General features: G+C 36.2%; 210 protein-coding genes, 1 pseudogene and 1 riboswitch (2 of these 212 cut by a window edge). Of the genes and pseudogenes, 157 read left to right on the top strand and 54 right to left on the bottom strand.

The window, feature by feature from the left end; translation table 11 throughout:
- On the top strand, window positions 1-320 hold the 3' portion of the coding sequence (locus ACF3N8_RS09470) for a hypothetical protein (protein WP_238101791.1). The gene continues 205 nt to the left of window position 1, outside the view; the window shows 320 of its 525 coding nt (coding positions 206-525); the start codon falls outside the window, past its left edge; the stop codon is at window positions 318-320.
- 88 nt (window positions 321-408) lie between these two features.
- On the opposite strand, the gene ACF3N8_RS09465 is transcribed toward ACF3N8_RS09470, so the two are convergent.
- Window positions 409-738, bottom strand: a complete 330-nt coding sequence (locus ACF3N8_RS09465; RefSeq protein WP_009381712.1) for a nucleoside triphosphate pyrophosphohydrolase family protein — start codon at window positions 736-738, stop codon at window positions 409-411.
- Window positions 739-1,025: 287 nt separating this feature from the next.
- On the opposite strand from ACF3N8_RS09465, the gene sucC reads away from it, so the two are divergent.
- From sucC to ACF3N8_RS09250, 43 genes are all read left to right on the top strand, one after another.
- Window positions 1,026-2,192 (top strand): ADP-forming succinate--CoA ligase subunit beta, encoded by a 1,167-nt coding sequence (gene sucC, locus ACF3N8_RS09460; protein ID WP_009381716.1) that lies wholly within the window; start codon window positions 1,026-1,028, stop codon window positions 2,190-2,192.
- Window positions 2,193-2,213: 21 nt separating this feature from the next.
- A complete protein-coding gene (gene sucD / locus ACF3N8_RS09455) occupies window positions 2,214-3,122 on the top strand; it encodes a succinate--CoA ligase subunit alpha (RefSeq protein ID WP_392449853.1) in 909 nt (302 codons plus the stop codon).
- Between the two features lie 192 nt (window positions 3,123-3,314).
- The gene (gene dprA, locus ACF3N8_RS09450) at window positions 3,315-4,193 is read left to right on the top strand and encodes a DNA-processing protein DprA (RefSeq protein ID WP_009381718.1); all 879 of its coding nucleotides are present in this window, start codon (window positions 3,315-3,317) and stop codon (window positions 4,191-4,193) included.
- A 78-nt stretch (window positions 4,194-4,271) separates the two neighbouring features.
- The gene (gene topA / locus ACF3N8_RS09445; protein WP_238100744.1) at window positions 4,272-6,359 is read left to right on the top strand and encodes a type I DNA topoisomerase; all 2,088 of its coding nucleotides are present in this window, start codon (window positions 4,272-4,274) and stop codon (window positions 6,357-6,359) included.
- A gap of 105 nt (window positions 6,360-6,464) precedes the next feature.
- Window positions 6,465-7,772, top strand: a complete 1,308-nt coding sequence (gene trmFO / locus ACF3N8_RS09440) for an FADH(2)-oxidizing methylenetetrahydrofolate--tRNA-(uracil(54)-C(5))-methyltransferase TrmFO (RefSeq protein ID WP_017176563.1) — start codon at window positions 6,465-6,467, stop codon at window positions 7,770-7,772.
- Window positions 7,773-7,902: 130 nt separating this feature from the next.
- Window positions 7,903-8,796, top strand: coding sequence for a tyrosine recombinase XerC (gene xerC, locus ACF3N8_RS09435; RefSeq protein WP_238101794.1), 894 nt, complete (start codon window positions 7,903-7,905; stop codon window positions 8,794-8,796).
- Window positions 8,796-9,338: an ATP-dependent protease subunit HslV gene (gene hslV, locus ACF3N8_RS09430; RefSeq protein WP_009381722.1), complete on the top strand. Its 543-nt coding sequence runs from the start codon at window positions 8,796-8,798 to the stop codon at window positions 9,336-9,338. Before xerC ends, hslV begins: the two co-directional genes overlap by 1 nt.
- Window positions 9,339-9,353: 15 nt before the next feature.
- Window positions 9,354-10,757, top strand: coding sequence for an ATP-dependent protease ATPase subunit HslU (gene hslU / locus ACF3N8_RS09425; protein ID WP_238100716.1), 1,404 nt, complete (start codon window positions 9,354-9,356; stop codon window positions 10,755-10,757).
- A 24-nt stretch (window positions 10,758-10,781) separates the two neighbouring features.
- Window positions 10,782-11,555, top strand: a complete 774-nt coding sequence (gene codY / locus ACF3N8_RS09420; RefSeq protein ID WP_238100715.1) for a GTP-sensing pleiotropic transcriptional regulator CodY — start codon at window positions 10,782-10,784, stop codon at window positions 11,553-11,555.
- A 161-nt stretch (window positions 11,556-11,716) separates the two neighbouring features.
- Window positions 11,717-12,502 (top strand): 30S ribosomal protein S2, encoded by a 786-nt coding sequence (gene rpsB, locus ACF3N8_RS09415; RefSeq protein WP_009381728.1) that lies wholly within the window; start codon window positions 11,717-11,719, stop codon window positions 12,500-12,502.
- An 85-nt stretch (window positions 12,503-12,587) separates the two neighbouring features.
- Window positions 12,588-13,469, top strand: a complete 882-nt coding sequence (gene tsf / locus ACF3N8_RS09410; RefSeq protein ID WP_009381729.1) for a translation elongation factor Ts — start codon at window positions 12,588-12,590, stop codon at window positions 13,467-13,469.
- A 160-nt stretch (window positions 13,470-13,629) separates the two neighbouring features.
- Window positions 13,630-14,352: a UMP kinase gene (pyrH, locus tag ACF3N8_RS09405; protein ID WP_009381731.1), complete on the top strand. Its 723-nt coding sequence runs from the start codon at window positions 13,630-13,632 to the stop codon at window positions 14,350-14,352.
- A gap of 15 nt (window positions 14,353-14,367) precedes the next feature.
- Complete coding sequence (gene frr, locus ACF3N8_RS09400) at window positions 14,368-14,922, top strand: ribosome recycling factor (protein WP_009381732.1); 555 nt, start codon at window positions 14,368-14,370, stop codon at window positions 14,920-14,922.
- A 153-nt stretch (window positions 14,923-15,075) separates the two neighbouring features.
- Window positions 15,076-15,834, top strand: coding sequence for an isoprenyl transferase (locus ACF3N8_RS09395; protein ID WP_009381734.1), 759 nt, complete (start codon window positions 15,076-15,078; stop codon window positions 15,832-15,834).
- 15 nt (window positions 15,835-15,849) lie between these two features.
- Entirely contained in the window at window positions 15,850-16,632 is a 783-nt protein-coding gene (locus ACF3N8_RS09390; protein ID WP_009381736.1) for a phosphatidate cytidylyltransferase, read from the top strand.
- Window positions 16,633-16,646: 14 nt separating this feature from the next.
- On the top strand, window positions 16,647-17,777 hold the full coding sequence (locus ACF3N8_RS09385; RefSeq protein ID WP_009381738.1) for a 1-deoxy-D-xylulose-5-phosphate reductoisomerase: 1,131 nt from the start codon (window positions 16,647-16,649) through the stop codon (window positions 17,775-17,777).
- 28 nt (window positions 17,778-17,805) lie between these two features.
- Complete coding sequence (gene rseP / locus ACF3N8_RS09380) at window positions 17,806-19,062, top strand: RIP metalloprotease RseP (RefSeq protein ID WP_238100743.1); 1,257 nt, start codon at window positions 17,806-17,808, stop codon at window positions 19,060-19,062.
- An 18-nt stretch (window positions 19,063-19,080) separates the two neighbouring features.
- Window positions 19,081-20,784 (top strand): proline--tRNA ligase, encoded by a 1,704-nt coding sequence (locus ACF3N8_RS09375; protein WP_392449852.1) that lies wholly within the window; start codon window positions 19,081-19,083, stop codon window positions 20,782-20,784.
- Window positions 20,785-21,454: 670 nt separating this feature from the next.
- Window positions 21,455-25,771, top strand: coding sequence for a PolC-type DNA polymerase III (locus ACF3N8_RS09370; RefSeq protein WP_392449851.1), 4,317 nt, complete (start codon window positions 21,455-21,457; stop codon window positions 25,769-25,771).
- A 146-nt stretch (window positions 25,772-25,917) separates the two neighbouring features.
- Window positions 25,918-26,385 (top strand): ribosome maturation factor RimP, encoded by a 468-nt coding sequence (gene rimP, locus ACF3N8_RS09365; protein ID WP_009381744.1) that lies wholly within the window; start codon window positions 25,918-25,920, stop codon window positions 26,383-26,385.
- A gap of 21 nt (window positions 26,386-26,406) precedes the next feature.
- Window positions 26,407-27,678, top strand: coding sequence for a transcription termination factor NusA (nusA, locus tag ACF3N8_RS09360; RefSeq protein WP_009381745.1), 1,272 nt, complete (start codon window positions 26,407-26,409; stop codon window positions 27,676-27,678).
- A gap of 16 nt (window positions 27,679-27,694) precedes the next feature.
- Window positions 27,695-27,979: an RNase P modulator RnpM gene (gene rnpM / locus ACF3N8_RS09355; RefSeq protein ID WP_009381746.1), complete on the top strand. Its 285-nt coding sequence runs from the start codon at window positions 27,695-27,697 to the stop codon at window positions 27,977-27,979.
- Complete coding sequence (locus ACF3N8_RS09350; protein ID WP_009381749.1) at window positions 27,976-28,293, top strand: ribosomal L7Ae/L30e/S12e/Gadd45 family protein; 318 nt, start codon at window positions 27,976-27,978, stop codon at window positions 28,291-28,293. Before rnpM ends, ACF3N8_RS09350 begins: the two co-directional genes overlap by 4 nt.
- Before the next feature lie 4 nt (window positions 28,294-28,297).
- Window positions 28,298-30,409, top strand: a complete 2,112-nt coding sequence (infB, locus tag ACF3N8_RS09345; protein ID WP_238093564.1) for a translation initiation factor IF-2 — start codon at window positions 28,298-28,300, stop codon at window positions 30,407-30,409.
- Between the two features lie 314 nt (window positions 30,410-30,723).
- On the top strand, window positions 30,724-31,038 hold the full coding sequence (locus ACF3N8_RS09340) for a hypothetical protein (protein ID WP_009381752.1): 315 nt from the start codon (window positions 30,724-30,726) through the stop codon (window positions 31,036-31,038).
- A 63-nt stretch (window positions 31,039-31,101) separates the two neighbouring features.
- Window positions 31,102-31,449, top strand: coding sequence for a 30S ribosome-binding factor RbfA (rbfA, locus tag ACF3N8_RS09335; RefSeq protein ID WP_009381754.1), 348 nt, complete (start codon window positions 31,102-31,104; stop codon window positions 31,447-31,449).
- A 77-nt stretch (window positions 31,450-31,526) separates the two neighbouring features.
- Complete coding sequence (gene truB / locus ACF3N8_RS09330) at window positions 31,527-32,444, top strand: tRNA pseudouridine(55) synthase TruB (protein WP_238100710.1); 918 nt, start codon at window positions 31,527-31,529, stop codon at window positions 32,442-32,444.
- Window positions 32,445-32,456: 12 nt separating this feature from the next.
- Window positions 32,457-33,431: a bifunctional riboflavin kinase/FAD synthetase gene (locus tag ACF3N8_RS09325; protein WP_238093562.1), complete on the top strand. Its 975-nt coding sequence runs from the start codon at window positions 32,457-32,459 to the stop codon at window positions 33,429-33,431.
- 109 nt (window positions 33,432-33,540) lie between these two features.
- Window positions 33,541-33,810, top strand: coding sequence for a 30S ribosomal protein S15 (gene rpsO / locus ACF3N8_RS09320; RefSeq protein ID WP_009381760.1), 270 nt, complete (start codon window positions 33,541-33,543; stop codon window positions 33,808-33,810).
- A gap of 165 nt (window positions 33,811-33,975) precedes the next feature.
- The gene (gene pnp / locus ACF3N8_RS09315; protein ID WP_238100709.1) at window positions 33,976-36,072 is read left to right on the top strand and encodes a polyribonucleotide nucleotidyltransferase; all 2,097 of its coding nucleotides are present in this window, start codon (window positions 33,976-33,978) and stop codon (window positions 36,070-36,072) included.
- Window positions 36,073-36,376: 304 nt separating this feature from the next.
- Complete coding sequence (rnjB, locus tag ACF3N8_RS09310; RefSeq protein ID WP_238100708.1) at window positions 36,377-38,050, top strand: ribonuclease J2; 1,674 nt, start codon at window positions 36,377-36,379, stop codon at window positions 38,048-38,050.
- Between the two features lie 161 nt (window positions 38,051-38,211).
- Entirely contained in the window at window positions 38,212-40,578 is a 2,367-nt protein-coding gene (locus ACF3N8_RS09305) for a DNA translocase FtsK (protein WP_238100707.1), read from the top strand.
- 2 nt (window positions 40,579-40,580) lie between these two features.
- Entirely contained in the window at window positions 40,581-41,297 is a 717-nt protein-coding gene (locus ACF3N8_RS09300; RefSeq protein WP_009381766.1) for a GntR family transcriptional regulator, read from the top strand.
- A gap of 48 nt (window positions 41,298-41,345) precedes the next feature.
- Window positions 41,346-42,608 carry an EF-P 5-aminopentanol modification-associated protein YfmF gene (yfmF, locus tag ACF3N8_RS09295; RefSeq protein WP_037556751.1) on the top strand — a complete coding sequence of 421 codons (1,263 nt, stop codon included), beginning with the start codon at window positions 41,346-41,348 and terminating at the stop codon, window positions 42,606-42,608.
- A complete protein-coding gene (yfmH, locus tag ACF3N8_RS09290; RefSeq protein WP_238101796.1) occupies window positions 42,601-43,890 on the top strand; it encodes an EF-P 5-aminopentanol modification-associated protein YfmH in 1,290 nt (429 codons plus the stop codon). The genes yfmF and yfmH overlap by 8 nt, the downstream gene beginning before the upstream one ends.
- Window positions 43,887-44,591 (top strand): elongation factor P 5-aminopentanone reductase, encoded by a 705-nt coding sequence (gene ymfI / locus ACF3N8_RS09285; protein WP_009381769.1) that lies wholly within the window; start codon window positions 43,887-43,889, stop codon window positions 44,589-44,591. The genes yfmH and ymfI overlap by 4 nt, the downstream gene beginning before the upstream one ends.
- Window positions 44,592-44,695: 104 nt before the next feature.
- The gene (locus ACF3N8_RS09280) at window positions 44,696-45,535 is read left to right on the top strand and encodes a DUF3388 domain-containing protein (protein ID WP_009381771.1); all 840 of its coding nucleotides are present in this window, start codon (window positions 44,696-44,698) and stop codon (window positions 45,533-45,535) included.
- Between the two features lie 12 nt (window positions 45,536-45,547).
- Entirely contained in the window at window positions 45,548-45,943 is a 396-nt protein-coding gene (locus ACF3N8_RS09275) for a helix-turn-helix domain-containing protein (protein ID WP_238101797.1), read from the top strand.
- Window positions 45,944-45,994: 51 nt separating this feature from the next.
- Window positions 45,995-46,570 carry a CDP-diacylglycerol--glycerol-3-phosphate 3-phosphatidyltransferase gene (gene pgsA / locus ACF3N8_RS09270; protein ID WP_009381774.1) on the top strand — a complete coding sequence of 192 codons (576 nt, stop codon included), beginning with the start codon at window positions 45,995-45,997 and terminating at the stop codon, window positions 46,568-46,570.
- A 135-nt stretch (window positions 46,571-46,705) separates the two neighbouring features.
- Window positions 46,706-47,857, top strand: a complete 1,152-nt coding sequence (locus tag ACF3N8_RS09265; RefSeq protein WP_009381779.1) for a CinA family nicotinamide mononucleotide deamidase-related protein — start codon at window positions 46,706-46,708, stop codon at window positions 47,855-47,857.
- Window positions 47,858-48,015: 158 nt separating this feature from the next.
- Complete coding sequence (gene recA, locus ACF3N8_RS09260; protein WP_009381780.1) at window positions 48,016-49,059, top strand: recombinase RecA; 1,044 nt, start codon at window positions 48,016-48,018, stop codon at window positions 49,057-49,059.
- Between the two features lie 299 nt (window positions 49,060-49,358).
- Window positions 49,359-50,918: a ribonuclease Y gene (rny, locus tag ACF3N8_RS09255; RefSeq protein ID WP_392449850.1), complete on the top strand. Its 1,560-nt coding sequence runs from the start codon at window positions 49,359-49,361 to the stop codon at window positions 50,916-50,918.
- A 131-nt stretch (window positions 50,919-51,049) separates the two neighbouring features.
- The gene (locus tag ACF3N8_RS09250) at window positions 51,050-51,886 is read left to right on the top strand and encodes a hypothetical protein (RefSeq protein WP_238093555.1); all 837 of its coding nucleotides are present in this window, start codon (window positions 51,050-51,052) and stop codon (window positions 51,884-51,886) included.
- A gap of 140 nt (window positions 51,887-52,026) precedes the next feature.
- Here the strand turns inward: ACF3N8_RS09250 and ACF3N8_RS09245 are convergent, their stop codons facing one another.
- A complete protein-coding gene (locus ACF3N8_RS09245) occupies window positions 52,027-52,242 on the bottom strand; it encodes a hypothetical protein (RefSeq protein ID WP_009381783.1) in 216 nt (71 codons plus the stop codon).
- Between the two features lie 243 nt (window positions 52,243-52,485).
- Between ACF3N8_RS09245 and ACF3N8_RS09240 the strand changes: the two genes are divergently transcribed.
- From ACF3N8_RS09240 to hfq, 29 genes are all read left to right on the top strand, one after another.
- A complete protein-coding gene (locus ACF3N8_RS09240; protein ID WP_009381784.1) occupies window positions 52,486-53,277 on the top strand; it encodes a TIGR00282 family metallophosphoesterase in 792 nt (263 codons plus the stop codon).
- A gap of 109 nt (window positions 53,278-53,386) precedes the next feature.
- Window positions 53,387-55,147, top strand: coding sequence for a 2-oxoacid:acceptor oxidoreductase subunit alpha (locus ACF3N8_RS09235; protein ID WP_238093554.1), 1,761 nt, complete (start codon window positions 53,387-53,389; stop codon window positions 55,145-55,147).
- Window positions 55,148-56,014, top strand: a complete 867-nt coding sequence (locus tag ACF3N8_RS09230; protein ID WP_238093553.1) for a 2-oxoacid:ferredoxin oxidoreductase subunit beta — start codon at window positions 55,148-55,150, stop codon at window positions 56,012-56,014. It begins immediately after the preceding gene.
- A 136-nt stretch (window positions 56,015-56,150) separates the two neighbouring features.
- Entirely contained in the window at window positions 56,151-56,444 is a 294-nt protein-coding gene (locus tag ACF3N8_RS09225; RefSeq protein ID WP_009381787.1) for an MTH1187 family thiamine-binding protein, read from the top strand.
- Between the two features lie 122 nt (window positions 56,445-56,566).
- On the top strand, window positions 56,567-58,105 hold the full coding sequence (gene miaB / locus ACF3N8_RS09220) for a tRNA (N6-isopentenyl adenosine(37)-C2)-methylthiotransferase MiaB (RefSeq protein ID WP_009381788.1): 1,539 nt from the start codon (window positions 56,567-56,569) through the stop codon (window positions 58,103-58,105).
- Complete coding sequence (locus ACF3N8_RS09215; protein ID WP_009381789.1) at window positions 58,106-58,447, top strand: YlbF family regulator; 342 nt, start codon at window positions 58,106-58,108, stop codon at window positions 58,445-58,447.
- A gap of 15 nt (window positions 58,448-58,462) precedes the next feature.
- Window positions 58,463-58,966: an energy coupling factor transporter S component ThiW gene (gene thiW, locus ACF3N8_RS09210; protein WP_009381790.1), complete on the top strand. Its 504-nt coding sequence runs from the start codon at window positions 58,463-58,465 to the stop codon at window positions 58,964-58,966.
- A 359-nt stretch (window positions 58,967-59,325) separates the two neighbouring features.
- A complete protein-coding gene (gene mutS / locus ACF3N8_RS09205; protein ID WP_238100701.1) occupies window positions 59,326-61,935 on the top strand; it encodes a DNA mismatch repair protein MutS in 2,610 nt (869 codons plus the stop codon).
- Between the two features lie 12 nt (window positions 61,936-61,947).
- Window positions 61,948-63,921, top strand: coding sequence for a DNA mismatch repair endonuclease MutL (gene mutL, locus ACF3N8_RS09200; protein ID WP_238100700.1), 1,974 nt, complete (start codon window positions 61,948-61,950; stop codon window positions 63,919-63,921).
- A 15-nt stretch (window positions 63,922-63,936) separates the two neighbouring features.
- Entirely contained in the window at window positions 63,937-64,470 is a 534-nt protein-coding gene (locus ACF3N8_RS09195) for a glycerol-3-phosphate responsive antiterminator (protein WP_009381793.1), read from the top strand.
- A 345-nt stretch (window positions 64,471-64,815) separates the two neighbouring features.
- Window positions 64,816-65,667 (top strand): aminoglycoside 6-adenylyltransferase, encoded by an 852-nt coding sequence (locus ACF3N8_RS09190; protein ID WP_009381794.1) that lies wholly within the window; start codon window positions 64,816-64,818, stop codon window positions 65,665-65,667.
- Window positions 65,668-65,839: 172 nt separating this feature from the next.
- Complete coding sequence (locus ACF3N8_RS09185) at window positions 65,840-66,658, top strand: MIP/aquaporin family protein (RefSeq protein WP_392449849.1); 819 nt, start codon at window positions 65,840-65,842, stop codon at window positions 66,656-66,658.
- A 75-nt stretch (window positions 66,659-66,733) separates the two neighbouring features.
- Window positions 66,734-68,236, top strand: a complete 1,503-nt coding sequence (gene glpK, locus ACF3N8_RS09180) for a glycerol kinase GlpK (RefSeq protein WP_238100698.1) — start codon at window positions 66,734-66,736, stop codon at window positions 68,234-68,236.
- 123 nt (window positions 68,237-68,359) lie between these two features.
- The gene (locus ACF3N8_RS09175; RefSeq protein ID WP_238101961.1) at window positions 68,360-70,015 is read left to right on the top strand and encodes a glycerol-3-phosphate dehydrogenase/oxidase; all 1,656 of its coding nucleotides are present in this window, start codon (window positions 68,360-68,362) and stop codon (window positions 70,013-70,015) included.
- A 330-nt stretch (window positions 70,016-70,345) separates the two neighbouring features.
- A complete protein-coding gene (locus tag ACF3N8_RS09170) occupies window positions 70,346-71,155 on the top strand; it encodes an ATP phosphoribosyltransferase regulatory subunit (RefSeq protein ID WP_238093548.1) in 810 nt (269 codons plus the stop codon).
- Window positions 71,156-71,170: 15 nt separating this feature from the next.
- Window positions 71,171-71,785 (top strand): ATP phosphoribosyltransferase, encoded by a 615-nt coding sequence (hisG, locus tag ACF3N8_RS09165; protein WP_392449848.1) that lies wholly within the window; start codon window positions 71,171-71,173, stop codon window positions 71,783-71,785.
- Window positions 71,775-73,040 (top strand): histidinol dehydrogenase, encoded by a 1,266-nt coding sequence (gene hisD, locus ACF3N8_RS09160; RefSeq protein ID WP_009381803.1) that lies wholly within the window; start codon window positions 71,775-71,777, stop codon window positions 73,038-73,040. The genes hisG and hisD overlap by 11 nt, the downstream gene beginning before the upstream one ends.
- Window positions 73,024-74,013 carry a pyridoxal phosphate-dependent aminotransferase gene (locus ACF3N8_RS09155; RefSeq protein ID WP_392449847.1) on the top strand — a complete coding sequence of 330 codons (990 nt, stop codon included), beginning with the start codon at window positions 73,024-73,026 and terminating at the stop codon, window positions 74,011-74,013. The genes hisD and ACF3N8_RS09155 overlap by 17 nt, the downstream gene beginning before the upstream one ends.
- Entirely contained in the window at window positions 74,003-74,590 is a 588-nt protein-coding gene (hisB, locus tag ACF3N8_RS09150; protein WP_392449846.1) for an imidazoleglycerol-phosphate dehydratase HisB, read from the top strand. The genes ACF3N8_RS09155 and hisB overlap by 11 nt, the downstream gene beginning before the upstream one ends.
- The gene (gene hisH, locus ACF3N8_RS09145; RefSeq protein WP_009381808.1) at window positions 74,587-75,183 is read left to right on the top strand and encodes an imidazole glycerol phosphate synthase subunit HisH; all 597 of its coding nucleotides are present in this window, start codon (window positions 74,587-74,589) and stop codon (window positions 75,181-75,183) included. The genes hisB and hisH overlap by 4 nt, the downstream gene beginning before the upstream one ends.
- Window positions 75,158-75,862 carry a 1-(5-phosphoribosyl)-5-((5-phosphoribosylamino)methylideneamino)imidazole-4-carboxamide isomerase gene (gene hisA / locus ACF3N8_RS09140; RefSeq protein WP_238101964.1) on the top strand — a complete coding sequence of 235 codons (705 nt, stop codon included), beginning with the start codon at window positions 75,158-75,160 and terminating at the stop codon, window positions 75,860-75,862. Before hisH ends, hisA begins: the two co-directional genes overlap by 26 nt.
- Window positions 75,859-76,623 (top strand): imidazole glycerol phosphate synthase subunit HisF, encoded by a 765-nt coding sequence (gene hisF / locus ACF3N8_RS09135; protein WP_009381811.1) that lies wholly within the window; start codon window positions 75,859-75,861, stop codon window positions 76,621-76,623. Before hisA ends, hisF begins: the two co-directional genes overlap by 4 nt.
- The gene (gene hisIE, locus ACF3N8_RS09130) at window positions 76,614-77,243 is read left to right on the top strand and encodes a bifunctional phosphoribosyl-AMP cyclohydrolase/phosphoribosyl-ATP diphosphatase HisIE (RefSeq protein WP_392449845.1); all 630 of its coding nucleotides are present in this window, start codon (window positions 76,614-76,616) and stop codon (window positions 77,241-77,243) included. The genes hisF and hisIE overlap by 10 nt, the downstream gene beginning before the upstream one ends.
- Window positions 77,244-77,408: 165 nt before the next feature.
- Complete coding sequence (locus tag ACF3N8_RS09125; RefSeq protein ID WP_009381813.1) at window positions 77,409-78,413, top strand: tripartite tricarboxylate transporter substrate binding protein; 1,005 nt, start codon at window positions 77,409-77,411, stop codon at window positions 78,411-78,413.
- Window positions 78,414-78,427: 14 nt separating this feature from the next.
- On the top strand, window positions 78,428-78,871 hold the full coding sequence (locus tag ACF3N8_RS09120; RefSeq protein WP_238093534.1) for a tripartite tricarboxylate transporter TctB family protein: 444 nt from the start codon (window positions 78,428-78,430) through the stop codon (window positions 78,869-78,871).
- 18 nt (window positions 78,872-78,889) lie between these two features.
- Complete coding sequence (locus ACF3N8_RS09115) at window positions 78,890-80,377, top strand: tripartite tricarboxylate transporter permease (RefSeq protein ID WP_392449844.1); 1,488 nt, start codon at window positions 78,890-78,892, stop codon at window positions 80,375-80,377.
- A gap of 432 nt (window positions 80,378-80,809) precedes the next feature.
- Window positions 80,810-81,748 carry an alpha/beta fold hydrolase gene (locus tag ACF3N8_RS09110; protein WP_009381819.1) on the top strand — a complete coding sequence of 313 codons (939 nt, stop codon included), beginning with the start codon at window positions 80,810-80,812 and terminating at the stop codon, window positions 81,746-81,748.
- Between the two features lie 7 nt (window positions 81,749-81,755).
- Entirely contained in the window at window positions 81,756-82,709 is a 954-nt protein-coding gene (gene miaA / locus ACF3N8_RS09105; protein ID WP_392449843.1) for a tRNA (adenosine(37)-N6)-dimethylallyltransferase MiaA, read from the top strand.
- A gap of 2 nt (window positions 82,710-82,711) precedes the next feature.
- Entirely contained in the window at window positions 82,712-82,915 is a 204-nt protein-coding gene (hfq, locus tag ACF3N8_RS09100) for an RNA chaperone Hfq (protein ID WP_009381823.1), read from the top strand.
- An 852-nt stretch (window positions 82,916-83,767) separates the two neighbouring features.
- Here hfq and ACF3N8_RS09095 read toward each other — a convergent pair.
- Complete coding sequence (locus tag ACF3N8_RS09095) at window positions 83,768-84,241, bottom strand: glutathione peroxidase (RefSeq protein WP_009381824.1); 474 nt, start codon at window positions 84,239-84,241, stop codon at window positions 83,768-83,770.
- 108 nt (window positions 84,242-84,349) lie between these two features.
- Here ACF3N8_RS09095 and hflX point away from each other — a divergent pair, with 108 nt between their 5' ends.
- The 7 genes from hflX to ACF3N8_RS09060 all read left to right on the top strand — a co-directional run bounded on the left by hflX (window position 84,350) and on the right by ACF3N8_RS09060 (window position 91,468).
- Complete coding sequence (hflX, locus tag ACF3N8_RS09090; protein WP_009381825.1) at window positions 84,350-85,585, top strand: GTPase HflX; 1,236 nt, start codon at window positions 84,350-84,352, stop codon at window positions 85,583-85,585.
- A 15-nt stretch (window positions 85,586-85,600) separates the two neighbouring features.
- On the top strand, window positions 85,601-86,842 hold the full coding sequence (locus ACF3N8_RS09085) for a methionine gamma-lyase family protein (RefSeq protein WP_017176551.1): 1,242 nt from the start codon (window positions 85,601-85,603) through the stop codon (window positions 86,840-86,842).
- A 435-nt stretch (window positions 86,843-87,277) separates the two neighbouring features.
- Window positions 87,278-87,646: a MerR family transcriptional regulator gene (locus tag ACF3N8_RS09080; RefSeq protein ID WP_392449842.1), complete on the top strand. Its 369-nt coding sequence runs from the start codon at window positions 87,278-87,280 to the stop codon at window positions 87,644-87,646.
- Between the two features lie 23 nt (window positions 87,647-87,669).
- Window positions 87,670-89,010, top strand: coding sequence for a type I glutamate--ammonia ligase (gene glnA / locus ACF3N8_RS09075; RefSeq protein ID WP_009381831.1), 1,341 nt, complete (start codon window positions 87,670-87,672; stop codon window positions 89,008-89,010).
- Window positions 89,011-89,462: 452 nt separating this feature from the next.
- Entirely contained in the window at window positions 89,463-89,669 is a 207-nt protein-coding gene (locus tag ACF3N8_RS09070) for a hypothetical protein (RefSeq protein ID WP_009381833.1), read from the top strand.
- Window positions 89,670-90,781: 1,112 nt separating this feature from the next.
- Entirely contained in the window at window positions 90,782-91,111 is a 330-nt protein-coding gene (locus ACF3N8_RS09065; RefSeq protein ID WP_238101972.1) for a hypothetical protein, read from the top strand.
- A gap of 3 nt (window positions 91,112-91,114) precedes the next feature.
- Window positions 91,115-91,468, top strand: a complete 354-nt coding sequence (locus ACF3N8_RS09060) for a hypothetical protein (RefSeq protein WP_238101973.1) — start codon at window positions 91,115-91,117, stop codon at window positions 91,466-91,468.
- 45 nt (window positions 91,469-91,513) lie between these two features.
- On the opposite strand, the gene ACF3N8_RS09055 is transcribed toward ACF3N8_RS09060, so the two are convergent.
- Window positions 91,514-92,107 carry a TetR/AcrR family transcriptional regulator gene (locus ACF3N8_RS09055; RefSeq protein ID WP_392449841.1) on the bottom strand — a complete coding sequence of 198 codons (594 nt, stop codon included), beginning with the start codon at window positions 92,105-92,107 and terminating at the stop codon, window positions 91,514-91,516.
- A 153-nt stretch (window positions 92,108-92,260) separates the two neighbouring features.
- On the opposite strand from ACF3N8_RS09055, the gene ACF3N8_RS09050 reads away from it, so the two are divergent.
- The 13 genes from ACF3N8_RS09050 (at window position 92,261) to ACF3N8_RS08990 (ending at window position 105,155) form a co-directional block, all read left to right on the top strand.
- A complete protein-coding gene (locus ACF3N8_RS09050) occupies window positions 92,261-92,536 on the top strand; it encodes a hypothetical protein (RefSeq protein ID WP_238100691.1) in 276 nt (91 codons plus the stop codon).
- 99 nt (window positions 92,537-92,635) lie between these two features.
- On the top strand, window positions 92,636-93,544 hold the full coding sequence (locus ACF3N8_RS09045) for a phage infection protein (RefSeq protein ID WP_238101975.1): 909 nt from the start codon (window positions 92,636-92,638) through the stop codon (window positions 93,542-93,544).
- A 171-nt stretch (window positions 93,545-93,715) separates the two neighbouring features.
- On the top strand, window positions 93,716-93,937 hold the full coding sequence (locus ACF3N8_RS09040; RefSeq protein WP_009384352.1) for a hypothetical protein: 222 nt from the start codon (window positions 93,716-93,718) through the stop codon (window positions 93,935-93,937).
- Between the two features lie 519 nt (window positions 93,938-94,456).
- Window positions 94,457-95,584 carry an ABC transporter ATP-binding protein gene (locus ACF3N8_RS09035; protein ID WP_009384354.1) on the top strand — a complete coding sequence of 376 codons (1,128 nt, stop codon included), beginning with the start codon at window positions 94,457-94,459 and terminating at the stop codon, window positions 95,582-95,584.
- An 11-nt stretch (window positions 95,585-95,595) separates the two neighbouring features.
- On the top strand, window positions 95,596-96,555 hold the full coding sequence (locus ACF3N8_RS09030; protein WP_238093524.1) for a sugar ABC transporter permease: 960 nt from the start codon (window positions 95,596-95,598) through the stop codon (window positions 96,553-96,555).
- 14 nt (window positions 96,556-96,569) lie between these two features.
- Window positions 96,570-98,261 (top strand): extracellular solute-binding protein, encoded by a 1,692-nt coding sequence (locus ACF3N8_RS09025; RefSeq protein ID WP_238100689.1) that lies wholly within the window; start codon window positions 96,570-96,572, stop codon window positions 98,259-98,261.
- A gap of 16 nt (window positions 98,262-98,277) precedes the next feature.
- Entirely contained in the window at window positions 98,278-99,174 is an 897-nt protein-coding gene (locus ACF3N8_RS09020) for a carbohydrate ABC transporter permease (protein WP_238093523.1), read from the top strand.
- Window positions 99,175-99,188: 14 nt separating this feature from the next.
- The gene (locus ACF3N8_RS09015; RefSeq protein WP_009384360.1) at window positions 99,189-100,043 is read left to right on the top strand and encodes a metallophosphoesterase family protein; all 855 of its coding nucleotides are present in this window, start codon (window positions 99,189-99,191) and stop codon (window positions 100,041-100,043) included.
- Window positions 100,006-101,367 (top strand): MATE family efflux transporter, encoded by a 1,362-nt coding sequence (locus ACF3N8_RS09010; RefSeq protein ID WP_235044511.1) that lies wholly within the window; start codon window positions 100,006-100,008, stop codon window positions 101,365-101,367. The genes ACF3N8_RS09015 and ACF3N8_RS09010 overlap by 38 nt, the downstream gene beginning before the upstream one ends.
- Window positions 101,360-102,136 (top strand): DeoR/GlpR family DNA-binding transcription regulator, encoded by a 777-nt coding sequence (locus tag ACF3N8_RS09005; protein WP_238093522.1) that lies wholly within the window; start codon window positions 101,360-101,362, stop codon window positions 102,134-102,136. The genes ACF3N8_RS09010 and ACF3N8_RS09005 overlap by 8 nt, the downstream gene beginning before the upstream one ends.
- Before the next feature lie 281 nt (window positions 102,137-102,417).
- Window positions 102,418-103,800 (top strand): amino acid permease, encoded by a 1,383-nt coding sequence (locus ACF3N8_RS09000; RefSeq protein WP_238100688.1) that lies wholly within the window; start codon window positions 102,418-102,420, stop codon window positions 103,798-103,800.
- A gap of 105 nt (window positions 103,801-103,905) precedes the next feature.
- Entirely contained in the window at window positions 103,906-104,298 is a 393-nt protein-coding gene (locus ACF3N8_RS08995) for a holin family protein (RefSeq protein ID WP_238101976.1), read from the top strand.
- Window positions 104,295-105,155, top strand: a complete 861-nt coding sequence (locus ACF3N8_RS08990) for an N-acetylmuramoyl-L-alanine amidase family protein (protein ID WP_392449840.1) — start codon at window positions 104,295-104,297, stop codon at window positions 105,153-105,155. The genes ACF3N8_RS08995 and ACF3N8_RS08990 overlap by 4 nt, the downstream gene beginning before the upstream one ends.
- A gap of 50 nt (window positions 105,156-105,205) precedes the next feature.
- Here ACF3N8_RS08990 and ACF3N8_RS08985 read toward each other — a convergent pair whose 3' ends face one another.
- Complete coding sequence (locus ACF3N8_RS08985) at window positions 105,206-105,400, bottom strand: hypothetical protein (protein ID WP_009384370.1); 195 nt, start codon at window positions 105,398-105,400, stop codon at window positions 105,206-105,208.
- Between the two features lie 154 nt (window positions 105,401-105,554).
- Between ACF3N8_RS08985 and ACF3N8_RS08980 the strand changes: the two genes are divergently transcribed.
- The gene (locus tag ACF3N8_RS08980) at window positions 105,555-106,076 is read left to right on the top strand and encodes a thermonuclease family protein (protein WP_009384372.1); all 522 of its coding nucleotides are present in this window, start codon (window positions 105,555-105,557) and stop codon (window positions 106,074-106,076) included.
- Between the two features lie 148 nt (window positions 106,077-106,224).
- Here the strand turns inward: ACF3N8_RS08980 and ACF3N8_RS08975 are convergent, their stop codons facing one another.
- Window positions 106,225-106,596, bottom strand: a complete 372-nt coding sequence (locus tag ACF3N8_RS08975; RefSeq protein WP_009384374.1) for an accessory regulator family protein — start codon at window positions 106,594-106,596, stop codon at window positions 106,225-106,227.
- Window positions 106,597-106,790: 194 nt separating this feature from the next.
- Between ACF3N8_RS08975 and ACF3N8_RS08970 the strand changes: the two genes are divergently transcribed.
- Window positions 106,791-107,222, top strand: a complete 432-nt coding sequence (locus ACF3N8_RS08970; protein ID WP_009384375.1) for a hypothetical protein — start codon at window positions 106,791-106,793, stop codon at window positions 107,220-107,222.
- A gap of 111 nt (window positions 107,223-107,333) precedes the next feature.
- Window positions 107,334-107,924 carry a hypothetical protein gene (locus tag ACF3N8_RS08965; protein WP_009384377.1) on the top strand — a complete coding sequence of 197 codons (591 nt, stop codon included), beginning with the start codon at window positions 107,334-107,336 and terminating at the stop codon, window positions 107,922-107,924.
- Between the two features lie 35 nt (window positions 107,925-107,959).
- Here the strand turns inward: ACF3N8_RS08965 and ACF3N8_RS08960 are convergent, their stop codons facing one another.
- Complete coding sequence (locus tag ACF3N8_RS08960; RefSeq protein ID WP_238100686.1) at window positions 107,960-109,312, bottom strand: aspartate kinase; 1,353 nt, start codon at window positions 109,310-109,312, stop codon at window positions 107,960-107,962.
- Window positions 109,313-109,505: 193 nt separating this feature from the next.
- Between ACF3N8_RS08960 and ACF3N8_RS08955 the strand changes: the two genes are divergently transcribed.
- Genes ACF3N8_RS08955 through ACF3N8_RS08940 form a run of 4 tightly spaced genes read left to right on the top strand, consistent with a single transcriptional unit; the run spans window position 109,506 to window position 113,628 of the window.
- The gene (locus ACF3N8_RS08955) at window positions 109,506-110,786 is read left to right on the top strand and encodes a homoserine dehydrogenase (protein ID WP_238101977.1); all 1,281 of its coding nucleotides are present in this window, start codon (window positions 109,506-109,508) and stop codon (window positions 110,784-110,786) included.
- 6 nt (window positions 110,787-110,792) lie between these two features.
- Window positions 110,793-111,857 carry a threonine synthase gene (gene thrC, locus ACF3N8_RS08950; RefSeq protein WP_392449839.1) on the top strand — a complete coding sequence of 355 codons (1,065 nt, stop codon included), beginning with the start codon at window positions 110,793-110,795 and terminating at the stop codon, window positions 111,855-111,857.
- Between the two features lies 1 nt (window position 111,858).
- On the top strand, window positions 111,859-112,785 hold the full coding sequence (thrB, locus tag ACF3N8_RS08945) for a homoserine kinase (protein WP_017176539.1): 927 nt from the start codon (window positions 111,859-111,861) through the stop codon (window positions 112,783-112,785).
- Between the two features lie 36 nt (window positions 112,786-112,821).
- Window positions 112,822-113,628, top strand: coding sequence for a Cof-type HAD-IIB family hydrolase (locus ACF3N8_RS08940; RefSeq protein WP_017176538.1), 807 nt, complete (start codon window positions 112,822-112,824; stop codon window positions 113,626-113,628).
- 74 nt (window positions 113,629-113,702) lie between these two features.
- On the opposite strand, the gene ACF3N8_RS08935 is transcribed toward ACF3N8_RS08940, so the two are convergent.
- On the bottom strand, window positions 113,703-114,017 hold the full coding sequence (locus tag ACF3N8_RS08935; protein WP_009384388.1) for a hypothetical protein: 315 nt from the start codon (window positions 114,015-114,017) through the stop codon (window positions 113,703-113,705).
- A gap of 173 nt (window positions 114,018-114,190) precedes the next feature.
- Window positions 114,191-115,639: an amino acid permease gene (locus ACF3N8_RS08930; protein ID WP_238100682.1), complete on the bottom strand. Its 1,449-nt coding sequence runs from the start codon at window positions 115,637-115,639 to the stop codon at window positions 114,191-114,193.
- A gap of 237 nt (window positions 115,640-115,876) precedes the next feature.
- Here ACF3N8_RS08930 and ACF3N8_RS08925 point away from each other — a divergent pair, with 237 nt between their 5' ends.
- The gene (locus tag ACF3N8_RS08925; protein WP_009384390.1) at window positions 115,877-116,257 is read left to right on the top strand and encodes a VOC family protein; all 381 of its coding nucleotides are present in this window, start codon (window positions 115,877-115,879) and stop codon (window positions 116,255-116,257) included.
- A gap of 152 nt (window positions 116,258-116,409) precedes the next feature.
- On the opposite strand, the gene rpmG is transcribed toward ACF3N8_RS08925, so the two are convergent.
- Window positions 116,410-116,559 (bottom strand): 50S ribosomal protein L33, encoded by a 150-nt coding sequence (gene rpmG, locus ACF3N8_RS08920; protein WP_009384392.1) that lies wholly within the window; start codon window positions 116,557-116,559, stop codon window positions 116,410-116,412.
- 182 nt (window positions 116,560-116,741) lie between these two features.
- Here rpmG and rpsN point away from each other — a divergent pair, with 182 nt between their 5' ends.
- From rpsN to ACF3N8_RS08905, 3 genes are all read left to right on the top strand, one after another.
- The gene (rpsN, locus tag ACF3N8_RS08915) at window positions 116,742-117,011 is read left to right on the top strand and encodes a 30S ribosomal protein S14 (RefSeq protein ID WP_009384394.1); all 270 of its coding nucleotides are present in this window, start codon (window positions 116,742-116,744) and stop codon (window positions 117,009-117,011) included.
- A 96-nt stretch (window positions 117,012-117,107) separates the two neighbouring features.
- A complete protein-coding gene (gene guaC / locus ACF3N8_RS08910; protein WP_009384396.1) occupies window positions 117,108-118,085 on the top strand; it encodes a GMP reductase in 978 nt (325 codons plus the stop codon).
- 65 nt (window positions 118,086-118,150) lie between these two features.
- Window positions 118,151-119,110, top strand: a complete 960-nt coding sequence (locus ACF3N8_RS08905; RefSeq protein WP_392449838.1) for a CAP domain-containing protein — start codon at window positions 118,151-118,153, stop codon at window positions 119,108-119,110.
- A 210-nt stretch (window positions 119,111-119,320) separates the two neighbouring features.
- Here ACF3N8_RS08905 and lexA read toward each other — a convergent pair whose 3' ends face one another.
- Complete coding sequence (gene lexA / locus ACF3N8_RS08900; protein WP_009384400.1) at window positions 119,321-119,944, bottom strand: transcriptional repressor LexA; 624 nt, start codon at window positions 119,942-119,944, stop codon at window positions 119,321-119,323.
- Between the two features lie 142 nt (window positions 119,945-120,086).
- Here lexA and ACF3N8_RS08895 point away from each other — a divergent pair, with 142 nt between their 5' ends.
- The 7 genes from ACF3N8_RS08895 (at window position 120,087) to sbcC (ending at window position 128,169) form a co-directional block, all read left to right on the top strand.
- Window positions 120,087-120,254 (top strand): hypothetical protein, encoded by a 168-nt coding sequence (locus ACF3N8_RS08895; protein ID WP_017176535.1) that lies wholly within the window; start codon window positions 120,087-120,089, stop codon window positions 120,252-120,254.
- Between the two features lie 140 nt (window positions 120,255-120,394).
- Window positions 120,395-120,625, top strand: coding sequence for a DUF896 domain-containing protein (locus ACF3N8_RS08890; protein WP_009384402.1), 231 nt, complete (start codon window positions 120,395-120,397; stop codon window positions 120,623-120,625).
- A gap of 158 nt (window positions 120,626-120,783) precedes the next feature.
- Window positions 120,784-122,772, top strand: coding sequence for a transketolase (tkt, locus tag ACF3N8_RS08885; RefSeq protein ID WP_238101978.1), 1,989 nt, complete (start codon window positions 120,784-120,786; stop codon window positions 122,770-122,772).
- Window positions 122,773-122,968: 196 nt separating this feature from the next.
- Window positions 122,969-123,199, top strand: a complete 231-nt coding sequence (locus ACF3N8_RS08880; RefSeq protein WP_009384406.1) for a YneF family protein — start codon at window positions 122,969-122,971, stop codon at window positions 123,197-123,199.
- Between the two features lie 208 nt (window positions 123,200-123,407).
- Window positions 123,408-123,884, top strand: coding sequence for a CcdC family protein (locus ACF3N8_RS08875; RefSeq protein ID WP_009384408.1), 477 nt, complete (start codon window positions 123,408-123,410; stop codon window positions 123,882-123,884).
- A gap of 125 nt (window positions 123,885-124,009) precedes the next feature.
- Window positions 124,010-125,140, top strand: a complete 1,131-nt coding sequence (gene sbcD, locus ACF3N8_RS08870) for an exonuclease subunit SbcD (protein ID WP_009384409.1) — start codon at window positions 124,010-124,012, stop codon at window positions 125,138-125,140.
- Complete coding sequence (gene sbcC, locus ACF3N8_RS08865) at window positions 125,137-128,169, top strand: exonuclease subunit SbcC (RefSeq protein ID WP_009384410.1); 3,033 nt, start codon at window positions 125,137-125,139, stop codon at window positions 128,167-128,169. The genes sbcD and sbcC overlap by 4 nt, the downstream gene beginning before the upstream one ends.
- A gap of 66 nt (window positions 128,170-128,235) precedes the next feature.
- Here sbcC and mscL read toward each other — a convergent pair whose 3' ends face one another.
- Complete coding sequence (gene mscL / locus ACF3N8_RS08860) at window positions 128,236-128,601, bottom strand: large conductance mechanosensitive channel protein MscL (RefSeq protein ID WP_238093517.1); 366 nt, start codon at window positions 128,599-128,601, stop codon at window positions 128,236-128,238.
- Between the two features lie 210 nt (window positions 128,602-128,811).
- On the opposite strand from mscL, the gene ACF3N8_RS08855 reads away from it, so the two are divergent.
- From ACF3N8_RS08855 to menI, 3 genes are all read left to right on the top strand, one after another.
- Complete coding sequence (locus ACF3N8_RS08855) at window positions 128,812-130,446, top strand: BCCT family transporter (RefSeq protein ID WP_009384412.1); 1,635 nt, start codon at window positions 128,812-128,814, stop codon at window positions 130,444-130,446.
- Window positions 130,447-130,692: 246 nt separating this feature from the next.
- Complete coding sequence (gene acnA, locus ACF3N8_RS08850; RefSeq protein ID WP_009384413.1) at window positions 130,693-133,395, top strand: aconitate hydratase AcnA; 2,703 nt, start codon at window positions 130,693-130,695, stop codon at window positions 133,393-133,395.
- 237 nt (window positions 133,396-133,632) lie between these two features.
- Window positions 133,633-134,103, top strand: coding sequence for a 1,4-dihydroxy-2-naphthoyl-CoA hydrolase MenI (gene menI / locus ACF3N8_RS08845; protein WP_009383960.1), 471 nt, complete (start codon window positions 133,633-133,635; stop codon window positions 134,101-134,103).
- A gap of 189 nt (window positions 134,104-134,292) precedes the next feature.
- On the opposite strand, the gene ACF3N8_RS08840 is transcribed toward menI, so the two are convergent.
- Window positions 134,293-134,586 carry a HesB/YadR/YfhF family protein gene (locus ACF3N8_RS08840; RefSeq protein WP_009383961.1) on the bottom strand — a complete coding sequence of 98 codons (294 nt, stop codon included), beginning with the start codon at window positions 134,584-134,586 and terminating at the stop codon, window positions 134,293-134,295.
- Between the two features lie 141 nt (window positions 134,587-134,727).
- Window positions 134,728-135,321 carry a glycerol-3-phosphate 1-O-acyltransferase PlsY gene (gene plsY / locus ACF3N8_RS08835; RefSeq protein WP_392449837.1) on the bottom strand — a complete coding sequence of 198 codons (594 nt, stop codon included), beginning with the start codon at window positions 135,319-135,321 and terminating at the stop codon, window positions 134,728-134,730.
- A 206-nt stretch (window positions 135,322-135,527) separates the two neighbouring features.
- On the opposite strand from plsY, the gene parE reads away from it, so the two are divergent.
- The 5 genes from parE to ACF3N8_RS08810 all read left to right on the top strand — a co-directional run bounded on the left by parE (window position 135,528) and on the right by ACF3N8_RS08810 (window position 142,070).
- Entirely contained in the window at window positions 135,528-137,510 is a 1,983-nt protein-coding gene (gene parE, locus ACF3N8_RS08830) for a DNA topoisomerase IV subunit B (protein ID WP_164671738.1), read from the top strand.
- Window positions 137,507-139,921 (top strand): DNA topoisomerase IV subunit A, encoded by a 2,415-nt coding sequence (gene parC, locus ACF3N8_RS08825; protein WP_392449836.1) that lies wholly within the window; start codon window positions 137,507-137,509, stop codon window positions 139,919-139,921. The genes parE and parC overlap by 4 nt, the downstream gene beginning before the upstream one ends.
- Window positions 139,922-140,022: 101 nt before the next feature.
- Window positions 140,023-141,504, top strand: coding sequence for an alanine/glycine:cation symporter family protein (locus ACF3N8_RS08820; RefSeq protein WP_392449835.1), 1,482 nt, complete (start codon window positions 140,023-140,025; stop codon window positions 141,502-141,504).
- Between the two features lie 107 nt (window positions 141,505-141,611).
- On the top strand, window positions 141,612-141,902 hold the full coding sequence (locus tag ACF3N8_RS08815; RefSeq protein ID WP_009383966.1) for a hypothetical protein: 291 nt from the start codon (window positions 141,612-141,614) through the stop codon (window positions 141,900-141,902).
- A gap of 12 nt (window positions 141,903-141,914) precedes the next feature.
- Entirely contained in the window at window positions 141,915-142,070 is a 156-nt protein-coding gene (locus ACF3N8_RS08810) for a hypothetical protein (protein ID WP_017176530.1), read from the top strand.
- 78 nt (window positions 142,071-142,148) lie between these two features.
- On the opposite strand, the gene ACF3N8_RS08805 is transcribed toward ACF3N8_RS08810, so the two are convergent.
- The gene (locus ACF3N8_RS08805) at window positions 142,149-142,472 is read right to left on the bottom strand and encodes a hypothetical protein (RefSeq protein ID WP_392449834.1); all 324 of its coding nucleotides are present in this window, start codon (window positions 142,470-142,472) and stop codon (window positions 142,149-142,151) included.
- 195 nt (window positions 142,473-142,667) lie between these two features.
- Between ACF3N8_RS08805 and ACF3N8_RS08800 the strand changes: the two genes are divergently transcribed.
- The 9 genes from ACF3N8_RS08800 (at window position 142,668) to mprF (ending at window position 152,857) form a co-directional block, all read left to right on the top strand.
- Window positions 142,668-143,513 (top strand): PRD domain-containing protein, encoded by an 846-nt coding sequence (locus ACF3N8_RS08800; RefSeq protein WP_392449833.1) that lies wholly within the window; start codon window positions 142,668-142,670, stop codon window positions 143,511-143,513.
- Between the two features lie 109 nt (window positions 143,514-143,622).
- Window positions 143,623-145,551 carry a glucose-specific PTS transporter subunit IIBC gene (ptsG, locus tag ACF3N8_RS08795; RefSeq protein ID WP_392449832.1) on the top strand — a complete coding sequence of 643 codons (1,929 nt, stop codon included), beginning with the start codon at window positions 143,623-143,625 and terminating at the stop codon, window positions 145,549-145,551.
- 139 nt (window positions 145,552-145,690) lie between these two features.
- Window positions 145,691-146,017 (top strand): hypothetical protein, encoded by a 327-nt coding sequence (locus tag ACF3N8_RS08790; RefSeq protein ID WP_009383969.1) that lies wholly within the window; start codon window positions 145,691-145,693, stop codon window positions 146,015-146,017.
- A 13-nt stretch (window positions 146,018-146,030) separates the two neighbouring features.
- The gene (locus ACF3N8_RS08785; RefSeq protein WP_009383970.1) at window positions 146,031-146,222 is read left to right on the top strand and encodes a helix-turn-helix transcriptional regulator; all 192 of its coding nucleotides are present in this window, start codon (window positions 146,031-146,033) and stop codon (window positions 146,220-146,222) included.
- A gap of 18 nt (window positions 146,223-146,240) precedes the next feature.
- Entirely contained in the window at window positions 146,241-146,444 is a 204-nt protein-coding gene (locus ACF3N8_RS08780) for a hypothetical protein (RefSeq protein ID WP_009383971.1), read from the top strand.
- A 141-nt stretch (window positions 146,445-146,585) separates the two neighbouring features.
- Window positions 146,586-147,389 (top strand): hypothetical protein, encoded by an 804-nt coding sequence (locus ACF3N8_RS08775; protein ID WP_009383972.1) that lies wholly within the window; start codon window positions 146,586-146,588, stop codon window positions 147,387-147,389.
- A gap of 109 nt (window positions 147,390-147,498) precedes the next feature.
- Window positions 147,499-148,743 carry an aminoacyltransferase gene (locus tag ACF3N8_RS08770; protein ID WP_238101907.1) on the top strand — a complete coding sequence of 415 codons (1,245 nt, stop codon included), beginning with the start codon at window positions 147,499-147,501 and terminating at the stop codon, window positions 148,741-148,743.
- Window positions 148,744-148,906: 163 nt separating this feature from the next.
- Window positions 148,907-150,124 carry an AI-2E family transporter gene (locus ACF3N8_RS08765; protein WP_238101906.1) on the top strand — a complete coding sequence of 406 codons (1,218 nt, stop codon included), beginning with the start codon at window positions 148,907-148,909 and terminating at the stop codon, window positions 150,122-150,124.
- Window positions 150,125-150,340: 216 nt separating this feature from the next.
- Window positions 150,341-152,857: a bifunctional lysylphosphatidylglycerol flippase/synthetase MprF gene (gene mprF / locus ACF3N8_RS08760; RefSeq protein WP_392449831.1), complete on the top strand. Its 2,517-nt coding sequence runs from the start codon at window positions 150,341-150,343 to the stop codon at window positions 152,855-152,857.
- Between the two features lie 114 nt (window positions 152,858-152,971).
- Here the strand turns inward: mprF and msrA (ACF3N8_RS08755) are convergent, their stop codons facing one another.
- Window positions 152,972-153,481 carry a peptide-methionine (S)-S-oxide reductase MsrA gene (gene msrA / locus ACF3N8_RS08755; RefSeq protein WP_009383978.1) on the bottom strand — a complete coding sequence of 170 codons (510 nt, stop codon included), beginning with the start codon at window positions 153,479-153,481 and terminating at the stop codon, window positions 152,972-152,974.
- A 137-nt stretch (window positions 153,482-153,618) separates the two neighbouring features.
- Here msrA (ACF3N8_RS08755) and ACF3N8_RS08750 point away from each other — a divergent pair, with 137 nt between their 5' ends.
- Complete coding sequence (locus ACF3N8_RS08750) at window positions 153,619-154,617, top strand: LCP family protein (protein ID WP_009383979.1); 999 nt, start codon at window positions 153,619-153,621, stop codon at window positions 154,615-154,617.
- 57 nt (window positions 154,618-154,674) lie between these two features.
- On the opposite strand, the gene ACF3N8_RS08745 is transcribed toward ACF3N8_RS08750, so the two are convergent.
- Window positions 154,675-154,878, bottom strand: coding sequence for a 2-hydroxymuconate tautomerase (locus ACF3N8_RS08745; protein ID WP_338421145.1), 204 nt, complete (start codon window positions 154,876-154,878; stop codon window positions 154,675-154,677).
- A gap of 105 nt (window positions 154,879-154,983) precedes the next feature.
- On the opposite strand from ACF3N8_RS08745, the gene ACF3N8_RS08740 reads away from it, so the two are divergent.
- Both ACF3N8_RS08740 and ACF3N8_RS08735 read left to right on the top strand, forming a co-directional pair.
- Window positions 154,984-155,388: a sporulation protein gene (locus ACF3N8_RS08740; protein ID WP_009383981.1), complete on the top strand. Its 405-nt coding sequence runs from the start codon at window positions 154,984-154,986 to the stop codon at window positions 155,386-155,388.
- A 153-nt stretch (window positions 155,389-155,541) separates the two neighbouring features.
- The gene (locus tag ACF3N8_RS08735) at window positions 155,542-156,804 is read left to right on the top strand and encodes a Y-family DNA polymerase (protein WP_009383982.1); all 1,263 of its coding nucleotides are present in this window, start codon (window positions 155,542-155,544) and stop codon (window positions 156,802-156,804) included.
- 175 nt (window positions 156,805-156,979) lie between these two features.
- Here ACF3N8_RS08735 and ACF3N8_RS08730 read toward each other — a convergent pair whose 3' ends face one another.
- Window positions 156,980-158,071, bottom strand: coding sequence for a prephenate dehydrogenase (locus ACF3N8_RS08730; protein ID WP_392449830.1), 1,092 nt, complete (start codon window positions 158,069-158,071; stop codon window positions 156,980-156,982).
- A gap of 130 nt (window positions 158,072-158,201) precedes the next feature.
- On the opposite strand from ACF3N8_RS08730, the gene ACF3N8_RS08725 reads away from it, so the two are divergent.
- The 11 genes and pseudogenes from ACF3N8_RS08725 (at window position 158,202) to ACF3N8_RS08675 (ending at window position 169,661) form a co-directional block, all read left to right on the top strand.
- Complete coding sequence (locus tag ACF3N8_RS08725; protein WP_009383984.1) at window positions 158,202-159,242, top strand: M42 family metallopeptidase; 1,041 nt, start codon at window positions 158,202-158,204, stop codon at window positions 159,240-159,242.
- A 510-nt stretch (window positions 159,243-159,752) separates the two neighbouring features.
- Window positions 159,753-161,156 (top strand): annotated as a pseudogene (locus ACF3N8_RS08720) (anthranilate synthase component I).
- The gene (locus ACF3N8_RS08715) at window positions 161,153-161,734 is read left to right on the top strand and encodes an aminodeoxychorismate/anthranilate synthase component II (RefSeq protein ID WP_238093503.1); all 582 of its coding nucleotides are present in this window, start codon (window positions 161,153-161,155) and stop codon (window positions 161,732-161,734) included. The pseudogene ACF3N8_RS08720 and the gene ACF3N8_RS08715 overlap by 4 nt, the downstream one beginning before the upstream one ends.
- A complete protein-coding gene (gene trpD / locus ACF3N8_RS08710) occupies window positions 161,722-162,723 on the top strand; it encodes an anthranilate phosphoribosyltransferase (protein ID WP_009383986.1) in 1,002 nt (333 codons plus the stop codon). The genes ACF3N8_RS08715 and trpD overlap by 13 nt, the downstream gene beginning before the upstream one ends.
- Window positions 162,720-163,496 carry an indole-3-glycerol phosphate synthase TrpC gene (gene trpC / locus ACF3N8_RS08705; protein ID WP_238101904.1) on the top strand — a complete coding sequence of 259 codons (777 nt, stop codon included), beginning with the start codon at window positions 162,720-162,722 and terminating at the stop codon, window positions 163,494-163,496. The genes trpD and trpC overlap by 4 nt, the downstream gene beginning before the upstream one ends.
- 5 nt (window positions 163,497-163,501) lie before the next feature.
- Complete coding sequence (locus ACF3N8_RS08700) at window positions 163,502-164,125, top strand: phosphoribosylanthranilate isomerase (protein WP_009383988.1); 624 nt, start codon at window positions 163,502-163,504, stop codon at window positions 164,123-164,125.
- A gap of 1 nt (window position 164,126) precedes the next feature.
- Window positions 164,127-165,341, top strand: a complete 1,215-nt coding sequence (gene trpB, locus ACF3N8_RS08695; RefSeq protein ID WP_392449829.1) for a tryptophan synthase subunit beta — start codon at window positions 164,127-164,129, stop codon at window positions 165,339-165,341.
- Window positions 165,334-166,068: a tryptophan synthase subunit alpha gene (gene trpA, locus ACF3N8_RS08690; protein ID WP_238101901.1), complete on the top strand. Its 735-nt coding sequence runs from the start codon at window positions 165,334-165,336 to the stop codon at window positions 166,066-166,068. The genes trpB and trpA overlap by 8 nt, the downstream gene beginning before the upstream one ends.
- Window positions 166,069-166,116: 48 nt before the next feature.
- Window positions 166,117-166,779: a type 1 glutamine amidotransferase domain-containing protein gene (locus ACF3N8_RS08685; RefSeq protein WP_193765453.1), complete on the top strand. Its 663-nt coding sequence runs from the start codon at window positions 166,117-166,119 to the stop codon at window positions 166,777-166,779.
- 296 nt (window positions 166,780-167,075) lie between these two features.
- Window positions 167,076-168,341, top strand: a complete 1,266-nt coding sequence (locus tag ACF3N8_RS08680) for an aminoacyltransferase (RefSeq protein ID WP_238101900.1) — start codon at window positions 167,076-167,078, stop codon at window positions 168,339-168,341.
- Between the two features lie 60 nt (window positions 168,342-168,401).
- Window positions 168,402-169,661 carry an aminoacyltransferase gene (locus ACF3N8_RS08675; protein WP_238101899.1) on the top strand — a complete coding sequence of 420 codons (1,260 nt, stop codon included), beginning with the start codon at window positions 168,402-168,404 and terminating at the stop codon, window positions 169,659-169,661.
- Between the two features lie 372 nt (window positions 169,662-170,033).
- Here the strand turns inward: ACF3N8_RS08675 and ACF3N8_RS08670 are convergent, their stop codons facing one another.
- The 5 genes from ACF3N8_RS08670 to ACF3N8_RS08650 all read right to left on the bottom strand — a co-directional run bounded on the left by ACF3N8_RS08670 (window position 170,034) and on the right by ACF3N8_RS08650 (window position 174,895).
- Window positions 170,034-170,648, bottom strand: coding sequence for a CadD family cadmium resistance transporter (locus tag ACF3N8_RS08670; RefSeq protein WP_009383994.1), 615 nt, complete (start codon window positions 170,646-170,648; stop codon window positions 170,034-170,036).
- Between the two features lie 699 nt (window positions 170,649-171,347).
- Window positions 171,348-172,076 (bottom strand): hypothetical protein, encoded by a 729-nt coding sequence (locus tag ACF3N8_RS08665; RefSeq protein ID WP_009383995.1) that lies wholly within the window; start codon window positions 172,074-172,076, stop codon window positions 171,348-171,350.
- Between the two features lie 225 nt (window positions 172,077-172,301).
- Window positions 172,302-172,547, bottom strand: coding sequence for a hypothetical protein (locus ACF3N8_RS08660; RefSeq protein WP_009383996.1), 246 nt, complete (start codon window positions 172,545-172,547; stop codon window positions 172,302-172,304).
- Between the two features lie 228 nt (window positions 172,548-172,775).
- The gene (locus ACF3N8_RS08655; RefSeq protein ID WP_238101898.1) at window positions 172,776-174,410 is read right to left on the bottom strand and encodes a choice-of-anchor I family protein; all 1,635 of its coding nucleotides are present in this window, start codon (window positions 174,408-174,410) and stop codon (window positions 172,776-172,778) included.
- A gap of 140 nt (window positions 174,411-174,550) precedes the next feature.
- Window positions 174,551-174,895 carry a hypothetical protein gene (locus ACF3N8_RS08650; RefSeq protein ID WP_009383998.1) on the bottom strand — a complete coding sequence of 115 codons (345 nt, stop codon included), beginning with the start codon at window positions 174,893-174,895 and terminating at the stop codon, window positions 174,551-174,553.
- A 131-nt stretch (window positions 174,896-175,026) separates the two neighbouring features.
- Here ACF3N8_RS08650 and pepF point away from each other — a divergent pair, with 131 nt between their 5' ends.
- Window positions 175,027-176,838 carry an oligoendopeptidase F gene (gene pepF / locus ACF3N8_RS08645; RefSeq protein WP_238101897.1) on the top strand — a complete coding sequence of 604 codons (1,812 nt, stop codon included), beginning with the start codon at window positions 175,027-175,029 and terminating at the stop codon, window positions 176,836-176,838.
- Window positions 176,839-177,179: 341 nt separating this feature from the next.
- On the opposite strand, the gene ACF3N8_RS08640 is transcribed toward pepF, so the two are convergent.
- Window positions 177,180-178,793 (bottom strand): bifunctional UDP-sugar hydrolase/5'-nucleotidase, encoded by a 1,614-nt coding sequence (locus ACF3N8_RS08640; protein WP_238101896.1) that lies wholly within the window; start codon window positions 178,791-178,793, stop codon window positions 177,180-177,182.
- Between the two features lie 383 nt (window positions 178,794-179,176).
- Window positions 179,177-180,076, bottom strand: a complete 900-nt coding sequence (locus tag ACF3N8_RS08635; RefSeq protein WP_238100663.1) for a S1 RNA-binding domain-containing protein — start codon at window positions 180,074-180,076, stop codon at window positions 179,177-179,179.
- 183 nt (window positions 180,077-180,259) lie between these two features.
- Between ACF3N8_RS08635 and ACF3N8_RS08630 the strand changes: the two genes are divergently transcribed.
- Window positions 180,260-181,867: an ABC-F family ATP-binding cassette domain-containing protein gene (locus tag ACF3N8_RS08630; RefSeq protein ID WP_009384002.1), complete on the top strand. Its 1,608-nt coding sequence runs from the start codon at window positions 180,260-180,262 to the stop codon at window positions 181,865-181,867.
- 141 nt (window positions 181,868-182,008) lie between these two features.
- Here ACF3N8_RS08630 and ACF3N8_RS08625 read toward each other — a convergent pair whose 3' ends face one another.
- Window positions 182,009-183,049, bottom strand: a complete 1,041-nt coding sequence (locus ACF3N8_RS08625) for an alpha/beta hydrolase (protein WP_009384003.1) — start codon at window positions 183,047-183,049, stop codon at window positions 182,009-182,011.
- A 429-nt stretch (window positions 183,050-183,478) separates the two neighbouring features.
- A riboswitch (Lysine riboswitch) is annotated at window positions 183,479-183,655 on the top strand.
- Between the two features lie 157 nt (window positions 183,656-183,812).
- On the opposite strand from ACF3N8_RS08625, the gene ACF3N8_RS08620 reads away from it, so the two are divergent.
- The 8 genes from ACF3N8_RS08620 to uhpT all read left to right on the top strand — a co-directional run bounded on the left by ACF3N8_RS08620 (window position 183,813) and on the right by uhpT (window position 192,447).
- Window positions 183,813-184,799, top strand: coding sequence for an aspartate-semialdehyde dehydrogenase (locus ACF3N8_RS08620; protein WP_009384004.1), 987 nt, complete (start codon window positions 183,813-183,815; stop codon window positions 184,797-184,799).
- 6 nt (window positions 184,800-184,805) lie between these two features.
- Window positions 184,806-185,681, top strand: a complete 876-nt coding sequence (dapA, locus tag ACF3N8_RS08615) for a 4-hydroxy-tetrahydrodipicolinate synthase (protein WP_009384005.1) — start codon at window positions 184,806-184,808, stop codon at window positions 185,679-185,681.
- A 3-nt stretch (window positions 185,682-185,684) separates the two neighbouring features.
- Window positions 185,685-186,422 carry a 4-hydroxy-tetrahydrodipicolinate reductase gene (gene dapB, locus ACF3N8_RS08610; protein WP_238100661.1) on the top strand — a complete coding sequence of 246 codons (738 nt, stop codon included), beginning with the start codon at window positions 185,685-185,687 and terminating at the stop codon, window positions 186,420-186,422.
- Between the two features lie 3 nt (window positions 186,423-186,425).
- A complete protein-coding gene (gene dapD / locus ACF3N8_RS08605; RefSeq protein WP_009384007.1) occupies window positions 186,426-187,145 on the top strand; it encodes a 2,3,4,5-tetrahydropyridine-2,6-dicarboxylate N-acetyltransferase in 720 nt (239 codons plus the stop codon).
- A gap of 81 nt (window positions 187,146-187,226) precedes the next feature.
- Window positions 187,227-188,375, top strand: coding sequence for a M20 family metallopeptidase (locus tag ACF3N8_RS08600; protein ID WP_009384008.1), 1,149 nt, complete (start codon window positions 187,227-187,229; stop codon window positions 188,373-188,375).
- A 4-nt stretch (window positions 188,376-188,379) separates the two neighbouring features.
- A complete protein-coding gene (locus ACF3N8_RS08595; protein ID WP_238100660.1) occupies window positions 188,380-189,453 on the top strand; it encodes an alanine racemase in 1,074 nt (357 codons plus the stop codon).
- Window positions 189,453-190,718 carry a diaminopimelate decarboxylase gene (lysA, locus tag ACF3N8_RS08590; RefSeq protein ID WP_238100659.1) on the top strand — a complete coding sequence of 422 codons (1,266 nt, stop codon included), beginning with the start codon at window positions 189,453-189,455 and terminating at the stop codon, window positions 190,716-190,718. The genes ACF3N8_RS08595 and lysA overlap by 1 nt, the downstream gene beginning before the upstream one ends.
- Window positions 190,719-191,067: 349 nt before the next feature.
- Window positions 191,068-192,447, top strand: a complete 1,380-nt coding sequence (gene uhpT / locus ACF3N8_RS08585; protein ID WP_009384011.1) for a hexose-6-phosphate:phosphate antiporter — start codon at window positions 191,068-191,070, stop codon at window positions 192,445-192,447.
- Here the strand turns inward: uhpT and ACF3N8_RS08580 are convergent.
- From ACF3N8_RS08580 to ACF3N8_RS08570, 3 genes are all read right to left on the bottom strand, one after another.
- Entirely contained in the window at window positions 192,437-193,225 is a 789-nt protein-coding gene (locus ACF3N8_RS08580; protein ID WP_238101894.1) for a helix-turn-helix domain-containing protein, read from the bottom strand. The two genes, uhpT and ACF3N8_RS08580, sit on opposite strands and share 11 nt — an antisense overlap.
- Window positions 193,226-193,413: 188 nt before the next feature.
- A complete protein-coding gene (gene cspA, locus ACF3N8_RS08575) occupies window positions 193,414-193,614 on the bottom strand; it encodes a cold shock protein CspA (protein WP_103357964.1) in 201 nt (66 codons plus the stop codon).
- Window positions 193,615-193,792: 178 nt separating this feature from the next.
- Window positions 193,793-194,101, bottom strand: a complete 309-nt coding sequence (locus tag ACF3N8_RS08570; RefSeq protein ID WP_009384014.1) for a DUF1033 family protein — start codon at window positions 194,099-194,101, stop codon at window positions 193,793-193,795.
- Window positions 194,102-194,264: 163 nt separating this feature from the next.
- Between ACF3N8_RS08570 and ACF3N8_RS08565 the strand changes: the two genes are divergently transcribed.
- The 3 genes from ACF3N8_RS08565 to ACF3N8_RS08555 are packed head-to-tail and all read left to right on the top strand — an operon-like array spanning window position 194,265 to window position 196,397.
- The gene (locus ACF3N8_RS08565) at window positions 194,265-194,534 is read left to right on the top strand and encodes an acylphosphatase (RefSeq protein ID WP_009384015.1); all 270 of its coding nucleotides are present in this window, start codon (window positions 194,265-194,267) and stop codon (window positions 194,532-194,534) included.
- A gap of 12 nt (window positions 194,535-194,546) precedes the next feature.
- Window positions 194,547-195,227 (top strand): 5-bromo-4-chloroindolyl phosphate hydrolysis family protein, encoded by a 681-nt coding sequence (locus ACF3N8_RS08560; RefSeq protein ID WP_238101893.1) that lies wholly within the window; start codon window positions 194,547-194,549, stop codon window positions 195,225-195,227.
- A gap of 6 nt (window positions 195,228-195,233) precedes the next feature.
- Window positions 195,234-196,397, top strand: coding sequence for a toxic anion resistance protein (locus tag ACF3N8_RS08555; RefSeq protein ID WP_238101892.1), 1,164 nt, complete (start codon window positions 195,234-195,236; stop codon window positions 196,395-196,397).
- Window positions 196,398-196,729: 332 nt separating this feature from the next.
- On the opposite strand, the gene brnQ is transcribed toward ACF3N8_RS08555, so the two are convergent.
- From brnQ to ACF3N8_RS08530, 5 genes are all read right to left on the bottom strand, one after another.
- Window positions 196,730-198,076 (bottom strand): branched-chain amino acid transport system II carrier protein, encoded by a 1,347-nt coding sequence (gene brnQ / locus ACF3N8_RS08550; RefSeq protein ID WP_009383817.1) that lies wholly within the window; start codon window positions 198,074-198,076, stop codon window positions 196,730-196,732.
- Between the two features lie 117 nt (window positions 198,077-198,193).
- Window positions 198,194-200,074: a nitric oxide reductase activation protein NorD gene (locus ACF3N8_RS08545; RefSeq protein WP_238093479.1), complete on the bottom strand. Its 1,881-nt coding sequence runs from the start codon at window positions 200,072-200,074 to the stop codon at window positions 198,194-198,196.
- Window positions 200,075-200,088: 14 nt separating this feature from the next.
- Window positions 200,089-200,880 (bottom strand): AAA family ATPase, encoded by a 792-nt coding sequence (locus ACF3N8_RS08540; protein WP_009383815.1) that lies wholly within the window; start codon window positions 200,878-200,880, stop codon window positions 200,089-200,091.
- A gap of 78 nt (window positions 200,881-200,958) precedes the next feature.
- The gene (locus ACF3N8_RS08535; RefSeq protein WP_009383814.1) at window positions 200,959-201,162 is read right to left on the bottom strand and encodes a DUF6501 family protein; all 204 of its coding nucleotides are present in this window, start codon (window positions 201,160-201,162) and stop codon (window positions 200,959-200,961) included.
- Between the two features lie 45 nt (window positions 201,163-201,207).
- Window positions 201,208-202,020 carry a VOC family protein gene (locus tag ACF3N8_RS08530; protein WP_392449828.1) on the bottom strand — a complete coding sequence of 271 codons (813 nt, stop codon included), beginning with the start codon at window positions 202,018-202,020 and terminating at the stop codon, window positions 201,208-201,210.
- Window positions 202,021-202,204: 184 nt separating this feature from the next.
- On the opposite strand from ACF3N8_RS08530, the gene ACF3N8_RS08525 reads away from it, so the two are divergent.
- Entirely contained in the window at window positions 202,205-202,447 is a 243-nt protein-coding gene (locus ACF3N8_RS08525; RefSeq protein ID WP_009383812.1) for a hypothetical protein, read from the top strand.
- 173 nt (window positions 202,448-202,620) lie between these two features.
- Here the strand turns inward: ACF3N8_RS08525 and lip are convergent, their stop codons facing one another.
- The 19 genes from lip to ACF3N8_RS08430 form a co-directional block, all read right to left on the bottom strand.
- Window positions 202,621-204,087 carry a YSIRK-targeted triacylglycerol lipase gene (lip, locus tag ACF3N8_RS08520; protein ID WP_392449827.1) on the bottom strand — a complete coding sequence of 489 codons (1,467 nt, stop codon included), beginning with the start codon at window positions 204,085-204,087 and terminating at the stop codon, window positions 202,621-202,623.
- A 289-nt stretch (window positions 204,088-204,376) separates the two neighbouring features.
- The gene (sucB, locus tag ACF3N8_RS08515) at window positions 204,377-205,639 is read right to left on the bottom strand and encodes a dihydrolipoyllysine-residue succinyltransferase (protein ID WP_009383810.1); all 1,263 of its coding nucleotides are present in this window, start codon (window positions 205,637-205,639) and stop codon (window positions 204,377-204,379) included.
- A gap of 11 nt (window positions 205,640-205,650) precedes the next feature.
- A complete protein-coding gene (locus ACF3N8_RS08510) occupies window positions 205,651-208,443 on the bottom strand; it encodes a 2-oxoglutarate dehydrogenase E1 component (protein WP_009383809.1) in 2,793 nt (930 codons plus the stop codon).
- A gap of 105 nt (window positions 208,444-208,548) precedes the next feature.
- Window positions 208,549-209,904, bottom strand: a complete 1,356-nt coding sequence (locus ACF3N8_RS08505; RefSeq protein WP_238101889.1) for an ATP-binding protein — start codon at window positions 209,902-209,904, stop codon at window positions 208,549-208,551.
- Window positions 209,901-210,578: a response regulator transcription factor gene (locus ACF3N8_RS08500; RefSeq protein ID WP_238093473.1), complete on the bottom strand. Its 678-nt coding sequence runs from the start codon at window positions 210,576-210,578 to the stop codon at window positions 209,901-209,903. Before ACF3N8_RS08500 ends, ACF3N8_RS08505 begins: the two co-directional genes overlap by 4 nt.
- Window positions 210,579-212,181: 1,603 nt before the next feature.
- Window positions 212,182-212,808, bottom strand: coding sequence for a phosphatase PAP2 family protein (locus ACF3N8_RS08495; RefSeq protein WP_009383806.1), 627 nt, complete (start codon window positions 212,806-212,808; stop codon window positions 212,182-212,184).
- 16 nt (window positions 212,809-212,824) lie between these two features.
- Window positions 212,825-213,895, bottom strand: coding sequence for an undecaprenyldiphospho-muramoylpentapeptide beta-N-acetylglucosaminyltransferase (locus ACF3N8_RS08490; protein WP_009383805.1), 1,071 nt, complete (start codon window positions 213,893-213,895; stop codon window positions 212,825-212,827).
- Between the two features lie 11 nt (window positions 213,896-213,906).
- The gene (locus ACF3N8_RS08485) at window positions 213,907-214,413 is read right to left on the bottom strand and encodes a GNAT family N-acetyltransferase (protein ID WP_009383804.1); all 507 of its coding nucleotides are present in this window, start codon (window positions 214,411-214,413) and stop codon (window positions 213,907-213,909) included.
- Between the two features lie 10 nt (window positions 214,414-214,423).
- Complete coding sequence (locus ACF3N8_RS08480; RefSeq protein ID WP_392449826.1) at window positions 214,424-215,908, bottom strand: S41 family peptidase; 1,485 nt, start codon at window positions 215,906-215,908, stop codon at window positions 214,424-214,426.
- 76 nt (window positions 215,909-215,984) lie between these two features.
- Window positions 215,985-216,206 (bottom strand): YozE family protein, encoded by a 222-nt coding sequence (locus tag ACF3N8_RS08475; RefSeq protein ID WP_009383802.1) that lies wholly within the window; start codon window positions 216,204-216,206, stop codon window positions 215,985-215,987.
- Window positions 216,206-216,706 (bottom strand): PTS glucose transporter subunit IIA, encoded by a 501-nt coding sequence (locus tag ACF3N8_RS08470; protein WP_009383801.1) that lies wholly within the window; start codon window positions 216,704-216,706, stop codon window positions 216,206-216,208. Before ACF3N8_RS08470 ends, ACF3N8_RS08475 begins: the two co-directional genes overlap by 1 nt.
- A gap of 11 nt (window positions 216,707-216,717) precedes the next feature.
- On the bottom strand, window positions 216,718-217,146 hold the full coding sequence (msrB, locus tag ACF3N8_RS08465; RefSeq protein WP_009383800.1) for a peptide-methionine (R)-S-oxide reductase MsrB: 429 nt from the start codon (window positions 217,144-217,146) through the stop codon (window positions 216,718-216,720).
- Window positions 217,139-217,666 carry a peptide-methionine (S)-S-oxide reductase MsrA gene (gene msrA, locus ACF3N8_RS08460; protein WP_009383799.1) on the bottom strand — a complete coding sequence of 176 codons (528 nt, stop codon included), beginning with the start codon at window positions 217,664-217,666 and terminating at the stop codon, window positions 217,139-217,141. Before msrA (ACF3N8_RS08460) ends, msrB begins: the two co-directional genes overlap by 8 nt.
- An 82-nt stretch (window positions 217,667-217,748) precedes the next feature.
- Complete coding sequence (locus ACF3N8_RS08455) at window positions 217,749-218,591, bottom strand: DegV family protein (protein ID WP_392449825.1); 843 nt, start codon at window positions 218,589-218,591, stop codon at window positions 217,749-217,751.
- Between the two features lie 16 nt (window positions 218,592-218,607).
- Entirely contained in the window at window positions 218,608-219,090 is a 483-nt protein-coding gene (locus tag ACF3N8_RS08450) for a dihydrofolate reductase (protein WP_238093471.1), read from the bottom strand.
- Between the two features lie 19 nt (window positions 219,091-219,109).
- Window positions 219,110-220,063 carry a thymidylate synthase gene (locus ACF3N8_RS08445; protein ID WP_009383796.1) on the bottom strand — a complete coding sequence of 318 codons (954 nt, stop codon included), beginning with the start codon at window positions 220,061-220,063 and terminating at the stop codon, window positions 219,110-219,112.
- A 104-nt stretch (window positions 220,064-220,167) separates the two neighbouring features.
- Window positions 220,168-220,605: a bacilliredoxin BrxA gene (gene brxA / locus ACF3N8_RS08440; RefSeq protein WP_009383795.1), complete on the bottom strand. Its 438-nt coding sequence runs from the start codon at window positions 220,603-220,605 to the stop codon at window positions 220,168-220,170.
- Window positions 220,606-220,623: 18 nt separating this feature from the next.
- The gene (locus ACF3N8_RS08435) at window positions 220,624-221,733 is read right to left on the bottom strand and encodes a conserved virulence factor C family protein (protein ID WP_009383794.1); all 1,110 of its coding nucleotides are present in this window, start codon (window positions 221,731-221,733) and stop codon (window positions 220,624-220,626) included.
- Window positions 221,734-221,743: 10 nt separating this feature from the next.
- Window positions 221,744-221,938 (bottom strand): zinc-finger domain-containing protein, encoded by a 195-nt coding sequence (locus ACF3N8_RS08430; protein ID WP_009383793.1) that lies wholly within the window; start codon window positions 221,936-221,938, stop codon window positions 221,744-221,746.
- Between the two features lie 157 nt (window positions 221,939-222,095).
- On the opposite strand from ACF3N8_RS08430, the gene ACF3N8_RS08425 reads away from it, so the two are divergent.
- Entirely contained in the window at window positions 222,096-222,794 is a 699-nt protein-coding gene (locus ACF3N8_RS08425) for a queuosine precursor transporter (protein WP_238093470.1), read from the top strand.
- A gap of 51 nt (window positions 222,795-222,845) precedes the next feature.
- Here the strand turns inward: ACF3N8_RS08425 and ACF3N8_RS08420 are convergent, their stop codons facing one another.
- Window positions 222,846-230,686: the 3' portion of an Ig-like domain-containing protein gene (locus tag ACF3N8_RS08420; protein WP_392449824.1), read on the bottom strand. It continues 2,518 nt past the right edge of the window; only the last 7,841 of its 10,359 coding nucleotides appear in the window; its start codon lies off the right edge, out of view — the gene reads right to left on this strand; the stop codon is at window positions 222,846-222,848.

Below are 230,686 nucleotides of genomic sequence, written 5' to 3'. Positions count from 1 at the left end.
AAATCATTCACTTTAATAAATCTAATCGTACCTACGACGTTTACAACCTTTCAGAATTACGCCCTGTTGTAGATAACTTTAAAGAAGCATGTTCTTACATTCAGGAACATCAACTTATAGCAACTTTCGTAGCAATAAATGAAGAAAATTTACTTCATGCAAAGGTCATCGATGTTAAAGATGAAAGTGTCGATGTCGAATTGTTCGACCTAGAAAGATCTTGTTTCGACGCTCAAGTTAACATTGAATACGAAGCTCTCGTTGGTATCGATATCATTAGTGCGTACACACATATGCTTAACCAAGTTTCACATAGTTAGTTCATGCGTATAAGGTAATAAGGCCACACACTCATCCCAAATTAGGTTGAGGTGTGGCTTTTAAATTAGAGCGAGTTGAGAGAAATATTTAGTCATCAGTGCGGTGAATTGAATCATGCTGCGTAAACCCATTCGGATAGCGTTTCTTAAGCTTAGCAATATTCATCTTCGCAATATCCTCCATAGATAAATCAAGCGCTTCAGCACAATATGCAATGTACCACATGATATCACCGAGTTCCTTTGCGATAGCATCACGAACTAAAGGGTGACCGTGAAAGTGGTGCTTCTTAATCATATCAGCGACCTCGCCAGCTTCACCCGTTAAGCCTAAACCACTATTAAGCAACTGCTCACTTTGCGTACTTGTCTCATCCATCGTACGTCGTGCCTCGTTATGATAATCTTGGAAATTCATGACATGTCACTCCTTTTTGATAATAATACCCTAATAAAATTTAGCATAAATTGGCTCAAGTCATCTATTAGAAAGGGCGTATATTATCTGAAAAGCTCAGTAAGCGACGACTATTTTTGTGATATATTTCACAAAAATGCGATAAATATACTTTAATAAAGGGATTTTACACCGGTTTTGCAGAATGTAATGAATATTAGAAAAACTCAGGCGCTTACAGTTTACAATAGCGCTTACATTACTTATAATTGTTATTGAACTTAACCTAAGAAACAGGAGGATGGAGTATGAATATCCATGAGTATCAAGGTAAAGAAATTTTTCGCTCTATGGGCGTAGCAGTGCCTAACGGGCATGTTGCTTACTCTGCTCAAGAAGCTGTAGAAAAAGCAAAACAATTAGAATCAGATGTATATGTAGTTAAAGCTCAAATACATGCTGGTGGTCGTGGTAAAGCTGGCGGTGTTAAAATTGCTAAGTCTTTATCAGAAGTTGAAGATTATGCTAAAGAATTACTAGGTAAGCAATTAGTTACACATCAAACTGGTCCTGAAGGTAAAGAAGTTAAACGTTTATACATTGAAGAAGGTTGCGACATCCAAAAAGAATACTACGTTGGATTCGTTATCGACCGTGCTACTGACAGTGTCACTTTAATGGCATCTGAAGAAGGCGGTACTGAAATCGAAGAAGTAGCAGCTCAAACACCTGAAAAGATTTTTAAGGAATCAATCGACCCAGTTGTTGGCTTAGCGCCATACCAAGCACGTCGTATTGCATTCAACATCAACATTCCTAAAGAATCAATCAATAAAGCGGCTAAATTCTTAATTTCACTTTACAACGTATTCGTTGAAAAAGATTGTTCAATCGTTGAAATCAATCCACTTGTTACAACAGGTGAAGGGGAAGTATTAGCACTTGATGCTAAAATTAATTTTGATGACAACGCATTATTTAGACATAAAGATATCTTAGAATTAAGAGATTTAGAAGAAGAAGATCCAAAAGAAATCGAAGCTTCTAAATACGATTTATCATATATTGCTTTAGACGGTAACATTGGCTGTATGGTTAATGGTGCAGGTCTTGCTATGGCAACTATGGATACAATCAATCATTTCGGTGGAAACCCAGCTAACTTCCTAGACGTTGGTGGCGGTGCTACTAAAGAAAAAGTTACTGAAGCATTCAAAATCATCTTAGGTGATGACAATGTTAAAGGTATCTTTGTAAATATCTTCGGTGGAATCATGAAATGTGATGTTATCGCAGAAGGTATCGTAGCAGCGGTTAAAGAAGTTGAATTAAAATTACCATTAGTTGTTCGACTTGAAGGTACAAACGTTGAATTAGGTAAACAAATCTTAGATGAGTCAGGTTTAGCAATCGAATCAGCTTCAACAATGGCTGAAGGTGCACAAAAGATTGTAAAACTTGTACAAGAAGCGTAAGGAAAGGATGGGAGCACGAAAATGAGTGTATTTATTGATAAGAATACAAAAGTAATCGTTCAAGGTATTACAGGGTCAACTGCCCTTTTCCATACAAAACAAATGTTAGAATATGGTACACAAATCGTAGCTGGTGTTACACCAGGTAAAGGTGGACAAGTTGTTGAAGGTGTACCAGTATTCAATACAGTAGAAGAAGCAAAACAAGAAACAGGTGCTAATGTTTCAGTAATTTACGTACCTGCACCATTCGCTGCAGATGCGATTTTAGAATGTACAGATGCTGAATTAGATTTGGCTATCTGTATCACTGAACACATTCCTGTTATAGACATGGTTAAAGTTAAGCGTTACATGGAAGGTAAGAAAACACGCTTAGTTGGACCTAACTGTCCTGGTGTTATTACACCTGATGAATGTAAAATTGGTATCATGCCAGGTTACATCCACAAAGGTGGCCATGTAGGTGTTGTATCTCGTTCAGGTACATTAACTTATGAAGCAGTACATCAATTAACTGAAGAAGGTATCGGTCAATCTTCAGCAGTTGGTATCGGTGGCGACCCAGTTAACGGTACTAACTTCATCGACGTATTAAAAGCGTTCAATGAAGATGAAGATACTAAAGCAGTAGTTATGATTGGTGAAATCGGCGGTACAGCTGAAGAAGAAGCTGCTGAATGGATTAAAGAAAACATGAACAAACCAGTAGTAGGCTTCATTGGTGGTCAAACTGCACCTCCAGGTAAACGTATGGGTCACGCTGGTGCGATTATCTCAGGTGGTAAAGGTACAGCTGAAGAAAAAATCAAAACACTTAATGACTGTGGTGTTGAAACAGCTGATACGCCATCAGAAATCGGTACTACTTTAATCAAAGCTGCTAAAGATGCAGGTATCTACGAAAGCTTATTAACAGTAGAAAAATAATTTGATTAATTTTATAGATGACGTTACCCGTGGACGATTGTTCACGGGTATTTGTCATGCCATCATTTAGGTTACAGTTTTCAAATTTTCGGTACTCTTAACGTTCCCATTAAACTTCACTAGAAAACGTATTGAAACTGTAAAACACCACCGATTTATTTTGACTTAAAATAAATTTAAGAGGTGGTATGTTTGAATCAAAATTTATTATTAAAATTAAGCTACGCTCATTTTTCTACACGTGACATTTATAAACTTCTGTTACAATTCCACTTAAGTTTAGATGATGAATTAGAAATACATAACTTTTTTGGCGATGCCCCGGAAGATATTCCTTTTCAATGGAAGAAAAAATACCAACGTTTCCAAACGATCAACATTGATCATATTCGTCGTAACCTTGAATTAGACCACATACATGTACTGTCCATAGAAGATCAGTTATATCCTGAAAATTTGAGAGAAATATATGATGCACCTTTACTTTTATTTGTGAAAGGTAACCTCGATTGCTTAAAAGGACTTTCTCAAAGAGGACTTAGTATAGTCGGGTCTCGTAACGCAACTGAATACACAAGACGAGCCTTAGACGTTATATGTCCTGAGTTTAAAACTTTAAATTTAGTTATTGTTTCAGGTTTAGCTAAAGGAGCTGATGCTTGTGCACATGAAATGGCTCTAAAACATCAATTAAATACGGTTGGTGTATTGGGATTCGGTCATCAAATGCATTATCCTAAGGAAACGCTCGATATGCGACATTGGATTGAAACCTATCACTGCACCATTTCAGAATATCCGCCATTTACTAAAATAGCGAAGTTTCGTTTCCCAGAGCGAAACCGTATTATAAGTGGCGTTTCTAATGGTGTTTTAGTCACGGAAGCTAACCAGCAAAGTGGCGCACTTATTACTATTGATCAAGCTTTAGATCAAAACCGAAATGTTTATGTGCTACCAGGCTCAATGTTTAATGAGTTAACGAAAGGCAATATGAAACGTGCGAAAGAAGGGGCGAAAATCGTTACAGAAGCGTCGGATATTTTAGAGGATTATCTTACAATATCTTAGATTTAAATTGAGTCATTTTAATTTAAAAGATTGACAAATCTAAATTGTAACGTTTATCATTTATCTTTGAAATCAGAAATGCAAGGGGGAACTACTTTGGCAGATAATCTTGTCATTGTTGAATCGCCTGCAAAAGCTAAAACTATTGAAAAATATTTAGGTAAAAAATACAAAGTTGTTGCATCTATGGGACATGTCAGAGACTTACCTAGAAGTCGTATGGGCATAGATGTAGAGGATAATTGTGAACCTAAATATATTACGATTCGGGGCAAAGGACCGGTAGTTAAAGAATTAAAGCGCCATGCTAAGAAAGCTAAAAAAGTTTATCTAGCAAGTGACCCTGACCGTGAAGGTGAAGCAATTGCTTGGCATTTAGCAAACATTTTAGAACTTGAAGATGAAAAGAAAAATAGAGTTGTATTTAATGAAATTACAAAAGACGCCGTTAAAGATAGTTTTAAAAGCCCACGTGAAATCGAAATGGATTTAGTGGATGCTCAACAAGCGCGTCGTATTTTAGATAGATTAGTGGGGTATAACATCTCACCAGTATTATGGAAGAAAGTTAAAAAAGGTTTGTCAGCTGGACGTGTTCAATCAGTCGCATTACGTTTAGTGATTGACCGTGAAAATGAAATCCGTAATTTCAAACCTGAAGAATACTGGAAAATTGAAGGTGAATTTAGATATAAACGTTCTAAATTCAAAGCTAAATTCCTTCATTATAAGAACAAGCCTTTTAAATTAGAAAATAAAAATGATGTTCAAGCCATCACGTCGGAACTTGATGGCGATAAATTTGAAGTTACTAAAGTTACGAAGAAAGAGAAAACGAGATATCCATCAAATCCGTTTACGACGTCAACGCTTCAACAAGAGGCAGCTCGTAAGTTAAACTTCAAAGCACGTAAAACGATGATGGTTGCGCAACAATTATATGAAGGTATAGATTTAAAACGTAAAGGTACGGTTGGTTTAATCACATACATGCGTACTGACTCAACACGTATATCTCAAGATGCTAAAGGCGAGGCTTATAAATATATTGTTGATACGTATGGTGATCAATACACATCTAAACGTAAACAAAAAGGTAAGCAAGGGGACCAAGATGCCCACGAAGCTATCCGACCAACGAGTACGTTTAGATCTCCAGACGAAATGAAATCGTATTTAACGAGAGACCAGTATCGTTTATATAAATTAATTTGGGAACGTTTTGTTGCTTCGCAAATGGCACCTGCAATCTTAGATACAGTTGCTTTAGACTTAACACAAAACGACATTAAGTTCCGTGCGAATGGTCAAACCATCAAATTTAAAGGTTTCATGACATTATACGTAGAAACTAAGGATGACCAAGAAAAAGATAAAGAGAATAAGCTTCCAAATATCGAAGAGGGTGAAAAGGTCACTGCGACGAACATCGAACCGTCTCAACACTTTACGCAACCACCTCCACGATATACAGAAGCACGTTTAGTTAAAACGTTAGAAGAGCTTAAAATTGGTCGACCGTCTACGTACGCACCTACCATTGATACGATTCAAAAGCGTAACTACGTTAAAAATGAAAGTAAGCGCTTTGTTCCTACTGAATTAGGTGAAATCGTAAATGAACAGGTTACGGAATACTTTCCTGAAATTGTAGATGTAGACTTTACTGTTAATATGGAAACGTTACTTGATAAAATTGCCGATGGTGATACTGAATGGAAGAAAGTCATCACGCGCTTTTATGATAGTTTCAAAAAGGACGTTGAACGCGCTGAGGAAGAAATGGAAAAAATTGAAATTAAAGATGAACCTGCTGGCGAAGATTGTGAAAAATGTGGATCGCCTATGGTTATTAAAATGGGACGTTATGGTAAATTCATGGCGTGCTCGAACTTCCCAGATTGCAGAAACACCAAAGCGATTATCAAATCTATTGGTGTTAAATGTCCGAAATGTAAAGACGGTGAAGTTGTAGAACGTAAATCTAAGAAAAATCGTATGTTCTACGGTTGTTCTAATTACCCAGAATGTGAATTTATTTCGTGGGATAAACCACTTGGTAGAGACTGTCCAAAATGTCAATCCTACTTGGTTCAACATAAAAAAGGACGTTCATCCCAAGTTATTTGCTCAAATTGTGATTATAAAGAAGAAGTTGAAAAATAATAGATGCATACAAGCAGGTTGTTTCTAATCTTATGAAAATGAACCTAAGCGTTTATTTTCAAGTATAGGGGCAACCGCTTCATGCGTTTAAAGGGAGGTAATATTATGACTAAGGTTAATATTATTGGTGCTGGTCTTGCTGGTTCTGAGGCTGCATACCAACTCGCTGAACGAGGAATTAAAGTAGATTTATTTGAAATGCGTCCAGTTAAGCAAACGCCTGCGCACCATACGGATAAATTTGCAGAACTTGTATGTTCAAACTCGTTAAGAGGTAATGCACTTACAAATGCGGTTGGTGTGCTTAAAGAAGAAATGCGCCAACTTGATTCATTAATTATTAAAGCAGCAGACAGTGCGCGTGTACCAGCTGGTGGTGCGCTAGCGGTAGATAGACACGACTTTGCAGGTTATGTTACGGATACACTTCGTAATCATCCAAACGTTACAGTCCGTAATGAAGAAATACATTCTATTCCTGAAGGACCTACTATCATTGCAACAGGTCCGTTAACGACTGAAAACTTAGCTCAAGAAATTGTAAATATCACAGGCGAAGACCAACTATACTTCTATGATGCAGCGGCTCCAATTGTGGAAAAGGATTCAATTAATTTAGATATCGCTTATTTAAAATCGCGTTATGACAAAGGCGAAGCAGCGTATTTAAATTGTCCTATGACGGAAGAAGAGTTTAATCGTTTTTACGATGCTGTATTAGAAGCTGAAGTCGCACCGGTTAACGAATTTGAGAAAGAAAAGTACTTTGAAGGGTGTATGCCGTTTGAAGTAATGGCTGAACGTGGACGTAAGACATTATTATTTGGTCCAATGAAGCCTGTAGGACTTGAAGATCCTAAAACTGGTGAAAGACCATATGCTGTTGTGCAACTGAGACAAGATGACGCAGCTGGAACTTTATATAACATTGTTGGGTTTCAAACACACTTAAAATGGGGTGCCCAAAAAGAAGTGATTCGCTTAATTCCTGGTCTTGAAAATGTTGAAATCGTTCGTTACGGCGTTATGCACCGTAATACATTTATCAATTCTCCAGAAGTATTAAGCGAGACGTATCAACTAAAAGGGCACGATAATCTATACTTTGCCGGTCAAATGACGGGTGTTGAAGGTTATGTAGAAAGTGCAGCAAGTGGACTAATCGCTGGTTTAAACGTTGCCAACCAACTTAACGGCAAGAAACCAGTTATATTCCCTCGTGAAACGATGTTAGGTAGTATGGCTTATTATATTTCACATGCAAAAAATAATAAGAACTTCCAACCAATGAATGCAAACTTTGGTATCCTACCATCACTCGAAGAACGTATCAAAAACAAGAAATTACGTTACGAAACACTTGCGAACCGTGCACTTGAGTATTTAGATCATTTTAAACAAACGTTAGACTAAACAAATTATTATGTGTCAATATTATATGAATTATAAGTATTAAACTAATATATTTTTAACGTTTTATTTGTTTTTATATGCGAACCCTTACATGATTATGCTACAATGCTAATGATGGAGGGGTTTTTTGTTGAATAAAATCCAAGAAGAATTTTTATATATGTTACATGCGGAAAAAATGTTTTCCTCACATACACTACATGCTTATCAAGATGATCTCATCCAGTTCAATCGATTTCTAGAACAAGAAAGCTTGAATTTAGAAGATTTTGAGTATCGAGACGCTCGTAACTATTTAGCGTATCTTTATGATAATGGTTTAACGCGTACGACTGTTTCGAGAAAAATTTCGACGTTACGTTCATTTTATACGTACTGGATGGCTAATGACCAAGAGGTGAACAATCCTTTTATTCAGCTTGTTCATCCAAAAAAATCGAAACGATTACCTAATTTCTTTTACGATGAGGAAATCGACACGATGTTTGATACGGTTAAGCAAGATACTAAAAAGGGGCTACGCGACCGTGTTATCTTGGAGTTGTTATATGCTACTGGAATTCGGGTATCTGAATTAGTACATATGAAACGTGAAGATATCGATTTATCGCTTTCACTTATCAAAATACTAGGTAAAGGTAATAAGGAGCGCATTGTTCCTTTCGGGGAATTTTGTCGCCAAAGTCTGATTGAATATTTCGAATTGTTTAAGCCAATTCAACATGTATCTCACGATTATGTACTAGTAAATATGAAAGGTGAGCCTATTACCGAGCGTGGTGTGCGATATGTGCTAAATGATGTCGTTAAGCGAACAGCTGGTGTTAATAAAATTCACCCACATAAACTTCGCCACACATTCGCAACTCACATGCTTAACCGAGGCGCTGATTTGAGAACAGTCCAGTCTTTATTAGGTCACGTGAATTTATCTACGACGGGACGCTATACGCATGTAACGAATAGTCAATTACGTAATGTATATTTAAATGCGCATCCACGTGCAAAAAAGGAGAATGATTAATGAAACCTTCAATTCATGCAACAACAATATTTGCGGTTAGACATAATGGTCACGCTGCGATGGCAGGTGATGGACAAGTTACGCTAGGCGAACAAGTCATCATGAAGCAAACAGCACGTAAGGTTCGACGCCTTTATAACAGCCAAGTACTTGCAGGATTTGCAGGTAGCGTAGCTGATGCGTTTACTTTATTCGAAATGTTTGAGACTAAACTTCAAGAATATAGTGGCAATTTAGAACGTGCAGCCGTAGAACTTGCTAAAGAATGGCGCGGTGATAAACAACTGAGACAACTTGAAGCAATGTTAATCGTTATGAATAAAGATGCAATCTTACTCGTTAGCGGTACTGGTGAAGTGATTGCGCCAGATGATGACTTAATCGCCATTGGTTCTGGTGGTAACTATGCATTAAGTGCTGGCCGAGCGCTCAAACAACATGCTACAGATATGAGCGCTCATGATATGGCACACGCGAGTTTGAAAGTTGCTTCTGAAATCTGCGTGTTCACGAATGACCAAATTATAGTTGAAGACTTGTAATAAAGGAGTGTCCTAATGATACAAAACAAAGTTAAATTAACACCTAAAGATATTGTTGAAAAATTAAATGAGTACATCGTTGGTCAAGATGATGCGAAACGTAAGGTCGCTATTGCACTGCGCAACCGTTATCGTCGTAGCTTATTAGATGATGAAATTAAACAAGAGATTGCTCCAAAGAATATCCTGATGATGGGACCTACAGGCGTAGGTAAAACTGAAATTGCACGTCGCATGGCTAAGATCGTTGGCGCGCCTTTTGTTAAAGTGGAAGCTACAAAATTTACTGAAGTTGGTTATGTCGGACGCGATGTCGAAAGCATGGTGCGTGACTTAGTAGATGGTGCGGTTCGATTAGTAAAAGAAGAGAAGAAAAACGACGTTCATGATGAGGCTATCGAAAAGGCGAACGATAAACTCGTTAAATTACTTGTACCGAGTATGAAAAAGAAAAAAGAACAAAGTAATAACCCACTTGAGAATATGTTTGGAATGTCTATGCCTAACTTTGGGCCTAACCAAGATGAAGATGAAGAACCTCCTACAGAAGATATCAAAACGAAACGTTCTGAAATTAAACAACAATTATTAAACGGTCAGCTTGAAAATGAGAAAGTTAAAATCAAAGTTGAACAAGATCCGGGTTCAATGGGCATGCTTGGTATGAACCAGAACCAACAAATGCAAGACATGATGAATCAATTAATGCCTAAAAAGAAAGTCGAACGTGAAGTTAAAGTTAAAACTGCACGTAAAATCTTAGCTAACGATATCGCTGATGAATTGATTGATCAAGAAACAGCAAACCAAGAAGCGTTAGAATTAGCTGAACAAATGGGTATTATATTTATAGATGAGATTGATAAAGTTGCAACCAACAATCAGTCCAATGGACAAGACGTTTCAAGACAAGGTGTACAGCGAGATATACTCCCAATCCTTGAAGGTAGCGTTGTTCAGACAAAATATGGTACTGTAAGTACGGAACATATGCTTTTCATTGGTGCTGGTGCTTTCCATGTATCTAAACCAAGTGATTTAATACCAGAATTACAAGGTCGTTTCCCAATTCGTGTTGAACTTGAAAGTTTAACAACTGAAGACTTTGTAAGAATCTTAAAAGAGCCTAAGCTTTCATTAGTTAAACAGTATGAACTACTTCTTAATACTGAAGACGTAACTGTTAACTTTACTGATGAAGCGATTGAGCGACTTGCTGAGATGGCATATCAAGTTAACCAAGATACGGATAATATTGGTGCGCGTCGCTTGCATACCATTCTTGAGAAAATGCTTGAAGACTTATCATTTGAAGCACCAAATATGCCTAATGCAGTGGTAGATATTACACCACAATATGTCGACGAAAAACTAAAAACAATTTCAACTAACAAAGATTTAAGCGCATTTATTTTATAAATATCATAAAAAAGGAGAAGAATCATGAGCTTATTAGCGAAAACTAGAGAACTCAATACACTATTACAAAAACATAAAGGTATTGCTGTTGACTTTAAAGATGTTGCACAAACAATCAGCCAAGTTTCAGTTTCTAATGTATTTATAGTTTCACGCAGAGGTAAAATTCTAGGTTCAAACTTAAACGAGCTACTTAAAAATGACCGTATCATTCGCATGTTAGACGATCGTCATATTCCTGTAGAGTACACTGAAAAATTAATGCACGTTTCTCAAACGACATCAAATATTGATATTGAAGATGAATTATCAGTATTCCCATTAGAAAGTCGTGATTTATTCGAAGAAAGCCAAACGACGATTTTCCCTATTTTAGGTGGTGGAGAACGTTTAGGTACATTAGTACTAGGTCGTGTAAGTGAAGACTTTGACGATAACGACTTAGTTCTAGGTGAATATGCTGCAACTGTAATCGGCATGGAAATCTTACGTGAAAAGCATAAAGAAGTTGAAGAAGAAGCACGTGATAAAGCAGCGATTACAATGGCTATTAATTCACTTTCTTATTCAGAAAAAGAAGCAATTGATCATATCTTTGAAGAATTAGGTGGCAACGAAGGTTTACTTATCGCTTCTAAAGTAGCAGACCGTGTTGGTATTACACGTTCAGTGATCGTTAACGCACTTAGAAAACTTGAAAGTGCAGGCGTTATTGAATCAAGATCACTTGGTATGAAGGGTACATTTATTAAAGTTAAGAAAAACCAATTCTTAGATGAATTAAGTCAATCTAAATAAGCAATAAATGACTGTTGATTTTTCTACTTGTATATGATATATTTATTTGCGGCTATTAAGCTAAACACACACACGTAAAACCAAAGTATAAAAGGTGCGATGTTAATAAATCGTCTTTATATGAGTTTTATGTGGAGGAAAAAACCAAGGAGGAATTATACATGGCAGTAATTTCAATGAAACAATTACTAGAAGCAGGTGTTCACTTCGGTCATCAAACACGCCGTTGGAACCCAAAAATGAAAAAATACATCTTCACAGAAAGAAATGGTATCTATATCATCGACCTTCAAAAAACTGTGAAGAAAGTTGAGGAATCATACAACTTCCTTAAACAATTATCAGAAGATGGCGGTAAAGTACTATTCGTTGGTACTAAAAAACAAGCACAAGACTCAGTTAAAGCTGAAGCAGAACGTGCTGGCCAATTCTACGTTAACCAAAGATGGTTAGGCGGAATCTTAACAAACTTCAAAACAATTTCTAAACGTGTTAAACGTATCTCTGAAATTGAAAAAATGGAAGAAGACGGTACTTTCGAAGTACTTCCTAAAAAAGAAGTAGTTGAACTTAAAAAAGAATACGATCGCTTAATCAAATTCTTAGGCGGTATTCGTGATATGAAATCAATGCCTCAAGCATTATTCGTAGTTGACCCTCGTAAAGAGCGTAATGCTATTGCGGAAGCTCGTAAATTACGTATTCCAATCGTAGGTATTGTTGATACTAACTGTGATCCAGATGAAATCGATTATGTGATCCCAGCAAACGACGATGCTATTCGTGCCGTTAAATTATTAACTGGTAAAATGGCAGATGCTATCTTAGAAGGTCAACAAGGTGTTTCTAACGAAGAAGTTGCGGCTGAGCAAAACATCAACCTTGATGAAGAGGCTAAATCAGAGTCTGAATCATCAGAAGAAAACACATCTGTTGAATCAAACTAAGTATACTCTTAAAATGGGTGATAAGATAATAAGCTTATCACCTTTTTTTAAAATATATTAACAAGAACATATTGGAGGAATTAAAATGGCAATTTCAGCTAAACTTGTAAAAGAATTACGTGAAAAAACTGGCGCAGGAATGATGGATTGTAAAAAAGCGCTAACTGAAACTGATGGAGATATTGATAAAGCAATTGATTACCTTCGTGAAAAAGGTATTTCAAAAGCAGCTAAAAAAGCTGACCGTATCGCTGCAGAAGGTATTACTCACGTTGAAACTAAAGGAAATGAAGCAGTAGTAGTTGAAGTTAACTCTGAAACTGACTTCGTTGCTCGTAATGAAGGTTTCCAAGGTCTAGTAAAAGAAATTGCTAACCAAATTCTTGCTACTAAACCAGCATCTGTTGAAGAATTATTAGAAACTAAATTTGAAAATGGTCAAACTGTTTCTGATCGTATGACAGAAGAAGTTGCTACAATCGGTGAAAAATTAAGCATACGTCGTTTCGCTGTAAGAACTAAAAATGATGATGACGCATTTGGTGCTTACTTACACATGGGTGGACGTATCGCTGCATTAACTGTAGTTGAAGGTTCTAACGATGAAGAAGCTGCTAAAGACGTAGCTATGCACGTTGCAGCTATCAACCCTAAATACGTTTCATCTGAAGATGTAAACCAAGAAGAATTAGATCACGAAAAAGAAGTATTAAAACAACAAGCACTTAACGAAGGTAAACCAGAAAACATCGTTGAAAAAATGGTTGAAGGTCGTTTACGTAAATACTTACAAGAAATCTGTGCTGTTGATCAAGACTTCGTTAAAGACCCAGATCAAACAGTTGAAGCTTTCTTAAAATCTAAAGGCGGTAAACTTGTTGACTTCGTACGTTACGAAGTTGGTGAAGGTTTAGAAAAACGTGATGAAAACTTCGCTGATGAAGTTAAAGGCCAAATGAATAAATAAAGCACAATCAACAGTTAAGAAGGCACCTTTTGTGTTTTCCTTATAGCTTAAAGCTTTATGAATATGTTATTATTTAGTAAAGTTAAAGCTTTTAGGAAGACCTATTGTGTCTTCTTTAATTGTATATTGTACATATCCTGATTATAGAGAGGAAATGACTATGACTGAATCTTCTAATTATAAACGTGTAGTTTTGAAACTTAGCGGAGAAGCATTAGCTGGCGATAAAGGATTTGGTATTAATCCAATGATTATCAAAAGCATTGCACAACAAGTAGCAGAAGTATCTAAAATGGACTGTGAAATTGCAGTTATCGTTGGTGGCGGTAATATCTGGAGAGGTAAAACAGGTAGCGATCTAGGTATGGACCGTGGTACTGCTGACTATATGGGTATGCTTGCAACAGTGATGAACGCATTAGCATTACAAGATAGCTTAGAGCAACTAGATTGTGATACACGCGTTCTAACTTCAATTGAAATGAAGCAAGTAGCTGAACCATACATCCGCCGTCGTGCTATCAGACATTTAGAGAAGAAACGCGTTGTAATCTTCGCTGCAGGTATCGGTAATCCATACTTCTCTACTGATACAACAGCTGCATTACGTGCTGCTGAAGTAGAAGCAGACGTTATCTTAATGGGTAAAAACAATGTAGATGGTGTTTACTCTGCAGATCCTAAGACAAATAGCGATGCTAAGAAATATGACCACTTAACTCACATTCAAATGTTACAAGAAGGCTTACAAGTTATGGATTCTACTGCTTCATCATTCTGTATGGACAATAATATTCCATTAACAGTCTTCTCAATTATGGAAGAAGGTAACATTAAACGTGCTGTTATGGGTGAGAAAATTGGTACATTAATTACAAAATAATTTGAGGTGAAAGAAATGGCTGACATCATTGCAGATGCTAAGACAAGAATGAAAAAATCGATCGATAGTTTATCACGTGAACTTGCAAACATTAGTGCAGGTCGTGCTAACTCTAACTTATTAAACGGTGTTAACGTTGACTATTACGGTGCGCCAACTCCAGTTCAACAATTAGCAAGTATTAACGTTCCAGAAGCACGTTTACTTGTACTATCTCCATATGATAAGTCATCTTTAGATGATATTGTGCGTGCGATTAACGCAGCGAACTTAGGTGTAAATCCTTCAAGCGATGGCGAAGTAATCCGTATCACGGTACCAGCATTAACTGAAGAACGTCGTAAAGAAATCTTCAAAGAAGTTAAGAAGCTTGGTGAAAATGGTAAAGTTTCTATCCGTAACATCCGTCGTGATGCGAACGATGCGCTTAAGAAAGAAGAAAAGAACGGTGAGATTTCTGAAGACGAATTAAGAAGTCAAACAGATGAAGTTCAAAAGATTACAGATGCGTCTATCAAAGACATCGACACATTAGTTGATGATAAAGAGAAAGACGTTATGGCTGTATAATATATAAACATTTAAGAACTGTGCCAAATACAACTTTGGTACAGTTTTTTTGTTTGTTTATTCAACCAAGCCGTTCTGTGTGATAAAATGGTAGATAATTGCATGAAAAACCTATTATAATACAGAGACATAGTCAGGCGCGGAGGATAGACCATGTTTAATAAGTTTAAAAATAAAAAAGATACAGATAAACAGAATATAGAATTAGATTTACATAATATTCCAGAACATATCGCTATAATTATGGATGGTAATGGTAGATGGGCTAAAAATCGCAAACTAGCGCGTATTAAAGGACATTATGAAGGTATGCAAACGATTAAGAGAATTACACGCGAAGCAAGTAATATTGGAGTAAAATATTTAACGTTATATGCCTTTTCAACGGAGAATTGGTCAAGACCTGAAAAAGAAGTTAAATATATTATGAGTTTACCGATAGATTTCTTATCTACATTCTTACCAGAACTTATTGAAAAAGACGTAAAGGTTGAGACAGTTGGTTTTGTTGATCAATTGCCTGAAAAGACACGTGAAGCAATTGAAACTGCAAAAGCACGTACGAAGGATAACCAAGGTTTACGTCTTATTTTTGCGATTAACTATGGTGGACGTGCAGAAATTATCCATAGCGTGAAATCACTTTATCATGAGTTACAAAATAGTGAGCAGTCTATCGATGATTTAACTGAAGCACAATTCTCTTCTCATCTTATGACTAAACATTACCCAGATCCTGAATTATTAATTCGTACATCTGGAGAACAACGTATTAGTAATTTCTTAATTTGGCAACTTTCATATAGTGAATTTATTTTCAATTCAAAGCTATGGCCAGATTTCGATGCAGATGATCTAAAAGAATGTATAAAAATATATCAATCCCGTCAAAGACGATTTGGAGGATTGTAAGTTAAGGAGCTTATTATGAAAGTAAGAACTATTACGACGATAATAGCATTACTCGTCTTTTTACCGTTTGTACTTTACGGTGGTACGCCTTTAATTGCGTTTTCATATTTACTTGCTATCATCGCTTTAAAAGAGCTTTTGAATATGAACCAAATCAAAATTTTATCCATCCCTGGATTAATCAGTACTTTGGCACTATTGATTATCATGTTCCCACAAAACGCTGGATCATGGGTCGGTGTCTACCAATTAAAAACGCTTACGATTCTAAGTTTCGTATTTTTAAGCTATACGGTTATGTCTAAAAACCGTTTTAGTTTTATGGATGCGGCATTTTGTCTTATGAGTATTGCTTATGTTGGAATCGGCTTCATGTACTTCTACGAAACAAGAACAGCTGGTTTACAATTTATTTTACTTGCTTTATGTACGGTTTGGTTGACAGATACGGGTGCGTATATATTCGGTAAAATGATTGGTAAACACAAGTTATGGCCGGTCATTAGTCCAAATAAGACAATAGAAGGTTTTATTGGTGGGATATTCTGTAGTTTATTAGTACCACTTTTACTAAGCCTCGTTGTTGATTTCCATTACCCGATGTGGTTATTGTTAATTAGTACTGTTATTTTTAGTATGTTTGGTCAATTAGGTGACCTTGTAGAATCTGGATTTAAACGTCACTTTGGTGTGAAAGATTCGGGTCGTCTATTACCAGGTCATGGTGGTATTTTAGATCGATTTGATAGTTTCATGTTCGTTTTACCACTTATGAATATTTTATTAATCCAAAACTAAGGTGAATTAAATTTATGAAAAATATAGCGATACTAGGTGCTTCAGGTTCTATTGGAGCACAAGCTTTAGACGTGATTAAAAATCACCCAGATGAATTTAAATTAGTCGCATTTTCAGTAGGAGAAAATATTGAACTTGCAAAACAGGTTATTGAAGAACATAACCCTGAATTAGTTTCAGTTAAGTTAAGTGAAGATAAAGCAGCGTTATCTGCGTATGATATAAAAGTTGTTTCAGGACAACAAGGGTTAATTGAAGTTGCGACATTCCATAAATCGGATGTCGTATTGAATTCTTTACTTGGAAGTGTAGGCTTAAGACCAACCATCCAAGCGATTGAAGCTAAGAAAGATATTGCTTTAGCAAACAAGGAAACACTTGTTGTTGCTGGCGAAATTGTGATGCAGCATGCCAAAGCGAACAACGTAGCAGTTCTACCAGTTGATTCAGAGCATGCTGCGATTTTTCAATGTTTAAATGGGGAAGACCCTAAGAAAATAAAGAAAGTCGTAATTACTGCTAGTGGCGGTTCTTTTAGAGATTTATCTCGAGACGAACTTAAAGATGTTACTGTGGAAGATGCACTGAATCACCCTAACTGGTCTATGGGTCACAAAATTACAATAGACTCAGCTACTATGATGAATAAAGGGTTTGAAGTTATAGAAGCGAAATGGCTTTTCGATTTAGATATTGATCAAATTGAGACTATCCTACATAAAGAGAGTATTATTCATTCGATGGTAGAATTTGAAGATACAAGTGTGATGGCTCAGCTTGGTACGCCTGATATGCGAATGCCGATTCAGTACGCATTCACGTATCCAGAACGTATCAAGCATGATGCACCATCATTAAATTTAGCAGACATTCAAAAACTTCATTTTAATGAAATGGATTTAGAACGTTATCGTTGCTTAAAATACGCATATGATGCGATTAAAGTCGGTGGTACGATGCCAGTTGTATTAAATGCCGTGAACGAAGTAGCAGTTGCTAAATTTTTAAAAGGTGAGATTTCATTTTTAGATATTGAGCATTTAATTGAAAAAGAAATGTCCGAACACGACGTTAAATTAAATCCAACACTTGAAGACATTTTAGAAGTCGATCAGTATTATAAATCTAAGAATTACGAGGTGTAAATCAGTGTTAATTACAATTATTGCATTCATGTGTGTATTTGGTCTTTTAGTATTTGTGCATGAATTTGGGCATATGTATTTTGCTAAAAAAGCAGGTATTATGTGTCCTGAATTTGCAATCGGGATGGGTCCTAAAATTTATCACTTTCGTAAAGGTGAAACATTATATACGATTCGTCTTTTACCTGTAGGTGGTTATGTACGTATGGCTGGTGATGGTTTAGAAGAACCACCCGTGCAACCAGGTATGAACATTAAAGTTAAACTTAATGATAAAGATGAGATCACACATATTCTCTTAGATGATCAACATAAGTTCCAACAAATTGAATCTATGGAAGTTAAGAAATGTGATTTCAAATCCGACTTGTTCGCTGAAGGTATCATGGGCTTTGATGAAGAACGTCATCGTTATAAAATTGCAGACAAAGCTTACTTTGTTGAAAATGGTAGCCTTATCCAAATTGCACCTAAGCACCGTCAACTTACTTATAAGAAGCCTTACCAAAAGTTTTTAACACTTTTCGCAGGCCCATTATTCAACTTCATTTTAGCTGGTATCTTGTTCATCGGACTTGCTTATTTCCAAGGGGTTCCAAGTAATGTCGTTAAAGATATTGAAAAGGACTTTCCAGCTGAGAAGATCGGCCTTCAAAAAGGTGATGAGATCACCAAAATTAACGATCATAAAATTGACTCACAGCAAGACGTTAAAGATGCTTTAGATCAATCTAAAGGTGAATCGTCTAAGTTAACATATGAACGTGATGGCAAAGAGAAAACTGCAACGTTTACACCTAAGAAGGTCAAACAAAAGGTAAGTAAAACACGAACAGTAGAGTCGTATTTACTTGGTTTCACACCTGAAATGAAACATTCTATATTTGAGCCATTTATATATGGTATTGAACGTACCTTTAAAGCAGGTACATACATCTTTACAGCAGTTGTCGGTATGATTGCGAGTATCTTCACTGGTGGTTTCTCATTCGACATGCTTAATGGACCAGTTGGTATTTATAAAAACGTTGATACTGTAGTTAAAACGGGTATTATTAACTTAATCGGTTGGACTGCTTTATTAAGTGTTAACCTAGGTATCATGAACTTACTACCAATTCCTGCATTAGATGGTGGTAGAATCTTATTTGTCATTTACGAAGCGATATTTAGAAAGCCAGTTAATAAAAAAGCTGAGACATATATCATCGGTGCTGGTGCGATATTCGTTATTGTTATAATGATTTTAGTAACATGGAATGATTTACAACGTTACTTTTTATAAAAAGGAGGAGTTAGACTTATGAGACAAACTAAAATGTTTATCCCAACACTTAGAGAAGAACCAGCTGAGGCTGAAGCGATAAGTCATAAATTATTATTAAAAGCAGGTTTAATCAAACAAATGACAAGTGGTGTGTATAGCTACTTACCACTTGCAACACGCGTACTTAACAACATTTCACATATCGTACGTGAAGAAATGGAAAATATTGATGCAGTAGAAGTATCAATGCCCGTTATGCAACAAAAAGAATTATGGGAAGAATCTAAGCGTTGGGAAGCTTACGGTCCAGAGTTAATGCGTATGAAAGACCGTCATGGTCGTGAGTTCGCTTTAGGACCTACACATGAAGAGGTTATTACATCATTAGTAAGAGATGAATTAAAGTCTTACAAACGTCTTCCTATTACATTATTCCAAATTCAAACGAAATTTAGAGATGAAAAACGCCCACGCTTTGGATTATTACGTGGCCGAGAGTTCATTATGAAAGACGCATACTCATTCCATAGTGATGAAGCATCTTTAGATGAAACGTATCAAGCGATGTACCAAGCTTATTCAACGATATTTAAGCGAGTAGGTATTAGCGCACGTCCAGTTGTCGCTGACTCAGGCGCTATTGGTGGTAATCATACACACGAATTCATGGCTTTGAGTGATATCGGTGAAGATACGATTGTTTATAGTGAGCATAGTGATTACGCCGCGAATATTGAAAAAGCAGAAGTGGTTTATGAAGCGAATCCGTCAAACGCGTCACCTGAAGCACTTGAAAAGATAGATACACCTTCAGTAAAAACGGTCAAAGATTTATCCAAACATCTTAATATCGGTTTAGACAAAATCGTTAAATCTATGGTCTTTAAAGTTGATGGTGAATATATCATGGTTCTTGTACGAGGTGACCATGAAATCAATGACGTTAAACTTAAAGCGCATTTCGCAACTGATGCAATCGAAATGGCTACACAAGACGATATCTTTAACTTACTTGGTGCTAACCCTGGTTCATTAGGTCCAATTACCGATAAAGACATTACGATTTATGCGGATAACTTTGTTCAAGATATGGCTAACATTGTTGTAGGTGCGAACGAAGATGATTACCATTACATCAATGCGAATTTAGAACGTGACTTTAAGGTTAATGAATTTGGTGATTTCAGATTTATTCTTGAAGGTGAACCTCTTGCGGATGGTTCAGGCGAATCTAAATTCAAAGAAGGTATCGAAGTTGGTCAAGTCTTCAAGCTCGGTACGCGTTATTCAGAAGCAATGAACGCGACATTCCTAAATCAAGATGGCCGTAGTGAGCCTTTAATTATGGGCTGTTATGGTATTGGTGTTTCAAGAACGCTTAGTGCGATTGTTGAACAAAACCATGACGACAATGGTGTTATTTGGCCGAAGTCCGTTACACCGTTTGATGTACACTTAATTACGATTAATCCTAAAAAAGAAGAGCAACAAGTTTTAGGTGACAAGCTTTATACATCTTTATCAACGATCTATGATGTACTTTATGATGACCGTAAAGAACGTGCAGGTGTTAAATTTAATGATGCTGACCTCATTGGTTTACCAGTACGCGTAGTTGTAGGTAAGCGTGCAGATGAACAAATTGTTGAAGTGAAACGCCGTGATAATGGTGAAGGCGATGAAGTTCATATTGATGATTTAACATCGCACTTAACACAGATTTTCCAAGAAATTAAATAAGCATGACCGGTTAAAATTTGTTATACTAAGTTAAACAATTATCAATATTATATACTTAGTATATGATTTTAATAAGTCATGACATATTCAAACTGAGACATTTATGAACGCTAAGTATAGATGTCTCAGCTTTTTTAGCTTTAAAGCTTATAGAAGATGTATTCGGTTGATTAAAGTATTGAAAAAGGTTCTGGGACATATTACTACAATTCTCTTAAACAGCATGCTTTCCTGTAAAGTTCAACTCGAATTTAAAATTCGTTAGTTGAACTTACAAAGAAGCCTGAGCTTCTTTGCTCATAACATTGAAAACCCCGGCTTCCTTAGCTTTAGAATTTGCTTGCGCAAATTTCTTTGCCGGGGCCCCGCCCTCTGAGTCAGCTGTTTTGAGAATCGTATGAAATAAAGCTTAAATGCTCTATTTCAAGACTTATGTACCGGAACCAAATGTACGCAGGTTTTATCAAAAAGTGCTTTTGAAAGGGCTTTTCAAGGGGCGAAATGTGAATTGTGAAACGCGTAAAGTGCACCGTGAAAGGCGTAAAGCATTAAGCCAATACTAACCGATACATCAATTAAGTGAGATTAATAAATTAAAGTATCTTACAACTTATGAAAGTATATAAATTATGACTTAAGCGTTAACTTATACATTAAGGTGGTAACTAACTTGGATATAACTAACCAACAAAAGTTTAAAATATTGGCTGATCAGATAAAAATAGCCAACCAACTTGACGCACAAATAATAGAACAAGGCGAATTAGAACGTGTAGACGTTTCAGTGTCTAATCGATGTTGGACATTTAATATCACGCTACCACATTTTTTATCGCATGAAGACTTCCTTATATTTACGAATGCGCTTGTAACTGAATTTGAAGATATCGCGAAAGTGAACTGGAAATTTAATATCAAGGATCAATCTATTAAAGATGAGCATGCGATTTCTTATTTCCCACATTGTATTGATCAAACTGCTTTATCACCGAAAGTTAAGGGCCAACTGAAGCAAAAGAAACTGATTACATCTGGTAACGTTCTTAAGGTAATGGTTTCGAATGATATTGAACGTAATCACTTTGATAAGGTATGTAATGGCAGTCTTGTAAAAGCCTTTCAAAACTGTGGGTTTGATATTGATAAAGTCATCTTCAAAACGGATGACAGTGATCATGACGATGATTTAGCCTCTCTTGAAGCGCACATTCAAGAAGAAGATGAGAAGAGTGCGCGTGAAGCTTCAGAGAAACTCGAGAAGATGAAGCAAGAGAAGGAGAAACAACAGGATAACAATGATAGCGCGGTTGATAAATGTGAGATTGGTAAACCGATCCAAGTCGAAAATGTGCGTCCGATTGAATCCATTATAGAAGAAGAATTTAAGGTAGCTATCGAAGGTGTTATCTTTGATATCAATATTAAAGAGTTGAAAAGCGGTCGTCACATTATAGAATTAAAGGTTACAGACTACACGGATTCGCTTGTGCTTAAGATGTTCACACGTAAGCGTAAAGATGACTTAGAACATTTCAAAGCATTGAGTGAAGGTAAATGGGTGCGTGCTCAAGGTCGTATTGAAGAAGATATGTTTATCCGTGACCTCGTGATGATGATGTCTGATATCCAAGAAATTAAGAAGACACCGAAACAAGATAAATCTGAAGAGAAACGTGTTGAGTTTCATTTACACTCATCTATGAGTCAAATGGACGGCGTGACACATATAGGTGGTTATGTTGAACAAGCAGCGAAATGGGGGCACAAAGCGATTGCGGTGACGGATCACAATGGTGTGCAGTCGTTTCCAGATGCGCACGCTGCCGCTTCTAAACACGGCATCAAGATGATTTATGGTATGGAAGGTATGCTTGTTGATGACGGCGTGCCGATTGCTTATAAACCGCAAGATATTCCGCTTGAAGACGCAACGTACGTAGTATTTGACGTTGAGACAACTGGTTTATCCAATCAGTACGATAAGATTATTGAGCTTGCGGCTGTGAAAGTGCATAATGGCGAGATTATTGATAAATTCGAGCGATTTAGTAACCCCCATGAAAAGCTCTCTGAGACCATCATCAACTTAACGCACATTACAGATGATATGTTGAAAGACGCGCCTGAAATTGATGAAGTGCTTACTGAATTTAAAGCGTGGGTCGGTGACAGTATCTTTATCGCGCATAACGCTTCATTCGATATGGGCTTTATTGATACAGGTTATGAACGATTAGGATTTGGACCATCTTCAAACGCAGTTATTGATACGCTTGAATTATCACGTACTGTTAATACAGAGTATGGTAAGCATGGTTTGAATTTCTTAGCTAAGAAATATGGCGTTGAACTAACGCAACACCACAGAGCGATTTACGATACAGAAGCAACAGCTTATATCTTCATTAAGATGTTAAAGCAATTAAAAGAACTCAATGTTACGAACCATAATGAGATTAATACAAAATTGTCTAACGAAGATGCGTATAAACGTGCGCGACCAAGCCACGTTACATTAATTGTTCAGAATCAACAAGGTCTTAAGAATTTATTTAAGATTGTAAGTTCGTCATTAGTGACGTATTTCTATCGTACAGCCCGTATTCCAAGATCAGTACTGGACGAATATCGTGAAGGTATCTTAGTTGGTAGTGCGTGTGACGAAGGTGAAGTCTTTACAGCAGTGATGCAGAAAGATCAAAGTTCTGTTGAACGTATCGCGAAGTACTATGACTTTATCGAAATACAACCTCCAGCTTTATATCAAGATTTAATCGACCGTGAACTTATCAGAGATACGAATACGTTGCATGAAATTTATAACAGATTGATTGATGTTGGTAAGAAGAATCACATACCAGTTATTGCGACAGGTAATGTGCATTACTTACACGAACAAGATCATATCGCACGTAAGATTTTAATTGCGTCACAACCAGGTAATCCATTGAACCGTTCAACATTACCTGAAGCGCATTTTAGAACGACAGACGAAATGTTAGATGCCTTTCATTTTCTAGGTGAAGAACAAGCGAAAGAATTCGTAATCGATAATCCGAATGCATTAGCGGATCGCATCGAAGAGGTTGTACCGATTAAAGATAAGCTTTATACACCTAATATGGATGGTGCGAACGAGGAGATTCGTGAACTTAGTTATAACAACGCGAAAGCTTTATATGGTGATGACTTACCTCAAATCGTTATTGACCGTCTTGAAAAGGAACTTGAGAGTATCATTGGTAATGGCTTCGCAGTTATTTATTTAATCTCACAACGTCTTGTTAAAAAGTCCCTTGAAGATGGTTACTTAGTAGGTTCACGTGGTTCGGTTGGATCAAGCTTTGTCGCTACAATGACAGAGATTACAGAAGTTAACCCATTACCACCGCATTATATTTGTCCGACATGTAAGGAAAGTGAATTCTTTAATGATGGTTCTGTTGGTTCAGGATTTGATTTACCAGATAAATGTTGCACGAAATGTGGTACTGAATTGATTAAAGAAGGCCAAGATATTCCGTTCGAAACATTCTTAGGATTTACAGGTAATAAGGTACCCGATATCGACTTGAACTTTAGTGGTGAATATCAACCTGAAGCGCATAACTATACGAAAGTGCTTTTCGGGGAGGATAAAGTATTCAGAGCGGGTACAATCGGTACGGTTGCGGAAAAGACAGCGTTCGGTTTCGTGAAAGGTTATTTAAATGACCAAGGAATTCATAAACGCGGTGCTGAAGTAGACCGACTGGTTAAAGGTTGTACGGGTGTTAAGCGTACGACTGGTCAGCACCCTGGTGGTATTATCGTTGTGCCAGATTATATGGATATTTATGATTTCACGCCGATTCAATATCCAGCCGATGACCAAACGTCAGCTTGGATGACGACGCACTTTGACTTCCATTCGATTCATGATAATGTGTTAAAGCTTGATATACTTGGGCACGATGACCCAACGATGATTCGTATGCTACAAGACTTATCAGGTATAGATCCACAAACGATACCGGTTGATGATAAAGAAACGATGCAAATCTTTAGTAGTCCTGAGAGTTTAGGCGTAACTGAAGAAGATATTCTTTGTAAGACTGGAACGTTTGGTGTACCTGAATTTGGTACAGGGTTCGTACGTCAAATGTTAGAGGACACGAAACCAACGACTTTCTCAGAATTGGTTCAAATTTCTGGGTTGTCACATGGTACTGACGTGTGGTTAGGTAATGCGCAGGAACTTGTGCGCTCAGGTACGTGTGATTTATCAGGTACGATTGGTTGTCGTGATGATATCATGGTTTACTTAATGTACGCAGGGCTTGAACCAGCGCTTGCCTTCCAAATTATGGAGGCCGTGCGTAAAGGTAAAGGCTTGAAAGAAGAATGGGAAGAAACGATGAAGGAAAATGGCGTTCCGGATTGGTATTTAGATTCATGTAAGAAGATTAAGTACATGTTCCCTAAAGCCCATGCCGCAGCTTATGTACTTATGGCCGTACGTATCGCTTATTTCAAAGTACATTATCCACTTTATTACTATGCGTCATACTTTACAGTTCGTGCATCTGACTTTGATTTACTGACGATGATTAAAGATAAAGAAGGTATTAAGAGTACGATTCAAGATATGTACCAACGCTTTATGGAACTTGGTAAGAAAGAGAAAGACGTCTTAACGGTTCTTGAAATTATGAATGAAATGGCGCATCGTGGCTTTCGTATGAAACCGATTGATTTAGAGAAGAGTCAGTCGTTTGAATTTATTATTGAAGGCGATACGCTTATTCCGCCATTTATTGCAGTACCAGGTCTAGGTGAGAATGTTGCGAAACGTATTGTGGAAGCCCGTGAAGAGGGACCTTTCTTATCAAAAGAAGACCTTAATAAAAAAGCAGGTGTTTCTCAAAAAGTCATCGATTATCTCGATGCCCTAGGCTCATTACCTAACATGCCGGATAAAGCACAACTTTCTATATTCGATATGTAAAGTTGTGATATGAAGGCGTTCGTAAAGGTTACATTTGTTAACGCATTGAACCTGTGGTATAATATACTTGCTTAAAAAATATGACTCAGCAGAAAGAGTGGGTTTTGTCCCACTCTTTTCTATTTGTTATTTTAAAGGAGGCTCGTATGAGTAAAGTAACTGAAAAAGTTGAAACAATAATACAACCCGTCCTTGATGAATTAAATTATGACCTTGTTGAAGTTGAATTTGTTAAAGAAGGTAAAGATCATTTTCTTAGAATTTCCATAGATAAACCTGGTGGCGTCGATTTAAATGACTGTACGCTAGCTTCTGAGAAAATCAGTGAAGTTATGGATGAAGAAGATCCAATCCCAGAAATGTATTATTTAGACGTAGCATCTCCTGGTGCAGAACGCCCGATTAAAAAGGAAAAAGAATATCAAAATGCGGTCACGCAACCCATATTCGTTTCTCTTTATGCACCAATTGATGGTAGTAAAGAATATTTAGGTATTCTTAAATCAGTAGATGAAGACACGATTGTCATGGAAATTAAAGTTAAATCTAATACAAAAGATATTGAAATTCCTAGAAACAAAATTGCTAAAGCAAGACATGCAGTTATGATTTAACCGTGATAAGGAGGAACTAAAGTGGAAAGTAATGAATTACTATTAGCAGTTGAATATTTAGAAAAGGAAAAAAAGATTCCTAGAGAAGTTTTAATTGATGCGATTGAAGCAGCATTAATTACTGCTTATAAAAAGAACTACGACAGTGCGCGCAACGTACGTGTAGAATTAAATATGGACGTAGGTTCATTTAGAGTTATCTCACGTAAACGTGTTGTAGAAGAAGTAATGGACGATCGTGATGAAGTTCATATTTCAACAGCACTAGAGAAAAACCCAGCTTACGAAGAAGGCGACATCTATGAAGAAGATGTTACACCTAAAGACTTCGGTCGTGTGGGTGCACAAGCAGCTAAACAAGCAGTTATGCAGCGCTTACGTGATGCTGAGCGTGAAATTCTTTATGATGAGTTTATTGATAAAGAAGAAGACATTATGACAGGTTTAATCGACCGTGTAGACCATAGATATGTATACGTTAACTTAGGTCGTACTGAAGCTGTGTTATCTGAGGCTGAAAGAAGTCCTAATGAAAGCTATATTCCGAATGAACGCATTAAGGTCTATGTCAATAAAGTAGAACAAACTACTAAAGGACCTCAAATCTATGTTTCAAGAAGTCATCCTGGGCTTTTAAAACGTTTATTTGAACAAGAGGTTCCAGAGATTTACGAGGGTACAGTTATTGTGAAATCTGTAGCACGTGAAGCTGGCGACCGTTCTAAAATCAGTGTACACTCTGATAACGAAGATATCGATGCAGTAGGTGCATGCGTAGGGTCTAAAGGTGCGCGTGTTGAAGCGGTAGTTGAAGAATTAGGTGGCGAAAAAATCGACATCGTTCAATGGAGTGAAGACCCTAAAGTATTCGTACGCAATGCTTTAAGTCCATCACAAGTACTATCTGTTATTGTTGATGAAGCTGATCAATCAACTACAGTTGTAGTACCTGATTATCAATTATCTTTAGCAATTGGTAAACGTGGTCAAAACGCACGTTTAGCGGCTAAATTAACAGGTTGGAAAATAGATATTAAATCTGAAACGGATGCTCGTGAAGCAGGTATTTATCCTGTACAAGAGACTGAAGAAGCAGATGATGACGTTCTAGAAGAAGATGTAGATACTACTATAGAAGAACAAGACGTTACTTCTGACGAACAAGTCGAAACAACTACTGATGACAGTACGGAAACAACTACAGAAGAAAGCACTGAGACAGCTACAGAAGATGACGACAATGAGACTTCTGAAGATAATGAATCAGTTGCTAAAAACGAAGACGAAGCTTAATTTGGAGGGATAGTCATTGAAGAAAAAGAAGATCCCAATGCGAAAATGTATTCTCTCGCAAGAAATGAAACCTAAGAAAGACATGATTCGTGTCGTTCAAAATAAAGAAGGCGACATCTTTGCGGACGGCACTGGCAAGAAGCAAGGACGTGGCGCGTATGTTTCAAAGGACTTAAATCTTGTTGAAAAGGCACAAGAACAAGAAACACTTGAAAAGTTCTTTAAAAGTAATCAAGAAACTTTAGAGCCTGTTTATAAAGAGATTATTCGCTTAATCTATCGTGAAGAGATTCCGAAATGATGAAGACGCAAATTCTTAACTTTTTAGGGTTAGCGATGCGTGCAGGAAAAGTCAAAACAGGGGAAGACGTTATTGTAAATAGCTTAAAAAAACGCCAGGTCAAATTAGTCATTCTACCTCATGATGCGAGTGACAACGCAATTAAAGTAATGAAAAATAAATGTAATACCTATCAAGTCCCGCTTAGATTTTTCGGCCAACGTCATGAGTTAGGTGAAGCAATTGGTAAAGGGGAGCGAGTGAATGTAGGAATTACGGATAATGGTTTTTCGAAAAAACTATTGTCCTTGCTGGATGAATATAGTAAGGAGTGATTATATGAGTAAAAAACGAATTTACGAATATGCAAAAGAATTAAACTTAAAAAGTAAAGATATTATAGATGAATTAAAAAAGATGAACGTGGAAGTTTCCAATCACATGCAAGCACTTGAAGAGGATCAAGTCAAAGCTTTAGATAAAGTATTTAAATCCAACAAAGACACTGCATCAACTCAAGATAATCACAAACAACAAAATAAAAACACAAAGAACAACAACCAAAAGAATCAAAAGAACCAAAACCAACCTAAGAACAAGAAAAACAACAAGAAAAATAACAAAAATAAAAAGAACAACAAAAACAATAAGAAAAATAACAAGCAATCAGCTGAGCCTAAAGAAAAGAAAGAGATTCCAGAGAAAATCTATTATCAAGAAGGCATCACTGTTGGTGAGTTAGCTGAGAAAATGAACGTTGATTCTTCTGAAATCATCAAGAAGTTATTTATGCTTGGTATTATGGCTAATATCAACCAATCACTTGATGTTGAAGCTTTAGAGTTAATTGCTTCAGATTATGGTGTAGAAGTTGAAGAAGAAGTTATTGTTGACGACAAAGACTTATCAACTTATTTTGATGATGAAGACGAAGAAGATGAAAATGCAATTGAACGTCCATCAATCGTTACAATCATGGGTCACGTTGACCATGGTAAAACGACATTATTAGATACTATCCGTGATACACGTGTTACTGAAGGTGAAGCAGGCGGTATCACTCAACATATCGGTGCTTACCAAATTGAGAACGATGGTAAAACAATTACATTCTTAGATACACCAGGACACGCTGCATTCACGACGATGCGTGCTAGAGGTGCTCAAGTAACTGATATTACGATCTTAGTGGTTGCGGCAGATGATGGTGTAATGCCACAAACAATTGAAGCGATTAACCATGCGAAAGAAGCAGATGTACCTATTATCGTGGCAGTGAATAAAGTCGATAAACCAACTGCTAATCCAGATCGAGTGATGCAAGAATTAACTGAGTATGGTCTTATCCCTGAAGACTGGGGTGGCGATACCATTTTCGTTCCACTTTCAGCTTTAAATGGTGAAGGTATCGATGACTTACTTGAAATGTTAGTACTTGTATCAGAAGTTCAAGAGCTTAAAGCTAATCCAGATAAACGCGCTGTTGGTACGGTGATTGAAGCGGAACTTGATAAATCAAGAGGTCCAGCTGCATCATTACTAGTACAAAACGGTACACTTAACGTAGGTGATGCGATTGTAGTTGGTAATGCTTACGGTAAAGTTCGTGCGATGGTAAATGACTTAGGTCAACGTATTAAATCTGCAGGACCTTCTACGCCAGTTGAGATCACAGGTATTAATGACGTACCTCAAGCAGGTGACCGCTTCGTTGTATTCAAAGATGAAAAACAAGCACGCCGTATCGGTGAAGCACGTCATCAAGAAAATATCTTAAATCAACGTCAAGAAAGTAAAAACGTTTCACTTGATAACTTATTTGAACAAATGAAACAAGGTGAAATGAAAGACTTAAACGTTATCATCAAAGGTGACGTTCAAGGTTCTGTAGAAGCATTATCTGCTTCACTTATGAAGATTGATGTTGAAGGTGTTAATGTACGTATTATTCATACTGCAACAGGTGCAATCAATGAATCAGACGTAACATTAGCGAATGCATCAAACGGTATCATCATCGGCTTTAACGTACGTCCAGATGCTGGTGCTAAGCGTGCAGCAGAAGCTGAAAACGTAGATATGCGTTTACACCGTGTTATCTATAACGTTATTGAAGAAATTGAATCAGCGATGAAAGGTCTACTTGACCCTGAATACGAAGAGAAAGTTATCGGTCAAGCAGAAGTACGTCAAACATTCAAAGTATCTAAAGTAGGTACAATCGCTGGTAGTTACGTAACAGACGGTAAAATCACACGTGATTCTGGTGTAAGAATTATTCGTGATGGTATTGTTCAATTCGAAGGCGAATTAGATACCCTTAAACGTTACAAAGACGATGCTAAAGAAGTTGCTAAAGGTTATGAATGTGGTATTACAATTTCTAACTATAATGACCTTAAAGAAGGCGACATTATCGAAGCATTTGTAATGGTAGAAATTGAAAGATAACACGATTTCGAACGACGGGATTAAGTAAGTTCTAGCCTTAAAGGTTATTACTTTACTTTATCTATGTTCGTTTGAAAGATGCTTAATATTATAGAGCTAGATGATTCTTAAGGAGCGAAATAGGGAGTTTGTTGACTTCACATTCGCTCCTTCTATTTTGCTTTTTGAAAAGGAAAATAGATTTAAGGAATGAAAATTTGAAGTTCATTTTCAAAGAGGGAATATACAAATCACACGACGTAAATATTTAATAAAAAAGTCATATTTATATGTCTGCTACCGCTATATAATAAGAGTAGAGGATGTGAACAAATATGACTGAATTAAAATCTAATCAAGAAACCAAATATAAATGTCGTCGTGAAATTAACTTATTTCGAAAGATTTCGATACCAGGTCACGTCATATTATCTGAAACAAGTGTGACATTCGAACCATTAGCTCCGATTTACCCACTTTATTTAGATACGTTCCGCTTTAGAGAAATGCGAAATGTAGAATGCCATAAATCTTTCAATCACTATCATCTGAGTTTTGATTATCATAAAGAATCTGTAACTATAAGATCGATTAAGGATAAGGGCGTTATTGACGAGATCATGAAAAGGAGTCAATTGACGAATAGGTAAACTCTAGTCTATAATTTTTATAATAAGAAGCATCTTACCATAATAAATAAATGAGGTGAGAAAATGAGTAATATGCGAAGTGAACGTGTAGGTCAACAAATGATGCAAGAATTAATGGACATCATTAATAATGAAGTTAAAGATCCTAGAATTGGTTTCTTAACAATTACAGATGTACGCGTTACAAGCGATTTATCACAAGCTAAGGTATTCTTAACTGTTCTAGGTAGTGAGAAAGAACGTGAAGATACTTTTAAAGGTTTAGAAAAAGCAAAAGGCTTTTTAAAATCAGAAATTGGAAACCGTTTAAGTTTACGTATTGTACCAGAACTTGAATTTGAATATGATGAATCGATTGAATATGGTAATAAAATTGAAAAAATGATTCAAGATTTACACAAAAAAGATTAATATACCATACAAAACAGTCGAGATAGGTAATGTCTCGGCTTATTTTTTATGTAAATATCGTTTAGGGAAGTGAAAGTATGTATCACGGCATCTTGCCTGTAAATAAACCTAAAGGGCTTACGAGTCATGATGTAGTCTTCAAACTACGAAAAATTTTGAAAACGAAAAAGGTCGGTCATACTGGTACATTAGATCCAGAAGTTACAGGTGTATTACCTGTTTGTATAGGTAGTGCTACTAAAGTCAGTGAATATATCATGGAAATGGGTAAAACGTATCGTGCAACCATAGCGGTTGGTCAAAGTACAACGACAGAGGATCAAACGGGCGACGTATTGGATTCTGAAGCGATTGAGGTCGATGCGTTTTCTAATGAGACAATTGATGACGTTTTAGCTTCATTTTTAGGTGAAACGACACAAATACCGCCAATGTATTCATCTGTAAAGGTTAAAGGGAAACGTTTATATGAATATGCGCGTAACAATGAAACCGTAGAACGACCTGAACGCCAAATCTATATTCATAAAATCGCGCGTTTAGGTGACTTAAACTATCAGGATGATATGCTATATTTTGAAATAGAAGTGACATGTGGTAAGGGTACGTATATTAGAACACTCGCAACTGATATCGGCCGTAAGCTTGGTAAGCCAGCGCACATGCATCAACTTGAGCGTACGAATAGTGGTGGCTTTAATTTAAATGATAGCTTTACACTAGAAGAGATTCGAACGTTACATGAGCAAGAGAAGTTACAGTCTGAATTATTTCCATTAGAATATGGATTGAATGCATTGTTAACAATTGAAATTGATGATGACCAATTAGTTAAACGAATTCTAAATGGGCAAAAATTTAAGCGACGTTACTTTAAACAAGATATTAAAGATATATGTGTTATGAAGGATATTAGAACGAACAAAGTGCTCGCTATCTATGAAATTCATCCTTCTAAAAATGATGAACTTAAACCAAAAAAGGTCTTCAATTAAAGGAGTATTGGCATGGAAGTTATTGAAATTACACATCCGATTCAAAAAGAACAATTTATCAATGAAAACATCGCGATGGCCCTTGGCTTTTTCGATGGATTACATCGAGGGCATCAAAAGGTATTCGAAAAATTAGATGAAATCGCTTCTCGTGAAGGATTGAAAAAAGCAGTTATGACGTTTGACCCTCATCCATCTGTTGTATTAAATCCTGAGCGTAAGCGTACTGATTACTTAACACCACTACCTTATAAACTTGAAATGATTGAAGAAATGGGTATCGATTATTGTTTAGTCGTGAACTTTTCATCACGATTCGCGAGTGTTACTGCTGAAGCATTTATTGATCAGTATCTCATTCAGAATAATGTTAAAGAAGTTATTGCTGGCTTTGACTTTACCTTTGGAAAGTTTGGTAAAGGTAATATGGCGGTACTACAGGCGTTAGACAATCATTTTAACTGTACAGTTGTTGGTAAGGAAGATTTAAATGATGAAAAAATTTCTACAACTGCGATTCGTAAAGCTCTAAAAGAAGGCGAGCTTCAATATGCAAATGAACAACTTGGATACCGTTATCAAATTAAAGGTACGGTTGTTCAAGGTGAAAAACGTGGGCGTACAATCGGCTTTCCTACGGCAAATATTGAGCCAAGCGATGATTTCGTATTACCTAAAAAAGGCGTATATGCCGTAAGCTTAGCTATTGGACCGAGTGACCAGGTTTACCGCGGTGTCTGTAATGTAGGCGTTAAACCTACATTCCACGATCCTAATACGTCGCACATTGTAATTGAAGTGAATATTTTTGACTTTGATGAGAATATTTATGGTGAACGTGTCACTGTATTCTGGCATCATTATTTAAGACCTGAACAAAAATTTAATGGTATCGATCCGCTTGTTGAACAAATGAATCAAGATAAAGAACGTGCAAAGTATTTATTATCGGTTGATTTTGAAGACGATATCTCTTATAATATATAAGTCGAACAAATTAACGTATTTGTTTTGAAGGACCTTTCTCTTGGCAAGTTGACCCTCCGGCGCTTTGCTCAGATTAAGGCGACACTAAAATTAAAGGAGGAAATTGATAATGGCAATTTCACAAGAACGTAAAAACGAAATCATTAAAGAATACCGTACACACGAAGCAGACACTGGTTCTCCAGAAGTACAAGTAGCAGTTTTAACTGCTGAAATCACTGCTTTAAACGAACACTTACGTGTACACAAAAAAGACCACCATTCACGTCGTGGTTTATTAAAAATGGTTGGTCGTCGTAAACACTTATTAACTTACTTACGTGACAACGACATCCAACGTTACCGTGAATTAATTAAATCATTAGGTCTTCGTCGTTAATCTAAACTTTAACTTAAGTTTTATAAATTAGTAGACGAATTTCTACTTAAGGGAGTGTGACACTTTAAGCTGTTACACTCTCTTTTTTTTCTATAAATTTGTATTATTCATTTACTTTAATAAATGTTATGATAAGGATAATAGACGATGGAGAGGAGATTCATAATGTCTCAAGAAAAGAAAATATTCAAAACGGAATGGGCAAATAAACCGTTAACGATTGAAACAGGTCAATTAGCGAAACAAGCTAACGGTGCTGTATTAGTTCGTTACGGTGAAACAGTTGTATTATCTACTGCTGTTCAATCTAAAGAACCTAGAGATGGGGACTTCTTCCCATTAATGGTTAACTATGAAGAGAAAATGTACGCTGCTGGTAAAATTCCAGGTGGCTTTAAAAAAAGAGAAGGTAGACCAGGCGATGATGCAACTTTAACTGCACGTTTAATCGATAGACCTATTCGTCCACTTTTCCCAGAAGGGTATCGATATGACGTTCAAATCATGAATACGGTTTTAAGTGCGGATCCAGATTGTTCACCAGAAATGGCTGCAATGATTGGTTCTTCTATGGCACTATCTGTATCTGATATTCCATTCCAAGGCCCAATTGCTGGCGTTAATGTTGGGTATATTGATGGTGAATATATCATTAATCCGAATAAAGAACAAAAAGAGGTTTCACGTCTGGACCTAGAAGTTGCTGGACATAAAGACGCAGTTAACATGGTTGAAGCTGGTGCGAAAGAAATTACGGAACAAGAGATGTTAGAAGCCATTCTTTTCGGTCATGAAGAAATTAAACGTTTAGTGGCTTTTCAACAAGAGATTATTGACCACATTCAACCTGAAAAAATTGAATTCACACCGCCAATTAAAGATGCGGACTTAGAGGAGAAGGTCGTTGCGCAAGCTGAAGAAAAAGGCCTTAAAAAAGCGATTCAAACTGAAGATAAAAAAGAACGTGAAGATAAAATCGATGCGGTTCGTGACGAAATTGTAGCGCTATATGTCGATGAAGAAGATCCTGATAACGAAGCACTCATTAATGATGTAAATGCCATTATGAATCAAATCATCAAAGAAGAAGTAAGACGTCTTATCGCAGACGAAAAAATCCGTCCTGATGGTCGTAAACCTGATGAAATTCGCCCATTATCATCAGAAACGGGATTATTACCAAGAGCTCACGGTTCAGGGTTATTTACACGTGGCCAAACGCAAGCCTTATCTGTATTAACTTTAGGTGCGTTAGGTGACTATCAATTAATCGATGGACTTGGACCTGAAGAACATAAACGCTTTATGCATCATTATAACTTCCCTAACTTCTCAGTAGGTGAAACTGGACCAGTTAGAGCGCCAGGACGTCGTGAAATTGGTCATGGTGCATTAGGTGAACGTGCATTAAGACACATAATTCCTGATGAAAAGGACTTCCCATACACAGTTCGTATTGTAAGTGAAGTTTTAGAATCAAATGGTTCCTCTTCACAAGCGTCAATTTGTGGTTCTACATTAGCGTTAATGGATGCTGGTGTACCAATTAAAGCACCTGTAGCAGGTATCGCGATGGGCTTAGTAACACGTGAAGATAGCTACACAATTCTTACAGACATCCAAGGTATGGAAGATGCTTTAGGTGACATGGACTTCAAAGTAGCGGGTACTAAAGAAGGTATTACAGCGATTCAAATGGACATCAAAATTGATGGCTTAACGAAAGAAGTTATCGAAGAAGCTTTAGAACAAGCTCGTATTGGACGTTTAAATATCCTAGAGCATATGCTTGAAACAATTGATACACCTCGTTCTGAATTAAGTAAATACGCGCCGAAAGTTGAAGTAATTACCATTAAGCCTGAAAAGATACGTGACGTAATCGGACCAGGTGGTAAACAAATCAACGAAATTATTGATGAAACAGGTGTTAAACTTGATATCGAACAAGATGGTACAGTATTTATCGGTTCAGTAGAACAAGACATGATTACACGTGCGAAAGAATGGATCTTAGATATCGTGCGTGAAGCTGAAGTTGGCCAAATCTACGACGGTAAAGTTAAACGTATTGAGAAATACGGTGCTTTCGTTGAATTATTCCCTGGTAAAGATGCGCTTGTTCACATTTCACAAATCTCTAAGGAACGCATTAATAAAGTAGAAGATGTGCTTAAAGTCGGCGACACGTTTAAAGTTAAAGTAACTGAAATTGATAAACAAGGTCGCGTGAATGCATCTCACAAAGTCCTATTAGACTAATAAACGTCATCACCTTTATTTAAATAGGTAACATGTATTTTAGTCATATTATGATTGAAAGACTGGGATTGTTTACATCGTCCCGGTCTTTACTTTTTAGGATATCGCGAGAGCATTGATCGTTATCTTAGAGTGCTTTTCCTAAATGATTGAAAAGCCCTTTAAATATACGCACTAACTTAAATCGATTACACCTAAAGAGACCCTTGTGATAAATAGCTCAAATTGTACATATAACTTAAATTAACTTATAATATAGAATGAATTCATATATGGTCGGGGCAAATGATGAGGAGGTAGCAAGTTGAAATTAGTAAAGAAAAATAATAAAAACATACGCATCATCCCCTTAGGAGGCGTGGGTGAAATTGCCAAAAACATGTACATCGTTGAAGTTGATAACGAGATGTTCATGTTAGACGCTGGGCTCATGTTTCCAGAAGATGAAATGTTAGGAATCGACATCGTTATTCCTGATATTCAGTATGTCATTGAAAATAAAGATAAATTAAAAGGTATATTCCTTACACATGGCCATGAACATGCGATTGGTGCTGTTTCATACGTATTAGAACAAGTTGACGCACCTGTTTATGGTTCTAAATTAACAATTGGTTTAGTTAAAGAAAACATGAAAGCACGTAACATCAAGAAAAAGGTTCGTTATTATGTTGTAAATGACGAATCGATTATGCGTTTCAAGAGCGTGAACGTGACATTCTTTAACACAACACATAGTATTCCAGATAGTTTAGGTGTTTGTATTCATACATCATATGGTGCAATCGTCTATACGGGTGAATTTAAATTTGATCAAAGTTTACATGGTCATTATGCACCAAACTTACAACGTATGACTGAAATTGGCGAAAAAGGCGTTTTTGCTTTAATTAGTGACTCGACCGAAGCAGAAAAGCCAGGCTACAATACGCCTGAAAATGTGATTGAAAGTCATATGCAAGATGCGTTTACTAAGGTACACGGTCGTTTAATTGTATCTTGTTATGCATCAAACTTTGTTCGTATTCAACAAGTTTTAAATATTGCGAAGAAATTAAACCGTAAAGTTTCTTTCTTAGGTCGTTCTTTAGAAAGTTCGTTTAATACTGCACGTAAGATGGGCTATTTTGATATCCCTAAAGACTTATTAATTCCGATTAATGAAGTTGAAAATTATCCGAAAAACGAAGTCGTTATTATCGCAACAGGTATGCAAGGAGAACCTGTTGAAGCTTTAAGCCAAATGGCACGTCAAAAGCATAAGATTATGAATATTGAAGAAGGCGACTCTGTATTCCTAGCGATTACAGCTAGTGCGAATATGGAAGTGATTATCGGTAATACGTTAAACGAATTGTCACGTGCTGGTGCTAACATTATTCCAAATAACAAGAAAATTCATGCTTCAAGTCATGGTTGTATGGAAGAACTTAAAATGATGTTAAATATTATGAAACCCGAATATTTCATTCCAGTTCAAGGTGAATTCAAGATGCAAATTGCGCATGCAAAACTTGCAAATGAAACTGGTGTTGCGCCTGAGAAGATCTTTTTAGCTGAGCGCGGTGACGTCATTAACTTTGATGGAAAAGAAATGATTCTTAATGAAAAAGTTCATGCAGGTAACGTCTTAATCGATGGTATCGGTGTTGGCGACGTTGGTAACATTGTACTACGTGACCGTCACTTACTTGCAGAGGATGGTATCTTTATCGCTGTTGTTACGCTTGATCAGAAGAATAAGCGTATTGCAGCAGGGCCTGAAATTCAATCACGTGGCTTCGTTTATGTAAGAGAAAGCGAAGCGTTATTAAAAGAGGCCGAAGAGAAAGTGCGTGAAATCGTTGAAGCGGGTCTTCAAGAGAAACGCATTGAATGGTCTGAGATGAAGCAAAACATGCGTGATCAAATCAGTAAATTACTATTTGATAGCACACGTCGTCGTCCGATGATTATTCCAATTATTTCAGAAGTTTAATTGTGAACGTTATTTATCATATGATTGTTTCTTAAATAGATACGTTTAATGCTATGGTATAGTTAGTATGTACCATAGCATTTCATTATTCAGTGATGATTTATCGTCAGTTCATTGACGCAACACTATATTTATTTTTAAGTAAAAGAAGGTGACATATCTTGCCACAAGGTAAAAAACGTACCACATCGAAGCGTCAAACAACAAAGAAAAAAGGTAAGAAACGTACAACGAAAAAACAAAACGACCACACATTGCGTTTTTTATTAGCGATCATAGCAGTAATTGTCCTCATCTTAGGTATCTTTCAGTTAGGAATTATTGGCATCGCAATAGATAGTTTTTTCAATTATTTATTTGGTATGGGTCGCTATTATGTATATATACTCTTATTACTAGCTACTGGATTTTTAGCATTTAACGGTAAACTACCTAAATCGAGACGTATGCTTGGATCAATTCTTTTACTTCCTGCACTTTTACTTATTGCACAATTTGTTTATTTATTTACTTCTGGGGAAAAGGCGAGAAGAGAGCCTGTATTATCACACGTTTTCCATACATATGATATAACGAGATTTTCAAATTTTGGCGGTGGCTTATTTGGATATTATATGTTTGAACTTTTTATTCCATTGATTTCTATTGTAGGGCTTTTCCTATTGATGTCGCTATTATTAATATCGAGCATCATTTTGCTTCAACAGAAAAAGCACCGTGACGTCTCGAAAAGCGCCTTTGAGCGTACTCAGTCACGACTCAATCGCTCTGTTTCATCTTATAAGGATAAACGTGCGAACCGTCGTGCTAACAAAGAAGATAAACCTGTGAATCGCAGACGATCAAAGAAACCTAAAGATGTTTCGAATTTCGAAGACGTGACGCCTACGATGGAGGACCACCCAACAGGTTCAAGTTCAATTCCAATATATGGTCATCAAGATGAAGACGATGTACAGCAACCTGAACCACAGGCACCTACTAAGGAAACGCCTAAGCCTACGTCTACACCTAAAAGAGAACCTGCGCAGCAAGAAGCGTCACAACTATCATCATCAGGTGAAGTAGGTGAAAGTGAAGGTTCAATTTCAGAAGCTGGTGAAGCTGAGAACCATGCGTATACCATTCCACCATTAACATTATTAAATGAACCTAAAAAGCAGAAATCAACATCTAAAGCTGAAGTTCAAAAGAAGGGGCGTTTACTTGAAAATACGCTCAAGAATTTTGGTGTAAACGCAAATGTCACTCAAATTAAAATCGGTCCAGCTGTAACACAATATGAGATTCAACCGGCACAAGGTGTTAAAGTGAGTAAAATCGTCAATCTTCATAGTGATATCGCCTTAGCACTAGCAGCGAAAGATGTGCGTATCGAAGCTCCAATACCGGGTAAGTCAGCTGTTGGTATTGAAGTACCGAACGACCATATTGCATTAGTATCACTTAAAGAAGTGCTCGATGAAAAATTCCCTGCCAAAAACAAACTTGAAGTTGCGCTAGGTCGTGATATTTCAGGTGATCCTATTACAGCTGAATTAAACAAAATGCCACACTTACTCGTAGCAGGTTCTACTGGTAGTGGTAAGTCAGTCTGTATTAACGGTATTATTACAAGTATCTTGCTTAACGCAAAACCACACGAAGTTAAACTCATGATGATTGATCCTAAGATGGTTGAGTTAAACGTTTATAACGGTATTCCACACCTCTTAACGCCTGTTGTGACAAATCCTCAAAAGGCTTCTCAGGCACTAGATAAAATTGTAGGTGAAATGGAACGTCGTTATGATTTATTCCAACACACTGGAACGCGTAATATCGAAGGTTATAATCAATACATCGAGAAAAGTAATCAAGATATGGACGAAAAGCAAGCTAAACTACCGTATATCGTGGTTATAGTCGATGAGCTAGCAGACTTAATGATGGTTGCAGGTAAAGATGTAGAAGGTGCTATCACACGTATTACGCAAATGGCCCGTGCAGCCGGCATTCACCTTATCATTGCGACACAAAGACCTTCTGTAGACGTTATAACAGGGCTCATTAAAAATAATATTCCATCACGAATTGCTTTTGCGGTGAGTTCCCAAACTGACTCTCGAACGATTATCGATAGTTCGGGTGCTGAAAAGCTATTAGGTAAAGGTGATATGTTATTTGTCGCTAATGGTGGTTCAATTAGAACCCGAGTTCAAGGTGCCTTCTTAAGCGATGAAGAAGTTCAGACAGTAGTGAATTATGTAGTAGAACAACAAAAGGCGAACTATGTTAAGGAAATGGAACCTGACGCGCCAGTTGATAAATCTGAGATGGAAAGTGAAGATCCAATCTATCCAGATGCTTATATGTTTGTCGTTGAAAAGCAAAAAGCGAGTACGTCATTATTACAGCGTCAGTTTAGAATAGGGTATAATCGTGCTTCAAGATTAATGGACGATTTAGAACGCAATAACATCATCGGTCCACAAAAGGGAAGTAAACCAAGACAAGTTCTTGTAGATTTAAGTGAAGAAGAGGTGTAATCATGTCAACAAATGTATCAATCAATAAAGTCAAAGAATGGATTATTAATGAAATCAAGGAAGAACGTATTCAGCCTGGGGAATCTTTACCAGGCGCTTACGATCTTTCAAGATTGCTTGATGTCAAAACGGGTGAAGTAAATGAAGCCATTCACGAACTCGTTACAGAGCAAATTATCACGCAAAACTTTGGTGAAGGTGCATATGTTAAAACGATAAGACCTTTTTTCTACCCTTTACATGAACTCGTTAGTATCAACCAAATGATTGAAGAAAAAGGGTATCGCTCAGGTACGCATTTCTTAAGTTTAGATGAAGAAGTTGCGTCGTCACACGATTGTGATGTCTTAAATATCGAACCTGAGGCAGATATTACCGTAATTGAACGCATTCGTACTGCAAACGATGAGCCTGTCGTTTATTGTCTTGATAAAGTGCCGACAGCTATCCTTTCGGCTCAAGAATATCAATCTCATGAGCGTTCTATTTTAAAAGCCATTGAGCTTTCATCAGACTGTAATATCACATACGCACGCACTGAAATAGAATCAATTAGTTATGAACCTTATATTTCAGAAGCATTAAATGCGAATCCGCATGATGCATTAATGTTACTCAAGCAAATACATTATGATTCGAATGACAAACCTATTTTATATTCACTTAATTATTTAAAAAGTAGCTTAGTTAAGTTTCAAACAATTCGAAAACGTTTATAATAGATGTAACGATTTTAATGAAAGTGAGGTAATATATTGGACAATCTAATGAAAGATGAGCCACTCATTCACACTGAAGTGACACCGACAGATAAATTTAAAACAACGATTGTTACATTTAAATTTATGGCGCCACTCGATGTTAAAACGATGACACATCGATCCTTACTCAGTAAGATTTTAGTAAGAGCAACACAAAAATGGCCAGACGATAAAGCATTTAATCGTCACTTATCTGACCTTTATGGCGCATACATACATAGTTACGTATCTAAGTTTAAAGACAAGCACGTTATCACGATTAGCTTAGAAATTGTTAATGAACGTTATCTAACTGATGACACACCACTTTTCGAAAAGGGACTCGAATTACTTAATGAAATCATTTGGAATCCTTTAGTAGAAAATGGCGCGTTCAACACACAATTCTTACAACAAGAAAAGTCATTGTTACGTAAGAAATTAAAAGCGATGAACGATAACAAATCTCAGCTTGCATACTTAAACCTACTTAAACATATGTTCAACGACCATCCTTATCGCTTTCTTGCTACGGGTGATTTAACGGAACTTGAGAAAGTAACACCTGCTTCTTTATACGAAACGTATCAATCCATGATTGAAAATGATTTCTGTTCAGTATATGTGGTTGGTAATGTAAATAAAGCTGCAGCAGAAGAACAAATAAAGCAACAATTCGCAATTAAGCCATTTACATATAAACCTTCTCAAATTTCAGCGATACATAATAATGATGAAACGAACACGATTGTCGAATATGCTGACGTAGATCAAGCCAAATTAAACATGGGCTTTAAATTTAATACGGAATTCGGTAAAGATGCGTATTTCGCACTCGTCGTATTTAATATGATGTTCGGTGGCGATCCATCGTCTGTTTTATTTAATGAAGTTCGTGAAAAGCAAAGCCTTGCTTACTCGATTCATTCGCAAATCGATGCTAAAAACGGTTTTCTATTTGTATTGAGCGGCGTTTCAAAAGATAAGTATGAGCAAGCAAAGGACACGATTATAGAGGAATTCACTAAGATAAAAAATGGCGAATTCAGCGACAATCAATTAAATTTAGCTAAGAAAATTATCCAATCACATCGTCTTGAATCAAAAGACCGTCCTAAGAACATGATTGAAATTATGCATAATCAACTCTTATTAGATGTACCAATGACTGACGAAATGTTCATACAGAACATCAAGAAAGTCTCAAGAGCAGATGTTCAAAACCTTTGTGACCAAGCTGAACTTGATACGATTTACATCTTAACGAAGGAGGAAGATGTAAATGAATAAAACGTACTTTGAACGTATAGATGAGACCGTATATGAAACTGAAATGCAGAACGGTTTAAAATTATTTGTCATTCCTAAACCAGGATTTCAAAAGACATTTGTCACGTATACAACTAAATTTGGATCGCTTGATAATACGTTTAAACCGCATCAATCCAACGAATTTGTTAAAGTCCCAGATGGTGTTGCACACTTCTTAGAACATAAATTATTTGAAAAAGAAGACGGCGACTTATTTACAGAATTCGCTGAAGATAATGCTCAAGTCAATGCGTTTACAAGTTTTGACCGTACAAGTTATTTATTTAGCGCAACTTCGAACGTTGAAGACAATATCTTACGTTTACTTAAAATGGTAGAAAGTCCTTATTTTACGAAAGAAACGGTAGATAAAGAAAAGGGTATTATCGCAGAAGAAATAAAAATGTATCAAGAACAACCCGCTTACAAACTAATGTTTAATACACTGCGTTCAATGTTCCATAATCATCCGATTCGAGTAGATATAGCTGGAACAGTTGATAGTATTTATGACATTACGAAAGACGATTTATACTTATGTTATGAAACATTCTATCACCCATCTAATATGGTCTTATTTGTCGTTGGCGATGTAGACCCTGATCACATTAGTAAAGTCGTACGCCAACATGAGGATAAGCGTGATAAAATAAATCAACCAACGATTGAAAGATTTCATATTGACGAGCCGTATGAAGTTAAACAGAAGTATGTTACGGAAGAGATGTCTATTCAATCACCACGTTTAATGCTAGGTTTTAAAAACCCGATTAAAGAAATTGAAGATCGTGAACTTGTGAAACACGACCTTGAAATGACATTGTTCTTTGAGATGATTTTCGGCGAAGAAACAGAATTTTATCAAAATCTCTTAAATCAAGATCTTATCGATGAAACATTCGGTTATCAATTTGTTCTGGAACGCACATATGGCTTTTCAATTGTGACAAGTGCTACACATGAACCAGACCGTTTTAAAACATTAATTACTGACGAATTAAAGCAACAACAAGGTCAAATTAAAGATGAAATTGCGTTTAGACTGTTAAAGAAACAATTCATCGGTGAATTTATCTCAGGCCTCAACGCGCCGGAATACATCGCGAACCAATACACGAAATTCTACTTTGAAGGTATCAGCTTATTTGAACTGCTCGATATCATGGAAGAAATTACGATAGAAAGCGTTAATCAGACATCTCGAGAATTCTTAGATTTAGACAACATGGTAGATAGTCGATTAGAAAACAAGCAATCATGAAAGCACTCGTATTAGGTGGTTCAGGTAGCATCGGCAAGGCTATCGTTCATGCACTCTTGGAAAAGGATTATGAGGTTATATTGCACTACCATCACGCTCAGTTAAATGACCTTGAGAATGAATTCAAGCATCAACCAGTGACATTTGTGCAAGCTGATTTATCGCAGACTGAAATTGATATTAACGCTTTTGACTTTATTCAAAACCTAGACGCGCTGATTTATGTTAGCGGTCAAAGTCTTTATGGTCAGCTACAAGATATGAACGATGTAACAATTGATGCTTGCTATAACTTAAATGTTAAGCATCTTATCGGATTGTCTCGACACTTTATTGATCAGTTAAGACAAAGTGACCAGGGCCGCATTGTCGTCGTTTCATCAATATGGGGCGAAACGGGTGCGAGCTTCGAAACCATTTATTCTACTATGAAAGGTGCCCAGCTTGCTTTTGTAAAAGCCCTCGCCAAAGAGGTAGCGTTAACTTCAGTAACGGTAAATGCGCTAGCGCCAGGTATCGTACGTGGACGCATGACTGATGACTTCGACCAATCTGACTTAGAAGCTATTCTTGAAGAAATTCCGCAGCAACGTCTGATAGCGCCTTCAGAAGTTGCACATGCTTGTATGTATTTACTTGATCCAATGTCTCAAAGTATCACGGGAACGGTTCATCGTATAAACGGCGGTTGGTATGTATAAAACTTAAGCGACAATTCAGAAAAGCTTTGAATGTCTTTATAACTAAGTGTTATGATATAAAGTAATAAAACGCTTACTGAATTGTGATTAAGGGGTGTCATATCATGACAGCAGTTACAAAGAAAGAATGGTACTTAGAATATGATATTAAAATGAACAGAGCAGGTTTGTTGGGGGATATTTCAAGTTTACTTGGTATGTTAGGCATTAACATTGTTACAATTAATGGTCTTGATCAAGGTAAACGTGCATTATTAATTAAGTCTGATAGTTATGAAAAAATTAATCGCTTTGAATCTATTATTCAAGAGATTGATGACATTTCATTAACGAAGTTAAGAGATCCTGAACTTCGTGACCGTTTAGCAGTTCGACACGGTCGTTATATTAAACAAGATAAAGAAGATAAAAAGACATATAAATTCGAACGTGAAGACCTCGGTTTACTTGTCGACTTTTTAGCTGAAATCTTTAAAGAAGAAGGGCACAAGCTTATCGGAATTCGTGGTATGCCGCGTGTAGGTAAGACTGAATCAATTGTTGCAGGCAGTGTATGTGCGCACAAGAGATGGTTGTTTATTAGTTCAACGTTGATTAAACAAACGGTAAGAAGCTCACTCATTAAAGGTGAATATGGTGATGACCATGTTTATATCATTGATGGCGCCGTTACTGCACGTGAAAGCAATCAAAAACACCAAGACCTTGTACGTGAAGTTATGACGATGCCAGTGGTTAAAGTTGTTGAGCATCCAGATTTATTTGTTCAAAGTAGTGAATATGAGATGGATGACTTTGATTATATTATTGAATTACGAGAAAATCATGACCAAGAAATTCAATATGAACATATGAAAAAACAAACTGTGAAACAAAAGAATAACCTTGATTTTAGTAATGACATGGGAGATTTCGGAGACGGATTCGGTTTCTTTTCAAATTAGGAGTGAATGTAAGTGGCAGAGTTAGGTCAAATTTTAAAATCTAAACGTGAAAATTTGGGTATGACGTTACATGAAATTGCAGACAAAACAGGCATTCAAGGCGATACTTTGAGAAGTATTGAAAACAATGACTTTAAAAGTGTTGCTTCTTCTAAATATGTTAAAGGATTTATTCATAAGTATGCGAGCGCAGTTAACATAGATGGTAATCGATTAATCGAACAACATCGTGATGAGTTACCGCGTACAAAGTACTCTGCCGAAAAAGCACTTGAGAAATTTTCAAACGATAAAACAGTTCCTACATATCGTAAAAATAATAAAGATATTTACCAGCTCAGCGCACTCGTTTCAAACTTTGTCATCATTACGGCTGTAATTTGGGTTATAATGGCACTCGTATTTTAAAAAAATTCATGTATAATAGAGCAAGAATGATTTTAGAAAAGAGGCTTGAAAATGAATATACCTAATCAAATTACATTATTTCGTGTTATTTTGATTCCAGTATTTATTATATTTGCACTCAATAATTTTGGGTTTGGTTCAATCTCAATTTTAGGTGGAAATAATGTAAGAATAGAGCTAATTATAAGTGGTATTATCTTTGTATTAGCATCTGTCAGTGACTGGGTAGATGGTTACCTTGCACGTAAGTGGCAACTTGTTACAAACATGGGTAAATTCTTAGATCCATTAGCAGATAAATTACTTGTATCAAGTGCTTTAATCGTACTTGTGCAACTTGATATCACAAATTCAGTAGTAGCAATCATTATAATTGCGCGTGAATTTGCTGTAACAGGACTACGTTTATTACAAATAGAACAAGGTTATGTAAGTGCTGCAGGTCAATTAGGAAAAATTAAAACTGCCGTAACGATGGTAGCAATTATCTTATTATTATTTGGCGATCCATTCGGAATTTATTTAGGTCAAATTTTACTTTATATCGGCGTATTCTTTACGATTCTTTCAGGTATTGAATACTTTTATAAAGGTCGAGCAGTATTCTTACAAAATAGTAAAAAATAACATATAATAATCAATGATTCGATAAGTCTGGGACGCATCCTCAATTCTCACGTTTTAACGATTGTGAATTGAAACAAGCATATAAAATGCTTATACACGTCTCAGGCTTTTTCTATATTTAAGGAGGATCCACATATGAAAATATGTATCATCGCTGTAGGTTCAGAACTCTTACTTGGTCAAATTACAAATACGAACGGTACGTATTTATCTCAAAGATTTAATGAAGTGGGACATGATGTCTTACAACATATCGTTGTAGGTGATAATCCTAAACGTTTAGAACGTGTGATGTCAGAAGCACTCAAATATCATGATGCCGTTATCTTAACAGGTGGTTTAGGACCTACGAAAGATGATTTAACGAAACAAACTGTAGCTTCTTTATTTAATACAACTTTAGAGATGGACCAAGAAGCCATGACATATATTGAAAACTACTTTAAAGAACAAAATAAAACGATGACACCTAATAATAAACAACAAGCACTCGTTATTAAAGGTTCTAAAGTACTTAAGAATGAAGTTGGCATGGCACCAGGTATGTATCTTGAAAAGGACAGTAAGATCGTCGCTTTATTACCTGGACCTCCTCGTGAACTAAAACCCATGGTTAAGCATGAGTTAATGCCTTACTTTACGAACGATGAGAATACCATCTATTCAGAAATGCTAAAATTCTGTGGCATCGGAGAATCACAAGTTGAAACAGAATTGATGGATTTAATTGATGCACAAACAAATCCTACAATTGCACCTTTAGCTGGTGCACATGAAGTAAAGATTCGTCTAACTTCTAAAGACGAAACGATTGATCAATGCAAAGCTAACATTCAACCCGTTAAAGATGAGATTTTAAGTCGTATCGGTATGTATTATTACGGTTCAGATGATGTATTACTTGAGGAAGCCTTTATGCATGAACTACAAGACTCAATTAGTATCTATGATGAAGTGTCTGAAGGCGCACTTTATCCGCGACTTCAAGCTTATAATGATCAGAAACTTTTAACAGGGTATCTTCCTGAGAATGAGGCCTTCGTAGATCCTAACATGCCAGTTGAAGCGCGATTAGAATTTAGTGCGCAGCTCGTTCAATCCTTATTTAAAAGCAAAATAGGTATATCTATTTGTAATGAGGGTAAAACAATATACGTTGGCATCCTTAAAAACGATCACTTTAAGTCGATGCAATTTGAAATGTCTCATAATTACACATTAAAAAGAGACAGAAGTCAAAATTATGTACTCATACGTTTACTAAAAGATTTAAACCGTACAACTTAGTGCTCAGTTTCTTAGAAATTGAAAACGCATGTTCGTAAATATGACGATATTTCGCTTAAAATATCGAACGGATATTCGCAAAATGCTTGTATTTTTAAAAAATAGGTTGTATAGTATGGGTAAATCTAAAAAAGAGAATTCAAGTAGGGGGTTCCAAATTGAGTAATGAACGTCAAAAGGCTTTAGATACAGTCATTAAGAATATGGAAAAATCTTTCGGTAAAGGTGCAGTTATGAAACTAGGTGACAACAAAGGTCGCCGTGTTTCTAGTGTATCAAGTGGTTCTGTAACGCTTGATAACGCGTTAGGTGTAGGCGGTTATCCTAAAGGCCGTATCATAGAGGTATATGGTCCTGAAAGTTCAGGTAAAACAACAGTTGCATTACATGCTATCGCTGAAGTTCAGAAGAATGGCGGTATTGCAGCATTTATCGATGCCGAACACGCTTTAGACCCAGTTTATGCTGAAGCATTAGGTGTAGACATAAATAATTTATACCTATCTCAACCAGACCACGGTGAGCAAGGTTTAGAAATCGCTGAAGCTTTCGTTCGTAGTGGTGCCGTTGACATTGTCGTTGTCGACTCTGTAGCTGCTTTAACACCTAAAGCAGAAATTGAAGGTGAGATGGGCGACGCGCACGTTGGTTTACAAGCCCGCTTAATGTCTCAAGCGCTACGTAAACTTTCTGGTGCTATTTCAAAATCAAATACGACTGCTATCTTTATCAACCAAATCCGTGAAAAAGTTGGCGTTATGTTTGGTAATCCTGAAACAACGCCTGGTGGCCGTGCACTTAAATTCTATAGTTCAGTTCGTTTAGAAGTTAGACGTGCCGAACAACTTAAACAAGGTCAAGATATCGTAGGTAACCGTACGAAACTTAAAGTTGTTAAGAACAAAGTTGCACCACCATTTAGAATTGCTGAAGTTGATATTATGTATGGTAAAGGTATCTCTAAAGAAGGCGAAATCATCGATTTAGGTGTTCAAAACGATATTATCGATAAATCAGGTGCTTGGTATTCTTATAATGGTGACCGCATGGGTCAAGGTAAAGAAAATGTTAAAAACTACTTAAAAGAAAATCCTGAAATTATGAACGAAATCGATCAAAAACTACGTGAAACATTAGGAATTAAAGACGGTGATGTTGAAGAAACAGAAGAAAATGAATCACCAACGTTATTTGACGAATAAGTTATCTTATAATCAATTAAGACATGGTTGGACGTTTAATAATCCAACTATGTCTTTTTTTATTGAAAAGTCGAAAAAATGGCTTGGTTATTTAGATAAAATTTCTATATTTAAATCGGTGGGAAATTTTTCCAAAAATAAAATAAAAATTATAAAATCATAAACGATAAAGGTAAGGGGAAACCTTGACACTACTCTATCATTAAACGTACAATTGATATGTATGATTCTTATATAATTCATATAATCATATTAGATTTGATATACAGTACCAAATCCTAGAAAAAGGAGGTGTTTGTGTGAATTTATTAACCCTCTTACTCATTTTGCTAGGAGTAATTCTAGGAGTTGTTGTAGGGTATTTCATTGCCCATCACTTATTGCAGAGCAAACAAATACAAGCAAGGCAAACTGCTGAAGATATCATCGAACAAGCAAAAAGATCAGCAGCTAATCTCAAAAAAGAAAAATTAATAGAAGCCAAAGAAGAAAACCAATTAATACGAGAAAACGCTGAAAACGAACTTAGAGAGAGACGTGGTGATCTTCAAAGACAAGAAACCCGACTTCTTCAAAAGGAAGAAAACTTGGAGCGAAAATCGGATCTTTTAGATAAAAAAGACGAGATTTTAGAGCAAAAGGAATCTAAAATTGAAGAAAGACAACAACAAGTAGATGCAAATGAGCGAAGTGTTCAAACAATAATAATGAAGCACGAACAAGAACTAGAACGCATCTCCGGTCTCACACAAGAGGAAGCTCGTAACGAACAACTTCTTCGTGTGGAAGAAGAACTGTCACATGATATTGCAATACTTGTTAAAGAAAAGGAAAAAGAAGCGAAAGAAAAAGTTGATAAGACTGCAAAAGAAATTTTAGCAACAACTGTACAGCGCCTTGCAGCTGAACATACGACTGAGTCTACTGTATCTGTTGTTAACTTACCTAATGATGAAATGAAAGGTCGAATTATCGGTCGTGAAGGTCGTAACATTCGTACATTAGAAACATTAACAGGCATTGATTTAATTATTGATGATACGCCTGAAGCTGTTATTTTATCAGGTTTTGATCCTATAAGACGTGAAATTGCACGTACAGCTTTAGTTAATCTTGTTTCTGATGGCCGTATTCATCCAGGAAGAATTGAAGATATGGTTGATAAAGCACGTAAAGAAGTTGATGAGATTATTCGCGATGCTGGTGAACAAGCTACATTTGAATTAAATGTACATAACATGCATCCAGATCTTATTAAGATTCTCGGTAGAATGCAATACCGTACAAGTTACGGTCAGAATGTACTTAAACATTCTATTGAAGTTGCACATCTATCTGGTATGCTTGCAGCTGAACTTGGTGAAGATGTAACGCTCGCTAAACGTGCAGGATTGTTACATGATATCGGTAAAGCTATCGATCATGAAGTTGAAGGTAGTCACGTGGAGATTGGTGTAGAACTCGCTAAGAAATATAAAGAGTCTGAAACGGTTATCAATGCCATCCATTCTCACCACGGAGATGTTGAGCCAACAACGATTATTTCAATTCTTGTAGCCGCAGCCGATGCGTTATCAGCAGCACGACCAGGCGCACGTAAAGAAACACTTGAAAATTACATCAAGCGTTTAGAGCGCTTAGAAGAATTATCTGAAAGTTATGATGGTGTTGAAAAAGCATTCGCAATTCAAGCTGGACGAGAAATACGCGTTGTCGTATCGCCAAATTCTATAGATGATTTAAAAGCACATCGTTTAGCTAGAGACATAAAATCACAAATTGAAGATGAACTTCAATACCCAGGTCATATTAAAGTGACAGTTGTTCGAGAGACGAGAGCAATTGAATATGCAAAATAATGATTTAACGAAACGAGACATGTTATCATGTTTCGTTTTTTTTTTGTGCCCGTTAGTTAAGTTCTAAAATAAATTATATATTTAAAAAATTAGATATGGTATAATATAAAAAACATCTTAGGAGTTATGACATGCTTAAACGAAATAAAAAACTCATACTATGGCTGCTAGCAAGTAGCTTATTATTTATATGCTCACTTATACCTATCATAAATGGTATTATTTTAAAGATTAGTCTTAATGATTATGAGTCTCATCATCTTGTTACAACATTAAAAGTACCAAACAATGAGGAAGATATTACGCACGTTGTTGGTAAAAATAATCAACGCGTTGGTACGATTCAGATTGAACATGAATTCGTGTTAAAGAAAAATGATTCCCAATTTGCACGCACTAAAAATGAGTTATATGAATTATTGTCCAAAGACTATGAGGTTTATACGAAACGTTACCATATGGCACATCAAACGATTACATTAGAGAAGAAGAAAAAGGATGATGGATTTACGGATGTGTATATCAACGATGAAAGCGTAGACATGTCACCGCTTAAGCTAAATGGTAAAGCGTATCAACATCGCTATGAAGATGCCGCACTCATTTATCAAAAGGATAAATTGTCTGAGGATTATATACTATCGCTGCTAGTTAAAGACAAGAACTATCCTGAGCAACTTAAGCTCTATCAAATTGATTCACAACTGAGAGATTTTAATATGAATCTTACGCCTGACTTTGTAAACCGTAATATGGACTATCGTACACTGGTTGATGAAAGTGGAATTGCGAATGACTATCCAATTCAACACGTTAAATCTGAGTTCTTAAAGTTAAGTATACTATTTCCTATTCTAACGTTTATTTTAAGCAGTGTGCTGCTTGTTTTATGTATGATTCGTATGTATCAAAAGCAATGTGCTTCTAAATTATATAACCTATATAAAAGCTTATTTCCTAATATTTAACCGCTCAAAATACAAGAAAGCGCGAGTACAAACATTGATTTGCATTCGCGCTTTCTTGTAAAATTTCTTTTTTTAAAAAAGACGATAGGTGTCTCTTCTATAACTAATTCTATATATGTGAAATGATTAATAGTCTTTAATTAGCTAAGTTGTAGTTTTGATTCTTTTACTTTTTTAATCGTGCTCTTAGTATCTAGGCAACCAGTTGAAAGATTTGCGTATCTTTCAGCCATGCGATAAGCAGTGATGTAAAGCTCAAGTGCTTCCTTCGAAATTTCCTCAGGATTTTCACTATTTGATGGATTAGCTTTAACTACTAAATCAGCAAATTTTTCTGGTTCGATATTAATAGACATACTACTTTTTACATCTCCTAATTAATTAAAATTCCCAATTTTTAGATAAAAATTGTAAAAGATAAAGACATCGTCATGTATAGCCTAGGCAATCAAGCGACAATCTTTATTTGTAATTCTAATATACCCGCTCACAATTTAACTAATACATTATTTTACATTCAGATTTGAACAAATTTTGACACTCACTTTTCATTTTCATCAAATTATTTTACACTTAGGGTAATGAAAGGATGAACAAGCATGCGAATTTTATTTATTGGGGATATCGTTGGGAAATTAGGTCGTGAAGCTATTTCGACTTATCTTCAAAAGCTTAAAAATAAATATAAACCTACAGTGACGATTGTAAATGCTGAGAATGCTGCACACGGCAAAGGTTTGACAGAAAAGATTTATAAGCAACTTTTACGTGAAGGCGTAGACTTTATGACGATGGGTAACCATACATATGGTCAACGTCAAATATATGAATTTATAGATGATGCGAAACGCATGGTACGCCCAGCCAATTTCCCTGAGGAAGCACCAGGTGTTGGTATGCGTTACATTCAAATCAACGATATTAAACTTGCTATAATCAATTTACAAGGTCGTTCATTTATGCAAGATATCGATGATCCTTTTAAAAAAGCGAACGCTTTAATTGAAGAAGCGAAACAAGTTACCGACTATATATTTGTAGACTTTCACGCTGAGACGACTTCTGAGAAGAACGCGATGGGATGGTTCTTAGATGGTCGTGTGAGTGCGATGGTAGGTACACATACACACATCCAAACGGCCGATGAACGTATTTTACCTCAAGGTACGGGCTATATTACCGACGTAGGTATGACTGGCTATTACGACGGTATTCTAGGAATTAATCGAGATGAAATTATTGAACGCTTTATCACAAGTTTACCGCAACGTCATGTCGTACCAGATGAAGGTCGTATGGTACTCTCAGGATGTATCATTGACCTTGATAAAGAAGGTCGTACAAAACGTATTGAACGCGTTCTTGTGAACGATGATCACCCATTAGAATAAGTATCGTCCATTAGTATGAATTTAGGCTAAAACCCACTAATACCATGGTATCTAGTGGGTTCTTTTGATATGATTAGAAATGAATTAAAATCCCTAGGAGGCATGTGACATGAAATCACAAGTATCATGGAAAGTCGGCGGACAACAAGGTGAAGGGATTGAATCTACGGGTGAAATCTTTGCTACAGCTATGAACCGTAAAGGTTATTATTTATATGGTTATCGACACTTTTCAAGTCGAATTAAAGGCGGTCATACAAATAATAAAATAAGAGTCTCAACATCACCAGTACATGCGATTAGTGATGATTTAGATATCTTAGTGGCTTTTGACCAAGAAACGATTGAAGTGAACCATCACGAAATGCGTTCAGATAGTATTATTATCGCTGATACAAAAGCGAAACCTGAAAAACCAGACGATTGCAAAGCACAACTCATTGATTTACCTTTCACACAAATTGCTAAAGAATTAGGCACGACGCTAATGAAAAACATGGTTGCAGTTGGTGCGACATGTGCAGTCATGAATTTACGTTTAGACGTATTCGAAAATCTTATTGAAAATATGTTCCAGAAAAAAGGCGAAAAGGTCGTTGAATTAAACATTGATGCACTTAAACAAGGTTACGATCTTATGAAGGAACAGTTAGAAACAATTGAAGGCGACTTTGAACTTGAAGAATCACATTCTAATCCGCATCTTTATATGATTGGTAACGATGCGATTGGTTTAGGTGCGATATCAGCAGGCTCAAGATTTATGGCGGCATATCCAATCACGCCAGCTTCAGAAATTATGGAATATATGATTGATAACTTACCTAAAGTTGGCGGTACGGTTATTCAAACTGAAGATGAAATTGCAGCAGCGACGATGGCTATTGGTTCAAACTACGCTGGTGTCCGTGCATTTACAGCTTCAGCTGGACCTGGTTTATCACTAATGATGGAATCAATCGGTCTATCTGGTATGACTGAAACACCATTTGTTGTTATTAATACGCAACGTGGTGGCCCATCAACAGGACTACCAACTAAACAGGAACAATCTGACTTAATGCAAATGATTTATGGTACACACGGTGATATTCCTAAAATTGTGGTAGCACCTACTGATGCTGAAGATGCCTTTTATTTAACAATTGAAGCGTTCAACCTTGCTGAAGAATATCAATGTCCTGTGATTATCTTAAGTGATTTACAATTATCACTTGGTAAGCAAACAGTTGAAAACTTAGACTATAGTAAAATTGAAATTCGTCGTGGCGAGACAATTCAAAGTGATATTGAACGCGATGAAGATGATAAAGGGTACTTCAAGCGTTATGCGTTAACTGGCAGTGGCGTATCACCTCGTCCTCTACCAGGCGTTAAAGGCGGTATTCACCACATTACTGGTGTTGAACACAACGAAGAAGGTAAACCAAGTGAAGTTAGCGAAAACCGTCAAGCTCAAATGGAAAAGAGAATGCGTAAAACTGAAAACTTAGTTATGAAAGATCCTGTTACGTATTCAAATAACTATGATGAAGCGGACATTTTATATATTGGCTTTATTTCAACGAAGGGTGCCATTGACGAAGGTATCGAAAGATTAGATGCTAAAGGCATTAAAGTAAATCATATGCATATTCGTCAGCTACACCCATTCCCATCTAAGACGGTTCAAGATGCAATTGATCAAGCTTCAAAAGTTATTGTTGCTGAGCACAATTATCAAGGTCAACTTGCAAGCATCTTAAAAATGAACGTGAATGTTAACGATAAATTAGTTAAACAAACGAAGTATGATGGTACACCTTTCTTACCACACGAAATTGAAGAAAAAGGTTTAGAAGTTGCCAATGAATTAAAGGAGTTGGTATAGTTGGCTACGTTTAAAGATTTTAGAAATAATGTTAAGCCGAACTGGTGCCCAGGTTGTGGTGATTTCTCAGTACAAGCGGCCATTCAAAAAGCAGCGGCTAATGTAGGCTTAGAACCTGACGAAGTTGCTTTAATTACGGGTATTGGTTGTTCAGGTCGTTTATCAGGATATATTAATGCTTATGGCGTACATGCCATCCACGGTCGTGCATTACCTTTAGCTCAAGGTGTTAAAATGGCTAACCGTGAGCTAACAGTTATTGCTTCTGGTGGTGACGGAGATGGTTATGCGATTGGTATGGGTCATACGATTCATGCATTACGTCGTAACATGAACATGACGTATATTGTTATGGATAACCAAATTTATGGTTTAACTAAAGGTCAAACATCACCGTCATCTGCACCTGGTTTTGTAACGAAGACAACACCTAAAGGTAATATTGAAAAGAATATTGCACCGCTTGAATTAGCGTTATCTTCAGGTGCCACATTTGTCGCACAGGGCTTTTCAAGTGATATTAAAGGATTAACGAAGATGATTGAAGATGCGATTAATCACGATGGTTTCTCATTTGTGAACGTGTTCTCACCATGTGTTACGTATAATAAAGTCAATACGTATGATTGGTTTAAAGAAAATCTTACAAGTATTGATGACATCGAGAACTATGATCCGTCAGATAAACAAAAAGCTGTGCAAACTGTGCTTGATTATGATTCGCTCATTAAAGGTATCGTGTATCAAGATACAGAAACACCATCTTATGAGTCTCAAATCGATACGTTCAGCGAAGAACCACTTGCTAAGCAAGATATTAAGCTTGATGAAAATCAATTCAATGACTTAATGAAACAATTCGTTTAATATATAAGCGACTTTGACGGACACGAGTTGTCTTGTTTAGGTCGATTCTCAATAATTCATGGTAAAACTACTTACATCAACGTTATAATGTAAGTAGTTTTTCTATTTAAAAATACATTTAAGGTGGTTGTTTGTGATGAATGATACATTAATGAGTATTCAAATGATACCAAGACCGAAGAATGGTGAAGACGTGATTCCGTACGTAGATGAAGCAATTCGTGTAATTGATGAGTCCGGATTAAAGTATAGAGTAGGTCCATTAGAAACAACGATTGAAGGCGAAATGAGCGAGTTATTAATTTTAATTCAAAAGATGAACGAACGTATGGTTGAACTTGAAGTGGAAAGTTTAATGAATCAAATTAAGTTTTATCATGTACCAGAAGGGATTTCGATTGAAACACTTACTGGCAAGTATGATGATTAAGGCTTAACGCGAGATGTATTCACTTCATTCCTTATCATCTTTAAACAAAATTTTCATTTTGCACTTTTTACTTAAATTTAATATAATGAAAAGATGATATATGGCGAGAAAGGGTTTTTAATGTGAATGAAGAACAAAGAAAAGCGGGTAGTTTAGACGTCCTAAACCACCGTGATAAAGAAGAAAAAGATTATAGCAAATACTTTGAGCATGTTTATCAACCACCGAGCCTTAAAGAGGCGCGTAAGCGTGGTAAAGAAGAAGTTCAATATAATCGTGATTTCCAAATCGATGAGAAATATCGTGGTATGGGTAATGGTCGTACGTTCTTTATTAAAACGTATGGTTGTCAAATGAACGCACACGATACTGAAGTTATGGCAGGTATCTTTGGTGCGCTTGGTTATACACCATCAACTGATATTAACTCAGCTGACGTTATTTTACTCAATACTTGTGCCATCCGTGAAAATGCGGAAAATAAAGTGTTTAGTGAAATAGGTAACTTAAAACATCTTAAAAAAGAACGTCCTGATTGCTTAATTGGCGTATGTGGTTGTATGTCTCAAGAAGAATCTGTTGTCAATAAAATTTTAAAATCATATCAAAACGTAGATATGATATTCGGTACGCACAACATTCATAAGTTACCTGAGATTTTAGAAGAAGCATATATGTCTAAAGCGATGGTTGTTGATGTATGGTCTAAAGAGGGCGATGTTATCGAGAACCTTCCTAAAGTTCGTGAAGGCAACATTAAAGCTTGGGTTAACATTATGTATGGTTGTGACAAATTCTGTACGTATTGCATCGTGCCTTTTACAAGAGGGAAAGAACGTAGTCGTCGACCACAAGATATTATTGATGAAGTTCGTGATTTAGCACGTCAAGGCTATCAAGAGATTACGTTACTAGGCCAGAACGTTAACTCTTACGGTAAAGACCTTAAGGATATTGAATATGGTTTAGGCGATCTCTTTGAAGATATTTCTAAGATTGATATTCCGCGTGTTCGTTTTACAACGAGTCACCCGTGGGACTTTACAGACCATATGATTGATGTCATTGCGAAAGGTGGCAATATCGTGCCTCATATTCATTTACCAGTTCAATCAGGTAATGACGCGGTACTTAAAATTATGGGACGTAAATACACACGTGAAAGTTATTTAGATTTAGTTGAACGTATTAAAGCTAAGATTCCAGATGTAGCACTAACTACTGATATCATTGTAGGCTACCCAAATGAAACAGAAGAACAATTCCAAGATACCTTAACGCTTTACGATGAAGTTGGTTTCGAGCATGCTTATACGTACATCTACTCTCAACGTGACGGTACACCTGCAGCTAAAATGAAAGACAATGTACCAACTCGTGTTAAAAAAGAACGTTTACAAACATTAAACAAAAAAGTCGGCGAATATTGTCAAGAAGCACTCAAGCGATATGATAATGAAGTTGTTACAGTGCTTTGTGAAGGTACAAGTAAGAAAGACGATGAAGTGTTAGCTGGTTATACAGATAAGAATAAACTCGTTAACTTCAGAGGGCCTAAAGACGTTATTGGTAAATTAGTGGATGTTAAAATCACTGATCCAAGACAATATTCCCTAAATGGTGAATTCGTAGGCATTCATGACGCTATGGTGGCGCAATAAATGTACAGCAAAGACGATATCATTCAAGAGGCCAATCGTATTAGTCTTAAAATTCAAGACTTAGACATGATCCAAGATTACAAGCGTGTAGAAGATCAAATTCATCATAATCAACGACTTGATGCCTACATGAAACGTCTTAAAATGAATCAAAAGCAATCTGTAAATTTACAGAATTACGGTAAAGAGACCGCGTTCAATCAATCTGAATCTCATATTTCTGATATACAAAAGAAAATTGACGCGTTACCCATTGTTGGAGAATTTAAAGTCGCGCAACAAGATGCGAATACGTTCTTACATTCAATGGTGGATATCTTAAATGACGAAATGAATCATTAAAGGAGGATAAAAGCGTTGCGTACGAATAAACTCGTACTTACAGCATTGTTTGTAGCTTTAAATGTTGTGTTAAGTACACTCATTACAATTCCGCTCGGTCCAATTAAAGCAGCACCTATGCAGCACTTTATTAATGTATTAAGCGCCGTATTCTTAGGACCATGGTTTGGTTTAGCACAAGCGTTTTTATCATCCGTTATTCGCATGATATTTGGTATCGGAAGCCCATTTGCCTTTCCTGGTAGTATGATCGGGGTATTCTTAGCGAGTATCTTATATATGTACCGTAAACACATTTTTGTGGCAGCAATTGGCGAAGTTATTGGTACGGGCATCATTGGTAGTTTAGTTTGTATTCCATTAGCGATGGTACTCAACATTCAAAACTTTATGATTCGTCCGCTTATGATGACGTTTATGGTTTCAAGTTTTGTAGGCGCTATTATTAGTTACGTGCTTTTAATGGTTCTTAAAAAACGCGGTTTAATCGATAAGTTTTCTCATAAATACAAGCGATAAATCTAGAATATTGATCAAACTAGGTTGGTAATGTGATATTAATTTCCTAATTAGCTGACTCCTAGGGAAGAAGCGTGTGTCTGGAGACTACAGGCTCCAGCCACGCCCCAGGAAAGCATGCTGATTAGGAAATTAAAAATAAAGTTTAAATATACTTTTTTTTAGTACTTAAATTTAAAGTGAGTCTGCGCAGTGGCGTATGACTCATTTTTTTCTTTTTGAAAAGCCCTATGTGGAATTAATATCATTTTATAAATTTCTGCATATTTTGAATGAGTAGTTAATTAAGTGATATTTTGATAAAATATATGCGTTAAGACAAAGAAAAAGTGTGATAATAAAGAAGGACTGTGAATACTATGGCGAAAGTAACACCTATGATGAAACAGTATTTAAATATTAAAGACCAATACGAAGATTGTTTACTATTTTTTAGATTAGGTGACTTCTATGAGATGTTCTTTGAAGATGCGATTGAAGCCTCAAGGGTCTTAGAAATTACGTTAACGAAGCGTGATGCGAAGAAGGAAAATCCTATCCCGATGTGTGGTGTGCCGTATCATTCAGCTGATAACTACATTGATACGCTCGTTCAAAATGGTTATAAAGTTGCGATTTGTGAACAGATGGAAGATCCAACTCAAACTAAAGGTATGGTTAAACGCGAAGTCGTACGTATCGTAACACCTGGTACCGTGATGCAAGAGAATGGTATCAATGAGAAAGAAAATAATTTTATCTTAAGTCTTATTCAAGCCGATGATTTCGCATTAGCTTACTGTGATGTATCAACGGGTGAATTGAAGGCAACGCATTTTACCGATGAAGCTACTTTAATCAATGAAATCACAACAATTAACCCGAATGAAATTATTATTCAACAACCTTTATCCGATGATTTGAAACGTCAAGTGAGTGTCATAACTGAAACAATAACGCTTAAAGAATCGTTATCAGATGTTCAATATGAGATGAATAATGCCACGCATGAATCGAGTTATCAAGCAACGCAAGTTTTATTAGACTACATTCATGAAACGCAAAAGCGAGATTTATCTCATATTGAAAACGTCAAGATGTATGAAGCGGTTCACTATATGAAAATGGATTACTATGCGAAACGTAATCTGGAACTAACTGAAAGCATGCGTCTTAAATCTAAAAAAGGTACGCTTCTTTGGCTCATGGATGAAACGAAGACGCCTATGGGTGCACGACGTTTAAAACAATGGATTGACCGACCGCTTATCGTTCAAGCGGATATTGAAGCGCGTCAAAAAGCCGTTGAAAGCTTTTTAAATTACTTTATCGAGCGTGATACGTTACGCGACTATTTAAAACAAGTCTATGATATCGAGCGTTTAGTTGGTCGCGTGAATTACGGTAATGTGAACGCGAAAGACTTGATTCAACTCAAGCATTCAATCGCAGAAATTCCGAATATTTTAGCGTTACTAGACTCTCTTGAAGGCTATGAATCGCCTCAGTTTAATCAATTAGAACCATTAGATGACTTACTTGAGCTACTCGAACAAAGTATTGTTGAACAACCACCTATTTCTGTTAAGGAAGGTGGGCTTTTCAAAGCGGGTTATCATGCACAACTTGATGAGTACTTAGAAGCATCTCGTAATGGTAAGTCATGGTTAGCTGAACTGCAGCAAAAGGAACAAGCGCGTACGGGTATTCGCTCGTTAAAGATTCGTTTTAATAAAGTATTTGGTTACTTTATTGAAATTACGCGCGCGAATTTAAAGGGCTTTTCACCGGGGGACTATGGCTATGAGCGTAAGCAAACATTGTCTAATGCGGAACGTTTCATAACGGATGAGTTAAAAGAGAAGGAAGCATTGATCTTGGGGGCTGAGGAGAAGGCTATCGACCTTGAGTATCAATTGTTCCTAGAATTACGTGAGAAGGTTAAGAGTTATACTTCTAAATTGCAACAGCAAGCGAAATTAATTTCTGAACTCGATTGCTTACAGAGCTTTGCGGAAATTGCGCAAAAGTATAACTATGTGAAACCTGAATTTAGCGCTGAGCGAACGCTAGATTTACAAGATTCAAGACATCCTGTTGTAGAGCGTGTGATGGATCACAATGACTATGTGCCTAACGATTGTAAGCTTGATGATGAAACGTTTATTTACTTAATTACGGGGCCTAATATGTCTGGTAAGTCGACGTATATGCGACAAGTAGCAATTATTAGTATAATGGCGCAGATGGGTGCGTATGTACCTGCTGATAAAGCGACGCTACCGATCTTTGACCAGATATTTACGCGTATCGGAGCAGCAGATGATTTAGTATCAGGTAAGAGTACGTTTATGGTGGAAATGCTTGAAGCTCAAAAAGCATTAAAGCATGCGACTCAGGAAAGTTTAATTATCTTTGATGAAATTGGTCGCGGTACTTCAACATATGATGGACTTGCACTTGCTCAAGCGATGATTGAATATGTCGCGAATACGTCCCATGCTAAAACGTTATTCTCAACACACTATCATGAATTGACAACGCTAGATGAAACGTTACCTGCGCTTAAGAATGTACATGTTGCTGCTAATGAGCATCACGGTGAGTTAATCTTCTTGCATAAAGTTAAAGACGGTGCCGTTGATGATAGCTATGGTATTCAAGTTGCTAAGCTTGCGCATTTACCTGAAGCTGTCATCGACCGTGCGAAAGTGATTCTTGATTCACTTGAACATAAAGACGTTGAACAAGCTAAAGTGACGAGTGAAGATGCTACCGAAGTCCGCCAGGAAGCTGCGTCTATTAACGATGAAAGTAACCGTAAAACACCTGAACAACCGAAAGATGCCTTTGAACAACCAAGCTTTGACTTGTTTGATTCGAAAGCGGAATCTGAAGTTGAACTCGAACTTAAATCTTTAAATCTTTCTCAAATGACACCAATCGAGGCACTTGTGAAACTGAGCGAATTACAAAATGCGTTAAAGTAGGAGATGAATGATATGGGTAAAATTAAAGAACTTCAAACTTCTCTCGCTAATAAGATTGCTGCAGGTGAAGTTGTTGAGCGACCCGGTTCAGTCGTCAAAGAACTCGTTGAGAACGCGATTGATGCTCAAGCTACGGAAATTAATATTGAAGTTAAAGAGTCCGGGGTTCAGTCGATTCGTGTGGTCGATAACGGTAGTGGAATTGAAGAGGACGATTTACCCTTATTGTTCCATCGACATGCGACGAGTAAACTTGATAAAGACGAAGACTTGTTTCACGTGCGAACGCTTGGTTTTAGAGGTGAGGCGTTAGCAAGTATCGCTTCCGTGTCAAAAGTCACATTGAAAACGTGTACCAATGGTGAAGACGGCTTTGAAATTTATGCGTTAAACGGTGAACTCATAGAGAAAAAGCCAGCTAAAGCGAAACAAGGCACCGATATCTTTGTAGAAAATCTCTTCTATAATACACCTGCACGACTTAAATATATTAAAAGCTTGTATACGGAACTTGGTAAAGTTACAGATATCGTAAACCGCATGGCTATGAGTCATCCGCATATTCGCTTTTCACTAAAAAGTGACGATAAATTAGTGATGAAAACGAATGGTTCAGGGCGTACGAATGAAGTTATGGCTGAAATATATGGTATGAAAGTGGCGAAAGACCTTGTGCATATCAGTGGTGATACGAGTGATTATCACATTGAAGGATTTGTCGCGAAACCTGAACATTCAAGAAGTAATAAGCACTACATTTCAATCTTTATTAATGGTCGTTATATTAAGAACTTCTTACTTAATAAGGCCATTTTAGAAGGCTATCATACATTGTTAACGATAGGGCGTAATCCAATATGCTATATTAATATTGAAATGGATCCTATCTTAGTTGACGTAAATGTGCATCCAACTAAACTTGAGGTTCGCTTGTCAAAAGAAGATCAGCTGTATGATTTGATTGTTCAGAAAATCCGTGAAGCTTTTAAGGACAAGGTGCTTATCCCTCATAACGATATCAGTTCGCAACCTAAAAAGTCGAAAGTGTTATCGACTTTTGAACAGCAAAAAATGGCGTTTGACCAAAAACAAGCTGAGAAAAATGACACTAACGGTGACAATCAGGAAGTTGAACATACACAGGATGGTTTAGATAAGCCCAAGAATACTACGACCCTATCGGATAATGATTTAAATTTTGAAACGACCGAAGATGATGAATTTACGTTGTTATCATGTAATGAGGAAGATGAAGATACTGGTTTTGAGTTACCGCCATCAAAACAACATTCTGAATCACTGTCACATTTAGAAGGTTTAGAAGTCGAAGATGAATCCGCTTTTAATTATGAGACTAAAACGTATGATGAAATTAAGGATGTAGTGAAGGAAGATACTTCTAAACGCGTACCTTATATGGAAGTTGTTGGACAGGTACATGGTACGTATATCATTGCGCAAAATGATGAAGGTATGTTTATGATCGACCAACATGCCGCGCAAGAACGTATTAAATATGAGTACTTTAGAGATAAAATCGGGGAAGTTAAAAATGAGAATCAAAATTTACTGATACCCCTTACGTTTAACTTTTCAAAGGATGAAATGATGATTATTGAACAATATCGTCAATCTCTAGAAGAGGTCGGCGTCTTTCTCGAACACTTCGGGTCTAATTCTTATATTGTGAGTAGTTACCCGGTCTGGTTCCCTAAAGATGAGGTTGAGGATATTATCAAAGATATGATTGATTACGTTATTGCACATAAGAAAGTAGATATTAAAAAGATTCGCGAAGAAGCAGCGATTATGATGAGTTGTAAGAAATCGATTAAGGCGAATCATTATCTTAAAAATAGCGAGATGCATGGTTTAATCAATCAATTACGTGAAATGGAGGATCCATTTACGTGTCCGCATGGGCGCCCGATTATTATTAACTTTACGAACTACGAACTTGAACGTTTATTTAAACGAATAATGTAATAAAGAAGGTAAATTGTGAACGAAAAATTACTACCAGCGATTCGTACGATGAAAGATTTAGAAAAACTTATCGCAACGGATCATAAAACATGTGTTTTGTTAGATACGCATATTGGACATTTGAAAAGTATCTTAGAATTATTGAAAAAGCATCAAATTGAGTATTATATTCATATTGATTTAATCAAAGGGTTAAGTGTTGATGAGTTCTCATGTGAATACATTATTCAACAATATAAGCCTAAAGGTATAATTTCGACGAAATCAAAAGTAATTAAAAAAGCTAAAGCGTTGAAAACCACAACGATTTTACGCGTGTTTATTATCGATAGCCACGCACTTGATCGTAGTATTGCTTTAATCAAGCATGTTGAACCAGACTTCGTGGAAGTATTACCAGGCGTTGCGAATAAGGTGATTAGACGTATAAATGAAGAAACGAATACGCACGTGATAGCGGGCGGTTTAATTGATACGGAAGAAGAAGTTGAAGCGGCTGTAAAAGCTGGCGCAACGTATATCACATCAAGCAATAGAACAATTTGGTAAAAGCGATAGGTAGAACAGGCTGGGACTTAATACTCCAATTCTCTTAAACAGCATGCTTTCCTGGGGCGTGGCTGGAGCCTGTAGTCTCCAGACTCACGCTACTCCCCTAGGAGTCAGCTGTTTTGAGAATTGAGTGAAATAAAGCTCAAATGCTCTATTTCACGACTTATATTTCAGCTTTTTAATGTAGTAACTAATGGGCTTTTCTCAAGGGGACCTCCATAAAGGCTTACACTTCATTCATTATAAATTTTGTTAAGTAGATGTTAGTTATGTTTGAAGTTTTTAGATTTTAATTGAACGTGTCGGGGTAAAGATGAGTAGAAGATTTTTGGAGGGACAAACATGTCTAGATCTGAAGATGAAATTTATGAAACCGTCATAGATATCGCACAACGTGATGACAATATTCGTGCAGTTATCTTAAATGGTTCAAGAGTAAAGCCAAACTCATTTGATGAAAATAAATTACACGACTTTGATTTTATTTATGTTGTTGAAGATGTGTATGCCTATATCGATGCAGATAGTTGGTATGCGAACTTCGGCGAAATTTTACTCATGCGCTATTCAGAACCGTTTTACCAAAAAAATGACTTTAATACGTTTACATATCATATGCAGTTTAAGGACTTTAATCGTATCGACTTAACACTTACGACGGCTGACCATTTAGATGATTGTATTGATTTAGCTTATAGTAAGGTGCTATTAGATAAAGATGATGCGTTTGAGAATTATTCATACGTAGATACATCATATTATGAGACAAGTTCCTTTTCAGAAGCGGAACTTAAAGTCGCGATAAATGATTTCTATTGGTATTCAACTGTTGTAGTCAAAGGAATTGCGCGAACAGAATTTCCATATGCTGTTCATATTAAAGAACATGAAATGCGTGATGCCTACAAAGTTATCTTAAAAGAGCGTATTTTACTTAATAGTGAAAAGGACGCCATCGATTTCGGTGTTTCTGATAAATATTTATATCACTATCTTGATCGCTTTAACTATGATTCTTACTTGCGTACGTTTGATAACGAAGGTTTACACAACTTAAAGGAAAGTTTACTTTCTATGCTCAATCACTTTAAATTCATGTTGTCTGAAATTGAGCGTCAACGTGAACTAGACCTTGATTATGAGGATTATGAAGACCGTGCCATGAAATTTTTACATTACAACTTATCATATTAAGGTTAACAATTTTAATTATAATTTTATTTCTTAAAGTCTTTGAAAAAATGATTGACAACGCTTACATTACAAGGTACGATTATATCAAGTTAATATCAGTGAAGAGATGGGAGACTTTTGCTTGTATCAATGCGAGTAGGGGTCTCCCTGTCTTTTTTTAGGAGGAAAAGAGATGAGTGTATATTTAGCAGAATTAATCGGAACCGCCATTTTAATTTTATTTGGGGGCGGCGTTGTCGCAAACGTTGTTTTAAAGGCATCTAAAGGTAACGGAGCAGATTGGATTGTTATCTCAGTCGGTTGGGGACTTGCCGTTACGATGGGTGTTTATGCAGTAGGACATATTTCAGGTGCACATTTAAACCCAGCTGTATCAATCGGTCTTGCTATGGACGGTGCATTACCATGGGCTCAAGTTCCTGGTTACATCTTAGCCCAAATTGCCGGTGGTACAATCGGTGGTATTTTAGTTTGGTTAATGTATTTACCACATTGGAAAGCAACTGAAGACAAAGGTGCAAAGTTAGCAGTATTCTCAACTGACCCAGCTTTAACGAACTATTTTGCGAACATGATAAGTGAAATCATTGGTACTGCAGCATTAGTTTCAGGTTTAATGTATATAGGGGTTAATAAATTCTCAGACGGTTTAAACCCACTTGTAGTTGGTGCTTTAATTATAGCTATTGGTTTAAGTTTAGGTGGACCAACAGGTTATGCCATTAACCCAGCACGTGACTTAGGACCAAGAATTGCACATGCTATCTTACCGATTGCAGGAAAGGGCGATTCAAATTGGAAATATGCGATTGTGCCAATCTTAGGGCCAATTGCAGGTGGTATGTTAGGTTCAGCCATTTACCGTATGCTTTTTAAAGGTACGTTTGATGTATTCTCAATTTTAGCGATTGTAGTTGTTATCATTGCTTTAGTAGTTGGTATTTTAATGAATAAGAAATCAGATTCTAGCGAAATCGCTAAGATCAACTAATATTGTATAAAGTACTTTTATAGGGGTATTTTTATATAAAGGCCAGATTAATTTTGGGGTAAAGGAGTTTTTAATATGGAAAAGTTTATTCTTTCAATAGACCAAGGTACAACTAGTTCACGCGCGATCATCTTTAATGAACAAGGTGATATTAAAGGTGTTGCTCAAAGAGAATTTAAACAACATTTTCCTAAATCAGGTTGGGTAGAACATGATGCAAATGAAATTTGGACATCTGTGTTATCGGTTATCGCTTCAGTACTGAATGAAAACCAAATCGATCCTGAACAAATCGCAGGTATTGGTATTACGAACCAACGTGAGACAACAGTCGTTTGGGATAAGCACACAGGTCGCCCAGTTTATCACGCGATTGTATGGCAATCTCGTCAAACGCAAAGTATTTGTAACGAATTAAAAGAACAAGATTTAGAACAAACATTTAGAGATAAAACTGGTTTATTACTTGATCCATACTTCTCAGGAACTAAAGTGAAATGGATTCTTGATAATGTTGACGGTGCACGTGAGAAAGCTGAAAACGGTGATTTATTATTTGGTACAATTGATACTTGGTTAGTTTATCGTTTATCTGGTGGAAAAGCCCATGTCACAGACTACTCAAATGCGAGTCGTACGTTAATGTACAATATCCATGAACTTAAGTGGGATGATGAATTACTTGAACACTTAACTGTACCAAAAAGCATGCTTCCAGAAGTCAAACCTTCTAGTGAAGTGTACGCACATACAGTGGATTACCATTTCTTCGGTCATGAAGTACCAATCGCAGGTATCGCTGGTGACCAACAAGCTGCCTTATTTGGTCAAGCATGTTTCGAACGTGGTGACGTTAAGAATACGTACGGTACTGGTGGCTTCATGTTAATGAATACAGGCGAAGAAGCGGTTAAATCTGAAAGTGGCCTATTAACTACGATCGCCTATGGTATCGATGGAAAGGTTAATTACGCTTTAGAAGGTTCGATCTTCGTATCAGGTTCAGCGATTCAATGGTTACGCGACGGTTTAAGAATGATTAACTCAGCGCCTCAAACTGAAAACTATGCTGAGCGCGTAGATTCTACTGAAGGTGTTTACGTCGTACCTGCATTTGTAGGTCTAGGTACACCGTACTGGGATTCAGATGCACGTGGTGCCATCTTTGGTTTAACACGCGGTACTGAAAAAGAGCATTTTATCCGTGCTACGCTTGAATCATTATGTTACCAAACACGTGACGTTCTTGAAGCTATGGAAAAAGACTCTGGTATTCAAGTTAACAACTTACGCGTTGACGGTGGAGCCGTGAAAAATAACTTTATCATGCAATTCCAATCAGACATCGTAAACATTGATGTTGAACGTCCTGAAATTAATGAAACGACTGCGCTAGGTGCTGCTTACTTAGCGGGTATCGCAGTTGGTTTCTGGAATGGTAAAGATGAAATCAGCGAAAGATGGAAACTTGAACAAAAATTCGAACCTCAAATGGATGAAGAACGTCGTGAAAAGAATTACATAGGTTGGAAAAAAGCTGTTGAAGCGACACAAGTCTTTAAATTAGACGAAGCATAAATCGCTATGCTATAATGAAGCCAAGTTAATAAGTCAGTCGAGATATGAGAGACGCATTTCGTACAACTTCAAAAAGTGTAGGGGATGGTCTCTCTTTTTTTAATATTTAGGAGGGTTCTTATTATGAGTTTATCAACGATTAAAAGAGGTCAAATCAAACGTCAAATGCAAGAAAATGAATATGATTTAGTCGTAATTGGTGGCGGTATTACAGGTGCAGGTATTGCTTTAGATGCAACGACACGTGGCATGAAAGTAGCTTTAGTTGAAATGCAAGACTTTGCTGAAGGTACAAGCTCACGTTCAACTAAACTTGTTCATGGTGGTTTAAGATATTTAAAACAATTCCAAGTTAACGTCGTTAAAGAAACAGGCCGTGAACGTGCGATCGTTTATGAAAATGGTCCTCACGTAACAACACCTGAATGGATGCTTTTACCAATGCATAAAGGTGGTACATTTGGTCCATTTACAACTTCAATTGGGTTACGCGTATATGACTTTTTAGCTGGCGTTAAAAAATCAGAACGTAAGAAAATGTTAAATAAGGAACAAACATTAGACAAAGAACCTTTAGTTAAACGTGACGGCCTTAAAGGTGGCGGTTACTACGTTGAATATCGTACAGACGATGCGCGTTTAACAATCGAAGTTATGAAAAAAGCAGCTGAAAAAGGTGCACATGTGATTAACTACGCGAAAGCAGCAAACTTCACATATACTAAGAAAAATAAAGTAAGCGGTGTTGAAGTTATTGACCGTTTAAACAACGAGAAATTTGAAGTTCGCGGTAAGAAAATCGTTAACGCAACAGGCCCTTGGGTAGACGAAGTGAGAGGTCAAGATCACTCTAAAAACAATAAAGAGTTATACCTTACTAAAGGTGTTCACTTAGTAATCGACCAATCTAAATTCCCATTACAACAAGCTGTTTATTTTGATACAGAAAAAGATGGTCGTATGATTTTCGCAATTCCTCGTGCAGGAAAAGCATATGTAGGTACAACAGATACACATTATGTGGAAGATAAAGCATCACCACTTGCTTCTCAAGAAGATAGAGATTATATCCTAGATGCAATCAATTACATGTTCCCTGATGTTAACGTTACAAATGACGACATCGAATCAACTTGGGCTGGTATCCGTCCATTAATCCTAGAAGAAGGTAAAGACCCTTCAGAAATTTCACGTAAAGACGAAGTTTGGGAAAGTAAATCTGGCTTACTAACTATTGCAGGTGGTAAGTTAACAGGTTACCGTCATATGGCTTATGACATCGTGAATTTAGTAGCAAAACGTTTAAAACAACAATACGGCCTTAAATTTAAAGAATGTCAAACGAAGCATTTACCAATCTCTGGTGGTGACGTTGGTGGTAGCCAAAACTTCGACAACTTCGTAGAACAAAAAGTGCGCGAAGCAAAAGCTTACCAAATTGATGAAGACGTAGCGCGTCACTTCGCTTCTCAATATGGTTCAAACGCTGATAAATTATTTGAAATTGCGCAAACAGCACGCATGCAAGGTACAAGTCTTCCATTAGAAGTGTATACTGAACTTGTTTACACAATTCAAAATGAAATGGTCGCAAAACCATCTGACTTCTTCGTACGTCGTACAGGTGCTCTATACTTTAACATTGAATACGTTGAAAAATATAAAGATGCTGTAATCGATGTTATGGCAGATTTACTTGGTTACGATCAAAATACAAAAGCGATGTATACAGACGAATTAGAAAGACACATCCGTAACGCTAAATATAGTATGAACTAATGCATATAGCTTAGTGTTTAAAAGCCCTAAATGGTTTAAACTTTAAATCATTTAGGGCTTTTTTGTATGCGCGATTTTAACTAAGCTGATGGCGGCGTAGTTCATCAGTGTTAAATTTCGAAATAATGTCTTTTTTCAGAATATTTGTTGTAGTTTCATTTTAGATGTGCTAATATGTGTTTTATCAATAACATTACTTTATTTCATTAGCGAGATAAAGAGATAGAAATTCGCTTTTTGAAGTAAAGTTTTATTTTAGCTAAATGCTTTAGTTCGCTAACAAGATAAAGCGACATTTCTTTAAACTAAATGATAAAGGAGCTTAACGACATGTCTGAGATGATTACTTTAAAGCAGAATGAAATACGTTTTCTTGAAAGATTTCAACAAGAAGGCTTTAAGTTAGTGGATATGAATTTAATTGAAACACTTGAATGGACACGATTGTCACATGATGATCTTAAGCAAATGGATGAACGTAGCTTATGGCAAGATCGTAATCAGGTTTATGCTTTACGTAATGATTTTACAGATCAATGTATGCGTTATTACGCACGCTACACGCGCGAAGCCACTAAAATTGCGTATTCGGGACCGATTGTACGTCATCATCAAGTTGAAACACAGCTTGGCATTGAGCGTTATGACCCGAATGAGCAAGATATCTTCCATTGTCTCGAAACTTTTCTATCATATATTCATCATGACCTTTCAGATTATGTATCACACATCATCATCGGGCATTACAAACTATTTGGGCTTTTGCTGGAGGAGAAGGATCAAAATAATGTCATCTATCAACTTATAGAACAACGCAATATATCTGAGTTGAAGGCGAAACTCGGTATAGCACACCCAGTCGTCCAGTTATTGTTGAAGCCAACCACGTCACAACTCGATTATTTAGCGACGTTATTTGATCCAGATCATGAAATCATTCAATCTCTTAAGGAATTTGAAACTTGGTTCAAAGCGCAAGGCATAGAGGATGTGCATCTAGACATTACACCGATGGCACCACGTAGCTATTATACAGGCGTCTTCATGCATTGCCATTTGGAAAAGGCCCAGGACCGTCAACTTTCAGGTGGATATTATAAGGGCGCTTTAGAAGGTTTTGGTTTAGGTCTAACTTTATAAAAAGGAGTCGTTAAGATGTTAACCATAGCATTACCTAAAGGAAGATTATTAAAAGATTTCATAAAATATTTAGATGGTCGAGGAGCTCAAGAGTGGGTTACGACACTTGAAGCCCGTGATCGTCAACTCATGTTAACGATTAGTCAGTACGATATTTTGCTCGTTAAAGGTTTTGATGTAGCGACTTATGTAGAAAAAGGCGTAGCTGATATCGGCATAATAGGTAGCGATATTTTAGAGGAAACAGTGCCGAACGTGAATTACTTAATTGACTTACCATTTGGTCATTGTCACTTTGCGGTTGCCGCTAAACCTGAAACTGAAACCTTTAATCGTATTGCGACATCATATGACGCGACAACGAAACGTTTCTTTGAAGGGTTAGGTCAGGATGTTGAAATCATTCATCTTAATGGCTCTGTTGAATTGGCGTGCAAGGTTGATATGGTAGATGCCATTGTCGATATCGTTCAAACAGGTTCGACACTACGTTCGAATGGCCTCATTGAAAAGCAACATATCAAAGACATCCAAGCTAAGCTTATAACAAATAAAGCTGCTTACTTTAGAAAAGCAAGTGCCATCGACGACTTTATACAATTTTTAGGAGTGACCATTCATGATATATAACCGAGCAACCTTTCAAAAACTACAAACCAATCAACCTACATTTAATGAAGATATACATGAAATTGTAAAAGCGATTTGTGACAATGTAAAGATTCATGGTGACACTGCGCTTAAACAATACAATGCATCCTTTGACAAGGTTGAACTCGAGGAACTTGAATTGCCTAAAGATGAAATGGAAAGTGCTTTTAATCAGCTTGATTCAGAGTTGAAGTCTGCTTTAATCGAAAGCCACAAACGTATTCAAACGTTTCAAGAATCCATTAAAATCGCGTCAACCAAAGGTACTTCTGAGTGCTATGAGATGTATCATCCACTAGATCGGATTGGAATCTATGTACCTGGTGGTAAAGCAAGTTATCCATCGACCGTATTAATGACTGCTACGCTAGCTCAAGTCGCAGGTGTTAAAGAAATCATCGTCGTGACACCGCCTAAAAAGGAAGGCATTAATCAAGCCGTGTGTGCAGCTTGTTATATTGCAGGCGTTGATCGCATCTTTCAAGTAGGCGGAGCACAAAGTATCTCTGCTTTAAGATACGGTACGGAATCTATACCACCTGTTGATAAAATTGTAGGGCCAGGTAATCAATTTGTTGCTTATGCGAAAAAATATTTATTCGGTGAAGTTGGAATTGATATGATAGCTGGACCAAGCGAAATCGCTATCGTTGTAGATGAAACGGCGGACATAGAAGCGGTCGTATTTGATGTATTCGCACAAGCTGAACATGATGAAATGGCGCGAACTTTCGTGGTATCTGAAAGCTTAGCCGTCTTAGAAGCTATTCAGAAACGCATTCAACAAACGCTTCCTAACGTTCAACGGCGTGACATTATTGCCGAAAGTCTTAAGCACCATCACTACCTAATTCATAGTGCGTCATTTGAAGAGACATGTCAGATCATGAATGACATTGCGCCTGAACATGCATCTATACAAACGGCTCATCCTAAGCATTACCTAAATTACATCTATAAAGTTGGTGCCCTGTTCTTAGGTCACTATGCCCCTGAAGCTATCGGTGATTACGTTGCTGGACCTAGCCATGTGTTACCGACGAATGGTAATGCACGTTTTGCGAACGGCTTATCCGTAAATGACTTTTTCACGCGTCATTCTGTCATTCATTTATCAAAAGACACGTTCGACGAGACAACTCGAAGTGCTGAGATTATTGCACAAGAAGAAGCACTTTTCAATCATGCACAGTCATTAAAAGTACGAGGTGAGCGTTATGATACGCATTCATAAAAATGAAAGTCCGATTCCACCGCTTAGTTCAGAGGTTGTCGGCGACATTATTTCGAACATTTCAGTTCAACAATACCCAGGACGTGAGTACGATGAATTTAAAGCGGCGTACGCAAACTTTTATAACATTAAGGTGTCGCAAATCATTTGTGGTAATGGGTCTGACGAGTTGATTCAAAAACTTATGATACTCATGCCTGAAGGACCTATATTAACTTTGAATCCTGACTTCTTCATGTATCGCGCGTATGCGAAACAACTACAACGCGATATTCACTTTGTTGAAGCCGATGATCGATTGGTCTTTTCAAAGGAGAGAATCTTAAATGCTATCAAAACGTTACGTCCAAGTTGCTTTATATTGAGTAGTCCGCATAATCCGACTGGCTATCAATTTAAAGATGGCTTTCTATTAGATTTAGCCGTTGAAATGAAAGCGATAGGTGGCTATTTGGTGGTTGACGAAGCTTATATGGATTATGGCGAGCCTGCGAACTTACCATTTCAAGACCATATCATTCAATTACGAACGTTATCTAAGGCGTATTCACTAGCGGGGTTAAGAATTGGAGTCGCTATAAGTACGGATGCGACGATTGATGTGTTAAAGCGTATCGAACATCCGTATCCCTTAAACACATTTGCGCTTAAAATCGTGACGTATATGTTCGAACACGTAGACGCTACAACGCGCTATATCGAACATCAACGCGCACTTGCTGATCGATTAAAATCAATCTTTAGCAAAGTCGCGCATTTAATGACCGTTTACCCAAGCGCTACGAACTTTGTACTTACTAAAGGAGAACGTGCTCGTGCGCTAGGCGCATTTATTCATCAAAATGGCTTTTTGCCGAGGTTTTATGAGGAAACAGGCATGACGGATTGTGTGCGTTATTCAATTACGACACAGACGCACTTAAATCAACTTGAACAACTTGTTGAAACATGGAGGGATACACATGATATTTGAGAAAACAAGACAAACGCGTGAAACGAACCTCGAAATCAAGATTGCATTTAAAGAATCTGAGCCTCAAACGTTCATTCAAACTGGTGTTGGGTTTCTAGACCACATGCTTGAGTTATTTGCGTTTCATAGTCAAATCCATTTATACATTAAAGCTGAGGGAGATACGTTTGTTGACGATCATCATACCACGGAAGATATAGGCATCGTGCTTGGACAATTGTTGTTAGAACTCACAAAGTCCCTTCAAAGTTTCAATCGCTATGGTGTGAGTTATTTACCGATGGATGAGACTCTAGCGCGAACGGTTGTAGATATTAGCGGACGACCTTATCTCGTTTTCCAAGCGCCTCTTTCTAAAGAGAAGGTAGGAACATTTGATACGGAACTCGTCGAAGAATTCTTTAGAGCACTTGTGATCAACGCACGACTAACCGTTCATATGGATTTAATACGTGGCGGTAACACGCATCACGAAATTGAAGCTCTATTTAAATCTTTCGGGCGTGCTTTAAACGAAGCGTTAAGTGAATCGAGCGCGTATCAAGGCGTACCTTCATCTAAGGGTGTGATTGAATGATTGCGATTATAGACTACGGGGTTGGTAATATTCAGAACGTCGAACGCGCGATAAGGCATCTTGGTTACAAAACGATGCTTACACATCAAGAAGCAGAAATTCTTGAGGCTGACTGTATCGTGTTACCGGGTGTCGGGCATTTTAAGGCGGCGATGACAGCTTTAGAAGCATGCAATCTCGTTTCCATTTTAAAAGGCATTCAGTCAAAGCCTATTATTGGTATTTGTTTAGGCATGCAATTGCTGTATGAATTCAGTGAGGAAGGACATGTAGACGGTTTAGGATTAATACCAGGTCAAGTTAAGCATATTCAAACGTTACTTCCTGTACCACATTTAGGGTGGAACGAACTTCATAGCGACCATCCAAATTTAAAAGGTGACGTTTACTTTATTCATAGTTACCAGGCCGAAATGAACGCATATACCGTTGCGTATGCTGACTACGAGACTGAAATTCCAGCCGTCGTGCAACATCGTAATGCGATAGGTATTCAATTTCACCCCGAAAAAAGTGGCGAAGTAGGGTTGAATATCTTAGAAACAGCTTTAAAGGGAGGATTTGTAGATGATCGAAATTTGGCCAGCCATTGATTTAATTGAATCTGAAAGCGTTCGACTCACTGAGGGTGACTACGCGACTAAAGAAGCGATGACGAAGACTGCTGAGGAAAGTATTGCGTTTTATAATCAGTTCGCGTGCGTAAAACGTATTCATATCGTCGACTTAATTTGTGCGAAAACTTCCCAACCCGTTGAAAGGTCCTTTATAACAACACTCGTGCAACAAGCACAAAAGCCTGTTGAAGTTGGAGGCGGCATCAGAGAAATTGAAACGGTTCAAGCTTATTTCGAAGCCGGGGTGTCCTACTGTATTGTAGGTACTAAAGCTATCGAAGACTTTGAGTGGTTACAGGCTTTGACCGAAAGATATCCGAATCGAATTTATCTTGGTCTCGATGCCTACGACGACGAAATTAAAGTAAACGGGTGGCTTGAAAGTAGCCGCTACCAGTTATCGACGTTTATTGATAAGGTAGATGCACTTAAACTGGGCGGCATTATTTATACCGACATTTCTAAAGATGGTCGCATGCAAGGACCTAACGTGGCGCGTGTTAAAGACTTAGTTGAACAATCCGCACATCCTATCATCGCGTCAGGTGGCGTGCGTCATCAATCTGATTTAAAAGCCCTTGAAAAAGTAGGTGCGAAAGCAGCAATAGTTGGTAAAGCTGCTCACCAAGCATCCTTTTGGGAGGGATTAACATGATAAAAAAACGCGTCATTGCTTGTTTAGATGTTAAAGATGGTCGTGTTGTCAAAGGAGTTCAATTTAAGGGATTAAGAGATATCGGTGATCCTGTTGAATATGCGATGTACTACAATGAAGCGGGTATAGACGAGCTCGTATATTTAGATATTTCAAAGACCGAATCAGGTCATCAATTGATGTTAGATGTCATAAGTGAAGCTGCATCGAAGTTATTCATACCAATGACAGTAGGAGGCGGTATTCAGTCATTAGAAGATATTTCGAAGCTTTTAAAACATGGCGCGGATAAAGTATCGCTTAATTCGGCTGCTTTAAGAAATCCTTCTTTAATCAAAGAAGCAAGCGAGCGATTTGGTAAGCAGTGCATTTGTGTTGCTATTGATAGCGGCTATGTCGATGAATTAGATGATTATTATTGCTTTACGCACGGTGGTAAGAAACAAACATCGAAACGCGTTTACGACTGGGTTGAAGAAGTTGAGGCTTTAGGAGCTGGCGAATTATTAGTCACAAGTATGGCTTATGATGGGATGAAACAAGGCTTTGATATTGATCATTTAAATGAAATTCAAAGACGCGTTAATATTCCTATTATTGCTTCTGGAGGCGGAGGTAATGCGGGACACTTTGTGACGTTATTTCAGGAGTCTCAAGTTTCAGCTGGCTTAGCAGCAAGTATTTTACATGATAAGGAAGTATCAGTTTCAACGATTAAATCAGAAATGGCTAAAGGAGGTATCCCGGTAAGATGGCATTAGAACCAGACTTTTCAAAGGGGTTATTACCTGCAATTTTACAAGATGAAACGACGAAGCAAGTACTCATGCTTGGATATATGAACGAAGCGGCTTTCCTGAAGACAGTTGAAGACGGTGTTGTTTGGTTTTACTCTCGTTCTAAGTCACGTCTTTGGAAGAAAGGTGAAACGTCAGGTCATATACAAGTAGTTACAGATATGACACTAGATTGTGATCAAGATGCATTGTTAGTATTTGTGCGACCTGAAGGTCCAACGTGTCACACAGGTTCAACAAGTTGCTTCAATACTGAGGTGACATTCGCCGTACAACACTTAGCTCAAACGATTGAACAGTCGTTAGAGGAAAATCGGGAATCTTCCTATATCAATTATTTGATTAAAGAGGGCATTGAAAAGATTACGAAAAAATTCGGCGAAGAAGCATTTGAAGTTGTGATTGCTTCAATGAAAAATGATCGCTCGGAAATTATTGATGAGACTGCTGATTTAATGTATCACTTATTTGTGTTGTTGAAAGAACGCGGGATACCTTTTGATGAAGTTGAAGCGGTACTTGAACGACGTCACCATAAGAAAAGTAACTTTAAAGGTGAACGTAAGGACATTCGAAATTGGTAATGATTCTAAAACGCTTGAGGTAAATGAACGGTACCTTGAGCGTTATTTTTTATTACGTCGTTTTTCTATAATAAATATATTTAGAAAGCGTAAAAGTGATTACATATTTCAAAATATTCTGATAATATAAACGTATAAAACTAAACAGAGGTGGAGGGGATACATATGAGAAAGTATATCGCTTTCTTAAGTGTCATAATACTTGCTTTAGGGTTAGTCGGTTGCAATCAGAAAGAAACTGAATCAGAATCCGATGAAAAGCCTAAAGCTTCTAATGGTGCTTTTCCTAATAAGACACTCGAAATCATTGCGCCAGCATCACCAGGTGGAGGTTGGGATACTACAGCGCGAGCGATTCAAAAGATTATGAAGGAAGAAAACTTAGCTGACCAAAATATCACTGTAGTGAATAAACCTGGCGGCGGTGGCGAAGTTGGATGGCAATATTTGTCGACTAAAGACGCTCACCACATTGCAATAAATTCGAGCTTAATTCTGTCGAATAAGGAATTAGGAATAAGTGAATTATCGAATGAATCATTTACGCCGCTAGCGATTCTTGCAACGGAGTGGATCAGTCTTTCAGCTTCAAATCAATCAAAGTTAACATCAGGTAAAGAAGCGATGGAGAAATTAAAGAAAGATCCTAAATCGCTAACAATTGGTGTGGCGCCTGGTTTAGGCAATAACGACCACTTGGCATTTGTTCAAGCCGCGAAAACGTACGGTGTTGATGTCGAGAAGTTAAACATACTTGTATATAAAAGCGGTGGCGACCTTCAAACTGCCTTAATTGGAGGTCATGTTGATATCGCATCAACTGCCATTTCCGAAGTGAAAGAACAACATCAAACGGAGAAATTACGTGTACTTGCGACGACATCTGATAAACGTATTAAAGGATTAGAAGATGTGCCAACTTGGAAGGAACAAGGGGTCAATATGGTCTTTCCGCATTGGCGTGGCGTTATGGGACCTAAAGATATGACTGATGAAGAGCGTGCCTATTGGGATAAAACGTTATCTAAAGTCGTTAAAACTAAGAGTTGGCAAACGTTACGTGAGAACAAAAACTGGGATGATTTTTACAAAGACAGCAAAGAATCTGAGAAGTTCCTTAAAGAACAACGTAAGAAATATAAACGCTTAGTAGATGAAGCAGGATTTTAAAGGGGGATGTGACTATGGTTCGTTATGTGACACCGATCATCTTAATTTTGGTTGGTATGATTTATCTCATATTTTCATTAAATTTACCGAAAGCTCGAATTGGAGATGCGAATGGTCCAATGTATTTCCCAATTATAGTAGGGTCGATTCTATGTATCATGAGCGTGGTTTATTTGTTTCAAGAATTTAGGAAACGTCATGAGCGCTTCGACTTTTTTAAGCCATTTTTAAATCAGAGAACTTTGAAGTTGTTAGTAGGCTCGATTGTAACAATCGTGGTCTATGCGTTGATCTTTGAACGCGTGGGATTTCTTATTTCTACGATTCTATTTTTAGGCATCATAATGTTTTTAGTGAATGGTCATAAAAAGTGGCTACTCAATATTGTTGTTTCAATTATATTCTCAACTGTTTTATGGTACACATTTTCAGTATTACTCGGCGTGAGTTTGCCGTAGGGAGAAAGGGGGATTACTATGGGATTTGATTTAAATAGTTTTATGGAAGGTTTACAAACTGCGCTACATCCAATGAATATACTTTGGGTTATCATAGGTGGATTTCTTGGAACAGTAGTGGGTATGTTGCCTGGTTTAGGACCTGCTACAGCGGTAGCGGTATTAATTCCGATTACATTCGGTATGGAGCCAGTTAGTGCGCTTATCTTAATGGTTTCAATCTACTACGGCGCTATGTATGGTGGCTCAAGAAGTTCGATTTTATTAAATACACCGGGGGATGGTTCGGCGATAGCTGCAACCTTTGATGGTTATCCGATGACGAAAAATGGACAAGCAGGTAAAGCGTTGACGATTTCTGCAGTCGCATCACTTGTAGGTGGCTTAATGGCTGTGATTGGCTTTATCTTTTTAGCTCAACCACTATCCGATTTAGCCTTAAAGTTTGGACCTCGTGAATACTTTATCTTGTTCTTATTCACGTTGTCGACGATCGTGTCACTATCCCTTGGAAAGATGGTTAAAGGTTTGATTGCAACGTGTATCGGTTTGATGATTAGTACAGTTGGTGTAGATTTACAAACAAGCGTCCATCGCTTCACTTTTGATATTACACACCTTAGCGAAGGTATCGACTTCTTAGTCGTGATTATCGGTGTATATGCCGTCGCAGAAGTGTTTTACAACTATGTACATTTAGACGCATTGAATCCACCAAACACTGACCTAGGTACAATGAAGCTGAGTAAAGAAGATATTAAACGAACACGTTTTACAATGTTGCGCCAAAGTCCTATAGGCTTTTTAATCGGTGTGTTACCAGGTGCAGGTGGATCAATTGCATCGATTTTAAGTTACTCCACTGAAAAGCAAATTTCCAAAAACAAGGATCAATTTGGTAAAGGTGCCATTGAAGGGGTAGCTGCGCCAGAAGCTTCCAATAACGCGGCGTCTGTAGGTGCTTTGATTCCGCTTTTAACAATGGGGATTCCTGGTTCAGGTACTACTGCTGTCATTCTAGGAGCTGTCGTGATGTTAGGTTTACAACCTGGTCCGCTTCTTTTTGAAAATGAACCCGAAACCATCTGGACACTTATTAACAGTATGTTTATTGGAAACATCTTTTTAGTGATTTTAAATATCGCATTGATTGGTTTATTACTCAAAATTCTGCGTACACCGCCGAAAGTGCTATATCCAATTATCTTGATCTTAGCTTTCGTAGGAACGTATACGCTCGGTTATAGCGTTACTGACTTCTATATTTTACTTATCTTTGGAGTAATTGGTTTAGTCTTGAAAATTTTAGATTTTCCAGTTGCGCCATTGATTTTAGCTGCAATTGTAGGGTCTGATATGGAACAAAACTTTAGAAAAAGCTTAATAACGAGTAATAATAATATTTTCGACATCTTCTTCGGATCACCAATCGCAATCATCTTGACGTTAATGACCGTGTTTGCGCTTTGTTATCCATTACTTATTAAAAAAGTCAAAAAAGCATAAAATAAAAGCTGTGGATGATTGCCACAGCTTTTTTAACGTTATTATTTAATTTAAAAATGGAAATTGTTACATTTGTTGCTGAAGCAAAGTAAGATTAATCATAATAAGTGGAACAATAACGTGTGGGCTCAGAGAAAAGGGACTTAACATCATGTTTCAAGAGGGCAGGCGTGCACCTCCTCAATTAAGCTAAAACAGAGAGAAAAGCCAGGTCTTGCATTGTCTACACTTTAAGTATAGTCGATTCAAAAGAATTGTACAAGTTAATTTAAAATGTTATTTAATACCTTGAAATATCCATTAAATCCTTTATAATGTTTTGTATGAAAAATAGTTAACGTTCTCTTCTAGATTTGATTAATTTTAAATAGACGGGTTATATTATTGTTAAGCCAAATTTTAAAATTATCGTATTAAGTGAGGAGAATACAAATGCGCCAGCATGACTATTTTAAAATAACTGTTCAAGATAATACGACGTTAGAAGTTAAAGTTGATAAATGTGAAATGGATCCCGTTGGAGTCGTACATATCATACATGGTATGGCTGAGCACATGGATCGTTATGACGCAATTGCACATGAACTTAACTTACAAGGTTATTACGTGATTCGTCATAATCAACGTGGTCATGGTAAAGACATCGATGAAAAGACACGCGGGTATTACGATTCTTTAGAAGGTCTTGTAGATGATGCTTTAGAAATTTATGAAACGATTCTTCCTGACTTTCCTGAAGGTTTACCATATATTGTAATCGGTCATTCAATGGGTTCTATTGTAGCGCGTATGTATGCCATTAAATATCCAGACGTTTTAAACGGCTTAATTTTAAGTGGAACTGGTAACTTTCCTAAATGGAAGGGGTACCCTGCAATGTTCGGTTTAAAATTATGTGCCATATTTACTGGTAAAAGACGCAAGTTAGACATTATCAACAAACAGTTGTATCAATCATTGAACAAGCGTTTTCAGCCAGTTAAATCAGTCAATGACTGGTTAACAAGTGTGCGCGCAGATGTGGAAAAATTTGACCAAGACCAATATGCTGGTTTTAAAGTATCCAACCAACTGCTTTATGAAACTGTTAAAAGTATGATGAAGTCAGCACGAATTAAAAACATTCAAAAAATGAATCCTGATTTACCTGTGTTAATGATCTCAGGTAAAGACGATCCGTTTGGTGATTATGGAATAGGTGTACGTAATCTTGGACGTCTTTTCAAGAAAGGAAACATTCAACATATAACTGTACAATTATATCGTAAGAAGCGTCATGAAATTCTTTTCGAAAAGGACAATGACGTTGTACTTAAACATATGTTTGAATGGATTGATAAGCAAATTGTTAGAAAATTTCAAAGTGAGTGATGCATGAATGGTAGATAAAGAGAAAAAGCCATTTTTAATTGTCATCGTTGGTCCAACAGGTGTTGGGAAAACTGAATTTAGTATTGAATTAGCAAAACGCGTAGATGGTGAAATTATTAGTGGGGACTCTATGCAAATCTATAAAGGGATGGACATAGGTACTGCTAAAGTGACAAAAGAGGAAATGAAAGGCATTCCTCATCACATGATAGACATCATGGAGCCTGATGCGTCATTTTCAGTCTATGACTTTAAAGTTCGTGTTCAAGCATTAATTGAGGATATTTCAAGTCGTGGCAAAACGTCGATTATCGCGGGAGGGACTGGCCTATACATTCAGTCCGTCCTTTATGATTATCCTTTTGATGAAGAAGCCGTGAGCGATGAACATATGGCAAAAGTAAATGAGAAAATGGATGAATTAAGTAAGCTTGATAATGAGGCACTTCATCATTATTTAGGTGAATTTGACCCTGTATCTAAAGAGAATATTCACCCTAATAACCGTGTACGCGTTGAACGCGCGATTAAGTATTACTTAAAAACGAAAAAAATTTTAAGTAATCGAAAGAAAACAGTACAATTAACTGAAAATTATGATACATTATTATTAGGGATAGAAATGTCGCGCGAAACATTATATGATAGAATAAATAAACGTGTTGATATTATGTTGTCTCATGGTTTAATGAATGAAGTCCAAGAACTCATAGAACAAGGTTATGAATCATGTCAGAGTATGCAAGCAATTGGTTACAAAGAACTTGTGCCTGTAGTGAATGATGAACTCGATTTCGATAGCGCTGTAAGTAAGTTGAAGCAACATTCCAGAAATTATGCCAAACGTCAAATGACTTGGTTTAAAAATAAGCTAAATGTTCATTGGTTAGATAAAGAAAATATGACGCTTTCATTGATGTTAGATGAGGTTACTGCCCAAATTAAAAAAAGGAGAAATTGAACATGATCGCAAATCAAAACATTCAAGACGAAATTTTAGAAAAGTTTAAAAATGAGGAAAGTGAACTCACAGTATTCCTTTTAAATGGTTTCCAAATGAAAGGTACAGTGGCAGGCTTTGACCAAGAAGTTGTAAACTTACTCTCACAAGGTAAAAACCATTTAATCTATAAACATGCGATTAGTACATTCGTTGAAGAAGCTTAATTCAACCTTTTTCAGCTGAATTAAATATCAATTGTGCGAAATTGTGCGAACTATAAAAATTTGGGTATAAAATCCTGAGACATTTAAGTGTCTTGGGATTTTTGTTTTGTTTGAGGGGCTGGAGTGATAGTGGGCGTATGGGTCTAATGCCGAGTTATTATGAGAATTTGAAACAGGGATATGGTGGGGCGCCCGTTGTTACAAAGATTTATGAAACAATGTAATAAGGGCGCCATGTTACAAAGACTGTTTGAAACAATGTAATAAGGGCGCCATGTTACAAAGACTGTTGTAAACAATGTAATAAGGGCGCCATGTTACAAAGACTGAGGTAAACAATGTAATAAGGGAGCCATGTTACAAAGACTGTTGTAAACAATGTAATAAGGACGCCATGTTACAAAGATTTATGAAACATTGTAATAAGGGAGCCATGTTATAAAGACTGAGGTAAACAATGTAACAAGGAAGCCATGTTACAAAGACTGAAACAAACAATGTAACATGTGCTGGATACCGTTATGCGAAAGAAAATAAAAACAATCGCACAAGGGGTTCGTTAAGCGAAAGAAAATAAAAACAATCGCATAACGAAGCCGTTATGCGAAAGAAAATAAAAACAATCGCACAAGGGGTTCGTTATGCGAAAGAAAATAAAAACAATCGCACAACGGAGCCGTTATGCGAAAGAAAAGTAAAACAATCGCATAAGGGGTTCGTTATGCGAAAGAAATTCAAAACAATCGCATAACGCCGCCGTATCACGCCATCAGCCTTTACTCCGCCTTTTAACTAAATAAAAAAGTCAAGGCGCTACTACAAAGCCTTGACTCACAACTCAAATATATAGAATTATAAATACTTTTCAATGTAATCCTTAATTTGACTAGGTTTCTTCTGAGGGGCAAAGCGTTTCACGACATTGCCGTCTCGGTCAATTAAGAATTTCGTAAAGTTCCATTTAATTTTATCATTTAAAAAGCCATTTTGTTCAGAAGTTAAGAATTTAAAAAGTGGATGCTGGTGCTCGCCTTTTACATCGACCTTTTCATGCATAGGGAAAGAAACACCATAGTTTAATTTACAATTTTGCATGGCTTCTGCACCAGATCCTGGTTCTTGTCCACCGAATTGATTGCACGGAAAACCTAATACAACAAAGCCTTTTGATTTATATGTATCATATAACTCTTCAAGGCCGTCAAATTGGGGTGTGAATCCACATTCGCTCGCTGTATTAACAATTAAAAGTACATTATCTTTATATTTTTCTAATGAATAATCATTTCCTTTAGCGTCTTTTACTTCAATATCGTATAGACTCATTTTTAAACCACCTCTTAACAATAATTTAACACATTAAGGCGTGTTCGTCTTTATTCATGCACTATGTTAAAATATGGGGGATATATTTATAGAAATGTGGTGAATAATTTGTCACAACTAAAACCGTTAGAAACGAAACAACATAAGGAAACGGCTTGTCTAATCGGTGTAGATAGTGAGGAGGATCAGACATTTGACTTTGAATCAACGATGGCTGAGTTAAATGCGCTATCTCATACATGTCAATTAGACGTACGTGGTCAGATTACGCAGAATCGACACCAATTTGATCACAAATATTATGTAGGAAAAGGCAAATTACAAGAAATAAATGAATTCGTAACAATGAACGACATTGATGTCGTTGTAGTCAATGATGAACTCACAACAGCGCAATCGAAACACCTCAATGACACACTCAATGTTAAGATCATCGACCGAACGCAGCTCATCTTAGAAATCTTTGCGCTCCGTGCGAAAAGTAAAGAAGGTAAACTTCAAGTTGAATATGCTCAACTCGATTATCTACTGCCACGCCTACAAGGTCATGGTAAATCCTTATCTCGTCTAGGTGGCGGTATCGGTACTCGAGGTCCAGGTGAAACAAAGCTTGAAATGGACCGTCGTCACATCCGTACGCGTATGAATGAAATCAAACATCAACTTCAAACAGTCGTGAACCATCGTGAACGTTACCGTAACAAACGTATCCAAAACGAGGTATTCCACGTCGCATTAGTTGGCTACACAAACGCCGGCAAATCCTCTTGGTTTAATACACTTGCAGACGAAACGACTTACGAGAAAGATTTACTCTTTGCGACACTCGACCCTAAAACAAGACGTATTCAAATTAATAATGGCTTTAACCTAATTATCTCCGACACAGTAGGATTCATCCAGAAGCTGCCGACAACATTAATCGCAGCCTTCAAATCTACACTTGAAGAAGCTAAGGGTGCGAACCTACTCCTTCACGTCGTTGATGCGAGTCATGACAATTACAAGACGCAGTATGATACCGTCAACCGCTTAATCAAAGACTTAGACATGGATACGATTCCCCAAGCAGTCATTTTCAATAAGAAAGATTTGTGTACAGGGGAAGCTCCGATATCAGAGCATCCTAACGTTTTCGTCTCATCAAAAGACCAGTCAGACATACATCACGTTAAAGATTTAGTATTCGATTGCATCAAAGACACACTCGATTACTATGAAGAAACGCTTTCAAGCTCAGAAGCGTCTCGACTTTACTTTTTAAAACAGAACACGCTCGTCACAAATTTAGAATTTAACGAAGCGGACGAAACGTATACCATCCAAGGCTACAAAAACAAATAGAAAGAAGTATGTTATATGAAAGATATGAACCAGTTAGTAGAAACAGTTGAATCAGAATTAGCGCCATATTTTAAAGAAGTAGATGCGATTTCTTTATACAATCAAGAAAAGGTGCTCGATGCCTTTCACGCGGTTAAAGTCTCTGAAAGTGACTTATTGGGCACGACGGGTTACGGTTACGACGACTTCGGGCGTGATCATTTAGAAGAAATTTATGCACGCACATTTAAAGCAGAAGATGCACTCGTACGACCTCAAATTATTTCAGGAACGCACGCCATTACCATCGCGCTTCAAAGCATACTTCAAGCAGGCGATGAATTATTGTATATCACAGGGACACCTTATGACACATTGCAAGAAGTGATTGGTATCAATGGTAACGGTGTAATGAGCCTTAAAGAGTACGGCGTCAGTTACCAAGACGTACCGCTTAAAGATGGCGCATTCGATACAGAGCAAATCTTAGATAGCATTCATGACAAGACGAAAGTCGTTGCGATACAACGTTCGAAAGGGTATGATCAACGCCCATCTGTAGATATTGATGCGATTGAAGCGATTATTCAAACCATTAAGTCGAAGCATCCTAACGTTATCGTGTTCGTCGATAACTGTTACGGTGAATTCGTAGAGCGCACAGAACCTATCGAGTGCGGTGCAGATATTATTGCGGGATCGCTTATTAAGAATCCAGGTGGCGGCTTAGCTAAGATAGGCGGCTACATCGCAGGTCGACAAGACTTAATTGAACGCTGCGGCTACCGTTTAACAGCGCCAGGCATTGGTAAAGAAGCAGGTGCGTCATTATACTCACTTCATGAGATGTATCAAGGTTTCTTCATGGCGCCGCACGTCGTTGCACAAAGTTTGAAAGGTGCACTGTTTACAAGTCTCCTCCTTGAAAAGGTCAATATGACAACATCACCTAAATACAACGCGAAACGCACTGACCTTATTCAAACCGTGACTTTTGATACGAAAGAACAAATGATTCAATTCTGCCAAAGCATCCAACACGCATCTCCAGTTAACGCACACTTTAGTCCTGAACCAAGCTACATGCCAGGTTATGAAGACGATGTGATTATGGCAGCTGGAACCTTCGTTCAAGGGTCTTCCATCGAGTTATCGGCAGATGGCCCAATACGTCCACCATACGAAGCGTACGTGCAAGGCGGTTTAACGTATGAGCACGTCAAGATTGCAGTCATGCGTGCCGTTAAGAAACTTCAAGATCAAGGTCTAATATCATAATGGATGCAGCGTTAGGGTAGTTGAGCTATCTTAACGCTTTTTTCTTCTTGAAAAGCCCTATGGTATAATTCTCTCCTTTCTATAAAACCTTTGGTATTAACTTTCTCTATTTTAAAAGCCCTAGGGTATTAACTCTCTTCATTTTAAAAGCCCTAGGGTATTAACTCTCTTCATTTTAAAAGCCCTAAACTATTAACTTTTCCATTTGAAGAAGTCTTAGGTTGTTAACTTTTTCATTTCGAAAGGCCTTTTAAATTAAAAAGAAAACTAATTTGAAAATGAATTTATTGTTTAGTAGTGTTTATTTTGCTTTTACAAGGGAAATTTTAAAATAACATCAACAATCTTTACTCATGTCAGAAAACCTTACATATTTTTGATATATGTATTTTTTTGTGCTAAATTTAGTACAAGTTCAACAAGGAGGAGATAGGTATGATGACGAATGATGCGGTTCGGCGTAATATGCCTGTCTTTCCGATGAGTGTCGTGAGTAAATTGACAGAACTTTCAGCAAGACAAATCAGATACTACGAAACACATGAACTGATTAAACCTAAACGTACAGAGGGTAATAAACGCCTCTTCTCGATGAACGATTTGGAATTGCTTTTAAAGATAAAGTCTTTAATTGAAAAAGGGTTTAACTTAAAAGGAATTAAACAAATCCTTAATGATGATTATGGCGATTTATCACAAGATGAACAACGTATAAGAAACCAGATGATTGTTGATGCGACTCAAAAACCTAAAAGAGAGTCACTGCCGATTAATCGTGGCGATTTATCACGTTTTATCAAATAAATGTATAATGGAGGATATGAATTATGCCAAAGCGCACATTCACTAAAGATGACATTAGACGATTTGCAGAAGAAGAAAATGTAAGATACTTAAGATTACAATTTACTGATATCTTAGGTATCATTAAAAATGTTGAGGTACCAGTAAGTCAATTAGAAAAAGTATTAGACAACGAAATGATGTTTGACGGATCTTCAATCGAAGGTTTCGTTCGTATCGAAGAATCAGATATGTACTTATATCCAGACTTAGATACTTGGGTAATCTTCCCATGGACTGCTGGACAAGGTAAAGTTGCACGTTTAATCTGTGACGTTTATAACACAGACGGCGAACCATTCAAAGGTGACCCACGTAGTAACTTAAAACGTGTTCTTAAAGAAATGGAAGATATGGGCTTCACAGACTTCAACCTAGGGCCTGAACCTGAATTCTTCTTATTCAAATTAGACGAAAAAGGTGAACCAACATTAGAACTTAACGACCACGGTGGTTACTTCGACTTAGCGCCTACAGACTTAGGTGAAAATTGCCGTCGTGATATCGTATTAGAACTTGAAGACATGGGCTTCGATATCGAAGCAAGTCACCACGAGGTTGCACCTGGTCAACACGAAATCGACTTCAAATACGCTGATGCAATCACAGCTTGTGACAACATTCAAACATTCAAATTAGTTGTTAAAACAATTGCACGTCAACATAATCTTCATGCAACATTCATGCCTAAACCTTTATTTGGTGTAAACGGTAGTGGTATGCACTTCAACGTTTCATTATTCAGAGGTAAAGAAAACGCATTCTACGATCCAGAAGGCGAATTACAATTATCTAAAGAAGCTTACCAATTCACAGCTGGTATTCTTAAAAACGCACGTGGTTTCACAGCAGTATGTAACCCAATTGTTAACTCATACAAGCGTTTAGTACCAGGTTACGAAGCACCATGTTACATTGCATGGAGTGGTAAGAACCGTTCACCATTATTACGTGTTCCAACTTCACGTGGTTTATCTACACGTGTTGAAGTTCGTTCAGTTGACCCAGCAGCGAACCCATACATGGCATTAGCAGCTGTATTAGAAGCTGGTTTAGACGGTATTAAGAATAACTTAGAAGTTCCAGAACCAGTTAACCAAAACATTTACGAACTTAACCGACAAGAACGTGAAGCAATCGGTGTAGAAGACTTACCTTCAACTCTTTACACTGCTTTAAAAGCTATGCGTGAAAACGAAGTTGTTAAGAACGCTTTAGGTAGCCACATCTTTAACCAATTCATTAACTCTAAATCAATCGAATGGGACTATTACCGCACGCAAGTTAGTGAATGGGAACGCGAGCAATATTTAAAACAATATTAATTAGTTTTGATATAAGGAAATCCCTTGGGGCGCATGGCCTCAAGGGATTTTTGTTTGTTTTTTATTAATGGTAGTTAAAAGGGAGCAGATAAGAATTTTTAGAATTTATAATAAAGACTGCTCCCTTTTGCTCCCTTAAGGGTTATAAATTTTATTAAAGTATATTTGATACTTGTTTTTTTACATTGTTTTATCATGGGCAACTATTATGCTTAAAGAGTTAATAATTGTATAAAATGGGCAACTTTTGGGCAACTAAGTCTTAAAAAACTTCTTTGATATAGCGGTCAAAATCCTCTTTAGCATTATCCTACATTTTTATTGTTTTATATTACCTTGTCATGATTCTAAATATAGGTCATGGCTTTTTTATATTCATATAGCATTCTGCATTCTTTTTATTAAAATTTAGTAGTGTAATATATTTAAGGAATTTTAAAGGGGTGTTGACAATGAGTATTTTAATTAGCCCTGTATCTAACCTTTTATCTCGTACAACTTATAGATTAGATTATAATATTTCTTTAAATCAACATATTGAAAATTCTATAACTAGTTATAATCTTCAAAATCTAGAATTAAAGAAGGTAGTAGAGGAGTTATTACCAAAGGGATCTTGCCAGGAAGTATTTATAGTAAGGGGTGGCAAAATAATATGATTTTGGATGATCATTTAGAAACACTTATACTTATACTATTTTCAATGATAGCATCTGCCATCTCCTTAACAATAGCTCATATAAAATTAAAAAAAGTAAGCTTATTAAAGAAGATTCTAGTAACCTTAATTATATTTATTATAATATACGTATTCTTATTAGTGGTTTTCTTTTATATGCTTAATTAATTTCATTACTCGAGTTAAAATCAATGTTTAGCTAAAACTTAAACAACTTTTACTAGAGTATTTTCTTCATAATTAAGTTATGTTTAGATATTAATATTAAGAGGTGATATTTATGAATTTTATAGAAAGAGAATTAAATAAAAACACATGAATTCACATCGAGATGCTACGGATGAGGATTTAGAGAAAGCAAGGTTTTTTGATAATATTTATTTTAAATCAAAAGAGGAGGAACTGGAATGGTTTAAAAAGCATAATGAATCAAAAAACTTGATACTTCAAATTGATGTAGGATTTCTTATATATACACATACACCCTTAGGGGTGTATTTTTTATGCCTAGATATGTGGGAGGCGTTAAAAGCTACAAGTTTCAGGGTGGATAAGACCACCGTAGTAAAAAATGTGAGGTGTTTCTAAATGAAATGAGAATTTTTACGTGGCATGAGTCTAGTCATGAGCATTAATCAGCGTTAAAATTTCGTAGGCTATCCAGGGTAATATCACAAATAGCCTTACTCCTTAAGCATTACAACCTTTTCCCCAATTAGTCCCACATTCACATATATTATTTTTATTATAAATCTTTTATATGATAATATAAAGTTTAAATTCAAGAATCTAATCATTACAATAGGAGGTTTCTTTAGTGGTTATCTTAATGTTCATATTCTTGATTGTTGGAACTATATTACTAGCTGTAGGGTTATGGAAGCACAGCTTCATTCCCATAATACTAGGCGTGCTATTACTCGGAATAGATATTTTTATAGTTATTTGGTTAATGTTTTTAGTGCCCCCAGAGAACACTAATGTTTAGATACAAGCGGGACTCAATTGTAAATAATTTTAACTCCTTATTGAAAATCGGTGTAGAATATTTTAAGATAGTGTAAATTATCAAATATTAAAAGAGGTTAAATTATGAAAAAGTTATTAATATTTATGGCTTCAATCGTATTACTTTTATCAGCTTGCGGATCGAAGCTTGAAGATAAGAAAGAAGTAACTTTTGAAGATGTGATTAAAGATAAGCATACACATGTCTTTTATAATTCGTACACGGATTCTGAAATGGATGCACCCGAAACAATTAAGAATATCGTGATTTCGAAACAAGGCAAAATCAAGAACTATCTTTTGAAAAAAGATGTGCCAATGCGTGAATTAACAGGTATTAAGCCTAAAGATATGGAGAAGACCCTTGAAGAAAAAGGATTAATTACTAAGAAAAAAGACTTTGTTAAACCGTGATTTGTGGTTATAGACAATGGTGAAGAGAAACCAGGTCTCGTAACAGTCTTTAGTAGTAAGAAGGCTTTGAAATCTATCAAGAAAGACAAGCCTAGCACTTACAAGAAGTATCTTCAGAATCAAAATCTAAATAAAGTTGCTTTGAACTTTAATGATTCGGTAGAGTCACTTAAATCAGACTATTCGGTCGGTACCTTAACGTTCGATCCATCTAAAGTGAATATTCCTGATGAAAAGCACTTAAGTGGTTTATCAACGACCAAGCTCGCTAAAGAACAGAAATTCTACATTAAGACAGTAGACGAATATGAAATTCAGAATGACACTTATGTATTTAAACGAAAAGATTTAAAATAACTCAAACAAAATGGGACTAAGACGAACTCATCTTAGTCCCATTTTTTATTTTTCAATCTCATTAAAGATTAAAGTTACTGGCCCATTTTTATCAAGTTCATATAAGTACCGCTTAATTTCACTCTTCGGTATCTGTTTACCTTCTTTAATCCACTTATTTAACAAGCCCATTTTAGAAGAAAACACATAACTAATAAAATATGAAACAGGAACGCCTCTGATATGCGTTCGGTTATTGAGTCTTATTTGAAGTATCTCATGTATAATTTTTTCAATCTTAGTTTCGAAATTTGTATTGTTATATGTACTCAGTACTGCTTGATAATAAGCATCATGTTTTTCACTAAAGTCAATGATTGTGTCGATAATAAAGTTAGAGAAGTTCTCAGCTCCCATGTTTTTCAAAGTGGCATTAGGCACACCAACTCTTTCTTTAAGCTCAGACATATATCGGTCTTCAAGACTTTCTAATAAGTCATATTTATCAACATAATGAAGATAAAAGGTACCGCGATTAATATCAGCTAGTTTTGAAATTTGTTGTATTGAAATAGATTCAATCGTATTTGTTCTTAATAATTCTAAGAATGCTTTTTCGATAGCTTGTTTAGATTTACGTTTTCGACGATCTTCAGCCATGTTCTGCCTCCTTTTAATAGACAATTTATATATATGTGTTGATAAACGAACATCCTATATAACATTGCATATTGTTTTCATTATTAATCTTATTATAATAGGCAATGTGATAATTAATCAACACCATGTTCATTAAAAGAAAGGAGTAAGGATATGAATATTTTAAAAAGTAGATTATTATGGTTAGCACCGCTTATCGCATTATTAGTTCTAATGCTTTTAGCAACAGCGTTCTATCCTGGTTATAATCCTAAACCACATAAACTTCCAATAGCGATCGTTAATAATGATAAAGGTATGGATATGCAAGGGAACAAGGTTAATGTAGGTGAGCAATTCGTCAAAAACATTAAAATACCCCTTTACTCATTGCATCCTTTGAAAAGTCCTTATCAAATACAACCGCTGCATAGAAGTCTTGATCTTTGAACCCTTCATTTAATTCTTTTTTGTCATCGACTTCAATCCAAGTTACTTTATCTTTTAGTTCCTTATGTATCTATTCTACAAGACGCTAAAAAAGAGGAGATGTTAGCAAAGGTTAAAGCTAACGAAATTGACAAGGCACAACTTAAAGAGATGCAATCTAAAGAAGGCGCTGAACCAGTTAAGGTAAAGCAAGGTCAACTTACGACGATTGTGAATGAGGGCGCGAATATGCAGGCTTCTCAAATGATATCTCAAATTCTTGAAAAACTGGGTACGAAATTGAATGATATGATTACGGAACAAACAATCGGTCTATTAAGTAAACAAGATGTACAAGTAAATGCGAAAGATGTTAATGCTTTAACTAATCCTGTTAAAGTCGAGAAGGATAATATTAACAAAGTTTCAAGTCACCAAGCTAATGGTAATTTACCATTCTTAATGTTTACACCTTTATGGCTGACAACGATTATTTCATCTGTACTTTTATTCTTCGCATTTCGTTCAAGTAACCTCATTAAAGTGAGTGACCGTATCAAAGCGACGTTGTTCCAATTCATGATGGCGATTGGCGTCGGCTTAGTAGGCGGATTTGGATACGTATTTTATCTGAAACATATCTTAGATGTAAACATTCCGAACGAAGTTGAGATTTCATTCTATATCGCAACCGCAATTATTGGATTCATTTCACTTATCTTAGGTGTTATGTCATGGCTAGGTATTCGCTCAATACCTATCTTTATGGTCTTACTATTCTTTAGTCTTCAAGTGATTATGTTACCAAAAGAAATGTTACCGCAATTCTACGTTGATTATTTTCTACCATGGAATCCATTTAGATACTACGTAGAAGAACTTAGAAGCTTATTATACATGCATCAAGGCCTAGAATTTAACGGTACCATTGCTATGTTTATTGGATTACTAACATTTGGATTCATTTCAACATTAGTCGCATCAATCGTTCGCAAACACAGCACGAAAAGAACTGAAGTTCCATCATAAGGGTTGCTTATTAGCAGAATAAATAATCATTATTATCTATTTATATATAAAAGTAAATAAAAATGTATTTGATTTCAAGAATAGGGTATATCATAATTATAGTTATATAAGTAGTTTGTTTTTGAACATTATCATTTTTTAAACCTAAATTTAAGAAAGTGAAGGCTTATTATGGACGATTTATATAATATTATTATGAATATTAACGTTGGTATGGTTATCCTACTCGGCATTAATAGTTTCACAAACCCAATTCCAGTTTTAAAAACTGTCATCAATATCATTTTATGTCTCGTAATTGTCGTTTTATTTGTTTTATTTATGATTGTTTCTAAAAAGAAAAATAAGCAACATCAAGCAGAAAGGACGCAGCGTACTCATAGAGCGTCTTAGATGCGGTGTATCTCAACACCTCCATTAAACATGATGTTTAGTGGAGGTTTTTTATGTCTCGCTTCATTCACTTTTAAAGCAAAAGTCATCTATCCAATTTAGCCTTTTACTTTTGCTTTTTTAAACACTTTCCTTCTAATCAAAAACACTTATCTAACCAATCGAATCCTTATTTAATAAATGTACGGAAAATATACACGATTTAAAACTTTTGAAACTTAAAATCTTTCTAAAAATTGCCTTAATCACAATCTTATCAATTATCAGTATGTAATTTTATTAAAGTTTATTAATTTTAATACGCTTACATTGAATTAAATGTTAAGATTTTTGTTTTCTTTTGGAAATAAAACCAGATTTTATGATGTAAAAATACTTAATTAAGTACATTTATATAACTTTTACTTTTGTTTGTATCGAAACAAAAATTTTTGGTTTGTTTTATTTTAATAATTGATAAATAAAAATTTTACATACGACTTCTATACTAATGTTAGTAATAATTATTGAGGTGTAGAAATGATAGAAATTAACAACTTAAGTAAGATTTACGAAAAAGATGTTCATGCAGTTAAGGATTTTAATCTATCAATTGAAGACAACGAATTTATCGTCTTCGTCGGTCCCTCGGGATGTGGGAAATCTACAACACTTCGTATGATCGCTGGCTTAGAGGATGTCTCCCATGGCGAAATTAAAGTTGATGGTAAGGTAATTAACCAGCTTCAACCAAAGGATCGAAATATCGCTATGGTATTCCAAAACTATGCGTTGTATCCGCATATGAGTGTTTATAAAAATATGGCTTTTGGTTTAAAGATGAGAGGCATTAAGAAGAAAAATTACGATGCCCGTGTTCGAGAAACGGCAAAGATTCTACAAATTGATCACTTACTTAAGCGTAAACCTAAAGCGCTATCAGGTGGTCAGCGCCAACGTGTTGCACTAGGCCGTGCCATAGTCAGAGACGCAAAACTATTCTTAATGGATGAGCCTTTATCAAATTTAGATGCGAAATTAAGAAATCAAATGCGTGCTGAAATTATTGACCTGCATCGTCGTATGAAAGCTACTACGATATACGTTACCCATGACCAAACTGAAGCGATGACGATGGCTACACGCATCGTACTCCTGAAAGATGGTGTCATACAACAAGTGGGAACACCACAAGAAATTTACGAGCAACCTCGAAACACGTTTGTAGCTGGCTTTATCGGTACACCACCGATGAATATGCTTGATTTCTCGTTAAAAGGGCAAGCGTTTGAATTTTCTAAAGATACTTCTGTTCAAGTACCTAAAACACAACTAGATTTAAACAACGAACATGTTTCCTTAGGCGTACGTTCTGAACACATTGTTGTTGAAAAGGTAGCATCGGATCAATTCAAACACGACTTTATGTTAAACGAAGCACGTATTGAGTTAGTAGAACGAATTGGTTCAAATCAGCTTCTATATTGTGTTTATAACGACGAAACTTATATTGCATCAACTGATTCATATGTGCACTTTAACGTTGGTGATCATGTAAATCTAGGCTTCAATTTAAAGGACATTCATATTTTCGACCAGGAATCAGGCGACATTATTCAAAACGCATCTACGCATCAAGTCACTGAACGTCAAACTCAAGAAGTCTAGGAGGTGCGTCTATGTTAAATCTATTTTCAAAGAAATCAAATCAAGGTGTACATCAAGCATCGCTATTACAACGCATGTGGTCACACAAAATGCTTTATTTAATGCTATTACCATGTATTTTGTTCTTTTTCATATTTAACTATTTACCGATGTCAGGTCTTATTCTATCAGTTAAAGAATTTAGATTTGATAAAGGTTTATGGGGTGGCGATTGGATTGGCCTTAAATATTTCAAACGATTTTTCGGTGATTCTAGAAGCTATAGCATTATTATCAACACACTTGTGATTAGTTTTGTGAAGCTCGTACTCGCGTTTCCATTCCCAGTTATACTTGCAATCATGTTCAATGAAATCAACCAAACGCGATTTAAACGTTTACGTGGCTTTCTTCAAGGCATCACATATCTACCACACTTTTTATCATGGGTAGTCGTTATTGGTGTTGTGCATAGCATCTTAGCTCCGAACACTGGTCTGATTAACGAAATCGCTAAAACATTTGGTGGTGACGGTTCAACGCACTTCCTTATGGAACCGAAGTATTTCTTAAGTATTGTCTTTTCAAGTTATATATGGAAAGACATTGGTTGGAATTCAATCATTTATTTCGCGGCAATCATGGGCATTAACCAAGACATTTATGAATCTGCAGCGATAGATGGTGCGAATCGTGTAAGACAAATTATCTACATCACGATTCCGTCATTAGTTCCGACTATGGTCATTCTATTTATCTTGTCTTTAGGCGATGTTTTAAAAGCCGGGTTCGACCAAATCTACTTACTTAAGACACCTGGTAACGCTTCAGTATCAGAAATTATTGATACCTACGTTATACGAACAGGTATTCAACAAGGTGATTTCAGTTATGCGATAGCAATTGGCTTAATTCAAGGCTTGATAGGCCTCATTCTAGTTCTTGTAGTGAATAAACTTGCTTCTCGTAAATTCGACACATCATTATTTTAAAAAGGAGATCAAAAATGAAGAAAATTTTCGCTTTATTGTTATGTACGTTATTAGTATTCGTTACAGCATGTGGCAACGACAAAAAACAAGATGAAGAGAAACGTAAAGAAGATGCCAAAGGTAAACCAGACACTTGGATTGCTGACCGTACGATTACGGGACTTGTATTCGAAAGTGAAGGTGACGTGTCACCTGAAATGAATCCAGAAATTCAAAAGAAGATTAAAGAAAAAACAGGTATTACATTAAAACTTCAAAAAGCTTCAGGTAATGATTCTACAGAAGCTTTAACATCAGGTTTAGCGTCAGGCGACCTTCCTGACTTCATCGCGTATTACTTAAATGATAGCGGTCGTCCTGAAATGAAAGTCTTAACGAAAGCAGCTAAGCAAGGTCAGCTTACAGACTTAACAGATATGTTAAAAGATACAGATGTTTATAGTAAGTACTTTGAAAAAGGCTACTTACCACAAGATACTAGAGACAATATTATGTTCCGTGACGATTTAGATGGCACGTACTTTGTGCACATGAGTGTTAATCGTAAACCAGGTGACCCAGGTCCTAAAACAGTAGGCGGGCCTTACATTCGAAAGGACATCGCTGAAAAATTAAACATCGATCCAACTGATGTTAAAACATCAGAAGATATGCAAAAAGTTGCTGAAAAAATTAAGAAGCATGGCTTTAAAGACGACAATGGCAAACCAGTTACACCTATTGGTCCAACAGCTTGGGGTGGTAGTGACCGTACACCGTTCTACAATGACTTAGTATGGACTGGTTCAGCTGATGAGAAATTTATGGAAAAAGATGGCGAAGTGAAACACGAAGCTGAAACAGATTACGGTATGAAACGTGTGAAACATGTTCACGAACTCATGGAAAAGAAATTAATGCACCCAGAATTCTGTACGATGGAAGAAAATAAAGCCAAAGAAGGTATCGTGAATGGTTCATTCGGTATTGTTTCTGAATTACACAACTATGTAACTGAGAACCAAAGCATGAAATATATTCCAATGGGACCGTTAAACAATGCTAAAGGTAAATATCAAATGGAACTACCATACAAAACTGGTTACTCAGGTTGGTCAATTCCTAAAACAACGGAACACCCAGAAGATATCGTTAAATTCGCAGACTTCTTAGCAAGTCGTGAAGGTAAATTACTTGCGCAATACGGTATTGAAGGCCGTGACTACGAGCTTAATAAAGACGGTAATCCTGTCGTTAAGAAAGAAGTACTTCGTGAATTAGAAGAAAATCCTGATAAAGCGAAGAAACGTGGTTTCCGCGGTGTAGGTGCATATTGGGCTGAACACCTTGGTTATACTGATATTGATCGTAAAGCGGACTTTGGTGAACGCGAATACGGTGATAACGCGCGTGCAAAAGGTAAGAAGACAAATCCTGAGAAAATGGCTGACATGTGGGATTATGATGAGAAACTTAAGAACGCTAAAGTCATTGATGGTTTAACTGTGAAATCATTCTTACCTAAATTTGAACGCGGCGAGGAACTTGAAATTGCTTTAGATAATTATGACGAAGCTGTCAAACGCGCTTACTATGCGAAATCTGAAGACGAAGCTAAGAAGATCTTAGATGAAGCGCGTCAAAAACTTGAAGACGCAGGTATTAAAGAATTTGATGACATGATTGAAAAGGAAATGAAGAAAGAAGATACCAAAGTAAGATTCTAAAGATGGAGTTGGAAATATGAGTCATAAAAAAGATATTAGCGGCATGATTGTACGTATCATTTCTTACATTTGTATCATCGGCCTCTCATTATCCATCATCTTACCACTATTGAACATATTTGCTTTAGCGTTTAATAGTGGTACAGATGCTGAAAGAGGTGGCATCTACTTTTGGCCAAGAGAATTTTCACTTGATAACTTTAGAGAGCTTTTCAAAAAGGGCACCATCGTTAATGCATTAATGATTAGCATCTTTCGTACTGTTGTAGGTACGATACTTAGCGTTGTCCTTACGGCAATGGCGGCTTACGCACTGAAATCTAAAACATTACCATTTAGAAGACTGATTACATTCTTTATCTTCTTTACGATGTTGTTTAGTGGTGGCGTGGTACCTTTATATATCCTACTTAACAACTTACACATCACGGATACAATTTGGGTTTATATCTTGCCGTCTTTATATAGCGTATATAACTTACTCATCATGCGCACGTTCTTTAACCAACTACCAGATAGTGTCCAAGAAGCGGCGCGTATCGATGGTTGCAACGAGTTCCAAATCTTTACGCGAATTGTGTTACCAATGAGTAAACCAGTTATCGCAACGGTTGCACTATTCAATGCTGTATCACAATGGAATGATTGGTTTACAGGTGCATTCTTCGTAAGAAACCCTGACTTGAAGCCACTTGCGACTGTGTTACAAGATATGCTGACGACACAACAAGCGATTTCAGATGCATTGAAACAAAAGTCTGGTATGTATCAAATGTTAGATAAGATCACCATCACTGGTGATTCACTTCAAATGGCAGTTATCGTACTCATTTTAGTGCCGGCCATTCTGGTATTACCTTTTGTGCAAAAGCACTTTGTAAAAGGCGCAAATATTGGCGCTACTAAAGAATAGTTAGGAGAGTAATCATGGATAACTTTAAAATCATACAACTAGCCGACTTACATTTAAGTCCGCATCACGATGACAAAGACCAACAAACGTATACGTTAATTGATCATATGATTCGCTATTATCAACCAGATTTAATTATTATGACTGGCGACCAAATTTGGTCTGAGGGCATCGTACATTCTGATGAAACTTATAAACGACTCGTAGAATATATTAATCAATATGATGTTAAGGTTGCGACGACATTTGGTAACCACGATACAGAAGGACGCTTTTCACGTGGTGACATTAGAGAGATTGAAAAGGGCTTTCAAAACTATGTTGAGAAAAAGCACAGTTTGATCGTTGACGATAAGGAAGCTTATACCATTGAAATTGAGATGGACGGCGAACTATCACATGTGATTTATATCATTGATGGTGGCGATTATTGTCCGCACCATATCGGTGAATATAGCTACATTCATCCACAACACGTCAATTGGATGCGTGAGCTTAGAGAAACCGTTTATAAAGACGTCGCACATCATAATCTCATGTTCACACATATTGCACTTCAAGAGTACGAGGCGATACGCGATGTCGAGCATGAAGACTTTAGAGGTATCTTTGAAGATGAGCTTGGATACGCCAAGTTAAATTCAGGTATGTTTACACAGTTATTAATCAATGGCGATGTTGAAGGTGTCTTTGTAGGGCACGATCATTGTAATGATTTTATGATTGATTACCATGGCATCAAACTTGGTTACGGTCGTATCAGTGGCTACAATGCTTATGGTGACTTAAATCGAGGCGCTCGTGAAATAACGCTTCGTAAAGATAAACCATTTGAAACGAAAGTACTCGAATTTGATGGGGCTCTCTAAACATAAATTTCAAAAGCTCTTTATACCGATATTAATAGAGCAACTCTTCTTCTTATTGATGAATCAAATGGATACCTTAATGTTGTCGGTTTATAGCAGTAAAGCGACAGCAGCGGTTGGTTTATCCAATCAGTTTTTGATATTGGTGACATTCTTCATCACGATTATTCACGTCGGGGTATCTATTCGTCTGATTCATCACAAAGAACAATCAAAGCACCTGATTCGACACGAAATATACCATAGCATGTCTTTTAACCTAATCGCGTCACTCATTCTAGCTGGGATCGTGCTACTATGTTTAACACCTATTTTACACGTCTTACAAGTACCGAGTGACATTTTCACGGATACGTATCATTACAGTGAAACGATTTTATACCTATTGTTCATGAATACAACGAATATGCTTTTAGGCACAATCTTAAGGACACTCGATCGACCTAAGCAGTCTACCATCGTTTCAATTGTGATCAACGTCATTAACATCGTCCTAAATGCGATGGTACTATTCGTGGTTCCTAAAGGCTTTATCGATCCGATTTATGGTATCGCGTGGGCAACGAACATCAGTCGCGTCATTGGATTAGTCTGCTTAACGTATTTCATCTTGAAGATTGCCGTACCTCAATTAAAGGACTTTTTAATAAAGAAACGCATCGCTTATCCAATTGTGCAACTTGGAATGCCGGGTGCGGGTGAACAAATTTCTTATAACGTGTCTCAAGTATTCTTAACCGCGTTTATCGCCATGCTTGGCAGTGAGATGGTTGCTGCTAAGTCCATTAGTGGCGTTCTAGCAGGCATTTCGTTCAGCGTCGCTATGGCATATGGCGTAGCGAGTCAGATTTACATTGGCCGTTTCATCGCACGTTATAAATATCAACTTTTACACACCTTTGTGAAAAGACATCTCGTAATAACATTTATGCGATCCATTATTATCATGCTTTGTGTCATCGCAATTGTGTTTATCGTAGGACCACATCTATTCCATCCTAAATCAGTGTTCGACTGGGTCATGATTTTATTAATAAGCTTTATTTTGTTAGAGCCTGTACGCGCTTTAAATACGCTCATTGTAGATATTTTAAACGTTTCAGGTGATGTGCGTTATCCAGTTGTTGTATCAATCATAACGACTTGGGTGCTAACCATTCCACTCTCTTATTTATTTGGCATTCAATTCCATCTAGGAATTTTAGGCATCATAGGTATCAATATTTTAGACGAAGCATTACGTTTTCTCGTAATGTTGCACCGTTTTCGAACAGGAAAATGGCAATTATACCATTCACGTATAGGAGTACAGAAAGATGTATAATCAAAATGAAAGATTTCAATATATCGTTAATCGTGTTAAAAATTATCATAAAGTGACCGTTAAAGATATGGCGCTTTTCCTGCAAGTGACACCTGAGACGATACGCAAAGATTTTCAAATATTAGAGGATGATAAGGTCATCACGCGTGTGCATGGTGGTGCAATACCTTATAACCATACCAATAAGGAAAAGCCCTTTGAGCGTAAGTGGATGCAGCAAGAGAGTAGTAAGAACCAGATCGCAAGTTACGCCGCCACGTTAATTGATTCAGGCGATGTAGTCGTGATAGACGGTGGTACAACGACGGGCCGCTTGCCACAATATCTTAAGAACTTAAAGTCTGTTACATTTGTGACGAATTCGATTCTAGTGTGTGCTGAGTTAAACAAAGCGATTGAACAAGAACGTATTGATGGTGAAGTCATTATGTTAGCTGGAAAAACGAACTTCGAACAGGATGTTGTTAGTGGCTCAATGACCAATAGCTTAATTTCACAATTCGTCTTTGATAAAGCGTTTATATCTTGTGGAGCGTTCGATGCGTTATACGCTTATGAGTACGAGTGGGAAGAGGCCATCGTGTCGTCGTTAATGTTGAAGCAAAGTAAGGCATCGTATTTATTAACGGACTATACGAAGCGTGACAAAGAGACGTCTTACAAAATCAGTGCCATCGATGATGTGGATTATATCGTGACAGATTATCAATTTACCGAAGAATTCGATTACATGAAGCCAGATAAGTGGATTAATGTGCTAGGTAGATAAAACTTTAATTTGAGCTGGGGCAGTAAGAGTGCCTCAGCTTTTTTCTATTTGAAAAGGAGTGTAGGTGCGCGAAGTGTAATTTCACTCTTTCTAAAGAAAGCGATTTCAAAAAAGTTGATTGTATCAAAACGTATCTATAATAAGTATTAAACTAAATTTTTAGAAAATTAAAAAATATTACAATTGCAATAATTATCTGTATGTTTTATCATTGAACCGTAGTTAAATAGTTTCCTAAATAAATATAAATTATTTAACGCTAATCAAAGGGGTAATTAAATATGGCAAATGATTTACAAAGGGGATTAAGCAATCGCCACATTCAATTGATAGCAATTGGTGGTGCGATTGGTACGGGTCTATTCTTAGGCTCGGGTCAAACGATTGCATTAACAGGTCCGTCTATTATCATTACGTATCTCATCATTGGTGCGATACTGTTTTTATTTATGCGTGGCCTAGGAGAGTTACTACTTAGTAACACGAAGTACAAATCGTTTGTTGATATCGCTAACGATAACTTGGGTAACTATGCTGGATTTTTAATAGGTTGGACGTATTGGATGAGTTGGATAACATCAGCCATGTCTGACTTAACCGCGATGGGTACATATGTTTCGTATTGGTTTCCGCAGATACCCAATTGGTTAACGGTATTATTAATTGTTCTAATTTTGATGATTTTTAATATGTTTGGAGCTAGCTTATTCGGTGAAATCGAATTCTGGTTCTCTATGATTAAGGTTATTACGATTATTGCATTAATTGTAGTTGGTCTTATATTTATTTTTATGGGCTTTCAAGGATCCCACGGTAAAGCGACGTTTACGAATCTTTGGAGCAATGGTGTCTTTCCAAATGGTATGACTGGATTTCTAATGTCGTTCCAAATGGCAGTTTACTCTTTTATCGGGATTGAGTTAATTGGTGTGACTGCTGGTGAAACGAAAGATCCAGAGAAATCAATTCCGAAAGCGATTAATAGTGTACCGATTCGTATTCTATTATTCTATGTAGGTTCACTCGTTGTCATTATGTCGATGACACCTTGGGATAAAATTTCTTCTGATTCAAGTCCATATGTTCAAGTATTCTCACTCATCGGGATACCTTTTGCTGCAGGTGTGATTAACTTTGTTGTGTTAACCGCAGCCGCTTCTGCAACAAATAGTGGTATCTTCTCTGATAGTCGAATGCTATACGGTTTAGCAAAGGACAAACAAGCACCGCCAGTCATGGGTAAAACGAATAAAAAAGGGGTGCCACACATCGCGATGTTTATCTCAACATCTATTTTAATTGTGGCGGCATTATTAAACTTTATTTTCCCTAATGCGATGGCTGTGTTCGTCTTTATTACAACACTTTCTACAGTATTGTATCTCTTAGTATGGGTACTTATTATACTGTCTTATATTAAATATGCTTTTAAAAATAAGAAGAAACGTAAGCAAAATACATTTAAACTCAAAGGTGGCTATATTTCAGGCATCGTCGTATTATTGTTCTTCTTATTTATATTCGTTTTATTATGCTTTAGTGAGGAAACGCGTGGTGCCGTTATGTTCCTCCCATTATGGTTAATCGCGACAGGTCTCATGTACTGGCGCTATGTGCATATGACGAAAGAAGATAGAGCAAAAGCGAAAGAAGAACCACAATAAAAGAAAGCAATGAATAGAGCGTGGGACGTAGTGTCTCACGCTCTTTCGATTCGTTTGAACATTTCATCACACCCTTTTCGATATATAGAAAAAGGAGTGAATGATATGACAAATTTAGATGAAACGTACATCTTTTCAATTTCAACACTATTTTATTCAGGTCATAAACAACTATTTTACGCATTACTACTTCTGATTATCTTAGATATGTTAACGGGTATTTTAAAAGCATGGCGAAATCGTACGCTATGGAGTCAGCGCACGATGGTTGGTTATTCTAAGAAAATTGGTATTATATGTATCGTCATCGTAGCGAATATTATAGATGTCATCTTTAATTTAGAAGGTATCTTTATCAATGGAAGTGTGTTGTACTATGTCTTTTCAGAAAGTACGAGTATTATTGAGAACTGCAACGAGCTTGGTATCCCGATTCCTGATCAAATTAAAGCACGGCTTAAGTCTGCATCTACGTTTAAAAAGGGGGATCCGTTATGACGAAAACGTTTATCGGAGAATGGAATGGCATTAAGGTTTATCAAGATTATTTACCTTTCGGAACGAGACGTTCTGGTGAGCGATTGTCACGCGAAACACCGTTATTTATGGTCTTTCATGATACGGGTAATATTGATGCGACTGCTCAGAATAACATAGATTATTATCGTAATACTTATAACATTGAGGAAAGTCGTACTGCGTCAGCGCATGTATTTGTAGACGATAAGGAATGTGTGATTTGCGTGCCTTTTCAAGAGAAGGCATGGCACGTGCTTTATAACGTGACACTAGATAACAAGTGGTATCAAGACAATGCGAATGATGTTGCGATAGGTATTGAGGCTTGTTACTTTAACGATGTTGCGCGAACGAAGCAATCGTTTGAGAATACGTGCAAGATCACGGCTTACTTGTGTGATAAGTGGGGGATTAATCCTTACACGCACTTGCCAGGTCATCAGCAATTGCAGGCGGATAAGCAAGATCCAGGTAACATCCTAGAAAAATGCGGTTACCACCGCAATGACATGAAAGTCATTTATGACAAAGTTTCTTCTTATATGAAAATGAATGATTATAAGGAGAATGAAGATAACGATGTGGAATTTATTGCTGGCGCCATGCCACCTTGTCGATATCCAGCTCATGATGATTATGTCTGTTTGGCTATCTCAAATGACGAGGGCGTTACAATTTGTGAGCGAGAAGGTGAATCGTGGATTAAAACGCAGAAAACGTATGGCGGTTACCAGTTGTTTTATATTTATGAGATTGTTGATGGTTGGTGCCGGGTTTATGATCATGCCGCGAACTACTGGGTATGGCATGAACGATTAAAAGTTATAAGTGAATAGTGAAATAATTAAAGCAGGTTTGTATATGTCTACATACCTGCTTTTTTAAGTTAGTCATGTCGATTATTTTTATTCTTTTTATGGCGAACGAGCATCATGATATAGCCAACTAGAAGACCTAGAAGTATGCCAATGATTGCAGCGACGATTAACGGTAATTTAAAGATCGCTTGCAACGCTAAACCAATAATCATAGCAACAATTACAGCAATGACGGTAATTGTGTTCTCTTGTTTAATATTCAACGCTTTCACTCCTTAACACACTAAGTATAACATTTTTGTGGTTAATACACATAGAAATGCAAGCGTATAGTAACGTATAATTATTCACATTTCATTGACGGAAACATCGAAATACTTTAAGATTAATCAGAATGTAATGAGAGGTGAAACATCTATGAAATCTAAAAAATTATCCTCAGGTTTAATTCTTGGTGCAATCATCGTTATTGTTTTAATATTTCAGTTCATTAACCAAAGTGGGCCTTTTAAATCTGAACAAACGCATTCTGATTCAGATAAGCAAAAGGTTTATGTAGAACGCGTTGTCGATGGTGATACCATTAAAGTGACAACGGATGATAATGAACGATTAACAGTAAGGTTAATTGGTGTCGATACACCGGAAACCGTCAAACCGAACACACCTGTTCAACCGTACGGTAAAGAGGCATCGAATTATACGAAAAAGGCCTTAACGCACAAGCATGTATATCTCGAGTACGACAAAGAACCGCATGATAAATATGATCGTACGTTAGCGTATGTGTGGATGAATGATAACGACATGTATAATGAGAAAATTGTAGCGGAAGGCTTGGCGCGGGCTAAATTCTACCCGCCAAATGATAAGTATCGAGATAAACTTGAGCAAGCTCAAGAAGAAGCGAAACGTAACCATTTAAATTTATGGAAATAAAAAAAGCGCACTGTTAAGGGAAGTTAAAAATCTCTAACGGTGCGTTTCATGTTTATTATCTAAATATTAAGTGAATGGTTAAGTAAATTACATATAAAAGTTATTTAGAAAAGCAAACAACTTTTAACATAAATTGTTTGCTTTTCTACTATTGGTTTTCATTCATGATGTCTTGGATTAATGCATCAAATTCATCTAGCAATTTGTGCATATGTTTATTTTGCTTTTCAGTAATAGTAATGAAAACCTTACGTTCGTCTTCTAAAGAGCGTTCTTTCCCAATAATTTGGTTTTCTGTTAAAGCTGTTAGTGACTTATGGATTTCCATTAAACTAAATGTGAGTGATTTCTTAACTTCATTTAATGGAATTCTATTGCTATCACAGGTGCTCAAATGATGCAGAAAGATAAAATCATTCAATTTTAAACCATATTTCTTTTTAATTTCACTAATTAGACTTTTACGTTTCAATTCATATTCAAATATGATAGATGCGTTTACCTGATTAGCTGATGTCATAAATTTCACCCCTATAAATTATTTATCGGTACCATTCGATTATAATAAATTTATTATTATTTTAAAAGTAAATACCATTATAAAATGGATTTAATGACACAATATAATAAAATCATTGATTTTTACTATACTAACACATTTTTAGTTAATTGAATAATTGGAACTCTAGATATTTTAAAAGAGAGGAATTTTAAATGGAAAATATTTCGCAAATAAATATAAAGGACGTTATAGAAAAATTTGGAAATGGTGACATCATTGCGCTTGATTATCATCCAAGTTGTCTAGAGGTAATAGACGAGATAAGTAATCAAAATAAAGAAGTATCTATTTTGAGTGCATCGACGCACGTCATGGCTTATGTAGCTAAACATTCTAAATTGGACATTATCATTCCAGATGGTGTCGTTAATAGGGAAGCGGGATATATCCACGACATTACTCAAAATCGTCATTTAAATAATATCGAGATCACAGCTTACTTTAAAAACGTTTCTTGTACGAGCAATTGTGACAATTCTAAGGGCGAAGACTCAGTATACGCTGATATACAAGCGTATTTAAGTAAACAAGCTAAAGATATTTACCTGTTAAATAGTAATGACATTAAAACTAATTCTAAATGATATAAATTATATTTTGACGTTTTTTGAAATTAATAGATGCATGTGTTGAATGATAGATGGCGATAACGTATACTGTACCGTGATGTAAGCGTTTACTATGGAGGTGACAACATGACACAAACTGATCAAAGTGCCATTCAATTAATAGAGGAAATGATCCGCCGTGCACCTAATGATTTCAAATTCCACGGTGATATAGCTACAAATTTATTTTTATATGACGAACTTAAATATAATGGATTAATTGAAATATGTATTAATCGAGACCGTATTTCTAAGATTATCAAACTTATTCCAAATAAATATGACATTCGATTTATTAAGAACCATGAATATATCGATCAATCAAAAGTTGATTACAATCTTATTAGTGGTTTAGATATTTTTGATGACGGTAAGCAAATTTTATCGATCATTATTTATGATGTAGACAATAATGATTGGATTTATCGATTAGATCGAGATATCAGAATGCCTGAACAAAATATTTACTATCATTCACTTAAATGGAATGTCGATTATATAAAACCAGAAATTGTACTTATGTATGAATTGAATCAGCCTTTTAAACTAATTAAACATAAGAACTATCGTAATTTAATAGATAATCTAAGTTACTTTCAATTTGTAACCCTAAAACTCGTAGTTGGTGAGAAAATTATTCAAGATGTTGTCGACCAACATAAAAGAAACCACACATAATGTATGTTAACGCTACATTGTGTGTGGTTTATTCATTATCTAGGGAAACAGTATTGATATGTTGTACGAACTGCTTTGTCAGCATCATGCATCGAAATACCAAACATCATCGAAATTTCTGACGACCCTTGGTTAATCATCTTCAAGTTAATGTTTGCGTTCGCTAATGATTGCGTAATTTTGTTAGCTGTGCCTACAACTTGACTCATACCTTCGCCAACAATCATAAGAATTGCTAAATCATCCTCGATACTTAACTCATCAACATCACAACGTTTACGAATCTCATTTAATACTTTACGCTCTTTACCTTTAATTTGATCAGAACGTAAGATAATACTGATGTTATCAATACCTGAAGGCATGTGATCAAATGAAATATCATTTTCAACAAGAACACTAAGGACTTTATTCGTGAAACCAACTTGTCTATTCATTAAATATTTCTTAATGTTAATACTTGTAAATCCTTTGTCACAACTAATACCTGATATGATATTTGAAGTGTTAATTTCTCTGTCATGAACGATGTAAGTGCCACGGTCTTGCGGGCGGTTCGTATTTTTAATTACGACTGGAATGCGATCCTTGTGAAGCGGTTGTAATGCCTCATCATGAAAGACGCCGAAGCCTGCATATGATAACTCACGCATTTCTCGATACGTAATTTCCTCAACCATTTCTGGGTCCTGAATGATATTCGGATTAGCTTTAAATATACCTGAAACATCCGTAAAGTTTTCATATTGCGACGCACGCACGCCTCTAGCTACAATTGCACCTGTGATATCAGAGCCTCCTCTTGGAAAAGTCACAATGTAATTCGACTCAGATACGCCGAAAAACCCTGGAATAATAAGCTTTTCTTTATATTCACGTAGTTTATAGATTTCATCATAAGATGATTCAAGAATCATTGCATTACCAGGTAAGTCTGTAACTTTGATACCTGCTTCTTTAGGTGAAATATAACGCGTTGGGATACCTTGGTTGTTGTTATACTCGGCAATTAATTGCGCGTTGAAGTTTTCCCCACAAGATTGTAACGCATCAAGGAGACGCTCAGGTTCATTTTTAAGTGTCTTAATGTGATGCTCTAGAGTCTCATCAATAGTATGTAAAATATCATGCTTTAAATCTAATTCTTCGACGATATCTTTGAAGCGATCAATAATTTCTTGCTTCTTATTCGTATAATTTAAGTTATTCATAACTTTCTCATACAAACGAATAAGTAAATCAGTTGTTTTAACATCTTCTTTAAATCTTTTACCAGGGGCTGATACGATGACAATCTTACGATCAGCGTCCTCATTCACAATATTTAGAACTTTTTTGATTTGAGATGCATTTGAGACAGAACTGCCTCCGAATTTTGCTACTTTCATAGTTAACAAACACCTTCCATGACAAATTAAAAAATGAGTTTAGTTTTTAACGTAATAATGCTATTATTATATTGTATTTTCTAAAAATTTCGAACTTTACAAAAGTAAGTAATGAAATTATACTAAACCATAATCTCGTATTTTTCAACTATACAATTGTATTTTTAAAAAGAACACATTGGGGGAATTGATTATGAAACAATTAAACATCGCATTACTCGGTCTAGGTACAGTTGGATCAGGCGTTGTTAAAATCATTGAGGAGAATCAACAACAAATTCAAGATACGATAGGTAAGAAATTACATATTAAACATATATTAGTGCGTAGTAAGTCTAAGAAGCGTCCTATTAATATTACCCAATATCATTTAACAGAAAATGTTGAGGACATTTTAAATGATGAAGAAGTAGATATTGTCATCGAAGTTATGGGTGGTATCACATCTACAGTAGATTGGCTTAAACAAGCTTTATCATCAGGTAAACACGTCATTACAGCAAACAAAGATTTATTAGCCGTTCATTTACGAGAATTAGAAGATTTAGCTGAAGCGAATGGTGTAGCCCTTAAATTTGAAGCCAGTGTTGCGGGTGGTATCCCAATCGTGAACGCCATAAACAATGGTTTAAATGCGAATAATATTAGTAAATTTATGGGTATCTTAAACGGCACATCTAACTTCATTCTTTCTAAAATGACCCAGGAAAATGCTTCGTATCAAGATGCTTTAGACGAGGCTCAAGCGCTTGGTTTTGCTGAAGCTGACCCTACAGACGATGTAGAAGGTATCGATGCAGCACGTAAGGTAGTAATCACTTCTTATTTATCATTTAACCAAGTAATTCGTTTAGAAGATGTTAAATGCCAAGGTATCAGTCAAGTAACAACCGACGATATCGCGCTAGCAGATGCATTAGGCTATAAAATTAAATTAATTGGTAAAGGAACGTATGACAAAGGGCGCGTTCAAGCTTCGGTTGAACCTACTTTAATTCGTAAGGAACATCAACTTGCATCTGTAGAAAATGAATTTAATGCAATTTATGTCATTGGTGACGCTGTAGGTGAAACGATGTTCTACGGTAAAGGTGCTGGAAGCTTAGCTACAGGTAGTGCCGTAGCAAGTGATTTATTAAACGTTGCACTTCAATTTGAATCTAACTTACACACATTACCGCCTCATTTTGAACTTAAAACAGATGAAACGAAAGAAATGATGGAGTCAGGTGATGAAACTAAACTTAAATCTAAGGAAAGTTTCTACATTGTGGTTCATAATCAAGGCAAAGAGGCTTTTCAATTAGAAGATGACATTAAAGCCGCGTTACCTTTGCACAAAACTTTAAAGGTCAAAGATCGTGACGATTCTACAGCAAGCATTCTAGTTGTTGGTTTAGACGAATCACCAGTAAAAGAACTTGAAGCTAAAGGTTTTGAAATCGAAAAAGTTTATCCAGTTGAAGGGAATTGATTTGTTATGAAAAGATGGCAAGGTTTAGTAGAAGAATATAAAGCATATTTACCGTTTGATGAAAATACACCAAAAGTTTCGTTAAACGAAGGGCATACACCATTAATTTATTGTGATAAGATGTCAGAAATGCTTGACATAGACTTGTACGTTAAATTTGAAGGGTTGAATCCGACTGGCTCTTTTAAAGATAGAGGCATGGTTATGGCCGTTACGAAAGCTAAAGAAGCAGGTAAGAAGATTGTCATTTGTGCGTCAACTGGTAATACATCAGCTTCAGCTGCAGCTTATGCTGCCCGCGCTGGTATGAAAGCCATTGTCGTTATCCCTGAGGGTAAAATTGCTTTAGGTAAACTATCTCAAGCGGTGATGTATGGTGCAGAAATCGTTTCTATCGATGGTAACTTTGATGAGGCATTAGAAATTGTTAAAGAAGTTGCAGAAAATAGTGATATTGAACTTGTGAACTCTGTAAACCCATTCCGTATCGAAGGTCAGAAGACGGCTGCCTTTGAAGTCGTGGAACAATTAGATGGTCAAGCGCCGGATGTATTATCTATTCCAGTAGGTAATGCTGGTAATATTACGGCGTATTGGAAAGGCTTTAAAGAATTTGATGACAAGCATCAATCAGGGCGTCCAACTTTATACGGTTTCCAAGCTGAAGGTGCTTCACCAATCGTTCAAAATAAAGTAGTAAAGAACCCTGAAACGGTTGCGACAGCGATTCGTATTGGTAACCCTGCGAGTTGGGATAAAGCTTTAAAAGCCCTAGATGAGTCAAATGGCCTAATTGAAAGTGTTACGGATGAAGAAATTTTAGAAGCGTATCAATTGATGGCTAAAAACGAAGGTGTTTTTAGTGAACCAGCGAGTAACGCTTCAATTGCAGGCTTAATTAAATTACATCGTCAAGGTAAATTACCGAAAGGGATTAAGGTCGTATCTGTATTAACAGGTAATGGCTTAAAAGACCCTGATACAGCAATCGATTTATTGGAAAACCCAATCCAACCATTGCCGAACGACAAAGACAAAATTATTGAATATATCGAGAATGCTTTAAAGTAACATGAAAGAAAAGTTACTTTTACAAGTACCAGCTTCGACAGCCAATTTGGGTGTTGGCTTTGATTCGATTGGTATGGCATTAGATAAATATTTAACGATAGAAGCAAAAGTAATTGAAGGTGATTCGTGGCGTTTTGTACATGAGGGTCCTAATCTTGAAGGTTTACCTACGAATTCCGATCATTATATGTATCAAATCGCGCATAAGGTCGCTTCTAAGTTTGATGTAACGCTACCGAACCTTGAAATTAAAATGCGTAGTGAAATTCCTTTAGCCCGAGGTCTAGGATCTTCTGCTTCAGCACTCGTAGCAAGTTTATACATTACAAACTTCTTCACAGAGCTTGAATTATCGAAGTATGAATTACTTCAAATCGCAACTGAAATCGAAGGACATCCAGATAACGTTGCACCTACTATTTATGGTGGCCTTGTTGTGGGGTATTATAATAGTCAAAAAAATACGACGGATATTTCGTATATCGATACGCCAAAAGTGGATGTAGTTTTAACTATTCCATCTTATGAGTTAAGAACAGAAGATGCCCGTAACGTATTACCAGACGCGTTTAATTATCAAGAAGCTGTTCAATATAGTGCGATTAGTAACACGATGATTAGTGCTTTAATTCAACATGATTATAAATTAGCAGGAAAACTGATGATGCAAGATGGCTTTCATGAGCAATTCCGTAGTCATTTAGTCAAAGAAATGGCTGAAATTAAAGAGATTGGTGCGCGCCATCATGCTTATGCAACAGTTCTAAGTGGTGCAGGTCCTACAATGCTTACATTAATTAATAAGGAAGACAGTGGTGCGTTTGTAAGAGAACTTAAACAAGCGTTCAAAGATTGTCAGACAGAGTTCGTTACGATTAATGAAGCGGGTGTTAAAGCCAAAGTCGTATACGAAGATGCTACTTTCTAGTAAAATAAAGATTGAATTAGAAAGGAGTTTCGTCACATGACCTATAAAATGATTGTTATGGATATGGATGACACATTGATGACATCTGAAAATAAAGTCAGCGCTAAAACGAAAGCGTACTTAATTGACCTTCAAGAAAAGGGTTACAAAGTCGTACTCGCTTCTGGTCGTCCAACTGAAGGAATGTTACCTGTAGCAAAAGAACTAAAGATGGATGAGTTTAATAGTTACATCATTAGTTATAACGGTGCTAAAACCATTGAAGTTAAATCGGAGAAGGAAATTGATAGTAATCTTATTTCTAAACCAAATTTAGATCAAATTGTAGATTATTGCCGCGAGAAAGGCTTTTTACCATTATCTTATAAAGATGGTCAAATCATCATTGAAGGTGATCATGAATATGAACAGATTGAATCTGAGATCACTGGATTGCCGCTTAAGAAGGTAGCTGATATTAAAGCGTACATAAATGAAGATGTACCAAAAGCGATGGGCGTAGATTATGAGGCGAACATTGAAACGGTTCTTAAAACACTAAAGGGTAACTTTAATGATGACATTGATGTGACTACAAGTAAGCCATTCTTCTTAGAATTTATGGCTAAGTCTGTTTCTAAAGGTGAAGCTATTACACATTTAGCGACCAAACTAGATGTACCTATGCAAAAAATCGTCGCATTTGGTGATAGTTCGAATGACACAACGTTACTTCAAGTAGTAGGCCGTGGCATCGCGATGGGTAATGCGATTCCAGCTTTAAAGGACATAGCGGATGATATTACGCTAGATCATGATTCAGATGGCATTCCACATGCCTTAGAAAAGTTAATCCAATTATAAATATAAAGTCGTGAGACAATAAATGACTTGAGAAATTTACCCTCAGTCATATAATGCTCACGACTTTTTAGTATTTATTTAGCTGTGTGTGTCCATTCATGCTTACCACGATGTCTTTTGACAAGTGCATAAATTTGGTCTGCAGCGTAATCTAGGTTCGTGTATACCGTAATCGAAAACGCCGATTGCTTTTCTGCAAATGGTTCGTGTAAGTATAAGTCCTTTAAATGGTCGAATAAACGTTCCATTTGATCATGCGTTAAGCTTCCATATTCTCGTAACGTACGTTTAATTAACTGACCATGTTTCTCTTCAAGTGATTGAACAACAATTACAAAACGTTCTTCTTCTTTCATGACGTCATCAAATAAATTCGTTTGACCTACCATGACAACTCCACCTTTGCACGATATTCCTTACTATTATTATACTATATTTTTAAAAGATGAGAAATATTATCTTTTTAACTTAATTTAAACTGCGCATGCTTTTTGAAAATGAAAAAGGTAGGTAAGAAGCCATCACGACTTCTGATACCTACCTTAATGAGTGTTCTATGAACTTATTTGTGAACTTCATGCTCTGAAAGATCGATATCTTTGATTTTGATAAAAGATGTCTTTCTAACAATCTTATGAATGAAAAAGATTGCAACCATAATGATAATTGGTAAGAAGTTCTGGAATACCTTATAAAAATCTAAATGAATGATTGCATTAAATGAGTTACCAAATAATAGGAAAATTAATGTTAAGATAACTATGATTGGACCTATTGGATAAAAAGGCGCTTTATATGGCAATAATTTATTAATATCTTTGCCTTGTGCCTTTATAGCACGACGTACTCTAATTTGCGCCCAAATACTAGAAGCCCAAACAAAAATAACGAGTGATCCGATGATATTAAGTAAATTCATAACACTATTTTCATTAAAATTCGCATAAACGATGACAGCTAATACGACAATGAAAGTTGTGAATAAAGCCGACATAGGTAACTTTGTCTTAGCGTTTAAGTTACCCAGGAATTTAGGTGCTTGTCGATCATGAGCCATTGAGAAAAGCATACGACTCGTCGTATAAATACCTGAGTTCGCTGCAGATAATAGTGATGTTAAAATAACTGCATTAATGACCGACGCTGCAAATGCAATACCTACACGGTCAAACACGATTGTAAAAGGACTTTGGTTAACAGAACTTGATTTATTTAAAAGCATTGGATCTGTATATGGAATGATTGCTGAGATAACTGCAATTGATAACACATAGAATAATAAAATTCTCCAGAATACTTGTTTAATTGCTTTCGGCATCGATTTACCAGGATTGTTTGATTCTCCAGCTGTAACAGCGACTACTTCAGTTCCCCCAACAGAAAATCCTGCAATGAGTAGCACGCTTAGGAATCCTGAAATACCACCTACGAAAGGTGCTTCTCCAGTTGTAAAGTGACCGAATCCATATGTTTTACCACCTAAAATACCGAAAATCGTTAAAATCCCTAATACGATAAAGACGATGATTGTGATTACTTTAATCAGTGATAACCAGAATTCAGCTTCACCGAATGCTTTTACAGATAAAATGTTTAATAAGAACAATAAACATAAAAATATGATACTCCACCAAACAGGTGACATGAATTGGAATGTCGACCAATAATTCAACACACTAGAAGCAACGATAATATCTACACTTGCTACGAGTGACCAGATGGCCCAGTAGAGCCAACCCATTATAAACCCCATCGATGGATGGATGAAGCGAGATGAGTATGAGCTAAAAGATCCTGATACTGGATAGAATGTAGCTAACTCTCCAATTGATGACATTAAGAAGTACAACATGACCCCTATGATTAGGTATGCTAAGATCGCACCACCAGGACCAGCCTGAGAAATGACGCCACCAGTGGCTACAAATAGTCCAGTACCAATTGCGCCGCCAATAGCAATCATTGATATGTGCCGCGAACTCAACCCTCTCTGCATTTTATTTTCTTCCATTTCTTTATCTCCCTATATCTAAGTTTTAGTATTTCTATAATTGTACGCTTTAAAGTGTTAATATTCAATACAATTTTGAGTAATATATGAATTAATTTACGCAATTTTCTAAATTTAAGTAATATTTGGTATAATACAACATATCTTTTGTGTTTACTTTCTATTAGTATAGGAATGTGAAAATGAGAAGTAGTGGAAGTGTTATAATTTAATCTTTAAAAGGGTGGGGAATTGAAGATGATTGATCACACGTGGACGAATCTACCAGTAAAAGATCTAGGTAAAAGTAAGGCATTTTATGAAGCAATTGGTTTTGAAATTCAGACGCAACCAGAAAATGAACATGAATTATTTGCTGCTCGAACATCATCAAGTAATGTTATCATGCTCATACATGAAACACGGTTTGCACATTTCGCTCAGAGTGAACTTACTCAGCATCATGCGAACGCTTTAATTTCTATTTCGGTTAATGATAAACATACGTTTCATCAATTGATGGAAAACGTTAGTAAAAGTGGTGGTGAAATTAAGGTAGCAGGTGAGATGTCGTATGGCTACTATGGGGGCGTATTCACAGATATAGATGGTCATCATTTCAACGTTATAGTTATGTAGTAACGTCTAAAGTGACGTATTTCTACTATATAATAGTCAATTAAAAAAGCTAAGGCTCAATGAACACAAATACATGTGAGAGCCTTAGCTTTTTAATATGCAATAACCTCTTTGTCGTAGTTTGAAAAATGAGATGAGGTTTATATGTTAAATTATTTTGTTTCGCGATGTAATGTATGACGATTTAATCTTGGGCAGTATTTTTTCATTTCAATACGCTCTGGATTCGTACGTTTGTTTTTAGTTGTAATGTAGTTACGATCGCCACATTCTGTACATGCTAAAGTAACGTTAATACGCATAATATGACTTCCTTTCTTGAATAGGACTGTTTACGATTCATTATAATAGCATATAAATACCGCGACTGCAATGTTTAATTCAAATTTACTTTTAAAAAAGAAAATTAAGCTATTGCTTTCACTCATAAATGTGTTATATTATAAAACGTAATAATTACGATTTAGAAAAGGAGTAATAATTTATGGCTAAAAAATCTAAAATAGCTAAAGAAAGAAAAAGAGAAGAACTTGTAGCAAAATATGCAGATTTAAGACGTGAACTTAAAGCTAAAGGAGATTATGAAGCGTTGCGCAAACTTCCGAGAGATTCATCACCAACACGTTTAACACGTAGATGTAAAGTTACGGGTAGACCAAGAGGTGTATTACGAAAATTTGAAATGTCCCGTATTTCATTTAGAGAATATGCGCATAAAGGTCAAATTCCTGGTGTCAAAAAATCGAGTTGGTAATATAGCAAATTTATGAACAAAGCGCCTACTTATTTACTTTAATAGTAAAACCATGTATATTATCTAAGGACTAAAAATAAGTAAGGGGCTTTTTTAATGAAAATATTTGATTATGAAGATATTCAACTAATTCCTAATAAATGTATTGTGACAAGTCGTTCACAATGTGATACTACGATTCAGTTTGGTTCTCGCAGATTTAAGTTACCGGTTGTGCCAGCAAACATGCAAACGGTAATGAATGAATCTTTAGCAGAATGGTTTGCACAAAACGATTACTTCTATATTATGCATCGTTTTGACGAAGCGGGTCGCATACCTTTTGCTAAGCGTATGCAAGAGAAAGGACTATTTGCCTCTATCTCAGTTGGTGTAAAACCAAACGAATACGATTTTATTGAATTACTAAAAGCAGAAAATGTTGTACCTGAATATATAACAATCGACATCGCACACGGTCATTCTGATGCTGTTATTAATATGATTAAACATATTAAAAAGCACCTACCTGATACTTTCGTTATCGCAGGTAATGTAGGTACACCTGAAGGCGTTCGTGAACTCGAAAACGCGGGTGCCGATGCAACAAAAGTTGGTATTGGTCCAGGTCGTGTATGTATTACTAAAATTAAGACAGGTTTTGGAACAGGCGGTTGGCAATTAGCTGCTGTTAACTTATGTAGTAAAGCTGCTCGTAAACCAATCATTGCAGATGGTGGCATTCGTACACACGGTGACATTGCAAAATCAATTCGCTTTGGTGCATCGATGGTAATGGTTGGCTCATTATTCGCGGCACATGAAGAATCGCCAGGTGAAACAGTAGAACTCGAAGGTAAGTTATATAAAGAGTACTTTGGAAGTGCTTCAGAGTATCAAAAAGGCGAACACAAAAACGTTGAAGGTAAAAAAATGTTTGTCGAGCATAAAGGTTCTTTAAATGATACACTTGTGGAAATGGAACAAGATTTACAAAGTTCTATCTCTTACGCTGGTGGAAAAGACTTAGAATCTTTACGCAAAGTTGATTATGTGATTGTGCGTAACTCAATTTTTAACGGCGATAGAGACTAACGCGTTATAGGCGGTGAAGTACGATTAGAAGACTAACATTATATATCCTTTTGTTTTTAGTACTTATGATCACAATTCCTACTCATTCTCCTAAGTTTATGGAAGATTTGTATCAAAAAGCTGATCATAAAATAGCATCAATGACATCAAACACCCATGATGAGCCATTAAAGACCCCTAAAGAACAACCCTTTGCCGTGCGCAACATTCAACTCAACATGGATAAACAAACTGTTGAACAAAAGTTAGGTAAGCCTCAACGTGAGACACGTAATGAGTATGGAAATAAATGGTATACGTATCATAATCAGTATCAAGGGTTTGTAATGGTAAGTTATTTAGACAATAAAGTACACGGTTTATATACGAACCAAAATATAATATCTTCTAAAAATAAAATTAAATATATGACACCTAAGGATGTCGTAAGACAAAGACTAGGTAAGCCACTTGATGAAATTGATAAAGGTAAATATCGAATTGTCTTAAACCACGATCACGATATTTTTTCTAAGGATGGTACCTATATCTCTGCATTCTACGATAAGCATCGTGGTAATAGTTTAACTGGGTTGCTGATTGTAAGTAAAAAATTGGAACATCAATTAAGTGACCAATACGGTAGTCCGTCTAAGTCCTTAAAAGAAGGTTTTGAATTACTGAACTTCGATTTAGTTAATGCTGAGCGCGTTCAACATGAGTTACCTCCATTATCTTATTCAGGAAGTGTATCTCAAACCGCTCGCAAACATAGCCAAGATATGGCAAAGCATAATTATTTTGATCATACCTCGTTAAAAGGTCTATCGCCATTTGATAGACTTAAAAACGATGGCCATGATTATAATTCTGCCGGAGAAAACTTGGCTCATGGTCAGAATAATAGTATTGTAGCGCATCACGGTCTTATGAATTCACTTGGGCACCGTAAAAATATTCTTGAGCCTTCATATCAATCTCTAGGCGTAGGTGTTTCATTTAATGATGAGAAATCTCCTTACTGGACTGAAAATTATACCGGATAGTCGGTTTGATAGTATCTCAGAATGGGAACAAGTTAGTAGAGGATGATGATATGAGATTTAAAGAACATAACAATGACAAAGATATATTAGAACAAGTTAAAGATATTTTATCTGACAAAAATTAAACATTTATACAGTTAAATCGTGCTTCACTTAAAATGAATTATTAAAAAAGAGAACCATTAAATTGGTTCTCTTTTTTTGCACCTATTACATTTCTCTATATAATCCTACGACTTTACCTAATACGGTTACATGTTGTAAATAAATCGGGTCTAACGCGCTATTTTCTGGTTGCAGACGATAGCGTGTTTTTTCTTTGAAGAATCGTTTAACTGTAGCTTCATTTTCCTCGGTCATAGCTACGATGATATCACCATTTTCCGCAATATTTTGACTACGTACAATCACTTTGTCACCATCAAGAATTCCAGCTTCTATCATACTATCACCGACAACGTTTAGTATAAAAATGTCACTATTATGTGTTGATGTATAGTGTTCTGGAAGAGGGAAATACTCTTCTACGTTTTCAACTGCTGTAATTGGAACACCAGCTGTAACTTTACCTATTACAGGAACATGAATTGTTTCTTCCATATTAATAGGTTCGCCTATTTGTTCGGTAACAATTTCAATTGCACGTGGTTTAGTAGGATCGCGTCTGATATAACCTTTTTCTTCAAGTCGAGATAAATGACCGTGAACTGTAGAACTAGATGCTAAACCTACAGCTTCACCTATTTCACGAACACTTGGTGGATACCCTTTTGATTGGACGATTTGCTTAATGAACTCGTATATTTCACTTTGTCGTTTAGTTAGTTCTTTCATAATAGGCACTCCTTCGATTTATTTAAGTCAATTATAGCATGATAAACAAAACTTTACAAACATTTGTTCGTTAAAGTGTTGACTAGGAATATATGTTCTGATATATTAAATACACAAACAAACGTTCTAAGGAGAGGTTATCATGCTTAAACAATTAAAAGATTCTTTCATGATTTATATGTCGGTTTTTGTTGTATCTATGGGCTTTTTCTTCACTTATTTTATCACAGCGAGCGAGGAAGTAAATGCTTCGGATAGCGAACAAGTTTATCAAATGACAGATCATAAATTACCGAACGTAGATTCTTAAATTAGACTTTAAACCGAACGTGTCGTACGCATCTTACATTCTCATACTTCTACTATAACGTGTACAAGTTGAACTATTTGGTTTAACTTGTACTTTTTGGTATATTCTTGTAAAGAAAATGAACGATAAGGAGTGTAAGCATGTTAGAGAAAGATCAAATTAATCGAATCAATGAACTTGCTAAGAAAAAGAAGAATGAAGGGTTAACTGAAGAAGAAGCTAAGGAACAATCTAAATTAAGAAGTAAATATTTAGAGTCTTTTAGAAAAAGTTTCAAGAGTCAAATTGAAAATACAAAAGTTATCGATCCTGAAGGAAATGATGTTACCCCTGATAAAGTAAAACGTATTCGAGAAGATAAAAACAAATAATTTTTCCTAAAATGAACTTTTATCAAAGCGTAAACTTTGAAGGTTCGCTGTAGGTAGTTCAAATATAAATACTTAATAGTATAATTCTTAGATATTATAACTTGTAATCAGGTATAATAATAATGAGGATGTATTTGGACAAGAAAGGAAGTCATACGATGATGAACAAACAAGATCAATTAGCAATTGATACGATTAGAGCACTTAGCATAGATGCGATTGAAGAGGCTAATTCAGGACATCCTGGATTACCAATGGGTGCTGCTCCAATGGCTTATACACTATGGACGAGACACTTAAATTTCAACCCAAAATCTAAAGATTATTTTAATAGAGACCGCTTTGTACTATCTGCTGGTCATGGTTCTGCATTGCTTTATAGTTTGCTTCACGTTTCAGGTGGGCTTGAGTTAGAAGAATTAAAGCAATTTAGACAATGGGACTCTAAAACACCTGGGCACCCGGAATTTAGACATACAGATGGTGTTGAAGTTACAACTGGTCCATTAGGACAAGGTTTTGCTATGTCAGTTGGTATGGCAATGGCTGAACATCACTTAGCTGGTAAACTCAATCAACCTGACAACGATATTATTAATCATTATACGTATGTGCTTGCTTCAGACGGAGACTTAATGGAAGGTATTTCTCATGAAGCTGCTTCTTTAGCAGGGCATACAGGACTTAATAAACTCGTTGTTTTATATGATTCTAACGATATATCATTAGATGGTAAGTTAGATAAAGCCTTTTCAGAAGACATTAAAATGCGTTTTGAATCTTATGGATGGGAACACATCTTAGTTGAAGAAGGTAATGATATTGAAGCGATTGATGCTGCGATAGCAAAAGCCAAATCAAGTGAAAAACCATCTATTATTGAAGTTAAAACGATTATTGGCTATGGTGCACCAACTAAATCTAATAGTAACGCTTCGCACGGAGCACCTTTAGGTGAAGATGAACGTCGCGCTACATTTGAACATTATGGTTTAGATCCAGATAAGCGCTTCTACGTACCAGAGCGAGTATATGAAATTTTCAACGAAACTATGATAGCTCGCGCTAACGATAATGAACAAATATGGAACGATAAGCTAGCGCAGTATAAAAACGCATACAAAGAGTTAGGTGAAGAACTTGAATTAGCGATTTCTGGTAAATTGCCACAAGGTTATGAGAAGACATTACCGAAATATGAGCTCGATCATAGTGGCGCTACTCGAGCTGACTCAGGAGAAATCATTCAAGTCCTAAGTCAATATGTACCATCTTTCTTTGGCGGATCTAGCGACTTAGCTTCATCTAATAAATCGAATGTTAAAGAAGCTACTGACTACGATAAGTCACACCCTGAAGGTAAAAACGTTTGGTTTGGTGTACGTGAATTTGCAATGGGCGCTGCAATTAATGGTATGGCTGCTCACGGTGGACTTCACCCATATGGTGCTACATTCTTCGTATTTAGTGATTATCTAAAACCAGCCATTAGACTATCAGCAATAATGGGCGTTAATGCTACATTCGTCTTTACGCATGATTCTATCGCTGTTGGTGAAGATGGTCCTACACATGAACCTGTAGAGCAGTTAGCAGGGTTAAGAGCTATCCCGAACCTAAATGTGATTCGACCTGCTGATGGTAATGAAACTCGCGTTGCATGGAAAGTTGCTCTTGAGAGTGATCAAACTCCTACTGCACTTGTCTTAACAAGACAAAATCTTAAGACACTTGATGTACCGGAAGCTAAACTTGAAGAAGGTGTAAGAAAAGGGGCATATATTGTATATGAGTCCGATAATTTCGAGTATCTACTGTTAGCTTCAGGCTCAGAGGTTAATTTAGCATTAGATGCAGCTAAAGCTCTTGAAAAAGAGGGCAAAGGCGCTCGCGTAGTATCTATGCCTAACTGGAACGCGTTTGAACAACAAACTGATGCTTATAAAGAAGAAATTTTACCGCCTTCAATAACTAAACGAGTTGGTATTGAGATGGCTGCTTCATTAGGTTGGCATAAATATGTCGGCTTAAATGGTAAAGTGATTTCAGTTGATACATTTGGAGCAAGTGCCCCAGGAGATCTTGTAGTAGAAAAGTATGGTTTTAATGTGGATAATGTATTAAAAGAAATTAAGACAATGTCGTAATGTTTTTAGAGTGCTTTTCATAAAAAATAAAGAACGGTGTGCATGTAGGGTGTGCACCGTTTTTAGTTTGACGATAAATTAAATCCCTTATACGATTAGCTTAGAACTTATAAAATTGATCTATCGAGATAATGAATCTTGAAATCTTGAAATAATTTTAGTAAAATTCAGTAGGATAAAGAAAGTGGGTGAAATGATGGCAACTTGGTTAGCAATTATTCTTATCATTGCTGCACTTATTCTTGGATTAGTAGGTGGTTTCTTCTTAGCAAGAAAATACATGATGGATTACCTTAAGAAAAACCCGCCTATCAATGAAGAAATGTTAAGAATGATGATGATGCAAATGGGTCAGAAGCCTTCTCAAAAGAAAATTAATCAGATGATGACAATGATGAATAAAAACATGGATAGTAACATGAAATAATTGAACATCTATTGTAAGAAAGCTCAAATGCGTATGAAGCGTATTTGAGCTTTTTTCAATTTTATAGTGTGTCTTTTATTCAGTTTAATCAATATTAAAAGCATTGAGTTTCATTGATTTAAGTGATTTCAAACTAATGTAATTCGCTTTAAAAAATGATATACTTTTCTGTGATTGATAAAGAGTTTGTCTATAAGAAGGTGAAAATTTGATTTATTTTATCATATCTATCATCGGTGCACTCGGGATGGGAATTTTAGTTATCTTTATTAGGCTCAAAGCGCAAAACTATCCTGTGAATGAAAAGAAGATAATATTACCACCTTTATTCATGTCAACGGGTGCTTTAATGTATGTAATACCTTATTTCAGATTGACCGGTATGGAAATTATAGAAGCTGTTATATTAGGTATAGTATTTTCATCCGTGTTGATTCTGACATCTAACTTTATAGTGAAATCCAACCAAATTTATATGAAACCTTCTAAGGCCTTCCCGTTTATTTTATTTGGTTTACTCATTATTCGTACGATTATCAAGATTATCTTTAGTAACGCAATTGATCCTGGTGAGCTAGCAGGTATGTTTTTCTTACTCGCATTTAGCATGATTGTACCGTGGAGAATTGCGATGCTTTTAAAATACAAAAAAATTAAGCGCAAACTTCAATCTAATCAAATTTAAAATTAAGCAATAAATAAGCAGTTAGGGACGCATTATTGTCCTTAGCTGTTTCTTTTATTTGCAATCTGATTTGAAGTAGATTAGAATAAAATACGAACAAACGTTCTATTTGGAGGTTATTAATTATGAAAGTGATACATACTGCAGACTGGCATATTGGAAGAATATTAAATGGTCGCGCTCTTATTCAAGATCAAACATACATACTTCATAAATTTGTTGAGCATATGAAAGAAATCGAGCCAGACCTTATTGTTATTACGGGTGATTTATACGATACAAGCTTTCCAAGTAAATCAGCCATTAAATTATTAGAAGATACGATTAAACAACTCAATATATCGCTTCAGATACCTATAATTATTATAAGTGGTAATCATGATGGTAAAGAACGCCTAAGTTATGGAGCTTCATGGTTCGAACAGAGCCAATTGTATATTAGAACTGAGATAGAAGATCTCTATAACCCTATTAAAATAAGAGACGTGAACTTCTATACCTTGCCATTTGCAACTTTAGCGGAGTTTCAAAACTACTATAAAGATGTTGAAATAAATAGTAATCATGAAGCAATGCGCCATGCGTTAAAAGACATTGAAACCTCTCTAAATTCTAGTGAAAAGAACGTTTTACTTAGCCATCTTACGGTGTCAGGCGGTATTAAAACTGATTCTGAGCGTGACCTTACTATAGGCACTATTGAAAGTGTTGATGAGGATGTCTTTAAGATGTTTGATACTGTTCTATTAGGACACTTGCATCACCCATTTAGCATCAATTCTGATTTTATGTACTACAGTGGCTCATTACTACAATATTCCTTTTCAGAAGCGAGTCAAAGCAAAGGTTTTAGAGAAGTAACGATTAAGCAAAATCAAGACATCTCCTCTAAATTCATCCCTATGGTGCCTTTAAGGGAACTTGAGGTTATAGAAGCTGACTATCAAGATGTTATTAACGAAAATGTAAAAGTAAAAAACAAAGAAAATTATTTTCATTTCAAATTGTCAAATATGGCTAGAATTGAAGATCCTATATATCATATTAAGCAAATTTATCCGAATACGTTAGCACTAACAAATGATACTGTTTACAGTCAGCATCAAGTCGCTAAACGTAACTTAAAACAATTAGATAGTAATACGATTATTCAACAATTTTATGAGGATGTTATGGATGATGAATTAGATAAATTACAAGAGCAGAAGGTACGTCAATTAGTTGAAGCTTTAGATGAGGAGGAGAGAAGTCGATGAAACCATTGAAATTGAAAATGAAAAATTTTGGTCCTTTTATAAATGAAGAAATTGATTTCTCTTTTGTAGACGATACGAGACTCTTCCTAATAAGTGGTAAAACTGGTTCAGGTAAAACAATGATTTTTGATGCAATTGTATTTGCATTGTTTAACAGCGCCTCAACAGAGGATCGCAAGGAATCTGATTTAAGAAGTCATTTTGTTAAAGATGATGCGCCTATGCAAGTATACCTTGAGTTTAAGCTTAATGACATTCAATACAAAATATTTAGACAAGGAAAGTATTTAAAAGAGGGTCGAAAATCATACACAAACGGTAAATTAGAAGTCTATGAAATGATCAATGGTGAATATGAACTTAGGGAAAGCCAAATTAATAAAGGTAATGCTTATATTCAGTCTCTATTAGGTGTAGATGTGAAGCAATTTCGACAATTGTTCATTCTTCCACAAGGTGAGTTTAAGAAATTCTTGCTTTCTAAAAGTAGTGAAAAGCAGGTTATATTAAGAACCTTATTTAAGACAGATAAATTTGAGAAGCTACAACAACTCATTAAAGAAGACGCTGCTGGTGAAAAAGACAAAATAGAGCGTGAATATAATATGCTTGAAATGGCTTTTAAAGATTTAGAAGATTTCGGTGAAGAAGATTTAATATCACTAAAGCAGTTATCGCCAAGACAAACAGAAAAAATTAAAGACGCTTTAGATGAATTTAAACAAGTAGGTCAGGCTAAAGTAGATAAATTAACGCAGATCGACGAAAGTAACCGAAAAAATATGGAACATAAAAAAGCTATTTATGATGAACAACAGAAACTTCATGAAAAGATACATGAACTTCAAAAAGTACAGCGCGAAATCGAACAAATGAAAGCGCAAGAAAACGAAATTAAAGAATTAGAATTAAAATTAAAACGTTTTGAAGAAATTCAGAACTTAATAAACTTCATCGACCAATCTGACCAAGCTGAAAAAGAGCGTACAGTCATTAATAATGATTTAGAAAAGACTCAAGCTAAATTAAAGGAATTGAAAGCTACTAAAAACGATTACGACCATGAGTTAAAAAGTTTAATCAAACATGAAAGCATGTATACCAAGCGTCAAGTTTATTTAGACGAAACACGATACTATTTTAATAATCGTTCAAGATATGAAAATGCCTTTGAAAATATCGAATCTAAACGCCAGTCGTCTCAAAAAGTAATTGAAACACAATCTCAAATAAACCAAGAACTTGGTCAATTAAAGAAAGAACTCGCTCAAAATCGTGTTGATCATGAGGAAATAAATCAACTGTTTGAGCATATTTCTGCGCTTAAACAAGAAAGCGCGCAAATTGAGGCTAATCGAGATGCTTATAAGAAGTATATGGATGCGATTCAAAACATTGATCGTTTACAAAGACAGCTTGAAGACGTGAGCAAACAAATTAACGATTTAGAAGATGAGCTCAAATCTTTCAATTCAAGGTCCTTTGATTTATCTAATAAAAAGGCACTTATTGAGTCGTTACAATCAATGTTAGCTGAAGGGGATACTTGTCCAGTATGCGGTCATGAGATAGATAACATCACTTCACATGTTAATTACGATGAGATCGCTTCTAAAGAAAAAACGTACAATAACTTGAAGCGCAAGTTAGATGATTTTAATCAAACATACTCAAATTTATTAATTGAGTTAAAACAATATGAAGTAAAACGAGATGAAAATCCGGTTAAAGAAGAACCAAAGAATAACGATCAGGATTTAAAGCAACGTATTTTAGAAAGTGACCAAAAACGAACTAGGTTGTTAGAGCAACAAGAGTTAAAGGAAAAATTAAAAAATAAGATAAATGATAAACAGAAGCAAGCCTTTGATAAAGAAATTGAATTAAAAGATATAAATTCAGAAATAAAAGTCATGGAAGAAGATATTAGTGCTTTCAAAAAAGATACGGATCATAATGATGTTGACTCGTTTATTGAGGAATATAATAGCCTAAAGGCTTTTAACGAGGAATATGAAACTAAGAGGAAACATATTGAAGGGCAATTACAACATATTAGCACTAATATTGAAATTGCTCATAATAGTATTGAACATTACACGAACAATCTTTCCAACGTTCAAGCACAAATTAAGACGTTAGATGATCAAATTCGTCGTGATATGGAAGAAAAACATATAAAATCTTTAGATGAAATTGGTCGTATTAAAGAAGAATTAGCTAACAAAGATCAAGTTCTTCGTAAGGTTAATGAATATCGAACAGCTTACAATAATTTAATGTACTCAAAAACAAATTTAGAAGCGTCTGTTCAAGATAAACCTAAGCTAGATTTAAACGAAGTCAAAGCAGCTTTTGAAGCGAGCGAAGACGAGAAGAAAATTTCAATGAAACAATTAAATGAGATGGCATTGGTACGAAACCAAAATATAGTTAAATTAGATAAAATAGACGCCATTATCAAGAAATTACATGATGAACTTAAATATCAGGAAATGACTGTTAAATTGTCCGAGATCTTTAATGGTAAAAATCCTAAAAAGCTAACTCTAGAAAACTTTGTACTCATTGAGTTTTTAGAGTCTATTTTAGAACAAGCTAATATCCGATTTATGAAAATGACGAACCAAAGATATCAATTGGTAAGACGTGAAGATTTATCGCAAGGATTAAGTGGTCTAGAGATAGAAGTTTTCGATGCGCATTCAAATAAAACGCGTCATATTTCTTCGTTATCAGGTGGAGAGACTTTCCAAGCATCACTAGCTCTGGCACTAGGTTTAAGCGAAGTGATACAACACGAGTCAGGTGGCATTAGTCTTGATGCTATGTTTATTGACGAAGGGTTCGGAACGCTCGATGAAGAAACGTTATCTAAGGCTTTAGATGCTTTATTATCTCTTAAATCTTCAGGACGTTTAGTGGGCGTTATCTCACACGTTCAAGAACTAAAACAACGAATGCCTATCATACTTGAAGTTAACAATGAAAATATTGATAGCAAGACTACATTTAAAATTAATCATTAAAAAAAGTCAGGGCCAAATTCATGGCTCTGACTTTTTAGTTAACTTTAATCAATCTAAAATTTAAGATTATTTATTTTGTTGTCTTAATAAATCTCTAATTTCAGTTAAAAGTAACGTATTTTCTTCTACAACTTCTTCTTCAACTTTAGGTTTCATTAACGTATTCGCAATTTTGATAAATACGAATAAAGCAAAAGCAATAATAATAAAATCAATTACTGATTGAATGAATAATCCGTATTTAATTCCCATAATAGACCAGTTCTTAGCGAAATCTACTTCACCAAAGATTAATCCAATTAAAGGCATGATTACGTTTTCAACTAATGAACTGATAATTTTATTAAAAGCAGCACCCATAACAACGGCGATTGCTAACTCTAATACATTACCTTTCAAAGCGAATTCTTTAAACTCTTTAATTAATGACATTTAATATTCTCCTTCGCACAACATATGTTCCATATTATACAATATTGCGAACTAAAATGGTATAGAAAGTTTAAATAGAATTGATTAAAATATTCTATTTTGTTATTCTTTAGAATGACTGCTCAGAAAGTAATTTTTAGAAACTTAAATTTTACTATCTCTCTATCTTTGGAAAAACTAAATATTTTGTAGAAAGGGTGTTATTTAATTATGAATACTTCTTCAGAGAATAAAACACAAGGTAAGAAGTTCACGCCCGTCTTTATAATTAGTTCAATTTTAGTTGGTATCCTGGTTTTAATCGGGATTTTTTGGCCAGCTAAATTTGATAGTACTTCAGGTGCTATTAAAACGTGGATTACGACTAATTTAGGCTGGTATTATTTAATTCTTACTACGATTATCGTGTTTTTCTGCGTATTTTTAATTTTTAGTCCTATCGGTAAATTAAAGCTTGGTAAACCTCAAGATAAGCCTGAATTTAACACGTTATCTTGGTTTGCGATGTTATTCAGTGCTGGTATGGGTATCGGTTTAGTTTTCTATGGTGCTGCTGAACCTATTGGTCATTTTGCTGCACCGCCAACTGCGGATCCTAAAACAAGCCAAGCTTACACTGAATCACTACGATCAACTTTCTTCCACTGGGGCTTCCACGCATGGGCTGTATATGGTGTAGTTGCTTTAGCCTTAGCTTATGCTCAGTTTAGAAAAGGTGAACCTGGTTTACTTTCAAAAACGTTACGCCCATTATTAGGTGATAAAGTTGACGGATCTATTGGAAAGATTATCGATATCCTAGCGGTATTTGCTACGGTTACTGGTGTAGCAGTTTCATTAGGTATGGGAGCTATTCAAATCAACGGTGGTTTAGAATATTTATTTAATATTCCTAACAATATCTTTGTTCAAGGTATTATCATTGTTGTAGTTACATTATTATTCATTGCGAGTGCTTGGTCAGGACTAAGTAAAGGTATTCAAATCTTAAGTAACTTAAATATCGGTTTAGGTACTTTACTATTAATCGCAGCGTTAGTGATTGGTCCTACAGTCCTTATCTTAAACATGATGACTGGTGCAACAGGTAACTTGTTAAACTCATTCTTATTCAACAGTTTTGATACAGCAGCTTTAAATCCTCAAAAACAAGATTGGATGTCTACTTGGACACTTTACTATTGGGGTTGGTGGCTAAGCTGGAGTCCATTCGTTGGTGTATTCATTGCCCGTGTATCTAAAGGACGTACAGTACGTGAATTTATTCTTGGTGTTTTACTTGTTCCAGCAATTATCAGTTTCATCTGGTTCAGTGTATTCGGTGTATTAGGTATCGAAACAGCTAAAAAACACAAAGAAATCTTTGAAATGACGCCAGATACGCAACTATTTGGTATCTTCAACCATATGCCAATGGGTATGGTATTATCGATTATCGCGTTACTATTAATCGCTTCATTCTTTATTACTTCAGCCGATTCAGCAACTTTCGTACTTGGTATGCAAACTTCAGATGGTTCTTTAAACCCATCTAACTTTGTTAAAATCACTTGGGGTATTGCACAATCACTTATCGCATTCGTTTTATTACTTTCTGGTGGTGGCGGTACTAAAGCATTAGATGCTATTCAAAGTGCTGCTATTATAAGTGCATTACCGTTCTCGTTCATCATAATAATGATGATGATTAGTTTCTATAAGGATGCCAATAACGAACGTAAATTCTTAGGACTAACATTATCTCCTAATAAGAATCGCTTAAAAGATTATGTTGAACACACGAAAGAAGATTATGAAGACGATTTAATTGAGAAACGTAAAGCAAAAAGAAGTCATGAAAAATAATTAAATATATCTTTTTCTAGGAGCCTTAAAGGGCTCCTATTTTTTAGAGAAAATGATTGAAAATGATTCTCAATTAATAATGTAAACTTATTACACTAAGGTTTAGTGATAACATTTACTTATAGTTTCTAATTAGAAATAAAAAACGCGTTTTTCGTCGTTTATAGGGGATGAGTGTTGTATTCAATACGGCGAATAGATACAATGTTAATAAAGGCATATAGAAAATTCAGGGGGGAACTCATTATGACTTCTAATTTAAAACAAGAAGCTAAGAAAAGTTTAGATCTTAATGGTAAATCGTATACATATTATGATCTAAAATCTTTAGAACAAAAAGGTTTAACTAAGATTAGTCAATTACCTTACTCAATCCGTGTGTTACTTGAATCTGTATTACGTCAAAATGATGAAAGTGTTATCACTGATGAGCATATCGAAAAATTAGCGAATTTTGGTAAAAATGAAACGAACGGTGAAGTTCCATTCAAACCATCTCGTGTAATTTTACAAGACTTCACTGGTGTTCCAGCAGTAGTTGACTTAGCATCTTTACGTAAAGCCATGGATGATGTTGGCGGCGACTTAAGCAAAATCAACCCAGAAGTACCAGTGGACTTAGTTATTGACCACTCTGTACAAGTTGATAGCTATGCGAACCCAGAAGCGTTACAACGTAACATGAAATTAGAATTCGAACGTAACTATGAACGTTACCAATTCTTAAACTGGGCAACTAAAGCATTCAATAACTATAACGCTGTGCCACCAGCAACTGGTATCGTACACCAAGTTAACTTAGAATACTTAGCTAACGTTGTGCACGCACGTGAAGAAGACGGCGAACAAGTTTTATTCCCAGATACATTAGTAGGTACTGACTCTCATACTACTATGATCAACGGCCTTGGCGTATTAGGCTGGGGTGTTGGTGGTATCGAAGCTGAAGCAGGTATGCTTGGTCAACCATCATACTTCCCAATTCCTGAAGTTATTGGTGTTCGTTTATCAAATGAATTACCTCAAGGTGCTACTGCTACTGACCTTGCTTTACGCGTAACTGAATTATTACGTAAAAAAGGCGTAGTTGGTAAATTCGTTGAATTCTTTGGTCCTGGTGTAAATTCATTACCATTAGCTGACCGTGCTACAATCGCTAACATGGCGCCTGAATACGGTGCAACTTGTGGTTTCTTCCCAGTTGATGAAGAATCACTTAAATACTTACGCTTAACTGGTCGTTCAGAAGAACACATCGAATTAGTTAAGAAATATTTAGAAGAAAACGAAATGTTCTATGACGTTTCTAAAGAAGATCCTAACTACACAGATGTAGTTGAATTAGACTTATCAACTGTTGAAGCTTCATTATCAGGTCCTAAACGTCCTCAAGATTTAATCTTCTTAAGCGATATGAAAGAAGAATTCGAAAAATCAGTTACAGCTCCAGCTGGTAACCAAGGACATGGCTTAGATAAGAGCGAGTTCGATAAAGAAGCTACTATCGAATTTAAAGATGGTACGACTAAGAAAATGACTACTGGTGATATTGCGATTGCAGCAATTACATCATGTACAAATACATCTAACCCTTACGTTATGTTAGGTGCTGGTTTAGTCGCTCGTAACGCAGTTAAAAAAGGCTTAAAAGTACCTGAATACGTTAAGACTTCATTAGCGCCAGGTTCAAAAGTTGTAACTGGTTACTTACGTGACTCAGGCTTACAAGAGTATTTAGACCACTTAGGTTTCAACTTAGTTGGTTATGGTTGTACTACTTGTATCGGTAACTCAGGTCCTTTACTTGAAGAAATCGAAACAGCAATTGCTAAAGAAGACTTATTAGTTACTTCAGTACTTTCTGGTAACCGTAACTTCGAAGGACGTATCCACCCATTAGTAAAAGCAAACTACTTAGCTTCACCACAATTAGTAGTTGCGTACGCTTTAGCTGGTACTGTAGATATCGACCTTCAAAACGACCCAATCGGTAAAGATAACGATGGTAACGATGTATTCTTAAAAGATATCTGGCCTTCAATCCAAGAAGTTGCTGATACTGTTGAAAAAGTTGTTACACCTGAATTATTCAAAGAAGAATACGAAAACGTATATAGTAATAACGAATTATGGAACGAAATCGATACAACTGAAAAACCATTATACGACTTCGATCCAAGTTCAACATATATCCAAAACCCAACATTTTTCCAAGGTCTTTCTAAAGAGCCAGAATCAATCGAGCCTCTTAAAGACTTACGCGTAATGGGTAAATTCGGTGACTCAGTTACAACTGACCACATTTCTCCAGCGGGTGCTATCGGTAAAGATACACCAGCAGGTAAATATTTATTAGATAACAACGTTGATATTCGTGACTTTAACTCTTATGGTTCACGCCGTGGTAACCATGAAGTTATGGTACGTGGTACATTCGCGAACATCCGTATTAAAAACCAATTAGCGCCAGGTACAGAAGGTGGCTTTACTACTTATTGGCCAACTGATGAAGTTATGCCTATCTATGATGCAGCTATGAAGTACAAACAAGATGGTACTGGCTTAGTTGTACTTGCAGGTAATGACTACGGTATGGGCTCATCACGTGACTGGGCAGCTAAAGGTACAAACCTTTTAGGTGTTAAAACAGTAATCGCGCAAAGCTACGAACGTATCCACCGTTCTAACTTAGTTATGATGGGTGTGTTACCACTACAATTTAAAGACGGTGAATCAGCTGATAGCTTAGGCTTAGATGGAACTGAAGAAATTTCAGTAGACATCACTGAAGATGTTAAACCTAAAGATCTTCTTAAAGTAACCGCTAAAAAGCAAGATGGTTCAGTAGTTGAATTTGAAGTAATCGCACGTTTCGACTCAAATGTTGAAGTTGACTACTACCGTCATGGTGGTATCTTACAATTAGTATTACGTAAGAAATTAGCTTAATTCGCATCGTTTCATTATCAATCATTTTTGAAAAGAAATGTAAGCGTATAAGAATCAATAAGGGGTCTGGGACAAAGAAACTTGTCTCAGACCCAATTATTATTTTAATTAATCTTTAAAAACTATACATAAAGGGTAAATAATGAAAGTATATGCCTATAATAGCCGCTTCAATAAGTTGGCACGTTATAGAAAAATCAATAAAAAATCATAAATTTAGTGAATGAGGTGTAATCAATGATTTACAGTATTACGACAATTCCATCAAGATACCAAGAAACAGATAAAATGGGTGTCATTTATCATGGTAATTATGCCACTTGGTTTGAAGTAGCGCGCACAGATTACATATTAAAATTAGGCTTAAATTATACTGAAATGGAAAAAGCAGGCGTGGTATCTCCTGTCACAGTCTTACATATTGATTATGTAAAATCAGTGACATATCCAAACGTCGTACGTGTTAAGACTTGGGTATCTAGTTATTCACGTATACGTTCACGTTATCAATATGAAATCTATAACGAGGATGACGAGGTTGTTACGAAAGGGTACACGGATAATATTTGTATTCAAAAAGATTCATTTAAGCCAATTCGTTTAGATCGTTATTTCCCAGAATGGCATCGTGTATATGCGTATATCAATCAGAAAAATAAAGAAGGCGTAGACTTCGAAGTTGTAGATGGTATTGATATTGAACAATAATATTAATAATGGGTCTGAGGAAACAAGTAGTGAAATAGAGCATTTAAGCTTTATTTCAAGCAATTCTCGAAACAGCTGACTCCTAGGGGAATAGCATGAGACCGGAGACTACAGGCTCCGGCCATGCCCCAGGAAAGCATGCTGTTTAAGGGAATTGTGGCAATATGTCCTCAGACCCATTTAATTATATTATTTAACGTTATATGTGATTTCGTCGTTTTCATTAACGTCTACTACTAGGTGATCATCTTCAAAATACCAAACATCTTTTTCAGGTATTGCAATTTCTAAATCATCGTATTTGTCTTCAAAGCCAGCATCAACGTCATCTTTAGGTTCTACTGTAAAGGCAGGGCTAAATCCAGCTTTTAATTGAAATTCGCCACCATAACGCACGTAAAATAGTAGCACTTTATTTTCGCTTGGTAACTCAAGTTCTTTCTTAAACCATTCAACTGCTTGTGAAGTAAGTTCAAATTGCATGCAATCATCCTTTCATACCGATTTGGTATTTTTATTTTGATAGGTAAATTATAACACTGAATTATTTTGATATTAAAGTAATCGAACTTAAAAAACCAGAAACCACATGACGTGATTTCTGGCGTTAATTTTGAATTCAAATTACATCCATTTAATCTTTGGTTCAGTACCTTTAAATATACGTACAATATTAGAGCGATGTCTAAAGATGAGTACGGCTGCGACTATAAAACTCACGATGATTAAAGCGTAGTTCCATAAGATGATAGATCCAATGACGCAACAAATAGCCGCGATAATGCTAGATAAAGATACGTACTTAGTAAGATATAAAATTACAAAGAAAATTGCGAGTAAAATAAGTAAAAATATTGGGTTAAATGCTAAGATTACGCCGGCACTTGTAGCAACAGCTTTACCACCTCTAAATTTTAAGTAGATCGGATAAACATGTCCTAAAATGGCAAATATTCCTACAATTATACCTGATACTTCAACGTTAAACCATAACGGAAAGAATAAGACGATAAAACCTTTGAAGATATCTAGAAATGTAACTACAAATCCAGCAGGTTTTCCAAGTACCCTAAAACTATTGGTAGCACCAGTATTACCGCTTCCATAATCTCTAATGTCTTTTTTGAAAAACAGTTTACCAATTACAAAACCACTTGGAAATGCGCCTATAAGGTAACTGAGCAAAAACATAATTCCATATGTTAAAATAAGCGTCATTATCTCACATCCTTTATTAACCTAAAACCATTGTAACATACCTTAATCAAGATACACGAATTTGAAGATAAAATCTAGTATTTTCATCACGTGAATTCGGTTAGATGCTTGCATTTTAAGTGATTTTATATAAAAATAACTATTGTATAGTTTTTGTAACGAACGTATGTTTGTGGGAGGCGAATCGATTGGCAAGAAACAATCAAATGAATTACTCCGATGACTCCATACAGGTCTTAGAAGGCTTAGAGGCCGTACGTAAGCGACCTGGTATGTACATCGGTTCTACAGATAAAAGAGGTCTACATCATCTCGTGTATGAAATTGTAGATAATTCTGTAGACGAAGTTTTAAACGGATTTGGAAATGAAATTAAAATATCTATTAATAAAGATGAAAGTATATCTATAGAAGATAATGGACGTGGAATGCCTACAGGTATTCATGCTTCTGGTAAACCGACTGCTGAAGTCATTTTCACAGTGCTACACGCCGGAGGTAAATTTGGCCAAGGTGGCTATAAAACTTCAGGTGGTTTACACGGTGTAGGTGCATCTGTTGTTAATGCGCTAAGTGCATGGTTAGAAGTTGAGATACATAGGGATGGCACGATCTTCCGTCAACGTTTTGAGAACGGTGGACATCCTGCGACTGGACTTAAGAAGGAAGGTAAAACACGTAAGACAGGAACGAAAGTTTCATTCTTACCTGATCCAAATATCTTCAAATCAGCGCAACAGTTTAATTTCGAAACGTTAAGCGAACGTTTACAAGAGTCGGCTTTCCTTTTAAAAGACCTTAAAATTACGTTAACGGATCATCGTGAAGGTAAGGAACGCGAAGAAGTGTATCATTATGAAGAAGGTATTAAGGCGTTCGTTGAATATGTTAATGAAGGTAAAGAAATCTTGCACGATGTAACTATGTTTCAAGGTACAGCAAATCAAATCGAAGTAGACGTGGCTTTTCAATATAATGATCAATACTCAGAAAGTATTCTAAGCTTCGTGAACAACGTACGTACTAAAGATGGTGGTACGCATGAAGTTGGCTTTAAAACGGCGATGACGCGCATGTTTAACGATTATGCGAGACGTATCGGCGAACTGAAAGCTAAGGATAAGAACCTTGAAGGTAATGATATTCGCGAAGGTTTAACGGCGATTATTTCAGTGCGTATTCCTGAACATCTCTTACAATTCGAAGGTCAAACGAAATCTAAATTAGGTACGAATGAAGCAAGAGGTGCCGTGGATCAAATTGTGGCTGAGAAACTGCCTTATTATTTAGAGGAGAAAGGGCAATTATCTAAAGCCCTTGTGAAAAAGGCCATTAAGGCCCAACAAGCGCGTGAAGCAGCACGTAAAGCACGTGAAGACGCACGTTCTGGTAAGAAGAATAAACGTAAGGATACATTATTATCAGGTAAATTAACGCCTGCGCAAAGTAAAAATACGGATAAGAACGAATTATATCTTGTTGAGGGTGACTCAGCAGGTGGTTCGGCTAAATTAGGCCGTGACCGTAAATTCCAAGCGATATTACCGCTTCGTGGTAAAGTCATTAATACGGAAAAGGCTAAGCTTGAAGAAATCTTCAAAAATGAAGAAATCAATACGATTATCCATACAATCGGTGCAGGTGTCGGTAATGAGTTTAAGTTAGAGGATAGTAATTACAATCGCGTGATTATCATGACTGATGCCGATACGGATGGAGCACACATTCAAGTGCTCTTACTGACGTTCTTCTTTAAATATATGCGACCGCTCGTTAAAGCGGGACGTGTATTTATCGCATTACCTCCTTTATTTAAACTCGAAAAAGGTAAGGGTAAAACGAAGAAAGTCGAATATGCGTGGACGGAAGATGAACTGGCTCAATTACAAAAGAAACTTGGTAAAGGTGTCATTTTACAACGTTACAAGGGTCTTGGTGAAATGAATCCTGATCAGTTATGGGAAACAACAATGAACCCTGAAACACGTACATTAATTCGCGTTCAAATTGAAGACGAAGTACGTTCTTCTAAACGCGTATCGACATTAATGGGTGACAAAGTTGCTCCACGTCGCGAATGGATAGAGAGTCATGTAGAATTTGGCTTACAAGAAGAACAAAGCATTCTAGAGAGTGATGAAGTACACATCATGGATAAAACTGAATATGAAGAGGGGGATAACTCATGAGTGAGATCATTCAAAACTTACCTCTTGAAGATGTGATTGGTGATCGCTTTGGACGTTATAGTAAATATATCATTCAAGAACGTGCGTTACCTGACGTTAGAGACGGCTTAAAGCCGGTACAACGCCGTATTTTATATGCGATGTATTCTAGCGGTAACACGTATGATAAACATTTTCGTAAAAGTGCCAAGACAGTTGGTGACGTAATTGGGCAATTTCACCCTCATGGTGATACATCCGTATATGACGCGATGGTTCGTTTAAGTCAAGAGTGGAAACTACGTCATCTCTTAATCGAAATGCATGGTAACAACGGTAGTATTGATAATGATCCGCCTGCTGCGATGCGTTATACGGAGGCTAAATTAAGTAAACTATCTGAAGAGCTTTTAAGAGATATTAATAAAGACACTGTCGATTACATGCCGAACTATGATGATACTGAAGAAGAACCTATGGTATTACCATCAAGATTTCCAAACCTACTTGTAAATGGTTCTACAGGTATTTCATCAGGTTATGCGACGGATATTCCACCTCATAATTTAAATGAAGTTATTCAAGCGACACTTAAATATATTAAGAACCCGGATATTACGGTTAGCCAACTTATGAAATCGTTAAAGGGACCGGACTTTCCTACAGGTGGTATAATCCAAGGGATAGACGGTATTAAGAAAGCCTACGAAACAGGTAAAGGTAAAATTGTTGTACGCTCTAAAGTTGAAGTGGACAAGTTACGCAGCGGTCGTAAGCAATTACTTGTGACAGAGATACCTTTTGAAGTGAATAAAAGTGCGTTAGTTAAGAAGATTGACGAATTACGCGCTGATAAAAAGGTCGATGGTATTGTTGAGGTTCGTGATGAAACAGACCGTACAGGTTTACGTGTCGCGATTGAACTTAAGAAAGATGTGAATCCATCTTCTGTCCTTAACTTCCTATATAAGAATACGGATTTACAAGTAGCTTATAACTTTAATATGGTTGCAATCAGTGAAGGTCGTCCTAAGTTAATGGGTATTAAAGCGATGATTGATAGCTACTTAAACCACCAAATTGAAGTTGTGACACGACGTACACGTTACGATTTAAACCAAGCTGAAAAGCGTATGCATATCGTTGAAGGTTTAATGAAAGCGTTATCGATACTTGATGAAGTCATTCAACTCATCCGTAACTCTAAAAATAAGAAAGACGCGAAAGACAATCTTGTAGAAACCTATGACTTTACGGAAGCACAAGCTGAAGCCATCGTCATGTTACAACTTTACCGTTTAACGAATACAGATATCGTTGCTTTAGAGAATGAACATGAAGAGCTTGAGAACCTCATAAGTCGCTTACGTGAAATCTTAGATAACCACGACGCATTACTTAGCGTGATTGAGTCTGAGTTAAAAGACATTCAAAAAACTTATAAAGAAGATCGTCTATCAGTCATTGAGGCTGAAATCGAAGAAATCAAAATCGATAAAGAAGTCGTTGTGCCGAAAGAGGACGTTATCATAAGCTTAACGCACGACGGTTACATTAAACGCACATCAATTCGAAGCTTTAATGCAAGTGGTGTTAATGAAGTTGGCCTTAAGAATGAAGATACGCTTCTCAAATATATTGAAGGTCACACGCAACAAACACTACTTGTGTTTACGAATAAAGGGCGTTACCTAAATATTCCTGTTCATAAGCTCTCTGACATCAAGTGGAAAGATTTAGGTCAACACGTGTCTCAAATTGTTCCGATCGATGATGATGAGAAAATGATTAATATGTATACCGAGAACGACTTTAAAGACGACGGTTATTATGTGCTTGCGACGCGTAACGGCATGATTAAGAAGAGTAATATCGGTTTATTCAAGTCATCTCGTTATACGAAGCCACTCATCGCAATGCGTATGAAAGATCAGGATGATGTTATTTCCGTCTTTAAGATTACTTCAGACAAGACATTAACAGTGCTCACACACAAGGGCATGTCGTTAACTTATGACGCATCTGAGCTCTCTGATACAGGTCTAAGAGCAGCTGGTGTGAAATCGATTAACCTTAAGGACGAGGATTTCGTCGTAATGACAGACGCTGTTAGTGAAGCGGATACTATCTTAATGGTGACGCAACGTGGTGCAATTAAGCGTATTGGTTATAACACTTTAGCAAAAGCCAAGCGCGCCCAACGTGGTTTAACATTGCTTAAAGAATTGAAGAAACAACCGCATCGTATTGTAGATGCGAAAACATGTCGTGAAGCGGATACATCTTATGAAATCGTGTCCACTTCAGGAAAAGTCCATGAAGGTGCTAATAAAGATATTCATTTATCTGAACAATATACAAATGGTACATTTATCGTTGATATAAAAGAATTTGGTGATATATCATATATGATTATTAGTGATCATAATTAAAAAAATAATAGTCACTTTATGTAATTGATGATAAAATGTATATCATATTATAATAAATGATAAATTTTAGTATGATTTTACATGGATGAGAGGGATCAACATTGAAAAATTTTGATGATTTCATTCCTGGCTGGTTTAAAACGTTTGTTGAAGTCGGGAATGAATTAATATGGTCACAGTACCTCATAGGTTTATTATTAACTGTTGGCTTCTTCTTTACAATCGGTTCAAGATTCGTTCAGTTCCGATGGTTTAAAGAAATGTTCCGTGCTTTAACAGAAAAACCTGAAACGTTAGATACTGGTAAAAAAGGTATCTCGCCATTCCAAGCATTTGCGATTAGTGCTGGGTCACGTGTAGGTACTGGAAACATTGCTGGGGTAGCTACAGCAATCGTACTCGGTGGACCAGGTGCTGTATTCTGGATGTGGATCATTGCATTCATCGGTGCAGCAAGTGCTTTTGTCGAAGCAACGTTAGCGCAAGTCTACAAAGTACCAGATAAAGACGGTGGCTTTAGAGGTGGACCAGCTTATTACATTACTAAAGGTTTAAATCAAAAGTGGTTAGGTATTGTATTTGCGGTATTAATTACCGTGACTTTCGCATTCGTATTTAATACAGTGCAATCTAATACGATTGCTGAATCACTTAAGACTCAGTATCATATTAGTCCTATATTTACAGGGATTGTGTTAGCGATACTTACAGGTGTGATTATCTTTGGTGGTGTGAGAAGCATAGCGAAATTGTCTTCTACTATCGTACCTATCATGGCACTGATTTATATTGCTATCGTATTCATCATTTTAATTTTAAATATTGATAAAGTCATTCCAATGTTAGTCATGATTATCCAAAGTGCTTTTGGTATGAATCAAGTCATTGGCGGTGGCGTTGGCTTTGCGGTACTGCAAGGTGTTAAACGTGGTTTATTCTCAAACGAAGCAGGTATGGGTTCTGCTCCAAACGCAGCCGCTACAGCAGCCGTATCTCACCCAGTTAAACAAGGCTTAATTCAATCATTAGGCGTATTCTTTGATACGATGCTTGTTTGTACAGCTACTGCAATCATGATTTTACTTTATTCTGGTTTAGAGTTTGGTGAAAAGGCACCTCAAGGTGTTGAAGTAACTCAGACTGCTTTAAATGCGCATCTAGGTAGTTTCGGTGGCATATTCTTAACTGTTGCGATTACATTATTCGCATTTTCATCTTTAGTAGGTAACTACTACTATGGCCAGTCTAATATCGAATTTTTATCACGTAATAAAGCGATTCTATTCGTATTCCGCTGTTTAGTTGTCGTACTTGTATTTGTCGGTGCAGTCGTTAAGACTGAAACGGTATGGAGTACTGCTGACTTATTCATGGGTCTTATGGCAATCGTCAACATTATCGCGATTATTGGTCTATCTAACATTGCTTTTTCAGTAATGAAAGACTATCAACGTCAACGAAAAGCTGGCAAACGCCCTATATTTAGACCAGAAGAATTAGAAATTAATTTATTCGGTATTGAATGTTGGGGTAAAGATGCTAAAACTGTTGAAGAATATGAAAATAAACTTAAAAAGCATTAAACGATGAGATGAAATCCTATATGGATTTCATCTTTTTTTACTTTTTACGTGTCATTTTATTTAAAAGTGGGTATTGGTGAAATAACACATAAAAGGGGACGATATATATGAGTGAAGAAAAAAAGTTTAATAATGAATTAAATAAGGAAGATAATCGACCAGCTACGAATACGAACACAGATGCTTTCTCTAATGACACGCATCCTAATATGAGAAGAAAAAATGAATTACCTATTCAAGACACAATTCCTTTTAATGTTGTATTCATTTTAGTTCTTCCTGTATTAGCAGCGATTATCGGTACTTTAGCTGGATTAAAACAAAATGAAATTGATCAAAATCCAGACAAGCAAAAGAAAAAAGATAAGAAGAAGAAAAAGAAAGATAAAAAGAAATAATTTTGATTCAAAATGAAACAGTTCATTAAAGACAATCAAAACTTAATTACGTTTTCATTTCTGTTCTCAGTTGTATTTAGTATGCTAATGCCATTCCCGCTTGGAATAGGTGCTGGTTTAGCAATTGGTATAGCTATCGGTAGCGATGAAGACAAGAAGAAAAAATAAAACTCATATAATAAGCCTAATTTCTATATCGTGTCATACTAGAGTGACACATTGGATGTAGAAATTAGGCTTTTTAACTTATTTAAATTTCTTATATTTTTTATCCTTGAATTGAAGGTACTTACCATTATCTTTAATAAGGATAACTTGACGCTCTTTTCCGCGATGACTTTTAAGAATGATTTTCTCACCTTTAATTTCAAATTTGCCTTCATCAATCGTCATAGCTTCTGAGATAAGATGATATTTATCATTTTCCGCATCAAAGTGTAAATCATCTATTTCCTCATGATACATTGTGTTGAATTTTTCCTCCCAATAGCCATCTAGGTCTTCTTTAGAGAAGTTTGAACATCCTGATACAAATATAGTTATAATAATAAAGATGTTTAACTTTTTCAATATACATACCCCTTAGATATATGATTATTAAGTATTATAACACTAAATATATTTATTTATATAAAAAACTAGTGATTTAATGTCTAAATACACTTAAATTTAATAATCGTCAATCTATTGGAACATGTTTGTTAAAAAAGTGCTTTTATTATCGTGTGAAACCATATATAATTTTGCTTGATATCTAAAAAGAAGGTGACCGCTTTGAGAAAGTATAATATTCAAAAGGTGCTCAATAATAATGTCTTAATATGTACTTTCAAGGATCAAGAAGTGGTTCTCATTGGTAAAGGCATAGGTTTTAATAAGAAACGGGGCATGGTGTTATCTGATACGACCTTGATTGAAAAAGTCTATACGCTTAAAACTGAACGTGACAAAGCGCATTATAAAGCATTGGTAGAGATAACTGAGGATTATATTATTCACGCTATTATTGATGCGGTGAATATAGTTAAGGACTATTGCGATGCATCTAAAATGAATGCGCTTATGTTATCTTTAACCGATCATTTAATCTTCGCTATAAAACGTATTAAAGAAGGGCAGATTATCTATAATCCTTTTCAAAATGAAATTAAGCAATTGTATCCAGATGATTACCAAATCGCTGATAAATTAATTAAACAACTTAGTGAGTCGTTATATCTACGCTTTCCAGATGATGAAATTGGGTTTATTGCTTTACATATCGCTTCTAATAAGCAATCAGAATCATTAAAAGAATTGAGTCAGACGAATGAGCTCATCCTACTCTGTGTTCAAATCATTGAAAGTGACTTTAAAATTGAAGTTGATAAACTCGGTATTCCATATCATAGGTTCATTAGGCATATCAATTTCTTAATAAAGCGACTACGTCATGGTGATATTGTAAAAAAACAATGCGAATTTGAAAATGTATTGCAAAACCATTATCCGAGGTGCTATAATATAGCCGTTAAGATAATGAAGATGATGCAACAACAATTGAATGTTGACATTTATGAGGCTGAGGTTATGTACCTCACATTACATATACATAATCTAACGCAACAATAAACGTGTAACTGATTCGATCAGGCATGAGTGATAGCGAGTAAACAATCTCGTTATTTACTCATGCCTTTTTTTGTTGTCAAAGTCATCTTAGATTTAGGAGGTTACATATATGTGGAAAAAGGCTTTTGCATTATTACAAAGAATTGGTAAAGCATTAATGTTACCAGTAGCTATCTTACCTGCTGCAGGGATATTGCTCGCGCTTGGTAACGCTTTACATAATCCAAAGTTAGTGAATATAATGCCATGGTTAGAAAATGATATAGTTTTGATGATTTCCTCAATAATGGAATCAGCTGGAGATATTATTTTTAGTAACTTACCATTATTATTCGCTATAGGTACAGCTATAGGTTTAGCAGGCGAAGATGGTGTAGCCGCATTAGCAGCTGTAATTGGATACTTAATTATGAATATAACTATAAGCAAGATTTTGGGAATTACGATTGATGATATTTTCTCGTACCCTGAAGGTCAAGAAACACTGAATCAAGGTAATAAACCGCAAAGTTATGCTTTAGTTCTAGGTATACCTACACTTCAAAGTGGGGTGTTTGGTGGTATCATAATGGGATCACTCGCAGCATGGTGTTATAACAAATACTACAACATTGAGTTACCACCATTTTTAGGTTTCTTCTCAGGTAAGAGATTTGTGCCTATCATTACGAGTGTTGTAGCTATCTTGGTAGGTATTACATTGAGTTTTGTTTGGCCACCTATACAAAGTGGTTTAAATGGACTTTCAAATTTCTTGATTGATAAAAACTTAACATTAACTACATTAGTTTTTGGCATCATTGAGAGATCACTAATACCATTTGGACTACATCATATTTTTTACGCACCTTTCTGGTTTGAATTTGGAGAATATACGACAAAAGCTGGAAATGTGGTACACGGAGATACTGCAATCTGGCAAGCTCAAAGTAAAGATATGGTTGAATTTACTGCAGGGGCGTTTATGACAGGTAAATACCCATTTATGATATTCGGTTTACCAGCAGCAGCATATGCAATGTATCGTCAAGCAAGACCTGAGCGTAAGAAAGTTGTAGGTGGGTTAATGTTGTCAGCTGGCTTAACGGCTTTCTTGACAGGTATCACAGAACCAATCGAATTTACATTCTTGTTTGTCGCTCCAATTTTATATGGAATTCACGTTCTACTTGCTGGATCATCTTTCTTAATCATGCATCTTTTAGATGTAAAAATAGGCATGACGTTCTCAGGTGGGCTAATTGACTATATATTATATGGCTTACTAACTTTTGATAAAAGTAATGCTCTATACGTAATTCCGGTAGGTTTATGTTATTCAGTTATTTATTACTTTGTATTTACGTTCGCAATTAAGAAATTTAATTTAAAAACTCCTGGAAGAGAGGATGACAGTGGATCATCTTCAAATGCTAAAATAAATGATCTACCGTTCAAAATACTAACTGCTCTTGGTGGTAAAACTAATATTGTTCATCTTGATGCTTGTATATCGAGACTAAGAGTTGAAGTTAAAGATAAACCTTCAGTTAATGTACAAGCGTTAAAGGATCTTGGAGCATCTGGCGTTCTTGAAGTAGGAAATAGTATGCAAGCTATTTTTGGTACTAAATCGGATCAATTAAAACATGATATCGCAGAAATTATTGCTGGACGTATTACTTCGCCTGAAGAAACGGCTGTAACTGACGATGATGAGGCAACTTACATCACAGATAAGACGGAGGTTATGTCGCCAATTGAAGGTCAAATTGTGCCTTTAAGTGACGTACCTGACCAAGTATTTAGTGACAAGCTCATGGGTGAAGGTATTGCCATTAAACCAATAACTGGGGAAGTGGTTGCTCCATTTAATGGTACTGTCGAGCTCGTATTTCCAACAAAACATGCAATAGGTTTAAAGTCTGATAGTGGCGTTGAGTTATTAATTCACTTTGGTCTTGAAACAGTGCAGCTTGAAGGTAAGGGATTTGAAGTATTAGTTGAAGCGGGTTCTAAGGTTGAAGTAGGTACACCGTTACTTCGCGATGTCAATTGAATAAACGTTAAAAAGCTTGAGCTATCTAGGCTCGAGCTTTTTTAATGAACAAAAATGTAAAAAGTATTTGACATAAATATGGAAATCGATTATCGTAATAAATGTCAAAAGTATTTTACATTTTGAGGAGGTAAAGAAGTTGAAGTACCTTGCAGCGTTGATACTGATCATACTCTTATTTACATTCCAGAATAAATATTTAGCTATCGATACCAAAAATATGAAACGTAAATGGCGCATAGATGAACGAGGAAGGAAGATACGCTTAGAAACTTTGGCCTATACGCTTAATTATAGCTTTAGAGCGATAGCGCTATGGTTAATCTTTAAATGGATAGGTCTATATCAACCGGATAAGCATGTTGTGGCACAAACGGTTTATTATAATCCTGAAATTCTTTATATTCCTATCTTTATCATTATATATGTATTAAGCTATATTAAAGTAAACCGTAAATATAGCTAAGGATGAAGGATTAATGAAAAATAATATTAGGGCTTACCGTAAAAAGATTGGTATGTCACAGGATACTTTAAGTAAGAATGTGCGTGTTTCAAGACAAACAATTAATGCGATTGAAAATAATAAGTACGACCCGACATTAGTATTGGCTTTTAAATTGGCGAAACAGTTTAATGTGACTGTAGATGAGCTTTTCAAATATGAATAAATGATGAGGAGGATTTACATGCGAAAACAAGATGAAATGGAGAAATTGCAATTTAATCTCGCTTCAAAATTCACTGTAGCATTCTTCTTTATAGCACTATCGTTTTATAATTTCTATCAACAAATTACATTTGGTGAAATGAATATCGTATGGATCATTCAATTAGTTGGTCTAATCATTTTCTTTGGTATATTAACGTATTATAAACTTCGAATGAGGTAACTTAAAAATTAATTTTTATTTATAAACACTTAGTTTTAACATGCTAAGTGTTTTTCTTTTTCAAAATAAGAAGTTCTTATATATAATTTCAAAAAGTTTTGTTATTCTATAGTTATACAATTTAATTTAGGAGGATGACTCATGGAAGTAGTAGTCCCAATTATATTATTAATTGCAGTGACTATTTTTGCTACTTATAATACATATTTGTATTTCACTGATGCCCCTCTCATAATTGATGGTCCCTGGTGGGTTATGTGGCTTATCGTATTAGGTTTGTTTATTTTTATTATCGTATTTATAAATATTCGTAAAAGGTTATTAAAGCAACTTCAACAAAGTATTACAGATAAGGCGCAAGTTGATTTGAATTTAGGCGAGCATGAGTATTTTTTACAAACACCTATTTATTTATTCCATAGTTTAAAGATTCCTATCTTTAATAACGACCATACACCGTTGTCTTATGAGATCAAATATGACACGATTCTTAACAAGTATGCGTCGGCACTTTCAACGATATTTGTTGGTTGTAGTTTAGAAATTGAGTCACCTCAACATAAAGTATATTTAAAGTCACACTTTTTCACCGTACATTATGGCTACGATGTATACTTAGATGATGAAAAAATCGGTACATTTAAAATGAAGAAATTGATAGGTAAGGATAGTGGTATTAAACAACAACTACCTTATCAGTTTTGTGGTAAGGACTTCACGTACAACCTACATAACCCTTATATGTCTCAAACGACAGATATTAAAGATGAAGCGGATAAGGTTGTTATGAAAGCAAGACGCTCATTCTTAGATATGAGTAAGCATAAGTTAACGAAGCAACGTGGTGAAAAACATGAAATCGAATTCTTTGCAGCAAGCTTACCTGTAGAAGTGTTTCTTGGTTTATATGTTATCGCTATTTTAAATAAGAATATTCAAAGATAAATGTACACGACAATTTTAAAGGGTTCTTAATATTTAATTTAAATAATAATGATATTATAGATGATAAGGATAAATTTTTAATATTAACGATGAATAAGGAGTAATTGTTATGTTTTTTCAAGAGTTAGAATTACATGAGTTTGAACAATTTATGAAAGAGAACTTTTCACATTATACGCAGTCTCTTCAAAATTACGAATTTCTTAACAATGAAGGTAAGACAGCTTATTTATTAGGTGTTAAAGATGAAGACGGCAATGTTTTAGCTGCTTGTTTATTAAATAAAACAAGAGCCTTAAAATATTTCAACTACTTCTATACACATCGTGGACCAGTAATGGATTATGATAATGTCGAACTTGTCGATTTTTTCTTCTCTAATTTAAACCAATTCTTAAAAGCTAATAATTGTTTATATGTGCGTTTGGATCCTCATATTATGGAAAACTTACGTGACGCAGATGGGCATATTATCCAATCGTTCAATAACAAACCTTTAATGGCTCAACTTAAGCGTCATGGATACATTCATCAAGGCTTTGACATTGGTTATGATAAGATTAGTCAAATTAGATGGTTATCCGTGCTGGATCTAGAAGGTAAAAGTGAAAAGCAATTACTTAAGAATATGAACTACCAAACGCGTCGTAATATTAAAAAGACAGATGAAATGGGCGTTAAAGTTAAAACCTTACCAATTGAAGAAACGAATCGCTTCTTCAAATTATTTCAAATGGCGGAAGAAAAGCATGGATTCAGCTTCCGTGACGAACCTTATTTTGAAAAGATGCAAAAGGTATACAAGGATAATGGTTTCTTAAAACTTGCTTATATCGATTTAGAGAAATATCTCGCTCAATTAGAGTTTAAATTAGGCGAAGGTAAAGAGGCACTTAAACAAATCGAAGAAGTTTTAAGTGAAAATCCAAACTCTAAGAAAAATAAAAATAAGTTCAAGCAAACTGAACAAACTGTTACGAGTACAGAGAAGAAAGTAGCACATATTAAAGAACTGATCCAAACAGATGGTAAGATTCTAGATTTAGCTGCTGCACTTTATGTATACAATGACCATGAGGTCTACTACTTATCAAGTGGTTCTAACCCTAAATATAATGAATTTATGGGTGCGTATGCGTTGCAATGGGAAATGATTAAGTTTGGTAAGAAGCATGGTATTAACAAATATAATTTCTATGGCATTACAGGAGACTTTTCAGATGAAGCGGAAGATTTTGGTGTTCAACAGTTTAAGAAAGGCTTCGATGCTAAAGTAGAAGAGTATATCGGTGACTTTATTAAGCCTGTAAGACCGGTTTTATATCAATTATTCAAATTGAAAAGCAAAATCTAAGAAACGATAATCTTTCCAACGACCAACCATTTGATATGGTTGGTCTTTTTATGTGGAAACGAGAAAACAATAATTATATTATGTAAACTAGGTATTGGTAAAATTTGTTGTTTAGAACCATATCAATAAGGGGATAAACAAGGATAAGAAAGTAGGTGTAAGCATGTCGGAGAAAGAGACTAAACCTTCAAAACGCATTCCAATGCGTGAGACACACTTCATGAAATTCTTCGGTGGCAAGAATTTAATATTTGCGTTGATAGCGCTCATATTAATCGGAATTTTTATATTTATCTTTGATAAAGTTTCCTTTATATTCACGCCACTAGTGATTATCTTTAACACAATCGTTGGTCCTGTTCTTGTAGGACTCATTCTATATTACTTATTTAATCCTTTAGTGAATTTAATGGAACGTTACCATATACCGCGACTTTGGGGGATCATTATACTCTTCGTATTCATCGTCGCTGGTTTCGGATTTATCGTAAATATCTTAATTCCATTAATAAGTGATCAACTTAAAAGTTTAGCGACAAACGTACCTAAGTTAATGGATAAGTTCAATCAATTCTTAGATAACCGCTTTAGCGATGGTATGTTTGCGAGCATTTATAATGAAGTTCAAACGAAAGCAACGGAATTCAGTAAGAAAATTCCACAAATGCTTCAAAAATCTTCAGGTGGCGCCGGCATTAGCCAAACACTTAAGAGCTTAGCTGATACGCTTTCGAATATTACGGTAATCGTTCTAACGGCACCATTCGTTTTATTCTTCTTACTTAAAGATGGTCATAAGTTTAAAGATTACACGACGAAATTAATGCCACCTAAATACCGTAAAGATTACCATGATTTAACTGAGAAGATGAGTCATCAAGTTGGTTCATACATTCAAGGTCAAATTATCGTTTCGTTATGTATCGGTATTTTACTATTTATTGGGTATAGCGTTATTGGCTTGAAATACGCAGTTGTACTTGCATGTATCGCGGCCGTGACAAGCGTCGTTCCTTATCTCGGTCCAACAATTGCGATAACGCCAGCTATTATCATATCTATTACAATGTCTCCAATTATGTTATTAAAACTCGTTGTGGTTTGGACATTGGTTCAATTTATCGAAGGTCACTTTATTTCACCCAATGTGATGGGTAAAACATTACAAATCCATCCATTAACAATCATCTTCGTGTTATTAACTGCAGGTAATTTACTCGGTGTTATCGGTGTGATTATCGGTATTCCTGCATACGCAGTGATTAAAGTACTTGTTACGCATTTCTTCTTAATATTCAAGCGTCGTTACAATAAATATTACAGCGATGATGCTGGCGCTTATGAAATCGAAGAAGATCGTAAGAATGTGTCTTACGAATAATATCGCGTTTTGATCATTTAAGCTACCGCCTGTATAGGTTGGTAGCTTTTTTCTATTTGAAAAGCCACGCCACGACAATACGCAAATTTTATGTCTAATCATTACTAAAATTGTTGAATCGTATTAATTTATCATAAATTTCTAAGTATATTTTCTACCAAATTTATGAAATATGTGCTATATTTTTTTCAACATCATTCAATAAAGAGGCGCAACATGAATTATCAATCGAAGAAGACCATACTTAAATTTGCAAAATTGATATTTGGAATTACGTTATTTATTTGTGTATTTTTCATATTAAAACAAGAACTTCAGCATATAAATATCTCCAAAGTACTTCATTTATTTACTGAAATTGACCGTTTTACGCTTATACCTCTTATACTAGCAGGTTGTTTAGCACTCCTTATTTTATGTCTCTATGATGTTTTACTAACAAGAATTTTATCTATTAAGATTCCACTTCAGAATGTGATGAGGTTTAGTTACATTATAAATGCGTTCAATGCCGTATTAGGTTTTGGGGGTATAATAGGTGCATCCGTCCGAATGATGTTTTACAAGTCTTATGTACAAGATCGACCTACACTCATTCGATTTATAAGTTATATTTTAGTTTCAATGATGACCGGTTTAAGCTTTCTTGGATTATTCATGATATATCATTTCTTCTACAATCAATATTTGTTATTTGATCGCCCTTGGTTAGCAGGGATGTATATCATTGTCATTTTGTTTCTACCGTTTTATCTTATTTACACCTTTATCAAACCTGTTATAAAAGGGCGCAGACGAGTAGGCTTGTATTGTATGCTTATTTCATGCATAGAGTGGTTAAGTGCATTTTTCATATTATATTTTTGCTTTATTGTATTAAATGTACACATAGACCTAATTGATTTACTAAGTTTATTCATTATTGCTTCTATTTCGGGTCTAATTAGTTTTGTGCCAGGTGGCTTTGGTGCTTTCGATTTAGTGATGGTACTCGGACTTAAATCTCTAGGCATCGATGAGGAACTGATTGTCCTTGGTTTACTTTTATACCGATTTGTTTATTATATTGCACCTTTATGTGTTGCTGTTATCCTAATGACATTTGAATTAGGTCAATTTGCGAAGCGTTTGCTCGAGGCTTCGAAATACTATATCCCGGCGAAAGATACGACATCTTTTATTCGCTCGTTTCAAAAGGACATTTTACGAAACTTGCCTCACGTCGCTCAAATGGTTGTATTAAGCTTTAGTACTTTCATTTATTTCATCTATAGTGTTTCAATTTTTATCGATGGTATTTATGATAACGATCGCCAGTTTTATCTCATTATATTATCGATTCACATAAGTGCTTGTTTGTTATTATTCTTGAACTTTTATGGTGTCTTTAAAGGGAGTAAACGCGCTATATTATTTAGTATTGTGTCTGAAGCTACAATATTATTTACGACCTTGATGACGTTTGCAACAAGTTTTCAAATTGTCATCATAGCGGTTAACTTGTTTATATTATTGAAACTTTTTAAAAAGGCCAAAGTCTTAAAGCGTACATTTAGATTAAAACGTTTTGTAATAGGTATGACGACATTACTATGTATTATCGGTATGATTCAACTTAGTATTAATGAAGCATTAGTAACGATCAGGCTTCAAAACATTGAGATGTTCACATATTCGGTATCTTATAGCTTTTTAACAACGTTTGTTGTTATATCTTTTTTAGTTATGATTGTGGTTTGGCTTTTCGAAAGGAGATATAAAGGGCAACTGAGTAAGCATTCGATAAGGGAATGTGAACCATTGTTAGAACGATATGGTGGGCATCACTTGAGTCATTTAATGTTTACAGGTAATAAACAAATATTCATTTATCAAGAGGCGTTTCTCATCTATAAAATGAAACGTAATACGATTGTTGTACTAGGAGACCCAATCGGAAATGTAGACGTTTTTGAAGAGATGTTGAGTTCATTCTATGCACATGCGGAGTACCTTGGTTATGATATCGTGTTTTATCAAGTTTCGGAAAGGTACTTGTCTTTGTATCATAGTTTTGGCAATCAATTTTTTAAATTGGGTGAGGAAGCGCTTATAAATCTAAATGACTTTTCAATAAGTGGGAAGAAAAAACGTGGCATGCGTGCAACGTTAAATAAACTGGAGGCACTTGGTTATCAATTTGAATATTTAGAGCCACCATATACGTATGATGATTGGTTAGCGTTAACAAAAGTGAGTGATAGATGGTTGGAAGGTCGTAAGGAAAAATACTTTTCGATTGGTCATTTCACTTATATGTATGTATCTAAAGCAGCCATTCTCGTCTTGCGAGATAAAGAGGGTGTTATTCAGGCGTTTTGTACTGAGATGCCGTCGAATAATAATGATGCGATTTCAGTTGATTTAATACGATGGAATCCTGAGATAAAGCTACCATTCATGGATGCGCTTTATATTCACAGTATGCTTTATTATAAAGAAAAGGGCTTTCAGCGATTTAATATGGGTATGGCGACGTTATCGAATGTAGGACATTTAAAATATGCGTATAGTCGTGAGAAATTTGCGCGTCGCGTGTGTGATCACTTTAACGGGATTTATCGTTTTAAGGGGCTGCGTCAGTATAAGGAGAAGTTTAAACCGTCGTTTGAGTCGCGGTATCTGATCTATCATGCGGAATATACGTCCTGGCAAGCTTGTTTGAAGGTGATTTCAGCTATTCATCGTAAATAAAAAAGTTCCTTCCCAGCATGCTTTCCTGGGGCATGGCTGGAGCCTGTAGTCTCCAGACTCATGCTTATCCCCTAGGAGTCAGCTGTGAGGAACTTTAAACTCTGATAATAGTATTTAGTGGGAAGTTTTATAAGCTTGACGCGCTTCAACTTCTTCTTGGTAGCGTTCAGGATTTTTCTTATAGAAATTTTGATGATAATCTTCAGCTTCGTAAAACGTTTGAGCAGGAAGTATCTGTGTTGCTATTGCTTTGTCATGATTAAGCGTTGATTTAAGTGATTCAATATAAGCCTCTGCCTGCTGTTTTTGATCTTCGTTTGTGTAGAAGATGGCTGTACGGTATTGTGAACCTCGATCTTGGAATTGACCTTCAGCATCAGTAGGATCAATGACTGAGAAGAAGATTTCAAGTAATTTATTATACGAGAATAGGGCCACATCGTATTCAATGCGTACGGTTTCAAAGTGGCCTGTTTCACCGGACTTAACGTCTTCGTATGTAGGGTTTTGTTTATGACCACCCATGTATCCTGAAGTGACGGATTCGATGCCCTCATTTGTGTCAAAAGGCTTGGTCATGCACCAAAAGCACCCGCCAGCAAAGTATGCTGTATTGATATTCATAAACTTCCCTCTCTTTATTGGACCTTTGTATGATTTGTTATATAAAGGCTTGATTTTTAAAAGGTTTTTCTTTAACTTTAATATGTATTTATTATAGTACAAGAAGCCCTAATTTTGAAGATATAAGGTTGATTAACATGAGAGAACAAGAACGAACAGAAATAGAAAATGGTAACTATAGCAGGAAGAAAAAACGAAAACGCTTAAAAAAATGGCCTTTTGTTATTTTAGCATTATTAATATTAGGAGCACTGGTTATGGCTTTTATCTTTAAAGGATATCAAAAAGGATTATCAGCCGCTAAGTCTAATAATTACGAACATAAAATTGAAAAATTTAATGGTAAAGTAAAAAATGATGGTAAAGCTACAGTTATGATTCTTGGTGCTGACCGTGAAGACGGTGGCATATCAAGAACCGATTCAATCATGATTGCACAATATGATTACATTCATAAAGATATGAAAGTCGTTTCAGTAATGAGAGACATTTATGCTGAGATACCAGGTTACGGCGAACACAAAATAAATTCAGCATACTCACTGGGAGGACCAGAATTACTTAGACAGACGCTTAAAAAGAATTTAGATATAGATCCTGAATATTATGCGATACTCGACTTTAAAGGGTTTGAGCAAATGATAGACGAATTAAGCCCTAAAGGCATTCCTATCGACGTAGAGAAGGACATGTCTGAAAAAATAGGTGTCTCTTTAACAAAAGGACATCATCGTCTAAATGGTAAAGAACTTCTAGGTTATGCACGTTTTAGAAATGATGAAGAAGGCGACTTCGGTCGTGTGCGTCGACAGCAACAAGTTATGAAGGCACTTAAAAAAGAGCTCATTAGTCCGAAAACGATTTATAAAGGACCAAAACTTGCTGGTATCATGCGTGGCTACGTGAACACGGATATGCCTGATACGACAATTTATCAAACAGGTTTAAGTTTCGTTTTAAGAGGTAGTAAAGATATCGATACGTTAAGCGTTCCTGCAAAAGGCACGTATAGCGATATTCAAACTGAAAGCGATGGCTCTGCCTTACAGATAGATAAAGAACAAAATAAAGAAAAGGTTCGTAAATTTTTAGGTCCGAATGATTCTAAGAAACGCATTCCATTCCCTAAATTCTAACGGACTCAATTAAAAGGTTGGAACGATGATTGTTCCAACCTTTTTCATTTGTAGCACTTATTGATCTGACTTTCTAACGCCACCTACGCTATAATGCGTTTTCTTCATTTCTTCGATTACCACTTGGATTGCTTCTCGGTTAGCACCTGTTGTCTTCTCAACCGCGTCTGTTACTTCAGACACCATTGCTTTAAGTTGTTCGTCCGTTCTACCCTCAATGAGTTGAACCGTTACGATTGGCATGTGATGACCCCTTTTAATGTTTGTAAATTTATTATATCACTTTTGATATTTTAATTTCGTAATGATGATTCTTATGATAAATTTAGATTAAGCGTATTATACCGATTTGAGGAGTGAACATATATGTTTGAAGAAATACTTACTTCATTAGGCATCAAGGGTATGACTGTTGAAACAAAGCTTGATAAAACTTCTTTTGCTAAAGATGAAGAAATTCACGGTACGATTATTTTAAAAGCAGGAGAAAGCAAGCAAACGATTACACATATGTCATTGAAGCTTATGGAAGAATTTGAAAACACTGATGAAACAAGTGATATTAACACAATCGAACATGAACTTGATGAGTTTGTGATGGAAGATGACATCATTATTGATGCGCACGAAGTTAGAGATGTGCCATTTAAATTCAAACCTAAGCAACTCGAATTTAAATCAGACATTAGTGACATATCAATTAAAACTCACGTTTATATTGAAAATAGTATTGATACTGAAGGACAAGAAACAATTAAAATTGAAAGATAAATATTTCGAGGCGACAAGTCGTATGGCTTGTCGTTTTTTTTATGTAAAAACAGAACATTCGTTCTTAAAACTCTTGAATAAGAACAGGTGTTCGTATATAATAGAGACATAATCGATCGAGAGTTTAGGAGTTTAAGAAAGGGTGTGATATACATGTACGATTACAATTTATTAGAAAATCGGGATGTCTTGTGTATTGACCAAAAGAGTTTCTTTGCGAGTGTTTCATGTAGGGAAAAGGGATTAGACCCAATGAAGACGAAATTAGCTGTTGTGGCAGATACAAAAAGGCAGGGGTCTGTTGTATTAGCAGCCACACCGCCACTTAAGAAGTTAGGTATCAAAACAGGGTCACGTTTATTTGAGATACCTCACCGTAATGATATTTATATTATTAACCCGAGTATGCGTAAGTATTTAAATGTATCTGTTCAGATTTCTAAAATCGCTTTGCAATATGTTCCGCCTGAGGATTTACATCAGTACAGTATTGATGAATTCTTTATGGATGTTACGAATAGTTATCATCGTTTTAATACAACACTACATTCATTTTGCGAACGTTTAATTAAAGAAATTTATGACGAAACTAAGATTACATGTGCAATAGGTATTGGTTCAAACATGTTGTTAAGTAAAATCGCATTAGATAATGAAGCTAAGCATCAACCATCCATGATAGCAGAATGGCGTTATCATGATGTGCCGACTAAACTGTGGCCTATTGAACCTTTAAGAGAATTCTGGGGAATTAACCGTCGAACTGAAGCTAAATTAAATAAACGCGGTATTTTTACAATGGGGCAGTTAGCGAAGTACCCACACCAATATCTAAAGCGTGACTTTGGTGTAATTGGGGTTGATTTACATTTACATGCTAATGGTATCGATCAAAGTTTAGTGCGTGAAAAGTACAAAGTGAATAATCCCTCAATCTGTAAGAGTCAAATCTTGATGAGAGATTACGAATATGAAGAATCTAAAATCGTAATGCGTGAATTAATAGAAGATGCTGCGAGTCGTTTACGTGCGCGTAACCAATTCGCTAAAACGATTCATTTCTCCATGGGATATAAAGATGGTGGGGGTGTTCACAAGCAATATACAATACCTGAAGGTACTAACCTTGATGAAGAGATTTTCCAAATTATTGAAAAGCATGCAGATAAGATGTGCGATAAGTCTGCATTATATCGAACATTAAGTGTGTCGTTAACGCAATTTTCGAATGATACTGAACGTCAACTTAATCTATTCTCAGATGAATTTCAACGTAGAAGAGATGAAAAGTTAGCTAAAACAATCGACCAATTACAATTTAAATATGGAAAAGGTATTATATCGAAAGCGATTTCGTATACAGATGCTGGTACGAAACATAATCGTTTAGGACTGATGGCAGGACATAAAATGTAAGCTAGAACAAATTACTCAATTTCCTTAACAGCATGCTTTCCTGGGGCGTGGCCTGAGCCTGTAGTCTCAGGACGCACGCTACTCCCCTAGGAGTCAGCTGTAAGGAAATTGATATAAATAATAGCATAAAGCCATAAATCCAAGTGTATATAGTGATTAAATTATTTACATAGAACTAAGGTAAGTAGGTTTCAAATTGGTGAAGTGCTTCAATCCCTTTTTGACGGTCTTCTGGTGATTTAAAGCTAACCCGTAAGGCGCCGTAAATGTCTTCTCGAGTCTCAAGTATTCTTAAGTTGCTTATAGAAATATTATGTAAACTTAAGAGTTTAGTAACTTCGCTAATCATACCCGGGCGGTCAGGGATCTCTACAAAGAGATCAAAACTCGATAAAACTGCACCTTTTTTCTGAGAAGGAAGCGCATCGCGATAAGTTTTGGCTTGTTCAAAGAATTGGTAGAGTGCTTCAGGCTCAGTATCTTCAAGCATTTGCGTTGCTTCAGCCATCTGTTGTTGCCAATTTTTCATGAGCTTAATCAGGTGATTTTTGTTTTCAAGCGTGATATCACGCCACATTTCAGCATTACTACTCGCGATTCGTGTAATATCTCTAAAGCCACCTGCAGCTAGAAGGGGAACGAGTTGAGATTCATTTGCATAACGTTTGTTTAAATGAACAAGGCTTGCGGCAATGATATGTGGAAAGTGACTTACAACGCCTGTTACAAAGTCGTGTTCATCTGCGTTAACCGTAATAAATTGAGCTAATGTGTGTTGCAATAAATGTTCGATACGCTTAGCTGCGTTCGCATTAGCGTCTAAATTATAGGTCAACATATAATAAGCATTTTCAAATAAGTGTTTTTTAGCATTTAATATACCTGATTTATGACTACCAGCCATAGGGTGACCACCAACTAAATGAATATCATGTTCAAGTAGTTCTTGTTCGAAAGCAAGAATGGAATTCTTAGTACTACCTGTGTCAGTGACGATTAAGCCAGGCTTGGTTTCTAAAGAAGGTAATGTTTTGAGATACGTAACAGTTTGGCTAACAGGCGTTGCATAGAAGATGATATCTGCTTTTGCAACTGCTTGTTCATAATGAGATTGTTTGTGGTCTATAATGCCTATGCTATATGCTTTATCAAGTTGCGATGCATTATAATCATATGCAGAAATAATCACATCGTTGTGATGATGTTTAATATTACTTGCTAAACTACCTCCAATTAAACCAAGTCCAACAAAAAGTATATGAGTCATCGTATCCCACCTTAATTTATAATATTTTGAATTTTACAACGATTAAATGCTAAAATCAATGAAAATATTTTGTTTAATGATATATTTGTATAGAGACAATTCAAACATGTAAATTTTAGGAGGAATCTGCATGCAAGATACGATCTTAGACTTAATAAAATCTCTAACGGCTATTAATAGTCCATCTGGCCATACTGAAAAGGCAATCCAATATGTTAAAGACTATGCGAAGGAACTTGGTTTCAAAACTTATCAAACGACTAAAGGTGGATTGTTTATCGAGGTAGAAGGCGATAATCAAGAACGCCAACGTTGTATTACTGCTCACGTGGATACGTTAGGCGCAATGGTTAAAGAAATCAAAGAAGACGGCCGCTTGGCTTTAGATATTATTGGTAGTTTTAACTATAACGCAGTAGAAGGAGACTACGTCGAAATAGAAACGGCGACTGGCGAAATGTACACGGGCACGATTTGCTTACATGAGACAAGTGTTCATGTCTATCGAGATAATGATAAAATTCCACGTGACCAAGCTCATATGGAAGTGAGAATTGATGAGAAAGTTCGCTCAGCAGAAGAAACTAGAGATTTAGGTATCGAAGTAGGAGACTTTGTAAGTTTCGATCCTAAAACAGTTGTGACTCAATCAGGTTTCATTAAGTCTAGACATCTGGATGATAAAGCTAGCGTAGCCATGATTATGGCTTTCCTAAAAGAAATTCGTTCAGAATCAATCACGTTACCTCATCAGACTTACTTCTATATTTCAAATAATGAGGAAATTGGCTATGGGGCTAACTCAAATATATCAGATCAGATCGAAGAATTTATTGCATTTGATATGGGGGCTCTAGGTGATGGACAGAACTCAGATGAATATACCGTTTCTATATGTGCGAAAGATAGTTCAGGTCCTTATCACAAGAAGCTTAAAGAACAACTTATTCAATTATGTAAGCTAAATAAGATTCCGTATAAAGTTGATATCTATCCATATTATGTGTCAGACGCATCAGCAGCGTTAAAAGCAGGCGCAGATATTAAACACGGTTTATTCGGTGCAGGCATCGAATCCTCACATGCCTTAGAACGTACGCATGTTGATTCATTAAATGCTACGATGCAATTATTAAAAGTATATTGCTTATCAAAAATGGATGACGCATAAAATAACTTTTAAAAATTAAAAAAATTTGTTGACATCTTAAAATGACCGATGTATAGTATGTATTAATTCAACGACGTAAACGTATGTTGATAACGCATTGATAAGTAGCATATGTATTTGTAGCAATCAGAAAGCTAATGGTTGATGGAAATTAGCACAAATCAGGATGTGAATTGGGCAGTGTGTTTCATAAATCAATAAATCATTAAAGTGAAAAAGAAATTGTTAATTAAGGTGGCACCACGGTAACGCGTCCTTATCTTTCGCGTTATTGTGGTGTTTTTTGTTAGATAGAATGAAGTAGTTATTTGAGACGGTAGCATAAGAAAGTTAGTGGTTGATGTAAACTAACACCTTCAAATAATGAATTGGGTTTTATCAAGGATACAACGAATTGAATATGTAAGAGTGAATTGCATCTATGCAATTAATTAAGGTGGTACCGCGCGTAAGCGTCCTTTTCGAAGGATTGCATACGCGCGTTTTTATTTTAAAAAGGAGGAAACCAAATTGAAGATAAGTTACAAAGTTTTACCAGCAGATATCACACCAGAAGCACTCGGTTATTTGAGAGATAAAAAAATCATTTTGGAGAGTTCAAGTAATAACCAACAAAAAGGTCGATATTCAATTGTCGCATTCGAGCCATATGGCAGAGTGGAGTTAAATCATGAGTTGTTACGAATTTGGTTTCCTTCTAGAATCATTAAAGAGACGTTATCACCTTATGAAAAGTTAAAAACGTTTATCAATCAGTATCATGAGGACATCAAAGATCCTTCGCTTGCACATTTACCATTTGTTTCAGGATTTATTGGTACATGTAGTTTCGACTTAGTGAGACATGCATTTCCTAAATTAATGGACATACCTATTGAGGGAGATAGTTCGGATTTAAAATTCTATATGATTGAAAGTGTTTATGTATTTGATCACTATAAAGAGCTTTTATACGTCATTTCATCAAATCTATTTTCTGAATTTTCTGAATATTAACTTGATATGAGGGTTGATCAAATGGTAAAGGCATTACAGTCTGTACCCGTATTCAAGAACGATGTGGCTTTTCAAAATGAAGACAAAACAATCACGGCGAATATTGATGAAGAAACGTTCAAGGAACGCGTTAATACCTTCAAGAAGCTCATTAAGGCTGGGGATATGTTTCAGGTGGTTCCATCGCGTATTTATCAATATAAGCATGGATTTCAGGATCAGTTAGATAGTTTAAGTTACCAACTTTATCGGAAGTTAAAGCGTCGTAACCCGAGTCCTTATTTGTACTACATTAACTTAGAGGATGACATTATTGTTGGAAGTTCACCTGAAAGCTTTGTGAAGGTAACGAATAACAAGGTTACCACGAATCCTATTGCTGGAACGATTTCAAGAGGTCGAGATGAACATGAAGATTGTCAGAATGCCAAGCAACTCATGAATGATGAGAAGGAATTAAGTGAACACCGCATGTTGGTAGATTTAGGGCGTAACGATGTCCATCGCGTTTCAAAGGTTGGTTCAGTGTCACTTAAAAAGTTGATGGACATTGAGCGTTTCGAACATGTCATGCATATCGTCAGCGAAGTTGAAGGCGAATTGAAGGATGACATATCGCCAATCGAAGTCATAACGAGTTTACTACCTACGGGAACGGTTTCAGGAGCACCAAAGTTACGTGCGATACAACGTATCTATGAAACGCATCCTTATAAACGAGGCGTTTATAGTGGTGGCGTTGGTTATATCAATTGTAATCAGAATCTCGATTTAGCTTTAGCAATTCGCACGATGCTTATTGATGACACGTTTGTGCGTGTGGAAGCAGGATGTGGTGTTGTCTATGACTCTAAGGTTGAGAATGAATTGAATGAAACGAAACTTAAAGCTAAAAGTTTATTGGAGGTAACACCATGATTTTAATCATCGACAACTACGATTCATTTACCTACAACTTGATTGATTTAATAGCTAAGCACGACGATGTGATTATTCGTTACCCAGATGATAATGATGTTCTGCAAATTGAATGCGATGGGGTGGTCATTTCACCTGGTCCAGGACATCCGAATGATACAAATGATTTAGAGAAGATTATTTCTCGATATGACCATAAACCAATCTTAGGCGTATGCTTAGGCGCTCAAGCTATTAATTGTTACTACAACGGTTTAGTGGTGGAAGGTGAGAAGGTCTTACATGGAAAAGTAGACCGAATGAAGGTTAATTATCCGTCTCGATTATACAAAGGTTTATCAGAATATTTCGACATTATGCGTTACCACTCATTAGTTTGTCAGTTTGAATCTTTTCCACATCGGTTGGTTATCACTGGCACTATTAAAGACTGTATTCAGTCTTTCGAGCATCAAAGTAAACCACATTTCGGTATTCAGTATCATCCAGAATCGTTCGCTTGTGATGTAGGACCTCAAATCATAAAGAATTTTGTTGACCTAACAAAAGAAAGGAGTCAAAAACCATGGAAATCTTAAAAAAGCTTATGCAATTTCAAAACTTAACAGAGGCTGAAGTACAGTGGATGGTTGACTTCTTTTTAGATGAAAATGTGGATGAGCAAGAGAAACTGCACATTTTAATTGCTTTTACGATGAAGCGCGAAACAACTGAGGAGTTAACAGCTTTAACAAAAGCATTAATCGCTTCGATGTATCAAACGCAGCCCACATACAATAATGCGATGTGCGTATGTGGAACAGGTGGCGATCGCTCGAATAGCTTTAACATTTCAACAACCGTGTCGTTTGTAGTTGCGGCTGCAGGCGTGCCTATTATAAAGCACGGCAACAGAAGCATTACTTCCAAGTCAGGTAGCGTCGACCTTTTAGAAGCTTTAAAAGTTGAAACGTTGAGCGTTCAAAACGCTACACAAGACGTTGATGAAAAAGGAATATCATTCTTAAGTGCCACTGAAACGTATCCAGTGTTTAAGTACATTCAACCGATTCGAAAACGTATTCCAATGCCCACTGTTTTCAATATTGTTGGGCCGATGATTAATCCGTTTCAATTAGATTACCAAGTTATGGGTGTTTACGAACCTAGTAAGATGTCGATGATTGCAAAGACAATTCAAACGCTTGGACGTAAGCGTGCAATCGTCGTACATGGTGCGAATGGTATGGATGAGGCTACGTTATCCGGAGATAACTTAATTTATGAAGTCACTCCGAACGAGATTAAACAATATACGATAAATGCTAAGGACTTCGGTTTGAATTATGCGGATAATGCGTCGTTGATAGGTGGGGATGTTGACGTCAATAAAGCAATCACGCTACGTATCTTAAATGGCACGGAGCAAGGACCAAAGCGTGATGTGGTTTTATTAAATGCAGGCATTGCTTTGTATGTAAGCGAAAAAGCAGCATCGATTCAGGAAGGCGTACATCAAGCGCGAAAGATCATAGACAAACAATTCGCTTTGAAATTGTATCAACAATTAGGAGGTGTTAGCGTATGACGATTTTAGACGACATTGTTGAATATAAGACCACATTAATTGAAGACGGCTATTATAAGCGAAAGTTAACTGAAATTAAGTCTGAGCGTTCTCATTCTAAGCGCTCATTTATTAGAGCACTAGAAGCGAGCAATCACATCGAAGTTATAGCTGAAATCAAATCTAAGAGTCCGAGCGTCAAAGATATTCCAACGCGTAATCTTGTTGAACAGGTTAAAGTTTATGAAGCGCACGGTGCGAAAGCAATATCTATTTTAACCGATGAAAAGTACTTTTCAGGTAGTTTCGAGCGTCTCATGCAATTAAGACAACATACCGATTTACCGATTTTATGCAAAGATTTTATCGTTGATACGTCTCAAATTGATGTTGCGCACCAAGCAGGAGCTGACATCATTCTACTGATCGTTCATATCTTAACTGATGCACAATTGGAGTTGTTATACAACTATGCGCTTGAAAAAGATTTAGAGGTACTTGTTGAAGTACACGATAAACAAGAACTTGAACGTGCGCATCAATTGAATCCTCGTTTAATTGGTGTGAATAACAGGGATTTAAAAACCTTTATAACGGATGTGCAACATACGAAACATATCTTAAATGGAGACTTGAACAGTCATACGTATTATATATCTGAAAGTGGCATTCAGTCGCCTGAAGATATTGCAGCAATCATAGACTCAGGCATTTCTGGTGTATTGATGGGTGAAGCGTTAATGCGTTCAAAACGACTCGACGCATTGATACCTCAATTAAGGCAAAGGATCTGATCACGATGTATATCAAATTTTGCGGTTTTAAAAGGTTAGTTGAAGTTGAAGTAGCTGTTGAATTAGGGGTTAATGCGATTGGTTTTATTCATTATCCGAAAAGTAAACGACATGTTTCGATTGAAGAAATGAAAACGTTATCTCAAGCGATCCCTTCTAAAATCGACCGTGTGGCAGTGTTAGTTAATCCAAAAATGGCGCTTATAGACGAGATTTTAACGCAAACTTCTATTAATACCATTCAATTACATGGCAATGAGGAACCGGGTTATATCAAGGACATTAAAGACAAGTATCCTGATGTGAAAATTTTTAAAGCGATACCCGCTTCAACTAAAACGTCGCGCATCATGAGGTTATATGAGTCGCTTGTAGATGTATTTATCATTGATACACCGTCTTCACAGCGTGGTGGTACAGGTGAAACTTTTAAATGGTCTTTAGTAAAAGCCATTAAAGATACACCATTTCTACTAGCAGGCGGTATAAACAGTGACAATGTTGAACAGGCGAAACATATATCTCAGTGTCTTATTGGTTTTGATTTATCAAGTGGTATTGAAGTAGATGGTTATAAATCTCAAGAAAAAATGGAAGCTTTTATAAATACAATAAAAAGGAGCGTTTAACATGACATATATACAAACTGAAGCTGATGAATTAGGCTTCTTTGGAGAATATGGTGGGCAATTTGTACCTGAAACGTTAATGCCTGCTGTTCAAGAGTTAAAGACAGTTTATCAAAGATTGAAAACGGACGTGGCTTTTCAAGAGAAGTATCAAGATTATTTGAAGCACTATGTAGGACGTGAAACACCGCTGACTTATGCTGAATCCTATACGAAGGCGATAGGTGGGGCGAAGATTTATTTAAAGCGTGAGGATTTGAATCATACTGGTGCGCATAAAATTAATAATGCCCTCGGTCAAGCGCTCGTTGCTCAAGCAATGGGTAAAAAGAAGCTTGTCGCTGAAACGGGTGCAGGACAACATGGTGTAGCGAGTGCGACTGTTGCAGCTTTATTCGATATGGATTTAATTGTATTTATGGGTGAGGAAGATATTCGTCGTCAAAAGCAAAATGTGTTTCGAATGGAATTGTTAGGCGCTAAAGTGGTGAGTGTTACGGATGGGCAAGGTACGTTATCTGATGCCGTAAACAAGGCACTCCAATACTGGGTTGAGAACGTTGATGACACGCATTACTTATTAGGATCAGCTTTAGGGCCAGATCCGTTTCCAACTATGGTAAGAGATTTCCAAAGTGTTATCGGTAAGGAAATCAAGTCACAATTAATGAAACGCGAAAACCGTTTACCTGATGCGGTTGTTGCTTGTATAGGTGGTGGTTCGAATGCGATAGGAACGTTCTATCCCTTCATACAAGATGAATCGGTTAAGTTATACGGTGTAGAAGCTTCAGGAGAAGGGCCAGATACGAAACGTCACGCGCTTGCAATTAATAAAGGTAAAAAGGGTGTGTTACATGGTACGAAGATGTATATCATCCAAGATGAACATAATCAAATTGATTTAGCGCATTCTATTTCTGCTGGACTGGATTATCCTGGAATTGGCCCGGAACATTGCTATTACCACGATATTGGACGTGTTCAATATGAAATGGCTTCTGATGATGAAGCTATGCAAGCATTGAAACGCTTTACGGAAGCTGAAGGGATTATCCCGGCAATAGAAAGTGCGCATGCGCTAAGTTATGTCGAGCGTTTAGCACAAGAAATGAATCCAGATGACATCATTGTCGTAACGATATCTGGACGTGGTGATAAAGATATGGACACGATTCGAACTTACTTTGGAGAAGAGGTGCGTCGTGATGGGTAAATTATTTGTACCTTATATTATGGGTAATCAGAAGATGATTGAAAATTTGAAGCTCTTAGAACATTACGGTGCGGATTATGTTGAAATTGGCATTCCATTTTCAGATCCTGTAGCAGACGGGCCAATTATAATGGAAGCTGGCCAAGAGGCGATTCGCGAAGGACAAACTACGGATAAGATTTTAGAGACTTTGAAACAACACCGTGATCATATTAAGGTCCCATATATCTTGATGACGTATTATCATATGATCGCAGTGTATGGTGAAGATGCATTTTTTAAAGCTTGTACGGAAGCAGGGGTGTATGGATTAATTATACCTGATTTACCGTATGAACTACTGAAGCAACTTAAAGAACGCCATCCGAATCGTAAGCTAAAGTTAATTTCGTTAATCTCGATGACAGCGAATGAAGCACGTATTGAAAACATTGCGAAAGAAGCTGAGGGCTTTATATACACGGTAACGATGAATGCAATTACAGGGCAGGACGGGGCCTTTCACCCTGAGCTAAAAGAAAAAATTGAATTTATTAAGCGTCATGCCAAAGTACCTGTGATGGCAGGGTTTGGTATTAAGACACCGAAAGACGTCAAAGAAATCGCAGCTACGGCTGATGGTGTCGTTATCGGTAGTGAAATTGTTAAACGTTTCAAGGAAGGACCTGACGAAACGACGTATCAGTATTTGGCTTCAATACAAGCCGCTTTAAATGAATCTCGATAACGCATGTGATATAACAAGATTACGAGGTACCATAAAGAAGGGAGATATATCATGACTAAAGTATTATTTGTCTTAACGAGTACGGATGAATTTAAAGATGGTACGCCAACTGGTTTATGGTTAGAAGAAGCTGCGGCGGTTTACCATGTGTTAGATGATGCTGGTATTGAAGTAGAATTAAGTTCAATTAAAGGTGGTAGCACACCTGTTGACCCTAATTCTGTAGCAAATAATGAACTTGAAAAGTATGAAGGTTTCTCAAAATTACTTCAGCAATTAAAATCAATTGATGAAGTGAATAGTAGTGATTATGATGCAGTTTATTTCCCAGGCGGACACGGTACAGTATTCGATTACGCGAACAATGAGAAAGTAAGTGCACTTGTTCAAGCATTTATTAAAGAAGATAAATGGGTATCAGCTGTTTGTCACGGACCTAGTGCATTTGTAGGTGCGAAAGATGATAATGGTGAATACCTTGTGAAAGATATTAAAATAACAGGCTTTACGGATAGTGAAGAAAAAGCAATGAAGCTTGATGACAAAGTTCCATTCTTGCTTGAAACTGAATTACGTAAGCAAGGTGCAGAATTTGAATCTAAAGATGATTTTTCTGAACATGTTATTGAGAGCAAGCCTTTTATAACAGGACAAAACCCTCAATCAAGTGAAGGCGTTGGCGTTGCTTTAAAAAATGCGTTAAAAGGGTAATCTTATCAATTAAATAAAAATTTAATAACACTTCAATTATTATATTTACGGTTTCATACATGTTAATATAATATTGAGGTGTTTTTTTGATGCCTCTTAGTCATTTTTAAATTAGACATATAAGTTGCATCAATGACATACATACAAAAACGATTTTAAATTAAGAATTTAACGTTCTTTACACTTTTAGTTTTGCTAAGCTTTATTGTATAATAGCCAAAGTTAAAGGGTCATATATTTCGAAACACTAAAGTTTTAGTAAATGACGTATTTAGAGATATAGGAGCATAATGAAAATGAAATTTACGAATTTAACGACTGCAGAATTTGGGCAATTTGCGGATGCAATGCCTTATAGCCATTTTACACAAATGGAACAAAACTATGAGTTGAAAGTATCTGAAGGTATTGAAACACATTTAGTAGGTATTAAAGACAAAGATAATCATGTACTTGCAGCCTGTCTGTTAACTGCAGTACCAGTTATGAAATTTTACAAGTACTTTTATTCGAATCGCGGACCTGTGATTGATTATGACAATAAAGAGCTTGTGCACTTCTTTTTTAACGAATTATCTAAGTATTTAAAACAATATAACTGTTTATATTTACGTGTTGATCCTTATTTACCATATAAGATGCGTAATCATGATGGTGAAGTCATTAAGGATTATGAGAACGACTGGTTATTTGATAAGATGCAAGAATTAGGTTTCGAGCATGATGGATTTACGACTGGTTTCAGTTCAATTTACCAAGTTCGTTTCCACTCGGTTCTTGATTTAAAAGACAAGACAGATAAAGACGTGCTTAAAGGTATGGATAGCCTTCGCAAACGTAATACTAAGAAAGTTGCGAAGAACGGTGTTAAAGTTCGCTTCTTAAAAGAAGATGAATTAGATATCTTCCGTTCGTTTATGGAACAAACTGCTGAAACGAAAGCATTCGACGACCGAGATGATGATTTCTACTACGACCGTATGAAGCATTACGGTGACCGTGTACTGGTACCGCTTGCTTACATTAATTTCGATGAGTATATCGAAGAATTAACGAAAGAAGAAGCAGGTTTCCATAAAGAGATTGCTAAAGCCGAGAAAGATATCGAGAAACGTCCAGATAACAAGAAATCTCATAATAAAAAAGCGAATCTTGAACAGCAACTTGAAGCGAACCAAAACAAACTTAAAGAAGCGAAAGACTTACAAGCGAAACATGGTAATGAGCTACCAATTTCAGCAGCATTCTTTATTATTAATCCTTTTGAAGTGGTTTATTACGCAGGTGGAACGTCTAATGAGTTTAGGCACTTTGCAGGCAGTTACGCCGTTCAATGGGAGATGATTAATTACGCACTAGACCATGGTATTGATCGTTATAATTTCTATGGCATTAGTGGTGACTTTTCAGAAGAGGCAGAAGATGCTGGCGTAATTAAATTTAAAAAAGGATTCAATGCTGATGTTATAGAATATGTTGGTGACTTTGTTAAACCAATAAACAAACCGGCATACAATGTTTATAAATTGCTTAAAAAAGCAAAAGATAGAATTAAGAGGTAATTTATTATGTCTCACACAGTGTTATAATAGTATTATCTAGAAGAAGGGAATTCGATTGGTATGAAATTTACAGAATTAACAGTTGAAGAATATGACCAATTTGTTCAAAATCCCACATTGGAAAGTCATTACTTTCAAATGAAAGAAAGTATTAAGACAAGAGAAGACGATGGTTTCCAGGTTGTATTACTCGGGGTTAAAGATGAAGCAAATCGCGTCATCGCTGCGAGTCTATTTTCTAAGATTCCTACAATTGGAAGTTATGTTTATTACTCAAATCGCGGTCCAGTCATGGATTATAGTGATTTAGGTCTTGTTGATTACTATCTAAAGGGACTTGATAAGTATCTAAAGCAACATCAATGTCTTTATGTAAAGATTGACCCTTACTGGATGTACAATCTTTATGATAAGGATATTAATCCGTTTCCTGATTTTGAAAAGAACGATAAGTTAGTGAATTTATTTAAGTCACATGGTTATACGCACCACGGGTTTACGACGCAATATGACAATTCAAGTCAGGTAAGATGGATGGGTGTATTAAACCTAAAAGGTGAAACACCACAATCACTTAAGAAGCAATTTGATAGTCAGCGTAAACGTAATATCAACAAAGCTAAGAATTATGGTGTTAAGATTCGTATGCTAGACGAAGATGAAATCGACATCTTCCTTGATTTGTATCGTGAAACAGAAGCGCGTACAGGTTTTACGTCTAAGACCGATGAGTATTTCAAGAACTTTATTCACAATTACGGCGATAAAGTGTTAATGCCACTAGCGTACATTGATCTAAGTGAGTATATCGAGAATCTTCAGAAGTCATTAACTGAACAAGAGTCTAAGCGTGATCAAATGATGGCGAAAGAAAATAAATCTGATAAACAACTTAAGAAGATTGCTGAATTAGACAAGCAAATTAGTCATGCTCAGAAAGAACTTCTTGCAGCTAGCGAGCTGCGTCAAACAGACGGCGATGTATTAAACTTAGCAAGTGGTGTCTTCTTTACGAATGCTTACGAAGTGAACTACTTCTCAGGTGGTTCATCTGCTAAATACAATAATTACATGGGCCCTTATATGATGCATTGGCACATGATTAATTATTGTTTCGAGCACGGCTATGAACGCTATAATTTCTATGGTTTATCAGGTGACTTCACTGAGGATAGCGAAGATTATGGTGTTTACCGCTTTAAACGTGGCTTTAATGTTCAAATTGAAGAGTTAATTGGTGATTTCTACAAGCCAATTAAACCGATTAAATACTGGATTTATAACAAATACCAAGCTGTTCGCAGTAAGATTGGTAAATAATAATAGTGTATCGAAACTAGGGTGGTGTCATCGCCCTAGTTTTTTGATTTGATTTGACTTTTTTAAAAGCCACGTCGGTATACGTTGGAGTTTGAAGGTAAATTGACTTTTAGGACTAGAGTTGAGTTGTAAGCGCAGTTGTGGAAGCTAAAGGTGACAAACGGTATATGAGCACATAAAAATGGACTTGAATCACACGTGTCGCACGACGTGAAACTCAAGTCCTAAAAGATTTTCTAGGAAGTATAATCATGATGTATCAATCTTTAATTATATTTTACCACGTTTTAAAATATTGGCAATATAAATTTAAAATAATTTATTAGAACGTTTTACTTATAGGGCTTTTATTAAAAAAGCGGCGCTCGGTCCTTAAGTTAACATAGCCCATAATGTTTGAAATGTATGATTTTCAAGGAGAATGTAAATACCAAGCCCGATGTAAATTATCGCCATGATCCACCGACTATATGTCTCAATCATTTCACCTATACCACTAATCTGGTTAATCTTTTCAGCAACCTTCACCATGATGTAAATGAGTATGATGAAGATGACCAAGGTTACGGCAAGCTCTATGAAGTTCAGTGAAATAAAGTAAGGAATGAATAACCCTAAATTATCGGCGCCACAGCTTGCGATTGTAATTAAAGCAACGGTTTTAGCAAGCTTTGAAAGCCCATATTTATCAAGTTTCTCCATAGCTTCTTCTTCATCTTCGTCGCCAAAGATTGCCACTTTAATGCCGAGGTAAATAGGAATTAAACCCAGTAAACCTAATAGCCACTTTTCAGGTACGAAATGCAGTACATATGCGAAGAATAAACTTATAGTAATTAGCGTCAGTGAACCTATATACTGGCCAATATAGATTTGCCTACGGTGTTGTTTTGTTTGCGCCTTTGAAAAGTAAATGATCAAAAGTACGAGCAAATCTACCGCCGTAGCAATATATAATATCGTTGAAGTTAAGATTGTTAATAACATCGAATGCTCCTAAATTATGATTTTAGGTAAGTATAACATATGTGGATGAAGTAACTATAATTATGTTATGTAAACTAGTGGATATTTGTACTTGTTTAGTTCAAAAAACCTTTAAGGGATTGCTGACGCTGAGAGACGGTTTCTCGTGCACTGAGAGATGTTTAACTTGGATAATCATCCGTCGATGCAAATTACAGCATGTTAGTCATTAATGGTAGCAATGACGCATAATATCGTTAGTAAAATCGTAATCATTGGTTGCTTAATAGCTGACATTAGACAAAGAATTCCTAGTGCGTAATTTATGACTAATCTAAATAATAGTAATAAGCTGTTGTGTTAAATTACCAATGATATCTACGTAAAACAAAATCTCATATGAAAAATAATGATTTGTTATAACGTTAAGGTCATGGTTTAAGACATTAGATTAAATTAAATGATTAGTGGTTAAGGTCACGTAACAAACCAAAACATATATAACTTCATGATTATATAGCGATTAAAACGTATTAAAGATGCTAAGAAATTAAATGTACAAAAATAGCAACAATATAGGCGTATAAAGCGAGGTACCTAAGATTTACTATCTTTTAGTTTACATAATATATATTATAGGAAGTAATGGGTGTAACTAAAAGAACACCCCTACGGATGTTCTAAATTATTTTTATAGTAGTTTATATGTGAAACTAAAAATTATTCCACTTTATGAGGTTCTTCACCATCTCTTGGCAAACCTGTTTCAGGATCTAATTGATCGTTAGAATAATAAGCGTCAGGTGTATTTTCAAGCATACCAGCATCAGTACCACGCTGAGATGTATCCATTTGAGAACGTAATTGATTTATACGTTGTTGCAAATCATTATATTCTTTGTTTGTAACGCCACGTTGAACGTAATTCATTTGTTCGCCATCTGTTAAGGCATTGTATTCGTCAACTGATTGGTTATATTCTTCAGCAGTATAAGGATACTGGGACGATTCTTCAACCTTTTTAATAGTATCTGGATTGCCATAAGTTCTTTCATAGTACTTTAAAGCTTCTAAAATGAGTTGTGCATCCTTACCTTGATAAGTACCATTTTCAATCGCGTACTTTTTTTGCATTTCACCTGAACTCAAACCTGTTCCAGTATTGTAACGCCATTCCTGGCCTTCATGTTTGATATAAGGATTACTTTGACTATTTGATGAGTTATCAACTTGCTTAGGTTCTTCATTAGTAGCTTGTTCATTTGATGCCTTAGAATCTTCCTCAGTTTTCTTATCATTCTCACTTTGTTTATCTTGGGATTTCTTGTCTTTAGTTGATTTGTTACTTTCAGTTTTCTTTTCATTTGACTTAGTATCTTTATGTTCTTCATTACCGCAAGCACTAAGGATTAGTGAGCTTACTAATAAAAGTGTTATAGCTTTTTTCATTAACATATCACCTTTTTAGAATATTTTTATTTCATTATACAACAATATTAAAAAGATTAAAGATATGGATAGGCTTAAAATGTATATTTTTGAAAACAAAAAAACCTCAAGTCATTAACGACATGCGTTAACGCTTGAGGTTTAACGTAAATGCTATGTATAAACATTAACAACGTAATTTATACATAGTAATGTTAAGCTGCATTTACTAAATCAAAATCAGTATTAGTTGCTAACTTTGTCTTTTGCTTTTTTAGCTGCGTCTTTACCTTTTTTGATTTTGTCTTTGTTTTGATCGTATTTCTTTTTACCTTTCTTAGCTGCGTCTTTACCTTTTTTAATTTTATCTTTTGTACTTGATTTTTTCTCAGTTTTTGGTTTTTCTTCTTTTTTCTTACCAGTGTCATTACCGCAAGCACCTAAGATTAATGCTAAACTTGTCATACCTGCTGCTAATGCTTTTAATTTCATTTCAAATTCACTCCTTATCTTGTGATAGTACCTTAATACCACATCTTTGCTTAATTATGCATTTTTCATTAAAATTTTTAAATTCTTTTAGTTATTATTTACGAATGTTTGATAATTTGTAAAATGTACATTTGAAACCATTTATTTAGTTTATCATTTCATCAAGCTATATTTTTGAATTACTAAAGCATGCAATTTCTATGCAATTCCTATCCATAATTAAACGCGTTAATCTAATTCATAAGTTGTGACAGTTCCTGTTAATTCATGTGCTACCATAAGCATTGGTTTACCGTTCGGGCTATCTTTCTTATCGATAAATGTGATGCCTTCTGGTGAAATGTCTTTATTTTCCTTGTTATAAATGTATTGAACGTATTTAGGGTGTTTTGGATTTGAAATATCGTAAACCATAACGCCTCCAGTACGCTCTAAACCTACGAAAGCATACGTTTTACCGTTCACTTCGCCTACCTCTACAGACTCAGCTTCAGGACCTTTGTTATCACTACGTTTGTCTGCTTCAAATTCCTCTTTAGACTCATATTCAGCGTTAAAACGATCTGGCGCATGTTTCTTCGTTTGCTTTTCTAAATCGTCACCACTATCAAAAATCTGAGATAAATTTGTATCATAAACAGAGAATGAACGTCCACCGTATGTTACGAATGCTTCATGCTTATCGCCATCTTTAAATGGATGTGACTTCGTGACTTTTAAGCGACCTAAAGAATCCTCATCAAAGATTTTATGGTCTGCCATGTTATCTAGTTTCTTCTGACCATAACCGTCATAATGCTTGGCTTTTAAATGAGTTTGATCTTTAAGATCCTCAACGCGCGTCTCTTCGCTATAGCCTTCATAATCTTGAGCGTCACCTTCGTTCGCTGTTAAGACGTAAGTTTTACCATCCTTCTGGTACGTTGCGATGCCATCAGGTTGGTACATACCTAAAACAGGTTGATGTTTTAATTGGTGCTTATCGTCTTTATCTGACGCATCTAAACGATTACGCTTAGATGAATAGTCTTTGTAACCCATTGATTTCACGTCTACAATTTCGTTTGATTGGATATCGACTTTTGCTAGAGCATTCGATTCTTGTAACGTTACATATGCAAATTGATTATTGTCATCTACTGAGATGAATTCTGGCTCAGCATTTAAGTAATCGTCCTCTTTATTAGGACCAACTTGCCTTAAGTCCTCAGGTAAATTATCCTTTGTGAAAGGCAACGTATGAACGTCGTCTTGAGAAATAGATTCAGGTTTCTTCTCAGTGTCGATTACTGAAACGCTACCTTCAGGATTCGTTTTGTAGTCATCAGATGGTTCACCTTCGTTCGCAACCATTAATTTTTTACCGTCTTTCGAGAACGTCACCATATCAGGTAAACTACCTACTTCTAAATCTTTAATATGTTCGCCCTCTTTATTGAAAAGCACGACATGACCTTTATCTGTTTTATCCTTAGCAGGCGCACTTACCGCGATATATTCGCCACTAGGATGAACGGCTACGCTTGTTAAATCGCTAGCTTCGATACCAAACTCAGATAACTTAATTCGTTTAACTAAGTCAATATTACCTTCTTTTTGATTTTTCACATCAATGATATCAAGTGACAACTCATGGCCATTGATTGAGTACGCATAACCATTGTGCTTATTGTATTTAACAATTTCTGCGCCTCCTTCACCAAAAGCCGCGCCACTATCGTAACGCCCTGTTTCTTCGACTGAAATTTCTTTATGACTATGTTCACTTTTACCTTTAGCTGACACCTCGTCAGTAGTATGGATACCTGTAAGTAATAAAGATAATGTGGCTGTGGCACCTAGTAACTTTTTCCAATTCTTCATATACATAACCCCTTTTTAAAACTCAATTAAATGCATGATACCAATTAATTATTAAGGTTGTGTTAAACAAGAATAAAAAAACTACAAATTTCTAATATATTGTGTGTCTACTTTTCGTTCTAACTAAAAAGCCTTGGACATTATTTTGTCCAAGGCTCATCTATTTTCTCATCTTCTGTTTCGTATTTAGCGAGCTCTTTGCGTAGTTTCTTTTCGCGTCTCTTTCTTCTATAATCCTTGGTAAAGAACCAAATTAGAAAGCTTAGTACTAAGCTAAAGATACCCATAAACGCTGCGTAACCTAGTAAAGGTTCGAACGTAATATCATAGAAATTTGGAATGACAAATGCGAGTAAACCTAATACGAGGAACGATATGACTGCACTTACAATCCACTTTTTTAAAGCGATAATACAAAATAGGTTTAAAACTATAACTGATAAAGCTGAAATCCATAAATAGTTAGGTAATTCAAAAATAGCCATATGATGTTTACTCCTTTATTATGCTTTTATTTAATTTTACATGATTTAAACGCTAATTAAAATAAGATTTAAGCGAATATTGGTGTTTTACGTTATACTTAGTTTAATAGTATTTTAGAGGAGTGAATGTAATGACCAATCAACTACCAACTAGACAAGAAGTCACAACTGAAGAAACTTGGGATTTAACAGACCTATTCCCTTCTGACAAAGCCTTTTATGAAACGTTAGACGACACGTTAAAAGCCACAGAGAAGTTCCATGACACTTATAAAAACCGATTAACAGATAAAGAAACCATTATTGAAGCTTTAAAAGAATATAGCAACTTACTTATTCAATATGAAAGATTAGCCAATTATTCTGGTATTCAATTAAGCGTAGATACTGCTAATCCGGAATATCAAAAAGTAGAAGCTAAATTCGTAAGTGTAAGTGGTAAAATGGCACGAAACTTGACATTCGTGCAATCTGAACTTCTAGAGCTTGATGAGGATTTACTTAATGAACTTATTGAAACCTCTGAATATCCGTATTATTTAACGAAACTTAAAGCACTAAAGCCGTACCAACTTGATCCTAATGTTGAAGAGGCACTAGCAAGTTTTTCACCTATTTTCTATGCGCCGATGAATTTATACGGTACGACTAAGATGTTAGATTTACAATTTGGTGACTTTGAGGTCGATGGTAAAACGTATCCAATGGACTATGTGACCTTTGAAAATGAGTATGAAGATCACCCTGACACAAACTTTAGACGTAAAAGTTTCGAGCATTTCTCTGATGCATTAAGAAAGTATCAACATACGACAGCAGAAACTTATAATCTCCACGTTCAACGTGAAAAGATTGAAGCTGATCTAAGAGGCTATGATTCAGTTATCGACTTCTTATTACAAAGTCATGATGTGACACGTGACATGTACGACTGTCAAATCGATATCATCATGGAGGAATTGGCGCCAATTATGCGTAAATATGCGCAGGTTATCAAGCGTACCAACCAACTTGATCAAATTCGATTTGAGGATATAAAGATTTCTGTCGATCCCACATATGAACCGGATATCTCCATTGAAACCTCTAAGAAATATATGTATGGTGCGTTAGAAGTTTTAGGTAAGGATTATTTAAATATGGTGAAACGTGCATATGATGAGCGCTGGATTGACTTCCCTAAGAATAAAAATAAGGATACTGGCGCATATTGTGCGAGTCCTTATGCATCTCACAGTTATATCTTTATCTCATGGTCAGGAAAAATGACAGAAGCATTCGTGCTCGTTCATGAATTAGGCCATGCAGGTCACTTTACATTAACGCATGATAATCAAAATTATCTTGAATCAGAACCATCTATGTACTTTGTCGAAGCACCATCTACGATGAACGAAATGTTGATGGCACAATATCTTTTCAAGAATAGTAACAATGCGAAGTTTAAACGTTGGGTGATAGGTTCAATCATTTCAAGAACGTACTATCATAATATGGTAACGCACTTATTAGAAGCTTGTTATCAACGTGAGGTATACCGCCGTGTTGATGAAGGTGAAGTTATCAACGCACCTGTATTAAATGAAATTAAGCGTAATGTGATTGAACGCTTCTGGGGAGACGAAATATTGATAACTGAAGGTGCTGAGTTAACTTGGATGCGTCAGCCACACTATTACATGGGCTTATATCCATATACGTATTCAGCAGGTTTAACGATTGGTACTGTAATGGCGAAACGTATTCAGAACGAAGGCCAAGTTGCGGTAGATGATTGGATTAAGACCTTGAAAGCTGGAGGCAGTATGTCGCCTATCGATTTAGCTCACTTAGCAGGCATCGATATCACCACTGAAAAGCCACTTAAAGAAACAATTGCTTATATTGGTGAATTAGTGGATGAACTTGAAGCATTAACAGACGAAATTGAAGCGCACGCGTAGCATAAATAAGAGCGAGACTAGGATATATTTACAATTCCCTTAAACAGCATGCTTTCCTGGGGCGTGGCCGGAGCCTGTAGTCTTCTAAAGTCCAACTCGTATTTTTAATACGGTAGTTGGACTTACAAAGAAGCTCAGGCTTCTTTGATCATAATAAAGAGCCCCGGCTTGCATAGCTTGTTAATTTGCTACGCAAATTTCTTTGCCGGGGCCCCGCCCTCTGAGTCAGCTGTTTGGAGAATTGTAATAGAATAAAGCAATTATGCCAATTCCTTAATTCATCCTAGCCTCGCTTATTTTTTAGCTATATTCGTATCAAATGCTTTTCAAAATGGCTTAACTCAAGACATTGGAATGATGCGGCTTGGTTGGTTACCTTCGTATTTACTTAAGTCGGCATCCTTTAGATAGTTCATAAACACTTTATCCATTGCGTCACCTTCTTCAATGTTGCGACCAAACATTGAATATCCTTGACCACCACGACCAATGTAATCATGCATTGCGACATGGTATGTTTTATCATTATCAAGTGGCTCAAACTTACCAGTTTCTTTATTCTTAACTTTAATTTCTGTGACACGGGAACCTTTAGGCTGATTGATATCGTATTTCACACTAATTGAATCAGAAGCTTGTAAGAAGCCACCATAGAATTTAAGTTGTGATTCGCCGTTAACGTTGACAACTTCTTGAGCTAAACTATGTTCAAATGCTGCTTTAACTTCGTGCCCTTTTACATCAGTTTGTACTGCGCTTGTCACACCGTATGGAATAGCGTTCATGACGTCGTTAATAGTTATTGAACCTTTTGGAATATCCTTTTCAAGTGCACTACTATTTGAAACTGCAAAATCTGTTGGCTCATCGAACTCATATGTTTCTATAGCATCTGTAAACACATTACCTAGAGATGTTTCTTTAGACACGTCGTTATCTAGCGGTGATTGGTAAGTCACTGGATTGTCTTGACGAATCACTTCGGAAGTTTCCTTCTTAAAGGTATGATATAAATCTTTAACGACTTTCTTTAACTTTGAATCAGGCTTAACATGTTTTGTTTCACCCTCTGAGATAAGTGATGGTTGGATGTCAGAGAATTTACCGTCTTTAAGATTAAAGTCGATTTGACCAATGTTTCTTAAATAACGACCCGTTTGCCCCATCGCATTACCTTTATAAGTACGTCCTTCTTTTAATACAGTGTGCGAATGCGCATCGACCACGACAACTGGTTTATGAATTGCTGGGTTATCTGTTAATCGCTTTAATAGTGTATCGCCACGATATGCTGCTTTCTTATTTTTATCGCCTAAGTGTGACAGTACGACGATAACATCTGATTGATCTTGAATTTTTAAAGCTTCATTTGTAGCACTTTGAATCGGATCTTTAAACTCGACACCTTTCATACTTGATATGCGCGTGATGCGACCAGTGTCTGGAGTATTAACTCCGATAATCCCATAGTTCGTGTCGTTTCTTTTCACAAATGTTGAAGATTTAAATGGACGCTCGCCATCTTTATACATATTCGCGCTTAATATAGGTGCCTTCACTTGGTTTTTGAGTTTCATGAGTTGGTCATAACCAAAATCTAACTCATGATTACCTACCGCTATCGCGTCGTAATCAAGTTCGTTGATGACTTTTGCCATCGCTTCACCTTTAGAGTGATCTGAAGCAGGATATCCTTGGAAAATATCACCGGCATCCACGAATAAATCAGGATTCGTTTCATCTTTAATGGTCTTTAACTTAGGCGCTCCGATAAATTCGCCCTTTTCTTCTAAGTAATGCCCATGAATATCATTTGTATGTAAAATTGTGTGTTCATGTGAAGAGGATTTCGTGTTAGAGGTTTTAGAAGTGGCTTGATTCAGCACAAAAGGAATAGATAATAATGCGAGACAGAGTGTGATACTTAACAATATTTTAGAAGATAACGATTTCATAAAAACCCTCCCTATGATAGTAACCAAGTTCATTCTATCAATGGGAAATTTAGTAAATATATTGATTCAGTTAAAAAGTTGTAAATCTAATTTATAATAAATGCATGAATTGGGGAATGTGGTGGTCTTGAGACTTGATTAAGTTTCAACCATCAAGTTTCAAGGGCTCTGAGACGTGATGACAGTTTCGCCATCAAGTTTCAAGGGCTCTGAGACGTGATTATGGTTTCCTCATCAAGTTTCAAGGGTTCTGAGACGTGATGACGGTTTCCCCATCAAGTTTCTACCTTCCCCACCTACCACTGAATGATGCTTGACCACATAAAAAGCCCCGAACTACAACAGATTTATTATCCATTGTAGGTCGAGGACTTAAATCAACATTACTTAGGATCGTCTACACGAGACCAACCTTTTTTCGTTAACGTAATTTTACCTGTTTCGATATTAATGATTTTGTGCTTGTATAAATGACCGATTGCACGTTTGAACGCGCCTTTACTCATATTAAAAACTTCCTTGATGGCTTCAGGACTTGATTTATCCCAAAATGGTAATTCTCCGTCATATTCAACAAGTAAGTCGAAAATGAGTTGTCCGTCATCATCTAGGCGCTCATGCGCAAGTGGTAAAAATGAACCGTTAAGCTCACCTTTTTCATTGTAACCAATAATACGTGTTTCCATTAATTGGCCAAGTCTTGGTTCTTCTTTACGTTCTGACTCATGCACAAATATCTTATGACCGTCTTTAGATAATAAGAAAGTGCCGACACGTAATAAGCGGTACGGACGCGCTTCGATTACCGCATTTTGTAATGAATCATCATGAATTGGTGTATACATCTCTTGAACAATTGTTTCTGTAGCTAGGCGTGCGAATAATTGACCATCGCGTTCTACACGCAATGTACACAACAATTGATCGCCTTTTTCCGGCCAAAGGTCTTTTAACTTAGGTAAATCCACCCAAGGAATTAACACCTCACGCGGCAGGCCAACGTCCATATGTGCCCCATCGCGGTCAGTTTTAATTACCGTAATATAGCCATGACGGTCTCTTGTTATATCAGGCATGTTTTGAGTTGCGAATAATTCTCCTGAACGGTTCGGATAAACAAAGAAACTATATTCTTCGCCGACTTCTAGATCGTCCTCTTCATTCACTTCTGATTGATTCATTTTAATCGTTTCGTTATTAGGTCCTTTAAGTTGGTAAGTTGAGCCGTTTAACCCGACTACCTCTAAAAAGGTTATCGTACCAATGATTTCATTTTGATCCATAGATTTAATTATCTCCTTGTACAGATTAACTTTGTTCATTATAACATGGCGTGTTTACCATAGCACGAAAAGGTTTGCGACGAACAAAGATTTCGTGAACTTCTAAGTCCCTACCTTATCGAAAGTCACTATGATTTGTGGTATAATGCATGCGTTAGAATAAAGTTATAAAGGAGAAAATACATGTTACAAGTTACTGATGTTAGTTTACGTTTTGGTGATCGTAAATTATTTGAAGATGTCAATATTAAATTCACACCCGGCAACTGTTATGGTCTCATTGGTGCTAATGGTGCTGGTAAATCGACTTTCCTTAAAATTCTTTCTGGTGAACTTGATTCACAAACTGGTCATGTTTCATTAGGAAAAGACGAGCGTCTTGCTATTTTAAAACAGGACCACTTCGCTTATGAAGAAGAACGTGTGATTGATGTGGTTATTAAAGGTCACGAACGTTTATTTAACGTAATGAAAGAAAAAGACGAAATTTATATGAAACCTGATTTCAGTGATGAAGATGGTATTCGCGCTGCTGAACTTGAAGGCGAATTCGCTGAAATGAATGGTTGGAACGCTGAAGCAGATGCAGCTACCCTATTATCTGGTTTAGGCATCGAAGCTAACCTACATGATAAAACAATGTCAGAACTTGAAAATAACCAAAAAATCAAAGTATTACTTGCGCAAAGTTTATTCGGTGATCCTGATGTGCTTTTACTGGATGAGCCTACAAACGGTCTTGATATTAAAGCCATCGCGTGGTTAGAAGATTTCTTAATCAACTTTGAAAACACGGTTATCGTTGTATCTCACGATAGACATTTCTTAAACAACGTTTGTACACACATTGCCGACTTAGACTTCGGTAAAATTAAAATCTACGTGGGTAACTATGATTTCTGGTATCAATCAAGTCAACTTGCTCAAAAAATGGCGCAAGAACAAAATAAAAAGAAAGAAGAAAAAATTAAAGAACTTCAAGACTTTATCGCACGTTTCTCTGCGAACGCTTCTAAATCTAAACAAGCTACAAGTCGTAAGAAACAATTAGATAAAATCGAACTAGATGACATTCAACCATCTTCAAGACGTTATCCTTATGTTAAATTTACGCCGGAACGTGAAATTGGTAATGATCTTTTATTTGTTGAAAACGTTTCTAAAACAGTAGATGGCGAAAAAGTATTAGATAACATTTCATTCACGATGAACCCTAATGATAAAGCTGTATTATACGGCGATAGTGAAATTGCTAAAACAACATTACTTAAGATTTTAGCTGGTGAAATGGAACCTGACGAAGGTACAGTTAAATGGGGTGTAACAACTTCTCAAAGTTACTTCCCTAAAGACAACTCTGAGTACTTCGATGGTGTTGAAATGAACTTAGTAGATTGGTTACGTCAATATGCACCTGAAGATGAGCAAACTGAAACATTCTTACGTGGCTTCTTAGGTCGTATGTTATTCAGCGGTGAAGAAGTTAAGAAGAAAGCTGACGTGCTTTCAGGGGGCGAAAAAGTACGTTGTATGTTAAGTAAGATGATGTTATCAAGCGCTAACGTGCTATTACTTGATGAACCAACAAACCACTTAGACCTTGAAAGTATTACATCTGTCAACGAAGGTCTTAAGAACTTCAAAGGTTCTATCATCTTCACGTCACACGACTTTGAATTCATTAATACAATCGCGAACCGCGTCATTGATCTAAATAAACCAGGCGCTGTTTCAAAAGAACTTTCATACGAAGATTATCTTAAAGAAGAAGGCGTATTACAAAGCTTATAAGCTATATGAATGAGGTACCGCATGTTTGAGATGCGGTACCTTTTTTGTCGATTATAGAAAATGACATAAGATAAAAATTTTAAGCTAACTGTTCACCAAATTACTAAAGCCACACCCTACTCTATGGGCGTGGCTTTTCACTCATCGTACTAAGTTTTGTTGTAATAGAAATGCATGACGTGCTTCATGATAATTTTTGGTCGCTTGTGAATTTAAATCACTCATGTAGCTATGCGTCTTCTTACCATACTTAAATGACGGGACGTAGATATCCGATGGTACGCCATGTTCCTGTAGTTTGTTGTAGAAGTCCGTTGCTTGGTCTTTAAACGAACCTGCATTGCCGTCTGTAATAAAGACTGGCGGGAAGTTTGAATCCACATATCGGATTAAATCGAGTTTCGGATTATACTTTCGTATCACTGATTTATAGTAATAGGCACGCGCCCCTCTACCGAATAAGAAATTATTTAATATAATCGGCGCTTGGGTCTTGTTAGAACGATAAGGATCTAATAAAGGTACTTCAAGTAACAATGCTTTAATATTGTCTTTATTTAATACTGGTTTAATGCCGACTTGTTGTTGATACGTTTCGCTTACTTGAATGAGCGCAAATTCGACTGCGAGATTACCGCCTGCACTCGTTCCAGAAATGATAAATTCGTCTTTATTTAAATTAAACTTTTCAGCATTGGCTTTTAAAAATTCGACCAAGCGTGAAATTTGTTCAACTTGTTTCGGATGCTTGTACCATGGCGCAAAGGCATAATTCGTCGTAACCACGTTATAGCCATATTCCACCATCGCCTCGAATTTATATTTCATATACGCATCATCCGCATTAGTCGTTGGATCGCCTTCGATTTTATCCCCTACGACAAAGCCACCACCATGCATATAGATGAAAGTTGGGCGTGTTGCGTCACCTTCATCGTTTTTCGTGATGATGTCGCAAAAGCCACGAGGTAATTCTGTATCATATTGAACGTTATTAATAATTTTATATTTATCATCAATCACTTCTTCATAAGTTTTAGCCTTACGGTAGTTCGTAAATCCATCTTTAAGTTGAATAATTCGTGCTAGAATAGATTCCTTTTCCGCAAATTTGTAAAAACCTAAGACTGCAAAAGGTGCTGATACGAGTATAGATGCCGTAATTAAACGAGATGCTTTCATTGAGTAGACTCCTTTTTGTAGTTATGTATTTATTTAAGAATCTTTAATTATAAACGTTCTACCCCATTTAACTTTCTTATAACGTGAAAGTTTAATTTGAAACACTTTCTTAAAGTGTTAAATTTTTACTTTTTGAAAAGCCCTTTAGATATAATTTGGATTGTTTGAATTTTTTTCTAGAATTTAAGTATACTTTCTTCTATAAAGCTCAATGCGCAGTAGCTGACTGAATGCTTGATGCGCTTTTCAAGCTTCCAAGCAATCTAGTCAGCCTTGCGAGGGCTCGAAAACGAAGTCGGTTCCCGCCTTCTATCTCGCTCCCCATAAGAAACTCTAACGCATAAATGCGTAAGAGTTTCTAAATTTTCTGTCAAATGAGTTTACAGGACATGTGGGTTTATGTATAATGTAAACCATACCAATTGAATATGATATTGATGAGGCGCATCAATCATCAGTAATAGCCAGATGACCACCTGCTAGTGGCTGGTTATGAAAGGGTGAGATGCCGAAATAAATGATGTAGCAGATTTCATTTATTGGATTCTATGGTTAAGAGCTGAGAGTCTGTCATTATTTGAAAGATAATGGAGTGCATCACTTGTATATAGATATAACAAGTTCGGCGCACCCGAACTTGTTTTTTTATATTCTATTGTACTCTGTGTCGAATGTTTGTTTTAAAATATGAAATTGGTCTAAATTACAATTAAAAGTTTCAGAATTTTAAAATTTTTATATTTATTTTTAGGAGTGAATGTCAATGGCAAATTTAGCAGTAGTAGGCGCAACAGGATTAGTAGGAAGAAATGTTTTGGAAACGATTAAACGTAAAAACATTTCTTACGATTCACTTGTGCTTTTTTCATCAAAGCGATCAGCAGGACAAGAAGTTGAATTCGATGGTAAAACGTACACGGTTCAAGAACTTACTGAGGATAAGACTGATGGCAATTTTGACTATGTAATTATGAGTGCTGGTGGCGGCACAAGTAAAACATTCGCTCCATTATTCGAACAACATGGTGCAATTGTAATAGACAACTCGAGTCAATGGCGTATGACTGAAGATATCGATCTCATCGTACCTGAGGTTAACGCACCTAAGCTTGAACGTAAGATTATCGCAAACCCGAACTGTTCTACAATTCAATCAGTGGTACCACTGAAATTATTAGATGAAGCTTTCGGTTTAAATCGTGTTGCTTACACAACATATCAAGCGGTATCAGGTTCAGGTGTCAAAGGTAAACGCGATCTTGAGGAAGGTGCAAACGGTAAAGCTCCAGAAGCATACCCTCACCCTATCTACAACAACGTGTTACCTCATATCGATGTCTTTTTAGAAGATGGCTATACGAAAGAAGAAAAGAAAATGATTGATGAAACACGTAAAATTTTAAACTTACCTGACTTAAACGTAACGGCGACATGTGTACGTGTACCTGTTCAAGACAGTCATAGCGTGCATATCAACGTTACGTTAGACAAAGAAGCGACAGTTCAAGCTATCCAAGACGTATTTGACAAAGATGATCGTGTCGTTTTAGTCGATAATCCTGAGAATAACGAGTATCCTTTAGCTATCCACTCAACTGGTAAGGATGAGATTTTTGTCGGACGTATTCGCCAAGACCAATCACTTCCAAACACTTTCCACGTATGGTGTACGTCGGATAACTTATTAAAAGGTGCAGCATTAAACGCAGTTCAAATCTTAGAACAATTATTAAATTCGAAAGGAGCATAAATAAATATGGCACATATTTTTGAAGGTACAGGTGTCGCGATTACAACACCTTTTGTAAATGACGAGGTTAATTACGAGGCTTTAAAGAAACACGTTAACTTTTTAATTGAAAATAACGCGAAATCAATTGTTGTAAATGGTACTACAGCTGAGAACCCTACTTTAACAGACGATGAGAAGAGTCAAATCTTAAAGACAGTTGTTGAAGAAGCAAACGGACGCGTTCCTATTATCGCTGGTACAGGAACTAACAATACAGCGAAATCAGTTAAAGCATCTGTTGAAGCGCGTGAACTTGGCGCAGATGGTATCATGTTAATCACGCCTTACTACAACAAAACGAATCAACGTGGCTTAATTAAGCACTTTGAAACAATCGCGAATGAAGCAAAGTTACCAGTCATTTTATATAACGTACCATCAAGAACAAACCTATTTATTGATGTTGAAACGGTTGTTGAATTAAGCAAGAACGAATACATTGTAGGTATTAAAGACGCTACAGACGACATGGAATATGTTAAAGCGCTTAAAGACCAATTAAACATGGATGAGTTCGCTTTATATAGTGGTAATGATGGCAATGTTGTTGAATACATTGAACGCGGTGGTCATGGTATCATTTCTGTAATCGCTAATGTGATCCCTGGCGCTTATCAAAGACTTTTCGATGATGACAAAGCGAATCTTAATGATAATTTCAAGAACATTCAAACATTACTCAATGCACTTGAAGTTGACGTGAACCCTATCCCTATCAAAGTGTTAACTGCATATGAAGGCTTTGGAAACTATGAGTTACGTTTACCTCTTGTTCCAATGTTAGATGAAGACAAAGCAGAATTAGAAAAAGCATATGAAGCATATAAAAGAGGTGAATAATTCATGAAAATCGCATTAATCGGTTACGGTGCAATGAATAAACGTGTTGCAAGATTAGCGGAAGAAAGTGGTCATGAAGTTGTAGGTGTGATTGTGAAAAGTGATAAATCATATCCCTACCCTGTCTATCATTCAATTAAGGATGTTGAGGAGCTTGCGGATGTCGCTATCGACTTTTCAAATCCGGAACTATTACTTCCATTATTAAAAGAAGATTTCAAATTACCACTTGTTATCGCAACAACTGGTGAAAAGGAACAAATTATTGAACGCTTACAAGAGCTTGGTCAAGATATGCCCGTCTTCTTCAGCGCGAACATGAGTTATGGTATTCATGTCTTAACGAAGTTGTTAGAAGTGGCAGTTCCCCTACTCAATGATTATGATATTGAGTTAACTGAAGCGCATCATAATCAAAAGGTAGACGCCCCAAGTGGTACGCTTGTGAAACTATACGATGTCATCGAGTCGTTACGACAAGACGTTTATCAAGAACATAATCGTCATGAGAAAAATAGTAAGCGTACAAACAATGAGATTGGCGTTCACGCCCTTCGTGGTGGTACGATTGTGGGTGAACATGATGTACTCTTCGCAGGTATTGATGAAACAATCACCCTAACACATCGTGCGCAGTCTAAAGATATCTTCGCAAATGGTGCGATTCAAGCAGCATTGACACTAGTTGACAAGCCTAATGGCTATTACACATTTGATAATTTAAACAAAGGAGCGAATTAAGAGATGGTTAAAGATTTTACTGCAGAGGAAATTATCCAATATATTAGTGAGGCTAAGAAATCAACACCGTTAAAAGTATATATGAACGGTGAATTTAGTGAAGTCACATTCCCGGACACATTTAAAGTATTTGGTGCGGAACGTTCTAAAGTCGTATTCTGCGAAGCGGATGATTGGAAAGCGTTCTATGAGCAAAACGAAACAGTCATTGAAGAATTCGAAATTGAAATGGATCGCCGTAATTCTGCTATCCCTATGAAAGACTTAACAAATACAAACGCTCGTATCGAGCCAGGTGCTTTTATCCGTGAACATGCGACAATCGGTGACGGTGCTGTAGTCATGATGGGTGCTACGATTAACATTGGTGCTGTAGTTGGCGAAGGCACAATGATTGATATGAACGCGACATTAGGCGGACGCGCTACAACAGGTAAAAACGTGCACGTTGGTGCAGGCGCTGTATTAGCTGGCGTAATTGAACCACCTAGCGCATCACCAGTTGTTATCGAAGACGACGTATTAATCGGTGCGAACGCAGTTATTCTTGAAGGCGTACGCGTTGGTAAAGGTTCTATCGTTGCTGCAGGTGCAATCGTAACGCAAGATGTTCCAGAGAATTCAGTTGTAGCAGGTACTCCGGCTAAAGTAATTAAAAAAGCGACTGACGTTGAAGACTCTAAGCGTGAAATTGTTTCAGCATTAAGAAATTTAAATCAATAATATTCTTTCTAACTAAGCGAAGTCCGTGCTTTGGATATTCGCTTAGTTTTTTACCTAGTATGTTATGAAAGGTTTGAGTTTATGACAGATTTAGAATTTGTGACACACCACCGTCGTCACTTACATCAATATCCCGAGGTTAGTCTTCAAGAATTTGATACAACGGCTTATATCGTTAACTTTCTTGAAGAGTTAGAAATTCCTTATGAACGCCCTCTTCAAACAGGCGTAATCGGTCGCCTTGAAGGTAACAGTGACAAGACCATAGCGTTTCGAGCGGATATCGATGCACTACCGATTACTGAAGAGAATGACGTGTCTTACAAGAGTCAACATGAAGGTCGCATGCACGCTTGTGGTCACGACGGTCATACGACTGCCCTCATGCTATTTGTCACACGTTGTAAAGCGCTTTATGACAAGGGTGCGCTTCCTCACAATGTGATCTTCATTTTCCAACCTGCAGAAGAAAGTGGTGGCGGCGCTAACCTTCTCATTCAAGAAGGTGCCTTTTCAAAGGATGATATCAACGCAATCTTTGGCGTTCACGTCATGCCTTTTGAAGAAGAAGGCAAAGTTGTCGTTAAGGATCATGAACTTACCGCAAGTGCGACTGAGTATCGTTTCTTTTTAAAAGGTCTTTCAAGCCACGTTGCGAATAAAGAACAAGGGCGCGCAACAAGCGAAGCGTTGGCGCATGTGATTACGCAATTGACTCAAATTCAACACTTTCATTTAAATGGTTTAAAACGTAATATCGTCCATATCGGTCGCTTTAGCGCGGGTGAAGCGATCAATACCGTGCCAAGTAATGGTTACTTAGAAGGTACGATTCGTACATATGATATGGATGATCTCAGCATTATTCAGGAACAAATGAAGAAAATTTCTGAGAGCGTCAAAGCGTTATATGGTGTTTCTTGTGAATTAAAATTTGAGGTCGGTTACCCACCTACGATGAATGCGCCTGTATTAAAAGACCACGTATTACGTAGTTTAGAATTAAATCAACTTGAGCCTGTATTTAACGAAGAACCTTACCTCTTCGGTGAAGATTTCAGTTTCTATAATCAAATTGCGCCAAGTTACTTCGTGTTCTTTGGTACGCGCAATGTTGACAAGGACTTCGTGACAGGTTTACACACATCTACACTTAACTTTGATGAAAAGATATTAGTAGATGTGGCGAATTTTTATGAACAGTTACTAATGCATTTTAACGAGGAGTGAAACTATGACAGCCACATGGTCAGTTAACACGGCACAATTTCTTGATAACGCTAAAAATGTTGTTTCGAACAATTCAATCATGGCTGTTGTGAAGAATAACGCCTACCATTACGGTCTTGAGTTTTCAGTGAAACAATTTTTAAAGGCAGGCATTAACACGTTTAGCACAACGTCACTTAAAGAAGCGATTCGTGTCCGTAAACTTACAGACGATGCGACCATTTTTCTAATGAACCCTACGTTTGAATTCGATTTATTGCGTAAGTATCGCATTCAAATGACCCTTCCGTCGCTAGATTTCTACTATTATAATAAGAAGGAATTAGCGGGTGTGTCCGTTCATTTAGAATTTGAAAATTTGTTACATCGTTCAGGGTTACATAACTATAGTGAGATTCTTGAAGTACTTGAAGATCACGCGAATAACGACCAATCTCATAAAATGAATATCGTTGGACTATGGACACATTTCGGTTATGCAGATGAATTTGATGTACCAGAATATGAAACAGAAAAGCGCGATTGGTTAGAAATTGTAGACGCCCTTTTAAATCAAGGCTATACATTTGATTATATACACGCTCAAAACAGTGCAAGTTACTATCGTGAAGATGGTGTCTTCCCCCATCACACGCATGCGCGAATTGGTATAGCGTTATATGGTTCTCGTCCCTACAGCCAATTATCCCCTGCTTTAATCAAGCAATCGCTCACTGTTAGTGGTAAAGTGATACAAGTAAGAGATCTGAAGCAAGGTGATTATTGCGGATACAGTTTTACATACGAAGTTAAGGAAAATACGAAATTAGCTGTAGTCGATATTGGCTATGGTGATGGCATTCTAAAAGCGCGCGCAAAAGGCCAAGAAGCAATTATTAATGGCAAGCGTTATCCGATTCGTGGGCTTATGATGAGTCATATGTTTGTCGAAGTAGATGACACTGTCCATGCAGAAGATGACGTAATTTTATATAATAATGATATCAGAATTGATGAGTTCACTTTCAAAGGAGTTGGCGCTAACTCCGAACAATTAAGTGCAATGAATCATGATTCTTTAATAAAGGAGTATGTATAATGGTTGTTAATTATAATAAACGTGGCGAACTCGCGATGGGCGGTACAAGTTTACGTACTTTAGCTCAAAGCTTTGGTACCCCAACGATTGTTTATGATGAAGATCAAATTCGTGAACAAATGAGACGTTACCATAAGGCTTTTCAAGAAAGTGGCTTAAACTATTCCATTTCATATGCATCTAAGGCATTTACATGTATTCAAATGGTAAAACTTGTACAAGAAGAAAATCTTGAGTTAGACGTTGTGTCTGAGGGTGAATTGTACACAGCACTCGAAGCTGGCTTTGATCCAAAGCATATTCACTTTCACGGTAACAATAAGACGAAACATGAAATTCGTTATGCGCTCGAACAAGGTATTGGTTACTTTGTAGTCGATGCACTTGATGAGATCGCGTTAATCGACCGTTATGCGTCAGAACAAGTTGACGTATTAATTCGTGTCAATCCAGGCGTTGAGGCGCATACGCACGAGTTTATCCGTACTGGTCAGGAAGATAGCAAGTTTGGGCTTTCTCTTGCAAAAGGCCTTGCTAAAGAAGCGGTTGATCAAATTAACGCTTCTAAAAAATTAAATTTAAAAGGAATTCACTTCCATATCGGTTCTCAAATTGAAGAAACTGACGGTATGATTGAAACTGCTGAAATTGTTTTAAACTGGTTGAAGGAGAATGATATCAAAGTTGATATCTTGAATTTAGGTGGCGGTTTCAGTATCCGTTACGTTGACGGTGATACGTCATTCCCTATTGAATCAGGTATTAAGAAGATTACGGATAGCTTAAAGTCTGTGAGTGACTCTATTGGTTATCCACTACCTGAAATTGCGATAGAACCAGGACGTTCAATTGTAGGTGAAGCTGGGGTTACGTTATATGAAGTTGGCACGATTAAAGAAATTCCAGAAGTGAATAAATACGTATCAATTGATGGCGGTATGAGTGATCATATACGAACTGCGCTATATGATGCGAAATACGATGTGAAGCTTGTGAATCGTGATGATGAAGCGGATGAAACGGTTACGGTTGCCGGTAAGTTATGTGAATCGGGCGACATAATTGCGAAAGATGTTAAGCTACCATCAAGTGTAGCACGTGGTGATTACCTAGCTGTATTATCAACTGGTGCTTATCATTATTCTATGGCTTCAAATTATAACCAAATGCAGAAACCTTCTGTCTTCTTCTTAAAAGATGGTAAGGCGCGTGAAGTGATTAAACGCCAGTCTTTACGTCAATTAATTATTAACGATACGAAATAATTTAATAGAGTTTGATAGATTGTCTGAAGCGTCTATATCGTGATTAAGTTCACGGTATAGGCGCTTTTTGGATTAGGGTTATTAGATTGGAATGGATTTGTAAGTGGTTTAGGTGTAAGGGTGTATCGCTGGAGTGAGTTGCGTCGGTTTGTTTAAGTGAAACCGACGCACATCATTAAACGATGTGCCCTATTACATCTATAATATATATCCTCAATTTTAATCATAATTCCCCACCCACCTCATTTTAAGTTCAGTTTTTGGTATAAAATAATAGTTTTTCGGATTCTATTTACATAATTAATATTGCTATACTTAATTGAAAATCTAAATAAAATGAGGTGATGGTATGAAATTTTTCGAAATTAATAAAATACCACTCAAAAACATACCTATAGCAATGCAAAGAAAATTATGGCTACGTCACTTTCTTCAAGCTTTCTTTGTCGTGTTCTTTGCATATATGGCCATGTATTTGATACGTAACAACTTTAAAGCAGCCGGACCAATGCTTAAAGAAGAAATCGGCTTTTCGACGCTTGAGCTTGGATACATAGGTCTCGCCTTTAGTATCACGTATGGAATCGGTAAAACAGTTATCGGTTACTTAGTCGACGGACGTAACACGAAAAAGATCGTGTCCTTTCTATTGATAATGTCCTCTATCGTCGTACTTACAATGGGGTTTGTTCTAAGTTATTTCGGTTCTATAATTGGATTGTTCATCGTTTTATGGGGATTAAATGGTGTATTCCAATCTGCTGGTGGCCCAGCGAGTTACTCTACAATCTCAAGATGGGCACCACGTCCTAAAAGAGGTAGATTCTTAGGTTTCTGGAATACGTCTCACAATATTGGTGGTGCTATTGCAGGTGGTGTTGCACTTTGGGGTGCGAATATGTTCTTTGACGGACACGTAGTCGGTATGTTCATATTCCCAGCAGTGATTGCTTTATTCGTAGGTATTGTAGGTCTCTTTATTGGTAAAGACGACCCAGAGGAACTTGGATGGAATAAAGCAGAAGATATCTTTGAGGAACCAGTAGATCAAGAAAATATCGATTCCGTTAAAATGTCTAAATTTGCGATATTTAAAAAGTATATTCTTAGAAACCCTGTCATATGGATACTATGTGTATCTAATGTCTTCGTATATATCATTCGAATAGGTATCGATAACTGGGCACCACTCTACGTTTCAGAGCATTTAAACTTTAATAAAGGTGATGCAATCAATACGATTTTTTACTTTGAAATCGGTGCGCTCGTAGCGAGTTTGTTATGGGGTTATGTATCGGACTTACTTAAAGGTCGCCGTGCTCTAGTAGCTGTTGGCTGTATGTTTATTATTTCCTTTGTAGTACTCATGTATATGAATGCGACAAGTGTTCTAATGGTGAATATCGCATTATTTTTACTAGGTGCATTAATTTTCGGTCCTCAGTTACTAATCGGCGTTTCTCTAACTGGCTTCGTACCTAAACGTGCCATAAGTGTGGCAAACGGATTGACGGGTTCTTTCGCCTACTTATTTGGTGATTCGATGGCTAAGGTCGGACTCGCAGCAATTGCTGACCCTGAACAGAATGGTCTACACATTTTTGGACATACGCTTAGTGGTTGGACGGACGTATTTGTTGTGTTCTATGCAGCGTTAATACTCGGCATTATATTACTCGCAGTTGTAGCTATCTTTGAGGAAAAGAAAATTCGATCGCTCAATCATTAATATTGAAGGTTAAGACATGATTCAATGTCTTAGCCTTTTTTTGATTATTAGAAGTGCTACTCATATTTCTATATAAAGTTGGTGTTACGCCTACATACTTTTTAAAGTGATAAATATAGTTCTTGTAGTCGTTAAAGCCAACCATTTGTGCTATCTCATAGTGCTTATAATGTTGGTTAAGGAAGTTCAATGCCATTAATGTTCGATAACGATTTAAATAATCTTTGATTGAAATACCCACTTCTGCTTTAAAGATACGCATTACATACGATTCACTAACGTGAAGGGCTTTTGCGAGATGAGAAACATTAAAATGCGTATGATAATTCTGTTTCATAAATTCGATCACTTTATTTACGTAAAAGTGATGATACGTTCTCGGCTCTAGAAGCTGGAACACTGGGAGTTGATGCACCGAACGAAGTGTAAATTGTTCAAGACATTTAGGGAGCTCGTGCATAACTTCAGTCTTCAAGATATAATCAGAAACTCGTAATTTAAGTGCGGCTCTTATACAATCAAAATCTTTAGACACTGAAATGACTACTTTCTCACACGCGTAATCCTGGATAGTATGTAGCAATGTGAACCCATCGTCTTGAGGCATGCATATCTCTGTGATTACGAGTTCAGGATGATGTGTATAGATGAGTTTAAAGGCTTCTTTGCCCTCATTTGCGAAAAGCACTTTAGAAAAGTGATAATCATGCCAGTTTATATTGTTAGTCATAGTATTAAGGAATTGAGCGTCGTTATCATATAAAAGCACTTTATACATATATGCACCTTCTAGTCATAAATTATATATGTATAGTATTATAAAATAATTTTATTATCAATTAAAATCCTCTATTTTCGATGTATAAAGCCTCATGGATTATAGATAATAGATCCATTTAAATGAATGCATACAAAAAACACCTTACGTGCTGTAAGGTGTTTGTTAGTCAATATTACAATCTATGATTATAGTTTAACAACGTTTGCAGCTTGTGGGCCACGGTCGCCTTCAACTACTTCAAATTCAACTGCTTGACCTTCATCTAAAGATTTGTAACCTTCTTGGTTAATTGCTGAGAAGTGAACGAATACGTCGTTTTCACCTTCTACTTCGATAAAACCGAATCCTTTTTCAGCATTAAACCATTTAACTGTACCTTGTTTCATATCTGTGAAACCTCCAAGACTAAAATTCAATATGCGTTATTCGCATATTACAAAAAATACTTATAATTATTCAACTTTTATGTAAAAATATTCTTTGCAATATGGAATAATGCACTTGCTATTAACTATTATAGAGTAATGAATAAACAATTGCAATACAAATTTGAAAAATTTGTAATTATTCAATAATAGGTAGATTATAATAAATATTATTGTTTTTTAAAATGATATAACTGTGAAATATCTGTAAGTCCTCATCACAATGCTTACAAAATTTTAAGTCACAATTATTGTAAAATGCATATATATTATATTTACCAACTATATAATTATCGTATTTATCGATCGCAGTATATATCTTACTTGAATATTCTTCTATCATTTCATCATATGTATTAAAGGATTCTTCTTCAGTTATGTAAGTTTTCCAATCATCAAACAGCCACCATCCTTCAAAATCAGCAACAATTTTAGTAATTGTCCACATGTGAGGATGACCTCCTTAATTATAAACTCTTATGAAACAATGTAAAGCCTTTAAACTTTAAAATCAAGTCCAAAGACTTAAGTCCTATGGCCGATGTTTCACTAACGCAAATATTAGTTTTTTGCGATTAAAATACGTATAATGTAATTAAGAGGTGATTATTATGAAACTTAAACATATATGTGTGTATGGACGTGTTCAAGGTGTTGGGTTTAGGTTTTATACAGAAAAAATTGCTAAAGCCTTAGACATTGAGGGCACTGTTGAAAACGTCGAGGATTTTGTAGAAATCTACGCACAAGGTCCTGAAACTCAGCTCAATAACTTTATTGAAAGAATTGTTAAAGGTCCGTCCCCTATGTCAAAGGTAGATACGTATACAATTGATGAATTACCTCCTGATGAGAGTATTAAAGGATTTTGGACTAAATAAAGGAAGATGTAAATGAGATATTATATTTCAAAAGTCATTGGTGTATTAGTTGGTATCCCAATCGCTATTGCAGCATGGCTCAGTAGTGTGTTTGGATTAGATATCTTCTTTTTATTCGATGGTTTAATAGGGTTTCTAGGCTTCTTTGTAGGTTATCTCCCTACTCAAAGACTTGTGTCTAGATCCTTTTTAAAAGAGAATGGCCTATCGAGAAAAGAATACCGCTATATTAGACGTCAACTTGAACAATCACAACATAAATCTAAGCGCATTTTCAAAAGTTTTATTAATGTGCGTTCAGTGAAAGATTTTAGAACGGTTAATGATATTTATCGACTAACACGCACAATTAACCAAATCGTTGCTAAACGTCCATATAAGTTTTATAAAGTAGAAAGTTATTTCTACTCCCATATCGAAAACGCTACAAATCTAATTGATAATTATACGCGCCTATCACGTATTTCTAATAAATCCAAAGACGAGAAGCAAACGCTTGAACAAACGCGCATTACGCTTCATGAGATTAAACGTACGCTTGTAGCTGACTTAAAGCGTTTAAACGAGGATGATTATAGTCAATTAGAAGTAGAAATTGAATTGAATAATCTTGAGCAAAAGCGCAATCGCACGAAGACTAAAGATATTCAAGAACAATTCGATAAACAAGAAAATCCAAAAGAAATGGAGTGAAAATAAATGAAGGAACAAGATCTTAAAAATTCTCACCCATTAGATGCATACTTTGAAGAGACGAATGAACTCGAAAAGCAGTCGAAAGAAAACAACCCTTCTACGACGTATGAATCACATTTTACTGAACAAGATAAACAAAAGATTGATGAATTATCTAAACAAATCGTACCGCTTGATAATGACGCATTATTAAAGTTTGGTTCTAACGCTCAAGGTAATTTATCAAACTTCTCTCATAAAATGCTAGATGAAGTTCAATCTAAAGACGTGGGTCCTATTGGAGATACGTTGCAACAACTGATGTCAAAACTTCAAGAAGTTGACCCTGATGAATTAAACCAAAAAGAACAATCTATATTCAAACGTATTTTTAAACGTACTAAAAATTCGATTCAACAAGTATTTACGAAAATGCAATCAGTGGGTTCTCAAGTTGACCGTATTTCAGTTCAACTTGAAAAGAACAAAAATACACTCATGAGAGACATTAAATTATTAGATGAATTATACATCCAAAATAAAGACTATTTTGATGTATTAAATATTTATATCGCGGCAGCTAAGAAGAAAAAAGAAGACATTGAAACTATCACGTTACCTGAACTTAGGAATAAAGCGAAACAACAAGATGGTAATCAAATGGCAGTTCAAGATGTAGCGGATATGGAACAATTCGTTGATCGTTTAGATAAACGTATTTATGACCTACAACTCTCTCGTCAAATCACCTTACAATCTGCACCTCAAATTAGAATGATTCAAAATATTAACCAAGCGCTTGCTGAGAAAATTCAAAGTTCTATTCTTACAAGTATCCCATTATGGAAAAATCAAATGGCTATTGCCCTAACGCTTATGCGTCAACACAACGCAGTAGAAGCTCAAAAACAAGTTACGAATACAACGAACGAACTTCTTGTGAAGAACTCTGAAATGCTTAAACACAATGCCGTTGAAACTGCTAAGGAAAACGAACGTGGTATTGTAGATATTGAAACGTTACGTACGACGCAAGATAACATTATTGAAACGATTGAAGAAACACTTCGTATTCAAGATGACGGTCGTAAAAAACGACAAGCTGCTGAAGTTGAGTTACAACAACTTGAGACTGATTTAAGAGAAAAGCTTACAATTAATCAAGATAACCGTGACCGTTTAAATTAATTTAAAATAAAAATTTAGCCACTCGTTATACGTTAACGAGTGGCTTTTTTATAAGCTTGAGACATAAGTTATGAAATAGTGCATTAAAACTTTATTTTATACAATTCTCAAAACAGCTGACTCCTAGGGGTGGGACCCCGGCAGAGAAATTTGCGCTAGCAAATTTCTCTGCCGGGGCTTTCAATGTAATGAACAAAGAAGCGAAAGCTTCTTTGTAAGTTCAACTAACGAATTAAAATTCGAGTTGAACTTTACAGGAAAGCATGCTGTTTTAAGAGAATTGTTTAATAGGTCCCAAGCTCATTTCTACCCTATCGAATTAAATAGCGTACTTATTCTTTTTGATAAACGATAGCGGATTGCTTTTTAAAGAAAATACCAATGAGGTATCCAATGATAAGACCAATAATCATAATTGGGAACCATTCTAAAGAATATGACTTAAGTGGTAAATGATTCATAAAGTCGAGTGCTTTGACACCAAGAGAATGAATTACACTTAAAATCGATACGATTGTTACAACTAGTACGGTAATTTGTTGTGTGATTGGTTTCATAGGAACAAATCGTGCGATTAAGATTAAGAGTACCGTTGTTATCGCGATTGGATACACAACTGATAGAACTGGTACTGACATCGAAATGACTGTGTTTAATCCTAAATTTGCGATAATAAAGCTAATTAAAGTGAAAATAATAACGTATGCTTTATATGAAAGTTTAGGAAATATGCTATTAAAGTATTCACTTACAGAGACAATTAAACCGCAAGCAGTCGTTAAGCAAGCTAGTGCAACGATAATACCTAATAAGTACTTACCAAAGGCACCAAAACCTGTTTTCGCGATCGTAATTAACAAGAATGTACCGATGTTCTGATCTTTAGATACCAGTTCATTCATTTTAGCTTCAGAAATATTCATATGGTTACCAATAAATCCTAAAGAAATATAGATAACGGCTAGTGCTGCAGCCGCAATTAAAGCAGCCATAGCAGTATGTTTAAAGATTGTGTTTGCATGAGAGATGCCCGTGGCTTTTACAGCATTAACCACAATCATGGAAAATGCGATAGCTGCTATTGCATCCATCGTTAAATATCCTTCAGTGAAGCCTTTCGCAAAACTAGACATTGACGTAGCGAAAGCTTTCGTATCACCTGCACCCTGTGGCGCTGTACCAAAATCCGTAAACCCTTTGATAATCATCGCAATGATCGTAATAAGAAGTAATGGCGTTAAGATTGCCCCAATGCGGTCAACAATCTTGTTAGGATTGATACATAAAAAGATGACGATTAAAAAGAATATTGCTGAGAATACAAATAAAGCGATGTTATTCGTCGTATGGAATATCGGTGTAATGGTCATTTCAAAAGATGTTGATGCTGTTCTCGGAATCGCAAATAGTGGTCCGATTGTTAGGTAAATCACAACTAAGAACACGACTGAGAACATAGGATGAATCTTATTAAAAGCACCGATGTACCCTTGTTTATCGAGTGCACCAACAACAACGCCTAATAACGGTAGCCCTATCCCTGTAATCACAAATGCGAAAATAGCTGGCCAAAAGTTAGGTCCACTGTTAAGCCCTAGATTAGGCGGAAAGATTAAGTTACCTGCGCCAAAAAATATCGCAAATAACATAAATCCTATAATTAAAGTATTTTTATTCATATTATTAATTTATCCTCCAGATAGTATCATTTTTAAATTATACGTCATTCTAACACATAATAAATGTAAGGTCTATACATTTTTCAGAAAATTTAAAAACTTTGTTAGTATAAAGCGTTAAAATGTCTGTAAAAGTAACTTTTTGAGTAAAGGTGATAAATGTTCAGGTAAATGTTCGACACCTTCAACGAATATAGCATATGGTCCATATATGTTATGAATCGTTTCTTCGATATCCTCAGTAATCGGGTCTTGACTAAGGAAAACGTTAAAGACTTCGATACCAAGTTTACGCGACGTTTCAACTGCTTCATAAGTGTCTAAGATACCATCCTGGCTATAGTTATAAGCGGATGGTTCCCCATCTGAAAAGACAATTAAGAACTTTTGCTTGTGTGAGCGACGTAGTAAACGATCACTTGCAAGACGTATCGCAACGCCGTCTCGGTTATCATCTTGAGGTTCCAATGCCATGATGCGTAAGTCGTCTTTGTTAGTGACAGACTGATGGAACGAAATAATTTCATCAATAATGTTAGGTTGCTTTCTGTCATCTGCGTCAAAAGCATCCTCGTTAAACGCTAGAATTTCGTGTTTGATATTAAGGTGTTTTAATGTCTCATGGAATAAGACGACACCTTTAATCGTTTCATCCATTTTGTCATGCATACTTGCCGATGCATCTATTAACAACGTAAATGTTGCATCGAATTCGTGACTTAAATCTTCCTTTTTATAGAACATTTTGTATTGGTTATCTATAAACCAATTAATTAAATTCTTTTGTAGACGCCCTTTTGTTAAATTATGGCGTTCAGACTGCTGTTCACGTTCAATTGTCTTTTTAATCATTTGAATTAAATCTTTGATTTCAAACTGGACATGTTCCTCAACTTCACGATACGATTCATAGAATTCAGGCTCAATGGATGGTGTGTTCCATTTTATCTCAACGTTTTCGTTAATACCTTTAAGTTTGAGACCTGGGTTCATGCCGAGCTGGCCACCTTCTTCATCATCAAGGACGTCGTCATTTGTACCCTTGCCTTTCTTAGTAGCCATTTCAGTGATATCGTCTGTTGAATCACCTTCTCTTGTGTCGTCATTTGAAGTAGATGCGTCAGAATTTTCGCCTTCATTCAGTTCCATTTCCATATAGCTACCGCCACTTGACTTAGAATCTTCGGCTTTCATGTCGACTTCTTCGGTCTCGTCTTCTTCATTAGTTTGATCATTCTTACCATCAGAATTGTCTGAGTCGACGCGTTTTCCAGGGTCAATCGTATCCATTTGTTCATAAACGCGTCTAGGTAAGTGGTAGTATTCATTTAACATATCTTCTTTTAAAATATCGTCAATTTGGAACATAATGCGATCAGCTAAAAACATACTGTCTTCAGAGCTTTCTATTTGGAATATATCTGGTAAATACATGTACATTGCATTTAAAATATCATCAAGTTCGTCCGTCATTTGAGGTACGTCATAGAAATTACCAGTTAAAAATGATTGCTCCAAGTATAGAAAGAGTAAGTCTGTATATGTCGTCTTTGTTTGATAAACCTTGATTTGACTTCGATTATATTTCAAACGCATGTCACGTCTGAGTTGAAAGATTTTATCAGCAAACGGCCTCTCGTTAACGATTGCCTGTGTTACTCTGATTTCTTCAATAAGTTTAAAGAGCTGATAATAGAACTTTGGATGCTTGAAATCGTTATCGAGTACTTCTTTCGTAATCTCTACAGACATCTTTAGATAGCTATAGGTAGCTAATAAGACATCAGATTTAAGACCTGTTATTTCTATGTTTTCAGGTCGATGTGACCAGAAAGAACTTGCTATCAACTCATTATGAATCGGATCGTAGTACGGAAACTTGTGAATCTTAACCTTAGTTGTGGGATCTTTCAACAATAAACGTGCTAAGTCTTGAAGCATCATGACCTTTTTCGCATCAAGCTGTTCGTCATTAAACTTTATAAAACGTTCACTCATGTAAAATCTCCTTACTAAAAGTTAAGTTCTACGGCATTTATAATCGCACGTCGTTCACGCTCGTCTTCAAGTTTATCTGTAATAACACGTTTAATCGCACGTTCAACTGGTATAACCGTTGCTAAATCACAAAGGTCGATGAGCGCCCTAACGCTTGCTGCCTCTTCAGAAATTTGACCTTGTTTCGTCATAGTTTTGAGATCGTTGCTAAATTGAACGATTTGTTTGATAAGTGCTTTATCTTGTAACTTACTTTGACTTAAGATAATTTCTGCTAGTGATTCACTATCGATATAGTCAACTTCAATTACGACAAATCTGTTCTTAAGCGCCTCGTTCATCGGTAACGTACCAATATATCCTTCGTTAATTGCTGCGATAACGTTAAATCCAGGTTTCGCTACAACCGTTTCTCCTGTAAAAGGATTTTGTAAACTACGGCGGTAATCAAGTACACCATTTAGAATAGGTAATGTCTCAGGCTTAGCCATGTTAATTTCATCAATGTAAAGAATCGAACCTTCTTTCATGGCTTTGATAACAGGGCCGTCGACAAAGACAATTTCTTGTTGGCCTTTTTCTGTAGATTCAATGGTCTTGAAACCAAGTAAACTCTCAGCATCAAGATCTACAGAACAATTGATTTGATACATCGGTTGATTAAGCTCGTCACTTAACGTTTCAGCGAGCTTCGTTTTACCTGAACCAGTTGGGCCTTTTAATAAAATGTTTTTATTTAGTTGAAATAGCGCTTTCGCATCATTGTATACAGTTTCATCAGAATTGATATATTTCGTATTAGCCATCTTCAAACTCCCTCTCTATTTATTTACAATGAAAAAAGGGATTAGACATAAGTCTAATTCCCTTAAAGTTTATAGACATCAAACTTCTTTAAAATATTCCTTGTAATAACCACCTACAAGTCCTGAGTTGTCAATGATTTGGTAATATTCCTCAGTTTCATTAACAACGTCGTAAACTTTATCGATCGTAAGCATATCGGCTACAGTGAATTTCTTCGCATCAGTATGTACGACCTTAACTTGTTTGATAGGTGTCTTATCTTTCCATGTTTCATGTAACATTGTTACACCGTCCTTATTCTAATAAATTCTATTATGCCTCATGTTCTACTTTTCATCAAGCGTGAATATGAATGCAATACCACTTGTATCGTTAACTCGAATAGAACGTGTTTGTCTTTCTTCACGCTTCAACTCTTGAAAAGGAATTTCGTTAAGCTTAAGCTTTTCAAGTGCTGTCTCAAATGCTTTTTGAGAAGGCGCAGTGAATTCAAGTTGTTCAAAGATACCAAATTCAGGAAGCTTCATTGCTTCATCAGCCTCAACAACGTGAACTTCGCCACCTAGGCCACCGTCACCTACTGTAAATACGATCACTTTCTTATTACCATCTTCAACAGTATATTCAGCTAAAGGCTTGAATCCGAAAATTTGAGTTAAAAGTGAACCGGTCACGATAGGTTCATTTGTATTTAAGATAATTGGTCCAAGACCAGTTATTTGATGAAACGGACTTACATTACTTGAATCACTAGGTACACCTAACGGGATACCGCTATTCGTTTCATTAGAATAAATATCATAATATTGATGGTTGCTGTCGTTAAAACCAAAATGTTCGTTTTGATTAAGATGTGCGACATCACTATAAGAAATATTAGATTTATCAAGTAATGCTTGATACTCCTCTAGTCCATCGTCTGTCGGAATTCTTAAACCGATGCTTCTATAATGTTGATAGCTATCTTGTAGTTCAGGAACCTCTACAAACTGAATACATGTTCCAGGACTGAATTCAGCATCACCGAACTGTGCATTTTGGTTCACACTTCGATAGTTCATACCTAGAATATCTCTAAATAATTCAATTGTTTGATCTATGTTAGTTGTACCTAAAGTAATACTTCGAATGCCACTCATCAAAATCGCTCCTTAAATTATTAAGTTAAATTTATTATAACGTACAATAGGAATCTGTCATAGTATCAATAACTATTCAATGGGATTATTTGAATTCCAAAGTAAAATGACATAAATTAAGTGTTAGGTTATCAAATTATTTAGAATATCAAAATTATAAATTAGTTATTTAAGGAGATATACAATGAACACGAAAGTTACGCATGTGGGTCTGATATTTTTTGTACTGATGTTTCTAGTATCTATCGCGACATTTATTTTAAATCAATATCAAAACAACTTTATTAACCCTATTCCATTAGGGGTACTTTCGGTATTAATGATTCCTGCATTAATGTTTCACTATAAAAATGTAAAAATAGGAAGCATTTTGACGATATTTGCGATTGCAATAACGATTGCGCTTCTGTTTTACTTTAACTTTTAGGGTGAATTTTGTATGTATGGTAGTGATGTACTAAAGTTTAACTTGTGTACATTGCCAATGTGTAAACGTTTGTATGTATAACAAAGCCCGACTATGGAGCGAGGGCTTATATATATCCTAAATACAGAAAAGGGACTTGGGTTTATTGATGAAATCCAAGTCCCTTTTTATTATTATTTATCTTCTTGTTGCTCTACTTTAACTGTTCGCTCGGCTAACTGTTGATAGAAGTTTTCGAGCTCTTTTGGCGTACGTTTAAGATCAAGCGTATCAAGACCGATTAAATCGAAGTGATCCCAATCTTTCTTAACTGGGAATACTTGCCAAGTACCTTTCTTAATTGTACTTGTATCCGTTGTATGTTTACGGCCTTCTGGATAGAACGCTGAACGCGTTGGTACTAAACCATCATTCATCTTATATTGTTCAGGTGCATTTTTACCGATTGTCTTACCTGAATCAAGACCTAAGAAATACATACCCATATCTGGCACGTGATCACCTTGTGCGTTAGGATGTGATGCTTCACCAGCATAGCTTGAGTAAGCAATTTCAGGGTTCGTTGTAGTTTGTTCATTTAACTTACGAGAGCCTTCTGGTGATAAATCATAGAATGAGTTATCTTTCGTGTTCCATAACTTACTTTTGTTAACTCTGTCTGCATATTCAAGATATGTTTCATCATCTCTTTGACGTAAGCCCCAATGATCGAATCCTAAGTTCACTTTAGAGCCCTTATGACCGAAGAATGTAGCAATATTATATAGGATTTCAGTAGACTTTTTGTTCGTTTCACCTGGTTCTGAAGCATACGTACCATTATGAGGTGTAGCTAGTGTCGTCATAGATGAAACCATATGGTCTTTTTGTCCTTTGAATAATGGTGAAATCTTGCCGCCGTGTTCTTTTTGATATTGAATCTCTTCTTGATTACCATGACGTAACATATTTTCAAGTAAACGAGATGTTTGGCCACCCATACTATGACCGATTAAATGGATTTTATCGCCAGGTTTCCAATCAGGATAAACCCCTTCGTACGTACGACCATAACGTGCGTGTCCATATTTTTTAGCGTGCGCAGCACCGTAATCAACCGTACCACCTTTAATGTAGTAGTATAATTCGACTGCACGGTCGTAGTTACTACTAAATGGACCAATATTGGCATCATATACTTCATAACCACTATTTCTAAGTGTTTCCATTAATGGTGATTTATCGCCACCCCAGTAGTTCGGATAAATAGCACTTGGTCGATATTCGCCTACTAAACCAGCGAAGCCATGAACGAAGACGATCGGATACTTGTTTTTAGTTTGGTTAGCTTGCGTATTCGCCTGTTTAATTCCTTTTGAGTCACGTGATAATTGGTTTACAGAAGCATCACGTGAAAATTTAGGATTCGCGTTTTGTTGAAGTAATTGATTTGTTTGTTTCTCTTCAGATTGAGATTGAAGTTGTTTAGCCTGTTGTTCAAGCTCATTATGATTGGCCGTTTTAGGAGATTGTTGCGTCTTAGAGGCTTCTGCAGGTTTTTCTTCTGCTTGCGTATTCCCTGTGAAAAGCGACGTAAGTAGAATCGCTGAAGATGTCGTGATTGCTATGGTTTTATAGTATTTGTTATTTAGAAATCTCATTTAATGCTCCTTTCAAATTATTATAGTCAGATTTCAATATAATAATACTATATCATAATAATTTTTAGTAAAAGCAAGCATTTTAAAGAAATTACTAAAAGTTTACATTTCATAAATAATTTTAAAACAAGACTATTGTTATCACATATTTAATTACGCTTAATTAAGAGATGTTTGATATAAAGGGCTTTTGCTGAAGGGAGAGAAAAAAGGCAAAAAAAAGCTACCAACAAAGCAATGTGCCATGTTGGTAGCTATATTGTGAATTAAGTTAACGTATGTTCCAGAATTATGATTCTAATAATAAATCTTCTGGGTTTTCAATTAATTCTTTGATTGTTTTTAAGAAACCTACTGCTTCTTTACCATCGATGATACGGTGGTCATAGCTTAATGCGATGTACATCATTGGTCTGTTTTCAATCGTGTCTTTGTCGATTGCTACTGGACGTGTCATGATTGAATGTAAACCTAAGATAGCAGCTTGGCTACCGTTGATGATTGGTGTAGACATCATAGAACCGAAGATACCACCGTTAGTGATTGTGAATGAACCGTTCATCATGTCATCTAAGCCTAATTTTTTGTCTCTTGCTTTTTTAGCAAGGTTAGCAATTTCAGCTTCGATTTCTGCGAAGTTTTTCTTATCACAGTCACGAACATTCGGTACTAATAAGCCGTCGTCTGTAGATACAGCTACACCGATATCATAGTATTGCTTAGTAACCATGTCTTCGCCGTCAATTTCAGCATTAACTTCAGGGAACTTCTTAAGTGCAGCTACTGAAGCTTTAGTGAAGAATGACATGAAACCAAGTTTAGTACCATCATGGTTTTCCATAAATTGTTCTTTTTTACGTTTACGTAGGTTCATAACTGCTGACATGTCAACTTCGTTGAATGTAGTTAACATTGCTGTGTTATTAGATACTTCTAATAATTTCTTAGCAGCTGTTTGTTTTCTACGTTTCATTTTTTCACGAACAACTGGTTTAGATGGGTTTTCAGGTTTTTGTGGTTTAGATTGAGATTTTTCATTTGATGGTTGTGATTTAGGTTGTTGACTGCGGTCAACGTCTTCTTTACGTACAACATCGTTAGACTTACCACTAACTTCACTTAAGTCGATGCCTTTTTCACGCGCATATTTACGAGCTGATGGTGTCGCATTTACGCGATCTTGAGAAGATTCGTCTTTAGATGAAGTATCTTCTGATTTGTTATCTGAAGATGATTCTTCTTTCTTCTCTTCTTTGTTGTCTTTATTGCTGTCGTCTTTTTTCTCTTCTTTAGCGTCATCACTTGAAGAACTAGCGCCGCCTTCGCCTACTACAGCTACTGCTTGACCTACTTCTACAGTGTCGCCTTCTTCAGCTAATAATTCTTGTAATGTTCCTGCTTCTTCAGAAACAACCTCAACGTTAACTTTGTCTGTTTCTAATTCTAAAATAGCTTCACCTTTATCAACAGTGTCACCTTTTTGCTTTAACCATTCTGCAATTGTACCTTCTGTAATTGATTCTGCTAATTCTGGAACTTTTACCTCTGGCATCTTACTTCCCCCTAGTTTTTATTCATACTATTTTCGATGATAATTTTTTGAACAAGTTTATGGATTTCTCCGTCACCTTCAGCTGGCGTCGCACGCGTTACTCTTCCATGATAGCTTAAGTTATATGCGTCACCAACAATTTCTTTTAGGTAAGGATATACGTATAACCATGAACCTTGGTTTTTAGGTTCTTCTTGAACCCAAGCTACTGTTTCAAGGTTTGGAAGTTCATTAATAACTGCTTGAACTTCTTCTTCTGGGAATGGATATAAACGTTCAACCGCTACTAAAAGAATTTCTTCATCAGGATTTTTAGCCATATGCTCTTTTAAGTCGATAAACATTTTGCCCGATGCTAAAATGACTTTTTTAATTTTTTCTTTTTCATGTGGTTCAGGTAAAATTGGCTCAAATTTGCCTGATGTGAATTTATCAATAGTGTCAGCTACTGTTTTATTACGTAATAAGCTCTTAGGTGACATAACAACGAGTGGTCTCATTGCATCTGTATCTAAGCTTGCAGCTTGTGCACGTAATAAGTGGAAGTAGTTTGCTGAGCTAGATAAATTAACAACAGTCATGTTGTTTTCTCCAGCTAATTGTAAGAAACGTTCTAAACGAGCTGAAGAGTGTTCAGGACCTTGACCTTCATAAGCGTGAGGTAAGAATAATGTTAAACCTGAACGTTCACCCCATTTAGCATTTCCACTAAATAAGAAGTTGTCAAAGATCATTTGTGACATGTTTGAGAAATCACCGTATTGTGCTTCCCAAATCGTCATTGTTTTACTATTCTCAACGTTATAACCATATTCGAATCCAACTACTGCTGCTTCAGAAAGTGGTGAGTTGTGAACATCGAATGTCGCTTTTTGATCTGGTACATTTTGAAGTGGGATGAATTCATTACCGTTTTCTGAGTCATGTAATACTGCGTGACGGTGACTGAATGTACCACGTTCAGAATCTTGTCCAGTTAAGCGAATTGGTGTTTCTTCTTGCATAATTGTAGCAAAAGCTAATTGTTCAGCATGAGCCCAATCTACAAGACCATCTTCTTTTTCAAATGGTTCTCTACGTTTTTCAAGTACACGATTTAACTTCTTGAAGACAGTGAAATCTTCAGGATAAGAAAGCATAGCGTCATTAATTTCTTTTAAGCGCTCATAGCTTAACTCGCTTTCGTTATCTTGTAACGGTAATTCAATTGAATTTGGTTTATCCATGTCTGGATCGTCCATTTTGTCTTCTTTGTCAATTTTATCGTGTTCAGCACGGATTGTTTTTTGAACGCCATCGATTACTTCGTTCATTTCATCTTCAGAAATGATACCTTGTTCAACAAGTTTTTTACCGTAAAGAATTTCAACTGAATCGTGTTTACGGATGTTTTGGTAAGGAACTGGGTTTGTAATTGATGGTTCATCCATTTCGTTATGTCCGAAGCGACGGTAACCAACTAAGTCGATAACAACGTCTTTATGGAATTCTTTTCTGAAATCCATAGCGATGTTGATTGCTTCGATAGTAGCTTCAACGTCGTCAGCGTTAACGTGCATAATTGGTACATCGTAACCTTTAGCTACGTCTGTAGCATATGTTGTAGAACGACCATCTTCTGGTTCTGTAGTGAAACCTATACGGTTGTTCGTAATGATATGGAATGTACCGCCAGTAGAGTAACTATTTAAGTTACCAAGGTTCATCGTTTCAAAGTTGATACCTTGACCTGGATAAGCGGCATCACCATGAATGATGATTGGCATTGCTTTCGTATAATCTGTTGTAGGTGCACCTTCGTGCATTGTGTCGTCTTGGTCTGCACGTGTTTTACCAATAACAACTGGTGAAACGATTTCTAAGTGACTTGGGTTATTAGCAAGTGAAATACGTTGTTCAATGCCGTATGCGTCAGTCACTTTAGTACCACCTAAGTGATATTTAACATCGCCTGTCCAACCAGAAGTTAATTCTAAACTCTCGTCCCCTGGTAAGAATTTCATTGGATCAGTGTGCATAAATTCTGAAATCATCATTGAGTATGGTTTTTGTAATACGTGAGTCAGAACATTTAAACGACCACGGTGCGCCATACCGATTTGAATATTAGTGATCCCTTCATCACTAGCAAGTTGTAACGTTCTTTGAAGCATAGGTACTAATGTATCTACACCTTCAATAGAGAAACGTTTAGCCCCTACGAAGTTTTTATGTAGATATTTTTCGAAACCTTCTACGTGTGCAAGATTTTTAAAGAATTCAATCTTTTCTTCGTTTGAATATTCATTTTGATGAGGTGTTTCGATACGACTCTTAAGCCATACACGCTCTTCATTATGATTAATATGCGTATATTCAAACGCGATAGGTCCTTTATAACGTTTCTCCATTCTAAGAATAGCTTCATAAGCATTGTCATAAATGCCTTTGAAGTGATCAGAAACAAGTTCTGCTGGAATCTTTTCTAATGTTTCACGATCTAATCCAAAGTCTTCAATCGTTAATTTAGGGACATTCTTTCTTGTTGGTTTATTTACTGGGTAAATATCAGCAAGTAAATGTCCGTACATTCTGATGTTATCTACTAAACGCATTAAGCTTTTGATAGTAGCGTCACCAGAGTTTGATTGTGTTGACGGAGCAGCAATTGTTGCTTCATCGTTTTTGATTGTGCTGAAGAGCACTTGCAAATCATCTGATACAGAACTAGGATCTTCTAAGAACTGATCATAAAGCTCTAACATTAAGCCTAAGTTTGCACCAAAATTTACAGGCGCTTCAGTCACCTGTTTATCTTTCGTCATGTTCCACCCTCCACAGAAAAAATAAAAACGCTTACAGGACAATAATAGCACTTTATGACTATCATTTAAAGGGGAAAACACTGTAGTAATAGGTAAAGTGACAATTTAAAATGTAATTGTAAATGTCGTAAATTTACCCACTTCACTATCCACTTTAATATGTCCTTCATATTGTTTAATAACCTTTTGGGCAATGGATAATCCTAAGCCGTTTCCACCTTGTTTTCGTGACCTTGATTTATCAACACGATAAAAGCGGTCGAAGATGAATTCAAGGTCCTTCTTAGGAATACCAAGACCGTGGTCAGTTATCTCTATCATCACGCGTTTATTTTTTAAAGTTGTTTGTATGTTAATTCGCTTTTCTTTCTGGTCGTACTTAATCGCATTATCAATAAAGATGAGCAACACTTGTTCTAAATGGAAACGGTTCATCGTTAAAGATATCTTTTCATGAGATGTATCAAATAGAAACGTATAGTCAGGATGTAATTGTTCAAGTGACTTAATACGAGATTTAATCTCATGATTCACATCTACAACTTCAATTTCGTTTTCATTCATCTTGGCATTGTCTTTTGTTAAAAGTAAAAGCTCTTCAACTAATCGTGTAATGCGTGTCATCTCTTCTATTGAAATGTTTAATGATTCTTCAAGTACTTCAGGGTCCTTTTTCCCCCAGCGTTTAATTAGGTTAAGATGACCTTGAATAATTTGAAGTGGCGTACGAAGTTCGTGAGAAGCATCCTCAACAAATTGTTGTTGCTGTTTAAATGAATCTTCCAGTTGTTCCATCATTTTATTAAACGTATCAATCATATCGTCAGTTTCTTCGTAGTTTGTCGGAATGCGAAGTTGCTCTTGGAAACCATTTCTGCGAATCTGAATCATTTTATTCGATAATGTTACGATTGGTTTCGTAATCTGGATTGAAAAGATATAACTAATTAATGCCGTTATGGCGAGTGTTATAAGTCCAAATACAATCGCAAGATAATAAATGGATTGAATCACAGAATTATAGTTCTCCATAGAGTGAATGATAACGCTTGAGCCGGTAAAATTCGAATTATCGATATCACTTTTTACAACTAAGTAGTCATTTCCATTATGATGTTGTATCGAAATCTTCTTATTTGAAAGCTGACTAAGCTTTGGAGAGTACGTTATTGAGTCATCGTTCGTACTCTCAACAAGCTCTTTTCGATTGGAATCGTATAGTATAACCTTTTGAAAGTTACCTAGTGATGCGTTTAGATCTAAAAAAGTGATTTCATCGATCGGTTTATTTTCCATAAGGTTAATAATATTGTCAGAACTGCGATCGATGGTTTCAAGTTCCTTTTGCTTAAGGACATCACTTAAAAAGTAGATAATCATTAAACAAAATATAAATATAATTAAAAAGGTTAAAGTCGTTGTTATAAGCGTCCATTTCGTCTTTAATGTACGTTGTTTCATGCGCGTACCACGTAGCCAACACCACGTACAGTTTCAATCAGTTTGTTCTTTTCAAAGGGTCTTAACTTGTTGCGTAAGTATCGAATGTAAACGTCAACTACGTTCGTTTCGACTTCTGTGTCAAAGCCCCAAACGTGACTTAGAATTTGCTCACGTTGAAGGACGTGGTTTTTATTTTCAGCGAGTAGTAACAGAAGATCGTACTCCGTTTTAGTAAGGTCCAGATTCTGGTTGTCGATTCGAACTTCGAAAGCGTCTTTGTCGATAATGAGGTTATCGATTGCGATTTGATTCGTCGGTACTGAAATGTTCTCACCATGACGGCGCATTATTGCACGAATTCGCGCAAGCAGTTCTTCAATGTCGAATGGTTTAACGATATAATCGTCAGCACCGTAGTCGAGACCTACAACTTTGTCATATGTATCGCCCTTTGCGGTAATGATGATGATTGGCGTCTCTTTCGTACGTCTGATGCGTCTACATACTTCGAGGCCATTCGTTTTCGGCAGCATTAGATCGAGTAGTATTAAATTATAGTCTTCATCTAATGCACGGTTTAAACCGTTCTCGCCATCATATTCGATGTCGACGTCGTAATCTTCATGTTTTAATTCTAGTTCTATAAAGCGAGCTAAATTTTGCTCATCTTCTACAATTAATATTCTTTTCATACAGTACACCTCAATCCTTATCATAAAGTATAGACACTGTTCCCGGAAGTGAAAAGATAAATTTAAAATTTTTTGGGGTTTCTAATTGACAATCATTCTCATTGCGTTATAATGTAATTGAAAATGATTATCAGTGCCATGGATATACTCCCCCCACAAACTATATCTTTCGATTTGGCTGAATCATTTTCAACACAGTATCCCCTTTTATATGCCCGTGTAAAAGACTAAAATGACGTGTAAGAATGAATGTTCTTACAGTAGAATAAGCCGATTTATCCTGTGGCGGATAAGTCGGCTTTTTTGTGTGGGTTGTTAGGTAATGGTGGTAGTATAGATAGTGTTAGCGGTAAATTTTTTAGATTGTGGTTGGTTTTAGTGGTTTTACACGTTTGCATTGTCTTGTAAATTTAGAGGTGATTGCATTACACTTTTTGAAAGTCTTGTAAATATGAGTGCCTTTGGTTTACACGTTTCTAGAGTCTTGTAAATTTAGAGCTGTTTGATTTACACGTTTCTGCAGTCTTGTAAATTTAGAGCTGTTTGATTTACACGTTTCGAAAGTCTTGTAAATTTGGAGGAGTTTGATTTACACGTTTTGATAGTCTTGTAAATTTAGAGGGGGTTAAATTAAACGTTTTAAAATTCTTGTAAATTTGAAGGGGTTTGATTTACACGTTACGAAAGTCTTGTAAATTTAAAGCCCTTTCGTTTACACGTTTTTGGAGTCTTGTAAATTTAGAGGTGATTGCATTACACGTTACGAAAGTCTTGTAAATATGAGGCCCTCTATTTCTCACGTTAGAGAAGTCTTGATAAACCAAAGGCTTCCATTTCTCACGTTTGAAAAGTCTTGATAAACTAAGGGCCTTCGTTTCTCACGTTTGAGTAGTCTTGATAAACCAAGGGCCTTCAATTCTCACGTTTGAAAAGTCTTGATAAACCAAGAGCCTTCGTTTCTCACGTTTGAAAAGTCTTGATAAACCAAGAGCCTTTGTTTCTCACGTTTGAAAAGTCTTGATAAACCAAGAGCCTTCTTTTCTCACATTTGAAAAGTCTTGATAAACCAAAGGCCTCCGTTTCTCACGTTTGAAAAGTCTTGATAAACTAAGGGCCTTCGTTTCTCACGTTTGAGTAGTCTTGATAAACCAAGGGCCTCCGTTTCTCACGTTTGAGTAGTCTTGATAAACCAAGGGGCTCCGTTTCTCACGTTTGAGTAGTCTTGATAAACTAAAGGCCTTCGTTTCTCACGTTTGAAAAGTCTTGATAATCGCCTTTAAGCATGTATGTTTATAACTACCACTACCTGCAATTAAATGGTTAAAATCCTACCTTCCTGTGAACTCGACTAGATTGAACAAGAAACTACATTTATCTAGGCGGATCTGTATTAAAAGAAAAAGCACTCAACTTAATGAGTGCTTCACCTATAAATCATCTCAGTCGACTCGAGTAAACGTCGGCACGACGCTCAGTGATCCGGCGACCAGTCAAACCTACACGACCGCACCGCGTTAGCCCGCTCAACTTCCCTATTCCTTACTTAGCCTTCACAAAACTAAGCTTACACAAACTAACTAACCTCAAACGTGCGCCCTACCAACTAAGCTAATTTATGTTGTTCTAACTTCGAAATGAGTAAAAGTTGAACGAATACGATACAGAACGTACCGCCGATAATACCAGCAATGATGTCTGTTGGGAAATGTACGCCTAAGTACACACGCGATGATGAAATAAGTAATATAAACAATGCGCATAATCCTATCATGAATCCTTTGGACTGGCCTTTTAAAGTACGGTTAAAGACATACATCAAGCTTCCAAAAAACGCTGTGGATCCCATTGCGTGACCACTTGGGAAGCTAAAGCCAGAAATGTCGATTAAACGTAGTAATGTTGGACGTTCTCTATCGAATATATTCTTTAAGATAGGGTTTAAAGTTCCAGATAACGACATCGTGATGAAGAAGAATAATGCTTCGATGTGTAACTTTTTAAGCATGAGATAACACACGACAAGTAACGACAATACGACCATCGTCCAAACTTCGGCAATCTTAGTTGCGCCAAGGAAGATTGTTGTCGTGATAAAACTTTCTGATGAATAGATAAATTCATAAACTTCGTTATCAATCCATTTACCTAGTCGCGATTCGTGGAAGAACGCGATAATGCCGAAGATTAAGGTAAAGATAATTAATAATGAAATTCTTTTCCAACGGCTCATGTTGAGGACACCTCTCTTATTCTAAAGCATCTTTCATAATTTTATTGAATAAATCTTCTTTAGTATAACTTTCTTTAAATGTTTGCATTTGTTCAACAATTGCCTCGTGCTCTTGTTCTAAAACAGTTAAAGCGTTATTTAAACTATCTTCATTTAAATCTGACTCATTTAACATTTTAGCGTAACCTTTTTTAACGAAATTTTTCGCGTTATCAATTTGGTCGCCTCTTGATTGATCAAGTCCTAGGGGAATTAGTAACATTGGAATGCGTAACACTAGAAATTCATAAATTGAATTAGAGCCAGCTCGGGATACAACTTTGTCCGTAATCGCAAGTAAATCTGTTAGTTCATCCGTAACGAACTCATATTGTACATACCCTTTTTGAGAAATACTATCGTCTTTCATACCTTTACCAGTTAAGTGAATGATTTGATATTTATCGAGTAGCGTCGATAGATTATTACGGATAGCATCGTTAATTTTCTTACTTCCTAAACTACCGCCCATAACAAGTAAAACTTCTTTATCAGCATTAAAGTTAGTTAAATCATAACCCTTCTGTCTGCTACCTGTTTTAAGGTCATCACGTACAGTCGCGCCGATGAACTCAGCTTTATCTTGAGGTAAATGTTTCACAGTATCTTCGAAAGTCGTATACATTTTTTTAGCGAATTTCAACGCAATTTTGTTCGCTAAACCTGGTGTTAAATCTGATTCATGAACAATAGTTGGTATGTTTAAAGATTTGGCCGCGATTACAACCGGCACGGATACGAAACCACCCTTTGAAAATAAAATATCCGGCTTTTCCTTTTTCAAAATGCGTCTCGCATCAAGCACACCTTTTAACACCTTAAACACATCTTTCAAGTTTTCAAAAGAAAGGTAACGACGTAACTTACCACTTGAAATCGGCATATATTTAACTTGAGGTAATTTATCTTGAAGCATTTCCTTTTCAATGCCAGTCTTTGAACCTATGTAAAAGACCTCGTGGCCTTTTTCTTCAGCAACTGGAATTAAACTTAAATTTACGGATACATGTCCAATTGTACCGCCGCCTGTAAAAGCAATTTTAGCCATAATTACTACCTCTATTCTTTAAGTATTTTATAGTATACGTAAAATGGATCTTTGTGGTCGTATGGCGGGTCGTCAATAACCGTCTCACCTACTTTAATAAATCCAAACTTATTAAACAAACGTTGTGCACGTTGGTTTAACGACAGCGTATCTGTAAGTAGTACAGTGCTATTATGCGATAAAGCAAATTCTATCGCAAATGAAATTAATTTTTGTGCGATACCTTTTTGAGATGTATCGACTGCTAAACGATGAATGACGTAAGCGCCATCGCGGTTAACCGGCCATTCAAAGCGGTCATACCAATTTGCTTGGTTTTGATCGATAACGATATAACCTACCACGCGTTCATCCATTTCATAAACATACATATTTTCTAACTGAATATCTTGCATAAAATCATCACGAGTGGGATAGCGTTCATCCCACTGTGAATGATCATCATCGTTCATTAAAGATTTTGCTTGATCTGTAATATGCATAATAGCTTTGATGTCTTTCTCTGTTGCGATTCTCATGTGAAAAGCGTCACTCCTTAGATTTAACTTGTTTTAATAATTGATCTAACACTGCATCATGCTTATTAGCCTTTTCAACAAGTTTCTCAGTGAAGCGTTCATTTGTCTCTTTATCAAACGTTCCTGTCAACTCTATCTTTTCATCCTGTTGGAATGTCATGATGGCTTGTTCTAAGTCTTTATCAAATACTGGTTTATCGTCGCCCTTGTAATAACCAAGCGCTTCTAAACCAATTTTAATCGACTTCACATTCTTACCTTTGTCACCAACTTTAAACGTCTTATCATCAGGTATGAGGTCTAATGATTGATAACGAGGCGACTTAATGTTCACATCAGGTTTAATACCCTTCTTGTGAATATAATGTTCTTTCGGTGTTAACCATTTCATTTCAGTAAACTTAAGTAACGATCCATCTTTAAACTCGTGCGTAGTTTGGACAATGCCCTTACCAAATGTTGTTTCACCGTACACTTTCGCAAGTCCGTAATCCTTCATAGCACCAGTAAAGACTTCAGAGGCACTCGCAGAACCCTTATTCACTAAAATTGAAACGTTCATATCTTTCGCTTCTTTAAGATGATCGATCGTCGTTTTAACAGCTTCTTTTTGATTACCTTTTTGAAGCTTGACGACAGTTTTGTTCTTTTCAATGAAGATATTACTCATCTTCACAGCTTCATCGAGCAAGCCTCCAGGGTTGTTACGTAAATCAAGGACGATGTCTCGAACGCCTTGTTTATGCGCTTTCTTAATCGCGAGTTTCAATTCTTTAGAGGTATCTTCTTGGAATTTATTAATCGTAAAGACGCCGACTTTACCTTTCTTCTCATAGGTAACACTATCAACATGAATTTCATCACGTGTGATCGTAATATCTTTCGTCTCGCCGCCACGCTTAATCGTTAACGTCACGTCCGTACCCTTTTCACCTCTGATTGAATTGACCACTTCTTCAAAAGCCTTACCCTTAATCGATTTGTGATCAACTTTTAATACGACATCTTTAGGCATAAGACCTGCTTTTTCTGCAGGAGAACCTTTAATCGGGCTTGTTACCATGAGCTCATCATGTTTCTTCTGCATTTCAGCGCCAATTCCAACAAAGTCACCTGAAACATCTTCTGTAAACTTTTCAGTCTCTTTTTTAGTCATATATTCAGAATAAGGGTCATCTAATCCTTTAACCATGCCCTTGATACTTTGATCAATAACTTTATCATTGTCGAAATTTTTATAGTAGTTGCGATCAAGCATATTATAGACCTGTTGGATTTTAGCCGTTTGGCCACTCTGCTTGCTCGTAAAGATGGTAAATCCTTTAGTACCAACAAATAAGATTGCTAAAAGTATAAAGGAAGTAAGAATAATAGTAAGTAAGATTGTTAAGATATATCGAAATTTAGATATGTGCATCATATTACGATTATGTAAGTTAGCATTGCTATCTTCTTGTTGCTTTTCATTGTGGGATTGATTCTGCATTTCATTCACTTCCTAACACTTAAGGTCATACAAAATAAGAACAGGGACTTCTAAACGCCCCTGTTCATATATGAATCATGCTACATTAGAATTTTAACCATTCTTGATATTCTTCATATAAATCATCGAAAACTGACATTGATAACGTAATATCAGACGACGTTTCAATGTAGTCCGATAAGACGTTAAAGTCACTTTCTTGTTTAGGGAACGACAAATCATTATAAACCATTTCAGCAAAACGACCCTCTTCATTAGGTCGATTTCTGACAGCCATTATGAACTGGTAAAATGAATAATCTTTCATTATTGCATCGTCACGTCAATGACTTTAGTTTCACCTTTAGTAAGTGTTTCTAATTGATTAACGTTCACAGACTCTAATGCATCAGTGTTAGTGATAATAACTGGTGAAATAATAGATTTCGCGTTTTCATTAATATATGATACATCGAATTTTAAGATAGGTGTGCCGACTTCAACTGTATCGCCACTTTCTACAAGTGTTTCAAAGCCTTCACCATTTAATTGAACAGTATCTAAACCGATATGAACGAGTAATTCAAGGCCATTCTCAGACTTTAAACCAATCGCATGCTTCGTTGGAAAAACATTGTCAACTGTACCATTAATTGGTGATACAACTGTCCCATCGTTAGGTTTAATACCAAATCCTTCACCCATCATTTTCTGAGCGAAAACTGGGTCAGGAATATCTTCAATATTTACATATGAGCCCGACATCGGTGCATAGATTTCTAAGTTTTTATCAACTTCTTCGTTTTTGCCAAATAATTTTTTAAACATGATATCTCTCCTTATTGTTTAAAATATGGGATTAAATCGCCATATCCAAGTTCTTCAAGTTTGTCATACGGGATAAACTGTATCGCAGCAGAATTGATGCAATAACGTAGGCCACCCTTTTCTTTAGGTCCATCATGGAAGACGTGCCCTAAATGACTATTACTACCTTCAGAACGAACTTCCGTTCTAACCATGCCAAATGATTTATCAACGAGTTCAACAATTTCGTCATCATCTAATGATTTTGAAAAGCTCGGCCAACCACAATCAGACTCAAACTTATCTTTAGATGTAAATAATGGCTTGCCTGAGAGCTTATCTACATATATACCCTCTTCGAAGTGATTCCAATATTCATTTTGAAAAGGCGGTTCAGTACCGTCCTCTTGAGTCACTAAGTACTCCATTTCATTTAAATCTGCTTTATTCTTCTTAATCATTTGAACGCCCCCAATGCTTTTCAATAAACGCTTTACGACCTGAACCATTTTGATACTGGTTGTAGTGCATCGGATTCTTTTTATAATAATCTTGATGATATGATTCTGCCTCATAAAAGTTCTTATAAGGTTTCACAGGTGTAACGATAGGTTTATCAAAGATACCTTGCTGATCGATATCTTCGATGACTTCTCGAGCAGTATCTAACTGTTCTTCCGAGTGGTAAAAAATGACAGGCTCATAACTTTCACCACGGTCGAAAAATTGACCTTTATTATCTGTAGGGTCAAACGTTTTAAAATAATTACGTAAGATTTCTTCATAACTGATAACATCTGGGTCAAATTCTATTTGAACTGCCTCAACGTGTCCAGTTTGATTGGTACAAACTTCTTCATAGGTAGGATTATCGGTATGGCCACCACTGTAACCTGAAATCACAGCATGTACACCATCGAATGAATCAAATGGTTTTACCATACACCAAAAACAACCACCAGCAAGTGTTGCATATGCCATAAAATCCCTCCTTAGTTTGCTTGATTTAAAATTAACATGTTGCTTTTCGAAATGCTATTTTAAAATATGAGTAAGCGGAAAGTTACGACTTAAGCACGACAACACCTAGTGCGCCAGAACCAGTGTGCGTAGAAATTACAGGTGTAGTAACGTTAGTTGACACTCGATCTACTTGGAAAGTTTCTTCCATTTGTGCTTTAAATTTTTCTACTAAATCTTCGGCATTCGCATGCGCTAAACCTAAAGCTTTAATATGATCATTACCAACAAAGTGATGTAATTCTTTCTTGATATATTTCATGCATGCGTTATAAGTTCTAGCGTTATGAACCATTTCAATTTTTCCATCGATAACTTCGCAAATAGGTTTAATCTTCATAAGATTACCAATGAGCCCTTTAGCTTTACTCACGCGTCCACCTTTAATAAGTTGGTTTAATTGACCTATAATCACAAAGATTTTAACGTTTTTAATAACGTGGTTCATCTTTTCAATAATTTCTTCTGTAGGTAAACCTTCTTTAACCCATTCAACGAGATGTTGAATTTGAAAGCCCAATCCAAAAGAAATGGATTTAGAATCAATGACTGTCACTTTCGTATTCGTCATTTCACTCGCTTGTAATGCAGTTTGGTACGTACCACTTATTGATGATGATAAATGAATGCTGATAATTTCAACGTCCTGATTTGCATAAGAATCATAAAGCTCAAGGAACTTACCAATTGCAGGTTGACTTGTCTTTAAATCACTTTTGCCTTCAGTTAAATAATTGATATATGATTCTGAAGTAATATCATTTTGGTCTTCGTAACTTTTACCGTCGATCGTGATATTTAAAGGTACGACTTTAATATCGTGTTCTTCGATAAACGATTTCGGTAAATCCGAAGTAGAGTCTGTAAATATAATCTTTTGTGGCATAAATTTTTATCCTCCGTTATTTTGACTTTCTAATAAGGTGTAAGAAGGTATGCGGAATCGTATTCTTGTCATCGAGTTCGCCTCGTACTGATGATTCAACTTCCCAATCTTCAAACGTATATGGCGGGAAGAAAGTATCGCCTTGGAACGTATCTTCAACAACTGTAATGTACATGTCGTCAACTTTATCAATCATTTCATCGAATAACGTTTGGCCACCAAATATAAATACGTGACCTTCTAATTTTTCAATATCATTGAATGAATGAATCACATCTACACCTTCAGGGTTAAAAGACGTGTTACGCGTTAAAACGACATTACGACGATTAGGTAAAGGCTTCCCAATTGATTCGAACGTCTGACGTCCCATTACAAGCGTATTACCCGTAGTTAGTTTTTTAACATGCTTTAAATCGTTCGGAATGTGCCAAGGTAATTGGTTATCAATTCCGATTACTCTATTTTTATCGTGTGCAACAATAATGGATACAGTCATACTAATCCTCCTCTAAAATTTAAACTGCAATCGGTGCTTTTATTGATGGATGAGATTCGTACCCTTCAATTTTTAGATCCTCATAATCGATATCAAAAATCGATTTGTCGGTAAGTATTTTAAGTTTAGGCGGTTTATAGCTTGAACGACTGAGTTGAGTTTGAACAGCATCTAAATGATTTGAATAAATATGTGCGTCACCAAATGTATGCACGAATTCGCCAACTTCTAAACCACACTCATGCGCTACGAGATGCGTAAGTAAGCTATAACTCGCAATATTAAATGGTACACCTAAGAAGATATCTGCACTTCTTTGATAGAGCTGACAGCTTAACTTGTTATCTTGAACATAAAATTGGAACATCGTATGACACGGCGGTAGAGCCATCGTATCAATCTCAGTTGGATTCCACGCTGAAACAATATGGCGTCTTGAGTAAGGGTGCGTCTTTATCTGTTCAATCACTTGTTTCAATTGATCAAAGTGATTACCGTGTTGATCAACCCAGTCACGCCATTGTTTACCGTAAACATTACCTAAATCACCATATTGTTCGCTAAACGCGTCATCTTCAAGTATGCGTGTCTTAAACTTTTCCATCTGTTCTTGGTAAACTGCTTTAAAAGCCTCGTCCTCTAAAGCTCTGTGTCCGAAGTTAGTCATATCAGGACCTTGATAATCGTCTGATTTCACATACTTTTCAAAAGCCCACTCGTTCCAAATATTATTATTATATTCAAGTAAATATTTGATATTCGTGTCCCCTTTGATAAACCAAATTAATTCTGTTGCTACAAGTTTAAAAGGAACTCGTTTCGTTGTAAGTAATGGAAAACCTTGATTTAAATTAAATCGTAATTGATGACCGAACTTAGAAATAGTTCCCGTATTCGTTCTGTCATCTCGCTTATTCCCTATTTCTAATATTTCCTCACATAATTCGTGATAACTTTTATCGAAAGGATTCATATCTCTCACCTCTTTAAAATTCATTATAAACGATTTTAGTAAAAACGACTGTATCCAACTAATGTGTCACGTCGGATATCAGTCGTTATAATTAATTGATTGAATTATGAACAATGTGTATCAAATGCTTCTTTGATGTCCATGCAAATATCTTGAATATCGCGGCCTTCAATATGCTCTCTTGGAATAAAGTGTACAAGATTTTGTCCTTTAAATAATGCGAATGAAGGGCTTGAAGGTACTTGTTGGATAAAGTTACGCATTTCTTCAGTAGCTTCTTTATCTTGCCCAGCAAATACCGTTACTTTGTGATCTGGCTTCTTATCATTTTGTTCAGCCACTGTAACAGCTGCGGGACGCGCTAAGCCAGCAGCACAACCACATGTCGAATTAATAACAACAAATGTTGTTTCATCTTCGCCTACATGATTCATGTAAGTAGAGACGTCTTCTTTAGTTTCTAAACTTTTAAAGTTATTTTGAACAAGTTCTTCACGCATTGGTTTTGCGATTTCTTTCATATATGCTTCATATGGATTCATATGATTAATCACTCCATTTTATTTATTTCGATTAGCAATTTGCTTCCATACGGAACCTAATGCTTCTTCACCGTTTTCAATTCGTGTAATTGCCATTTCAATTTGTAATTTAACTTCGTAAGCAGGGTCATCCGCATGCGCTTTTAACGCTTCAAGTTGATCTTGGTTACCTTCATCAAAGATAAACATTGCTGCACGCCAACGAACGATTTTTTGAGGATCATCTAAAGCTTTAACCATTTCAGGTAAAGCTTCTTTATAACCAAGGTCACTTAAACAATCACCCGCAGTACGTCTTACAGCAGGACTTTTATCATGTAATCCTTTATAAATATATTCTAAGATATTTTTATCTTCAATCATTCCTAATAATACAACAGCTTCACGACGAAGTGGAACCTTTTCTTCATCTAAAGCATAACTTAATAATGGAATGTCTTCTTCAGTAGGCTTTGGAAAAGCATTTAACATACGTAGTCTTTCTTTCCAGTCCTCACTATTTTTATATTCATCTAACGTTACATGTTTGTATACTTTCTCAGGTATAACAACATCTGTTTCTTTCGCATCCTTAACAAGTTCTTGTAAACGACTTTCAGGATAAAGGGCAATAATCTCCTCATGAACTTCATCCATAACGTCATCAATGTCACCATAACGGCTACCTAAATCTTCCCATTTACGTTGAAATACAATGTTGTCTTCATCTTTTTGAGCAGCCATCATACTATCAATAAACATTTCAGGTAACTGTTTACGCTTCTCATCTTGTTTAGTCGTCAATTTAACTTGATAAGGTATACCTTTAAACATTAAAACTTCAGCTTTAATTTCACCATAATTTTCTTCAGGCTGCGTTTCATTTGTTTGATTTTCTTCATTTAAAGTTGACGTAATTTGAGGTAATACATCATCCCACTCAAATTTAGGTTTTTTATCTATAGCTAAGAAGTCCATAACGTGAAATATAGATCTAACCCCTTCTAACTCAAGTAAATCATTGATAAATTGAGGGTTATTTTCATTAACTGATGAATACGTATCAGATTGGTTACCTTCTCTATGTTCATTCAGTACAATCTTCATCGTATTCGGACTTGGTGTTGGTTCTACACGTAAAATCTCCATACATGGCCTCCTATTGTAATTCGTTTCCTAATTGTTTAATCTGTTTACCGACTGAACATTCACTGATGCAAAACTGATGTGCATGTGTCTTACCATACGCTTTTCTAAGGTGTGTCTTTAGTAAACATCTATGACAATATTGATTCATTAATTTATCAATTGACTGAATCGCTTTTTTCTCTTCAAAAGTTAGAATAATTGTCACTCCTTTATTGTTATACATTATATCATTTGAGTTCTATTTTTGCAGATTATCTTGCTTTAAAAGCCTATTGATTTTATCGCCAATATCAACTAAAATTGATGAGTTGAATTTTGCGGTTTCTAAACACCCGCACTATCAAAATTTAGGAGGTTTTAAAATGTCGAATGAAATATTAGGTGTCATTTCATTTCTCGTTACGTTTATTTTAATGGTTAGTATGTATAAATTTTTCGGTAAACAAGGTTTATTCGTTTGGGTTGCATTTGGTACTATTATTGCCAACATGCAAGTCATTAAAACGGTCGATATATTCACGATTTCAGCCACGTTAGGTAATGTCATGTTCGCTTCTATTTATTTAGCAACAGATATCTTAAATGATATTTACGGTCGTAAGGACGCTAAAAAAGCAGTATGGTTAGGATTTAGTTCTACTATCGTCATGATAATCGTCATGCAATTATCATTAATGTTCCATCCAGCAAGCGCAGACGTTGCTCAAGACGCAATGAAAACAATCTTTGGTCTCGTACCCCGTATCGCGTTAGGTTCAATTATTGCATATATCATTGGACAACATATTGATGTTTTCATATTCGCACTGATTAAGAAAGTATTTAGTTCAGATAAGACATTTATCATTCGTGCGTATGGTAGTACAGCAATCAGTTCAATTATTGATACTGCGTTATTCGTGCTCATAGCGTTTTATGGCGGTCCCCTACCGAACGAAGCAATAATCGAAATCTTTATAACAACATATATTCTTAAACTAGTCGCTACTGTATTGAATGTTCCGTTTGGTTATATAGCAAAAGCCCTTTATAGAAAAAATATGGTAAATGATTCAAAATAATAATTAACAAAAGCCACCTTGGTAAGCATACCAAGGTGGCTTTTTAGGTTTCTATTTATCTTTATTGCGTTTTCTTCTTTTTCTTAGTAGTAATGATGCACCAGCAAACAAACTAAAGACACTTAGTAAAGTGGTTGAAGTATGGTTCGAACCAGTTGCAGGTAATTGTTTTAATGAAGCTTTATCTTTCTGAGTTTCTTTAATTGATTTTCCTGCTTGGTTATCTAACTTCTGTTCACTTCTATCATGTTTCAATTTGTGAGAAGGTACTGCTTGACTAAATTCATTCTTATTAGAAATACCGTTTTGATTATGATCTTCATTACCATCGTAAATGCCATCACCGTCAGAATCAGAGTTTAGTGGATCAAGGTTGAGTAAACGTTCAACTTCATCAGGTAATCCATCGTTGTCATCGTCTGAATCGAGGTAATTTGGAATACCATCGCCATCCGTATCAATTTGTTTATCGATTTGACGTGTTGCATCATTTGGATAATCATCGTTTGAGTTAGGCGTACCATCCGCATCATTATCTTCGTCGCCGTCTGACACACCATCTCCATCTGAATCAGGATTCAATGGGTCGAGGTTGAGCAAACGTTCGATTTCATCCGATAAACCATCGTTGTCATCATCAGAATCGATGTAGTTCGGGATACCGTCGCCATCAGTATCGAGTTGTGTATCAATCTGACGTGTCGAATCATTTGGATAGTCATCTTTCATATTAGATGTGCCATCGCCATCAGTATCTTCATCGCCATCTTTAATGCCATCACCATTTGAATCAGGGTTCATAGGATCTAGGTTCAGAAGTCGTTCGATTTCGTCCGATAATCCATCGTTATCATCGTCTGAGTCGAGATAATTTGGAATACCGTCTCCATCTGAATCAAGTTGCTTATTGACTTGACGCGTCGCATCTTGAGGATAATCATCATTCACGTTAGGTGTGCCATCCGCGTCAGTATCTTCGTCGCCGTCTGTCACACCATCTCCATCAGAATCAGGGTTCATAGGATCTAAGTTGAGAAGACGTTCAACTTCATCCGATAATCCATCGTTATCGTCATCTGAATCTATGTGGTTAGGAATACCGTCTCCATCTGAATCAAGTTGCTTGTCGACTAGATGTGTCGCATCATTCGGATAGTCATCATTCGAATTAGGCGTACCATCTTGATCAGTATCTTCGTCGCCGTCTATCACACCGTTTCTGTCAGAATCTGGATTTAATGGATCTAGGTTTAGAAGTCGTTCAACTTCATCCGATAAACCATCGTTATCGTCATCTGAATCGATGTGGTTAGGAATACCGTCGCCGTCAGTATCGAGTTGTTTATCGATTTGACGTTTTACATCATTCGGATAATCATCTTTTGAGTTAGATGTGCCATCGCCATCAGCATCTTCATCGCCGTCTTTAAGACCATCGCCATCAGAATCAGAGTTCATAGGATCAAGGTTCAGAAGTCGTTCGATTTCGTCCGATAAACCGTCGTTGTCATCATCAGAATCGATATGGTTAGGAATTCCGTCACCATCCGTATCAAGTTGTTTATCGATTTGACGTTTTGCATCACTTGGATAATCATCGTTTGCGTTCGTCGTACCATCCGCATCGGCATCTTCATCGCCATCTATAACGCCATCACCATCAGAATCAGGGTTCACAGGATCGAGGTTTAGAAGTCGTTCGATTTCATCTGATAATCCATCGTTGTCATCGTCTGAATCGAGGTGATTTGGAATACCATCGCCATCCGTATCAAGTTGTTTATCGATTTGACGTTTTGCATCATTCGGATAATCGTCGTTTGCGTTCGTCGTACCATCCGCATCGGCATCTTCATCGCCATCTATAACGCCATCACCATCAGAATCAGGGTTCACAGGATCAAGATTTAAAAGTCTTTCGATTTCATCTGATAAACCGTCGTTGTCATCATCAGAATCGGCCAATTTTGGATTTAAACCTAAGACCGCTTCATCGGCATCATTTACGCCATCATTATCATCATCTGTATCTAGATGATCAGGTGTGCCATCAGAATCTGTATCAAGTTGTGTTAATACATCAGGGTTGCCATCACCATCTTTATCAGTTGGCGCGTTAGCATTTTCATACGATTCATCTTTATTTGGAATAGTATCTCCATCAGAGTCTTCATCACCATCAGCTGTACCATTATTATCAGAATCAGCTGATTTCGGATTTAATCCTAATAATGCTTCATCGGAATCATTGATACCATCATTATCATCATCGTTATCTTCGTGATCTGGTTGGCCATCATGGTCCGTGTCTAGAGCAGTATTAATATCAGCAACGCCATCTTGGTCTTTGTCTGTAAACGTCGCTGAATTCGGATCAGATTCATTCTTGTTAGGAATTGTATCTCCATCAGAATCCTCGTCGCCATCAGGCGTACCATTATTATTAGAATCTACTAACTTAGGATTTAAACCAAGTAATAGTTCATCTGCATCATTAATACCATCACCATCGTCATCATGATCTTGGTGGTCTGGCGTACCGTCTCCATCCGTATCAAGTTGCGTTGTAATATCAGGTTGACCATCTTGGTTTTTATCAGTGGCATCAGCACGATTAGGATTTGACTCGTCTTTATTTAAGATACCATCACCATCGAAATCTTCATCTCCGTCAGGTGTGCCATTTTGATTACTATCTTTAAGTTTAGGGTCTGTACCAATCAATGCTTCATCCGCGTTATTAATACCATCGCCATCGATATCCGTATCATCAACATCAGGCGTTCCATCACCATCTGTATCCTTTCTAGTTTGGATATCAGGTAAGCCATCTTGATCACGGTCTGTAGCAGTATTTAGCGTTGGGTCTGACTCATCTTTATTTAAAAGCCCATCACGATCAGAATCTTCATCACCATCAGGCGTACCATCATTGTTCGTATCGCGTACTTTAGGGTTCAAGTTCATTAAAGCTTCGTCTACGTCGTTTACGCCATCATTATCGTCATCAGGGTCATTTATATCTGGTGTACCATCATTATCAGTATCTAATTGTGTTAGAACGTCAGGATTGCCATCGTTATCTCTATCCGTTGCACGCTCACTATTCGGATCAGACTCATCTTTGTTCAAGATACCATCTTGATCACTGTCTAAGTCGCCATCAGGTGTACCGTCATTATCTGAATCAGCAAGTTTAGGATTGAGGTTGAGTAATTTTTCATCCTCATTGTTGATACCATCACCATCGATATCATGGTCGAGATAATTTGGTCTACCATCTTGATCCAAATCTTCGTTATCTTCTACAAAATCTTTTGTTGAAGCATCCGAATCTAAATGGTCAGCTTTAGTAGAAGTAATTTGAACTTCCGTGTCAATAGGTAAACCGTCAGGCGTAGCAATCACAAATGCGCCACTTTGATCTACTATAGCAGTAATTGGTTGTCCCGAACTATTTAAAATTGGTCCATTTTCGTTGATAAGCGTAACGAGAGAACCAGGCTCGGCTGTACCATGTATTTCAATAGTCGTTGATTTCAAATCATCCGTTACAACTGGTGTCTTAAGTTTCGGAAATTCTTTAACAGTTAAGTTAAATGTCTTACTCACTGTGTTACCTGCGTCATCTGTCAACGTCAACGTTATTGGTACAGCACCATTCGTTGGCAGAGCTGCAGAACCAATGATTTCTCCATTTTCAATACGTAAATTGATATTTGAATCAGTGCCTGTTAAAGACGCTACGTAGTTATTGCTATTATCACTAGCTACAAATGGAATTCGAATTTCTTTTGTTTTTAAAACAGTAACATCATTAATATCTTCAAGTGTTGGGTTAGTTCGATCTTCAACTTGGTCAGTATCCGAACTATCCGAATCAAGATGCTTATCTTTCGTTGCTTTTAAAGTAAGGGCAACATTCGGCGCTAATGGTTTATGAAGCGGAATGTTAAATGTGCCATCCTGAGCGACAACACCTGTGATTGGATTACCGCTTGAGTCTGTTAACGGATTGTTTCCATCATAAAGCGTAATCAAAGCACCTGGGTCAGCATTACCTGTAATGACATTACTATTCGTATCAATATCACCATTTATTGTTGGTTTAACTAACTTAGGTTGTTCAGCAACGTTTAAAGTAAGCGTATCTTCTGAAACGTTATGAGCTTCATCTTCTATTAAAAGTGTGAGTGTAATTGGTTGTTGCGTGACTTTAACAGGTGTACCACTTAAAACGTTATTCGTAATGTTTAAACCATGTGTATCTTGACCAGGCTTAAAGCTTATCGATAAACGGTTAGAATTTGATACGTTATCAGTACCACTTAGTTGAACTGGTGCTAAATCATAACCACGCATACCGTTGACTTCAAGAATGCCATTAGGTTTTGTAAGCGTTGGTGGCGTTTTATCTTCGATATGATCTACATCTGAACTATCAGAATCAAGATGTTTATCCTTTGTAGTTAGAACGGTTACTTCAGAATTGGCAGGTAGTGGATTCGGCAGACTAAGCGTAAAGCTGCCATCATTACCTACTATTGTAGTGATTGGTTGACCATTAGTTCTAATTACGTCTTGTTGATTATTCTTAAGATGAACTGTAGCGCCTGGTTCTCCAGTACCGGTAATTGATGTAGTCATAGAGTTAACATCTGTAGTAATAGTTGGTTTCATTAACTTCGGTTGTTCCGCAACAGTTAAGGAAACAGTCGTAATATCAGATTTGCCTGCTTGGTCTGTAACTCTAACTGAAAGTTCAATTGGATTAGTAATGACTTTGTTAGGTGTACCCACAATTTGATTGTTTTGGATTGATAAACCATGCGTGTTTTGACCTGGAACAAATTCATAAACAAGATTATTACTAGGCGTTTTGTTATCTCGGGCGTTAATTGTTACTGGCGAAATTTCATAGCCGCGCATTCCATTTATTGCAGGAATTTGATCAAAAACTGGATTTGTATCATCAGAGACGATAACTGGCGCTGATTCATCTGAATCAAGGTGCTTATCTTTATAAGAGATTGCTTTAAGTTCGCTATCTACATCGATTTTGTCATTAAGGTTAAATGTAAATCTTCCTGAAGCATTCGTGACTGCTTCAATTGGTGAGCCGCTTTGATCAATGACGAAGTTAGAACCATTCTTAAGTTTAACGACTGAACCTGCCTCAGCAGTTCCTGAAATCACTAATGATTCAGAAGTCACGTTAGTTGTAATAATAGGCGTACTTAATTTAGGTTGTTCAACGATATTTAGCGTAAACGTATTCGTATTTGTATTACCTGCTTGGTCCGTTACGCGTACAGTAAGTTCAACCGGTGAAGCCGTTACAGCTATTGGAGTACCCACGATTTGCTGGTTCTCGATACGTAAACCATTCGTATCTTGACCTAAAACAAATTCATATACTAAGTCACTTGGCGACGTAGCATTGTCAGATCCCGTTAAATTTACAGGCGTGATAGCATAACCACGCGTTCCATTAATATTTGAAATAGGGTTAAGTGTTGGGTTCGTCGCATCTTCCACGAAATCTACAGTAGATGGATCTGAATCTAAATGTTTGTCTTTAAAAGCCACAACAGTTACATTGCTTCCTGCATCTACTTTTTGAGGTAATGATAGTCTAAATTCTCCCTGGTTATTAGTTGTTACTTCAAGGGGTTGACCCTGAGCGTTAAGAATAAAGTCATTACCTTTTTTAATCTTGATTTTAGAACCATTTTCAGCTCTACCCGTAACTTCTGTTGTTTCAGAATTGATGTTCGTTGTAATCGTAGGTGTAACTAATTTAGGTTGTTCAACTACATTTAAAATAACTTTTTTAGTATCAAAGTTGCCCGCTTGGTCAGTTACTTTAACAGTTAACTCTACTGGAGAAGGCGTAACAATTGTAGGCACACCAACGATTTGTTTATTGACAATAGATAGACCATTCGTTGGTTGACCGGCAACAAATTCGTAAACTAAGTCATTACTAGACGTCGTATTATCAGTTGCCGTAAGTGTTATAGGTGTAATGTCGTAACCACGCATACCGTTAATATTCGCTATTGGATTTAGGGATGGATTTGTACGATCTATAACTGCTTTCATATCGGAAGCATCTGAATCTAAATGTAAATTTTTACTTGCTACGACAGTAATGTTGTCTCCTGTTGAGAAAGTGTTTGGTAATTGAATTGCGTAATGTCCATGATTATTTGTTACAGCAGTTAAAGGAGTGCCGTTTGCACCTGTTACTTCTTGATTACCTCTTAACAATTTAACAGTACTACCACTCTCAGCTGTACCTGTAATTTCATTCGTAACCGTAGAGATATCATGACTAATCGTTGGCTTGGCAAGTTTAGGTTGTTCTTCCACAGTAAAGGATACTGTTGAAGTACCAACGTTACCCGCTTCGTCAGTAACAGTTAAGTTTAATGTAACTGGTGAACTTAGAACTGTATTAGGAGCACCGACGATACGTTTGTTATCTATTCTTAAACCATGCGTATTTTGATTACCTGCAAAAGCATAAACTAAGTTGTTACTACGTGTCGTATTATCTGTACCACTTATTGCAACTGGTGTGATATCATACCCTCTTCGTCCATGAATTGGAGAAATAGGACTAATTGTAGGAAGTGTTTTATCCTCAACTAAATCAACTGTTGAAGGGTCAGAATCAAGATGTAAATCTTGCGATGCTATAGCTACTACACGATCACCTGTAACGAGTTTGTTCGGTAATTGAATATTGAATGTACCATTTTGATTCGTTGTAGTCGTTAAAGGCTGACCTTGGCTATTTGTAATATAATTCGTACCTTTTTTAAGCTTAATCGTACTACCGATTACTGCACTACCTGTAACAGTAGTCGTTTCAGTCGTAATATTATTTAAGCTAGGTGTAGGTGTTTTAGGTTGTTCGCGTACATTTAAAGTAAATTCGCCATCTTTAATATTGTTAGCTTCGTCAGTAATGGTAAATCTTACTGTAACGTCTCCATTAGTTACTTTATTAGGTCGTCCAGTAATGATACCACCGTCAATACTTAAGCCATAATTACCTTGGCCATTTGCGAAATCATATACTAAATTACCTGGCTGTGAAACGTTGTCATATGATGAAATATCTTGACTTACTTCATGTCCTCTAGTGGTATTAATAGGCGCTATAGCGTCATATTCTGGTGCTGTACCATCTGAAACAACGATAGTGTCAGAAGGGTCTGAACTACGATGTTTCGTTTTAGAAGCGGATACGGTTACGTTTGAATACGCTTCTATAGGTGTTTCTAGATTAATAGTAAAAGCACCTGTTGCATCAGCTACTGCCGTAATAGCATCATGAGAACTATTTTCTAACGGATTATTGTTAACTGTAACACTTACCGTTGCGTTTGGTGCTGTAGTACCCGTTATTGTTAGATCATCACTGTTAATATCATTTACTTGAGGTGGATCTAATTGAGGTTGTTCAACGACTGTCATTCTAAAAGAATGTTCTGATGAGTTACTAGCGCCATCTGTAGCTACGAGTGTTACGATTTCATTTGTTACTGGACTTGATGCAATACCAGTCAACATACCATTTTGAACAGTTAAGTTTTGAGTATTAGCAGAACCTCTCTTAACCGAGAAAATTATAGAATTAGGACTTGTTGCATTATCCGTAGCTCTTAAAGGAATGCTTATGTCATCTCCCACAGTTAGATTTAAATCATTTAGATTTGAGGTATCAATAACTGGTACAGTTTTATCGACTACAATCAACTCGCGAGATGGTAAAGAGTCTAAATGTAAAGGTAACGACGCAATAGCAGTTATGGAAGCGAGGTATGGTAAAGGTTGACTTAAATTAAAGATAAATTTACCTCTACTATTCGCCGTTGCAA

The organism is Staphylococcus massiliensis (genome assembly GCF_043186315.1).
GTDB classification, from domain to species: domain Bacteria; phylum Bacillota; class Bacilli; order Staphylococcales; family Staphylococcaceae; genus Staphylococcus; species Staphylococcus massiliensis.
Note: the sequence above shows the minus strand (reverse complement) of the source record. Positions and strands in the feature narration are given on the sequence as shown.

Bases quoted from the DNA above. Each gene is read 5' to 3' on its own strand.
- ACF3N8_RS09040 (WP_009384352.1), top strand. From the start codon at position 93,716: ATGGACGATTTATATAATATTATTATGAATATTAACGTTGGTATGGTT.
- sucD (WP_392449853.1), top strand. From the start codon at position 2,214: ATGAGTGTATTTATTGATAAGAATACAAAAGTAATCGTTCAAGGTATT.
- ACF3N8_RS09120 (WP_238093534.1), top strand. From the start codon at position 78,428: ATGGTTCGTTATGTGACACCGATCATCTTAATTTTGGTTGGTATGATT.
- ACF3N8_RS08960 (WP_238100686.1), bottom strand. From the start codon at position 109,312: ATGAAAGTAGCAAAATTCGGAGGCAGTTCTGTCTCAAATGCATCTCAA.
- ACF3N8_RS08680 (WP_238101900.1), top strand. From the start codon at position 167,076: ATGAAATTTACGAATTTAACGACTGCAGAATTTGGGCAATTTGCGGAT.
- ACF3N8_RS09190 (WP_009381794.1), top strand. From the start codon at position 64,816: ATGTCTAGATCTGAAGATGAAATTTATGAAACCGTCATAGATATCGCA.
- rpsB (WP_009381728.1), top strand. From the start codon at position 11,717: ATGGCAGTAATTTCAATGAAACAATTACTAGAAGCAGGTGTTCACTTC.
- ACF3N8_RS08935 (WP_009384388.1), bottom strand. From the start codon at position 114,017: ATGGTAGGTCAAACGAATTTATTTGATGACGTCATGAAAGAAGAAGAA.
- ACF3N8_RS08990 (WP_392449840.1), top strand. From the start codon at position 104,295: ATGACGAAAACGTTTATCGGAGAATGGAATGGCATTAAGGTTTATCAA.
- thrC (WP_392449839.1), top strand. From the start codon at position 110,793: ATGAAAAGATGGCAAGGTTTAGTAGAAGAATATAAAGCATATTTACCG.
- ACF3N8_RS09050 (WP_238100691.1), top strand. From the start codon at position 92,261: ATGAATATTTTAAAAAGTAGATTATTATGGTTAGCACCGCTTATCGCA.
- hisG (WP_392449848.1), top strand. From the start codon at position 71,171: ATGTTAACCATAGCATTACCTAAAGGAAGATTATTAAAAGATTTCATA.
- pnp (WP_238100709.1), top strand. From the start codon at position 33,976: ATGTCTCAAGAAAAGAAAATATTCAAAACGGAATGGGCAAATAAACCG.
- hisA (WP_238101964.1), top strand. From the start codon at position 75,158: ATGATCGAAATTTGGCCAGCCATTGATTTAATTGAATCTGAAAGCGTT.
- ymfI (WP_009381769.1), top strand. From the start codon at position 43,887: ATGAAAGCACTCGTATTAGGTGGTTCAGGTAGCATCGGCAAGGCTATC.
- dapD (WP_009384007.1), top strand. From the start codon at position 186,426: ATGGTTAAAGATTTTACTGCAGAGGAAATTATCCAATATATTAGTGAG.
- hisH (WP_009381808.1), top strand. From the start codon at position 74,587: ATGATTGCGATTATAGACTACGGGGTTGGTAATATTCAGAACGTCGAA.
- acnA (WP_009384413.1), top strand. From the start codon at position 130,693: ATGACTTCTAATTTAAAACAAGAAGCTAAGAAAAGTTTAGATCTTAAT.
- ACF3N8_RS08485 (WP_009383804.1), bottom strand. From the start codon at position 214,413: ATGAGAATCGCAACAGAGAAAGACATCAAAGCTATTATGCATATTACA.
- ACF3N8_RS09070 (WP_009381833.1), top strand. From the start codon at position 89,463: ATGAGTATTTTAATTAGCCCTGTATCTAACCTTTTATCTCGTACAACT.
- ACF3N8_RS08490 (WP_009383805.1), bottom strand. From the start codon at position 213,895: ATGGCTAAAATTGCTTTTACAGGCGGCGGTACAATTGGACATGTATCC.
- ACF3N8_RS09125 (WP_009381813.1), top strand. From the start codon at position 77,409: ATGAGAAAGTATATCGCTTTCTTAAGTGTCATAATACTTGCTTTAGGG.
- cspA (WP_103357964.1), bottom strand. From the start codon at position 193,614: ATGAAACAAGGTACAGTTAAATGGTTTAATGCTGAAAAAGGATTCGGT.
- ACF3N8_RS08770 (WP_238101907.1), top strand. From the start codon at position 147,499: ATGTTTTTTCAAGAGTTAGAATTACATGAGTTTGAACAATTTATGAAA.
- ACF3N8_RS08750 (WP_009383979.1), top strand. From the start codon at position 153,619: ATGAGAGAACAAGAACGAACAGAAATAGAAAATGGTAACTATAGCAGG.
- ACF3N8_RS09225 (WP_009381787.1), top strand. From the start codon at position 56,151: ATGAATGATACATTAATGAGTATTCAAATGATACCAAGACCGAAGAAT.
- ACF3N8_RS08600 (WP_009384008.1), top strand. From the start codon at position 187,227: ATGACAGATTTAGAATTTGTGACACACCACCGTCGTCACTTACATCAA.
- ACF3N8_RS09280 (WP_009381771.1), top strand. From the start codon at position 44,696: ATGACAGCAGTTACAAAGAAAGAATGGTACTTAGAATATGATATTAAA.
- brxA (WP_009383795.1), bottom strand. From the start codon at position 220,605: ATGAATCCATATGAAGCATATATGAAAGAAATCGCAAAACCAATGCGT.
- ACF3N8_RS08535 (WP_009383814.1), bottom strand. From the start codon at position 201,162: ATGTTACATGAAACATGGAAAGATAAGACACCTATCAAACAAGTTAAG.
- truB (WP_238100710.1), top strand. From the start codon at position 31,527: ATGTATCACGGCATCTTGCCTGTAAATAAACCTAAAGGGCTTACGAGT.
- ACF3N8_RS08510 (WP_009383809.1), bottom strand. From the start codon at position 208,443: ATGACGAAAGATAAACAGGTGACTGAAGCGCCTGTAAATTTTGGTGCA.
- rimP (WP_009381744.1), top strand. From the start codon at position 25,918: ATGAGTAAAGTAACTGAAAAAGTTGAAACAATAATACAACCCGTCCTT.
- plsY (WP_392449837.1), bottom strand. From the start codon at position 135,321: ATGACGCTTATTTTAACATATGGAATTATGTTTTTGCTCAGTTACCTT.
- ACF3N8_RS08895 (WP_017176535.1), top strand. From the start codon at position 120,087: ATGCTTAAACAATTAAAAGATTCTTTCATGATTTATATGTCGGTTTTT.
- dapB (WP_238100661.1), top strand. From the start codon at position 185,685: ATGAAAATCGCATTAATCGGTTACGGTGCAATGAATAAACGTGTTGCA.
- ACF3N8_RS08765 (WP_238101906.1), top strand. From the start codon at position 148,907: ATGTCGGAGAAAGAGACTAAACCTTCAAAACGCATTCCAATGCGTGAG.
- ACF3N8_RS08630 (WP_009384002.1), top strand. From the start codon at position 180,260: ATGTTACAAGTTACTGATGTTAGTTTACGTTTTGGTGATCGTAAATTA.
- ACF3N8_RS09350 (WP_009381749.1), top strand. From the start codon at position 27,976: ATGATGAAGACGCAAATTCTTAACTTTTTAGGGTTAGCGATGCGTGCA.
- mutS (WP_238100701.1), top strand. From the start codon at position 59,326: ATGGCGAAAGTAACACCTATGATGAAACAGTATTTAAATATTAAAGAC.
- ACF3N8_RS09465 (WP_009381712.1), bottom strand. From the start codon at position 738: ATGAATTTCCAAGATTATCATAACGAGGCACGACGTACGATGGATGAG.
- ACF3N8_RS08445 (WP_009383796.1), bottom strand. From the start codon at position 220,063: ATGAATCCTTTCGATAAAAGTTATCACGAATTATGTGAGGAAATATTA.
- ACF3N8_RS09035 (WP_009384354.1), top strand. From the start codon at position 94,457: ATGATAGAAATTAACAACTTAAGTAAGATTTACGAAAAAGATGTTCAT.
- ACF3N8_RS09025 (WP_238100689.1), top strand. From the start codon at position 96,570: ATGAAGAAAATTTTCGCTTTATTGTTATGTACGTTATTAGTATTCGTT.
- ACF3N8_RS08880 (WP_009384406.1), top strand. From the start codon at position 122,969: ATGGCAACTTGGTTAGCAATTATTCTTATCATTGCTGCACTTATTCTT.
- ACF3N8_RS08970 (WP_009384375.1), top strand. From the start codon at position 106,791: ATGGAAAATATTTCGCAAATAAATATAAAGGACGTTATAGAAAAATTT.
- ACF3N8_RS09300 (WP_009381766.1), top strand. From the start codon at position 40,581: ATGTCAACAAATGTATCAATCAATAAAGTCAAAGAATGGATTATTAAT.
- ACF3N8_RS08505 (WP_238101889.1), bottom strand. From the start codon at position 209,904: ATGAAACAACGTACATTAAAGACGAAATGGACGCTTATAACAACGACT.
- sucC (WP_009381716.1), top strand. From the start codon at position 1,026: ATGAATATCCATGAGTATCAAGGTAAAGAAATTTTTCGCTCTATGGGC.
- ACF3N8_RS08890 (WP_009384402.1), top strand. From the start codon at position 120,395: ATGTTAGAGAAAGATCAAATTAATCGAATCAATGAACTTGCTAAGAAA.
- msrA (WP_009383799.1), bottom strand. From the start codon at position 217,666: ATGGCATATGCAACACTTGCTGGTGGTTGTTTTTGGTGTATGGTAAAA.
- ACF3N8_RS08565 (WP_009384015.1), top strand. From the start codon at position 194,265: ATGAAACTTAAACATATATGTGTGTATGGACGTGTTCAAGGTGTTGGG.
- menI (WP_009383960.1), top strand. From the start codon at position 133,633: ATGATTTACAGTATTACGACAATTCCATCAAGATACCAAGAAACAGAT.
- ACF3N8_RS08730 (WP_392449830.1), bottom strand. From the start codon at position 158,071: ATGACTCATATACTTTTTGTTGGACTTGGTTTAATTGGAGGTAGTTTA.
- ACF3N8_RS09375 (WP_392449852.1), top strand. From the start codon at position 19,081: ATGAGACAAACTAAAATGTTTATCCCAACACTTAGAGAAGAACCAGCT.
- pyrH (WP_009381731.1), top strand. From the start codon at position 13,630: ATGACTGAATCTTCTAATTATAAACGTGTAGTTTTGAAACTTAGCGGA.
- yfmH (WP_238101796.1), top strand. From the start codon at position 42,601: ATGAATAAAACGTACTTTGAACGTATAGATGAGACCGTATATGAAACT.
- ACF3N8_RS08965 (WP_009384377.1), top strand. From the start codon at position 107,334: ATGACACAAACTGATCAAAGTGCCATTCAATTAATAGAGGAAATGATC.
- ACF3N8_RS09170 (WP_238093548.1), top strand. From the start codon at position 70,346: ATGTCTGAGATGATTACTTTAAAGCAGAATGAAATACGTTTTCTTGAA.
- ACF3N8_RS08530 (WP_392449828.1), bottom strand. From the start codon at position 202,020: ATGAGTGGCATTCGAAGTATTACTTTAGGTACAACTAACATAGATCAA.
- mprF (WP_392449831.1), top strand. From the start codon at position 150,341: ATGAATTATCAATCGAAGAAGACCATACTTAAATTTGCAAAATTGATA.
- ACF3N8_RS08735 (WP_009383982.1), top strand. From the start codon at position 155,542: ATGTACGATTACAATTTATTAGAAAATCGGGATGTCTTGTGTATTGAC.
- trmFO (WP_017176563.1), top strand. From the start codon at position 6,465: ATGACTAAGGTTAATATTATTGGTGCTGGTCTTGCTGGTTCTGAGGCT.
- ACF3N8_RS08425 (WP_238093470.1), top strand. From the start codon at position 222,096: ATGTCGAATGAAATATTAGGTGTCATTTCATTTCTCGTTACGTTTATT.
- topA (WP_238100744.1), top strand. From the start codon at position 4,272: ATGCAAGGGGGAACTACTTTGGCAGATAATCTTGTCATTGTTGAATCG.
- ACF3N8_RS09065 (WP_238101972.1), top strand. From the start codon at position 90,782: ATGAAAAAGTTATTAATATTTATGGCTTCAATCGTATTACTTTTATCA.
- ACF3N8_RS09385 (WP_009381738.1), top strand. From the start codon at position 16,647: ATGAAAAATATAGCGATACTAGGTGCTTCAGGTTCTATTGGAGCACAA.
- tkt (WP_238101978.1), top strand. From the start codon at position 120,784: ATGATGAACAAACAAGATCAATTAGCAATTGATACGATTAGAGCACTT.
- ACF3N8_RS09395 (WP_009381734.1), top strand. From the start codon at position 15,076: ATGTTTAATAAGTTTAAAAATAAAAAAGATACAGATAAACAGAATATA.
- parC (WP_392449836.1), top strand. From the start codon at position 137,507: ATGAGTGAGATCATTCAAAACTTACCTCTTGAAGATGTGATTGGTGAT.
- yfmF (WP_037556751.1), top strand. From the start codon at position 41,346: ATGAAAGATGAGCCACTCATTCACACTGAAGTGACACCGACAGATAAA.
- ACF3N8_RS08725 (WP_009383984.1), top strand. From the start codon at position 158,202: ATGCAAGATACGATCTTAGACTTAATAAAATCTCTAACGGCTATTAAT.
- ACF3N8_RS08930 (WP_238100682.1), bottom strand. From the start codon at position 115,639: ATGGAAGAAAATAAAATGCAGAGAGGGTTGAGTTCGCGGCACATATCA.
- thrB (WP_017176539.1), top strand. From the start codon at position 111,859: ATGAAAGAAAAGTTACTTTTACAAGTACCAGCTTCGACAGCCAATTTG.
- rpsN (WP_009384394.1), top strand. From the start codon at position 116,742: ATGGCTAAAAAATCTAAAATAGCTAAAGAAAGAAAAAGAGAAGAACTT.
- ACF3N8_RS08655 (WP_238101898.1), bottom strand. From the start codon at position 174,410: ATGAAGAATTGGAAAAAGTTACTAGGTGCCACAGCCACATTATCTTTA.
- ACF3N8_RS08940 (WP_017176538.1), top strand. From the start codon at position 112,822: ATGACCTATAAAATGATTGTTATGGATATGGATGACACATTGATGACA.
- sucB (WP_009383810.1), bottom strand. From the start codon at position 205,639: ATGCCAGAGGTAAAAGTTCCAGAATTAGCAGAATCAATTACAGAAGGT.
- trpD (WP_009383986.1), top strand. From the start codon at position 161,722: ATGGAAATCTTAAAAAAGCTTATGCAATTTCAAAACTTAACAGAGGCT.
- ACF3N8_RS09185 (WP_392449849.1), top strand. From the start codon at position 65,840: ATGAGTGTATATTTAGCAGAATTAATCGGAACCGCCATTTTAATTTTA.
- ACF3N8_RS08810 (WP_017176530.1), top strand. From the start codon at position 141,915: ATGAAACAGTTCATTAAAGACAATCAAAACTTAATTACGTTTTCATTT.
- ACF3N8_RS08545 (WP_238093479.1), bottom strand. From the start codon at position 200,074: ATGAGTGAACGTTTTATAAAGTTTAATGACGAACAGCTTGATGCGAAA.
- ACF3N8_RS09110 (WP_009381819.1), top strand. From the start codon at position 80,810: ATGCGCCAGCATGACTATTTTAAAATAACTGTTCAAGATAATACGACG.
- ACF3N8_RS08580 (WP_238101894.1), bottom strand. From the start codon at position 193,225: ATGTATAAAGTGCTTTTATATGATAACGACGCTCAATTCCTTAATACT.
- pgsA (WP_009381774.1), top strand. From the start codon at position 45,995: ATGAATATACCTAATCAAATTACATTATTTCGTGTTATTTTGATTCCA.
- ACF3N8_RS09000 (WP_238100688.1), top strand. From the start codon at position 102,418: ATGGCAAATGATTTACAAAGGGGATTAAGCAATCGCCACATTCAATTG.
- msrB (WP_009383800.1), bottom strand. From the start codon at position 217,146: ATGATTAAGAAGAATAAAGCAGATTTAAATGAAATGGAGTACTTAGTG.
- infB (WP_238093564.1), top strand. From the start codon at position 28,298: ATGAGTAAAAAACGAATTTACGAATATGCAAAAGAATTAAACTTAAAA.
- ACF3N8_RS08635 (WP_238100663.1), bottom strand. From the start codon at position 180,076: ATGGATCAAAATGAAATCATTGGTACGATAACCTTTTTAGAGGTAGTC.
- parE (WP_164671738.1), top strand. From the start codon at position 135,528: ATGAATTACTCCGATGACTCCATACAGGTCTTAGAAGGCTTAGAGGCC.
- ACF3N8_RS09245 (WP_009381783.1), bottom strand. From the start codon at position 52,242: ATGTCTATTAATATCGAACCAGAAAAATTTGCTGATTTAGTAGTTAAA.
- miaA (WP_392449843.1), top strand. From the start codon at position 81,756: ATGGTAGATAAAGAGAAAAAGCCATTTTTAATTGTCATCGTTGGTCCA.
- rpsO (WP_009381760.1), top strand. From the start codon at position 33,541: ATGGCAATTTCACAAGAACGTAAAAACGAAATCATTAAAGAATACCGT.
- rpmG (WP_009384392.1), bottom strand. From the start codon at position 116,559: ATGCGTATTAACGTTACTTTAGCATGTACAGAATGTGGCGATCGTAAC.
- ACF3N8_RS08560 (WP_238101893.1), top strand. From the start codon at position 194,547: ATGAGATATTATATTTCAAAAGTCATTGGTGTATTAGTTGGTATCCCA.
- ACF3N8_RS08640 (WP_238101896.1), bottom strand. From the start codon at position 178,793: ATGAAATCGTTATCTTCTAAAATATTGTTAAGTATCACACTCTGTCTC.
- ACF3N8_RS09055 (WP_392449841.1), bottom strand. From the start codon at position 92,107: ATGGCTGAAGATCGTCGAAAACGTAAATCTAAACAAGCTATCGAAAAA.
- ACF3N8_RS08840 (WP_009383961.1), bottom strand. From the start codon at position 134,586: ATGCAATTTGAACTTACTTCACAAGCAGTTGAATGGTTTAAGAAAGAA.
- ACF3N8_RS08785 (WP_009383970.1), top strand. From the start codon at position 146,031: ATGAAAAATAATATTAGGGCTTACCGTAAAAAGATTGGTATGTCACAG.
- ACF3N8_RS08700 (WP_009383988.1), top strand. From the start codon at position 163,502: ATGTATATCAAATTTTGCGGTTTTAAAAGGTTAGTTGAAGTTGAAGTA.
- ACF3N8_RS09095 (WP_009381824.1), bottom strand. From the start codon at position 84,241: ATGAGTCTATACGATATTGAAGTAAAAGACGCTAAAGGAAATGATTAT.
- hslU (WP_238100716.1), top strand. From the start codon at position 9,354: ATGATACAAAACAAAGTTAAATTAACACCTAAAGATATTGTTGAAAAA.
- ACF3N8_RS08995 (WP_238101976.1), top strand. From the start codon at position 103,906: ATGACAAATTTAGATGAAACGTACATCTTTTCAATTTCAACACTATTT.
- rseP (WP_238100743.1), top strand. From the start codon at position 17,806: ATGTGTGTATTTGGTCTTTTAGTATTTGTGCATGAATTTGGGCATATG.
- ACF3N8_RS08525 (WP_009383812.1), top strand. From the start codon at position 202,205: ATGAACACGAAAGTTACGCATGTGGGTCTGATATTTTTTGTACTGATG.
- msrA (WP_009383978.1), bottom strand. From the start codon at position 153,481: ATGAATATCAATACAGCATACTTTGCTGGCGGGTGCTTTTGGTGCATG.
- lexA (WP_009384400.1), bottom strand. From the start codon at position 119,944: ATGAAAGAACTAACTAAACGACAAAGTGAAATATACGAGTTCATTAAG.
- lip (WP_392449827.1), bottom strand. From the start codon at position 204,087: ATGAGATTTCTAAATAACAAATACTATAAAACCATAGCAATCACGACA.
- mscL (WP_238093517.1), bottom strand. From the start codon at position 128,601: ATGTCATTAATTAAAGAGTTTAAAGAATTCGCTTTGAAAGGTAATGTA.
- hisD (WP_009381803.1), top strand. From the start codon at position 71,775: ATGATATATAACCGAGCAACCTTTCAAAAACTACAAACCAATCAACCT.
- uhpT (WP_009384011.1), top strand. From the start codon at position 191,068: ATGAAATTTTTCGAAATTAATAAAATACCACTCAAAAACATACCTATA.
- ACF3N8_RS08495 (WP_009383806.1), bottom strand. From the start codon at position 212,808: ATGAGCCGTTGGAAAAGAATTTCATTATTAATTATCTTTACCTTAATC.
- ACF3N8_RS08620 (WP_009384004.1), top strand. From the start codon at position 183,813: ATGGCAAATTTAGCAGTAGTAGGCGCAACAGGATTAGTAGGAAGAAAT.
- ACF3N8_RS09015 (WP_009384360.1), top strand. From the start codon at position 99,189: ATGGATAACTTTAAAATCATACAACTAGCCGACTTACATTTAAGTCCG.
- ACF3N8_RS08500 (WP_238093473.1), bottom strand. From the start codon at position 210,578: ATGAAAAGAATATTAATTGTAGAAGATGAGCAAAATTTAGCTCGCTTT.
- ACF3N8_RS08740 (WP_009383981.1), top strand. From the start codon at position 154,984: ATGTTTGAAGAAATACTTACTTCATTAGGCATCAAGGGTATGACTGTT.
- guaC (WP_009384396.1), top strand. From the start codon at position 117,108: ATGAAAATATTTGATTATGAAGATATTCAACTAATTCCTAATAAATGT.
- trpC (WP_238101904.1), top strand. From the start codon at position 162,720: ATGACGATTTTAGACGACATTGTTGAATATAAGACCACATTAATTGAA.
- hisIE (WP_392449845.1), top strand. From the start codon at position 76,614: ATGGCATTAGAACCAGACTTTTCAAAGGGGTTATTACCTGCAATTTTA.
- ACF3N8_RS08925 (WP_009384390.1), top strand. From the start codon at position 115,877: ATGATTGATCACACGTGGACGAATCTACCAGTAAAAGATCTAGGTAAA.
- ACF3N8_RS09390 (WP_009381736.1), top strand. From the start codon at position 15,850: ATGAAAGTAAGAACTATTACGACGATAATAGCATTACTCGTCTTTTTA.
- ACF3N8_RS09030 (WP_238093524.1), top strand. From the start codon at position 95,596: ATGTTAAATCTATTTTCAAAGAAATCAAATCAAGGTGTACATCAAGCA.
- ACF3N8_RS08955 (WP_238101977.1), top strand. From the start codon at position 109,506: ATGAAACAATTAAACATCGCATTACTCGGTCTAGGTACAGTTGGATCA.
- ACF3N8_RS08815 (WP_009383966.1), top strand. From the start codon at position 141,612: ATGAGTGAAGAAAAAAAGTTTAATAATGAATTAAATAAGGAAGATAAT.
- ACF3N8_RS09115 (WP_392449844.1), top strand. From the start codon at position 78,890: ATGGGATTTGATTTAAATAGTTTTATGGAAGGTTTACAAACTGCGCTA.
- pepF (WP_238101897.1), top strand. From the start codon at position 175,027: ATGACCAATCAACTACCAACTAGACAAGAAGTCACAACTGAAGAAACT.
- ACF3N8_RS08595 (WP_238100660.1), top strand. From the start codon at position 188,380: ATGACAGCCACATGGTCAGTTAACACGGCACAATTTCTTGATAACGCT.
- ACF3N8_RS09080 (WP_392449842.1), top strand. From the start codon at position 87,278: ATGATGACGAATGATGCGGTTCGGCGTAATATGCCTGTCTTTCCGATG.
- mutL (WP_238100700.1), top strand. From the start codon at position 61,948: ATGGGTAAAATTAAAGAACTTCAAACTTCTCTCGCTAATAAGATTGCT.
- ACF3N8_RS08780 (WP_009383971.1), top strand. From the start codon at position 146,241: ATGCGAAAACAAGATGAAATGGAGAAATTGCAATTTAATCTCGCTTCA.
- hisB (WP_392449846.1), top strand. From the start codon at position 74,003: ATGATATTTGAGAAAACAAGACAAACGCGTGAAACGAACCTCGAAATC.
- ACF3N8_RS08715 (WP_238093503.1), top strand. From the start codon at position 161,153: ATGATTTTAATCATCGACAACTACGATTCATTTACCTACAACTTGATT.
- hfq (WP_009381823.1), top strand. From the start codon at position 82,712: ATGATCGCAAATCAAAACATTCAAGACGAAATTTTAGAAAAGTTTAAA.
- ACF3N8_RS09020 (WP_238093523.1), top strand. From the start codon at position 98,278: ATGAGTCATAAAAAAGATATTAGCGGCATGATTGTACGTATCATTTCT.
- ACF3N8_RS08975 (WP_009384374.1), bottom strand. From the start codon at position 106,596: ATGACATCAGCTAATCAGGTAAACGCATCTATCATATTTGAATATGAA.
- ptsG (WP_392449832.1), top strand. From the start codon at position 143,623: ATGTGGAAAAAGGCTTTTGCATTATTACAAAGAATTGGTAAAGCATTA.
- ACF3N8_RS09265 (WP_009381779.1), top strand. From the start codon at position 46,706: ATGAAAATATGTATCATCGCTGTAGGTTCAGAACTCTTACTTGGTCAA.
- sbcC (WP_009384410.1), top strand. From the start codon at position 125,137: ATGAAACCATTGAAATTGAAAATGAAAAATTTTGGTCCTTTTATAAAT.
- lysA (WP_238100659.1), top strand. From the start codon at position 189,453: ATGGTTGTTAATTATAATAAACGTGGCGAACTCGCGATGGGCGGTACA.
- ACF3N8_RS08470 (WP_009383801.1), bottom strand. From the start codon at position 216,706: ATGTTTAAAAAATTATTTGGCAAAAACGAAGAAGTTGATAAAAACTTA.
- ACF3N8_RS08905 (WP_392449838.1), top strand. From the start codon at position 118,151: ATGATCACAATTCCTACTCATTCTCCTAAGTTTATGGAAGATTTGTAT.
- ACF3N8_RS09240 (WP_009381784.1), top strand. From the start codon at position 52,486: ATGCGAATTTTATTTATTGGGGATATCGTTGGGAAATTAGGTCGTGAA.
- glnA (WP_009381831.1), top strand. From the start codon at position 87,670: ATGCCAAAGCGCACATTCACTAAAGATGACATTAGACGATTTGCAGAA.
- ACF3N8_RS08455 (WP_392449825.1), bottom strand. From the start codon at position 218,591: ATGCCACAAAAGATTATATTTACAGACTCTACTTCGGATTTACCGAAA.
- hslV (WP_009381722.1), top strand. From the start codon at position 8,796: ATGAAACCTTCAATTCATGCAACAACAATATTTGCGGTTAGACATAAT.
- codY (WP_238100715.1), top strand. From the start codon at position 10,782: ATGAGCTTATTAGCGAAAACTAGAGAACTCAATACACTATTACAAAAA.
- ACF3N8_RS08650 (WP_009383998.1), bottom strand. From the start codon at position 174,895: ATGGCTATTTTTGAATTACCTAACTATTTATGGATTTCAGCTTTATCA.
- glpK (WP_238100698.1), top strand. From the start codon at position 66,734: ATGGAAAAGTTTATTCTTTCAATAGACCAAGGTACAACTAGTTCACGC.
- rbfA (WP_009381754.1), top strand. From the start codon at position 31,102: ATGAGTAATATGCGAAGTGAACGTGTAGGTCAACAAATGATGCAAGAA.
- trpB (WP_392449829.1), top strand. From the start codon at position 164,127: ATGACATATATACAAACTGAAGCTGATGAATTAGGCTTCTTTGGAGAA.
- ACF3N8_RS09215 (WP_009381789.1), top strand. From the start codon at position 58,106: ATGTACAGCAAAGACGATATCATTCAAGAGGCCAATCGTATTAGTCTT.
- brnQ (WP_009383817.1), bottom strand. From the start codon at position 198,076: ATGAATAAAAATACTTTAATTATAGGATTTATGTTATTTGCGATATTT.
- trpA (WP_238101901.1), top strand. From the start codon at position 165,334: ATGGGTAAATTATTTGTACCTTATATTATGGGTAATCAGAAGATGATT.
- ACF3N8_RS08450 (WP_238093471.1), bottom strand. From the start codon at position 219,090: ATGACTGTATCCATTATTGTTGCACACGATAAAAATAGAGTAATCGGA.
- ACF3N8_RS08570 (WP_009384014.1), bottom strand. From the start codon at position 194,101: ATGTGGACAATTACTAAAATTGTTGCTGATTTTGAAGGATGGTGGCTG.
- ACF3N8_RS08540 (WP_009383815.1), bottom strand. From the start codon at position 200,880: ATGGCTAATACGAAATATATCAATTCTGATGAAACTGTATACAATGAT.
- sbcD (WP_009384409.1), top strand. From the start codon at position 124,010: ATGAAAGTGATACATACTGCAGACTGGCATATTGGAAGAATATTAAAT.
- ACF3N8_RS08660 (WP_009383996.1), bottom strand. From the start codon at position 172,547: ATGAAATTAAAAGCATTAGCAGCAGGTATGACAAGTTTAGCATTAATC.
- ACF3N8_RS08665 (WP_009383995.1), bottom strand. From the start codon at position 172,076: ATGAAAAAAGCTATAACACTTTTATTAGTAAGCTCACTAATCCTTAGT.
- hisF (WP_009381811.1), top strand. From the start codon at position 75,859: ATGATAAAAAAACGCGTCATTGCTTGTTTAGATGTTAAAGATGGTCGT.
- ACF3N8_RS08775 (WP_009383972.1), top strand. From the start codon at position 146,586: ATGGAAGTAGTAGTCCCAATTATATTATTAATTGCAGTGACTATTTTT.
- ACF3N8_RS08625 (WP_009384003.1), bottom strand. From the start codon at position 183,049: ATGAAAGCATCTCGTTTAATTACGGCATCTATACTCGTATCAGCACCT.
- ACF3N8_RS09175 (WP_238101961.1), top strand. From the start codon at position 68,360: ATGAGTTTATCAACGATTAAAAGAGGTCAAATCAAACGTCAAATGCAA.
- ACF3N8_RS09085 (WP_017176551.1), top strand. From the start codon at position 85,601: ATGAAAGATATGAACCAGTTAGTAGAAACAGTTGAATCAGAATTAGCG.
- tsf (WP_009381729.1), top strand. From the start codon at position 12,588: ATGGCAATTTCAGCTAAACTTGTAAAAGAATTACGTGAAAAAACTGGC.
- ACF3N8_RS08980 (WP_009384372.1), top strand. From the start codon at position 105,555: ATGAAATCTAAAAAATTATCCTCAGGTTTAATTCTTGGTGCAATCATC.
- ACF3N8_RS09155 (WP_392449847.1), top strand. From the start codon at position 73,024: ATGATACGCATTCATAAAAATGAAAGTCCGATTCCACCGCTTAGTTCA.
- frr (WP_009381732.1), top strand. From the start codon at position 14,368: ATGGCTGACATCATTGCAGATGCTAAGACAAGAATGAAAAAATCGATC.
- ACF3N8_RS09325 (WP_238093562.1), top strand. From the start codon at position 32,457: ATGGAAGTTATTGAAATTACACATCCGATTCAAAAAGAACAATTTATC.
- ACF3N8_RS09045 (WP_238101975.1), top strand. From the start codon at position 92,636: ATGTTAGCAAAGGTTAAAGCTAACGAAATTGACAAGGCACAACTTAAA.
- dapA (WP_009384005.1), top strand. From the start codon at position 184,806: ATGGCACATATTTTTGAAGGTACAGGTGTCGCGATTACAACACCTTTT.
- ACF3N8_RS09250 (WP_238093555.1), top strand. From the start codon at position 51,050: ATGCTTAAACGAAATAAAAAACTCATACTATGGCTGCTAGCAAGTAGC.
- ACF3N8_RS08675 (WP_238101899.1), top strand. From the start codon at position 168,402: ATGAAATTTACAGAATTAACAGTTGAAGAATATGACCAATTTGTTCAA.
- ACF3N8_RS08555 (WP_238101892.1), top strand. From the start codon at position 195,234: ATGAAGGAACAAGATCTTAAAAATTCTCACCCATTAGATGCATACTTT.
- ACF3N8_RS08475 (WP_009383802.1), bottom strand. From the start codon at position 216,206: ATGAAAGATTATTCATTTTACCAGTTCATAATGGCTGTCAGAAATCGA.
- ACF3N8_RS09235 (WP_238093554.1), top strand. From the start codon at position 53,387: ATGAAATCACAAGTATCATGGAAAGTCGGCGGACAACAAGGTGAAGGG.
- ACF3N8_RS08670 (WP_009383994.1), bottom strand. From the start codon at position 170,648: ATGTTATTAACAATCTTAACTTCAACGATATTATATATTGCTACGGCG.
- ACF3N8_RS08435 (WP_009383794.1), bottom strand. From the start codon at position 221,733: ATGGAGATTTTACGTGTAGAACCAACACCAAGTCCGAATACGATGAAG.
- ACF3N8_RS09340 (WP_009381752.1), top strand. From the start codon at position 30,724: ATGACTGAATTAAAATCTAATCAAGAAACCAAATATAAATGTCGTCGT.
- ACF3N8_RS09005 (WP_238093522.1), top strand. From the start codon at position 101,360: ATGTATAATCAAAATGAAAGATTTCAATATATCGTTAATCGTGTTAAA.
- ACF3N8_RS08855 (WP_009384412.1), top strand. From the start codon at position 128,812: ATGAATACTTCTTCAGAGAATAAAACACAAGGTAAGAAGTTCACGCCC.